Origin of the sequence: Streptomyces sp. WMMB 714, from assembly GCF_900090125.1 — a bacterium.
Taxonomy (GTDB): domain Bacteria; phylum Actinomycetota; class Actinomycetes; order Streptomycetales; family Streptomycetaceae; genus Streptomyces; species Streptomyces daqingensis.
In genome coordinates this window covers 170,145-400,134 of the sequence record NZ_FMHJ01000005.1, presented here as the reverse complement: position 1 = coordinate 400,134, position 229,990 = coordinate 170,145, and the positions used below count along the sequence as shown (strand labels likewise).

General features: G+C 71.9%; 190 protein-coding genes, 1 tRNA gene and 2 pseudogenes (2 of these 193 only partly in view). 80 read left to right on the top strand and 113 right to left on the bottom strand.

Going from position 1 to position 229,990, the window contains the following annotated elements; translation table 11 throughout:
• From sufC to H181DRAFT_RS11810, 5 genes are all read right to left on the bottom strand, one after another.
• Positions 1-762: the 5' portion of a Fe-S cluster assembly ATPase SufC gene (gene sufC / locus H181DRAFT_RS11830; RefSeq protein WP_045864289.1), read on the bottom strand. The gene continues 3 nt to the left of window position 1, outside the view; the window shows 762 of its 765 coding nt (coding positions 1-762); the start codon lies at positions 760-762; its stop codon lies beyond the left edge, outside the window.
• Between the two features lie 7 nt (positions 763-769).
• Positions 770-1,111, bottom strand: a complete 342-nt coding sequence (locus tag H181DRAFT_RS11825; RefSeq protein ID WP_045864288.1) for a non-heme iron oxygenase ferredoxin subunit — start codon at positions 1,109-1,111, stop codon at positions 770-772.
• The gene (sufD, locus tag H181DRAFT_RS11820) at positions 1,108-2,316 is read right to left on the bottom strand and encodes a Fe-S cluster assembly protein SufD (protein ID WP_045864287.1); all 1,209 of its coding nucleotides are present in this window, start codon (positions 2,314-2,316) and stop codon (positions 1,108-1,110) included. The genes H181DRAFT_RS11825 and sufD overlap by 4 nt, the downstream gene beginning before the upstream one ends.
• Before the next feature lie 114 nt (positions 2,317-2,430).
• Positions 2,431-3,852 (bottom strand): Fe-S cluster assembly protein SufB, encoded by a 1,422-nt coding sequence (gene sufB, locus H181DRAFT_RS11815; protein WP_045864286.1) that lies wholly within the window; start codon positions 3,850-3,852, stop codon positions 2,431-2,433.
• Complete coding sequence (locus H181DRAFT_RS11810; RefSeq protein ID WP_254666796.1) at positions 3,849-4,712, bottom strand: helix-turn-helix transcriptional regulator; 864 nt, start codon at positions 4,710-4,712, stop codon at positions 3,849-3,851. The genes sufB and H181DRAFT_RS11810 overlap by 4 nt, the downstream gene beginning before the upstream one ends.
• Before the next feature lie 276 nt (positions 4,713-4,988).
• Here H181DRAFT_RS11810 and H181DRAFT_RS11805 point away from each other — a divergent pair, with 276 nt between their 5' ends.
• From H181DRAFT_RS11805 to H181DRAFT_RS11790, 4 genes are all read left to right on the top strand, one after another.
• Positions 4,989-5,918 carry an ABC transporter ATP-binding protein gene (locus H181DRAFT_RS11805; RefSeq protein WP_045864284.1) on the top strand — a complete coding sequence of 310 codons (930 nt, stop codon included), beginning with the start codon at positions 4,989-4,991 and terminating at the stop codon, positions 5,916-5,918.
• Between the two features lie 47 nt (positions 5,919-5,965).
• Entirely contained in the window at positions 5,966-6,682 is a 717-nt protein-coding gene (locus tag H181DRAFT_RS11800) for an ABC transporter permease (RefSeq protein ID WP_045864435.1), read from the top strand.
• Positions 6,683-6,776: 94 nt separating this feature from the next.
• Complete coding sequence (locus H181DRAFT_RS11795; RefSeq protein ID WP_078895673.1) at positions 6,777-7,907, top strand: COX15/CtaA family protein; 1,131 nt, start codon at positions 6,777-6,779, stop codon at positions 7,905-7,907.
• A gap of 175 nt (positions 7,908-8,082) precedes the next feature.
• Positions 8,083-8,397, top strand: a complete 315-nt coding sequence (locus H181DRAFT_RS11790; RefSeq protein ID WP_045864283.1) for a hypothetical protein — start codon at positions 8,083-8,085, stop codon at positions 8,395-8,397.
• Between the two features lie 219 nt (positions 8,398-8,616).
• Here H181DRAFT_RS11790 and H181DRAFT_RS11785 read toward each other — a convergent pair whose 3' ends face one another.
• Complete coding sequence (locus H181DRAFT_RS11785) at positions 8,617-9,558, bottom strand: heme o synthase (protein ID WP_045864433.1); 942 nt, start codon at positions 9,556-9,558, stop codon at positions 8,617-8,619.
• 426 nt (positions 9,559-9,984) lie between these two features.
• Between H181DRAFT_RS11785 and tkt the strand changes: the two genes are divergently transcribed.
• The 6 genes from tkt to H181DRAFT_RS11755 all read left to right on the top strand — a co-directional run bounded on the left by tkt (position 9,985) and on the right by H181DRAFT_RS11755 (position 17,126).
• Positions 9,985-12,060, top strand: coding sequence for a transketolase (gene tkt, locus H181DRAFT_RS11780; RefSeq protein WP_045864282.1), 2,076 nt, complete (start codon positions 9,985-9,987; stop codon positions 12,058-12,060).
• A gap of 52 nt (positions 12,061-12,112) precedes the next feature.
• On the top strand, positions 12,113-13,255 hold the full coding sequence (gene tal, locus H181DRAFT_RS11775) for a transaldolase (protein WP_045864281.1): 1,143 nt from the start codon (positions 12,113-12,115) through the stop codon (positions 13,253-13,255).
• Between the two features lie 5 nt (positions 13,256-13,260).
• Positions 13,261-14,787, top strand: coding sequence for a glucose-6-phosphate dehydrogenase (gene zwf / locus H181DRAFT_RS11770; protein ID WP_045864280.1), 1,527 nt, complete (start codon positions 13,261-13,263; stop codon positions 14,785-14,787).
• Positions 14,784-15,863 carry a glucose-6-phosphate dehydrogenase assembly protein OpcA gene (gene opcA / locus H181DRAFT_RS11765; protein ID WP_045864279.1) on the top strand — a complete coding sequence of 360 codons (1,080 nt, stop codon included), beginning with the start codon at positions 14,784-14,786 and terminating at the stop codon, positions 15,861-15,863. Before zwf ends, opcA begins: the two co-directional genes overlap by 4 nt.
• The gene (gene pgl / locus H181DRAFT_RS11760; RefSeq protein WP_074467816.1) at positions 15,860-16,651 is read left to right on the top strand and encodes a 6-phosphogluconolactonase; all 792 of its coding nucleotides are present in this window, start codon (positions 15,860-15,862) and stop codon (positions 16,649-16,651) included. The genes opcA and pgl overlap by 4 nt, the downstream gene beginning before the upstream one ends.
• A 166-nt stretch (positions 16,652-16,817) precedes the next feature.
• Positions 16,818-17,126 carry a hypothetical protein gene (locus H181DRAFT_RS11755; RefSeq protein WP_045864277.1) on the top strand — a complete coding sequence of 103 codons (309 nt, stop codon included), beginning with the start codon at positions 16,818-16,820 and terminating at the stop codon, positions 17,124-17,126.
• A gap of 107 nt (positions 17,127-17,233) precedes the next feature.
• On the opposite strand, the gene H181DRAFT_RS11750 is transcribed toward H181DRAFT_RS11755, so the two are convergent.
• Positions 17,234-17,821 (bottom strand): hypothetical protein, encoded by a 588-nt coding sequence (locus H181DRAFT_RS11750; protein ID WP_078895672.1) that lies wholly within the window; start codon positions 17,819-17,821, stop codon positions 17,234-17,236.
• Positions 17,822-17,903: 82 nt separating this feature from the next.
• On the opposite strand from H181DRAFT_RS11750, the gene H181DRAFT_RS11745 reads away from it, so the two are divergent.
• A complete protein-coding gene (locus H181DRAFT_RS11745; RefSeq protein WP_052708553.1) occupies positions 17,904-18,599 on the top strand; it encodes a CGNR zinc finger domain-containing protein in 696 nt (231 codons plus the stop codon).
• 177 nt (positions 18,600-18,776) lie between these two features.
• Here the strand turns inward: H181DRAFT_RS11745 and pgi are convergent, their stop codons facing one another.
• From pgi to H181DRAFT_RS11690, 11 genes are all read right to left on the bottom strand, one after another.
• Positions 18,777-20,426 carry a glucose-6-phosphate isomerase gene (gene pgi, locus H181DRAFT_RS11740; protein WP_045864276.1) on the bottom strand — a complete coding sequence of 550 codons (1,650 nt, stop codon included), beginning with the start codon at positions 20,424-20,426 and terminating at the stop codon, positions 18,777-18,779.
• A gap of 327 nt (positions 20,427-20,753) precedes the next feature.
• On the bottom strand, positions 20,754-21,089 hold the full coding sequence (locus tag H181DRAFT_RS11735; protein WP_074467830.1) for an RNA polymerase-binding protein RbpA: 336 nt from the start codon (positions 21,087-21,089) through the stop codon (positions 20,754-20,756).
• A gap of 236 nt (positions 21,090-21,325) precedes the next feature.
• Positions 21,326-21,556 (bottom strand): preprotein translocase subunit SecG, encoded by a 231-nt coding sequence (secG, locus tag H181DRAFT_RS11730; protein WP_045864430.1) that lies wholly within the window; start codon positions 21,554-21,556, stop codon positions 21,326-21,328.
• Between the two features lie 167 nt (positions 21,557-21,723).
• Entirely contained in the window at positions 21,724-22,500 is a 777-nt protein-coding gene (gene tpiA / locus H181DRAFT_RS11725; RefSeq protein ID WP_045864274.1) for a triose-phosphate isomerase, read from the bottom strand.
• 142 nt (positions 22,501-22,642) lie between these two features.
• On the bottom strand, positions 22,643-23,857 hold the full coding sequence (gene pgk / locus H181DRAFT_RS11720) for a phosphoglycerate kinase (protein WP_045864273.1): 1,215 nt from the start codon (positions 23,855-23,857) through the stop codon (positions 22,643-22,645).
• A 154-nt stretch (positions 23,858-24,011) separates the two neighbouring features.
• Entirely contained in the window at positions 24,012-25,016 is a 1,005-nt protein-coding gene (gap, locus tag H181DRAFT_RS11715) for a type I glyceraldehyde-3-phosphate dehydrogenase (protein ID WP_045864272.1), read from the bottom strand.
• A 156-nt stretch (positions 25,017-25,172) separates the two neighbouring features.
• Positions 25,173-26,150: a DNA-binding protein WhiA gene (gene whiA / locus H181DRAFT_RS11710; RefSeq protein WP_045864271.1), complete on the bottom strand. Its 978-nt coding sequence runs from the start codon at positions 26,148-26,150 to the stop codon at positions 25,173-25,175.
• Positions 26,141-27,193 (bottom strand): gluconeogenesis factor YvcK family protein, encoded by a 1,053-nt coding sequence (gene yvcK / locus H181DRAFT_RS11705; RefSeq protein ID WP_045864270.1) that lies wholly within the window; start codon positions 27,191-27,193, stop codon positions 26,141-26,143. The genes whiA and yvcK overlap by 10 nt, the downstream gene beginning before the upstream one ends.
• Positions 27,194-27,210: 17 nt before the next feature.
• Positions 27,211-28,053 carry an RNase adapter RapZ gene (rapZ, locus tag H181DRAFT_RS11700; RefSeq protein WP_045864429.1) on the bottom strand — a complete coding sequence of 281 codons (843 nt, stop codon included), beginning with the start codon at positions 28,051-28,053 and terminating at the stop codon, positions 27,211-27,213.
• Positions 28,054-28,248: 195 nt separating this feature from the next.
• Positions 28,249-30,258 carry an excinuclease ABC subunit UvrC gene (gene uvrC / locus H181DRAFT_RS11695; RefSeq protein ID WP_045864269.1) on the bottom strand — a complete coding sequence of 670 codons (2,010 nt, stop codon included), beginning with the start codon at positions 30,256-30,258 and terminating at the stop codon, positions 28,249-28,251.
• Between the two features lie 65 nt (positions 30,259-30,323).
• Positions 30,324-30,980, bottom strand: coding sequence for an MBL fold metallo-hydrolase (locus H181DRAFT_RS11690; protein WP_045864268.1), 657 nt, complete (start codon positions 30,978-30,980; stop codon positions 30,324-30,326).
• 172 nt (positions 30,981-31,152) lie between these two features.
• Between H181DRAFT_RS11690 and H181DRAFT_RS11685 the strand changes: the two genes are divergently transcribed.
• Positions 31,153-31,662, top strand: a complete 510-nt coding sequence (locus H181DRAFT_RS11685; protein WP_045864267.1) for a GNAT family N-acetyltransferase — start codon at positions 31,153-31,155, stop codon at positions 31,660-31,662.
• Positions 31,663-31,797: 135 nt separating this feature from the next.
• Here H181DRAFT_RS11685 and H181DRAFT_RS11680 read toward each other — a convergent pair whose 3' ends face one another.
• Positions 31,798-32,529 carry a maleylpyruvate isomerase family mycothiol-dependent enzyme gene (locus H181DRAFT_RS11680; protein ID WP_045864266.1) on the bottom strand — a complete coding sequence of 244 codons (732 nt, stop codon included), beginning with the start codon at positions 32,527-32,529 and terminating at the stop codon, positions 31,798-31,800.
• A 185-nt stretch (positions 32,530-32,714) separates the two neighbouring features.
• Between H181DRAFT_RS11680 and uvrA the strand changes: the two genes are divergently transcribed.
• The 3 genes from uvrA (at position 32,715) to H181DRAFT_RS11665 (ending at position 40,277) form a co-directional block, all read left to right on the top strand.
• Positions 32,715-35,711, top strand: coding sequence for an excinuclease ABC subunit UvrA (uvrA, locus tag H181DRAFT_RS11675; protein WP_045864265.1), 2,997 nt, complete (start codon positions 32,715-32,717; stop codon positions 35,709-35,711).
• A 176-nt stretch (positions 35,712-35,887) separates the two neighbouring features.
• Positions 35,888-36,427 (top strand): DEAD/DEAH box helicase family protein, encoded by a 540-nt coding sequence (locus tag H181DRAFT_RS11670; protein ID WP_045864264.1) that lies wholly within the window; start codon positions 35,888-35,890, stop codon positions 36,425-36,427.
• 565 nt (positions 36,428-36,992) lie between these two features.
• Positions 36,993-40,277, top strand: a complete 3,285-nt coding sequence (locus tag H181DRAFT_RS11665; protein WP_199810819.1) for a phosphodiester glycosidase family protein — start codon at positions 36,993-36,995, stop codon at positions 40,275-40,277.
• Between the two features lie 58 nt (positions 40,278-40,335).
• On the opposite strand, the gene H181DRAFT_RS11660 is transcribed toward H181DRAFT_RS11665, so the two are convergent.
• The 4 genes from H181DRAFT_RS11660 to uvrB form a co-directional block, all read right to left on the bottom strand.
• Positions 40,336-41,346, bottom strand: coding sequence for a TerC family protein (locus H181DRAFT_RS11660; protein ID WP_045864262.1), 1,011 nt, complete (start codon positions 41,344-41,346; stop codon positions 40,336-40,338).
• A 257-nt stretch (positions 41,347-41,603) separates the two neighbouring features.
• Positions 41,604-43,631, bottom strand: coding sequence for a TerD family protein (locus tag H181DRAFT_RS11655; protein ID WP_045864261.1), 2,028 nt, complete (start codon positions 43,629-43,631; stop codon positions 41,604-41,606).
• Positions 43,632-43,743: 112 nt separating this feature from the next.
• Positions 43,744-44,322, bottom strand: coding sequence for a TerD family protein (locus H181DRAFT_RS11650; protein WP_045864260.1), 579 nt, complete (start codon positions 44,320-44,322; stop codon positions 43,744-43,746).
• Positions 44,323-44,483: 161 nt separating this feature from the next.
• Positions 44,484-46,616, bottom strand: a complete 2,133-nt coding sequence (gene uvrB, locus H181DRAFT_RS11645) for an excinuclease ABC subunit UvrB (RefSeq protein WP_045864259.1) — start codon at positions 46,614-46,616, stop codon at positions 44,484-44,486.
• 160 nt (positions 46,617-46,776) lie between these two features.
• Here uvrB and H181DRAFT_RS11640 point away from each other — a divergent pair, with 160 nt between their 5' ends.
• The 3 genes from H181DRAFT_RS11640 (at position 46,777) to H181DRAFT_RS11630 (ending at position 50,067) form a co-directional block, all read left to right on the top strand.
• A complete protein-coding gene (locus H181DRAFT_RS11640; protein ID WP_045864258.1) occupies positions 46,777-47,664 on the top strand; it encodes a glycerophosphodiester phosphodiesterase in 888 nt (295 codons plus the stop codon).
• Positions 47,665-47,949: 285 nt separating this feature from the next.
• Positions 47,950-48,540 (top strand): methylated-DNA--[protein]-cysteine S-methyltransferase, encoded by a 591-nt coding sequence (locus tag H181DRAFT_RS11635; protein ID WP_045864257.1) that lies wholly within the window; start codon positions 47,950-47,952, stop codon positions 48,538-48,540.
• 219 nt (positions 48,541-48,759) lie between these two features.
• Positions 48,760-50,067 carry an MFS transporter gene (locus tag H181DRAFT_RS11630; protein WP_052708559.1) on the top strand — a complete coding sequence of 436 codons (1,308 nt, stop codon included), beginning with the start codon at positions 48,760-48,762 and terminating at the stop codon, positions 50,065-50,067.
• Between the two features lie 83 nt (positions 50,068-50,150).
• Here the strand turns inward: H181DRAFT_RS11630 and H181DRAFT_RS11625 are convergent, their stop codons facing one another.
• The 3 genes from H181DRAFT_RS11625 to H181DRAFT_RS11615 all read right to left on the bottom strand — a co-directional run bounded on the left by H181DRAFT_RS11625 (position 50,151) and on the right by H181DRAFT_RS11615 (position 52,457).
• Entirely contained in the window at positions 50,151-50,903 is a 753-nt protein-coding gene (locus H181DRAFT_RS11625) for a PIG-L deacetylase family protein (RefSeq protein ID WP_045864256.1), read from the bottom strand.
• A gap of 67 nt (positions 50,904-50,970) precedes the next feature.
• Positions 50,971-51,792 (bottom strand): MHYT domain-containing protein, encoded by an 822-nt coding sequence (locus H181DRAFT_RS11620; protein WP_254666795.1) that lies wholly within the window; start codon positions 51,790-51,792, stop codon positions 50,971-50,973.
• A gap of 206 nt (positions 51,793-51,998) precedes the next feature.
• A complete protein-coding gene (locus H181DRAFT_RS11615; RefSeq protein WP_045864255.1) occupies positions 51,999-52,457 on the bottom strand; it encodes a type II toxin-antitoxin system PemK/MazF family toxin in 459 nt (152 codons plus the stop codon).
• A gap of 145 nt (positions 52,458-52,602) precedes the next feature.
• Here H181DRAFT_RS11615 and H181DRAFT_RS11610 point away from each other — a divergent pair, with 145 nt between their 5' ends.
• Complete coding sequence (locus tag H181DRAFT_RS11610; protein WP_045864254.1) at positions 52,603-53,364, top strand: type 1 glutamine amidotransferase; 762 nt, start codon at positions 52,603-52,605, stop codon at positions 53,362-53,364.
• Positions 53,365-53,565: 201 nt separating this feature from the next.
• Here the strand turns inward: H181DRAFT_RS11610 and H181DRAFT_RS11605 are convergent, their stop codons facing one another.
• The gene (locus H181DRAFT_RS11605; RefSeq protein ID WP_045864253.1) at positions 53,566-55,011 is read right to left on the bottom strand and encodes an NCS2 family permease; all 1,446 of its coding nucleotides are present in this window, start codon (positions 55,009-55,011) and stop codon (positions 53,566-53,568) included.
• Positions 55,012-55,286: 275 nt separating this feature from the next.
• On the opposite strand from H181DRAFT_RS11605, the gene H181DRAFT_RS11600 reads away from it, so the two are divergent.
• Positions 55,287-55,961 (top strand): helix-turn-helix domain-containing protein, encoded by a 675-nt coding sequence (locus H181DRAFT_RS11600; protein WP_078895669.1) that lies wholly within the window; start codon positions 55,287-55,289, stop codon positions 55,959-55,961.
• 142 nt (positions 55,962-56,103) lie between these two features.
• Here H181DRAFT_RS11600 and H181DRAFT_RS11595 read toward each other — a convergent pair whose 3' ends face one another.
• Complete coding sequence (locus H181DRAFT_RS11595; RefSeq protein WP_045864251.1) at positions 56,104-56,760, bottom strand: nucleoside/nucleotide kinase family protein; 657 nt, start codon at positions 56,758-56,760, stop codon at positions 56,104-56,106.
• A gap of 164 nt (positions 56,761-56,924) precedes the next feature.
• On the opposite strand from H181DRAFT_RS11595, the gene H181DRAFT_RS11590 reads away from it, so the two are divergent.
• The 4 genes from H181DRAFT_RS11590 to H181DRAFT_RS11575 all read left to right on the top strand — a co-directional run bounded on the left by H181DRAFT_RS11590 (position 56,925) and on the right by H181DRAFT_RS11575 (position 63,249).
• Positions 56,925-57,263, top strand: coding sequence for an acylphosphatase (locus H181DRAFT_RS11590; protein ID WP_074467815.1), 339 nt, complete (start codon positions 56,925-56,927; stop codon positions 57,261-57,263).
• Between the two features lie 38 nt (positions 57,264-57,301).
• Complete coding sequence (locus H181DRAFT_RS11585; RefSeq protein ID WP_045864250.1) at positions 57,302-58,093, top strand: Mut7-C RNAse domain-containing protein; 792 nt, start codon at positions 57,302-57,304, stop codon at positions 58,091-58,093.
• A gap of 261 nt (positions 58,094-58,354) precedes the next feature.
• Positions 58,355-60,007 carry an alpha/beta hydrolase gene (locus H181DRAFT_RS11580; protein ID WP_045864249.1) on the top strand — a complete coding sequence of 551 codons (1,653 nt, stop codon included), beginning with the start codon at positions 58,355-58,357 and terminating at the stop codon, positions 60,005-60,007.
• Positions 60,008-60,255: 248 nt separating this feature from the next.
• A complete protein-coding gene (locus H181DRAFT_RS11575) occupies positions 60,256-63,249 on the top strand; it encodes an AfsR/SARP family transcriptional regulator (RefSeq protein WP_045864248.1) in 2,994 nt (997 codons plus the stop codon).
• 112 nt (positions 63,250-63,361) lie between these two features.
• Here H181DRAFT_RS11575 and H181DRAFT_RS11570 read toward each other — a convergent pair whose 3' ends face one another.
• The 3 genes from H181DRAFT_RS11570 to H181DRAFT_RS11560 form a co-directional block, all read right to left on the bottom strand.
• Positions 63,362-64,162 (bottom strand): cutinase family protein, encoded by an 801-nt coding sequence (locus tag H181DRAFT_RS11570; protein ID WP_045864247.1) that lies wholly within the window; start codon positions 64,160-64,162, stop codon positions 63,362-63,364.
• Between the two features lie 177 nt (positions 64,163-64,339).
• Positions 64,340-65,827 carry an SWIM zinc finger family protein gene (locus H181DRAFT_RS11565; protein WP_078895668.1) on the bottom strand — a complete coding sequence of 496 codons (1,488 nt, stop codon included), beginning with the start codon at positions 65,825-65,827 and terminating at the stop codon, positions 64,340-64,342.
• Positions 65,824-68,784 (bottom strand): DEAD/DEAH box helicase, encoded by a 2,961-nt coding sequence (locus H181DRAFT_RS11560; RefSeq protein WP_045864425.1) that lies wholly within the window; start codon positions 68,782-68,784, stop codon positions 65,824-65,826. Before H181DRAFT_RS11560 ends, H181DRAFT_RS11565 begins: the two co-directional genes overlap by 4 nt.
• Positions 68,785-69,000: 216 nt before the next feature.
• Between H181DRAFT_RS11560 and H181DRAFT_RS11555 the strand changes: the two genes are divergently transcribed.
• Both H181DRAFT_RS11555 and H181DRAFT_RS11550 read left to right on the top strand, forming a co-directional pair.
• Positions 69,001-69,702: a DinB family protein gene (locus tag H181DRAFT_RS11555; RefSeq protein ID WP_045864245.1), complete on the top strand. Its 702-nt coding sequence runs from the start codon at positions 69,001-69,003 to the stop codon at positions 69,700-69,702.
• 90 nt (positions 69,703-69,792) lie between these two features.
• Positions 69,793-70,353 carry a hypothetical protein gene (locus H181DRAFT_RS11550; protein ID WP_045864244.1) on the top strand — a complete coding sequence of 187 codons (561 nt, stop codon included), beginning with the start codon at positions 69,793-69,795 and terminating at the stop codon, positions 70,351-70,353.
• 56 nt (positions 70,354-70,409) lie between these two features.
• Here the strand turns inward: H181DRAFT_RS11550 and H181DRAFT_RS11545 are convergent, their stop codons facing one another.
• From H181DRAFT_RS11545 to rpsA, 5 genes are all read right to left on the bottom strand, one after another.
• Positions 70,410-71,018, bottom strand: a complete 609-nt coding sequence (locus H181DRAFT_RS11545; protein ID WP_045864243.1) for a hypothetical protein — start codon at positions 71,016-71,018, stop codon at positions 70,410-70,412.
• Between the two features lie 223 nt (positions 71,019-71,241).
• Positions 71,242-71,616: a tetratricopeptide repeat protein gene (locus tag H181DRAFT_RS11540; RefSeq protein ID WP_045864242.1), complete on the bottom strand. Its 375-nt coding sequence runs from the start codon at positions 71,614-71,616 to the stop codon at positions 71,242-71,244.
• 123 nt (positions 71,617-71,739) lie between these two features.
• Positions 71,740-72,375 (bottom strand): dephospho-CoA kinase, encoded by a 636-nt coding sequence (gene coaE / locus H181DRAFT_RS11535; RefSeq protein ID WP_045864241.1) that lies wholly within the window; start codon positions 72,373-72,375, stop codon positions 71,740-71,742.
• Between the two features lie 64 nt (positions 72,376-72,439).
• Positions 72,440-73,387: a PAC2 family protein gene (locus H181DRAFT_RS11530; RefSeq protein ID WP_045864424.1), complete on the bottom strand. Its 948-nt coding sequence runs from the start codon at positions 73,385-73,387 to the stop codon at positions 72,440-72,442.
• 230 nt (positions 73,388-73,617) lie between these two features.
• Positions 73,618-75,150, bottom strand: coding sequence for a 30S ribosomal protein S1 (gene rpsA, locus H181DRAFT_RS11525; protein WP_045864240.1), 1,533 nt, complete (start codon positions 75,148-75,150; stop codon positions 73,618-73,620).
• A 380-nt stretch (positions 75,151-75,530) separates the two neighbouring features.
• On the opposite strand from rpsA, the gene H181DRAFT_RS11520 reads away from it, so the two are divergent.
• On the top strand, positions 75,531-76,373 hold the full coding sequence (locus H181DRAFT_RS11520; protein ID WP_045864239.1) for a class I SAM-dependent methyltransferase: 843 nt from the start codon (positions 75,531-75,533) through the stop codon (positions 76,371-76,373).
• Positions 76,374-76,376: 3 nt separating this feature from the next.
• Positions 76,377-78,950, top strand: coding sequence for an ATP-dependent helicase HrpB (hrpB, locus tag H181DRAFT_RS11515; protein WP_045864238.1), 2,574 nt, complete (start codon positions 76,377-76,379; stop codon positions 78,948-78,950).
• 57 nt (positions 78,951-79,007) lie between these two features.
• Here hrpB and H181DRAFT_RS11510 read toward each other — a convergent pair whose 3' ends face one another.
• Together H181DRAFT_RS11510 and polA are read right to left on the bottom strand one after the other, a co-directional pair.
• Complete coding sequence (locus H181DRAFT_RS11510) at positions 79,008-80,711, bottom strand: lytic transglycosylase domain-containing protein (RefSeq protein WP_045864237.1); 1,704 nt, start codon at positions 80,709-80,711, stop codon at positions 79,008-79,010.
• Between the two features lie 413 nt (positions 80,712-81,124).
• Entirely contained in the window at positions 81,125-83,779 is a 2,655-nt protein-coding gene (polA, locus tag H181DRAFT_RS11505) for a DNA polymerase I (RefSeq protein WP_254666806.1), read from the bottom strand.
• Positions 83,780-83,911: 132 nt separating this feature from the next.
• Here polA and H181DRAFT_RS11500 point away from each other — a divergent pair, with 132 nt between their 5' ends.
• From H181DRAFT_RS11500 to H181DRAFT_RS11465, 8 genes are all read left to right on the top strand, one after another.
• Positions 83,912-86,182: an FdhF/YdeP family oxidoreductase gene (locus H181DRAFT_RS11500; protein ID WP_045864235.1), complete on the top strand. Its 2,271-nt coding sequence runs from the start codon at positions 83,912-83,914 to the stop codon at positions 86,180-86,182.
• Between the two features lie 75 nt (positions 86,183-86,257).
• Positions 86,258-86,710, top strand: coding sequence for a PaaI family thioesterase (locus H181DRAFT_RS11495; protein WP_045864234.1), 453 nt, complete (start codon positions 86,258-86,260; stop codon positions 86,708-86,710).
• Between the two features lie 92 nt (positions 86,711-86,802).
• Positions 86,803-87,456, top strand: a complete 654-nt coding sequence (locus tag H181DRAFT_RS11490; RefSeq protein ID WP_045864233.1) for a hypothetical protein — start codon at positions 86,803-86,805, stop codon at positions 87,454-87,456.
• Positions 87,457-87,744: 288 nt separating this feature from the next.
• On the top strand, positions 87,745-88,986 hold the full coding sequence (locus tag H181DRAFT_RS11485) for a branched-chain amino acid ABC transporter substrate-binding protein (protein WP_045864232.1): 1,242 nt from the start codon (positions 87,745-87,747) through the stop codon (positions 88,984-88,986).
• A gap of 102 nt (positions 88,987-89,088) precedes the next feature.
• Positions 89,089-90,018: a branched-chain amino acid ABC transporter permease gene (locus H181DRAFT_RS11480; protein ID WP_045864231.1), complete on the top strand. Its 930-nt coding sequence runs from the start codon at positions 89,089-89,091 to the stop codon at positions 90,016-90,018.
• Positions 90,019-90,023: 5 nt separating this feature from the next.
• On the top strand, positions 90,024-91,859 hold the full coding sequence (locus tag H181DRAFT_RS11475) for a branched-chain amino acid ABC transporter permease (RefSeq protein WP_052708551.1): 1,836 nt from the start codon (positions 90,024-90,026) through the stop codon (positions 91,857-91,859).
• A gap of 5 nt (positions 91,860-91,864) precedes the next feature.
• A complete protein-coding gene (locus H181DRAFT_RS11470; RefSeq protein WP_045864230.1) occupies positions 91,865-92,761 on the top strand; it encodes an ABC transporter ATP-binding protein in 897 nt (298 codons plus the stop codon).
• Positions 92,758-93,474, top strand: coding sequence for an ABC transporter ATP-binding protein (locus H181DRAFT_RS11465; protein WP_107068737.1), 717 nt, complete (start codon positions 92,758-92,760; stop codon positions 93,472-93,474). The genes H181DRAFT_RS11470 and H181DRAFT_RS11465 overlap by 4 nt, the downstream gene beginning before the upstream one ends.
• Before the next feature lie 103 nt (positions 93,475-93,577).
• Here the strand turns inward: H181DRAFT_RS11465 and H181DRAFT_RS11460 are convergent, their stop codons facing one another.
• On the bottom strand, positions 93,578-94,177 hold the full coding sequence (locus H181DRAFT_RS11460; protein WP_107068745.1) for an ANTAR domain-containing response regulator: 600 nt from the start codon (positions 94,175-94,177) through the stop codon (positions 93,578-93,580).
• Positions 94,178-94,348: 171 nt separating this feature from the next.
• On the opposite strand from H181DRAFT_RS11460, the gene H181DRAFT_RS11455 reads away from it, so the two are divergent.
• The 8 genes from H181DRAFT_RS11455 to pyk all read left to right on the top strand — a co-directional run bounded on the left by H181DRAFT_RS11455 (position 94,349) and on the right by pyk (position 104,512).
• Positions 94,349-94,432: transfer RNA gene (locus H181DRAFT_RS11455), tRNA-Leu, on the top strand.
• A 74-nt stretch (positions 94,433-94,506) separates the two neighbouring features.
• Positions 94,507-95,289, top strand: coding sequence for a hypothetical protein (locus H181DRAFT_RS11450; protein WP_045864227.1), 783 nt, complete (start codon positions 94,507-94,509; stop codon positions 95,287-95,289).
• Positions 95,290-95,347: 58 nt separating this feature from the next.
• Positions 95,348-97,924: an aminopeptidase N gene (gene pepN, locus H181DRAFT_RS11445; RefSeq protein ID WP_045864422.1), complete on the top strand. Its 2,577-nt coding sequence runs from the start codon at positions 95,348-95,350 to the stop codon at positions 97,922-97,924.
• Positions 97,925-98,140: 216 nt separating this feature from the next.
• The gene (locus H181DRAFT_RS11440; RefSeq protein WP_074467814.1) at positions 98,141-99,844 is read left to right on the top strand and encodes a pyridoxal phosphate-dependent decarboxylase family protein; all 1,704 of its coding nucleotides are present in this window, start codon (positions 98,141-98,143) and stop codon (positions 99,842-99,844) included.
• Positions 99,841-101,583, top strand: coding sequence for a lysine N(6)-hydroxylase/L-ornithine N(5)-oxygenase family protein (locus H181DRAFT_RS11435; protein WP_078895665.1), 1,743 nt, complete (start codon positions 99,841-99,843; stop codon positions 101,581-101,583). The genes H181DRAFT_RS11440 and H181DRAFT_RS11435 overlap by 4 nt, the downstream gene beginning before the upstream one ends.
• 183 nt (positions 101,584-101,766) lie before the next feature.
• Positions 101,767-102,135 carry a VOC family protein gene (locus tag H181DRAFT_RS11430; RefSeq protein ID WP_045864226.1) on the top strand — a complete coding sequence of 123 codons (369 nt, stop codon included), beginning with the start codon at positions 101,767-101,769 and terminating at the stop codon, positions 102,133-102,135.
• Positions 102,136-102,182: 47 nt separating this feature from the next.
• Positions 102,183-102,893, top strand: coding sequence for an SIMPL domain-containing protein (locus H181DRAFT_RS11425; RefSeq protein WP_045864225.1), 711 nt, complete (start codon positions 102,183-102,185; stop codon positions 102,891-102,893).
• Positions 102,894-103,072: 179 nt separating this feature from the next.
• Positions 103,073-104,512 (top strand): pyruvate kinase, encoded by a 1,440-nt coding sequence (pyk, locus tag H181DRAFT_RS11420; RefSeq protein ID WP_045864224.1) that lies wholly within the window; start codon positions 103,073-103,075, stop codon positions 104,510-104,512.
• Positions 104,513-104,596: 84 nt separating this feature from the next.
• On the opposite strand, the gene H181DRAFT_RS11415 is transcribed toward pyk, so the two are convergent.
• Positions 104,597-104,935 carry a chorismate mutase gene (locus H181DRAFT_RS11415; RefSeq protein ID WP_045864419.1) on the bottom strand — a complete coding sequence of 113 codons (339 nt, stop codon included), beginning with the start codon at positions 104,933-104,935 and terminating at the stop codon, positions 104,597-104,599.
• Between the two features lie 616 nt (positions 104,936-105,551).
• Positions 105,552-105,857: a hypothetical protein gene (locus tag H181DRAFT_RS11410; RefSeq protein WP_045864223.1), complete on the bottom strand. Its 306-nt coding sequence runs from the start codon at positions 105,855-105,857 to the stop codon at positions 105,552-105,554.
• Positions 105,858-106,151: 294 nt separating this feature from the next.
• Between H181DRAFT_RS11410 and H181DRAFT_RS11405 the strand changes: the two genes are divergently transcribed.
• From H181DRAFT_RS11405 to H181DRAFT_RS29410, 3 genes are all read left to right on the top strand, one after another.
• The gene (locus H181DRAFT_RS11405) at positions 106,152-107,075 is read left to right on the top strand and encodes a hypothetical protein (protein ID WP_045864418.1); all 924 of its coding nucleotides are present in this window, start codon (positions 106,152-106,154) and stop codon (positions 107,073-107,075) included.
• 109 nt (positions 107,076-107,184) lie between these two features.
• Positions 107,185-107,649, top strand: coding sequence for a PPOX class F420-dependent oxidoreductase (locus H181DRAFT_RS11400; RefSeq protein ID WP_045864222.1), 465 nt, complete (start codon positions 107,185-107,187; stop codon positions 107,647-107,649).
• A 237-nt stretch (positions 107,650-107,886) separates the two neighbouring features.
• Positions 107,887-108,042 (top strand): hypothetical protein, encoded by a 156-nt coding sequence (locus H181DRAFT_RS29410; RefSeq protein WP_158715433.1) that lies wholly within the window; start codon positions 107,887-107,889, stop codon positions 108,040-108,042.
• A gap of 136 nt (positions 108,043-108,178) precedes the next feature.
• Here the strand turns inward: H181DRAFT_RS29410 and H181DRAFT_RS11395 are convergent, their stop codons facing one another.
• Together H181DRAFT_RS11395 and H181DRAFT_RS11390 are read right to left on the bottom strand one after the other, a co-directional pair.
• On the bottom strand, positions 108,179-109,060 hold the full coding sequence (locus H181DRAFT_RS11395; RefSeq protein ID WP_045864221.1) for a helix-turn-helix domain-containing protein: 882 nt from the start codon (positions 109,058-109,060) through the stop codon (positions 108,179-108,181).
• A gap of 280 nt (positions 109,061-109,340) precedes the next feature.
• The gene (locus tag H181DRAFT_RS11390; RefSeq protein ID WP_045864220.1) at positions 109,341-109,832 is read right to left on the bottom strand and encodes a hypothetical protein; all 492 of its coding nucleotides are present in this window, start codon (positions 109,830-109,832) and stop codon (positions 109,341-109,343) included.
• Positions 109,833-110,462: 630 nt separating this feature from the next.
• On the opposite strand from H181DRAFT_RS11390, the gene H181DRAFT_RS11385 reads away from it, so the two are divergent.
• Positions 110,463-111,554 (top strand): sensor histidine kinase, encoded by a 1,092-nt coding sequence (locus H181DRAFT_RS11385; RefSeq protein WP_052708550.1) that lies wholly within the window; start codon positions 110,463-110,465, stop codon positions 111,552-111,554.
• A gap of 63 nt (positions 111,555-111,617) precedes the next feature.
• On the top strand, positions 111,618-112,226 hold the full coding sequence (locus H181DRAFT_RS11380) for a response regulator transcription factor (protein ID WP_074467813.1): 609 nt from the start codon (positions 111,618-111,620) through the stop codon (positions 112,224-112,226).
• A gap of 24 nt (positions 112,227-112,250) precedes the next feature.
• Here H181DRAFT_RS11380 and H181DRAFT_RS11375 read toward each other — a convergent pair whose 3' ends face one another.
• The gene (locus H181DRAFT_RS11375) at positions 112,251-112,928 is read right to left on the bottom strand and encodes a hypothetical protein (protein WP_045864218.1); all 678 of its coding nucleotides are present in this window, start codon (positions 112,926-112,928) and stop codon (positions 112,251-112,253) included.
• 378 nt (positions 112,929-113,306) lie between these two features.
• Between H181DRAFT_RS11375 and H181DRAFT_RS11370 the strand changes: the two genes are divergently transcribed.
• Together H181DRAFT_RS11370 and H181DRAFT_RS11365 are read left to right on the top strand one after the other, a co-directional pair.
• Positions 113,307-114,344, top strand: a complete 1,038-nt coding sequence (locus H181DRAFT_RS11370; protein ID WP_052708548.1) for an AfsA-related hotdog domain-containing protein — start codon at positions 113,307-113,309, stop codon at positions 114,342-114,344.
• A 171-nt stretch (positions 114,345-114,515) separates the two neighbouring features.
• Complete coding sequence (locus H181DRAFT_RS11365; RefSeq protein WP_045864217.1) at positions 114,516-117,422, top strand: AfsR/SARP family transcriptional regulator; 2,907 nt, start codon at positions 114,516-114,518, stop codon at positions 117,420-117,422.
• Between the two features lie 87 nt (positions 117,423-117,509).
• Here the strand turns inward: H181DRAFT_RS11365 and H181DRAFT_RS28800 are convergent, their stop codons facing one another.
• Both H181DRAFT_RS28800 and H181DRAFT_RS11360 read right to left on the bottom strand, forming a co-directional pair.
• The gene (locus H181DRAFT_RS28800) at positions 117,510-117,689 is read right to left on the bottom strand and encodes a hypothetical protein (RefSeq protein WP_045864216.1); all 180 of its coding nucleotides are present in this window, start codon (positions 117,687-117,689) and stop codon (positions 117,510-117,512) included.
• Positions 117,682-118,812: an alpha/beta hydrolase gene (locus H181DRAFT_RS11360; protein WP_052708547.1), complete on the bottom strand. Its 1,131-nt coding sequence runs from the start codon at positions 118,810-118,812 to the stop codon at positions 117,682-117,684. Before H181DRAFT_RS11360 ends, H181DRAFT_RS28800 begins: the two co-directional genes overlap by 8 nt.
• 274 nt (positions 118,813-119,086) lie before the next feature.
• Between H181DRAFT_RS11360 and H181DRAFT_RS11355 the strand changes: the two genes are divergently transcribed.
• A complete protein-coding gene (locus H181DRAFT_RS11355; RefSeq protein ID WP_254666793.1) occupies positions 119,087-119,680 on the top strand; it encodes a hypothetical protein in 594 nt (197 codons plus the stop codon).
• A gap of 90 nt (positions 119,681-119,770) precedes the next feature.
• Here the strand turns inward: H181DRAFT_RS11355 and H181DRAFT_RS11350 are convergent, their stop codons facing one another.
• From H181DRAFT_RS11350 to H181DRAFT_RS11305, 10 genes are all read right to left on the bottom strand, one after another.
• Positions 119,771-120,652, bottom strand: a complete 882-nt coding sequence (locus tag H181DRAFT_RS11350; protein WP_045864215.1) for a 4'-phosphopantetheinyl transferase family protein — start codon at positions 120,650-120,652, stop codon at positions 119,771-119,773.
• Positions 120,579-121,454 (bottom strand): 2-oxo acid dehydrogenase subunit E2, encoded by an 876-nt coding sequence (locus H181DRAFT_RS11345; RefSeq protein WP_254666792.1) that lies wholly within the window; start codon positions 121,452-121,454, stop codon positions 120,579-120,581. Before H181DRAFT_RS11345 ends, H181DRAFT_RS11350 begins: the two co-directional genes overlap by 74 nt.
• Positions 121,451-121,699, bottom strand: a complete 249-nt coding sequence (locus tag H181DRAFT_RS11340) for an acyl carrier protein (protein ID WP_045864213.1) — start codon at positions 121,697-121,699, stop codon at positions 121,451-121,453. Before H181DRAFT_RS11340 ends, H181DRAFT_RS11345 begins: the two co-directional genes overlap by 4 nt.
• Positions 121,696-122,763 (bottom strand): 3-oxoacyl-ACP synthase III family protein, encoded by a 1,068-nt coding sequence (locus tag H181DRAFT_RS11335; RefSeq protein WP_045864212.1) that lies wholly within the window; start codon positions 122,761-122,763, stop codon positions 121,696-121,698. The genes H181DRAFT_RS11340 and H181DRAFT_RS11335 overlap by 4 nt, the downstream gene beginning before the upstream one ends.
• Positions 122,760-125,861 carry a type I polyketide synthase gene (locus tag H181DRAFT_RS11330; RefSeq protein ID WP_074467812.1) on the bottom strand — a complete coding sequence of 1,034 codons (3,102 nt, stop codon included), beginning with the start codon at positions 125,859-125,861 and terminating at the stop codon, positions 122,760-122,762. Before H181DRAFT_RS11330 ends, H181DRAFT_RS11335 begins: the two co-directional genes overlap by 4 nt.
• On the bottom strand, positions 125,861-126,139 hold the full coding sequence (locus H181DRAFT_RS11325) for an acyl carrier protein (protein ID WP_045864211.1): 279 nt from the start codon (positions 126,137-126,139) through the stop codon (positions 125,861-125,863). Before H181DRAFT_RS11325 ends, H181DRAFT_RS11330 begins: the two co-directional genes overlap by 1 nt.
• Positions 126,140-126,237: 98 nt before the next feature.
• The gene (locus H181DRAFT_RS29405; protein WP_078895664.1) at positions 126,238-128,049 is read right to left on the bottom strand and encodes an acyl-CoA dehydrogenase family protein; all 1,812 of its coding nucleotides are present in this window, start codon (positions 128,047-128,049) and stop codon (positions 126,238-126,240) included.
• A gap of 9 nt (positions 128,050-128,058) precedes the next feature.
• Positions 128,059-129,867: an acyl-CoA dehydrogenase family protein gene (locus tag H181DRAFT_RS29400; RefSeq protein ID WP_078895686.1), complete on the bottom strand. Its 1,809-nt coding sequence runs from the start codon at positions 129,865-129,867 to the stop codon at positions 128,059-128,061.
• 1 nt (position 129,868) lies between these two features.
• Positions 129,869-131,665, bottom strand: a complete 1,797-nt coding sequence (locus H181DRAFT_RS11310) for a fatty acyl-AMP ligase (protein WP_045864210.1) — start codon at positions 131,663-131,665, stop codon at positions 129,869-129,871.
• A 181-nt stretch (positions 131,666-131,846) separates the two neighbouring features.
• A complete protein-coding gene (locus H181DRAFT_RS11305; RefSeq protein ID WP_045864209.1) occupies positions 131,847-133,784 on the bottom strand; it encodes an HAD-IIIC family phosphatase in 1,938 nt (645 codons plus the stop codon).
• Between the two features lie 202 nt (positions 133,785-133,986).
• Between H181DRAFT_RS11305 and H181DRAFT_RS11300 the strand changes: the two genes are divergently transcribed.
• Positions 133,987-135,246 (top strand): FAD-dependent oxidoreductase, encoded by a 1,260-nt coding sequence (locus tag H181DRAFT_RS11300; protein ID WP_045864208.1) that lies wholly within the window; start codon positions 133,987-133,989, stop codon positions 135,244-135,246.
• A gap of 115 nt (positions 135,247-135,361) precedes the next feature.
• Here the strand turns inward: H181DRAFT_RS11300 and H181DRAFT_RS11295 are convergent, their stop codons facing one another.
• The 7 genes from H181DRAFT_RS11295 to H181DRAFT_RS11265 form a co-directional block, all read right to left on the bottom strand.
• A complete protein-coding gene (locus H181DRAFT_RS11295; protein WP_045864207.1) occupies positions 135,362-135,784 on the bottom strand; it encodes a DUF4260 family protein in 423 nt (140 codons plus the stop codon).
• A 54-nt stretch (positions 135,785-135,838) separates the two neighbouring features.
• Positions 135,839-137,077: a cytochrome P450 gene (locus H181DRAFT_RS11290; protein ID WP_045864206.1), complete on the bottom strand. Its 1,239-nt coding sequence runs from the start codon at positions 137,075-137,077 to the stop codon at positions 135,839-135,841.
• 108 nt (positions 137,078-137,185) lie between these two features.
• Positions 137,186-139,426: an MMPL family transporter gene (locus tag H181DRAFT_RS11285; protein WP_045864205.1), complete on the bottom strand. Its 2,241-nt coding sequence runs from the start codon at positions 139,424-139,426 to the stop codon at positions 137,186-137,188.
• A gap of 224 nt (positions 139,427-139,650) precedes the next feature.
• The gene (locus H181DRAFT_RS11280) at positions 139,651-139,923 is read right to left on the bottom strand and encodes an acyl carrier protein (protein WP_045864204.1); all 273 of its coding nucleotides are present in this window, start codon (positions 139,921-139,923) and stop codon (positions 139,651-139,653) included.
• 6 nt (positions 139,924-139,929) lie between these two features.
• Positions 139,930-141,213, bottom strand: coding sequence for a type III PLP-dependent enzyme domain-containing protein (locus tag H181DRAFT_RS11275; RefSeq protein WP_045864203.1), 1,284 nt, complete (start codon positions 141,211-141,213; stop codon positions 139,930-139,932).
• Positions 141,203-142,762: a class I adenylate-forming enzyme family protein gene (locus H181DRAFT_RS11270; RefSeq protein ID WP_045864410.1), complete on the bottom strand. Its 1,560-nt coding sequence runs from the start codon at positions 142,760-142,762 to the stop codon at positions 141,203-141,205. Before H181DRAFT_RS11270 ends, H181DRAFT_RS11275 begins: the two co-directional genes overlap by 11 nt.
• Positions 142,759-143,826 (bottom strand): 3-oxoacyl-[acyl-carrier-protein] synthase III C-terminal domain-containing protein, encoded by a 1,068-nt coding sequence (locus H181DRAFT_RS11265; protein ID WP_368073264.1) that lies wholly within the window; start codon positions 143,824-143,826, stop codon positions 142,759-142,761. Before H181DRAFT_RS11265 ends, H181DRAFT_RS11270 begins: the two co-directional genes overlap by 4 nt.
• Positions 143,827-144,087: 261 nt before the next feature.
• Between H181DRAFT_RS11265 and H181DRAFT_RS11260 the strand changes: the two genes are divergently transcribed.
• Entirely contained in the window at positions 144,088-145,650 is a 1,563-nt protein-coding gene (locus H181DRAFT_RS11260; RefSeq protein ID WP_052708546.1) for an MFS transporter, read from the top strand.
• A 167-nt stretch (positions 145,651-145,817) separates the two neighbouring features.
• Here H181DRAFT_RS11260 and H181DRAFT_RS11255 read toward each other — a convergent pair whose 3' ends face one another.
• From H181DRAFT_RS11255 to H181DRAFT_RS11235, 5 genes are all read right to left on the bottom strand, one after another.
• A complete protein-coding gene (locus H181DRAFT_RS11255; protein ID WP_074467827.1) occupies positions 145,818-146,606 on the bottom strand; it encodes a thioesterase II family protein in 789 nt (262 codons plus the stop codon).
• A 102-nt stretch (positions 146,607-146,708) separates the two neighbouring features.
• A complete protein-coding gene (locus H181DRAFT_RS11250) occupies positions 146,709-147,539 on the bottom strand; it encodes an AfsR/SARP family transcriptional regulator (protein WP_368073263.1) in 831 nt (276 codons plus the stop codon).
• A gap of 197 nt (positions 147,540-147,736) precedes the next feature.
• Positions 147,737-149,266 (bottom strand): glutamate synthase subunit beta, encoded by a 1,530-nt coding sequence (locus tag H181DRAFT_RS11245; protein ID WP_045864200.1) that lies wholly within the window; start codon positions 149,264-149,266, stop codon positions 147,737-147,739.
• Entirely contained in the window at positions 149,259-153,866 is a 4,608-nt protein-coding gene (gene gltB / locus H181DRAFT_RS11240; RefSeq protein WP_254666791.1) for a glutamate synthase large subunit, read from the bottom strand. Before gltB ends, H181DRAFT_RS11245 begins: the two co-directional genes overlap by 8 nt.
• Before the next feature lie 553 nt (positions 153,867-154,419).
• The gene (locus H181DRAFT_RS11235) at positions 154,420-155,244 is read right to left on the bottom strand and encodes a VIT1/CCC1 transporter family protein (RefSeq protein WP_254666790.1); all 825 of its coding nucleotides are present in this window, start codon (positions 155,242-155,244) and stop codon (positions 154,420-154,422) included.
• A gap of 319 nt (positions 155,245-155,563) precedes the next feature.
• On the opposite strand from H181DRAFT_RS11235, the gene H181DRAFT_RS11230 reads away from it, so the two are divergent.
• From H181DRAFT_RS11230 to H181DRAFT_RS11180, 11 genes are all read left to right on the top strand, one after another.
• Positions 155,564-156,607, top strand: a complete 1,044-nt coding sequence (locus H181DRAFT_RS11230; RefSeq protein ID WP_254666789.1) for a LacI family DNA-binding transcriptional regulator — start codon at positions 155,564-155,566, stop codon at positions 156,605-156,607.
• Positions 156,604-157,560 carry a carbohydrate ABC transporter permease gene (locus H181DRAFT_RS11225; RefSeq protein ID WP_045864198.1) on the top strand — a complete coding sequence of 319 codons (957 nt, stop codon included), beginning with the start codon at positions 156,604-156,606 and terminating at the stop codon, positions 157,558-157,560. The genes H181DRAFT_RS11230 and H181DRAFT_RS11225 overlap by 4 nt, the downstream gene beginning before the upstream one ends.
• Positions 157,557-158,396, top strand: a complete 840-nt coding sequence (locus H181DRAFT_RS11220) for a carbohydrate ABC transporter permease (RefSeq protein ID WP_045864197.1) — start codon at positions 157,557-157,559, stop codon at positions 158,394-158,396. Before H181DRAFT_RS11225 ends, H181DRAFT_RS11220 begins: the two co-directional genes overlap by 4 nt.
• Entirely contained in the window at positions 158,396-159,703 is a 1,308-nt protein-coding gene (locus H181DRAFT_RS11215; RefSeq protein WP_045864196.1) for an extracellular solute-binding protein, read from the top strand. The genes H181DRAFT_RS11220 and H181DRAFT_RS11215 overlap by 1 nt, the downstream gene beginning before the upstream one ends.
• Positions 159,704-159,869: 166 nt before the next feature.
• A complete protein-coding gene (locus H181DRAFT_RS11210) occupies positions 159,870-160,850 on the top strand; it encodes an ADP-ribosylglycohydrolase family protein (protein WP_045864195.1) in 981 nt (326 codons plus the stop codon).
• Positions 160,847-162,121, top strand: coding sequence for an ADP-ribosylglycohydrolase family protein (locus H181DRAFT_RS11205; protein WP_052708545.1), 1,275 nt, complete (start codon positions 160,847-160,849; stop codon positions 162,119-162,121). The genes H181DRAFT_RS11210 and H181DRAFT_RS11205 overlap by 4 nt, the downstream gene beginning before the upstream one ends.
• Positions 162,118-163,260, top strand: coding sequence for an ADP-ribosylglycohydrolase family protein (locus H181DRAFT_RS11200; RefSeq protein WP_045864194.1), 1,143 nt, complete (start codon positions 162,118-162,120; stop codon positions 163,258-163,260). Before H181DRAFT_RS11205 ends, H181DRAFT_RS11200 begins: the two co-directional genes overlap by 4 nt.
• Positions 163,260-164,780 (top strand): ADP-ribosylglycohydrolase family protein, encoded by a 1,521-nt coding sequence (locus H181DRAFT_RS11195; RefSeq protein ID WP_078895662.1) that lies wholly within the window; start codon positions 163,260-163,262, stop codon positions 164,778-164,780. Before H181DRAFT_RS11200 ends, H181DRAFT_RS11195 begins: the two co-directional genes overlap by 1 nt.
• 50 nt (positions 164,781-164,830) lie before the next feature.
• Entirely contained in the window at positions 164,831-165,712 is an 882-nt protein-coding gene (locus H181DRAFT_RS11190) for a ribokinase (RefSeq protein ID WP_045864403.1), read from the top strand.
• Entirely contained in the window at positions 165,712-166,986 is a 1,275-nt protein-coding gene (locus tag H181DRAFT_RS11185; RefSeq protein WP_045864193.1) for a CaiB/BaiF CoA transferase family protein, read from the top strand. Before H181DRAFT_RS11190 ends, H181DRAFT_RS11185 begins: the two co-directional genes overlap by 1 nt.
• A gap of 62 nt (positions 166,987-167,048) precedes the next feature.
• Positions 167,049-167,897 (top strand): HpcH/HpaI aldolase/citrate lyase family protein, encoded by an 849-nt coding sequence (locus tag H181DRAFT_RS11180; protein WP_045864402.1) that lies wholly within the window; start codon positions 167,049-167,051, stop codon positions 167,895-167,897.
• A gap of 135 nt (positions 167,898-168,032) precedes the next feature.
• Here H181DRAFT_RS11180 and lgt read toward each other — a convergent pair whose 3' ends face one another.
• The 11 genes from lgt to hisI form a co-directional block, all read right to left on the bottom strand.
• The gene (lgt, locus tag H181DRAFT_RS11175; RefSeq protein WP_045864192.1) at positions 168,033-169,025 is read right to left on the bottom strand and encodes a prolipoprotein diacylglyceryl transferase; all 993 of its coding nucleotides are present in this window, start codon (positions 169,023-169,025) and stop codon (positions 168,033-168,035) included.
• A 221-nt stretch (positions 169,026-169,246) separates the two neighbouring features.
• Positions 169,247-169,990 carry a DsbA family protein gene (locus tag H181DRAFT_RS11170; RefSeq protein WP_045864191.1) on the bottom strand — a complete coding sequence of 248 codons (744 nt, stop codon included), beginning with the start codon at positions 169,988-169,990 and terminating at the stop codon, positions 169,247-169,249.
• A 179-nt stretch (positions 169,991-170,169) separates the two neighbouring features.
• Positions 170,170-171,039: a tryptophan synthase subunit alpha gene (gene trpA / locus H181DRAFT_RS11165; RefSeq protein ID WP_045864190.1), complete on the bottom strand. Its 870-nt coding sequence runs from the start codon at positions 171,037-171,039 to the stop codon at positions 170,170-170,172.
• Positions 171,036-172,271: a tryptophan synthase subunit beta gene (gene trpB / locus H181DRAFT_RS11160; protein ID WP_045864189.1), complete on the bottom strand. Its 1,236-nt coding sequence runs from the start codon at positions 172,269-172,271 to the stop codon at positions 171,036-171,038. The genes trpA and trpB overlap by 4 nt, the downstream gene beginning before the upstream one ends.
• A 262-nt stretch (positions 172,272-172,533) precedes the next feature.
• Positions 172,534-172,788 carry a tryptophan biosynthesis modulator TrpM gene (trpM, locus tag H181DRAFT_RS29895; protein WP_074467810.1) on the bottom strand — a complete coding sequence of 85 codons (255 nt, stop codon included), beginning with the start codon at positions 172,786-172,788 and terminating at the stop codon, positions 172,534-172,536.
• Between the two features lie 6 nt (positions 172,789-172,794).
• Positions 172,795-173,604 (bottom strand): indole-3-glycerol phosphate synthase TrpC, encoded by an 810-nt coding sequence (trpC, locus tag H181DRAFT_RS11150; RefSeq protein WP_045864188.1) that lies wholly within the window; start codon positions 173,602-173,604, stop codon positions 172,795-172,797.
• A 175-nt stretch (positions 173,605-173,779) separates the two neighbouring features.
• Entirely contained in the window at positions 173,780-174,217 is a 438-nt protein-coding gene (locus H181DRAFT_RS11145; RefSeq protein WP_045864401.1) for a DUF2752 domain-containing protein, read from the bottom strand.
• Entirely contained in the window at positions 174,214-174,459 is a 246-nt protein-coding gene (locus tag H181DRAFT_RS11140) for an HGxxPAAW family protein (RefSeq protein ID WP_045864187.1), read from the bottom strand. The genes H181DRAFT_RS11145 and H181DRAFT_RS11140 overlap by 4 nt, the downstream gene beginning before the upstream one ends.
• A 189-nt stretch (positions 174,460-174,648) precedes the next feature.
• Positions 174,649-175,305 (bottom strand): TIGR02234 family membrane protein, encoded by a 657-nt coding sequence (locus H181DRAFT_RS11135; RefSeq protein WP_045864400.1) that lies wholly within the window; start codon positions 175,303-175,305, stop codon positions 174,649-174,651.
• Positions 175,306-175,652: 347 nt separating this feature from the next.
• Positions 175,653-177,191, bottom strand: a complete 1,539-nt coding sequence (locus tag H181DRAFT_RS11130; RefSeq protein ID WP_045864186.1) for an anthranilate synthase component I — start codon at positions 177,189-177,191, stop codon at positions 175,653-175,655.
• A 21-nt stretch (positions 177,192-177,212) separates the two neighbouring features.
• Positions 177,213-177,653, bottom strand: coding sequence for a phosphoribosyl-AMP cyclohydrolase (gene hisI, locus H181DRAFT_RS11125; RefSeq protein ID WP_074467826.1), 441 nt, complete (start codon positions 177,651-177,653; stop codon positions 177,213-177,215).
• Between the two features lie 230 nt (positions 177,654-177,883).
• Between hisI and H181DRAFT_RS11120 the strand changes: the two genes are divergently transcribed.
• Complete coding sequence (locus tag H181DRAFT_RS11120) at positions 177,884-178,516, top strand: TIGR03085 family metal-binding protein (protein ID WP_045864185.1); 633 nt, start codon at positions 177,884-177,886, stop codon at positions 178,514-178,516.
• Between the two features lie 160 nt (positions 178,517-178,676).
• On the opposite strand, the gene H181DRAFT_RS11115 is transcribed toward H181DRAFT_RS11120, so the two are convergent.
• Positions 178,677-179,558, bottom strand: coding sequence for a LysR family transcriptional regulator (locus H181DRAFT_RS11115; RefSeq protein WP_045864184.1), 882 nt, complete (start codon positions 179,556-179,558; stop codon positions 178,677-178,679).
• Between the two features lie 92 nt (positions 179,559-179,650).
• Between H181DRAFT_RS11115 and H181DRAFT_RS11110 the strand changes: the two genes are divergently transcribed.
• The 3 genes from H181DRAFT_RS11110 to H181DRAFT_RS11100 are packed head-to-tail and all read left to right on the top strand — an operon-like array spanning position 179,651 to position 183,110.
• Positions 179,651-180,397 carry a succinate dehydrogenase gene (locus tag H181DRAFT_RS11110; protein ID WP_078895660.1) on the top strand — a complete coding sequence of 249 codons (747 nt, stop codon included), beginning with the start codon at positions 179,651-179,653 and terminating at the stop codon, positions 180,395-180,397.
• 5 nt (positions 180,398-180,402) lie between these two features.
• Entirely contained in the window at positions 180,403-182,358 is a 1,956-nt protein-coding gene (locus H181DRAFT_RS11105; RefSeq protein WP_045864183.1) for a fumarate reductase/succinate dehydrogenase flavoprotein subunit, read from the top strand.
• The gene (locus H181DRAFT_RS11100) at positions 182,355-183,110 is read left to right on the top strand and encodes a succinate dehydrogenase/fumarate reductase iron-sulfur subunit (protein WP_045864182.1); all 756 of its coding nucleotides are present in this window, start codon (positions 182,355-182,357) and stop codon (positions 183,108-183,110) included. The genes H181DRAFT_RS11105 and H181DRAFT_RS11100 overlap by 4 nt, the downstream gene beginning before the upstream one ends.
• Before the next feature lie 75 nt (positions 183,111-183,185).
• Here H181DRAFT_RS11100 and nthA read toward each other — a convergent pair whose 3' ends face one another.
• Genes nthA through H181DRAFT_RS11085 form a run of 3 tightly spaced genes read right to left on the bottom strand, consistent with a single transcriptional unit; the run spans position 183,186 to position 184,345 of the window.
• The gene (nthA, locus tag H181DRAFT_RS11095) at positions 183,186-183,776 is read right to left on the bottom strand and encodes a nitrile hydratase subunit alpha (protein ID WP_045864181.1); all 591 of its coding nucleotides are present in this window, start codon (positions 183,774-183,776) and stop codon (positions 183,186-183,188) included.
• Position 183,777: 1 nt separating this feature from the next.
• On the bottom strand, positions 183,778-184,086 hold the full coding sequence (locus tag H181DRAFT_RS11090) for an SH3-like domain-containing protein (protein ID WP_045864180.1): 309 nt from the start codon (positions 184,084-184,086) through the stop codon (positions 183,778-183,780).
• Positions 184,079-184,345, bottom strand: coding sequence for an SH3-like domain-containing protein (locus H181DRAFT_RS11085; RefSeq protein ID WP_045864179.1), 267 nt, complete (start codon positions 184,343-184,345; stop codon positions 184,079-184,081). Before H181DRAFT_RS11085 ends, H181DRAFT_RS11090 begins: the two co-directional genes overlap by 8 nt.
• A 181-nt stretch (positions 184,346-184,526) precedes the next feature.
• On the opposite strand from H181DRAFT_RS11085, the pseudogene H181DRAFT_RS28355 reads away from it, so the two are divergent.
• Positions 184,527-184,754: pseudogene (locus H181DRAFT_RS28355) on the top strand (SDR family NAD(P)-dependent oxidoreductase); the annotation flags it as partial.
• Positions 184,755-184,885: 131 nt separating this feature from the next.
• On the opposite strand, the gene hisF reads toward H181DRAFT_RS28355, so the two are convergent.
• The 8 genes from hisF to hisD all read right to left on the bottom strand — a co-directional run bounded on the left by hisF (position 184,886) and on the right by hisD (position 190,803).
• Positions 184,886-185,656 carry an imidazole glycerol phosphate synthase subunit HisF gene (gene hisF / locus H181DRAFT_RS11075; RefSeq protein WP_045864177.1) on the bottom strand — a complete coding sequence of 257 codons (771 nt, stop codon included), beginning with the start codon at positions 185,654-185,656 and terminating at the stop codon, positions 184,886-184,888.
• Positions 185,657-185,760: 104 nt separating this feature from the next.
• Entirely contained in the window at positions 185,761-186,171 is a 411-nt protein-coding gene (locus H181DRAFT_RS11070; protein WP_045864176.1) for a RidA family protein, read from the bottom strand.
• Positions 186,168-186,917, bottom strand: coding sequence for a bifunctional 1-(5-phosphoribosyl)-5-((5-phosphoribosylamino)methylideneamino)imidazole-4-carboxamide isomerase/phosphoribosylanthranilate isomerase PriA (gene priA / locus H181DRAFT_RS11065; protein ID WP_229712230.1), 750 nt, complete (start codon positions 186,915-186,917; stop codon positions 186,168-186,170). The genes H181DRAFT_RS11070 and priA overlap by 4 nt, the downstream gene beginning before the upstream one ends.
• Positions 186,918-186,973: 56 nt before the next feature.
• On the bottom strand, positions 186,974-187,630 hold the full coding sequence (gene hisH / locus H181DRAFT_RS11060; protein WP_175439749.1) for an imidazole glycerol phosphate synthase subunit HisH: 657 nt from the start codon (positions 187,628-187,630) through the stop codon (positions 186,974-186,976).
• Complete coding sequence (locus tag H181DRAFT_RS29395; RefSeq protein ID WP_045864173.1) at positions 187,621-187,785, bottom strand: hypothetical protein; 165 nt, start codon at positions 187,783-187,785, stop codon at positions 187,621-187,623. The genes hisH and H181DRAFT_RS29395 overlap by 10 nt, the downstream gene beginning before the upstream one ends.
• Complete coding sequence (hisB, locus tag H181DRAFT_RS11055) at positions 187,782-188,372, bottom strand: imidazoleglycerol-phosphate dehydratase HisB (protein ID WP_045864397.1); 591 nt, start codon at positions 188,370-188,372, stop codon at positions 187,782-187,784. The genes H181DRAFT_RS29395 and hisB overlap by 4 nt, the downstream gene beginning before the upstream one ends.
• Before the next feature lie 2 nt (positions 188,373-188,374).
• Positions 188,375-189,481, bottom strand: coding sequence for a histidinol-phosphate transaminase (locus H181DRAFT_RS11050; RefSeq protein ID WP_045864172.1), 1,107 nt, complete (start codon positions 189,479-189,481; stop codon positions 188,375-188,377).
• Positions 189,478-190,803, bottom strand: a complete 1,326-nt coding sequence (hisD, locus tag H181DRAFT_RS11045; protein WP_045864171.1) for a histidinol dehydrogenase — start codon at positions 190,801-190,803, stop codon at positions 189,478-189,480. Before hisD ends, H181DRAFT_RS11050 begins: the two co-directional genes overlap by 4 nt.
• 251 nt (positions 190,804-191,054) lie before the next feature.
• On the opposite strand from hisD, the gene H181DRAFT_RS11040 reads away from it, so the two are divergent.
• The 3 genes from H181DRAFT_RS11040 to ybaK all read left to right on the top strand — a co-directional run bounded on the left by H181DRAFT_RS11040 (position 191,055) and on the right by ybaK (position 194,345).
• Complete coding sequence (locus H181DRAFT_RS11040; protein WP_254666805.1) at positions 191,055-192,608, top strand: oxidoreductase; 1,554 nt, start codon at positions 191,055-191,057, stop codon at positions 192,606-192,608.
• Between the two features lie 191 nt (positions 192,609-192,799).
• Entirely contained in the window at positions 192,800-193,642 is an 843-nt protein-coding gene (locus H181DRAFT_RS11035) for an LON peptidase substrate-binding domain-containing protein (protein WP_045864169.1), read from the top strand.
• Between the two features lie 193 nt (positions 193,643-193,835).
• Positions 193,836-194,345 (top strand): Cys-tRNA(Pro) deacylase, encoded by a 510-nt coding sequence (gene ybaK / locus H181DRAFT_RS11030; protein ID WP_045864168.1) that lies wholly within the window; start codon positions 193,836-193,838, stop codon positions 194,343-194,345.
• Positions 194,346-194,427: 82 nt separating this feature from the next.
• Here the strand turns inward: ybaK and H181DRAFT_RS11025 are convergent, their stop codons facing one another.
• The 4 genes from H181DRAFT_RS11025 to H181DRAFT_RS11010 all read right to left on the bottom strand — a co-directional run bounded on the left by H181DRAFT_RS11025 (position 194,428) and on the right by H181DRAFT_RS11010 (position 198,812).
• Positions 194,428-194,967 (bottom strand): hypothetical protein, encoded by a 540-nt coding sequence (locus tag H181DRAFT_RS11025; protein WP_045864396.1) that lies wholly within the window; start codon positions 194,965-194,967, stop codon positions 194,428-194,430.
• A 496-nt stretch (positions 194,968-195,463) separates the two neighbouring features.
• Positions 195,464-196,276 (bottom strand): ABC transporter permease, encoded by an 813-nt coding sequence (locus H181DRAFT_RS11020; RefSeq protein ID WP_045864167.1) that lies wholly within the window; start codon positions 196,274-196,276, stop codon positions 195,464-195,466.
• Positions 196,277-196,383: 107 nt separating this feature from the next.
• Entirely contained in the window at positions 196,384-197,346 is a 963-nt protein-coding gene (locus H181DRAFT_RS11015) for an ABC transporter ATP-binding protein (protein ID WP_074467825.1), read from the bottom strand.
• 146 nt (positions 197,347-197,492) lie between these two features.
• Positions 197,493-198,812: an NYN domain-containing protein gene (locus H181DRAFT_RS11010; RefSeq protein ID WP_045864395.1), complete on the bottom strand. Its 1,320-nt coding sequence runs from the start codon at positions 198,810-198,812 to the stop codon at positions 197,493-197,495.
• A gap of 233 nt (positions 198,813-199,045) precedes the next feature.
• On the opposite strand from H181DRAFT_RS11010, the gene H181DRAFT_RS29390 reads away from it, so the two are divergent.
• Complete coding sequence (locus H181DRAFT_RS29390) at positions 199,046-199,222, top strand: hypothetical protein (RefSeq protein WP_175439748.1); 177 nt, start codon at positions 199,046-199,048, stop codon at positions 199,220-199,222.
• Between the two features lie 125 nt (positions 199,223-199,347).
• Here H181DRAFT_RS29390 and dnaE read toward each other — a convergent pair whose 3' ends face one another.
• Entirely contained in the window at positions 199,348-202,890 is a 3,543-nt protein-coding gene (dnaE, locus tag H181DRAFT_RS11005; protein ID WP_045864165.1) for a DNA polymerase III subunit alpha, read from the bottom strand.
• A gap of 335 nt (positions 202,891-203,225) precedes the next feature.
• Between dnaE and H181DRAFT_RS11000 the strand changes: the two genes are divergently transcribed.
• The 4 genes from H181DRAFT_RS11000 to H181DRAFT_RS10985 all read left to right on the top strand — a co-directional run bounded on the left by H181DRAFT_RS11000 (position 203,226) and on the right by H181DRAFT_RS10985 (position 208,216).
• Positions 203,226-204,578 carry a DUF2252 domain-containing protein gene (locus tag H181DRAFT_RS11000; RefSeq protein WP_045864164.1) on the top strand — a complete coding sequence of 451 codons (1,353 nt, stop codon included), beginning with the start codon at positions 203,226-203,228 and terminating at the stop codon, positions 204,576-204,578.
• A gap of 82 nt (positions 204,579-204,660) precedes the next feature.
• A complete protein-coding gene (locus H181DRAFT_RS10995; RefSeq protein WP_045864163.1) occupies positions 204,661-205,377 on the top strand; it encodes a hypothetical protein in 717 nt (238 codons plus the stop codon).
• 171 nt (positions 205,378-205,548) lie between these two features.
• Positions 205,549-206,349, top strand: coding sequence for a thioredoxin domain-containing protein (locus tag H181DRAFT_RS10990; protein ID WP_045864162.1), 801 nt, complete (start codon positions 205,549-205,551; stop codon positions 206,347-206,349).
• Between the two features lie 181 nt (positions 206,350-206,530).
• Positions 206,531-208,216, top strand: coding sequence for an alkaline phosphatase D family protein (locus H181DRAFT_RS10985; protein ID WP_045864161.1), 1,686 nt, complete (start codon positions 206,531-206,533; stop codon positions 208,214-208,216).
• 106 nt (positions 208,217-208,322) lie between these two features.
• Here H181DRAFT_RS10985 and H181DRAFT_RS10980 read toward each other — a convergent pair whose 3' ends face one another.
• Positions 208,323-208,916 (bottom strand): dienelactone hydrolase family protein, encoded by a 594-nt coding sequence (locus H181DRAFT_RS10980; RefSeq protein WP_045864160.1) that lies wholly within the window; start codon positions 208,914-208,916, stop codon positions 208,323-208,325.
• Between the two features lie 109 nt (positions 208,917-209,025).
• Between H181DRAFT_RS10980 and H181DRAFT_RS10975 the strand changes: the two genes are divergently transcribed.
• Entirely contained in the window at positions 209,026-210,108 is a 1,083-nt protein-coding gene (locus tag H181DRAFT_RS10975) for a mechanosensitive ion channel family protein (RefSeq protein WP_045864159.1), read from the top strand.
• A gap of 76 nt (positions 210,109-210,184) precedes the next feature.
• On the opposite strand, the gene H181DRAFT_RS10970 is transcribed toward H181DRAFT_RS10975, so the two are convergent.
• The 4 genes from H181DRAFT_RS10970 to H181DRAFT_RS10955 all read right to left on the bottom strand — a co-directional run bounded on the left by H181DRAFT_RS10970 (position 210,185) and on the right by H181DRAFT_RS10955 (position 214,375).
• Positions 210,185-211,777 carry a Na+/H+ antiporter gene (locus H181DRAFT_RS10970; RefSeq protein ID WP_045864158.1) on the bottom strand — a complete coding sequence of 531 codons (1,593 nt, stop codon included), beginning with the start codon at positions 211,775-211,777 and terminating at the stop codon, positions 210,185-210,187.
• 2 nt (positions 211,778-211,779) lie between these two features.
• Positions 211,780-212,721, bottom strand: a complete 942-nt coding sequence (locus tag H181DRAFT_RS10965; protein WP_045864394.1) for an RluA family pseudouridine synthase — start codon at positions 212,719-212,721, stop codon at positions 211,780-211,782.
• Positions 212,722-212,812: 91 nt separating this feature from the next.
• Positions 212,813-213,385 (bottom strand): signal peptidase II, encoded by a 573-nt coding sequence (lspA, locus tag H181DRAFT_RS10960; RefSeq protein ID WP_254666804.1) that lies wholly within the window; start codon positions 213,383-213,385, stop codon positions 212,813-212,815.
• Between the two features lie 81 nt (positions 213,386-213,466).
• The gene (locus H181DRAFT_RS10955) at positions 213,467-214,375 is read right to left on the bottom strand and encodes a TraR/DksA family transcriptional regulator (protein WP_045864156.1); all 909 of its coding nucleotides are present in this window, start codon (positions 214,373-214,375) and stop codon (positions 213,467-213,469) included.
• Positions 214,376-214,818: 443 nt separating this feature from the next.
• Here H181DRAFT_RS10955 and ileS point away from each other — a divergent pair, with 443 nt between their 5' ends.
• Positions 214,819-217,962 (top strand): isoleucine--tRNA ligase, encoded by a 3,144-nt coding sequence (ileS, locus tag H181DRAFT_RS10950; RefSeq protein ID WP_045864155.1) that lies wholly within the window; start codon positions 214,819-214,821, stop codon positions 217,960-217,962.
• 322 nt (positions 217,963-218,284) lie between these two features.
• Here ileS and H181DRAFT_RS10945 read toward each other — a convergent pair whose 3' ends face one another.
• The 12 genes and pseudogenes from H181DRAFT_RS10945 to murF form a co-directional block, all read right to left on the bottom strand.
• Positions 218,285-219,421 (bottom strand): DivIVA domain-containing protein, encoded by a 1,137-nt coding sequence (locus tag H181DRAFT_RS10945; RefSeq protein ID WP_045864154.1) that lies wholly within the window; start codon positions 219,419-219,421, stop codon positions 218,285-218,287.
• A 52-nt stretch (positions 219,422-219,473) separates the two neighbouring features.
• Positions 219,474-219,758: a YggT family protein gene (locus H181DRAFT_RS10940; protein ID WP_028435711.1), complete on the bottom strand. Its 285-nt coding sequence runs from the start codon at positions 219,756-219,758 to the stop codon at positions 219,474-219,476.
• 73 nt (positions 219,759-219,831) lie between these two features.
• A complete protein-coding gene (locus tag H181DRAFT_RS10935; RefSeq protein ID WP_045864153.1) occupies positions 219,832-220,467 on the bottom strand; it encodes a cell division protein SepF in 636 nt (211 codons plus the stop codon).
• 155 nt (positions 220,468-220,622) lie between these two features.
• Positions 220,623-221,351 carry a YggS family pyridoxal phosphate-dependent enzyme gene (locus H181DRAFT_RS10930; RefSeq protein WP_045864152.1) on the bottom strand — a complete coding sequence of 243 codons (729 nt, stop codon included), beginning with the start codon at positions 221,349-221,351 and terminating at the stop codon, positions 220,623-220,625.
• Between the two features lie 3 nt (positions 221,352-221,354).
• The gene (pgeF, locus tag H181DRAFT_RS10925; RefSeq protein WP_045864151.1) at positions 221,355-222,086 is read right to left on the bottom strand and encodes a peptidoglycan editing factor PgeF; all 732 of its coding nucleotides are present in this window, start codon (positions 222,084-222,086) and stop codon (positions 221,355-221,357) included.
• Positions 222,083-223,300 (bottom strand): cell division protein FtsZ, encoded by a 1,218-nt coding sequence (gene ftsZ / locus H181DRAFT_RS10920; RefSeq protein ID WP_045864150.1) that lies wholly within the window; start codon positions 223,298-223,300, stop codon positions 222,083-222,085. The genes pgeF and ftsZ overlap by 4 nt, the downstream gene beginning before the upstream one ends.
• Positions 223,301-223,537: 237 nt before the next feature.
• On the bottom strand, positions 223,538-224,251 hold the full coding sequence (locus tag H181DRAFT_RS10915) for a cell division protein FtsQ/DivIB (RefSeq protein ID WP_302622639.1): 714 nt from the start codon (positions 224,249-224,251) through the stop codon (positions 223,538-223,540).
• Between the two features lie 136 nt (positions 224,252-224,387).
• Positions 224,388-225,482 carry an undecaprenyldiphospho-muramoylpentapeptide beta-N-acetylglucosaminyltransferase gene (murG, locus tag H181DRAFT_RS10910; protein ID WP_045864393.1) on the bottom strand — a complete coding sequence of 365 codons (1,095 nt, stop codon included), beginning with the start codon at positions 225,480-225,482 and terminating at the stop codon, positions 224,388-224,390.
• A 6-nt stretch (positions 225,483-225,488) separates the two neighbouring features.
• Positions 225,489-226,993: pseudogene (gene ftsW / locus H181DRAFT_RS10905) on the bottom strand (putative lipid II flippase FtsW).
• A 150-nt stretch (positions 226,994-227,143) separates the two neighbouring features.
• Positions 227,144-228,607 (bottom strand): UDP-N-acetylmuramoyl-L-alanine--D-glutamate ligase, encoded by a 1,464-nt coding sequence (murD, locus tag H181DRAFT_RS10900; protein ID WP_045864148.1) that lies wholly within the window; start codon positions 228,605-228,607, stop codon positions 227,144-227,146.
• Positions 228,608-228,624: 17 nt separating this feature from the next.
• On the bottom strand, positions 228,625-229,689 hold the full coding sequence (gene mraY / locus H181DRAFT_RS10895; protein WP_045864147.1) for a phospho-N-acetylmuramoyl-pentapeptide-transferase: 1,065 nt from the start codon (positions 229,687-229,689) through the stop codon (positions 228,625-228,627).
• Positions 229,686-229,990: the final stretch of a UDP-N-acetylmuramoyl-tripeptide--D-alanyl-D-alanine ligase gene (gene murF / locus H181DRAFT_RS10890; protein ID WP_045864146.1), read on the bottom strand. The gene runs 1,123 nt beyond the window's last position; the window shows 305 of its 1,428 coding nt (coding positions 1,124-1,428); the start codon falls outside the window, past its right edge — the gene reads right to left on this strand; the stop codon is at positions 229,686-229,688. The genes mraY and murF overlap by 4 nt, the downstream gene beginning before the upstream one ends.

Genomic DNA, 229,990 nt, shown 5'->3' with positions numbered 1-229,990 from the left:
CGAAGCGGCGCCTCCCTTCACGTATGCCTCGTAGCCCTCTTCCTCGAGCTTGTCGGCCAGCTCCGGGCCGCCGGACTCGGCGATCCGGCCCTTGGCGAACACGTGCACGTGGTCGGGCTTGATGTAGCGCAGGATGCGCGTGTAGTGGGTGATCAGCATGGTGCCGACCTCGCCGCTCTCGCGGACGCGGTTGACGCCCTCGGAGACCACCCGCAGCGCGTCCACGTCGAGGCCGGAGTCGGTCTCGTCGAGGATGGCGACCTTCGGCTTGAGGAGCTCCAGCTGGAGGATCTCGTGCCGCTTCTTCTCACCGCCGGAGAAGCCCTCGTTGACGTTCCGCTCGGCGAAGGACGGGTCGATCTGCAGGCGCTCCATGGCCTCCTTGACCTCCTTCACCCACAGCCGCAGCTTGGGCGCCTCGCCGCGCAGCGCCGTCGCGGCGGTGCGCAGGAAGTTGGAGACGGAGACGCCGGGCACCTCGACCGGGTACTGCATGGCCAGGAAGACGCCCGCGCGGGCGCGCTCGTCCGGGGACATCTCCAGGACGTCCTCGCCGTCGAGGCGCACGGAACCGCCCGTGATCGTGTACTTGGGGTGGCCCGCGAGGGAGTACGCGAGGGTGGACTTGCCGGAGCCGTTCGGCCCCATGATCGCGTGCGTCTCGCCCTGCTTCACGGTCAGGTCGACGCCGCGCAGGATCTCGTTCGGGCCGTTCTCGGCGTTGACGGAGACGTGCAGGTCGTTGATCTCAAGCGTTGCCATGGGGACTTCAGGACTCCTGGGTCACGGAGACGAGAACAGCCGCGTCAGGGCCCTCGCCTTCGATTTTTACGGGGTACACGGGTACGGGTCGGGTCGCCGGAAGCCCGGAGGGCTTGCCGGTGCGCAGGTCGAAGCTTGAGCCGTGCAGCCAGCACTCGATCTGGCAGTCTTCGACCTCCCCCTCGGACAGCGAGACGTTCGCGTGCGAGCAGATGTCGTTGACCGCGAACACCTCGCCCTCCGTACGGACGAGAGCGACCGGCACGCCTTCGAGTTCCACCCGCTTCGGGGTGTCCTCCTCCAGCTCGCCGAGTGCCGCCACGCGGACGAAGCCTTCGCCGCTGCTCATACGGACGTCTCCAGCTCGGTCTCGATCTTCTCGATGAGGCGCGCCTCCACGTCCGGCAGCCCGATCTGCTGGACGAGTTCGGCGAAGAAGCCCCGGACGACCAGCCGGCGGGCCTCCTGCTCGGGAATGCCCCGGGCCTGGAGGTAGAACAGCTGCTCGTCGTCGAACCGGCCGGTCGCCGACGCGTGCCCCGCCCCGACGATCTCACCGGTCTCGATCTCGAGGTTGGGCACCGAGTCGACCCGCGCGCCGTCGGTGAGGACGAGGTTGCGGTTCAGCTCGTAGGTGTCGGTGCCGGTGGCCGCGGCACGGATCAGCACGTCGCCGATCCAGACCGCGTGCGCCTGCTCACCTTGCAGGGCGCCCTTGTAGACCACGTTGCTCCGGCAGTTGGGCGTGTCGTGGTCGACGAACAGGCGGTGCTCCTGGTGCTGGCCGTCGTCGGTGAAGAACAGGCCGTAGAACTCGGCCTCGCCGCCGGGGCCCGCGTAGTTCACGCGCGGATGCAGCCGGACCACGTCACCGCCGAAGGTGACGACGATCGACTTGTACGTCGCGTCCCTGCCCACGAGCGCGTTGTGCTGCGAGCAGTGGACCGCGGTGTCGTCCCAGTCCTGCACGGAGACCACCGTCAGCTTGGCGCCGTCGCCGACGACGAACTCCACGTTCGCAGCCCGCACGGCGTCGCCGGTGTGGTCGATGACGATGACGGCTTCCGCGAAGTCCTGCACCTCGAAGACGGTGTGCCCGTAGCTGACGCCGCCCTCGCCGTGCAGCGAGACCCGCACCGGCTCCTTCAGCACGGCCTCCTTGGGCACGGTGACGACCGAGGCCTTCTCGAACGAGGAGAACGCCTGCGCGGCGACCCGGTCGACCGGCTTGCCGGCCCGGCCGACGCGCGCGTCGTCACGGGCGACCGTCTCCACCGTCACGCCTTCGGGCGCGTCGACCTGGACCTTGAGGCCTCCGGAGGCCTCGGCCGAACCGTCGTGCAGTCCCTTGAGCCGCTCCAGCGGCGTGAAGCGCCATTCCTCTTCCCGGCCGTGCGGCACGGGGAAGTCCGCCACGTCGAAGGAGGGCGGTGCACTCATCCGGGTGGCGACGGTGGACTCAGCTGCCACCGCGATCGAGCCGGTGGTGTTCGAACCAACCGGTGGGGGTCCTCCCTGGACGACGTCCTTGGGGGAGTTCTGAGCCTCAGCCATGGCGCTCGTACTGCTCACTCTCTGAAAACGGAACCTGCTTGGGAACCTCGGACGGAAACTGCTGGAGGAGGGGGCCGCGGCGGCACCGCGGCCGCCCCCCGCACGGTACGGGCGTCAGCCGACCGCGCCCTCCATCTGCAGCTCGATCAGCCTGTTGAGTTCCAGCGCGTACTCCATCGGGAGTTCCTTCGCGATGGGCTCGACGAAGCCTCGGACGATCATCGCCATCGCCTCGTCCTCGGACAGGCCCCGGCTCATCAGGTAGAAGAGCTGGTCGTCGCTGACCTTGGAGACGGTGGCCTCGTGGCCCATCGTCACGTCGTCCTCGCGGACGTCGACGTACGGGTAGGTGTCCGAACGGGAGACGGTGTCCACCAGCAGCGCGTCGCACAGCACGTTGGACTTCGACCCCTCCGCGCCCTCGGCGATCTCGATGAGGCCGCGGTAGGACGTGCGGCCGCCGCTGCGGGCCACTGACTTGGAGACGATGTTCGAGGACGTACGCGGCGCCATGTGCACCATCTTCGCGCCGGCGTCCTGGTGCTGGCCCTCGCCGGCGAAGGCGACCGAGAGCGTCTCGCCCTTGGCGTGCTCGCCCATGAGGTAGACGGCCGGGTACTTCATGGTGACCTTGGAGCCGAGGTTGCCGTCGACCCACTCCATGGTCGCGCCCTCGTAGGCCACGGCACGCTTGGTGACCAGGTTGTAGACGTTGTTCGACCAGTTCTGGATCGTCGTGTAGCGGCAGCGGCCGCCCTTCTTGACGATGATCTCGACGACGGCGGAGTGCAGCGAGTCCGAGTCGTAGATCGGAGCGGTGCAGCCCTCGACGTAGTGCACGTAGGCGTTCTCGTCGACGATGATCAGCGTCCGCTCGAACTGGCCCATGTTCTCCGTGTTGATGCGGAAGTAGGCCTGCAGCGGGATGTCGACGTGCACGCCCGGCGGGACGTAGATGAAGGAACCGCCGGACCACACCGCGGTGTTGAGCGCGGCGAACTTGTTGTCACCGGGCGGGATGACCGTGCCGAAGTGCTCCTGGAAGATCTCCGGGTGCTCGCGCAGCGCCGTGTCGGTGTCCAGGAAGAGCACGCCCTGCTGCTCCAGGTCCTCGCGGATCTGGTGGTAGACGACCTCCGACTCGTACTGCGCGGCCACGCCCGCGACGAGGCGCTGCTTCTCCGCCTCCGGGATGCCGAGCTTGTCGTAGGTGTTCTTGATGTCCTCGGGCAGGTCCTCCCATGTCTGGGCCTGCTTCTCCGTGGACCGCACGAAGTACTTGATGTTGTCGAAGTCGATGCCCGAGAGGTCCGAGCCCCAGTTGGGCATGGGCTTCTTCTCGAAGAGCCGGTGCCCCTTGAGGCGCAGCTTCAGCATCCAGTCGGGCTCGTTCTTCTTCCCCGAGATGTCGCGGACGACCTCATCGGAGAGGCCACGCTTCGCGGTGGCACCGGCCGTGTCGGAGTCGGCCCAGCCGTATTCGTACTTGCCCAGTCCCTCGAGTTCCGGGTGAGCAGTCTCCGTAGGAGAGGTCATGCGGGGTTCCTCCCGGCGGTGTGGTTCGCAGGTGCTGTGGTGGCCTTGCTGGTTCTGCTGGTGGTACTGGTGGTCTCGTCGGCGGCGCGGTCCGGCGGCCCGGACCCGCCGCGGGGTCTCCCCGGCGGGGGCAGGGGATGGGCGGACGGGACGAAGGTCGTGCACACCCCGTCGCCGTGGGCGATGGTCGCCAGCCTCTGAACGTGGGTTCCGAGCAGGCGGGAGAAGACCTCCGTCTCCGCCTCGCACAGCTGCGGGAACTGCTCAGCGGTGTGAGCCACCGGGCAGTGGTGCTGGCAGAGCTGCTCTCCCCAGGAGCTACCCCCGGCGGAAGCGGGCGCGCTGCGCGCAGTGGCAGCGTACCCGTCCTTGGAGAGCGCCTCTGCCAGAGCCCTGGTGCGCTCCTCGGGCGGTACCCGCTCGAGTGCGCGGCGGTACTGCTCGGCCTGTTCGGCCACGCGGGCCCTGGCGAAGTCCGCGACCGCGGCCTCGCCGCGCTCGCCGCCTCCGGCAGTCCGCGCGATCCAGCGGAGGGCGTCCGCCGCGAGCCTGTCGTAATCCTGATCGAAGGCGTCCCGGCCGCCGTCCGTGAGTGCGAAGACCTTGGCGGGCCGTCCCCTGCCCCGCGAGCCGTAGACCCGCTTCTCGCGCGGCTCGACGACTCCCTCGCCGACGAGCGCGTCGAGGTGCCGCCGGACGGCGGCGGGGGTCAGCTCCAGGCGCCTGGCCAGCTCCGCAGCGGTGGAGGGGCCGTGGTCGAGGATCGAGCGGGCCACCTTATTGCGCGTCCCGCGCTGCTCCTCGTGCACGCCCCCGCCGGGCTGGTTTCCGGAGGGTGCCGCGGCTGCGTTTCCGGGCACAGCAGAACCGCCGGCGGCCGCTGCGGCCGCCGATCGCGTCTGCTGTCCCTCAGCCGTCTTTTTCACAACGCCATTGTTGCGTAATTCTTCGCGCCGCAGCAACCGAGGTTCTGACCTGCCGGAATGGACTGCATCACGTAAGGCGAGCCTTACCTGCGGCCGCCGCGGGGGCCGCGAGGCGCCGTGTGCACGGGGTTCACGGGAGCCGCGGAAGGCTGCCACCGAATCGTCAACCCCGTACACGGGGAGGGCATTCCGCTCCTTAGACTCCCCCGTATGGGAAGCGGAGGGGCGGCACTCGAGGTATCGGGGCTGACGAAGCGGTACGGCGCGAAGAGAGCGGTGGACGGTCTCGACCTCGTCGTCCCCCACGGCACCGTCACGGCGGTCCTCGGCCCCAACGGCGCGGGCAAGACCACGACCGTCGAGATCTGCGAGGGCTACCGCAGAGCCGACAGCGGCACCGTCCGCGTGCTCGGCCTGGACCCGGCCGCCGAGGCCGCCCGGCTGCGCCCCCGCATCGGCGTCATGCTGCAGAGCGGAGGCGTCTACCCGGGTGCCCGGGCGGAGGAGATGCTGCGCCACATCGCGTCGCTCCACGCCGATCCCCTGGACGTCACGGCGCTCATCGAAGGACTCGGCCTCGACGGCTGCGGCCGCACGCCCTACCGGCGGCTCTCCGGCGGCCAGCAGCAGCGCCTCGCCCTGGCCATGGCCGTCGTGGGCCGCCCCGAGCTGGTCTTCCTCGACGAACCCACCGCGGGCCTCGACCCGCAGGCCCGCCGCGCCACCTGGGAGCTGGTCCGCGCCCTGCGCAACGACGGGGTGACGGCGGTGCTCACGACGCACCACATGGACGAGGCAGAGGAGCTGGCCGACGACGTAGCCGTCGTGGACGGCGGCCGGGTCGTCGCACAGGGCAGCCCCGAGGAGCTGTGCCGCGGCGGAGCGGAGAACTCGCTGCGCTTCACCGGGCGCCCGGGGCTCGACCTCGCCTCCCTGCTCAAGGCGCTCCCCGACGACACGGCAGCGGCCGAACTCGTGCCGGGCGGCTACCGCGTCACCGGCACCGTCGACCCCCAGCTGCTGGCCACCGTCACGTCCTGGTGCGCGCAGCACGGCGTCATGCCCGACCGCATCTCCGTGGAGCGCCGCACGCTGGAGGACGTCTTCCTGGAACTCACCGGCAAGGAGCTTCGGTCGTGAGCGTCGGCACCTTCACCCCCGCTCCGGGCGCGGCGCCCCTGGGCCGCATGATCCGCGCGCAGGCCGCCCTGGAGACCCGGATGCTGCTGCGCCACGGCGAGCAGCTGCTGCTGACCATCGTCATCCCGGCGCTGCTGCTGGTGCTCTTCAGCACCGTCGACATCGTCGAGACGGGCGGCGGTCCGCCGGTGGACTTCCTCGCGCCCGGGATCCTCGCGCTCGCCGTGCTCTCCACCGCTTTCACCGGTCAGGCCATCTCGACCGGCTTCGAGCGCCGCTACGGCGTACTGAAACGCCTCGCGCTCTCCCCGCTCCCCCGGTGGGCCCTCATGGCGGCCAAGACGTGCTCCGTACTCGTCATCGAAGTGCTGCAGGTGGCGCTGCTGGCAACCGTCGCTCTGCTGCTGGGCTGGTCGCCCCGCGGCGGCCTGCTGCCGGCGGCGCTGCTGCTCGTCCTCGGCACCGCGGCCTTCTCCGGCCTCGGGCTCCTGCTGGCCGGGACGGTACGGGCGGAGGCCACGCTCGCGGCCGCGAACCTGATCTTCATCCTGCTGCTGGTGGGCGGCGGCGTGGTCGTGCCGCTGGGCAAGTTCCCCGGCGCCGTGCAGAGCGTGCTCGAACTGCTTCCCATCGCCGCGCTGTCCGGCGGTCTCCGCGACGTGCTGCAGCACGGGGCGGGCATGCCCTGGGGCGATCTGGGCGTCCTCGCGGTCTGGGCCGCGGCCGGCCTGGCCGCCGCGGCGCGCTGGTTCAGGTGGGAGTGACAAGGGGCGGCACGGCGGCCCGGCAGGTACGCGCCGCCGCGGGCTGACGGAGCAGGCGGAACGGGCTGCGGCCCGCCCCGCGGGACCCTCGTGAATGCGCGCACAAGCGCGCCCGTACGATGTTCCCGTGCCGAAACTGCTCGAACTCGTACGCAACCCCGTCGCGTACGTCGCCGCGCGCTGGACCCCGTCGCAGCGGGTCCTCCAGCGGGCCGCTCTCGCCGCGCTCCTCATGAGCGTCTTCATCATCGTGACCGGCGGCGCCGTCCGGCTCACCGGCTCCGGGCTGGGCTGCGACACGTGGCCCAAGTGCAGCAGCGACAGCCTGTACGCCACGTCGGAGATGGGCCTGCACGGCGCGATCGAGTTCGGCAACCGGATGCTGACGTATGTGCTCAGCGCCGCCGTCGGCTGGGCCATCGTCGCCTCCCGCGCGGCAAAGCCGCGCAGGCGCGGGCTGAGCCGCCTCGCGTGGTCGCAGTTCTGGCTCGTGATGGGCAACGCCGTCATGGGCGGGATCACGGTGCTGACCGAGCTCAACCCCTACACCGTCGCCGGGCACTTCCTGCTGGCGACCGGGCTGCTGACCGTCGCCACGCTCACGTGGCTGCGCGCCAGGGAGGGCGACGAGCGGCCCCGGCCGCTGGTGGGCGTGCGGCTGAAGCAGCTCGTGCGGGTGCTGACGGGCCTCATCGCCGTGCTGATCGCCGTCGGCACCGTCGTGACGGGCGCCGGGCCGCACGCAGGCGACAGCAGCCAGGTGCCCCGGATGCCCGTCGACTGGAGGACGGTCACGCAGGTGCACTCCGCCCTGGCGTGGCTGGTCGTTGCCCTGACGCTCGTGCTGTGGCTCGTGCTGCGCGCGGTCGACGCACCGGCGAGGCCCTGCGGACGCACCCGCGACCTGCTGGTCGTCCTGCTGGCGCAGGGCGCAATCGGCTACGCGCAGTACCTCACGGAGCTGCCCGAGTTCCTGGTGGGGATGCATCTGCTCGGATCCGCGCTGGTGTGGATCGCGGTCATGCGGGTGCTGCTGTCGGTGCGTGAGCGCGGAACGCCCCCGCACGACGGGCTCGCGGCGCGGTCCGTGGGGAACGTGGAAGAAGCCACGGAACCGCCGGGCTCGCCCCGCCCCGCTGCCGGGTCGGCGGCCGGTGTTCCCGCCCCCGGGGCGTCCGCTGCGGGCGGGAAGGATCAGCCCGCCGCGGCTTCGTCGAAGCCGTAGATCCGCAGGGCGTTGCCGCCCGCGACGCTCCGGGCGATGCGCCGCGTGCTCACGCGTGAACAGCACCAGGGGGCGCCCGCGAGCGCGCGGCGGGGGCCGGGAAAGCGGTGTGGCATGGATCTCGCGCGGAGAAGGGCCGTGGTCAGGCCTTATACCCGCCGGTAGCATCTGGGGCATGGCAGACACGAGCAAGCGGGCCGCGAAGCTCGCCAGGGAGATCACCAAGTTCGCGCAGTCCCACGGCGGCAGTGCGGAGGGGCAGATCGCCTACGTGGGGCAGACAGGCGCCCGCATCGTCCTGGTGGGGGCCGACGGGACCTGGGGCGATCTGATGGCGCCGTCGACGGACATCGCGAAGCAGGCCGCCGAGAGCGCGGGCATCGCCGTCCGCGAGGCCTTCGACGGCGAGATGGCGGAGAAGGTCAGGACGGGTCCGTACGAATGGAGCCGCATGGCGGGCATCCAGGTCGGCGGCCCGTCCGGCAGCTGACCGCCTGACGCCTCACGCGGCGGCCGTGCGCCGCTCGCGCCGGGGACGAGGGCCCGGGCCGCCGTCACAGGTCCGGGCCCGTCGCGCTGTCCGGCCCGGAGGGCCACCGGGGGCCGCGCCCCTCGCGCCGGAGCCATGGGACAGCGGAGCCGTGGATCAGGGGCCAGGCCGGGCGTTCCGCCCCGGCACAGGTCGTGCCCGGCGCTCAGCTCCCGGCGCTCAGCGCAGGAAGGGGTCGACCGCGACGGCGACGAACAGCAGCGACACGTACGTGATCGACCAGTGGAAGAGGCGCATCTCCTTCAGCTTCGCGCCTGCCGCGCCCGCCTTCGCCCGGGAGTGCAGCGCGTGCGCCTCCCACAGCCACCAGCCGCCCGCCGCCAGAGCGACGCTCGTGTAGAACCACCCGACGTAGCCCAGCGGCCACAGCAGCAGCGAGACGGCGACCATCACCCAGCTGTACAGCACGATCTGACGGGCCACAGCCCTGTTGCCCGCGACGACGGGCAGCATCGGGACGCCGACCCGCGCGTAGTCCTCCCGGACCTTCATCGACAGGGGCCAGTAGTGCGGCGGTGTCCAGAAGAAGATGACGAGGAAGAGGACGACGGCCGCCCAGCTCAGCTCGTTCTTCACCGCCGTCCAGCCGATGAGGACGGGCATGCAGCCGGCGATGCCGCCCCACACGATGTTCTGCGAGGTGCGCCGCTTGAGGACCAGCGTGTAGACGAGCACGTAGAAGAGCAGCGCGCCCAGCGAGAGCGCCGCGGAGAGCCAGTTGACGAGCAGCCCGAACCACAGGGTGGAGCCCACCGCCAGGGCGAGGCCGAATACGAGCCCCTCACGGGGCGAGACGATGCCCGTCACGAGCGGGCGGTTCTCCGTGCGGTGCATCAGGGCGTCGATGTCGCGGTCGGCGTACATGTTCAGCGCGTTGGCGCCGCCCGCCGAGAGGTAGCCGCCGACGCAGGTGGCGACGACCAGCCACAGATCCGGAACGCCCTGCGCCGCGAGGAACATCACCGGGATCGTGGTGATGAGCAGGAGCTCGATGATGCGGGGCTTCGTCAGCGCGACGAACGCCATGGCGCGAGCGCCGAACGACCGGTGCACGGCGCTCTGGTCAAGCACCCCCGCGGAACGGGATCCGACGGCCGTCACGAACACCCCTGATCACTTCAATAAAAAGCGGGCGTGTCTACGGCCGGAGTCGTAAAGCCCGCGCGTACCACGCCACTTTAGACGGCGCCATGTTCGCGCCTCCGCCCGGGGGCCGTGTTGGACGCGCCGCCCCCGTCCGCCCCCCTGTCCGCGCGTCCGCCGCGCGGCGGACGCGCGGGGCATCCGCGTTCCGGCAGGTCGCCGCGGTGCCCGTCCGGCCGCTCCGCGGCCGGTACGGGGCGGGCTGCGCGGGTACACGGGTAGGGCCCCGGCAGGAATCCCTCTTGTCCTGTTTCGGTTGTAAGAGTGGGTGCGCCCGTGGTGACAACACCCGGAAGTGCGCGCCTGGCACAGGGGTACGCTCGTCCCCGCCGGTGAGCGCAACTGCACCGGTCATCGACATGTGGAGAGGAGCCCTGACGCAGGGTGAGCACCAAGCCGACCACGACAGACCTCGAGTGGACCGATCTGGACCAGCGGGCTGTAGACACCGTCCGAGTCCTGGCGATGGATTCCGTGCAGAAGGTCGGCAACGGCCACCCCGGCACGGCCATGGCGCTGGCCCCGGCGGCCTACCTGGTCTTCCAGAAGCTGATGCGCCACGACCCCTCCGACCCCGACTGGCCCGGCCGGGACCGCTTCGTCCTCTCCGTGGGCCACTCCAGCCTGACCCTCTACATCCAGCTCTACCTCGCGGGCTACGGCCTGGAGCTGGACGACCTGAAGAGCTTCCGCACCTGGGGCAGCAAGACCCCCGGCCACCCGGAGCACGGCCACACGGTCGGCGTGGAGACGACGACGGGGCCGCTGGGGCAAGGTCTGGCCAACGCTGTCGGCATGGCGATGGCGGCACGCTACGAGCGCGGCCTCTTCGACCCGGAGCCCGCGGCCGGTGAGTCCCTCTTCGACCACACCATCTGGACGTTCGCCAGCGACGGCGACCTCCAGGAGGGCGTCTCCGGGGAGGCTTCCTCCCTCGCGGGCCACCAGAAGCTCGGCAATCTGGTCGTGCTGTGGGACGACAACCACATCTCCATCGAGGGCGACACCGAGACGGCCTTCTCCGAGGACACGGTCAAGCGGTACGAGTCCTACGGCTGGCACGTACAGCGCGTCGACCCGCTGCCGGACGGCGACCTCGACCCGAAGGCGCTGTACAAGGCGTTCAAGGCGGCGAAGGCGGAACCCGGCCGCCCCTCGTTCATCGCCGTGCGCTCCATCATCGCCTGGCCCGCCCCCAACGCCCAGAACACGGGCGCCTCGCACGGCGCCGCGCTGGGCGAGGAGGAAGTCGCCGAGACCAAGAGGGTCTTGGGCTTCGACCCCGAACAGCACTTCCAGGTCGACCAGGACGTCCTGGAGCACGTCCGCAAGGCGTGGGACCGGGGGCGGGAGTCGCGGGCGGCGTGGGACAAGCGCTTCGCCGAGTGGCGTTCCGCCGACCCCGGGCGCGCCGCCGAGCTCGACCGCATCCGCGCGGGCGAACTGCCCGCCGGCTGGGAGGAGGCCCTGCCCTCCTTCGAGCCCGGCAAGGACATGGCCACCCGCAAGGCCTCGGGTGCCGTGCTGAAGGCGCTCGGCCCCAGGATCCCGGAGCTGTGGGGCGGTTCGGCCGACCTCGCCGGCTCCAACAACACGTCCTTCGCCGAGAGTTCGTTCCTCCCGGAGGGCAACCCGCTGCCGGGCGCCGACCCTTACGGCCGCACCGTGCACTTCGGCATCCGCGAGCACTCCATGGGCGCGACCATGAACGGCATCGCGCTGCACGGCAACACCCGCGTGTACGGCGGCACCTTCCTCACCTTCTCCGACTACATGCGTCCCGCCGTCCGTCTCGCCGCGCTGATGAAGGCACCGGTGACGTACGTCTGGACGCATGACTCCATCGGCCTCGGCGAGGACGGCCCGACCCACCAGCCGGTCGAGCACCTGCCCGCGCTGCGCACGATCCCGGGTCTCAACATCGTCCGTCCCGCGGACGCCAACGAGACGTCGCTCGCGTGGGGCGAGATCATGCGCCGCCACACCGAGAACCCCGCGCCGCACGGCCTCGCCCTGACGCGGCAGAACGTGCCGACGTACGAGCCCAACCACGAGGCCGTCAAGGGCGGTTACGTGATGTTCGAGGCCGAGGGCGGGGAGCCGCAGGTCATCCTCATCGGCACGGGTTCCGAGGTGCAGCTCGCGGTCGAGGCGCGCGAGGCGCTGCAGTCGGAGGGCGTGCGCACGCGCGTCGTCTCCATGCCGTCTGTGGAGTGGTTCGAGGAGCAGGACCAGGCGTACCGGGACTCGGTGCTGCTGCCGACCGTGCGTGCGCGTGTCGCCGTCGAGGCGGCGGTGGGTCTGACCTGGCACCGTTACGTGGGGGACGCCGGCCGGATCGTCTCGCTGGAGCACTACGGCGCCTCCGCCGACTACAAGACGCTCTACCGGGAGTTCGGTCTCACCGCCGAGGCCGTCGTGAACGCCGCGAAGGAGTCCCTGGCGGCCGTGAGCCGCTGAGGCCCGTACCCGAACAGCTGCGAAAGCTACGACAAGCAGGAGATGCATTCACATGACAGACGCTCTCAAGCGCCTCTCCGACGAAGGCGTCGCGATCTGGCTGGATGACCTGTCTCGGCACAAGATCAGCTCGGGGCACCTCGGCGAACTCATCGACGAGCACCACGTGGTGGGCATCACCACGAACCCGACGATCTTCCAGAAGGCCATCTCGTCCGACGAGAAGTACGACCAGCAGGTCTCCGACCTCGCCGCCCGCGGCGTCACCGTCGACGAGGCCCTGCGCATGATCACCGCCGCCGACGTGCGGGACGCCGCCGACGTGATGCGCCCCGTCTTCGAGGCCACCGGCGGCAAGGACGGCCGGGTCTCCATCGAGGTCGACCCGCGGCTGGCGCACAACACCAAGGCGACCGTCGCGGAGGCCCGTCAGCTCGCCTGGCTCGTGGACCGCCCCAACGCCTTCATCAAGATCCCGGCCACGAAGAAGGGGCTGCCGGCGATCACCGAGACCGTCGGGAAGGGCATCAGCGTCAACGTGACGCTGATCTTCTCCCTGGACCGGTACCGGGAGGTCATCGACGCCTACCTGGCGGGCCTGGAGAAGGCCAAGTCGCTCGGGATGGACCTCTCGACGATCCACTCCGTGGCGTCCTTCTTCGTCTCCCGCGTGGACACGGAGATCGACAAGCGCCTCGACGCGGTGGGCACGGACGAGGCCGCCGAGCTGAAGAGCAAGTCCGCCATCGCCAACGCCCGGCTCGCCTACCAGGCCTACGAGGAGGTCTTCGGCAGCGCCGACGGCTCCGTCGAGCCCTCCGAGCGCTGGCAGACCCTGGAGCGCGCGGGCGCCAACGGCCAGCGGCCGCTGTGGGCTTCCACCGGCGTGAAGGACCCCTCGCTGCCGGACACGCTCTACGTCACCGAACTGGTCGCGCCCAACACGGTCAACACCATGCCGGAGGCCACGCTACGGGCCGTCGGCGACCACGGCGAGATCACCGGCGACACGGTCCGCGCCTCCTACGCGGACGCCAAGGCCGTCCTGGACGCCGTCGGCAAGCTCGGCATCTCCTACGACGACGTCGTGCAGGTGCTGGAGGACGAGGGCGTCGAGAAGTTCGAGGCGTCCTGGAACGAGCTGCTCTCGTCCACCGAGGCGGAGCTCAAGCGCCTCACGCCGAAGGAGGCGTAAGCGAGTTGGAGTACGCAGCCAATCCGCTGCGTGACGCACTGGACCGGCGGCTCCCGCGCATCGCGGGGCCGTCGGGTCTGGTCATCTTCGGCGTCACGGGTGATTTGTCACGTAAAAAGCTGATGCCGGCCGTCTACGACCTCGCGAACCGGGGCCTGCTCCCGCCGGGCTTCTCCCTCGTGGGCTTCGCGCGCCGCGACTGGGAGCACGAGGACTTCACGCAGGTCGTGCACGACGCCGTGAAGGAGCACGCCCGTACGCCGTTCCGCGAGGAGGTCTGGCAGCAGCTCTCGCAGGGGATGCGCTTCGTGCCCGGCGTGTTCGACGACGACGACGCCTTCCAGACCCTCAAGGCCACGATCGAGGAGCTGGACAAGTCCCGCGGCACGGGAGGCAATTTCGCCTTCTACCTCTCCGTGCCTCCCAAGTTCTTCCCCACGGTCGTCTCCCAGCTGAAGAAGCACGGCCTGTCCGAGGGCGGGGAGGGGTCCTGGCGCAGGGCCGTCATCGAGAAGCCCTTCGGGCACGATCTGCGCAGCGCGCAGGAGCTGAACGCGGTCGTGCACGGCGTCTTCAAGCCGGACCAGGTCTTCCGCATCGACCACTACCTGGGCAAGGAGACCGTCCAGAACATCCTCGCCCTGCGGTTCGCCAACACGATGTTCGAGCCGCTGTGGAACCGCAGCTACGTCGATCACGTACAGATCACCATGGCCGAGGACATCGGCATCGGCGGCCGTGCCGGCTACTACGACGGCATCGGCTCGGCCCGCGACGTGATCCAGAACCACCTGCTGCAACTGCTCGCCCTCACCGCCATGGAGGAGCCCGCTTCCTTCGGCGCCAAGGCGCTGGTGACGGAGAAGCTCAAGGTGCTCAACGCCGTCCGCCTCCCCCGCGAGCTGGGCAAGCACACGGTGCGCGGCCAGTACACGGCGAGCTGGCAAGGCGGCCAGAAGGTGCGCGGATACCTCGAGGAGGAGGGCATCGACCCCCACTCGAAGACCGACACCTACGCCGCCATGCGACTGGAGATCGACAACCGCCGGTGGGCGGGCGTGCCCTTCTACCTCCGCACCGGCAAGCGGCTGGGGCGGCGCGTCACCGAGATCGCCGTCGTCTTCCAGCGCGCGCCGCACTCCCCCTTCGACGCCACCGACACGCAGGAACTCGGCCAGAACGCCCTGGTCATCCGCGTACAGCCGGACGAGGGCATCACCATCCGGTTCGGCTCGAAGGTGCCCGGCACGCAGATGGAGATCCGGGACGTGACCATGGACTTCGCCTACGGCGAGTCCTTCACCGAGTCCAGCCCGGAGGCCTACGAGCGCCTCCTGCTCGACGTCCTGCTGGGCGACGCGAACCTCTTCCCGCGCCACCAGGAGGTCGAGCGCTCCTGGGAGATCCTCGACCCCGTCGAGCGCTACTGGGAGAAGCACGGCAAGCCCGAGGAGTACCTGGCCGGCACCTGGGGCCCCCAGGCCGCCGACGAGATGCTCGCACGCGACGGACGGAGCTGGCGCCGGCCATGAACATCGACCTCACGGACACCACCTCGGCCCAGATCAACACCACCCTGGTCAAGGCGCGGCGCTCGATCGGCTCGCCCGCCGTCGGCATGGTGCTGACCCTCGTCATCGTCACGGACGAGGGCAACCACTACGACGCGCTGAAGGCCGCCAGCGAGGCGTCCAAGGAACACCCCTCGCGCATCCTCGTCGTGGTGCGCCGTCCCGGCCGCTCGCCCCGCGACCGTGCGATGGCCAGGCTCGACGCCGAGGTGCGGGTGGGCACCGACTCCGGCACCGGCGAGACCGTGCTGCTCCGGCTGCACGGCGAACTCGCCTCGCACGCCTACAGCGTCGTACTGCCGCTGCTGCTCCCGGACGCTCCCGTGGTCGTCTGGTGGCCCGAGGACCCGCCCGGGCACCCCTCGGAGGACATGCTCGGCACCCTCGGCCAGCGCCGCATCACGGACGCCGCAGCCGCCGAGGACCCGCTCGCCACCCTCGCCGAGCGCGGCGAGACCTACGCGCCGGGCGACACGGACCTCGCCTGGACCCGCCTGACGCCCTGGCGGAGCGTCCTCGCGGCCGGACTGGACCAGCAGTCCGCCAAGGTGGTCTCCGCCGTGGTGGAGGGCGAGAGCTACAACCCGTCGGCCGAACTGCTGTCCTCGTGGCTGGCGGAGCGGCTCAAGGTGAAGGTCGAGCGGAAGGCCACGGAGGGGCCCGGCATCACGGCCGTACGGATGCAGACCGCGCAGGGCGAGATCTGCCTGGACAGGGCGGACGGCTCCCTCGCCGAACTCGCCGTCCCGGGCCAGCCCGACCGCCATGTGGCGCTGCACCGGCGCGGCACCGCCGAGCTGATCGCCGAGGAACTGCGGCGCCTCGACCCGGACGAGGCGTACGCCTCAGCCGTCCAGTACGGGATCAGGAAGCGCGCGAAGGGCGGAGCCCGGGGGTCCGGGAACGGCGGCGGCTCCGACGCCCGTACGGCTCCGGGCGCGAAGGCCGAGGCGCAGCCGGAGAAAGACACGGCGAAGCAGCCCTCGGCGGCCAGGAAGAGCGCCAAGGCGCCCGCGAAGAGGGCGGCGAAGAAGTGAGCGGAGCTCGCGATATCGCGGTCCACGCCGGCAAGGAGGAGATGGCCCGTACGGCGGCCGCCGCGCTCGCCGCACGCGTCGCGGAGGCGCAGCGCGCACGGGGCACCGCCTCCGTGGTGCTCACCGGCGGACGCAACGGCAACGCCCTGCTCGCCGCGCTCGCCGCACCCGGCGTGGGCGACGCCGTCGACTTCTCCCGGCTCGAACTGTGGTGGGGCGACGAGCGGTTCCTGCCGGAGGGCGACCCGGAACGCAACGTGACGCAGGCTCGGGAGGCGTTCCTCGACGCGGTGCCGCTGGACCCGGCGCGGGTCCACGCGATGCCGGCGGCCGGCGGCGAACACGGTGACGACGTCGACGCCGCGGCCGGGGCGTACGCCGCGGAACTCGCCACGGCGGCACGGCCGGAGGGCCCCGGCGCGCTCGTCCCGTCGTTCGACGTGCTGCTGCTCGGCGTCGGACCGGACACGCACGTGGCCTCCCTCTTCCCGGGGCACGCCGGGGTACGGGAGGCGGAGCGCACGGTCGTCGGCGTGCGCGGCGCTCCGAAGCCGCCGCCCGAACGGGTCTCCCTCACGCTGCGCGCGATCCGTGCGGCGCGCGAGGTGTGGCTGCTCGCGGCGGGCGAGGACAAGGCGGAGGCCGTCGCCCGTCTCCTCGGCGGTACGGCACCGGACGAGGCCGACGCGCCGGCGGCCGGGGCCCGCGGACGCGAGCGCACGCGCTGGCTCCTGGACGAGGCGGCGGCATCGCTGCTGCCCCGCGGACTCCGCTCACCCCGGGACTGAGACCGTCCCGCCCTGCCGGAGCTCCGCGGCGCCTGCCCGGAGCCCCGGCCCCGTCCCGCCCGTCAGCCCCGGCGCCGGTCACGACCTCGGGACGGGCCACCCGCTCGGCCGCGCGCCCCTCACGCGCGCTCACGCGAGCGTCCGGAGGCACCCGCAGAGAGGCAGCATGAACTCCGAACTCCCCGACTTGGAACCGTCCGACCCGACAGGAGACCTGGCAGCGCGCCAGGCGGGACAGTTCAGCGTCGTCTTGCTCACCCTGGGCATCTTGGTGCCACTGCTGCTCTTGTACCTGTCGACTTCAACAGGCCGTCACCTCTGGCTCACGCTTCTGAATCTCGTGTGCGTCTACTCGGGACTCGCTGTCGCGGCACTCGGCTGGAGACGCGAGCGTCGGGACCTGGTGAAAGTGGGAACTACGGCGATGGTCGTGGCGTGCGTCGCCAGTTTGGTGACCTTGTCTCTTCTGAGCTGAAAGGAACCTGGGGCGCGGCGGACAGAGACCGTCCCGCCTGTCAGCCCCGGCGCCGGTCACGACCTCGGGACGGGCCGGCCGCCCGGCCGCGCGACCCTCACGCGCGCTCACGCGAGCGTCTCGCACATGTTCTCCTCGGAGCCCTTGTCCAGAACCATGTGCCGCCGTCCGCCGGGCTCCTTCGCCGTCACGTGGACGCCGTCGAGGACGTAGTAGCCGGCCGGATAGGCGTCAGTGGTCTTGAAGCCCACGCCGAACGGCCCCACGCCGCCGAAGACCTTCGTCGTGCCGTCGGCGCGGAGCTCCTCCGCCCCCTCACCGGACACGTCACGCCGGACGGTGTCACCGGTGAGGGTGTTGACGAAGTCCACGATGAGCTTGCCCCTGTACTCCCTGACGTGGACGGAGCCGTCGGGGTACCGGGAGTCGACGCGTGTCTCCTCGTCGTCCTCGACGACGCGGATGTGCATCTCGAAGGGGCAGTACACGCCGGCGGGCAGCGTCATGTCCTCCGACTCGTAGGGCTCCCACGGCTCGGGGTCGAAGCCGGAGAGGTCGAAGTAGTCCTCGACGGGGCCGGGCAGATCCGGCTCCGCGGCAGGCGGAGGCGGGGCCGTTTGATGCGCCGAGGCCGGTGCGGCGGTCCACAGAGCAGCGACGACGACGGCCCCCGCCACGACGAGACGTAAGCGCATGGAGTTCCCCCTCAGTTGGCTTGCTCAGTTGGCTGTGCCCGTTGGCCGTGCTAACCACTTAAGGCAAGTTAAATGGTTAGCAATGAACGCGGTCAAGTACGGTGACGCTGTGCACTGGGAAGAGGTCTCCGGCCTGCGGATGCCGAGGCGCGTCGCGGGGCATCCGGCGCTGGATTTCTGCAACACCTGGGCGGGTTGGGGTGCGCCGCCGAACCCCCGCAGGGAGTGGCTGCCGGACTACGAGCACCTCGCCGTCTGGACACTGCACGCCGGCCTGGTCCCCGAGGACGTGTGCGAGGAGCTGCGGCGGCTCGAAGAGCGCGCCACCGAAGCCGCGGCCGAAGTCCTCGGCCAGGCCCACGAGTTCCGTACGGCGCTCCACGCGGTTCTGCACGGCTCCAGCCATTCCGCCGGCCCGGAGGCCTTCGCCACTGTCGCCGCCTACGCCGAACGGGCCGCGTCCGCCTCCTCGTTCGTCCCTGCCGTACCTGCTCAGGACGAGGGCGGCACCGACGGGCCGGTCGACGCGCCCGTGGCCCGTTGGGAGATCCCCGCCCGCACCGGCCTCGCGATGCCGCTCCTGGCCGTCGCCAACGCGGCGGCGGCGCTGATGACCGCTCCCGGCCGCGCCCGCATCGACGCCTGCCCGGGGGACGACTGCGGCTGGCTGTTCCTCAACCCCCGCGGGCGGCGCCGCTGGTGCAGCATGTCCTCCTGCGGCAACCGGACGAAGGTCCGCGCCCACGCCCGGCGCCGCCGCGGGGGTTCCCGGGACTGAGCCCGCACCCCCGCGGCCCCCTTCAGGCGGCCCGAGGACTCCCCCGGGCCGCCACTCGAACCGACGACGCTTCCCGCACCAACTACCTCCGCAAGCACGAGCAGTTGACGCAGATCATGCGTGCCCGCCGCGAACCGCCGGAGCACCCCGGGCACACGCCCCGGCGGCCACGCGATCTCAGCGCCCGCGCAACTGCCGGTAGCGGCTGACCAGTTGCCGGGTCGACGCGTCCAGGCCCTCGATCTCCTCCCCGCCGGTCAAGGCGGGCTCGAGGCGCTTGGCGAGGACCTTGCCCAGTTCGACGCCCCACTGGTCGAAGCTGTCGATGTTCCATACGGCGCCCTGCACGAACACCTTGTGCTCGTACAGCGCCACGAGCTGGCCGAGCACTGCGGGCGAGAGCTCCGAGGCGAGGATCGTCGTCGTCGGGCGGTTGCCGGGGAAGGTGCGATGCGGCACCTGCTCCTCGGGGACGCCCTCGGCCCGTACCTCGTCCTCCGTCTTCCCGAAGGCGAGCGCTTGGCCCTGCGCGAAGAGGTTCGCCATCAACAGATCGTGCTGACCGGCCAGTTCGCCCAGTTCCTCCACCGGCCTGGCGATGCCCACGAGGTCAGCCGGGATCAACTTCGTGCCCTGATGCAGCAGTTGGTAGTAGGCGTGCTGCCCGTTCGTACCGGGGGTGCCCCATACGACAGGCCCCGTCTGCCAGTTGACGGGGTCGCCCTCGCGCTGGGTGGACTTGCCGTTCGACTCCATGTCGAGCTGCTGGAGATAGGCGGTGAACTGGGAGAAGTAGTGGCTGTAGGGCAGCACCGCGTGGGACTGCGCCTCGAAGAAACCGCCGTACCAGACGCCCAGCAACCCCATCAGCATGGGCGCGTTGGCCTCGATCGGCGCGCAGCGGAAGTGCTCGTCGACGAGGTGGAAGCCGGCGAGCATCTCGTTGAAGTGGTCGGCGCCCACGGCGACCATGAGGGAGAGGCCGATGGCGGAGTCGTAGGAGTAGCGCCCTCCGACCCAGTCCCAGAACTCGAACATGTTCTCCGTGTCGATCCCGAACTCGGAGACCTTCGAGCCGTTGGTCGAGACAGCCACGAAGTGCTTGGCGACGGCCTCCTCCGCGCCGCCGAGCCCGGCGAGCAGCCAGTTGCGCGCAGCGGTCGCGTTGGTGATCGTCTCGATCGTGGTGAAGGTCTTCGAGGCCACGATGAAGAGCGTCTCGGCGGGATCGAGATCGCGTACCGCCTCGTGCAGGTCGGCACCGTCCACGTTCGAGACGAAGCGGAAGGTCATGTCGCGCTTCGTGTACGGCCGGAGCGCCTCGAAGGCCATCTTCGGGCCGAGGTCGGAGCCGCCGATGCCGATGTTGACGACGTTGAGGATCCGCTTGCCGGTGTGCCCCAGCCAGTGGCCGTCGCGGACCTTGGAGGAGAAGAGCCCCATCTTGGTGAGGACGGAGTGCACCTTCGGCACGACGTTCTCGCCGTCCGTGGAGACGGCCGCCGAGACCGGGGTGCGCAGCGCGGTGTGCAGCACGGCGCGGTCCTCGGTGACGTTGATCCGCTCACCGCGGAACATCGCGTCGCGCAGCGGTTCGACCCCCGTCGCGGCGGCGAGCTCGCCGAGCAGCCGCAGCGTGTCGTCGGTGACCAGGTTCTTGGAGAAGTCGAGGTGCAGGTCGCCCACCTGCACGCCGTACCGCTCGGCTCGGCGGACGTCCTTGGCGAACAGTTCGCGCAGGTGCGTGCCGCCGAACTCCTTGCGGTGCTCTGCCAGCGCGTGCCACTCGGGCAGTTGATCGAGCCGGGTGCGGGGTGCTGCGTTCATCTGCGATCGTCACCGTCTTCTCGTGATCTCTGGTTCAACTCGTGCGGAGCCCGCCGCACCAACCTAGATGACCGTCGGCCCGGCCGCGCGCACCGCATGGGCGGTGGCGGCCGGGCCGGGCCGGGGCGTGGCCCCGGAGAAGTCAGGGTGTGGCCCCGGAGAAGACAGTGGGCCGGCGGACGGCGGAATCGTCGCTCGGCAGTGGTGGAGGCCGCACAGCCGCCGGGCAGGGAGCGGAGCGGCCCCGGACGGGACGTGTGCCCGGCGGGACGTACGGTGCCGGAGGCCGCCGACCGTGAAGACGGAGTGCCCGGCAGCGCGGGTGCGTCAGAGTTCGCCGCGGAGCTTGGCCAGCGCCTCGGCCAGGATCGCCTCGCCGTCCTCGTCGCTGCGACGCTCCCGCACGTATGCCAGATGCGTCTTGTACGGCTCCGTGCGCGGCGGGTCCGGCGGGTTGTCCTGGTCCGTGCCGGCCGGGAATCCGCAGCGCGGGCAGTCCCAGGTGTCCGGGACCTGCGCGTCGCTGGCGAAGCTGGGCTGGGTCTCGTGCCCGTTGGAGCACCAGAAGGAGATGCGCAGGCGCGGGGCGGATTCGCCGCGCTCGGCCTCCCCCATCGGCCCCGCTCCGACCCGGCTTCCCCGGATCGCGTTGCCACTTGCCACGGTCGTAACTCCCTGCCTCACGGTGCTGCGGAGCATCGGTAAGGAGCTCCGCTGCGGGGGCGCCCTAGTGTACGTAGGGCCCAACGCGCGTCCAGTGACCGGAGTTACTGCGTCGGTCCGGACGCGAGCCTCATGATAGGCCGGGCACGCCGACTTGCGGCAGTTCTTGCAAGGCCTGTGGCAGGTCCCGCCGCCCCGTGGACGGCGGGGTTCCGGCTACTCGCCGAAGGTCCCGATCAGGTCTCCAGCTTCATCAGCAGGCCCAGCACCACGATGATGGCGAACCAGATCAGACCCACCGCCACGGTGAGCCGGGACAGGTTGCGCTCGGCGACCGAGGAGCCGCCGACGGACGACTGCATGCCGCCGCCGAACATGTCGGAGAGGCCGCCGCCCTTCCCCTTGTGCATCAGGACCAGCAGCACTCCCAGTGCGCTGAAGACGATGAGGGCGATTGAGAACCCCATGATCACGGCTGGACCAACTCTCTCGGACAGTTCGGAAGACTTCTGCATCTCTGGACGGGCACCGGCCCGGCCCCCGACAGGGTACGACGGGCTGCCGCCCGCCGTCATGCGCCTGCCGCAGGGCCGGTACCGGCACGGGCCCGCCGGGGCCCGTGGGGCGTACGGACCTACTGGTCGCGGAAGCGCACGATCTTGACGAACTCCTCCGCGTCGAGGGAGGCACCGCCCACCAGCGCACCGTCGATGTCGGGCTGCGCCATGATCTGTGCGACGTTGCCCGACTTCACGGAGCCGCCGTACTGGATGCGGACCTTGTCGGCCAGCTCCTGGTCGTACAGCTCGGCGAGACGTCCGCGGATGGCGCCGCAGACCTCCTGCGCGTCCTCGGCACCGCACGTCTTGCCCGTGCCGATGGCCCACACCGGCTCGTAGGCGATGACGATCGTCGCGGCCTGCCCGGCGGGGACGTCCTTCAGCGCCCCGTCGACCTGGGCGAGCGTGTGGGCGACGTGCTGGTCCGCCTCGCGGACGGAGAGCTCCTCGCCGACGCAGAGGATCGGCGTGAGGTCGTGCGCGAAGGCGGCCTTGACCTTGGCGTTGACGAGCGGCTCGTCCTCGCCGTGGTACTGGCGGCGCTCGGAGTGGCCGACGGTCACGTACGAGCAGTTCAGCTTGGCCAGGAAGGCACCGCAGATCTCACCGGTGTAGGCCCCCGACTCGTGGGCCGAGAGGTCCTGGGCACCGTACTTGATCTTCAGCTTGTCGCCGTCGACGAGCGTCTGGACGGAGCGCAGGTCGGTGTAGGGCGGCAGGACGGCGACCTCGCAGGCCTCGAAGTCCTTGTCCGTCAACGCGAAGGCGAGCTTCTGGACGTGGGCGATGGCCTCGAGGTGGTTGAGGTTCATCTTCCAGTTGCCCGCCATCAGCGGGGTGCGGGTGGTCACTTTCGGCGTCCTCCGATGTTCGCTGCGCCGCGGTCGCGGCTCATGTCAAGGGCGCCCGCGCGGGGCGGAGTTGCGGAAACAGGGGCGGTCAGCGGGCCGGCCGCCGCACGCGCGGCCGTGGAGGCCGCCGCACGGTCGCCCGTCAAGAGTCCTCCAGGGCGGCGAGGCCCGGCAGGGTCTTGCCTTCGAGGTACTCCAGGCTGGCGCCGCCGCCGGTCGAGATGTGGCCGAACGCGTTCTCGTCGAAGCCGAGCAGCCGGACCGCCGCAGCGCTGTCGCCGCCGCCGACGACGGTGAAGGCGTCGCTGTCGAGCAGGCCCTGGGCCACGGCCCTGGTGCCCTCGGCGTAGTCGGGGTGCTCGAAGACGCCCATGGGGCCGTTCCAGAAGACGGTGGCGGCGTCGGCGAGCTTCGAGGCGTACAGCTCCTGGGTGCGGGGGCCGATGTCCAGGCCCATCAGCTCGGCCGGGATCGCGTCCACGGCGACCGTCCGCGGCGCGGCCGGCGCCTTCGTCCTCAGGTCGGGGAAGCTCTCGGCCGCCAGCACGTCGACGGGCAGCACGAACTCCACGCCGAGCTTCTCCGCCCGCTCCAGATAGCCCTGGACCACGGGGACCTGGTCCTCCTGGAGCAGCGAGCTGCCCACCTCGTGGCCCTGCGCCTTGAGGAAGGTGTAGGCCATGCCGCCGCCGATGAGGATGCGGTCGGCCTTCTCCAGGAGGTGGTCGATGACGCCGAGCTTGTCGGAGACCTTCGCACCGCCGAGCACGACCGCGTACGGGCGCCGCACGTCCTCGGTGAGCTTCTTCAGCACGCCGACCTCGGTGGCGATGAGGCCGCCCGCCGCGTGCGGAAGACGGGCGGGGAGGTCGTAGACGGACGCGTGCTTGCGGTGCACCGCGCCGAAACCGTCGCCGACGTACAGGTCGGCCAGAGCGGCGAGTTCGTCGGCGAAGGCGCCGCGCTCCGCGTCGTCCTTGCTGGTCTCGCCCGCGTTGAACCGCAGGTTCTCCAGCAGCGTGACGCCGCCGTCGGAGCTCGCCCCGACGGTGCTCCGCGCGCTCTCGCCGACCGTGTCGGCAGCGAAGGCGACGTCCTTGCCGAGGAGTTCGCCGAGCCTCTTCGCGACCGGCGCCAGCGAGAACTGCGGGTCGGGCGCGCCCTTGGGGCGGCCGAGATGCGAGGCGGCGACGACGCGGGCGCCCGCCTCGGAGAGCTTCCGGATGGTGGGGACGGCGGCGCGGATACGGCCGTCGTCCGTGATGGTGCCGCCGTCGAGCGGCACGTTGAGGTCGGCGCGGACGAAGACCCGCTTCCCGGCCACACCCTCGCCGACGAGTTCGTCGATCGTCTTCATGCTTGCTGGACTCCTTGGACTTCGGACCCTCATGACACCGCTCGGACGGCGGTCACGGCCTCCCACGGAACAGGGCCCGCCGGACGCGTCGTCGCGTCCTGCGAGCCCTGCCGCGGTATGCCATGCGCCGGACGCTCCGCCGTTGTGGCAGCGGTCAGAGCTTGTCGCCGACGAAGGTGGTCAGGTCGACCAGCCTGTTGGAGTAGCCCCACTCGTTGTCGTACCAGCCGACGATCTTCGCCTGCTTGCCCTGGACCATCGTCAGCGACGAGTCGAAGGTGCAGGACGCGGGCCAGTTGACGATGTCCGAGGAGACGATCGGGTCCTCGGTGTACTCCAGGATCCCCTTGAGCTGTCCCTCGGCGGCCTTCTGGAAGGCGGCGTTGATCTCGTCCTTGCTCACCTCGCGGTCCAGCTCGAGGACGAGGTCGGTGACGGAGCCCGTCGGGACGGGGACGCGCATGGCGATGCCGTCGAGCTTGCCCTTCAGCTGGGGCAGGACCAGGGCGGTGGCCTTGGCGGCGCCCGTCGAGGTCGGGATGATGTTCTCGGCGGCGGCGCGGGCGCGGCGCAGGTCCTTGTGCGGGAAGTCCAGGATGCGCTGGTCGTTGGTGTAGGCGTGGACGGTCGTCATCATGCCCTTGACGAGACCGAAGTTCTCGTCGATGACCTTCGCCATCGGCGCCACGCAGTTGGTGGTGCACGAGGCGTTGGAGATGACGTGGTGCTTGCCGGCGTCGTACGCGTCCTCGTTGACGCCCATGACGACGGTGATGTCCTCCTCCTTGGCCGGAGCCGAGATGAGGACCTTCTTCGCACCCGCGGCCAGGTGCTTGGCCGCGTCGTCACGCTTGGTGAAGATGCCGGTGGACTCGACGACGACGTCGGCGCCGAGCTCGCCCCAGGGGAGCTGGGCCGGGTCCTTCTCCGCCATCGTCCTGAAGGTCTGGTTGCCCACCGTGATCGTGTCGTCGGTGTGGCTGACCTCCTGCTTGAGGCGGCCCAGGATGCTGTCGTACTTCAGCAGGTGCACCAGAGTCGCGTTGTCGGTCAGGTCGTTGACACCGACGATCTCGATGTCCGCACCCTGCTCCAGCAATGCGCGGAAGTAGTTGCGGCCGATGCGGCCGAAGCCGTTGATGCCTACGCGGATCGTCACGAACCGATCTCCTCGTTGGTACGCCGGTACGGACACCGGCAAAAGCTGTATGGGATGTCCCCGACCGCTTCCGACCCTACCGCGCCACACTCTTTACGGTGACATCGGCCACCCGGGGCATCGTGGCCTGCGAGGCGCGGTAGGAAGCCGGGCCGGTCAGCCGACCATCTCCTCGGTGAGGCTGGTCTCCGTGCCGGGAATGCCCAGATCCTGCGCCCGCTTGTCGGCCATCGCCAGCAGCCTGCGGATACGGCCGGCCACGGCGTCCTTCGTCAGGGGCGGGTCGGCGAGCGCGCCCAGCTCCTCCAGCGACGCCTGCTTGTGGTCCATCCGCAGCCGGCCGGCCGCCGCCAGGTGCTCCGGCACGTCGTCGGCGAGGATCTCCAGTGCCCGCTGCACCCGCGCTCCCGCGGCGACGGCGGCGCGCGCCGAGCGGCGCAGGTTGGCGTCGTCGAAGTTGGCGAGGCGGTTGGCGGTGGCGCGCACCTCGCGGCGCATGCGCCGCTCCTCCCAGGCAAGGACGGACTCGTGGGCGCCGAGCCGCGTCAGCAGGGCGCCGATGGCGTCGCCGTCCCGGACGACGACCCGGTCGACGCCCCTGACCTCGCGCGCCTTGGCCGCGATCTGGAGCCGCCGCGCCGCGCCCACCAGCGCGAGGGCCGCCTCGGGGCCGGGGCAGGTCACCTCGAGGGACGAGGAGCGGCCCGGCTCCGTCAGCGAACCGTGGGCGAGGAAGGCGCCGCGCCAGGCGGCCTCCGCGTCGCAGGTCGCCCCCGAGACCACCTGTGGCGGAAGACCGCGGATGGGCCGTCCGCGGCTGTCGACGAGGCCCGTCTGGCGCGCGAGCTGGTCCCCGCCCGCCACGACCCGTACGACGTACCGGCTGCCGCGCCGCAGACCACCCGGCGCCATCACCACCAGGTCCGAGCTGTGGCCGAAGATCTCCAGTACGTCCTTGCGGAGGCGGCGGGCGGCGATGCCCGTGTCCAGCTCCGCCTCGATCACGATCCGCCCGCTCACCAGGTGCAGGCCGCCCGCGAAGCGCAGGATCGACGAGACCTCGGACTTCCGGCAGCAGGTCCGGGTGACGGGGAGCCGGGAGATCTCGTCCTTCACCGCAGCCGTCATCGCCATGGGCCGATCCTTCCATGCATCCGAAAAATACGGTCATACGCGGCGGCCAGCAGCTCCGGGTCGTGCCTGGCGGTGGATCCCCCCGGGCCTTCGGCCTGGGCGGCCCCTCCGACTGCCGCGACGGCGGACAACTCAGCCGTCGCACCGAGCCGCTCGGCGGCTTCTCGCAGAGATTCCTGGTCAGGGACGGCGTCCTTGTCGGCCAGCACCACGTCGAAGGCGAGTTTAGGGGCGTGTCGGGCCAAAACCTCCAAATGACGCTGCGGGGAGAAGCCTTCTGTTTCGCCGGGCTGCGGCGCGAGATTGAGCGAGAGCACCCTGCGCGCCTTGGTGGCCGTGAGGGCGTCCAGCAGATCGGGCACCAGCAGATGCGGGATGACCGAGGAGAACCACGAGCCCGGGCCGAGCACGACCCAGTCCGCGTCCAGCACCGCTCTGACCGCCTCGGTGACGGCCGGCGGATCGTGCGGCACCAGGTGCACCTGCTGGACCTCGCCCGGGGTGAGGGCGACCGTCGCCTGGCCGCGAACCGTCGACAGCTCGTCGGGGCGTCGCGGATCGTGGCCCCTCACCAGGGCCTGCAGCTGGAGGGGGACGGCGGACATGGGCAGTACCCGTCCGTGCGCGCCGAGCAGCTTCCCCACGAGGTCGAGCGCCTGGACGTGGTCGCCCAGCTGCTCCCACAGCGCGACGATCAGCAGGTTGCCCACCGCGTGCCCGTGCAGGTCGCCGCGGCTGACGAAGCGGTGCTGGACGACCTCCGCCCACGTGCGGCCCCATTCGTCGTCGCCGCAGAGCGCCGCGAGCGCCTTGCGGAGATCGCCGGGGGGAAGCACGCCCAGTTCGTCGCGGAGCCGCCCGCTGGAACCGCCGTCGTCGGCGACCGTGACGACGGCTGTGAGGTCCCCGGTGATGCGGCGCAGCGCCGTCAGCGAGGCCGACAGGCCCGCTCCTCCGCCGAGCGCGACCACTTTCGGCTGGGTGCCGCGCTGCCCGGCCCGGGTGCCGGGCGGGCGCCGGAGCCGGATGGTCCTACGAGCCATTCGCGCTTCTCACGTCCTCATTCACGTCCCATGTCCCGGTGCACCACGACGGTCTCCACTCCGGCGTCGGACAGGCGCCGCGCCAGCTTCTCCGAGACCGCCACGCTGCGGTGCTTGCCGCCCGTGCAGCCGACCGCGATCGTGACGTACCGCTTGCCCTCCCTGCGGTAGCCCGCGGCGATCAGCTGGAGCAGCTCCGCGTATCTGTCGAGGAACTCCTTCGCGCCCGGCTGGTTGAAGACGTAGTTGGCGACCTCCTCCGTCGTGCCGGTGAACGGACGCAGCTCGGGCACCCAGTGGGGGTTGGGCAGGAACCGGCAGTCGGCGACGAGGTCGGCGTCAACCGGGAGGCCGTACTTGTACCCGAACGACATCACCGTCGCCCGCAGCTCGGGCTCCTCCTCGCCGGCGAACTGGGCGTCGAGCTTGGCGCGCAGCTCGTGGACGTTGAGGCCCGAGGTGTCGATGACGAGGTCCGCGTCGCCGCGCAGCTCCCGCAGCAGGTCCCGCTCGGCCGCGATGCCGTCGACGATGCGGCCGTCGCCCTGGAGGGGGTGGGGGCGGCGGACCGACTCGAAGCGGCGCACGAGTGCGTCGTCGCTCGCCTCCAGATAGACGATGCGCCGCTTGACCTGCCGCTGCGCGAGGTCGGCCAGGGACTCCTTGAGGTTGTCGAAGAAGCGGCGGCCGCGGACGTCGACCACCACGGCGATACGGGCCACGTTGCCCTGGGAGCGGGCGCCCAGGTCCACCATGGTCGGGATCAGCGCCGGCGGCAGGTTGTCGACGACGAACCAGCCCAGGTCCTCCAGGCACTTCGCGGCGGTGCTGCGGCCCGCGCCGGACATGCCGGAGATCATCACCAGCTCGGGGATGACGGCCTCGTCGGCCTCGGCCGCGAGCTCCTTGCCCACGGGCGGGTCGGCGGTTCTCGCGTCCTGCTCCGTGTCGCCGTGCCCGTCCGGCCGCTGCGCCGGCCGGGCCGGTTCCGCCGCCAGGTCCTCGTGCTGCCGGTGTTCGCTGCTCATGTCATTCGCCCCCCGTCGTCACGGTGCTCACTCTTCTTCAACGATCTCACCGGTCGCGGTGTTCACGGCCGCCCCGGAGGACTTCGCGCCGAGCGCCGCCGCGACGGTCTCCGCCGTCTTCCGTCCCACGCCCGGCACCTCGCAGATCTCCTCGACCGTGGCGGCCCGCAACCGCTTCAGGGAGCCGAAGTGCTTTATCAGCGCCTGCTTACGGGACGCTCCCAGGCCCGGCACGGCGTCGAGCGGGCTCGCCTTCAGCGCCTTGGAGCGCTTGCTGCGCTGGTATCTGATCGCGAAGCGGTGCGCCTCGTCGCGCACGCGCTGGAGGAGGTAGAGGCCCTCGCTCGTACGGGGCAGCACGACGGGGTCGTCCTCGCCCGGGATCCAGACCTCTTCGAGGCGCTTGGCGAGGCCGCAGACCGCGACGTCATCGATGCCCAGCTCGTCCAGCGCGCTGCGGGCCGCCGCGACCTGCGGCTTTCCGCCGTCGACGACGATGAGCTGGGGCGGGTAGGCGAACTTCTTCGGCCTGCCGTCCTCGTCGCGCGGCGCGGCGCCCTCGGCCGCGCCCTCCGCCGGCTCGGGACCCTCGCCCTCGGCGGCCTGGCCCCCGTCGCCGCCCCACTCGCCCGTACGGCGCTTCTCCTGCAGGTAGCGGCGGAAGCGGCGGCTGATGACCTCGTGCATGGAGCGCACGTCGTCCTGCCCGTCGACGGACCTGATCTGGAAGCGCCGGTACTCGCTCTTGCGGGCCAGGCCGTCCTCGAAGACGACCATGGACCCCACCACGTCGTCGCCCTGGAAGTGGGAGATGTCGAAGCACTCCACGCGCAGCGGCGCCGAGTCCAGGCCGAGCGCCTCGGCGATCTCCTCCAGGGCGCGCGAACGGGTCGTCAGGTCGGAGGCGCGCTTGGTCTTGTGCAGGGCCAGCGCCTGCTGGGCGTTGCGCCGGACCGTCTCCATCAGGGCGCGCTTGTCGCCCCGTCGGGGCACGCGCAGGCTGACGGCCGAACCGCGGCGCTCGCTCAGCCACTGCGTCACCGGGGCCGCCGGGTCGGGCAGCGCGGGGACCAGCACCTCCTTGGGGACCGCGTCGCCGCGCTCCTCGCCGTAGAGCTGCTGCAGGGCGTGCTCGACGAGCTCGGGGGTGCCGATCTCCTCGACCTTGTCGGTGACCCAGCCGCGCTGGCCGCGCACCCGGCCGCCCCGCACGTGGAAGATCTGGACCGCCGCCTCCAGCTCGTCCTCCGCGACGGCGACGAGGTCGGCGTCCGTGGCGTCGGTGAGGACGACGGCGCTCTTCTCCATGGCCCGCTTGAGCGCGTCCATGTCGTCCCGCAGCCGGGCCGCCCGCTCATACTCCATCTCCTCGGCGGCCTGCTTCATCTCCCGCTCCAGGCGGCGCAGGTACGCGCCCGTGTGCCCGGCGACGAAGTCGCAGAACTCCTCGGCGAGTTGGCGGTGCTCCTCCGCCGAGACGCGCCCCACGCAGGGGGCGCTGCACTTGCCGATGTAGCCCAGCAGGCAGGGACGGCCGATCTGCGCCGAGCGCTTGAAGACGCCGGCCGAGCAGGTGCGCACGGGGAAGGCCCGCAGCATGAGGTCGACGGTCTCGCGGATGGCCCAGGCGTGGGCGTACGGACCGAAGTAGCGCACGCCCTTCTTCTTGGGGCCGCGCATGACCTGGACGCGCGGAAACTCCTCGTCGAGCGTGACCGCGAGGGACGGATAGCTCTTGTCGTCGCGGTACTTGACGTTGAACCGCGGGTCGAACTCCTTGATCCAGGAGTACTCCAGCTGGAGCGCCTCGACCTCCGTGGAGACGACCGTCCACTCGACCGAGGCGGCGGTGGTGACCATCGTGCGCGTGCGCACATGGAGGTTCGCAAGGTCCTGGAAGTAGCTCGCGAGCCGCTGGCGGAGGCTCTTGGCCTTCCCTACGTAGATCACCCGGCCGTGCTCGTCGCGGAACCGGTAGACCCCCGGGGAATCGGGGACCTCACCCGGTTCGGGGCGGTAGCTGGAGGGGTCTGCCATGCCGCACACCCTACGTCCGTGCGGTGACATCACCGTCGGCTACCGGCCCCCTCACCGGCCGCGCGTCACCAGCCGCGTTCGCGCCATTCGCCGATCTTCGGCCGCTCCGCGCCGAGGGTGGTGTCGCCGCCGTGGCCCGGGTAGACCCAGGTCTCGTCCGGCAGTTGGGCGAAGAGCTTGGTCTCCACGTCGTGCAGGAGGCTCGCGAACGCCTCGGGATCGTCATGGGTGTTGCCGACACCGCCCGGGAAGAGGCAGTCCCCCGTGAAGAGATGGGGGTGTCCGTGCGGGTCGTCGTAGACGAGGGCGATGGAGCCGGGGGTGTGGCCGACGAGGTGGCGCGCCGTGAGTTCGTTCTGCCCGACCCGGACGGTGTCCCCGTCCTCCACGAGCACGTCCGTCTTCACGGGGATGCCCTCGGCGTCGAAGCGGCCCGCGTACGTGCGGGCGCCGGTGGACTCGACGACGGGGGCGAGCGCCTGCCAGTGGTCGCCGTGCCGGTGGGTGGTGACGACGGAGGCGATGCCGTCGGAGCCGATGAGCTCCAGCAGCGTCTCCGGTTCGTTGGCGGCGTCGATCAGCAGCTGCTCCCCCGTCTTCCTGCAGCGCAGCAGGTAGGCGTTGTTGTTCATGGGGCCGACAGCGACCTTGGAGATCATCAGGTCGGTCAGCTCGTGCACGTCCGCAGGTCCCCCGACCTGCACCTCTCCGGTGTAAGCCATGGCGCCACCCTAGACGAGTGGGCGCCGGGGTCCACCAGAGTGCGCAAGGCGGTTCCCGCGCCGGCCGCGTGACCGGTGCTTCGCGCCTCGCGCTCAGTCACGTCCCGCTCGGTCGCGTCGCGCTTCGCCGAGTGAGGTGCCTGTCCGGCCGTGCGTCCCTACAGTGCGACGCATGATCGTCGAACCGCTCGTGCTGACGGACGGCGCACTGCCCGGGGCGCTGCTCGGTGAGATCACCGCGCTCTACGCGTCCAACCGCGAGTTCCACCGCCTCAGCGGCGAGTTCCCCGACCCGGACGACATCCGCACGGAGCAGGTCGCCCGGTCGCTCATGGACGAACTGGCGCAGCCGCACGCCCGGGTGCTGCTCGCGCGCTCCGGCGGACGGCTCACCGCGGTCGCCGCCACGCTCGCCCACCACCCGGACCCGGCCGACCCCGACCCCTGGATCGGGCTGCTGATGGTGCACGCGGACGCCCACCGCACCGGAATCGGGCGGGAGTTGGCGGCGTACATCGAGGACGGCTTCCGGCGCGAGGGCCGGGAGGGCGTGCGTCTGGCCGTTCTGGAGAACAACCCGGCGGCGCTCCGCTTCTGGACGGCGGCGGGCTACCTGGTGACGGGGCGGAGCGAGGACCGCGAGCTGCACAGGCCCTGCGCCGTGATGCGCAAGGCGCTGTGACGCGCAAAGCGCTGTCATGTGCAAGGCGCGGTAATGCGCGGACGCGGTGACGGCCGCGCCCGCAGCCCCGTCCCGCCGTACCGCTGCCCCGCCGTACTGCTGCCCCGCCGGGACCGGAATCTGGGCCGCCGGCCGCTACAGAGACGGCAGTACGGGCAGCGGTTCCGGCGCCGCGAGGCCGCTTCCCGTGCTGCGTCCGGTGAGCCAGCCGACGAGCGCGGTGGGGGTCCCCGCCACGACGAGCGAGCCGGACCCGGTGCCCTCTGGCGCGCCGGTGTACCAGGTGCCGCCGTACTCGCTGCGCAGCACGAGGGTCAGGGGGACTCCCGGGTGGCCGAGGAAGCGGCGGGCCATGTTGTCCAGCTCCCGCTCGACGAAGGCACCGGGCAGGTCGTCGAGGCCGTAGCCGATGCCGAGGTCGACGTGGTGCAGCTCGATCTCGATCCAGCGGCGGAACGGCAGGGAATTCGCGAGGTCGGTCACACCGTTACGCAGTTCGACGGTGCGCTCCCAGGCCGCTTCGCTCTGCGCGGCGAAGGCGCCGTCGAGGCGGAGCGCGGTATCGCGCAGGTCCTCGTGGTGGGCCGCGGCGGAGCGGTGCGCGTCGCGCTCGATGTCGGCGTCCCGGACGTCGCCGCTGGCGTACATGGGGCGCGCCGCGAGGACGTTGAGCAGCGCGTCGGCGTTGCGGGCGAGGTGCGCGAGCACGTGCCCGCGGGTCCAGCCCGGCAGCAGCGAGGGCTTGGCGGCGGTGGCGTCGTCCAGCTGTGCGACGGCGGCGAGGAGCCGGTCCGTGGCGTCTCTCACGGAGGCTGCGTCGGCGGCGGGACCGGGCGCGGGAGGAGAGGGGTTCGCGGGCTGCGTCATGATCCCAAAACTAGCCCCGCCACTCCTTCGGGTGGAAGACGGCACGAGAGGGCCGTATTCGAATGCACGTGCTATAAGCTCGACGGGCGGCAGCGCCACGGTCCGGGACACACCCGGTCCGCGCCGCCTCTACTCTTGTCCGGGGGGCTCCTGCGCAGCGGGGCACCCTGCTTCTCACACGAAAGGTGCCAACCGGCGTGGCCTCAGACCGTCTCATCGTCCGTGGCGCTCGCGAGCACAATCTCCGGAACGTCTCGATCGATCTTCCGCGCGACTCGCTGATCGTCTTCACCGGCCTGTCCGGATCGGGCAAGTCGTCGCTCGCCTTCGACACCATCTTCGCGGAGGGGCAGCGCCGCTACGTGGAGTCGCTGTCCGCGTACGCACGGCAGTTCCTCGGGCAGATGGACAAGCCCGACGTCGACTTCATCGAGGGCCTCTCCCCCGCGGTCTCCATCGACCAGAAGTCGACGTCGCGCAACCCGCGTTCGACTGTGGGCACCATCACCGAGGTCTACGACTACCTCCGCCTGCTGTTCGCACGCATCGGCAAGCCGCACTGCCCCGAGTGCGGCCGGCCCATCGCCCGCCAGTCGCCGCAGGCGATCGTGGACAGGGTGCTGGACCTGGAGCCGGGCAGCCGCTTCCAGGTGCTGTCGCCGCTGGTGCGCGAGCGCAAGGGCGAGTACGTCGACCTCTTCGACGAGCTCCAGAGCAAGGGCTACAGCAGGGCGCGCGTCGACGGGCGGACGATCCAGCTCTCCGAACCGCCGAAGCTGAAGAAGCAGGAGAAGCACACCATCGAGGTGGTCGTGGACCGCCTCACCGTCAAGGAGAGCGCGAAGCGGCGGCTCACGGACTCCGTGGAGACGGCGCTGGGCCTCTCGGGCGGCATGGTCATCCTGGACTTCGTCGACCTCGACGAGGACGACCCGCAGCGCGAGCGGATGTACTCCGAGCACCTGTACTGCCCGTACGACGACCTGTCGTTCGAGGAGCTGGAGCCGCGCACCTTCTCCTTCAACTCGCCCTTCGGCGCCTGCCCCGAGTGCACCGGCATCGGCACCCGCATGGAGGTCGACCCGGAGCTGATCGTCCCCGACGAGGACAAGTCGCTGGACGAGGGCGCGCTCCACCCCTGGTCGCACGGCCACACGCGCGACTACTTCGGACGCCTGATCGGCGCGCTCGCCGACGCGCTGGGCTTCCGCACGGACATCCCGTGGGCGGGGCTGCCGCAGCGCGCCAAGAAGGCCCTGCTGTACGGCCACCGGACGCAGATCGAGGTGCGCTACCGCAACCGGTACGGACGTGAACGGGCCTACACCACGGCCTTCGAGGGCGTCGTGCCGTTCGTCAAGCGCCGCCACCAGGAGGCGGAGACCGACAGCAGCCGGGAGCGCTTCGAGGGGTACATGCGCGAGGTCCCCTGCCCCACGTGCGAGGGCACGCGGCTGAAGCCGATCGTGCTCGCGGTGACGATGCAGGGGAAGTCCATCGCGGAGATCTCGGCGATGTCGATCAGCGAATGCGCCGAGTTCCTGCGCGAGATGACGCTGAGCGACCGGGACAAGACCATCGCCGAGCGCGTCCTGAAGGAGGTCAACGAGCGGCTGCGCTTCCTGGTCGACGTCGGCCTCGACTACCTCTCGCTCAACCGCGCCGCCGGGACGCTCTCGGGCGGCGAGGCGCAGCGCATCCGCCTTGCCACACAGATCGGTTCGGGCCTGGTCGGCGTGCTGTACGTACTGGACGAGCCGTCCATCGGACTGCACCAGCGGGACAACCACCGTCTGATCGAGACGCTGGTACGGCTGCGGGACCTGGGCAACACCCTGATCGTCGTCGAGCACGACGAGGACACGATCAAGGCGTCCGACTGGGTCGTGGACATCGGCCCCGGCGCGGGCGAGCACGGCGGCAAGGTCGTGCACAGCGGTCCGCTCAAGGAGCTGCTGGAGAACGCCGCTTCGGTGACCGGCGACTACCTGGCCGGCAAGAGGAGCATCCCCCTTCCGGACGTGCGGCGGCCCGCCGACCCGGAGCGTCAGCTGACGGTGCGCGGGGCGCGGGAGAACAACCTGCGCGACATCGACGCGTCGTTCCCGCTCGGTGTGCTGACGGCCGTCACGGGGGTCTCCGGATCCGGCAAGTCGACGCTCGTCAACGACATCCTCTACACCCACCTCGCGCGGGAGCTGAACAACGCCAAGTCGGTGCCTGGGCGGCACGTACGGGTGGACGGGGACGATCTGGTGGACAAGGTCGTGCACGTCGACCAGTCGCCGATCGGCCGTACGCCGCGCTCCAACCCGGCGACGTACACCGGGGTCTTCGACCACGTGCGCAGGCTCTTCGCCGAGACGACGGAGGCGAAGGTACGCGGCTACCAGCCGGGCCGGTTCTCCTTCAACGTCAAAGGCGGCCGGTGCGAGAACTGCTCCGGCGACGGCACCATCAAGATCGAGATGAACTTCCTGCCGGACGTGTTCGTGCCCTGCGAGGTCTGCCACGGCGCCCGGTACAACCGGGAGACCCTGGAGGTCCACTACAAGGGCAAGAGCATCTCCGAGGTCCTCGACATGCCCATCGAGCAGGCCACGGAGTTCTTCGAGGCGGTGCCCGGCATCGCCCGCCACCTGCGGACGCTCAACGACGTCGGCCTGGGGTACGTGCGGCTCGGCCAGCCCGCGCCGACGCTCTCCGGCGGCGAGGCGCAGCGCGTGAAGCTGGCGAGCGAGTTGCAGAAGCGCTCCACGGGCCGCACGGTGTACGTGCTCGACGAGCCCACGACCGGCCTGCACTTCGAGGACATCCGCAAGCTCATCGCGGTGCTGGAGGGCCTGGTCGACAAGGGCAACACGGTGATCGTCATCGAGCACAACCTGGACGTCATCAAGACCGCGGACTGGGTCGTCGACATGGGGCCCGAGGGCGGCAACGGCGGCGGGCTGATCGTCGCGGAGGGGACGCCCGAGCAGGTCGCGGCGGTCCCCGCGAGCCACACCGGGAAGTTCCTGCGGGACGTGCTGGGCGAGCGGGTGAGCGACGCCGCGCCGCCGGCGCGCGGGCCGCGGGCGGGCGGCCGCACCGCGGGCAAGGCGAAGGCGAAGAAGTCGGCGGGGGCGAAAGCTGCCGGGACGAAGGCTGCGGGGACGAAGGCGAAGCGCGCGGCGAAGTAGCCGTCTGCGGAGGGCCCTTCGCCGCCCGCCCCGTGCGGGCATCGCTCGGCGAAGCCTTCGAGCCCGGGCATCGGATGGAGCCCCGGTACGGTCCGCGTCCGTACCGGGGCTCCGGGGCTCCACCGCGTGCGCAAATGCAGGTGAGTTCGCGGCCGGTGAGTCGTAGAGTCCCGCGCATGCGTGCGGAGAGCTCTCTCGTGCCCGGTGCCCTCCTGATCAACGGCACCGTCGGCGTCGGCAAGACCTCGGTGGCCGAGACCGTGGGCGGTCTCCTCACGGATGCCGGGATCCCCAACGCGGTCATCGACCTGGACTGGCTGCGTCAGTCGTGGCCGTCCCCTCCCGGAGACCGCTTCAACGTCACCATGATGCTGCGGAACCTGCGCAGCGTCGCCGGCAACAACCTCGCAGCCGGTGCGGTCCGGCTGGTGGTCGCCGGTGTCGTCGAGGACCACGACGGCCGGAGGCAGTGCGGCGACGCGCTCGGCGTCGAGCTCACGGTGTGCCGGCTCCGGGCCGATCCGGCCATGGTCCACAAGCGGCTCACGCGCCGCCACGAGAATCAGCCCGACGCGTTGCGCTGGCATCTTTCCAGGGCCGGCGAACTGGCCGGGATCCTCGACCGGGCGGGCGTCGACGACTTCACCGTCGACGCGACCGCGCGTTCGGTCGGCGAGGTCGCAGCGGACGTGGTCGAGAAGGCGGGCTGGCTCTGACCCGGTTCGCCACGTGACGACTGGGCTCGGGCGAGTGCGTCGACGCCCCCTTGGCCCCCGGGGCAAGCTCCGTGCGCCGGGGCGGAGTTGACGACCTGACGGGCAGCGTGCGGCACCGAGAGCGCGAGGGGTCTGCTCACGGCCGCGCTTGCTCGCTCCGGTCGTGGACTCGCGCCGGACCGGACCGTCCGCACCCCCCGGGACTGTCCGGGCGAATTCAACCTCCTTTTCATGCATGGCAGTTGAGTGCTGATTTCCGTGGATTCCACCGCACCGTCTGGTGCGGTCCGGTATCCACTGGGACCCTTCGCGACGGTGTGCGCAGATAGCGCACGAAACTCCCGTGTTTGTAGGGGTTGTTGTGATACGAGTTCACGTACACCGAAGAGTCCTCGCCCGGCCGCTGCTTCCAGCAGTGGCCGTTCTTTCTGTCCTGACGCTGTGTCAGGCGCCCGCCGCCGGAGCCGCTTCGGCGCCGCCGGCCCCCGGCCGGACGACCGCAGCGATCCACTCCGCTCCGCTGCCGGCCGCCGCAGCCCCGTCCGGCATCCCGGACGGCGACGGCATGGAGCTCTCTCGCACCAGCCGGCCGGTCGCACCCGAGGCACGGCTGACGTCGTTCCAGCGGCTGGAGGCCGACAAGTGGCTGCGGGCCGACGCGCTCAGCGTCGAACTCGGCGACGGCGGCGGAACGCAGGCCGACTACCTCTCCTCCGGAGAGGTCTCCACGCCGAAGACCGTCACCGAGCAGGTCAAGGACCACGATCCGGGAAAGGGGCGGCGCACTGTCGCCGCGTTCAACGCCGACTTCTTCGACATCGACGAGACCGGCGCACCGCTCGGCCCGGGTCTGCGCGGCGGACGCGCCACCCACTCCCCCGCCGCCGGCAACAGCGAATCCCTCGGCTTCGGCCCCGGCGCCGCGGGCCGGATCCTCGACCTGTACTTCGAGGGCTCCCTCACCCTCCCCGACGGCAAGGAGCCACTGGCGGCGTACAACGCCGCCAACGTGCCGGAGAACGGCATCGGCGCCTACAACTCCCGGTGGGGCAAGGCCGATCGGGCGCTGACCACCGACGGCGACCCGGACGCCGCCGAGGTGACGCTCCGGCGGGGCCGGGTCACCGGCGTCGCGGACGAGCCCGGGGACGGGCCCGTCGAGAAGGGGACCACCGTCCTCGTCGGGCGTGACGCCGGGGCGCAGAAGCTCTCCGCGCTGAAGAAGGGCGACAAGGCCGGGATCGAGTACCGCGTCCGCACGGACGACGGAAGTCCCGTGCCCCGTACGGCAGTCGGCGGCCGCGGCCTGCTCGTCGTGGACGGCCGTGCGCAGGACTGGGAGGGCAGGCCCAACAACGCGACGGCACCGCGCACCGCGGTCGGGTTCTCACGGGACGGTTCGACGATGCACGTGATGAGCGTCGACGGTCGCCAGGAGGCGTCCGGCGGCGTCACGCTCACCGAACTCGCCCTGATGATGCGGGATCTGGGCGCCTACAACGCCATCAACCTGGACGGCGGAGGCTCCTCCACCCTGCTGGCCCGCGAACCCGGCGCCGGGAGCCCGCAGTTGGAGAACGCCCCGTCGGACGGCGAGCAGCGCGAGGTCCCCAACGGGATCGCCGTCACCGCACCGGAGGGCAGCGGCAGCCTCAAGGGCTTCTGGGTGGAGACGGCCGCCGACCCGGCGTCGGCACCCACTGCCGGCAACGTCCCCGGAGGGCACCCGGAGCGCGTCTTCCCGGGTCTCACACGGAAGTTGACGGCGGCCGGGTACGACGAGACGTACGGCCCGGCCGAGGGCCGCCCCCGCTGGAGGGCGGCCCGTCCGGACGTCGGCAGGGTCGACGGCTCCGGTGTCTTCCGTGCCCGGCACGCCGGCACGACGGACGTGAGCGCGTACGAGGGACGAGCCCGCGGTTCGACGGAGCTGACCGTCATCGGGGAGCTCGACCGCATCCGGCCCACCCGGGAGCGGGTCGGGCTGGCGGGCGACCGGGCCCAGGGCTCCTTCGGCCTCGTCGGCTTCGACGCCGGAGGCACGAGCGCGCCCGTGGACCCCGCAGACGCCCGGCTGGAATACGACCGTTCGCGCTTCGTCATCTCACCGGACCCGGCGCGCGGCGGCTTCACCGTCAGGGCCCGGCCCGGGCAGGACTCGGCGTCGGACGTCGTCACGGTAACGGTCAAGGGCCGCACCGCGCGTCTCGCCGTGACGGTGGGTCTGCGCGACCAGAAGGTCGCCGCCTTCGACGACGCCGCCGACTGGAAGTTCAGTGCCGCACGCGCGGAGGGCTCACTGGCCGCCGACCCCGGAGGCCGCGAGGGCACGGGCCTGAAGATGACGTACGACTTCACCCGATCGACGGCGACCCGTGCCGTCTACGCCGGCCCCCCGCAGGAGGTCCCCGTCTCCGGGCAGCCGCAGAGTTTCACCATGTGGATCAAGAGTGACGGGAAGGGAGCGTGGCCGTCGCTCCATCTGAAGGACGCGGGCGGCACCGATCAGGTGCTGCGCGGCCCGCACCTCACCGAGGAAGGCTGGCAGCAGATCGTCTTCGAGGTCCCGGAGAGCGTCTCGTACCCGCTGCGGCTGCAGCGCTTCTACCTGGCGGAGACCCGGCCCGCCGAGCAGTACACCGGGGAGGTCGTCATCGACGAGCTGGTGGCGCGAACGCCTCCCGACGTCGATCTGCCGGCGGCTTCCCGCCCGCAGGACCCGCTGATCTCCACGGCGTCGGACGTCGCGGGACGCGACTGGCGCTTCGCCGTGATGTCCGACGCCCAGTTCGTGGCGCGCGATCCGGACAGCGCCGTCGTACGCCAGGCGCGGCGGACGCTCAGGGAGATCCGTGCGGCCGGACCCGACTTCGTGCTCGTCAACGGCGATCTGGTCGACGAGGGTTCGGAGGAGGACCTGCGTTTCGCCCGCCGTGTGCTGACGGAGGAGCTGGGCGAGGACGTGAAGTGGATCTACGTGCCCGGCAACCACGAGGTGATGGGTGGGAGCGTCGGCAACTTCGTCAAGGAGTTCGGCCCCGCGCAGCGCACGTTCGACCACAGGGGCACGCGGTTCGTCACGCTGGACACGTCGTCCCTGACGCTGCGGGGCGGAGGGTTCGCACAGATCCAGGAACTGCGGCGGCAACTGGACGACGCGGCGAGGGACCCGTCCGTCACGTCGGTGGCTGTGGTGCAGCACGTCCCGCCGCGTGATCCGACAGGGCAGCAGGCGAGCCGGCTGACGGACCGCATGGAGGCCGACCTGCTGGAGAAGTGGCTCGGCGACTTCCGCGGCCGCACCGGCAAGGGGACCGCTTTCATCGGCTCGCACGTGGGCGTCTTCGACGCCTCCCGGGTCGACGGCGTGCCCTACCTCGTCAACGGCAACTCCGGGAAGGCGCCGGCCGCTCCGCCCGCGGAGGGTGGCTTCACCGGGTGGTCGCTGCTCGGCGTCGACGAGGAGGCGGCACATTCCGGCGGGGCCGGGAGCCCACCGGACGGCGACTGGATCGCGGCCCAGACGAGGGCTCACGTCGACAAGCTGACGATGCGGGCCCCTGACGAGCTGAACGTGGGCGAGACGGGACGAGCGGCGGCGTCAGTGGTCCAGGGGACGGGCGAGGCCGCACGCGAGGTACCGGTCGGCTGGCCCCTCAGCGCGGACTGGTCCGGTTCCGGCGGTCTCTGCGTCCGGGACGGCGAGCCGCCGCGGCGTGGCGGGAAGCACTGCGCGGCCTCGTACGACCCGCGCTCCGGTGCACTGACCGCGCTGCGGCCCGGCACCGTGGAACTGAGTGTGACGGTCAACGGCGAGCGCACGGAGAGGAAGGTGAAGCTGGTCCGGTAGGCCGGACGCCGGCCACCCCCTGCGGAACGTTGCGGCTCCGCAGGGGGACGCCCGGGCCTCAGACCTCCGCGTCCTCCTTGCCGCCCTGACCGCCACCCGGCCCCCTGCCGCCCTTGTCTTCGCGCTCCGCCCTGCGGGACGCGACGAGGCTCGTGACGGTGGTGACCACCAGCACGGCGCAGATGACGCTCAGGGAGACCGGGATGCTGATCTCCGGCACGTGCACCCCGGCCTCGTGCAGGGCGTGCAGCACCAGCTTGACGCCGATGAAGCCGAGGATGACCGACAGGCCGTACGACAGGTGCACGAGCTTCCGCAGCAGTCCGCCGATGAGGAAGTACAGCTGGCGCAGGCCCATCAGGGCGAAGGCGTTGGCCGTGAAGACGATGTACGGGTCCTCGGTCAGACCGAAGATCGCGGGGATGGAGTCGAGCGCGAACAGCACGTCCGTCGAGCCGATGGCCAGCATCACGATCAGCATCGGCGTCATCAGCCGCTTGCCGTTCTCGACGACGAACAGCTTCGTGCCGTGGTACTCCTCCGTCGACGGGAAGCGCCGCTCGACCATCTTCAGGAAGCGGTTCTCCTCGTACTCCTCCTCCTCGTGGTCCTGCCGCGCGTCCTTGATCAGCTTCCAGGCCGTCCAGATGAGGAAGGCGCCGAAGATGAAGAAGACCCAGGAGAAGGTCGAGATGACCGCCGCGCCCGCCGCGATGAAGACGGCCCGGAGGACGAGCGCGATCAGCACGCCCACCATGAGGACGCGCTGCTGGTAGACCGACGGCACGGCGAACTTCGCCATGATCAGGACGAAGACGAAGAGGTTGTCGACGCTGAGCGACTTCTCCGTGACGTATCCGGCGGTGAACTCGCCCGCCGACTCCGCGTCCGCGAACAGGAACAGGCCGAGCCCGAAGAGCGCTGCCAGCACGATCCAGACCGCGGTCCACACCCCGGCCTCCTTGAGGGAGACCTCGTGCGGTTTGCGCCCGCCGACGAAGAAGTCGACGGCGATCAGGGCACACATTCCGACGATCGTCAGAACCCAGACGTTCAGGGAGACATCCATCTACGCATCCTCCGGCTCGCGTACTCGCATCGGCCGGAGGTCTCTTCCGCCCGGCGTGCTGTGGCGCCGCTGTCGCCGCTGCGCTCACTGCTGCCGGGCCGACGCCCCGGGACCGTTCACATCCGGTCCGTACTGACGGGCACGCCGCAAAGGATGGCGGGAATACTCCCCTCCGCAAAAGAAGAGTAAAGCAGGACCCCAGGAAACGTAAAGACCGGCTGGTGGATGCACCTATCGGACCGGACTGCGGAGCGCCCTCAGCCGCCGCCGTACGTCCTGCGCGCCTGCACCACCTGCTGGAGCACCTGTGTCAGCACCCTGCTCCCACGCGGCACCAGCGGCGGCTCGTACGTCCAGTGATGGCCCACCCACGGATCGGCCAGATGGTCGTCGGGGACGGGGGTGACGCGCAGCAGGGCCCGCCACAGCGGACTCAGCACCGGCCCGTACGAACGTGCGTCCTCCCGGTCGGCGACCATCAGCAGATTGACGCCGACGGACGGGCCCTCGTCCGCGAGGTACCGCAGCTGGTTGACCGCCCGGTCGTCGAAGCCGTGCGGGAAGTCGTGGACGACGAGGAGCTGTTCGGCGGTGTCGAGATCGGGCGGCAGCGCGTCGGTGGCGCCGCTGCGCACGGCCATCTGCACCAGGTCGACGCGCTGGGTCAGCCTCTCGAGCGTCGCGCTCACGCCCGCCGCACCTGGGGCCGGCCGCTCCGGCAGCACGCCCGTCTCCAGCAGCGGCGCCAGCGCCTCCGCCGCCGAGCCCGCGGGGTCGATCACGTTGAGCGTGAAGTCGTCGACCGGGTAGACCGCCGCGAGCCGTGCGGCGATCGCCGTGGCCGTCTCGGCCGCCATGTGCCGCAGTTCGTCGGCGTCCACGAGCGCGGACGCCCCGGAGCCCTGATGTCCGCAGTCGATCCACAGGCCCCGCTCCATCGGCAGCCTGACCAGCATGGGGATGCGCAGGCCCACTCCCTCCGGCAGGCTGAGGTCGCCCAGCCGCACCGCCATCGGAGTCTCCATCGGGCTGGAGTAGCCGTGCCAGACGGGGTTGTCCCAGCGGGCGAACGCCGGGGGAAGGGCGGGCTCCACCACGTCGGACTCCGCCTTGAGCTGCGCCAGGTCGCGGTCCAGGACGCCACGCGCCCGCTCCACGAGCTGCGCGTGCTTCTCCCGCGCCTCGGCGCGTGCCGCGTCGGCGGCCTGGCCGAGACGGGTGCGGGGGTCTTCGAGGACCTTCTCCAGCTCCTGCTCCATGCGCGACTCGGCGAAGTCGACCGCCGAGCGGTACGCGGCGACGCTCCGGGCGAAGTCCTCGAACATGTCCCAGATCTGGTTGTACAGGCGCTCGTCCATGCTCCAGCCGGAGGCGTCACCCGCGACGGGTGCGTACGCGCCCTCCTCCCCCGGCCGCGACGGAGCAGGAGAGGGCGCGGAGGCGCGCCCGGGGTGCTGGTAGTCGATCCGGCCGCCCCCGGCCGCGGCGCCTCCCGGCGCGGGCGACGCCGGAGCACCCGGCTGACCGTGCGCCCGAGCGGCGAAGTCCCCTGAGGCGGACCCGGACCCGGACCCGGATCCGGATCCGGTCCCGGACGCGGTCGCGTCCGCGCCGGAGTTGCCCGGCCCGGTGGCGGCGCCCGCTCCCGTGACCCCCTGTGCGCCTCCGACGGTGGCCTCGCGGCGGGCCCTGTCCTCTTCGGTACGGGGCGGCGGCGCTGCGACCGACCGCGCCATCCCGGCGGCGACCGCGTCGGTGATCGTCGTGGCCAGCTCCTGCGCCCTGGGCAGCCCCTGGTCGGCGAGCATCGCCGCCAGCCCTCCGGCGTACCCCTGTCCGACCGCACGGACCTTCCAACTGTCCTGCCTGCGGTACAGCTCCAGGGCCACGACAGCGGACTCCGCGCCGAGGCCGCTCGCCCGGTAGGAGGCGATCTCGGTGCCGTCGAGTCCGGTGACGGCGACGAACGGGGCCGCCACAGCACCGAAGTTCAGCGGCCCGCCCACCCCGACGGGCAGCGCGAGGAGCACGTTGACCCGGTGGACCCCGACGGGCAGCGCGTCGAGGTCGACCGCGAGACGGTGGTCCGCGGCCGCCTGCCGGGAGACCTCCAGTCCGGGGAGGCTGGGCTGCGCGGGGTGAGCTATCCAAGCCGGCTCGCGCATCCGGCCGCTCTCGTCGTTGAGCGTCGCCCCCGCGACCACGGGCCCGGCCGCGGACACCCGGATCTCCAGACGGGCCCCGGGCAGCGGGTGGTTCTGCCCCCGGACCAGCTCGACAGCCATACTTCGTGCTCCCCCTCGCCGCGCCGCCCCGGACCGGGCCGCGCGCTTCCTCACTGCTCGCCTGACGCCGTTCGCGCAGTGCACGGGCTCACTGCCGTGCACCGCCCGCCGGTCAGAGGTGCGGCACCATCGCCGGCATCAGGTCCTGGAACGTACGGCCGTTGGTCGGTGCGCCCACGGCGGTCATCTGCCAGCCGTCTCCCTGGCGGTGGACCTTCGCCATGATCTGCGCGGTGTACTGGCCCCCGCCGGTGAGCGTGTAGCGCGCCAGCTCCTGGCCGTTGGTCTCGTCGACGAGGCGGCAGAAGGCGTTCTCCACCTCTTCGAAGGTCTGCCCCGTGAAGGAGTTGACGGTGAAGACGATCTGGTCGATGTGGACCGGGACGCGCTGCAGATCCACCATGATCGCCTCGTCGTCCCCGCCCTGGCCCGCGCCGCCGACGAGGTTGTCGCCGGTGTGCTTGACGGAGCCGTCGTCGCTGACGAGGTGACGGAAGAAGACGACGTCCACAGGCTGCTTGTCCGCGAAGAGCACCGCGGAGGCGTCGAGGTCGATCTCCTTGCTGCGCTTGCCGAACAGACCGCGCCGGGGGGCCGCCTTCCAGCCGAGACCCATCCGCACCGCCGACAGCGAGCCTCCGTCGCTCTTCTGCAGACTGATGGCCTGCCCCTTGGACAAGTTCACCGACACGTGCGTTCCCCTCTCGACTTTCTGCGGCCGTCCTTCACTCCCGGCGGCCGCCGCTCCCCAGAACCCTACGCATCGGCGCGAAGGGGCCGTTCAGGGCGACCGCCTTTGTGTCGCTCTTGCAACACTCCGCCCGGTCGCCGTGCACCAGTGGCCAGCGGTGGCTACTTCAGCCCCGCCTCCTTCATCTGCCGCAGCTCCTTCTTCAACTCCGAGACCTCGTCCCGCAGTCGGGCCGCGACCTCGAACTGCAGCTCCGCGGCGGCGGCCCGCATCCGTTCCGTCATCTGCTCGATGGTCTCGGCCAGTTCGGCTGCCGGACGGTCCGTCAGCACCTCCGTGCCGCCGCGCTGCCTGGCACCGGACTTGACCGGGGTGGGTGCCTTGCCCTTGCCGGCGCGCTCGCCCGCGCCGCCCTTCCTCTCCTGCCGGAATCCGGAACCCAGCAGCTGCTCGGTGTCGACGTCCTCGCGCGCGATGTCCGCGACGATGTCGCCGATCTTCTTCCGCAGCGGTTCCGGGTCGATACCGCGTTCCTCGTTGTAGGCGATCTGCTTCTCGCGGCGCCGGTTGGTCTCCTCGATGGCCTTCTCCATCGCCGGGGTGACCTTGTCCGCGTACATGTGCACCTGGCCGGAGACGTTCCGCGCGGCGCGGCCGATCGTCTGGATCAGGGAGGTGCCCGAACGCAGGAAGCCCTCCTTGTCCGCGTCGAGGATCGCGACGAGCGACACCTCCGGAAGGTCCAGGCCCTCGCGCAGCAGGTTGATGCCGACCAGCACGTCGTACTCGCCCGCGCGCAGCTCCCGCAGCAGCTCCACGCGGCGCAGCGTGTCGACGTCGCTGTGCAGGTAGCGGACCTGGATGCCCAGCTCCAGGAAGTACTCCGTCAGGTCCTCCGCCATCTTCTTGGTGAGCGTCGTGACCAGCACCCGCTCGTCCTTCTCCGCCCGCGTGCGGATCTCGTGCACCAGGTCGTCGATCTGCCCCTCGGTGGACTTGACCACGACCTCCGGGTCCACCAGGCCGGTCGGGCGGATGACCTGCTCCACGTAGCCGTCGCCGCGGGAGAGTTCGTACGCGCCGGGAGTCGCCGAGAGGTAGACAGTCTGGCCGATGCGCTCCAGGAACTCCTCCCACTTCAGCGGCCTGTTGTCGATCGCGGAAGGCAGCCGGAAGCCGTGGTCGACGAGGGTGCGCTTGCGCGCGGCGTCCCCCTCGTACATCGCGCCGATCTGGGGGACCGTCTGGTGCGACTCGTCGATCACGAGCAGGAAGTCGTCGGGGAAGAAGTCGAGCAGGGTGTGCGGCGCCGTACCCGGGTCGCGGCCGTCGATGTGGCGCGAGTAGTTCTCGATGCCCGAGCAGGTGCCGATCTGGCGCATCATCTCGATGTCGTACGTCGTGCGCATCCTCAGCCGCTGGGCCTCGAGCAGCTTGTTCTGCTTCTCCAGCAGCGCGAGCTGCTCCTCCAGCTCGGCCTCGATGCCGACGATGGCCCGCTCCATGCGCTCCGGCCCCGCCACGTAGTGGGAGGCGGGGAAGACGTAGAGCTGCTCGTCGTCCGAGATGACCTCGCCGGTGACGGGGTGGAGCGTGGAGAGTGCCTCGATCTCGTCGCCGAACATCTCGATGCGCACGGCGAGTTCCTCGTACACCGGGAAGATCTCGATCGTGTCGCCCCGGACCCTGAAGGTGCCGCGGGTGAAGGACATGTCGTTCCGCGTGTACTGCACGTCCACGAAACGGCGCAGCAGGTCGTCCCTGTCGATCTCGTCGCCCACCTTCAGCGGGACCATGCGGTCCACGTACTCCTGCGGCGTGCCCAGGCCGTAGATGCAGGACACGGAGGCCACGACGACCACGTCGCGCCGTGTGAGGAGCGAGTTCGTCGAGCTGTGGCGCAGCCGCTCGACCTCCTCGTTGATCGAGGAGTCCTTCTCGATGTAGGTGTCCGTCTGGGGGACGTACGCCTCGGGCTGGTAGTAGTCGTAGTACGAGACGAAGTACTCCACCGCGTTGTTCGGGAGGAGCTCCCGGAACTCGTTCGCCAGCTGCGCGGCCAGGGTCTTGTTGGGCGCCATCACCAGCGTCGGCCGCTGGAGCTTCTCGATCATCCACGCCGTCGTGGCGGACTTGCCGGTTCCCGTCGCGCCGAGGAGCACGACGTCCTTCTCGCCCCCGCTGACACGCTGCGCCAGATCGGCGATGGCGGTCGGCTGGTCACCACTGGGCTGGTAGGGGCTGACGACCTCGAAGGGCGCCACTGTGCGTTCGATCTGGGTCTGGGGCCGCATGTTCCCCACCGTACGACTCGCCGCTGACATCGGACTCCGGCCGCCGAATGCGAAGCGTCGCGACACGTTCACACTCAAGACATTCCGCTTCTGCTTCCGTGTATCGCACAACGGGAACGCTTCTAGCTGACAGTGTTCGCACGAACGCGAGGAGTCCCGAATGTCGATGCGCCGTGCCGTAGCCACCGCCACTGGTGTGCTCCTGGGAATGGCCGCGCTCTCGCTCACCGCGACCCCGGCCCACGCTGCCCCCCAGCGGAAGAAAGCCGATGCACCACCCGTGACGGTTGCCCACCGCGGAGCCTCCGGTTACGCCCCGGAGAACACCCTCGCCGCGGTCGAGAAGGCCGACAAGCTCGGCTTCGACTGGGTGGAGAACGACGTACAGCGCACCAAGGACGGCGAGCTCGTCGTCATGCACGACACCACGCTGGCCCGTACGACCAACGTGGAGAAGCTCTTCCCCGACCGGTCCCCGTGGAACATCCGCGACTTCACCGCCAAGGAGATCGGCAGACTGGACGCCGGAAGCTGGTTCAGCGACGACTACAAGGGTGAAAAGGTCCCGACGCTCGAGAAGTACCTCAAGGCGATCACGGGCAACCACCAGCGGCTCCTGCTGGAGCTGAAGTCGCCGGAGCTCTATCCGGGCATCGAACTGCAGACCCTCAAGGAGCTGTCCGAGAACGGCTGGCTGGACAGCAAGCACACCGAGGACAAGCTCGTCATCCAAAGCTTCAACGCCGCGTCGGTCAAGACGGCGCACGACCTGCACCCGGCCCTCAAGACGGGCTTCCTCGGCAACCCGAAGGTCTCCGAACTCGACACGTACGCGAAGTTCACCGACCAGATCAACCCGACCTACTCGGCCGCGACGAAGGACTACGTGAAGGCCGTCCACGCGAGGAAGGGCGCACGCGGCGACCGGATGGAGGTCTTCACCTGGACGGTCAACGACGGATCGACGGCGCGCACGGTGGACAAGGCCGGCGTCGACGGGATCATCTCCAACTACCCGGACGTGGTCCGGGAAGCCACACGCGGCTGAACGTTTCCTCATACGAGCCGATACTCGGATCCGCACGACGACGGCTCTGACTCCCATCCCCCCGCACACTCTCTCCCCCGGCCACGATGAGGGACGAACCCAACCCCCCACACCACAGTTCGGCACCCGGGCACCCGTGCATCCACATCCAGTGACACGCGTGCAGGCCAGGGGAACCCCGCAGAACTCCCGACTCCCGCTTGCAGCAGCCCCGGTCCGCGGCTGCCGTCGCACCGTGCCCTTGCGGCGACGGCCGTTGTCAGTGGGCGCCTCTAGGGTGCCCGCATGAACGAGACACAGGCGAGCACGGAGGTCCGCACCTGCTCCTGGACGGTGCAGGACACACCTGTCGGCCCCCTGCTGGTCGCCGCGACAGACGAGGGCCTGGTCAACGTGGTCTTCCACGCCGGGAAGACGACCTTGGACCGGGCCCTCGCACAGCTCGGGGGCCGCCTCGGCTCGCCGCCCGTACACGTCGGCGACGCCCTCTCCGAGGATCGCGAGTCGCTGCCCCACCCCGCCCTCGGCCTCGCGGCAGCGGAGCTCGCCTCCTACTTCAGGGGGGAGCTGCACTCCTTCACCGTCCCGCTCGACTGGTCGCTCTCCGGCGGCTTCAACGAACGGGTGCTGCGGGAGCTGGCCGCCTCCGTTCCGTACGGCGTCAGCGCCGGCTACCAGGACCTCGCCAGGAGGGTGGGCGAACCCGGAGCGGCCCGCGCCGTGGGCGTGGCCATGGGTTCGAACCTGCTGCCCGTCGTCGTGCCCTGCCACCGCGTAGTCGAGAGCGGGGGCGGGCTGGGCGGCTTCGGCGGAGGCACGGAGACCAAGCGCGCGCTGCTCGCCCTGGAAGGGCTGCTTCCGCGGCCGCTGTTCTGACATGTGTGCCCTTCGACGTCGGGAGGGGCCCGGCTCGACGGTGAGGGGGGGAGCTGACCGGCAGGAAGGGGCGCGATACGCCGTAGGCGTACAGCCCCTGCCGCTGGCAGACTGCCGCTCGTGACCGACATCGACAAAGACGCCGACGCACCTGACAGAGGCGTCGGCAGTCCGGGCGCCGCACCGGGCGCACCGCCGCGCGGAGAGGAGCTCGCCGGGCTGCGGCGCCGTACCACTGCCGTGCTGGTGAGCGGGCAGATACTCGGCGGTCTCGGCGTGACGACGGCGGTGACGCTGACCGCGGTCCTGGCCGAGGACATCAGCGGCTCCGAGGCACTGGCGGGGCTGGCGTCGACCGCCGCGGTCGTCGGCTCCGCCCTGCTGGCGCTGCCGCTGGCGTCACTGATGATCGCCCGGGGGCGTCGCGTCGGCCTGTCGGTCGCGTACCTCATCGGCGCCGCGGGCGGCGCGATCGTCGTGGTGGCAGCGGCGATGGGCAGTTTCGCGCTGCTGCTGGCCGGCATGACGGTCTTCGGCGCGTCCAGCTGCGCCAATCTGCAGGCGCGTTACGCCGCCGCGGACCTCGCCGAGCCCGGGCAGCGGGCCCGCGCGATCTCCTTCGTCGTCTGGGCCACCACCATCGGGGCGGTCCTCGGCCCCAACATCGCCTCCCCTGCGGGGCGGTCCGTCGCCGGGCTGGGAGTCCCGGCCTCCGCGGGAGGGTTCGTCTGGGCGACCGCCGTCTTCCTGATCACCGCGGCGCTGGTCCATATGCTGCTGCGTCCCGACCCGTTGCTGACGGCCCGCGCGATCGAGGACGCGGACCGGGCGACGCGCGGACAGGGAGCGGACGGCGGCAGCGGCGGTGCCGCCGGAACAGACGTGCCGGGCGGGCCCGGGGGAGAGAGCAGCGGGGACGGCGGGCAGGCGATCGCCTCCGAGCAGTCGCTGCGCGCGGGGTTCCGCGCGGTCGCCGCGTCGGCACGCGCACGCCTCGCGCTGGTCACCATCGCCGTCTCACACACCGCCATGATCACCGTCATGGTGATGACGCCCGTCGATCTCGGCCACCACGGGGCGGACATCCAGCTGATCGGACTGGTCATCAGCGTCCACATCGTCGGGATGTACGCCTTCTCCCCCGTCATGGGGTGGCTCGCCGACCGGTTCGGGCGGCTCGGCGTCATCATGCTGGCCGTCGCGCTGCTCGGCTGCGCTGCGGCGCTGGCCGGGACGGCGGACGGCGACCACGTCCAGTCGATGGCGGGCCTGTTCCTGCTGGGACTGGGCTGGTCCGCCGGCCTGGTCTCCGGATCGGCGCTGCTCACCGACTCGGTGCCGCAGCCCGCCCGTCCCTCGGTGCAGGGCCTCTCGGACCTGATCATGAACGCGTCGGCGGGCGCGGGCGGCGCCCTGTCCGGGCTGGTCGTCTCCCTCGCCGGCTACGGCTGGCTCACCGCGCTGGCCGCCGCGCTGCTGCTGCCGGTCGCCGCACTGACGATGCTGGACCTGGCCCGGCGCCGGTGAGCGCCGGAGCGACCACAGACCAGAGACCACAGACCACAGTCCAGACCCTCAGACCTCAGGATTCCCGCGCGGCGCTGCCCGCGTCACCGCGGATAGAGCTCGAAGGCCACGCACTCCCTGCCGCCGAACCTGTCCGCCGCCAGCCGAACGCTCCACTCGGCGAACGAGCGGGCGTAGTCCTCCACGGGTTCGTCGCTGAGCGCCGAGATGTACGCGCGGTGCTCGGCGAGCGACGCCGCAGCCGTCCGTACGGCCTCCTCCCCGACCGGGACGGCGTGCGTCGGCTCCGGGGAGCCCGCGACAGCGACCCAGCGCACCCCGTCCCAGGGCTCCAGTTCGCCGCCTTCCAGCTGGTCCGGGAAGATCCAGCGGTTGCCCGCGTCTCCGACGGCGTCCAGCACGGACCGCCCCAGCGCGCGGTGGTCGGGGGTGTTCCAGCCCCGGCCGCCCCAGGTGTCGTGGTGGTTGAGGGTGACGACCAGTTCGGGGCGGTGCCTGCGCAGCGCGGCCGCGATGTCCCGGCGCAGCGGCACGCCCTCCTCGATCACGCCGTCCCGGTGGTCGAGGAACTCCAGCGTGGTGACGCCGACCGTACGTGTGCTCGCGCGCTGCTCCTGCTCCCGCACGCGGGCGCTCTCTCCCGGTTCGAGGTCGTCGATGCCGGCTTCGCCCCGCGTGGCCAGCAGGTAGCCGACCTCCTTGCCCTCGGCGATCCACTCGACGACAGCGGCCGCGGCCCCGTACTCCATGTCGTCCGGGTGCGCGACGACCGCCAGTGCGCGCTGCCAGTCCCCCGGCATCGGCTCCAACTGCTGTTCGGTTCCCGTGGTCGCCATCGCCTCGCTCCGCCTTCCGCTCGTGGACTTGCCGTCCCGACGAGGTCCGCCGCGGAAGCGGGTGGTGTCACCCACGTTCGAACGGCGTCCATTCCAGCTTCTCGCCGGCCGCCTCTCCTCGACGTGTTCCCCACTTGCGCCGCCCGTCCTGCTCCATCATGGGGTCGAGGCTGACGAAGAGCGCGATGAGCGTCAGCAGCAGCATCGGCCCGACCAGCACGGGCGTGAGGACGCCCAGTGCCGACGGGGCTCCCGCGCCGCCGGACTCGCTGTAGAGGTTCACGGTCATCGCGTTCATGGCCGTGTAGTGCATGCCCGTGAAGGCCAGCCCCATGATCAGGGCGGAGCCGACGGACGTACTGAGGTGCTTCGCCCTGGTCGCGCACCACATCGCGATGACGGTCACGGCGACGGCGATCCCCGCGGAGATCGCCACGAGGCGGGTGTCGTACCGCATGATCCCGGCGATCTGCATGCCCGTCATCCCGAGGAAGTGGGTGGAGGCGACGCCGAGACCGAGGATGATCCCTCCGACAGGGACCGAGAACCAGTTCGGCAGCCTGCTCCCCACGAGGAAGAGTGCGGCTGCCGAGACGAGTACGGCGAGGCCCAGGGTCTCCAGGGTTCTCACCATGTCGTACTGGATCGGGACGCCCACGCTGAATCCCGCCATCGCCACGAAGTGCATGGTGAAGATGCCGAAGCCGATGGCCACGGACCCGATGACGAGCCATCCCGCCCGCCGCCCTCCGGAGGCGGCGCGGGCCCGCATGGCGCACCTGAGGCCCACGGCGCTGCCCAGTGTCGCCATGGCGTACGCGGCTGCGGGTGTGATCAGCCCATAGGTGAAGCTGTTCGCCGGCACTGAAGCGGCACTGAGCATCGTCATCCCCACTCAGGAAGCGCGCGTGATCACCAAAACGTCACTTGACGAACACACATACGGGCGACCCATGTTAAGTAGCCGTGCGCCCGTGCGCCCCCGTTTTCCCGCAGCCCGCAGCCGCGGAGGCCGCCCGGCGCACAGGAATCCGGAGCGCGGGGCAGCCCGGCACGTGACAGGACGTCACGGGAGGCCGGCGGTGGCGGCCCGTCTCACCGCCATCCGTAGACCTGCTGCAACCGGTGGACCACCCTGTTGAACCTCGCCCGGTCCAGCGCGCACGCCTCACGCCGCATCCCCGCCGGATGCACGCGCAGCACCCGGTCCGTCCCGACCCACGAATCACGTCCGCTGCGGTCCCACGGACCGGCGCCCAGGGGCAGCCATCCGTCGTCCCCGGCCCGCTCGCGGGACGTCAGCTGGACGCCCAGCACGGTGCCGCGGTCCTCCCGGGCCACTATCAGCACGGGACGGTCCTTGCCCCGTCCGTCGCTCTCCTCGTAGGGCACCCACGTCCACACGATCTCGCCCGGGTCCGGGTCGCCGTCCGGGTCGGGGGCGTAGAGGGTGCGCACCCGGCCCACACGCCGTGGGTCGATCTCGACGGTGGCGGTGGGGCCGCTGCTGCCGGGCAGTTCGCGGTCGGTGTGAGAATCGCTGGGACTGTTCATGCGGGGGAACCTACCGGGGGCCGCGAGGACTTCGGCAGTCCGGTCGGCGGCTGAGGGTCGGGGGCGGGCCCACCGGGGGCCGGCAGCGCGGCGGGACGGCGATGAGATCCTGTCCGCAGTCCGGCGGCGATGAGGGGTGTGCGTGATGGTGCGGGTGCTCGTGGTGCAGAACACTCCCCGAGGGGGCCCGGGACGGCTCGGCGAGTGGCTGGGCGAACACGGACTCGACCTGGACGTCGTGCACGCCTACGACGGGAGCCCGCTGCCGCCGGACCTCGGCGGCCATCAGGCGCTTCTCTTCCTCGGCGGCGGCTACATGCCCGACGCCGACGAGCGGGCCCCCTGGCTGGCCCCCGGCCGGGCGCTGGTCGCCGAGGCCCTCCGTACGGGCGTGCCGGTCCTGGGGATCTGCCTGGGTGCGCAGCTGCTCGCCCACGTCGCGGGCGGCACGGTGCGGGCCGAGCACGGAGAGCCCGAGTCGGGCAGCACTCCTGTGACTCTGCGTGCGGAGGCGGCGGGCGATCCGCTGTTCCAGGGGCTGCCCGCCGAGCTCAGCGCGATCGAGCACCGCGTCGACGCGATCACCGAACTTCCGCCGGGCGCCGTCTGGCTGGCGCAGAGCGAGCGCTGCCCGGTGCAGGCGTTCCGGACCGGGGACCACGCGTGGGGCGTCCAGTTCCACCCGGAGGCCACTCCGGAGCACATCGGCCAGTGGGACGGGGAGGCGCTTCGCCGGCAGGGCTTCGACCAGGCCGAGCTGGTGCGTACCGCCCAGCTCGACGAGCCCGCCTCGACGGCCGCCTGGTACGAACTGGCGCGCCGCTTCGCGGTCTTCGTCGCGTCGGCCGGGGGCGCGCGGGGCGCGGGCGCGGGACACGGCGGCAGGACGGACACCGCGCCGGCGTGAACGCGGGGGCGCGGGCGGAGGGGGCGGGGGGGCGCGGCGTGAACCGGCGGCCGCGCCCCCGGAGCCGCCCCCGGAAGCCGCAGCCCGGGCCTGCCTCGTGAACTGTCCGAGAGGCACCCGGCGTTCGCCGCGACCGACCCGTGGACGAAAGGTGGCCCCCGGCGCACCGCGCCGAGGGCCACCCTGTATCCGTCCGTGCTGCTACTTGATCCCGAGGAGCTGCTCCAGCGGGTCGATCGCGAAGTACACGAGGAAGAGCAGCGCGGTGCCCCACAGCAGCCAGTGCACCTCGCGCGCCTTGCCCATGGCGGCCTTGATGACGACGTAGGCGATGAAGCCCGCGCCGATGCCGTTGGTGATCGAGTACGTGAACGGCATGACGGCGATGGTGAGGAACGCCGGGATGGCGATCTCGTAGCGCTCCCAGTCGATGTGCTTGACCTGCGTCATCATCAGGAAGCCCACCGCGACGAGGGCGGGGGACGCGGCCTGGAGCGGCACGATCGTCAGCACAGGGGTGAGGAAGAGCGCGAGGGCGAACAGGCCGCCGGTGATGAGGTTGGCGAAACCGGTGCGGGCACCTTCACCGACACCCGCGGCGGACTCGATGTACGTGGTGGCCGACGACGAGGCCGAGGCACCGCCCGCGACGGCTGCCGCACCGTCGATCAGCAGGACGCGGCCCAGGCCGGGGACCTGGCCGCGCTCGTCGAGGAGTCCCGCCTCGGCGGTGACGCCGACGACCGTGCCCATCGTGTCGAAGAAGTCGGACAGGATGAGCGTGAAGATCAGCAGGACGACGGTCAGGATGCTGACTTGGCCGAACGCGCCCATCACGTCGAACTTGCCCAGAAGCCCGAAGTCGGGGGCCGCCACGGGGTTGCTGGGCAGGTCAGGGGAGGTCAGGCCCCAGTTCTTGACGGTGGCGAGCTGGTTGATGACGACGGCGACGACTGTCATCAGGGCGATGCTGATGAGGATGGCGCCGTTCACCTTGCGCGTGAGGAGGACGACCGTCAACAGCACGCCGAGGCAGAAGACCAGCATGGGCCAGCCCGTGAGGGTGCCGGTGCCGAGCTGGACGGGGACCGTGGTCTTGGCGGCGTCCGGGATACGGGTGACGAACCCGGCGTCCACGAAACCGATCAGGGCGATGAACAGGCCGATGCCCACACTGATCGCTTGTTTCAGCGGCTGCGGGATGGCGTGCATGATCGCTTCGCGCAGACCGGTCAGCACCAGGATGGAGATCAGCACGCCCTCGATGACGATGAGACCCATCGCATCGTCCCAGCTCATCAGCGGGGCGACCTGCACGGCGACGATCGCGTTGATGCCCAGACCGGCGGCCAGGGCGAGCGGCAGGTTGCCGCCCACACCCATGATCAGCGTCATCACGGCGGCCACCAGGGCGGTGGCGGTGGCCAGTTGCGTGGCGTCCAGCTGCTCGCCGAACTTGTCCTTGGCACTGCCGAGGATGATCGGGTTGAGTACGAGGATGTACGCCATGGTGAAGAATGTGGCGAACCCGCCGCGTATCTCCCGGCCGTATGTCGAGCCGCGTTCGCTGATGCGGAAGAACCGGTCGAACGCGCCGCCGGTTCTGGTGGGCGGCGCCCCTGCCGGGCTCGTCGTGCTGGTCTGCATGACTGCGTCTCCTGGACCTACAGGTAAGTGGGGAAAGCGGCAGTGCCGACGGGAGCGTGCGACGTGTAGTGGTGCGAACACGCATGCGGCACCGTGCGAGGCGGATCATACGCGGCAGTGCGTTTTAAACAATTAGTTGGCCCGCATCCCGTGGTTGCGGACCTCCCGCTACTCCTGTGGGTTCCTACAGAATCAGCCTCGACCTATCGAGCTAAACCGGGATGCAGGCGACAGCGGGCGTGGAGTTGCTCCACGTAACTCCTTACTCTCTGCCCGTGCATAGACCGCTCCCCTTCAACGCGCGCGCCGCCCGCATTCTGCGCGAGAAGCTCGGGATGGCCCCCGGCCACGTCGCCTACGGCATGCGGGCCTCGTACGGCATGACGCACGTCACTCCTGACCACATCACTGCATGGGAACGCGGCGCCGCACTGCCCACCGCCAACGAACTCACCGCGCTGGCCGGGGCCTTGTGGTGCTCGCCCGGCGAGCTGATGGGCCCGCCCCGCACCCTCCTCGAACACCGCCTGGCGCGCGGGAGGTCCGCCGAGGACGTCGCCCGCCTGGTCGGCATCGACCTCGGCGCCTACCGGCACATGGAAGAGACGGGGCGATGGGAGGGCGACAAGCGCCAGTCGGCCAACCTCAGCAGCGTCCTCGAACTCCCCGTGCGCGACTTCGTCGCCATCACCGGCCACGAGGAGGAACTGACCCGCCTGCTCACCGAGGCGATCTCGACCCGCTGGCAGGCCCACATCCGCTCCATCTCCAAGCTGATCGGGATCGACAAGCGTGAACTGCAGGGCCCCCTGCGGGACATGCACAACGAGTACCAGACGCTGATGGCCGCCACCCTCGGACGGAACACCAGTACCGCGGCCGCGGACGTCGGGCGCCGCTACCTCGACGAGATCCTCGAGCACTTCTGGTCGCGGCTCCCCGAGCGCTGACCCCGTTTCGCTGACCCGTCTCGTCGATCCCTATTAGCTGACCCTGCCTGCCCCGCCTCCCGGTCTCGCGCGCGGGACGCCGGCGACGCGCGACCGCGCTCAGCTGCCGCCGTCCGGCGGTACGGCCGTCGGGCAGCCTGGATCAGGCGTCGCAGCCGTTCCACGCGGGCCGCCGCGGATCGTCGGCGCGTACGAAGACGTCGGCGGCCTCCTGCGGGTCCGCCTCCTGCTCGTACCGGGCGAACGCGGGGAGCCTCCACCGCTCGTCCGGCTCCGACTGCCTCTCCAGCGCCCCGGCGGACAGCCCGAGATGCACGGACATGTCGAAGGGGAACCACCGGCCGAGCAGGAACGGCCCGTGCAGGAGCATCACGCCGCCCGGCGGGAGGCGTACCCGCGCGCTGCGGGTGGGACGGTCGGCGGCGGAGGTGCGCAGATCGGGCAGGACGAGGCCGTCGCCGCCCGGCTCCAGCGGATCGAAGACCTCCCGCCACAGCGCTCCGGTGTCGTACCACAGGTCGTAGTACGCGTCGGGGTCCCGTTTGCCGAACTCGTAGCGCAGCGAGGCGGCTCGCAGGAAGCCGTCCGCGGAGACGACGTGGACGGGCCTGCCGCGTACGCGCAGCGCCTCGGCGAGCCGCCCGGCCAGCGCACCCGGACGTGCGGGCGGCGCACCGTCGACGCCGACGCGGAGCCACGGCCGCTCCTCCCCCTCGGACGGGGTCCGTGCCGGAAGGTCCGCGATGCGGTCGGCGAGTGCCGCGGTCAGCCGCTCCCAGGTGATCGGTTCGAGTCGCACACGTCCATCGTCGCGCCCGCGGATACGGTCCGGGTGCCTGCCGCCGTACCCGGGCCCGCCCCGTGCGCGAGGCCTCCCCGGCGGCACGCCGCCTCCGGTTTCCCTATCCTGGTGCGGAGTGATCCACCGGCGTCGACTGGCTGACCACCGGAGGTGCCCGGCCCATGAACCGCAAGCGCGTGATCGTCTCCGGCGCGGTGCAGGGCGTCTTCTTCCGCGACACGTGCCGCCGCGAGGCGGCCTCCCAGGGCGTCGGCGGCTGGGTCCGCAACCTCCCGGACGGCACGGTGGAGGCGGCGTTCGAAGGCGCGGCCGACGCCGTCGGGCAGCTCGTCGACTGGGCGCACGACGGACCGCCCGCCGCGCGGGTGGACCAGGTGGTGGTACACGACGAGGCGCCCGAGGGCCTCTCCGGTTTCGAGGTCCGTCCCACTCCGCCGCCCGACGCGGTGCGGCACGATCCCGCTCCCCACGGCTCGCCCCCGCCGCAAGCGGGGCCGTGACGCGGTCCGGGGACCGGCCGCCGCACGCGGACGCCCCTGTGCCGACCCGCCCGGGGCTCCGCCTGCGGTTCGCCCCGGAGCTGCGTTTCCTCCTGGCCGTACGGCACCGCCGCGAGGACGAGGTCCTGGTACCGCATGACGGGACGTCCACGCTCGGCCACGTCGTGCAGTCCCTCGGCGTCCCGCTGACGGAGGTGGGTGAGCTGACCGCAGGAGGCCGGGCCCTCCGGCCGTCGCACCGTCCGCGAGGCGAGGAGACAGTGACCGTCTCGCCTGTACGCCGCCCGCAGGACCCGCGGTCCGTGCCGCACGGCGCCCCGCCGTCCTTCGTGCTCGACGTCCATCTGGGCGCGCTGGCCCGGCGTCTGCGCCTGCTCGGACTGGACGCCGCGTACCGCAACGACATGTCCGACCACGCGCTCGTGGAACAGGCGGGCGCCGAGCACCGGTTGCTGCTCACCCAGGACCGCGGGCTGCTGCAGCGGAGAGCGCTGTGGCTGGGCGCGTACGTGCGGGGGGCACGGCCGGACGCCCAGCTCCTCGACGTCCTGGACAGGTTCGCGCCGCCCCTCGCCCCGTGGACGCGCTGCATGGCGTGCAACGGACTGCTCACGCCCGTCCCGAAGGAGGAGATCGCCGGGCGGCTCCCTCCGGGGACGCGGCGTACGTACCGGTCGTTCATGCGCTGCCGTGACTGCGGGCGTCTCTACTGGCGCGGCGCGCACAGCGGAAGGCTGGAGGAGACCGTCGCCGCGGCACGCGCAGCGGTGACGGACGCGGCGCGGAGCGCGTCCCGTGGCACTCCGCGCGGTGGACCCCCCGTCCGGTGACGGGATCCGGGGAAGCAGCTGCGGGCCCGGCGCCGTCCGCTTCCCGCCCCGGTCTCCCCGGGAACGCACCCACGGACTCAACTGCCTTACGTAATAGGCAGGTTGATCCCGTCCAGGGCGCTCCCGCGGACATCCGGGTGTTACGTCCGCCTGATTCCTTCCGATACGAATCGGCGAAGAACCGTCCCGAGTGGGGCCTGTGTGCTGCACGATGCCGTATGGCCGCGACGGGTGCGGCCTTGACTCCACATGGGAGCTCCGATGAGAAGACGGGTCATAGCCGTGCACGGCGCAGCCGCAGTGATGCTCGCCGGTGTGCTCACGGCGATCCCGGTCACGGCGAACGCCGGGGCCGGGCAGCAGGACGGCGCGGGCGCCGCCGGTGCCGCGGACGCCGCGCTCAAGTGGAAGGACTGCGGCACGGAGAACTATCCGAAGCTGCAGTGCGCCACGCTCCGCGTACCGCTCGACCACGCGAAGCCCGGCGGCAGGAAGATCTCCCTCGCGCTGTCGCGTGTCGAGCACACAGCGGCGAAGTCGCAGGGCCCGCTGCTGGTCAACCCCGGCGGGCCGGGCGGCAGCGGACTGAGCCTCGCCGGCTTCGTCGCCGGCTCGCTGCCGAAGAAGGTGGCCGCGCAGTACGACGTCATCGGGTTCGACCCGCGCGGCGTCGGCAAGAGCGAACCCGCCCTGGACTGCGAACCGGGCTACTTCGACCCCGTGCGCCCCGACAGCGTGCCGCGCGGCGCGAAGGACGAGCGGGCGAACGTCAAGCGCGCGAAGGGCTTCGCCGACGCCTGCGGCGAGAAGTACGGCAAGCTGCTGCGCCACATCGACACGGTGAGCGCCGCCGAGGACATGGAATCGATCCGGCGCGCCCTCGGCAGCAAGAAGATCAACTACTTCGGCTACTCGTACGGCACCTACCTCGGCGCGGTGTACGCGAAGCTGCACCCCGAGCGGGTGCGCCGCGCGGTGCTGGACAGCGTCGTCGACCCCGACGGAGTCTGGTACGACAACAACATTGCCCAGGACCACGCCTTCGACGCCCGGCACAAGGCGTTCGCCGCGTGGGTCGCAGAACACGACGCGACGTACGGCCTCGGCACCGACCCGGCCGCCGTGGAGAAGGCCTGGTACGAGATGCGCGAGGCGGTGCGCGAGGAGCCCGCGGGCGGCAAGGTCGGCCCCGCCGAACTGGAGGACACCTTCCTGCCCGGCGGGTACTACAACGGCTACTGGCCGGACCTCGCCTCGGCCTTCGCCGCGTTCGTGAAGAAGGACGACGCGGAGCCGCTGGCCGAGGCGTACGACGCCTTCGCGGCCGTCGACGCAGAGGGAGACAACGGATACTCGGTCTACACCGCGGTGCAGTGCCGCGACACCTCCTGGCCGCGCGACTGGGGCACCTGGCGCCGGGACATGGCCGAGGCCCACGCCAAGTCGCCCTTCATGACCTGGAACAACGCCTGGTACAACGCACCTTGTGCGTTCTGGCCGACCGATTCGCTGAAGGCGCCCGGGGTTTCGAACAAGAAGCTGCCGCCGGTGCTGCTCTTCCAGGCCACCGAGGACGCGGCCACGCCGTACGGCGGCGGCGTCTCCATGCACCGCAAGCTGCGCGGCTCCAGCCTCGTCGTCGAGGAGGGCGGCGGCAACCACGGCATCACGCTCAGCGGCAGCGAATGCCTGGACGGCCACCTCTCGAAGTACCTCGCGACGGGCGAGGTTCCGCGCGGCAAGGGCAGCGGGGACGCGGACGCGGTCTGTGCCGCCCTGCCCGACCCGGAGCCGGTGAGCCCGGAAGCCGCCGAGTCGGCCGTGCCGACGCCGTACGGTCCGAAGAGCGGCGGCGGACGGTCGGCCGACCGCAGCGGCGCGGCACTCCACGAGCTGGTCGGCTTCCGGAGGTGAGTGCGTGAGTGCTCCGGGAGCGGGGCCGCTCCCGGAGCACTCCGGCTCCGCCGGCGAATAGCGGTCAACGGGAATCCCCGGCGCGTACACGCGATTTCGCGGACGGATTGTGGAACGCCCCCGGAATCGGCCACGGTTGACGCGAATTCGTTTCCGCCACGCCGGACGTTGTGGCGCCTCCGTACGCGACGGGCGCAGGTCTTGTGATGGGCCGCAGCGCCTCGCCGGGGGTTTCATAGGCTCTCCGGGTGCCGACTACATGCGAGTTTTCCGCGGATGCCGGTCAGCAAATTCGATTCGCTCTGCTCGGACCGCTCCAGGCGTGGCGCGGGGACGTCTGCCTGGAACTCGGCCCGGTCCGTGAACAGGCTCTCCTGACCGCCCTGCTGCTCCGGCCCGGCAGAACCGTCAGCCGGCAGCAATTGCTCGACGGGGGATGGGGTCCGGAACCCCCGGGCACCGGCGACAAAGTGATCCCCGTCTACGTGCACCGATTACGCCGCCGTCTTGACGCCGGCGGAAAAAGCCCGGCGGATTCCGTGATCGGCACGGTCCGCGGCGGCTACCGGTTCGCCCCGCGGAGCGCGTCCGTGGACGTGCAGCGATGCGAGGAGTTCACCGCCGAGGCCCGTTCGGCGAGGGATTCCGGAGATCTGGACGCCGCAGTGGACGCGTGGTCCGAGGCGCTGGGACTCTTCCGGGGCGAGCCCCTGACCGGAATCCCCGGGCCCTTCGCGGAAGGGGAGCGGCTGCGGCTTGCGGAGCGGCGGCTGACGCTGGTGCAGGAGAAGGCGCACTGCCAACTCCGGCTGGGACGGCACTCCGAGGCCGTCGGCGAACTGTTCTCCCTGACGACGACCCACCCGTACAACGAGGCGCTGGCCGCACTGCTCATGCGTGCCCTCCATGCCGGCAACCGGCAGGCCGACGCGCTCGGCGTCTACGCCACGATGCGCCGGCGCCTGCTGGACGACCAGGGGGTCGACCCCGGGGCCGAGCTGCGCCGGGTCCACGAGGCCGTCCTCCGGGGCGACGACGAGTTCCTGCTCGGCCCTGCGATGCCCCGTGGAAGGACGGCCCGACGTCCGGCCGCGGCAGGGCACTCGACGGAACGCCCGGGCCGCGCTGGGGAGCCGGGCGGCGGCCGGCCGCGCCGGGTACGCCACGAACTGCCCGTCGAGGCCGGCAACTTCACCGGCAGGGACCGGGAGGTCGCCCTCCTCGCCGCGCCCGGGGACGTGCGCGGGGTCACCGTCCGCGCGGTGGACGGCATGGCCGGAGTGGGGAAGACCGCCCTCGTGGTGCGGGCGGCTCGGTCGCTGCGGGACCAGTACCCCGACGGCTGCCTGTTCCTCGAGCTGCACGGACACCGGAAGGACCACGAGAGGGCGGGCAGGCAGCGGGTGCTGCGCCGGTTGCTGCGCGCCGTGGGCGCCGGCGAGGGGGAGGACTCCGGGGACCTGGACGAGCTGGCCGCGTCGTGGCGGGCGGCGACCGCGTCCCTCCGGCTGCTCCTCGTACTCGACGACGCCGCGAGCGCCGAACAGGTGCGGCCGCTGCTGCCCGCGGGCGCCGGCAGCATGGTGATGGTCACGAGCCGCCGGCGGCTGACAGGACTGGACGCGGACCGCAGGGTCTCGCTGTCACCTCTCGGCATCGACCACGCGGCCGGGCTCCTGGCCCGCATCGTCGGCGGCGACGGATCCGCCCGCGAGCGTCTGGCCGTACGGGAACTGGCCGTGCTGTGCGGCCGGCTCCCGCTGGCGCTGCGCATCATCGGGGCGCGGATACAGGACCGCCCGCTGTGGGAGGTGGAGGCCCTGGCGGCCCGCCTGGCGGACGACGAGCGCCGGCTCGACGAACTCGCGGTCGAGGACCGCAGCGTCGAAGCGGCGTTCCACGTCTCGTACGACCAGCTCCCGGACGCGGAGCGGCGTGCCTTCCGGGCCCTGGGCCTGTCGCCCACAGTCCGGCTGGACCGGCTGACGCCCGCCGCGATGCTCGGCTGCACACCGGGCGACGCCGAACGCCGCCTGGAGAGCCTGGCCGACGCCGGCCTGGTGCAGCGCGTGACGGCCGACCACTACCGGCTGCACGATCTGGCGGCGGTCTTCGCCAGGCGCCTCGCCGCCGCGTCCCCCGGCGAGGTCGCAGCGGGACGGAGAGGCGTCTTCCGGCTGTACGCGACCGCCGCCGGCTGCGCCAGCGACTGGAGCTCCTCCTTCTCCGCCGGACCGCCGGAGACCGGGCCCTTCGCCGACTGGGAGGAAGCGACGGCCTGGCTGGACGCCGCAGGCGGTGAGCTCGTCGACGTCGTCAGCCGGGCGGCCGCCGCCGGGCACTCGGACGACGCGTGCCGGATCGCCGAGGGCCTGGTCGACTACCTCACGCGGCAGGGGCGCTTCCACGAGTGCCGCATCGCGTTGGAGTCGCTGCTGCCCGTCGCCGGTCAGGCGTCGGGCGGACGTACGGCCTCCGCGCTGCGCACGAGCCTGGGCATCATGTACGGCCTGCAGGGCCGGTACCAGCAGGCCCGCGCCTGGTTCACGGAAGCCCTGGACATCAGCCGCCGGGCAGGCGACCCCCACGAGCAGGCCAGAGCCGCGGCCGGGCTGGGGACGTTCGCCAACCTGGAGGGGCGGATCGCCGAGTCCATGGCGCACTTCGCCCAAGTGGCCGGACTGATGGGGAAGTTCGAACACGACGGCTGGCTCACGGGCTCCGTCATGACCCGCGTCGGCGACATGCACCACCAGCTCGGGGAGTACGGCAAGGCGTACGACCGCTACATGGAGGCGATCGCCCTCGCCGAGAGGACGGGCAGCCCGCGGCTGCACGGCAAGACCCTGCTCCGCCTCGGCCTTCTGCAACTCGACCTCGGGCAGCCGGCCGACGCCGTCGGAACGCTGGGAAAGGCCGAGGACCTGGCCAGGCGCCTCGGGGACGTACCGCTCTACTCCGCGGTCCTCGGAAAGCTCTCCGCCGCCGAAGCGGACCTGGGCAACCACCGGGCGGCTGACGAACTCCTGCGCCGGTCACGCGCCGTACTGGACGAGGAGACCGGCACAGCTCCTGAGATCGCGATACGCCGTCGGCTGATCTGGCACGGCGTCGCAACCGAAGAGCTGGACGGCGCCCGCGACTTCTTCGAGCGGGCGACCCGTCTCCCCGCCGCCGACGCGAACCGGGCGAGACTCTCCCGCGTCCTGGACGGACTCGGACGCCGGCGAAAGCCGGACTGAACGGCGCGTAGCCGCCCGGTGGCCGCAGCCGGGCCCGGCCGGAGCGTGTCCGGCCGGGCCGCTGTCCCGTCCCCCTTCGGGATGTCGCAGGGCGGGATGTGCCGGACAGGGCCTACCGGGGGCCTCCGTCGGCGTTCCGCCACTGGACGCCGTTGGCCGGGGCGTCGGCGAGGGTCTGGGCGATGGCGTTCCCGGCCTCCGTGTACTTCGGGTGCAGGGTGATGTAGCCGGGTGCCTTCAGCAGGGACGCGTCGCAGATCGGGTCGCCTTCGATGCAGTACCGCGTGACCGGGATGCCGTTGAAGTCGTGCGGTCCGGCGCCGGGGGAGGTGAAGCCCGGCAGGCCCCATCCCCTCGGGATGTTGGCCGTGAGCCCGGTGCCGGGCTGCATCGGGTCGGCGTAGAGCTTGCCGTCGACCTTGGAGCGCGGAATGCCCGTGTCCTCGTTGGCGATCGTCTTGAGCACTTCGTCCGCGATCTGGGCACCCTGGGAGTAGCCCGTGATCGTGATACGGGCGTCCGGGTGCGCTCGGTGCGTCTCCTTGGCGACCCGCAGCGCCTCCTTGTACCCCTGCTGCACGCTGGAGTCGTAGCTCGGTGCGGTGAGGGCGTCGGGGTGGGGTTCGAGACCTTCGAGCAGCGGCCCGCTCGGGCCGATGAACGGGCCCGCGGTGGCCGGGTAGCACACCGGGATCGCGGCGGACCCGAGGTGGAGGGCCTCGTTCGCGGCGTCGTAGGAGTAGGTGCAGTGAGGCGCCGGCGGTGTCTTGCCGGTGCCGCCGATCTGAACGTAGTAGCGCTCTGCGTCGGCGGCGTGGGCGGCGGAGGGGAACGCGAGTGCCGTCCCGGCCGCCAACGCCGCTGTCACGGCCGCGATGCGCACAGCCCGTGCCATCCTGCTGGTCTTCGGCATTGCCTGATCTCCCCCTGTGGTGTGTACGTCCGGCAGCGAACACACCTGACGCTAGGGACGGCGCTTCACATCGCGATGACATCCCGATGACTGCGCAGGCGGGCCCCGGTGCGCGCCCGCAACAGCCCCGACGACAGGGGAGCTTCGGGCGGTGCGGCCGCGCCGTGTACCGCCCGGTCAGCCGCCTGCCAGCAAGGAGGTGAGGGCCGTGACGGGGTCGGCCTCCGACGGCCCTTCCGGCCACCAGTCGTCTCCGTGCCCGTGCTCGCCGCCCGTCCCCGGCCGGCCCTCGTTGCGGTACGGGTACCAGCGGCCATCCCTGCCGTAGCGCAACTGGCAGGAGCGGGTGGGGTCGGTGAGACGGTTGCGGTCGATCGACATGCGGGGCAGACCGGCCGCCGCGAACGCGCCGCGCGCCCGGTCGAAGTCGCCCGCCGGCGGGTTCCAGGCGGACTCCAGCAAGGCGGGCCCCTCCGCTCCCTGCCGCCACGCGGCGGCGGCCCGGGCCAGGCTGACAGGCGTGTGGCCGGTGCCCCGGGCGAGCTGCGCGAAGCGGGCCGAGAGCGTGCCGCGGCCGGTGAGTGCGGGGTGCGTGGCGGCCAGGCGGACCGCGTCGCGCTCCAGCGTCGGCGGCTGGAGAGAGCCGGGGTCGGTCAGCGCCAGGTAGGCGCGTTCGATCGCGCCGGTGGCCAGGAAGGAGAGCGCCGACGGGTCCTGGGCGCCCGGCAGTTCGGGCAGCACAGGTGGCTGCCCCGGTGCGGGAGGAGGCGGAAGGGGTTCCGGGAGCGGCGGGCGTACGGGAGTGGCCAGCGCCTCCCTGGCGAGCACACCGGCGGCCTGTCCGGGGCCCTGTCCGGACGTGCCTCCTCCGCCGCCGTCGGACGTCGCTCCGCCTGACCCTGCGGAGTTCGACGCTGCGGAGTTCGACGCTGCGGAGTTCAGTGGGGCGGAGTTCAGTGCGGCGTTCCGCCGGGCGAGTTCGTCCAGCAGCTCCTCCTCGCCGCGGCCCCGCACGAGGAGCAGCACGAACGGATCGGCGTCGAGGAAGCGGGCCGTCTGGTAGCAGAGGGCCGCCGCGTGCTTGCAGGGACGGCCGGCGTCCGGGCAGGAGCAGGACGGGTCGACCTCGCCCGAGCCGGGTAGCAGCCGCACTCCGGCGTCGGCCGCCGGTTCGGCGAGGGCGCGGGGCATCTCCTTGTCCAGCAGAGCGGCGATGTGGTCCGGCCGGGCGGTGACCGCGTCCAGGAACGCGTCCCACTCCCGGGCGGTGAGGACCGGCAGCCGGACCGTCGTCCGGTACGGGCGGGGGCGGCTGCCGCGCACCTGCGCCGCGATACGGCCCGGTGCGACGGTGATCGTGCCGACGTGACCGCCGCGAGCGTACGTACGGCCGCGCGACAGGCGTCCGGGCTCCAGCGACGATTCCTCCAGCGCCTCCACCCACGCGTTGCCCCACCACGTCTCCGCGAACGGGCCGCGGGCCCCGGGCCGGGGCGGCAGCGGTGCGAGGGCGCGGGTGCGCCGGCCCGGCACCGCCCCGGAGAGGCCGGCACGGTCCTCGCGCGGGTCTCGCGGATCGCGCGGGTCTCGCGGATCGCGCGGATCGCCCGGGGGGACCTGGTCTCGCGGGCCGGCGCTGCCGCCGGGCGGCCGTCCGGCACTCATGCGGTACGCCTCAGTCTGACGAGGTCGGCGAGTTCCGCGTCGCTCAGTTCGGACAGCGCTCCCTCCCCGCCGCCGAGCACCGCGTCCGCCAGCTCCTTCTTGGACTCCAGCAGCAGGGCGATGCGCTCCTCGACGGTGCCCTCCGTCACGAGCCGGTGGACCTGTACGGGCTGGGTCTGCCCGATGCGGTAGGCGCGGTCGGTGGCCTGGTCCTCGACGGCCGGGTTCCACCACCGGTCGTAGTGGACGACGTGCGAGGCCCGGGTGAGGTTCAGGCCCGTCCCGGCCGCCTTCAGCGACAGCAGGAACACCGGGCACAGGCCCTCCTGGAAGCGGCGCACCATCTCCTCCCGGCGCGGCACGGGCGTACCGCCGTGCAGCAGCTGCACGGGAACGCCGCGACGGCGGAGGTGGCGCTCGATGATGCGCGCCATCGCGACGTACTGCGTGAAGACGAGCACCGCACCGCCCTCGGCGAGGATGGTGTCCAGCAGTTCGTCCAGCAACTCCAGCTTGCCCGAACGGTTCTTCCAGACCGCCTGCTCCTCACCGCCCGGAGGCCCCGCCGCCTCCCTGAGGTACTGCGCCGGGTGGTTGCAGATCTGCTTCAGAGCCGTCAGCAGCTTCATCACCAGCCCCCGGCGTGCGATGCCCTCGGCCGCCTCGATCTGCGTGAGCGCCTCCCGTACGACGGCCGCGTACAGGCCCGCCTGTTCGCGTGCCAGCGCCACGGGGTGGTCGGTCTCGGTCTTGGGGGGAAGTTCGGGGACGATGCCCGGGTCGGACTTCCTGCGCCGCAGCAGGAACGGCCGCACCAGCCGCGCGAGCCGTTCCGTCGCCTCCTGGTCCTCGCCGCCTTCGACGGCCCTCGCGTGGCGGGACCTGAAGGCGGTGAGCGGGCCGAGCAGTCCCGGGGTGGTCCAGTCGAGGACGGCCCAGAGCTCGGAGAGGTTGTTCTCCGCCGGTGTGCCGGTGAGCGCCACGCGGGCGGGCGCGCGGAGGGTGCGCAGCGCGGCGGCCGTGGCGGAACGAGGGTTCTTCACGTGCTGCGCCTCGTCCGCGACGAGCAACCCCCAGCGGCGTTCGGCGAGTTCGGCGGCGCTGGCGCGCATCGTGCCGTAGGTGGTGAGCACGAACCCGCCCGCCTCCCCCGTGTCTTCGAGGCTGCGGTCGCTGCCGTGGAAGCGCCGCACCTCGACGCCGGGCGCGAAGCGTTCGATCTCACGCTGCCAGTTGCCGAGCAGCGAGGCAGGGCAGACGACGAGCGTCGGCGCGGGGTGCGCACGGCGCAGATGGAGCGCGATCAGCGTGACGGTCTTGCCCAGGCCCATGTCGTCGGCGAGGCAGCCGCCCAGCCCGAGCGAGGTCATCGTCTCCAGCCAGGCCAGGCCCCGCAGTTGGTACTCGCGCAAGTCGGCGTGGAGCCCTTCCGGAGGCGACGGCAGCGGAAGCCGCGCCGTCAGGCGGTCCCGGAGCGCCGCGAGAGCACCGGCCGGCACCGCCTCGACGGTCTCGCCGTCGACCTCGACGGTGCCGGAGAGAGCCGCCGACAGGGCATCGAGCGGGGCCAGCAGGCCGAGTTGGCGTTTGCGCGCCTTGCGGATGAGGGCGGGGTCGACCAGCACCCACTGGCCGCGCAGCCGGACGACGGGGCGGTGCGCCTCTGCGAGCGCGTCCATCTCGGACTCGGTCAGCTGCTCGCCGCCGAGTGCCAACTGCCAGCGGAAGTCGAGGAGTTCGTCCGCCTCGAAGAAGCCGAACCCGTCGGCCGCCGAACCGGGCGCGGGCCTGATCACCGCGGTGGCCGTCAGCTCACGCGCCAGGTCACGCGGCCAGTGCACGGCGACGCCCGCCGCGGCGAGCCGCGTCGCCGCACGGCCCAGCAGGTCGGCCACCTCCTCCTCGGACAGCGGCAGTACGTCCGGCACGGGCCGCTCCAGCAGCCGCCCCAGCGGGGGCCAGACGCGCGCGGCGCGGCGCACCGCCAGCAGCGCGTCCATGCGGGACCGCGGCCCGAAGTCACCCGCTCCGGACCAGAGTTCGGCCGCGTCCGCGACGAGGGTGGGCTCGGCGAGGCTGTGCACCTGCACGACGGCGGCGGATCTGCGCTCCTGCCCGACGGGCAGGGGCACCTCCCCCTCGTCACCCCCGGCGGCCACGCCCCGGCCGGCGCTCCCGCCCGCGCCCGGGCTCCCGTCCGGGCCGGCGTCGAAGACGTCGTGCGCCGCCAGGTCGAGGCGCAGCGAGATCCGCACCCCCGCGTCCATGCCCGCCGCCACCTCGGCCGCCCACTCGCGCGCGTGGGGGAGCCGCTGCGGGGCTCGGGCTGCGAAGGGGCCGCCTGCGGCGTGGGGCGCGGCCGGAGTGCGGGGCAGGGTGTCTGCCACCGCGTCGAGGAAGGCGCGCAGCAGCGAGAGGGGGTCGGGGAGCCGCAACGGCCTGCTGCCGGGGACGGGCACGGCGTGGGCCTCGGCGTGCATGGCCGCGGCGATCGCGCGGAGGTGCGCGGTGTCGCCGGCGTCGAAGGGCCCGGTCCGCCACTCGTCGACGTCGCCTTCGGACAGTCCCGGCAGGATCCGGCCCCTGGCGAGCAGTTGCAGCGCGTGCTGGGCGGCGGCGCCCCAGCACGCCGTGGCGGGATGCGCGCCGCGTACGTGCCGGGCCCGCAGCAGCAGCGGCAGCACGGCGGACACGGGGAAGGTCACCGACGGGACCGTACGGACGCGGGCGCTCCTGCCGTGCCGGCGGGCGATGGTCAGGGGCGAGGAGGCCCCGCTCCCGGAAGCGGCCTCGTGCGCGGCCCGGTCCGGGCCGGAGGGTTCCGCCGCGTGCCGGGCGAGTTCGGGCAGCGGCCCGCCGTCCGGTCGCCAGAAGGCGAGCCTGCCCTCCCGTGAAGGCCGCCCAGGGAGGAAGACGCCCGCGCACCGCGCGAGCCCGTCCTCCGGGAGCAGCTCCATGCGCGTCACGTCTCCGCTCCTCGTGCCGGCCGCGGACGTGGTCCGCGCCCTCGTGCTGTGCCGGACGACCGTGCGCTCCCCTGCGGCGCACGGTCCCCCACCGGACCCGGCCGAGTCTAGGCGGGGCCGCCGACAACGCTCCCGCACGTCTCTGACCAGCACGTACCGCCGGAAAAGGGGAGGCGCGGACGCTCACCGTGTTGCTACGGTCACCCCATGCCGACAAGCGACGACCGGGGACGGGCGCCCGTGACGCCCGACGACGTGCGGCAGTCCGTGGGGCTCGCCTCGGCGGCCCTGACCGGGGCGGCGTCCGCGGACTGGCGGGTGCGGGCGGGCTCCCTGGAGTGGAGCTGCTGGGACACCGTCGAGCATCTCGCCGACGACTACTTCGGCTACGCGGCCCAACTGGGGCCGCGGAGGCCGCCGTTGAGTTCAGGCGTGCCGTTCGCCTACACGCCCCGGGAGGCGGGCGGCCCGGGCAACACCGTCACCGCGGACCTCGACGCAGGCAACGAGGGGCTCGTCCAGGTCCTGGAGGCGTGCGGCGCCATGCTGGAGGCGATGGTCCGCACGGCTCCCGCCGAGGTGCGCGCCTGGCATCCCTACGGCGTCTCGGACCCGGAAGGGTTCGCGGCGATGGGCATCGTGGAGACCCTCGTGCACCTGCACGACGTGGCACAGGGCCTCGGCTTCCCCTGGGACCCGCCTGCCGGACTGTGCGAGCGGGTCCTGCACCGCCTCTTCCGCGACGTGCGGACGGACGCCGCTCCGTGGCCCTCGCTGCTGTGGGCCACGGGCCGTTCGGAGCTGCCGGGCCTCCCGCGCCGCACGTCATGGCGCTGGGACGGCACCCCGCTCCCGGCGGACGCGCCCCTCCCCCAGGCCCGTCAGGGCGAAGCACCCGCCCCGGGCTGACGTCCGCGCGTCACGGTGTGCGGTGCGGCGGCAGCCGGACGACGTGGCAAGAGCCCGCCGCCGTCCCCCGCCCCACGGCAAGATGGTGGGATGCAGCCGACGCCGACGCCGCCAGCGCTCCTCCTCGACGTGGACGGCCCGCTCAACCCCTTCGCCAACCGGTGGCGCCGGCGCCTGCGCTGGCGCCCCCGCGGCTACACCGCCCACCGCTGCAAGCCGGACGACTGGGTGGCACGGCACGCCCCTCTGCCCGAGGAGGAGGTGGCACCGCTGCGCGTCTGGCTCAACCCGGCGCACGGGCCCCAACTGGCCGCCCTTCCTTATGACTTGGTCTGGGCGACGACGTGGATGCACGGCGCCAACAAGCACATCGGACCGGTGATCGGCCTCCCGAACCTGCCCGTCATCGAGTGGAGCGAGCTCTTCAAACCCGGGCCCGACGGCGCCCACTGGAAGGCGCCCCAGATCGTCGCGTGGGCGCGGGGACGCCCCTTCGCCTGGGTCGACGACGGGATCACGGCGCACGACGAGCGCTACGTCGCCGCTCACCATGACGGCCCGGCGCTGCTGCACTGGGTGGACCCGGCCCGCGGGCTGCGCGCCCCGGACTTCGCCGTCCTGCGCGAGTGGGCGGAGAAGCAGGCCCGCTGAAACCCGCCAGGCGGATGCCCCTACCCGGCGGGCCCGCGGAGACCCGAAAGGCAGGCTCAGAGCACCCAGGTCACGTAGAGGCTCACGGCCGCTCCCCCGGCGCCGCCGGCCATCATGTACTTCAGCACCCGCGCCGCCCCGGTCCCGCGGATGCTGGCGCCGACAGCGGCGGCCTGGCCTCTGCCCGGGAATATCCCGGTCGCGGCGAAAGGGATGCCCAGAGCGGCGACGATCCAGGCGAAGAAGAACAGGGCGATCCAGCGTGCGGTCTCCCCGGCACCGCTCGGAAGGTAGCCCCGCCCGGTCTGCTGTACGGCGATTTCCTGCCCGGCCTTCAGAGCCCGGGGCACCACCGCGTCCGGCACGGCGCGAGTGCCGTCATCCGGGCGGAACGTGCCGGAGCAGACGACCTTGTCGCTGCTGCGCCCCGACCCGTGCTCCGTCCAGCACCGCTCCACGGTGACGGTGCCGGGCCGTCCGGCCAGACCGGCCGTGTGGGCGATGTTGTAGGCCGCTATGCCGACGCAGACCGCTGCGAGGACGAAGAACAGCCCGCCGAAGACCCGCCCCTTCCAGCTGGGAACGGGGAGCGGCGCGAACGTCCCCGCACCACCCAGCTCCAGTTCCGGGCCCGCTGCTCCCGCACCACCGAAGAACCGCCCCATGCCCTGCCCCCCTGCCGCGCGCCCCTACGGCGCCGCGCCTTCTGTACTCCCCGCACGGTCCTGCCCCGCGACCGCCCGGAGCGGTCGCCCGGACACCCTAGCCACAGGGCGCCCGGGCGCCGTAAGGGAGGGCGCCCGGGCGCCGTAAGGAGGGCGCCGGTCGGGCCGGACGGTCCTCCTGCCGGGCCGGACCGCTGGAGGCCGACGGCGCGGCAGCAGCAGCTCAGGTGGGCTGCGGGGGATCGAAGGCGGCCGCCTCGACGAAGTCGGGCCGCGGGTCGAGCGCCGCGGCGAGCCGGAAGTGCCGGCGGGCCTCGTCGGCACGGTTGGCACGCTGGAGAGTGCGGCCCAGCGCGAAGTGGGCGAAGGCGTTGTCGGGCTCGCGCTCCAGAACGGTCTGGAACTCCATTTCCGCCGGGCGCAGTTGCGCCCCGAGGAAGAAGGCGCGCGCCCGCAGCAGCCGCGCCGCGGTGTTCTCGGGGTGTGCTGCGACGACCGTGTCGAGCAGTTTGAGCGCACCTCGCGGGTCGCGGGCGTCGAGCAGCTGCTCGGCGGCGCGGAACTCGATGACCAGGGTCTCGGGGGTGGCCTCGGACACGATGGCTGCCTCCTCACCGGTGCCGGTGACAGTTGCGGCTCACGGGCGCGGGAACGCCCCCGTCCCCTTCACGTATTCCCTGCCGCAACCGTGCGCACTCTGCTCCCACCGGAGCGGGCTACGTCAGGGGCGCGGCGCCGCCGCCCGCCCGCGCAGCTCCTCCCACACCTCGAGGACCCGGGCCTCCAGGTCCTCGAGCGTGCCGTCGTTGTCGATCACGATGTCGGCGACGGCGAGCCGCTCGGCGCGCGTCGCCTGTGCCGCCATCCGGGCGGCGGCCTCTTCCCGGGACATGCCGCGGACACGCGTCAGCCGCTCGAGCTGCGTCCCCGGCGAGGCGTCGACGACCACGACGAGGTCGTAGAGGGGGGCGAGCCCGTTCTCCGCGATCAGCGGTACGTCGTGGACGACCACGGCGGCGCTCTCCGCCCCTCCGGCCCTCTCCTCCTCGGCGGCCTCCCGCTCCAGCTCCGCGGAGCGCTCGCCGACGAGGGGGTGGACGATGGCGTTCAGCGCGGCCAGCCGGTCGGAGTCGGCGAAGACGACCGATCCGAGCCTCTGGCGGTCGAGGGTGCCCTCGGGTGTGAGGATCTCGGCTCCGAACTCCTCGACCACGGCGGCGAGTCCGGGCGTTCCCGGCTCCACGACCTCGCGGGCGATCCTGTCCGCGTCGACGATCACGGCGCCGTAGGAGTCGAGCAGCCGTGAGACCTCGCTCTTGCCCGCGCCGATTCCGCCCGTCAGTCCGACCTTCAGCATGCGTGCCACGCTATACGCTGCGTGCCGGCCCGCCGGTGCCGGCCGGGGAGAGGCGGGACGAGTGTCAGCGGCCCGTGCCGCCCGCGCTTCCGCCCTCGCCCTCACGTTCGGCGAGGAAGCGCTCGAAGACCGCCCCCAGCTCGTCGGCCGACGGCAGTTCGCTCGGCTCCGCGACCAGGCTGCCGCGGGTCTCCGCGCCGGCGAGAGCGTCGTACTGCTGCTCCAGGCCGCGGACGACGGACACCAGGTCGTCGTCGCCCTCGGCGAGCTGACGTTCGATCTCGTCCTGGGTCTTCAGCGCTTCCGTGCGCAGGGCGTGCGCGACCTCGGGGAGCACCAGCCCGGTCGCGGACGTGACGGCGTCCACGATGACGACGGCGGCGTCCGGATAGCTGGAGCGCGCGACGTAGTGCGGCACGTGCGCGACCACTCCCAGCACGTCGACGCCCGCCTCCGCGAGCCGCAGCTCGATCAACCCGGCGGCGCTGCCGGGGACTTCGGCCTCCTCGAAGAGCGGACGGTGCCCGGGCACCAGGTCCGTGCGCGTGCCGTGCGGGGTGAGCCCCACGGGACGGGTGTGGGGCACCCCCATGGGGATGCCGTGGAAGTTGACGGCCATGCGCACGTCCAGACGCCCGGTGATCTCCCGCACGGCTGCCGTGAACCCCTCCCACTGCACGTCCGGTTCGGGCCCGGACAGCAGCAGGAACGGCACGCCGGTGGCGTCGCGCATCAGGAGCAGCTCCAGACGAGGCGTGTCGTAGGAGACCCACCGGTCGCGGCGGAACGTCATCGCGGGGCGGCGCGCGCGGTAGTCCACGAGCCGGTCGGTGTCGAACCGGGCGACGGTCACGTAGGGCTGGCTCGCCTTCAGCCGCTCGACGATCTGCTCACCGGCCTCGCCCGCGTCCATGTACCCCTGGAAGTGGTAGAGCATCACCAGACCGGCACCGTCCGGGTCTTCGATGACGGCGTCGACCGCTTCGAGTCCGCTCTCGTCCCACGTGTACATCTTCTGCCCACTGTGCGATGCGTGCACTGCTGGCGCCCCTTCTCGTCGCGTTCCTCTCGCACAACGGCCGACGGGGCTCCGCGCATTCCCGCCGCGCTCCCCCGGGCACCGCACCGGTCCCCGGCGCGGGCCCCGGCGAGGTGCGAAGTCCGCGCACACGAAGGTGGGGCCCGCTCCCGAAGGAGCGGACCCCACCTCGACTGCTTCAGCTACCGCTCAGCGGTGAGCACTCAGCTCTGGCCGCCTGCGAGCTTCTCGCGGAGGGCCGCCAGCGCCTCGTCGGAGGCGAGAGCACCGGCGTCCTCGTTCGACTCCGAGGAGTACGAGCCGCCGGAACCGCCGGCCTGGCCGCCACCGCCGCCGCCCTGCTGCGGCTGAGCGTTGCCGCCGCCACCGCCGGCGCCCTCGGCCGCCGCCTGCTCGTCGGCCTCGCGGGACTTGATGACCTGCGCCTGGTGCTGCTCGAAGCGCTGCTGCGCCTCGGCGTACTGGCGCTCCCACTCCTCGCGCTGCTTCTCGTACCCCTCCAGCCAGTCGTTGGCCTCGGGGTCGAAGCCCTCGGGGTAGATGTAGTTGCCCTGGTCGTCGTACGACGCGGCCATGCCGTACAGCGTCGGGTCGAAGTCGACCGCCGTCGGGTCGGCACCGAAGGACTCGTTGGCCTGCTTCAGCGAGAGGCTGATGCGGCGGCGCTCGAGGTCGATGTCGATGACCTTGACGAAGATCTCGTCGTTGACCTGGACGACCTGCTCCGGGATCTCCACGTGGCGCTCGGCCAGCTCGGAGATGTGGACCAGGCCCTCGATGCCCTCGTCCACGCGGACGAACGCACCGAACGGAACCAGCTTCGTGACCTTGCCGGGCACGACCTGGCCGATCTGGTGCGTGCGGGCGAACTGCTGCCACGGGTCTTCCTGCGTGGCCTTCAGCGACAGCGAGACGCGCTCGCGGTCCATGTCGACGTCCAGGACCTCGACCGTGACCTCCTGGCCGACCTCGACGACCTCGGAGGGGTGGTCGATGTGCTTCCAGGACAGCTCGGAGACGTGGACCAGACCGTCGACGCCGCCGAGGTCGACGAAGGCGCCGAAGTTGACGATGGAGGAGACGACGCCGGAGCGCACCTGGCCCTTCTGGAGGGTGGTGAGGAAGGTCTGGCGGACCTCGCTCTGCGTCTGCTCCAGCCAGGCACGGCGGGAGAGAACCACGTTGTTGCGGTTCTTGTCGAGCTCGATGATCTTGGCTTCGAGCTCCTTGCCGACGTACGGCTGCAGGTCGCGGACCCGGCGCATCTCCACGAGGGAGGCGGGGAGGAAGCCGCGGAGGCCGATGTCGAGGATGAGGCCGCCCTTGACGACCTCGATGACGGTGCCGGTGACGATGCCGTCTTCTTCCTTGATCTTCTCGATCGTGCCCCAGGCGCGCTCGTACTGCGCGCGCTTCTTGGAGAGGATCAGGCGGCCTTCCTTGTCCTCCTTCTGGAGAACCAGGGCCTCGATCTCGTCGCCGACGGCGACGACCTCGTTGGGGTCGACGTCGTGCTTGATCGACAGCTCACGGGAAGGGATGACACCTTCGGTTTTGTAACCGATGTCGAGCAGGACCTCGTCCCGGTCGACCTTCACGATGACGCCGTCGACGATGTCGCCGTCGTTGAAGTACTTGATCGTCTCGTCGATCGCGGCGAGGAAGGCTTCCTCGGAACCGATGTCGTTTACCGCAACCTGCGGAGTGGTGGCGGTGGTCTCGGTGCTGCTCGTCATGTGTGAAAGGGTCTCCGGTACGGACATGAAGTCGTAGGTACTGCCACGCCGAGAGCCCGTTATCGCACCGCGCATGCAAGCCAGCCGGACACAGCCTTGAGAGCTACAAACCCGAGGGGATACACCACCGATGCGAGCGCGGCCTGCTCCGTCCGAGGCACGCAGGCCCGCAGCGCAACTTGTAGCATACGGGGGCCGCTGGGCATGGTCAATGCGCGAAAGAGCACAGCAGGGGTGGAACGTCCCATAACCGGCGCGTCCCGTCGCGATCCGCGCCTCCGTCACGCTTCCAGCGCCCCCCGGAGAGCCTGACGAGGGGGCCCGGCCCCGGCAAGTCTCCCTGACAAGAGTCCGAGAGTGAGAGAACGACGGCTGGCGTGATGACCGAAGACGGCGGGCCCGAGCCCGCAGCGGTGCGGCGGGCCGCCGGAACCGCCGAGAGCAGCCGCGCCAACCGGCACTGGTGGGACGGGAACGCCGACGAGTACCAGGACGAGCACGGCGCCTTCCTCGGTGACGCCCGGTTCGTGTGGTGCCCCGAGGGCCTGGACGAGGAGCGGGCCCGCCTGCTCGGGCCGCCGGCGTCGCTGCGCGGCCGCCGGATCCTGGAGGTCGGCGCCGGAGCGGCCCAGTGCTCGCGCTGGCTGGCCGCGCAGGGCGCACACCCCGTCGCTCTCGACATCTCGCACCGGCAGCTGCAGCACGCGTTGCGCATCGACGACTCCCAGGACCGGCCGGCGCTTCCCCTCGTGGAGGCCGACGCCTGCGCGCTGCCCTTCGCGGACGGCTCGTTCGACCTGGCGTGCTCCGCGTTCGGGGCGCTGCCGTTCGTGGCGGAGCCGGTACGCGTACTGCGGGAGGTGCGGCGCGTGCTGCGTCCCGGCGGGCGCTTCGTCTTCTCCGTCACCCACCCCTTCCGCTGGGCGCTTCCGGACGAGCCGGGTCCCGAGGGCCTGACCGTGCTCTCGTCCTACTTCGACAGGACGCCCTACGTGGAGGAGGACGAGGCGGGGCGCGCCGTGTACGTCGAGCACCACCGCACCATGGGCGACCGTGTGCGGGACGTAGTCGGCGCCGGGTTGAGGCTCCTCGACGTCGTCGAACCGGAGTGGCCCGACTGGAACGAGCAGGAGTGGGGCGGCTGGTCGCCGCTGCGCGGGCGCCTCGTGCCGGGCACGGCCGTCTTCGTGTGCGAGCGCGAGGCGCCGCACGGGCAGGGTTAGCCGATGGCAGGCGCGGACTCCCGGCGCGAGGCTCTGGCACGGCTCCCCGTCGCGGAGGCCCTGCCCGCTCTGCACGCCGCTCTGGCCGGGAGCGGCACCGCGGTGCTGCACGCGCCGCCCGGCACGGGGAAGACCACGCTCGTGCCGCTGTCGCTGGCGGGGCTGCTGGACGGCTCTCCGGCACGGAGCGTGCTGGTGGCCGAGCCGCGGCGCATGGCGGCACGGTCGGCCGCACTGCGCATGGCGTGGCTGCTGGGCGAGGAGCCGGGCCGGCGGGTCGGGTTCACGGTCCGCGGACAGCGCGAGGTGAGCGGAGCCACCCGCGTCGAGGTGGTCACGACGGGTGTGCTCCTGCAGCGTCTCCAGCGGGATCCGGAGCTTCCGGGCGTGGACGTCGTGCTGATCGACGAGTGCCACGAGCGCCATCTGGACGCCGACGCCGCCGTGGCCTTCCTCGTCGACGTGCGGGCCGTGCTCCGTCCGGAGCTGCGGCTGCTCGTGGCGTCGGCGACGCAGGACAGCGAGGCGTGGGCCGGGCTGCTGGCAGCGCAGGAGGACGGCGCCGAGGCCCCGGTGGTGCACGGCGGCGGGGCCGGCCACCGTGTCGAGGTGCGCCACCGTCCGCCGCCGCGGGGCGTGCGTCCGCCGCACGGCATGCGGGTCGACCCCGCGCTGCTGCGGCACGTGGCGGCGACGGTGCGGGAGTCGCTGGAGAGCGTCCCGGAAGGGGACGTGCTGTGCTTCCTGCCGGGTGCCGGGGAGATCGGCCGGGTGGCGCGGCTGCTGGAGGAGGGGCAGGGCCTTCCTGCCGAGGTGCTCACTCTGCACGGCCGGGCGCCGGCCTCGACGCAGGACGCGGTGCTGCGGGGAAGGGCGCCCGGGGACGGCGGCCCGCGCCGGGTGATCCTCTCGACGTCGGTCGCGGAGTCGAGCCTGACCGTTCCGGGAGTACGGGCCGTCGTGGACTCCGGTCTCGCACGCGAGCCGCGTACCGACCACGCCCGTGGACTCGGTTCGCTCACGACCGTACGGGTCTCGCAGGCCGCGGCGTCCCAGCGGGCAGGCCGGGCCGGACGCGAGGCTCCCGGCGTCGTCTTCCGCTGCTGGTCCGAGGGTGAGGACGCGGCGCGGCCGCGCTGGCCGTCGCCGGAGATCGCCGTCGCGGACCTGACGGGCTTCGCGCTGCAGGCGGCGTGCTGGGGCGCCCCGGGGGCCGACGGGCTGGCGCTGCTCGACGCGCCGCCGCCCGGTGCGATGGCCGCTGCGGGCGGCGTGCTGGCCGCCGTCGGCGCCGTCGACGGGGCGGGGCAGCCCACGGAGCGGGGCCGGCGGATGGCGCGGATGGGCGTCCATCCCCGGCTGGCCAGGGCTCTGCTGGACGGTTCCGCCCTCGTCGGAGGCGAACTCGCCTCGGAGGTGGTGGCGCTGCTGAGCGAGGAGCCGCCGCGGGAGTACGGGGACGACGTGGCGGAGGCGCTGGGGGCGGCCCGCCGGGGACGGGACGCGTACGGCGCACGCTGGCGTGCGGAGGCTCGCAGGCTGCGCGCCGCCTGCGCGTCCGTCGGCGGAGCGCCCGCCGCGGAGGCCGCTCCGCGCCGCGGCGCCGATGGAGTCGGCCTGGTCGTCGCTCTCGCCCACCCGGAACGCGTGGCCGCCCACCGGGGCGACGGGGCGTATCTGATGGCCTCCGGAACCAGGGCGCGTCTCGCCGACGCGTCCGGACTGCGCGGTGCGCCCTGGCTTGCGGTGGCGACCGCCGACAGGCCGGCGGGGTCGGCCTCGGCCCGGGTGCGGCTGGCGGCCGTACTGGACGAGGAGACCGCGCGGGAAGCCGCGGCGGCGCTGCGGGCCGTGCGGCAGGAGGTGCGCTGGGACGAGGGCCGCGGCTGTGTCGTCACGCGGGAAGTCGTCTCGCTCGGGGCCGTGGAGGTCGAGGAGCGCGCGCTGAGCGCGCCGGGCAGCGACAGGGTGCGGGCGGCGGTGCTGGAGAGGCTGCGCGAGCAGGGCACGGGAGCGCTGAAGTGGACGCGGGAGGCCGAGTCACTGCGGCAGCGGATGGCCTTCCTCCACCGTGTACTGGGCGCGCCCTGGCCGTCGGTGTCCGACGACGCGCTGCTGGAGCGGGCCGACGAGTGGCTCGGCGGCGCCACTACCCGGGCGGAGTTCGCACGCATCGACGCCGGACGGGTGCTGGCGGGGCTGCTGCCCTGGGCGGCGGGCGACGCCGCCCGGCTGGAGGAGCTGGCGCCGGAGCGTGTGGAGGTGCCCTCCGGGTCGCGGGTGCGGATCGACTACTCGGGCGAACAGCCCGTGCTGGCGGCCAAGTTGCAGGAGCTCTTCGGGTGGCGGGAGGCGCCGCGCCTGGCAGGCGGGCGGGTTCCGCTGCTGGTGCACCTGCTCTCCCCCGCCGGGCGGCCGGCCGCGGTGACGGCGGACCTGGCCTCGTTCTGGCAGGACGGCTACCGGTCCGTCCGGGCCGAGCTGCGCGGCCGCTACCCCAAGCATCCCTGGCCCGAGGACCCCGCGGACGCGGAAGCGACACGGCACACCAACCGGCGGCTCCAGGGCCGGAGTTGATGCGCCGCGTACCGCCGGCCGGTTGTCCCGTCGGCGGGCGACCGCCCGACGGTGCCGTCAGTCGGTGACCGTCAGCTTGACGTCGAGGGACGGGCCGCCCGGGGTGGTGATGCGGAGGATGAACTTCCCCGTCGTGTCGTCGGTGTGGATGACCGGGAGACGGAACACGCCCTTCTCGGTCAGCCCGAGGAGACCGTCCGCCGTCGTACCGGTGACGGCGCGGTCGGGTGCACCGAGCAGGTTGAAGCGCGGGCCGCTCTCGAGGGGCTTCCCCTTCCCGCTGAGGAGGGTGGCGGTCATCGGTACGTTCGCCACGGCCTTGCCCTTGTAGGTGGCGCGAATCTCGCCCTGCTCGGCGAAGGGGGTGCCCTTGGCCGTGGTGAGGCTGCCTGCCGCGAAGGTGAGTGCGGTGGCCCGCGGTTCGACGGTGGCGGTGAACGAAGCGGAGCTGATCCCGCTGCCGGCGACGGTGGCGGTGACGGTGAACCGGCCTGCCGCGTCGCCCGCGTTGAGCGTGGGCGCGGTGGCTGTGCCGTCCGCCCGCGTCGCGACGGTCCCGTCGCCCTCGAACTCGGAGCCGGTCGCGTCGCCGGTGATCTCGAACTCCACGTCGACGCCCTCGACGGGCTTGCCCGCGTCGTCGAGGACCTTCACGCGCGGCGGCTCCGCGAAGTCCTGGCCCGTGCCCGCGGAGAGCCGGCCGTCGCCGACGCGCTCGAGAGCGGCCGGTGTGCTCGGGGTGGGGCTCGGCCGGTCGTCGCTGCCGCCTCCGCCGTCGCCGTCGTCGCCGTCACCCTTGCCGGGCTTGTCCTTGCCGGGCTTGCCCTTGCCGCCCTCGCCCTTCCCCTTCCCGTCGCCCTTCCCCTTGCCGGGACCGTCCGACTCCGCGCCGGCGCCCGGCGTCGTGGGGAGCGGGCCGTTGCCGTCGGGGATCGCGTGGGTGCCCTCGCGGTAGAACTCGTACCAGGCGAGGACGGTGCGCAGGTAGGCGCGGGAGTGGTTGTAGCTGAGGACCGCTCGGTCCAGGCCGGACTTGGACCCGAGGTCCTTGCCGCCCGCGCACAGGTACTGGCCGGCGGCCAGGGCCGAGTCGTAGATGTTGTCGGGGTCGTCGGTGCCGTCGCCGTTTCCGTCGGCGCCCCAGCGCGACCACGTCGAGGGTATGAACTGCATGGGGCCCACAGCCCGGTCGAACCGGGCGTCACCGTCGAAACGCCCTCCGTCGGTGTCCTCGATACGGGCGAAACCCGAACCGTTCAGCACGGGCCCGAGGATCGGCCGGAGGGTGGTGCCCTCCTTGTCGACGGCGCCTCCGCGCGCCTGGCCCGACTCGACCTTGCCGATGGCGGCGAGGAGCTCCCAGCGCAGACCGCAGCCCCGGTCCGTCGAGGCCAGTGCCCGCTCCGCCTTCTTGTACGCCGCGAGCACCGTCGCGGGTATGCCCGAGTGCGAGCCGACGACGTCGGGGTTGTCGTGCGACTTGGGCGGGGCGGGGGATTCCAGCGGAGGCAGTTCCGTGTGGTACGAGTCGTCGCCCGGGGTGAGGTCGGGACGGCTGCGCTCGCCGCGGTCCTTGCCCTCTTCGCCGCCGGCGTCGCCGAGTTGGGCTCCCGGGGCCTGCGAGGCGGTCAGCGCCGCCATGGCGGCCGCGGCGAGTGCCGTGCCGGCAACTCCCTTGCGCCACTTGCTCCTCGGGCCGCGCCGTGAGTCGTCCCCGGTCGTGTACGTGGCTGACGTGTTTGTGCCGCGGTAACGCGCCATGAGTCCAGAACCCGTCCTTCTCCCCTGCGGACGCCGACAAAGTGACCTTACGACAACTCGTGGCCTGCGTCTGCGGCTCCTGATACTCCGCCACCCCGCCGCGGACGCCGCTCGGTGGGCACTCCCCTGCCCGGCGTGGCCGAGGGCCTGGGGCGCTGCACGAAAGGGCGGAGGACCGGGCAGGCAGCCCGGCACGAACGGGATCGGCGGAGGCGATACCGGCACGGATGGCACCCGGAGCGGGACGGCTCGGGCGGACGGCGCGGACGGGAGGCACCGGCGCGCCCCTCCGTTCGGAGGGGGCACTCCGGCGGTGAACGGCGCCGCCCCGGGCGGCAGTCGACCGCGCCGGGGCGACGTACGGCTGCTCCGCACCGGACCGCACGGAGCGGCTGAGCGGGCGGGCCGGCTCGTCAGTGCGCTGCGGACTCCCAGTCGTCGCCCACGCCGACCGACACGTCCAACGGGGCCCGCAGGTGCACGGCGCCGGCCATCTCCCGGCGCACCAGCGCCTCCACGGCCTCCCGCTCGCCGGGGGCGATCTCCAGCACGATCTCGTCGTGCACTTGCAGGAGCATCCGGGAGGAGAGCTTCTCCTCGCGGAGCGCCTTGTCCACGCCGAGCATGGCGACCTTCACGATGTCCGCGGCGGTGCCCTGGATGGGGGCGTTGAGCGCCATCCGCTCCGCCATCTCGCGGCGCTGCCTGTTGTCGCTGGTCAGGTCCGGGAGATAGCGGCGGCGACCCATGATCGTCTCGGTGTAGCCGCAGGCGCGGGCCTCGTCGACGACCCTGTGGAGGTAGTCGCGCACGCCGCCGAAGCGCTCGAAGTAGTTGTCCATCAGCTTGCGCGCCTCGTCCGGCGTGATGTCCAGCTGCTGCGACAGGCCGAACGCGGACAGTCCGTACGCCAGGCCGTAGGACATCGCCTTGATCTTGCGGCGCATCTCCGCGTCGACCTTGTCCTCGGTGACGGCGAAGACCTGCGAGGCGACGGTGGTGTGCAGGTCCTCCCCTGAGGTGATGGCCTCGATGAGCTTCTCGTCGTCCGACAGGTGGGCCATCACCCGCAGTTCGATCTGGCTGTAGTCCGCGGTCATCAACGTCTCGAAGCCCTCGCCGACGCGGAAGGCGCGGCGGATGGCCCGCCCCTCGTCCGTACGGACCGGCACGTTCTGCAGGTTGGGCTCGGTGGAGGACAGCCGCCCCGTCGCGGCGACGGTCTGGCTGAAGCTGGTGTGGATGCGGCCGTCGGCGGCGATGGTCTTGATCAGGCCCTCGACGGTGGTGCGCAGCTTCTGCTGCTCGCGGTAGCGGAGCATCAGCACGGGCAGTTCGTGCTCGGTCTGCGCTGCGAGCCAGGCGAGCGCGTCGGCGTCCGTCGTCCAGCCCGTCTTGGTCTTCTTCGTCTTGGGCAGGGCCAGCTCCCCGAAGAGCACCTCCTGCAGCTGCTTGGGCGAGCCCAGGTTGAACTCGTGCCCCACCGACGCGTGCGCCTCCCGCACGGCCTGCTGCACGGCGTCGGCGAACTGCTGCTCCAGGCCCGTCAGCCACTCGCGGTCGGCGCAGATGCCGGCGCGTTCCATGCGGGCGAGCAGGGCGGAGGTGGGGAGTTCCAGCTTCCGCAGCAACTCGGCGGCGCCCACCTGCGCGAGCCTGTCCTCCAGGACCTCGCCCAGGTCGAGGATCGTGCGGGCCTTGACCATCAGGGACTGCGCCTCGGCCTGCTCGTCGGCGCCGAAGGCGAGCTGCCCGCCGCCGGCGTCCGCGGGACCCAGCTCGCGCCCCAGGTACTCCACGGACAGGGCGTCCATGGCGAAGGAGCGGCGGCCCGGCTTGTCGAGGTACGCGGCGAGCGCCGTGTCCATGGTGACGCCGTCGACGCTCCAGCCGTGCTCGGCGAAGACCCGCATGATCGCCTTCGCGTCGTGCACCGCCTTGGTGCGCGAGGCGTCGGCGCACCACTCGGCGAACGCCCGCTCGTCCGCCTCGTCCAGCTGGGCGGGGTCGAACCAGGCGGCGGGCCCGTCTGCGGCGGCGAGGGCGATCTCGCTGACGCTGCCGGTGCCCAGCTTCCACACGTCGACAGTGGCCAGGCCGAGGGTGCCGCCCGCGTGCTCCGCCAGCCACGGCGCCAGCTCGCCGCGCCCCAGCAGGGTGCCGTCGACCTCGATGCCGGCGTCGGGGACGACCTCCTCCTCCTTGGCGCCGGGGTCGACCGCGAACAGGCGCTCACGGAAGTTCAGGTGCCGGAACTCCAGGGCGTCCAGCAGGACGTTCAGGGTGTCGCGGTCGTAGGCGGCACGCTCCAGGTCGGCGGGGCGGCAGTCCAGCTCCACGTCGCGGCACAGTTCCGTGAGGTGGCGGTTGAGGGTGACCGATTCCAGGTGCTCGCGGAGCTTCTCGCCGACCTTTCCCTTCACCTCGTCCGCACGGCGCGCCAGTTCCGCGAACGAACCGAACTGGCTGATCCACTTCGTGGCCGTCTTCTCACCGACGCCGGGGATGCCGGGGAGGTTGTCGGACGGGTCCCCGCGCAGGGCCGCGAAGTCCGGGTACTGCGCGGGCGTCAGGCCGTACTTCTCCTGGACCTTCTCCGGGGTGAAGCGCGTCAGCTCCGAGACGCCCTTCGTGGGGTAGAGGACCGTGACGTCGTCGGTGACCAGCTGCAGGGCGTCCCGGTCGCCGGTGACGATGGAGACCTTGTAACCCTCCGCCGTCGCCTGTGTGGTCAGCGTCGCGATGACGTCGTCCGCCTCGAAGCCCTCCACGGCGAAGCGGGGCACCTTCATCGCGTCCAGCAGCTCGCCGATCAGCTCGACCTGGCCCTTGAACTCGTCCGGGGCCTTGGAGCGGTTCGCCTTGTACTCCGCGAACTCGGCCGAGCGCCACGTCTTGCGCGAGACGTCGAAGGCGACGGCGAAGTGCGTGGGCTCCTCGTCACGCAGGGTGTTCGACAGCATCGAGGTGAAGCCGTAGATCGCGTTCGTCGTCTGCCCCGTGGAGGTGGAGAAGTTCTCCACGGGCAGTGCGTAGAACGCGCGGTACGCGAGCGAATGCCCGTCCATCAGGAGCAGGCGCGGTGCAGTCTCTTTCGATGCCTTCTTAGCCACGTCCCCGATCCTCCCACGCCCCACCGACAACCCCTGTCCGCACGCACGCCCACGGCTGGTCAGCGCACCACGTGGCACCATCGTGCTATGCGAAAGCCCCCTTCCGGCGACCCCGTCCAGGACGCCCCCGACGTCTCCGCCCCGCTGGACTCCGCGGCCGGAACGGCCGCCGTGACGCAGTCGCTGCGCAGCGCACGGCAGCAGATGGGCGTGCGCAGGACCGCGCTGACGCTGCTGCGCGTCAACCAGAAGGACGGCTTCGACTGCCCGGGCTGCGCCTGGCCGGAGCCGGACAAGCGGCACACGGCGGAGTTCTGCGAGAACGGCGCGAAGGCCGTCGCCGAGGAGGCGACGCTGCGCCGCGTGACGCCCGACTTCTTCGCCGCGCACCCCGTGGCGGATCTCGCGAAGCGCTCCGGCTACTGGCTCGGTCAGCAGGGCCGGCTCACCCAGCCGATGTATCTGGCCGAAGGCGCCGACCGCTACGAACCGGTGCCGTGGGAGCGGGCCTTCGACATCGTCGCCGAGGAGCTGCGGCAGCTGCGCTCCCCCGACGAGGCCGTGTTCTACACCTCCGGGCGCACCAGCAACGAGGCGGCCTTCCTCTACCAGCTCTTCGCCCGCGAGTTCGGCACGAACAACCTGCCGGACTGCTCCAACATGTGCCACGAGTCCTCCGGCGAGGCGCTGACGGAGACCCTGGGCGTCGGCAAGGGCAGCGTCCTCCTGGAGGACCTCTACGAAGCCGACCTGATCGTCGTCGCCGGGCAGAACCCCGGCACGAACCATCCGCGGATGCTCTCCGCGCTCGAGAAGGCCAAGGCGGGCGGGGCGAGGATCATCACCGTCAACCCGCTGCCCGAGGCCGGGATGACGCGGTTCAAGAACCCGCAGACGGCCCGCGGCCTGGCGGGCGCCGGCACCGCGCTCACGGACCTGTTCCTGCAGATCCGGCTCGGCGGCGACCAGGCGCTCTTCCGCATGCTCAGCCGCCTGATCATCGAGCGGGAGGGCGCCGTCGACGAAGAGTTCGTCCGTGAACACACCCACGGATTCGAGGAGTTCGCCGCGGTGGCCCGCACCGCCGGCTGGGAGCCGACGCTGCGGGCCACCGGCCTGGAGCGCGAGGAGATCGAGGAGGCCCTGCGGATGGTGCTGGCCTCCCGGCGCACCGTCGTGTGCTGGGCGATGGGCCTCACCCAGCACAAGCACTCCGTGGCCACGATCCGCGAGGTCGTCAACTTCCTGCTGCTGCGCGGCAACGTGGGACGCCGGGGTGCGGGAGTGTGCCCGGTCCGCGGCCACAGCAACGTGCAGGGCGACCGCACCATGGGCATCTCCGAGCGTCCGGCGCCGGCCTTCCTCGACGCCCTGGAGCGGGAGTTCGGCATCACCGCCCCCCGCGAGCACGGCCTGGACGTCGTACGTTCGATCCGCGCCATGCGCGACGGCGAGGTGAAGGTCTTCTTCGCCATGGGCGGCAACTTCGTCTCCGCCTCCCCCGACACGGACGTCACCGAGGAGGCGATGCGCCGCGCGCGCCTGAGCGTGCACGTCTCCACGAAGCTGAACCGTTCGCACTGCGTCACGGGGGCCCGCGCGCTGATCCTGCCCACGCTGGGACGGACCGAGCGCGATCTCCAGGGCGGCGGCGAGCAGTTCGTGACCGTCGAGGACTCCATGGGCATGGTGCACGCCTCCCGCGGGCGCCTGGAGCCCGCGAGCCCCCACCTGCTGTCGGAGCCGGCGATCGTGGCCCGGCTCGCCAGACGCGTCCTCGGCGTGGACTCCCACACGCCCTGGGAGGACTTCGAGAAGGACTACGCGCTCGTACGGGACCGCATCGCCCGGGTGGTGCCCGGGTTCGAGGAGTTCAACGAGCGCGTCGCGCGGCCCGGCGGCTTCACCCTCCCCCACGCGCCCCGGGACGAGCGGCGCTTCCCCACCGCCACCGGCAAGGCCAACTTCACCGCCACCGGCGTCCACTGGCCCCAGGTCCCCGAAGGCCGGCTGCTGCTGCAGACGCTGCGCTCGCACGACCAGTACAACACCACGGTCTACGGCCTGGACGACCGCTACCGGGGCATCAGGAACGGCCGCCGCGTCGTGCTCCTCAACCCCGAGGACGCCCGCGGACTCGGCCTCGACGACGGCTCGTACGCCGACCTGACGAGCGAGTGGAGCGACGGCACCGAACGCACGGCCCGCGGCTTCCGCGTCGTGCACTACCCCGTCGCCCGCGGCTGCGCGGCGGCGTACTACCCGGAGACCAACGTGCTCGTGCCCCTCGACGCGACCGCCGACGGCAGCAACACTCCGGCGTCCAAGTCGGTGGTGATCCGCGTCACTTCGGCCTGAGCGGACGCTCAGGCAGCTGATAGGACGGTCCGGAAGAGTACGACGACACAGCAAGCGTGATCGGAGCCGCGGCCCATGGGCGAGCAGACCACGACCAAGTTCCCGCAGAAGATCCTCGACGAGTGGTCCGGCCTCGGCCTGGACCTGCCGAGCCTCTTCTCCGCGGGGCATCTCGGCGAGCGCATGGGCCTGCAGATCATCGAAGCGGCCCCGGAGAGGGTGACCGGCGTCCTGCCCGTCGAGGGCAACACCCAGCCCTACGGGCTGCTGCACGGCGGCGCGTCGGCGGTGCTCGCCGAAACCCTGGGCTCCGTCGGCGCCATGCTGCACGGCGGGCCCACCAAGCAGGCCGTCGGCGTGGACCTCAACTGCACCCACCACCGCGGCGTGCGCTCCGGCCTGGTCACCGGCACCGCCACTCCCGTGCACCAGGGGCGCTCCACCGCCACGTACGAGACCGTCGTGACCGACGAGGACGGCAGGCGCGTCTGCTCGGCCCGGCTGACCTGCCTGCTGCGGGAGCTGTGAACGCCCGGTCCTGACCCGGCGGGGCCCGGGCCGTACGGTCCCACCGGACGGCGCTCTGGCCGCACGGCCGGAGCGCCGCTAGTTTGCCGGGCATGGGGGCGGCACAACACCGGAACGAGGCCGAACCGGACGTACTGGCGTCCGGCCGGGAGGGGCCCGGCGTCCGCGAGCGGTGGGACGCCCTCCCCGCCCTCCTCCGCCGCGGCGTCCTCGGCTCCGCCGCCCTGGCCCTGCTCGCAGCGGGCGGCTACGCGGTGGCCGGGCAGCCCGGCCCGTCGGCCCCGACCCGCGCCGCGCCGCCCGCGGGCACCGAGACGCACGGCACCGGCGCCCCCCGGCACCCGCAGCACCCCGCGCAGGCCGCCCGCATCACCTTCCGGGGGCTCGAACTGGGCGACCGCCGACGGCGCACGTTCACCATCGAACTCCACGCCGCGGCGACCTCGCCGCTGAAGCTGACCCGCGTCAGCCAGAACTACGAGGGACTCCGCGTCGGCCTCTCCGCGCCCGGCCCGGTACGGGTCCGCCCCGGCGGTGCGAAGCACGTCAAGGTGACGGCGAGGATCACCAGCTGTGACCGGCTCCCCCTTCGCGCCCGGTCACCGTTCCTCGACGTGACACTGGGTAACGAGCTGGGCCCCTTCGAGCTGAGCGTGATCCCCGGTGAGCGCTACACCCGGGCGCTCACGCACGCATTCCGGACGCTGTGCGGGCCGTCGACGGCCGATTCCCTTCCCAACCCCTGACTCATCTGCTGCTTAGCACCGGCGAAACGTGTCCGCTGCACGACCGACACAGACGGGATCTTCCGGGAGAGGCCGCCACGGACACAGCACGGTCGGGCATCAATAACAAGAACGTCACACCTTGCCCTGCCCCTCTGCCCCCCGGGATCCGTCGGCCATAGAGTCACCGCCAGTCACCGCGCCGCCGGGCGTGAACTTTGCGAGCCCTGAACCGCCGTTCCGTACAGGGTGCCCGGCGCGCGACACGGCCCTTCATCTCCGAAGGCCCGCCAGGGGAAAGGACTGATCGTGCGCCACCGTTCCTTGCTCATACTCACCACCGCGGTCGCGGCTGGATCCCTCACGCTCACCGCGTGCGGTTCCCGCGGGGACAACAGCGGAGGCGGCAGCAGTGGAGACTCCAAGACCCTGACCATCGGTCTCGACGCCCCGCTCACCGGTGACCTGTCCGCGCTCGGCCAGGGCATCAAGAACTCCGCCGACCTCGCCGTCAAGACCGCCAACAAGAAGAAGACCGTCGAGGGCGTCACCTTCAAGCTGGAGGCGCTCGACGACGCCGGGCAGCCCGCCTCCGGCCAGACGAACGCCACCAAGCTCGTCGCCGACCAGAAGGTCGTCGGAGCCGTCGGCCCGCTGAACTCCAACGTCGGCCAGTCCATGCAGAAGGTCTTCGACAAGGCCGGCATGGTCGAGGTCTCGCCCGCCAACACGGCGCCCGAGCTCACCCAGGGCACCGCCTGGCGCAGCGGCAAGAAGGAACGCCCCTTCAAGACGTACTTCCGCACCTCCACCACGGACGCCATCCAGGGCCCGTACGCGGCGCAGTACATGTACAACGAGAAGAAGCTCAAGAAGGTCTACGTCATCGACGACAAGAAGACCTACGGCAAGGGCCTCGCCGCGACCTTCCGCGACGAGTTCGAGAAGCTGGGCGGCAAGGTGGTCGGCACCGACCACGTCGACCCCAAGGAGAAGGACTTCAACGCGGTGGCCAACAAGGTCGCCAAGGCGAAGCCCGACTTCGTCTACTACGGCGGCGAGTACCCGGCCGGAGCGCCCCTCGCCGACCAGGCCAAGAAGGCCGGACTCAAGGGCCCCGTCGTCGGCGGCGACGCCCTCTTCAGCGCCGAGTACGTGAAGCTGGCGAAGAAGAACTCCGAAGGCGACATCGCCTCCTCCGTGGGTGCGCCTCTGGAGACCCTCGACAGCGCCAAGACCTTCATGAAGGCCTACAAGGCAGCCGGCTACAAGCTGCCCTACGAGGCGTACGGCGGCTACGCCTACGACGCCACCTGGGCCATCATCCAGGCCGTCAAGGCCGTCGCCGAGAAGAACGACGGCAAGCTGCCCGAGGACATGAACGAGACCCGCGAGCAGGTGGCCGAGGCCATGCAGGACGTCAAGTTCGACGGCGTCAGCGGCGCGGTCGGCTTCGACGAGTACGGCGACACCACCAACAAGCAGCTCTCGCTGTACGAGGTCAAGGACGGCGAGCACAAGCCCGTCAAGACCGGCACGTTCAAAGACTGAACCGGGCAACCCCGCCCTGTTCCTTCCGCCCATCACGCCGAGCGGGGGCGCACACAGCGCCCCCGCTCGGCCTGCATCCAGACACCACTCGGAGGCCCCGCGGTGAACGACCTGCCGCAGCAACTGGCCAGTGGACTCATCCTCGGCGCGATGTACGGCCTCATCGCGATCGGCTACACGATGGTCTACGGCATAGTTCAGCTCATCAACTTCGCCCACGGCGAGATCGTCATGTTCGGGGCCTTCGGCGGCCTCACCGCATGGCTGATGCTCCCCAAGGGCACATCCCTCATGCTCGCCCTGCCGCTGATGCTCGTCCTGGCTGTCGGCGTCTCCGTGCTCGTGGGCATCGGAGCGGAGCGCTTCGCCTACCGGCCCCTGCGCAACGCACCGCGACTCGCGCCGCTCATCACGGCCATCGGCCTCTCCATCATGCTGCAGCAGCTGATCTGGAGCTTCTACCCCGACGCCAAGAAGGCCCGCACCTTCCCGCAGTTCAGCGGCGAGAGCGTCCACCTCCTGGGCGCCAACGTCCAGCGCGGAGAGCTCTTCCTCCTCATCGCCGCACCCGTCTGCATGATCGCCCTCGGCTTCTTCGTCGCGAAGACCCGCACCGGCCGCGCCATGCAGGCCACCTCGCAGGACCCCGACACCGCCAAGCTGATGGGCATCAACACCGACCGCATCATCGTCACCGCGTTCGCCATCGGCGCCGCGTTCGGCGGTGTCGCAGCGATCGCCTACGGCCTCAAGTACGGCCAGATCGACTTCAAGATCGGCTTCATCCTCGGTCTCAAGGCATTCACCGCGGCCGTCCTCGGCGGCATCGGCAACATCTACGGCGCCATGGTCGGCGGACTCGTCCTCGGACTCGCCGAGTCACTCGCCACGGCGTACATCGAACTCATCCCCGGCATGGAACTCTTCGGCGGCGGTGCCTGGAAGAACGTATGGGCATTCGTCCTGCTGATCCTGGTACTGCTCGTACGACCGCAGGGCCTGCTCGGCGAACGCATCGCGGACAGGGCGTGATAGCGATGGCAACGACGAACTCCAACGTGGACACCACCACCGCACCCGCCGCACCGGCAGGACCCCACGACGCCACCGGCGCCCCCGGCACCCTCCCGCTGCCGCACAAGACCGCCCGGCTCCTCACGCTCACAGGCGCCGTCACCACCTTCGCGAGCACCATGCTCGCCTGGACGTGGACCGCCGAATTCCCGGGCGACCTCACCTACTACGGCTCACCCGTAGACCTCCAGACGCTCACCCTCGTCGGCTCGCTGCTGACCATCGCCCTGCTGCTCTCCGGCAGCGGCGTACGCGGACTCCGCTGGCTCACCCCCGGCGGCAGGACCGCCCCCGTCGTCCTCGCCTCGCTCGGCACACTCGGCGTCGCATGGTTCAGCGCGGGAGCCATCGCCGTCGTCCTCGGCGGACTGGTCAACTTCGAAGCCGGCATGTGGGTCGCCGTCGCCGGCAGCCTCCTCGCCGTCGTCGGCGCACTCGGCCTCAAGGCCGACGAGCCCTTCGACCCCTCCGACCCCACGCTGCGGAACCCCGGCGCCTGGCGGCGGTTCCGCCACTCCCTCAAGGCCGCCGCCCCCGCCCCCGGCAAGGAACTCCCCGGCTGGGCCGAGCTGCTGATCATCGCCGTCACCTTCGGCATCGGGCTGTACGTCTTCACGTACGGCATCGACACCCCCTACGGCGAACTGTTCATCGGCTTCCTCATCCTCGTCGGATTCGGCGCCACCGCACTCGGCCGGGCCGGCCTCAACCAGCGGCTGGGCAAGCTCACCGCCAAGCACCGCAACGTCACCTTCACCGCGGCGTTCGTGGCGGCGGCGTGCTTCCCCTTCACCCAGAGCAGCGACCAGTACACCTCCGTCGCCGCCAACATCCTCATCTTCGCCACCGTGGCCCTCGGCCTGAACGTCGTCGTCGGCCTCGCCGGCCTCCTCGACCTCGGATACGTCGCGTTCCTCGGCGTCGGCGCCTACGCCGCGGCACTCGTCTCCGGCTCCGAAACCTCCGTACTCGGCGTCCACTTCCCCTTCTGGGCCGCCGTCCTCACCGGAGCGGGCGCCTCGCTCGTCTTCGGCGTCGTCATCGGCGCCCCGACGCTCCGCCTCCACGGCGACTACCTCGCCATCGTCACCCTCGGCTTCGGCGAGATCTTCCGCATCGGCATGGAGAACCTCGACGGCTCCTCCGGGCCGTCCGTCACCAACGGCGCCAACGGCATCGCCAACATCCCCGACCTGGTGATCTTCGGATTCAACCTCGGCGAGGACCACACCATCGCGGGATTCGAGCTGGGCCCCTTCGCCAACTACTACCTGCTGATGCTGCTCTTCACGATCATCATCGTGACGATCTTCCGCCGCGCCGACCGCTCCCGCATCGGCCGCGCCTGGGTCGCCGTCCGCGAGGACGAGACCGCGGCACGCGCCATGGGCATCAACGGCTTCCGCGTGAAGCTCATCGCCTTCGCCCTCGGCGCCACGCTCGCCGGCATGGCAGGCACCGTCCAGGCCCACGTCACCTCGTCCGTGACACCCGAGCAGTACCAGTTCGTCGAAGTCGTACCGCCCAACTCCGCCTTCCTGCTCGCCGCGGTCATCCTCGGCGGCATGGGCACCGTGTCCGGGCCGCTCATCGGCGCCTCGCTGCTCTACCTCATCCCGGCCAAGCTGCAGTTCATCGGCGAATACCAGCTGCTGCTGTTCGGCCTCGCACTGATCCTGCTCATGCGCTTCCGCCCCGAAGGCCTCCTCGCGGACCGCCGCAAGAAGCTCGAATTCAAGGAAACCGGCCAGCTCGACGTACCCACCGGCGGCCCCGGCCTCAGCAAGACGGAGGCATGACACAGATGACCACCACGACAGCCACCAGCGCCGCGCCGTCCGGCCAGTCAGGACGGCAGCCCGTACTGCGCGCCTCCGGAGTGACCAAACGCTTCGGCGGCCTCACCGCCGTGCGCAACGTCGACCTCACCGTCGACAGCGGCGAGATCGTCGGCCTCATCGGCCCCAACGGCGCGGGCAAGACCACCTTCTTCAACTGCCTCACCGGGCTCTACGTGCCCACCGAGGGCGAAGTCGCCTACAAGGGCAAGGTGCTCCCGCACCGCTCCCACCTGGTCACCCAGGCAGGAATCGCCCGCACCTTCCAGAACATCAGGCTCTTCGCCAACATGACGGTCCTCGAGAACGTCCTCGTCGGCCGCCACACCCGCACCAAGGAAGGCCTCTTCTCCGCGCTGCTGCGCGGACCCGGCTTCCGCAAGGCGGAGCGCAGCTCCGAGGAACGCGCCATGGAACTCCTCGAGTTCACCGGACTCGCGGACAAGCGCGACCACCTCGCACGCAACCTCCCCTACGGCGAGCAGCGCAAGCTGGAGATCGCACGCGCACTCGCCAGCGAACCCGGCCTGCTGCTGCTCGACGAACCCACCGCCGGCATGACCGCCGGAGAGACCAGCGCCACCCGCGAACTCGTCCTCGCCGTACGGGAGAAGGGCACCGCCGTCCTCGTCATCGAGCACGACATGCGCTTCATCTTCAACCTCTGCGACCGGGTCGCCGTACTCGTCCAGGGCGAGAAACTCGTCGAAGGCTCACCCGAGCTGGTGCAGGCCGACGAACGCGTCGTCGCCGCATACCTCGGCACCCCCTTCGAAGGGGAGCCCGGCGAAGCCGAAGCCGCGGAAGTACGCGAAGCAGAGACACGCGGCAGCGACGAGACCCACAAGGGAGGGCGGGCCTGATGCCACTGCTCGAAGTCGAAGACCTCCGCGTCGCCTACGGCAAGATCGAAGCCGTCAAGGGCATCTCCTTCACCGTCGAAGCCGGTCAGGTCGTGACCCTCATCGGCACCAACGGCGCGGGCAAGACCACCACGCTGCGCACCCTCTCCGGGCTGCTCAAGCCGCTCGCCGGGAAGATCACCTTCAACGGCGAGGTGATCAACGACATCGGTGCGCACAAGATCGTCGCCAAGGGGATCGCACACTCCCCCGAGGGCCGGCGCATCTTCCCCCGCCTGACCATCACCGAGAACCTCCAGCTCGGCGCGTTCCTCCGCAAGGACGCCGCGGGCATCCAGGAGGACATCGAGCGGGCCTACACCCTCTTCCCCATCCTCGGAGAACGCCGCGGCCAGGCCGCCGGCACCCTCTCCGGCGGGGAACAGCAGATGCTCGCCATGGGACGGGCGCTGATGTCGCGCCCCAAGCTCCTCATGCTGGACGAGCCCTCCATGGGCCTCTCCCCGATCATGATGCAGAAGATCATGGAGACCATCACGGAGCTCAAGGCGCAGGGCACGACGATCCTGCTCGTCGAGCAGAACGCACAGGCCGCCCTCTCCCTCGCCGACCACGGTCACGTCATGGAGATCGGCACCATCGCCCTCTCGGGCACCGGCCAGGAACTCATGCACGACGAGTCCGTACGCAAGGCCTATCTCGGCGAGGACTGACACTCCCGCCACGCCGCCCGGACCCCCGGGCACCGCACCGCACCGCACACGAGCGGGCCCACCCTGAATGCTCAGGGCGGGCCCGCTCGCGCAGCTGCCGCCGCTACCCGTTCTGCTGCTTCCGCTCCTCCGCGTCCGCGATGACGGCCTCGGCGACCTGCCGCATCGACAGCCGCCTGTCCATCGACGTCTTCTGTATCCAGCGGAACGCGGCAGGCTCCGTCAGCCCGTACTGCGTCTGCAGCGCGCTCTTCGCCCGGTCCACGAGCTTCCGCGTCTCCAGCCGCTGCGAGAGGTCCGCGACCTCCTCCTCCAGCGCCCGCAGCTGCGTGAACCGCGACACCGCCATCTCGATGGCCGGCACCACGTCGCTCTTGCTGAACGGCTTCACCAGATACGCCATCGCGCCCGCGTCCCGGGCCCGCTCCACCAGCTCGCGCTGCGAGAACGCCGTCAGCATCAGCACCGGCGCGATGCTCTCCTCCGCCACCTTCTCCGCGGCGGAGATGCCGTCCAGGACGGGCATCTTCACGTCGAAGATGCACAGGTCCGGGCGGTGCTCACGCGTGAGGTCGACCGCGGTCTGCCCGTCCCCCGCCTCACCGACGACGGTGTAGCCCTCCTCCTCCAGCATCTCCTTGAGATCCATGCGGATCAGGGCCTCGTCCTCGGCGATGACCACGCGCGTGGTGGACGGGGGCACGTGGGCGCTGTCGGCGCCGGCGCCGGGCTCGGGGCCGGAGTTGTCGGAATTGTTGGGCTCGGGGACGTCCGCGGTGCTCACTGGGCTCCTCGTTTCCACACAGGCAGGAGATTCGAGGGTATCGAGTACTGAGGGCCAGCCGTCAGCCGGTACACTTACGGAGCCGATATAGCCGGGTTGGCGGAACAGGCAGACGCTGATGTCTCAAACACATCTGTCCGAGAGGACGTGCGGGTTCGAGTCCCGCACCCGGCACCTTCAACACCCTTTCGAGTGACCGATCGCTTGTTCCCGTCCCCCGGGCGGCGGCGCATCTTCACTCTGTGCACATGGAACAGTACAGGCCGTCGCTCAGAGGTGAAGCTCTGACCCTCCTTGCGCAGGGCGTCCCCAACCACCGCGTGGCGGCGAGTCTGGGCGTACCGCCCGGCACTGTCGGATGGTGGCTGCACCTGGAACGCAGGGCGCGTGGCATCACCGTCGTCGAGCGGCCGCACAACTGCCCTCGCTGCCGGAAACTGCCGATCGACCACCGAGCGTATGCCTACCTTCTCGGCCTCTACCTCGGAGACGGCCACATCACTGCAAAGGGCAAGCAGAACCATTTGTCGATCTACTGCTGCGACGGTTGGCCGGGGCTCATCGCCGACGCGGAGAACGCGATGCGAAAGGTGCTTACGGGGGCGGGCATAGGCCGCCACGCCAAGACCGGCTGTACGGAGGTCAAGTCGTACAGCAAGCACTGGAAGTGCCTATTCCCACAACACGGCCCCGGCCGGAAGCATGAACGGCGCATCGTCCTCGCTGACTGGCAGCGGGAAATCGTTGCCGACCGTCCATGGGGACTCGTCCGAGGACTGATCCACTCCGACGGCTGCCGCTTCACCAACTGGACTACCCGGAGGGTCGGCGGGAAGCGCAAGCGATACGAATATCCCCGGTACTACTTCACCAACAAGTCCGACGACATCAGAAAGATCTTCACTGACACGCTGGACCGGCTCGGAGTCGAGTGGACGACTCTCGCGCGTGGCAGCGACCCGTACAGCGTCTCCGTCGCCCGCCGCGCCTCCGTCGCCCTCATGGACGAGCACGTCGGCCCCAAGTACTGACCGGGGGCGGCGGATTACCCCGGTGCGCCCCGCGCAGGCGTGCGGCAGCATGACCCGCATGTCCGTACTGACGCGCGCCGAGGCGCAGAAGCGAGCCCTGACCGTCGACGTCGAGCGCTACCTCGTCGACCTGGATCTGACGTGTGGCGACGAGGTGTTCGGCTCGACGACGACCGTGCGGTTCTCCGTCCGCGAAGGTGCCGCGGAGGGCGCCGGCGGTGTCGGGACGTTCGCCGAGCTGCGTCCGCAGACGCTGCTGCGTGCGGAGTTGGACGGGACGGCGCTGGATCCCGGCGCGGACTTCGCGGACGGTCGCCTGCGGCTGCGGGGTCTTGCGGAGGGGCCGCACGAGCTGCGTGTCGAGGCGCGTATGCCGTATTCGCGGGTCGGCGAGGGCATGCACCGGTTCACGGACCCGGCGGACGGGCGGGTGTATCTGTACTCGATGTGCTTCCTCTCGAACGCCCCGCAGGTGTTCGCGTGTTTCGACCAGCCGGATCTGAAGGCGGTCTTCGAGGTGTCCGTGACGGCGCCGGACGAGTGGACGGTGCTGGGCAACGGGGTGGCGCGCAAGACGGGGGCCGGTCGGTGGGAGTGCGCCGCGACGCCGCCGCTGAGCACGTATCTGGTGGCGGTGGCCGCCGGGCCGTACCACTCGGTGCGTACCGAGCATGCGGGGCTGCCGTTCGGGCTGCATGTGCGCCGGTCCCTCGGTGAGTTCCTGGACGCGGACGCGGAGGAGCTGCTGGACGTCACCCGGCGCTGCTTCGACCGGTACCACGAGATCTTCGACGAGCCGTATCCGTTCGACTCCTACGACCAGGCGTTCGTGCCGGAGTTCAACGCCGGTGCGATGGAGAATCCGGGGCTGGTGACGCTGCGGGACGAGTACGTGTTCCGTTCGGCGGTGACCGGGTCGGAGCGCAGTTCGCGCGGGGTGACGGTGGCTCACGAGATGGCGCACATGTGGTTCGGGGACCTGGTGACGCTGCGCTGGTGGGACGACATCTGGCTGAACGAGTCGTTCGCGGAGTACGTGGGGTACCGGGTGCTCGACGAGGCGACGCGCTTCTCGGGCGTGTGGACGGATTTCGCGGTGGCGCGCAAGGGCTGGGGCTACGACGCGGATCAGCGTCCGTCGACCCATCCCGTCGCTCCTGATCCGGGTTCGGTTCCGGACACCGCGTCGGCGCTGCTGAACTTCGACGGCATCTCGTACGCGAAGGGTGCTTCCGCGTTGCGGCAGTTGGCCGCGTGGCTGGGCGACCGGGATTTCCTCGCGGGGATCAACAGGCATCTGTCGGCGCACCGTTTCGGCAACGCGACGCTGGCCGACTTCCTCGATTCGCTGGCCGGGGCGTCGGACCGCGATGTGCGGGGGTGGGCGGACCGCTGGTTGCGTACGACGGGGGTGGACACGCTGTCGCCGCGGGTGGTGGAGGACGGCGGCCGGTGGTCGCTGGCGCTGCGGCACGAGGGGGGCCGTCCGCACCGGGTCGGGGTGGGGCTCTACGACGTGGCGCCGGGCGGTGCGGGGCGGTTGGTGCCGCGTGAGCGGCCGGAGCGTGAAGTGGCGGCGGACGAGGCGGAGTCGGCGGTGGCGGAGGGGGCGGGACCGCGTCCCGCTCTGGTGCTGGCGAACGACGGGGACCTGACGTACGCGAAGGTGCGGCTGGACGAGGAGTCGTGGCAGGCGGCCCTGGGGGCTCTGTCGGGTCTGCCGGACGGGTTGTCGCGTGCGGTGGTGTGGACCGCGGCCCGGGACATGGTGCGCGACGGGGAGCTGGCTCCGGGTGAGTTCGTCGGGGCGGTGGGTGCGCACTGTCCGGCGGAGCGGGAAGTGGTGGTGCTGGAGAGCGTGCTGGAGTTCACGCGCGGGCAGGTCGCGGACCGTTTCGTCTCGGGTGCCGAGCGGCGTGCGGGGGTGCTGGCGACGCTGTCGGAGGTGTGCCGGGGTGTGCTCGCGGGCCTCGGCGGGGAGGCGCCGGGCGCCGCGCCGGATTCGGGTGAGCCGGGTGGGGACGGTGCGGGGCTGCGGCTGGCGGCCGCACGTCTGCTGATCGACTGTTCGTTTGACGCCGGGGAGTTGAGCGGCTGGTGGTCGGCGGGTTCGGTGCCGGGCGGGCAGGTGCTGGACGCGGAGCTGCGGTGGCGTGTGCTGCTGCGGCTGTCGGTGCTGGGCGCCGTGGGGCACGCGGAGATCGATGCGGCGCTGGAGGCCGATCCGGGTGCGAAGGGCCAGGAGGGTGCGGCTCGTTGCCGGGCGGCGCTGCCGGACGCCGCGTCGAAGGAGGCGGCGTGGGCTTCGATGTTCGGTTCGGACGGCTTGTCGAACTACATGTGGCGTGCGACTGCGGAGGGGTTCTGGCAGCCGGAGCAGCTGGGGCTGTTGGACGGGTACGTGGGGCGCTACTTCTCGGACGCGGTGGGGGTGGCGGCTCGTCGCGGGGGTCTCGGGGCGCAGATGGTGGGCCGGGCCGGTTTCCCGGGGGTGTTCGTCGAGGAGCGGGTGGTGCGGCTCGGCGAGGAGTGCCTGGAGGGGGACGGTGTGGTGCCGTCTCTGCGGCGGGCGATGGCGGATCAGCTGGACGATCTGCGGCGGGCGTTGCGGGTCCGGAGCAGGCACGAGGGGTGACGGGCGCGGGGATTACGGGCGCGAGGGATTACGGAGGGAAGGTGCGCGAGAGGCGGCCGGTAACCCCTTCGGGCGAATGAGGCTCGTATCGAGATCAACGCAGGCCGGACGCACGTAGGTTAGGCCCACCTCACCACGTCTCCCCGGTCCGGCGGGTGCTTTGTCGTGCCCCCGGGTCCGCGGGGCCGTGGCCGCTTAACCGAAAGAGTCTGGCCGATGAATGCGTTCGCGGACGATGCCCGGGTGCTCGCGGGTGGCAGTGAAGGGGCGGCAGCGCTGCGCTCGTTGACGGGTGTGGTGTTCGACGCGCTGGAGGCGGGGGCGGCGCGGCGGGGTGGTCCGCTGCCGTCGGGCGGTCCCGCGGCTGTGGCGGAGCGGGTCCGGGCTGTGCTCGGGGAGTCGCGGGGCGGCCGGGCCGCAGGGGTGCTGCCGGAGGAGGGCACCGGGGCGGTCGAGGCGCTGAGCTCGCTGGTGGGGTTGGCGGCGGAGGGGGCCGCCGATCCGGCCGATCCGCTGTGCGCGGCGCACCTGCACTGTCCTCCGCTGGCGGTCGCGGCGGCGGCGGACCTGTCGGCGAGCGTCCTGAATCCGTCGATGGACTCCTGGGATCAGGCTCCCGCGGCTTCGGAGCTGGAGGCGTCGGTCTGCCGGGCGCTGGCGGGCCTGCTGTACGGCGGCGGGCGGGGTGGCGTGGACGGGGGCCCGGACGCGCTGGTGACGACCGGGGGGACGGAGTCGAACCAGCTCGGTGTGCTGCTGGCGCGGGAGGCGTCCGGTCCGGGCGTGCGGGTGGTGTGCGGGGTGAACGCGCATCACAGCGTGCCGCGCGCGGCGTGGCTGCTGGGCCTGCCGGAGCCGGTGCGGGTGGCGGCGCCGCGGGGTGTGCTGGAGCCGGCCGGGCTGCGGGCCGCGCTGGAGTCGCTGGGTACCCGGGCGCCGGGTGCTCCGGTCCTCGTGGTGGCGACGGCGGGTACGACGGATACCGGCGCGATCGATCCGCTGGACGAACTGGCCGATGTGGTCCGGGAGTTCGACGTGCGCTCCAGGAGCGGGGGCGGCGGTGGGGTGCGGTTGCACGTGGACGCCGCCTACGGGGGGATGCTGCTGTTCAGCAGCGGGCTGCGTGCGCGTCTGTCGGGTCTGGAGCGGGCGGACAGCGTCACCCTCGATCTGCACAAGCTGGGCTGGCAGCCCGTCGCGGCCGGCTTGTTCGTCGTTCCGGACGGGCGGGCGCTGCGGCCGCTGGATCACCGTGCGGACTATCTGAACGCCGATGACGACACGGCGGCGGGGCTGCCGGATCTGCTGGGCCGCTCGCTGCGTACGACGCGGCGTCCCGACGTCCTCAAGGTCGCGGTCACGCTGCGCGCGCTCGGGCGGGCGGGGGTGGGGGCGCTCGTGGAGCGGACGTGCGGTGTGGCCTCGCGTCTCGCCGCGCTGGTGGATGCGGATCCGCGGCTGGAGCTGTTCGGTCCGCCCGTACTGTCCACGGTGCTCTTCCGTCCGGTGGGGGCGGACGCGGAGTCCGTGGCCGCGGTGCGGCGGCGGCTGCTCGCCGAGGGCAGGGCGGTCCTGGGCCGTGCGGCCGTGTCCCGGGAGGACGGCGCGGAGGAAGGGGCGGGCGGGTGCGGCGAGTTGTGGCTGAAGGCGACGCTGCTCAATCCGCACGCCGGTGAGGGCGATCTGCGGGCTCTGCTCGGACTCGTGATCGAGGCGCTGCCGTCGGCGGCGCGGGAGGCGGCCTGGCCGGAACCCGCCGCGCCTGCGCGGCCCCTGCCGGCGTCGCGGTCGGGCACGCCTCCCCCGCCGCACGTGCCCGCCGCGCCCGTCCCGCGGCCCGCGTCCTCGGCGCCTGCCGGGACCGCGAACGTCATCACTTCCGTCACCGCCTCCAGTGCAGCAAGGAGCCCGCGCTCATGACGACTGCCGAAGATCCGCGCTTCCGCCGGTCCGCTCCGGCGCCCGGTCTTCCTCCGCATGCGACGAATTACGGCGCCGTCAACGGCGGCAGCAGCGCGGGCGGGGACGCCTCCGGCGGCGGCGCGTCCGCGGAGCAGGGCGCGTTCGCGGCGGGGGCTTCGCCGTACGCGCTGCCCGGGCAGCGCACCGCGCAGGGGCGTCCCGCGCTGACCGTCGAGCCGGGCGGCGGCAGTGGGGCGAAGGGGCATGACTCGGAGCACCGGCCCCTGGACCTGGCGGGCGTGGGCATCGGGCCGGCCAACCTCTCGCTGGCGGCCCTGGCCGACGGCGTGCCGGGGCTGAGGGCCGCGTGTTACGAGCAGCGGGCGGGTTTCGCGTGGCATCCGGGGATGCTCATCGAGGGCGCGACGCTCCAAGTGCCGTTCCTGGCCGATCTGGTGACGCTCGCCGATCCTGCGTCCCGCTGGTCGTTCCTCAGCTATCTCAAGGCGCAGGACCGCCTCTTCCCGTTCTACTTCGGGGAACGTTTCCACATCGAACGGACCGAGTACGACGCGTACTGCCGCTGGGTGTGCGAGGGGCTCGCCACGGCCGGGCCGCGTGCCGTGGGCGGGCCCGGCAAGGGCAGGGGCGGGGCCCGGGGTTCGGCCGCGGGTCCGGGGCTGCATTTCGGGCACCGTGTCGACGCGGTGCGGTGGCATCCCGGACTGCGCCTGTTCGAGCTGGACTTCACCAGGACGGACGCGGATGCGGCTTCGCAGCAGGGGCGTTCGTACGCCAGGAACCTGGTTCTGGGTGTGGGTACGGCGCCGTACGTGCCGGAGCCGCTGCGTGCGCTGGCCGCTTCGACGGGCGCCGGGGCTCCGGTCGTCCATTCGGCCGGCTATCTGGAGCAACGGGAGCGGCTGCTGGCGGCCGGTCACGTCACGGTGGTGGGGTCGGGCCAGTCGGGTGCGGAGGTCTTCCTCGACCTGCTGCGGAACCGTCCCGCCGGGCGGGAGGGGCTGCACTGGATCACGCGGAGCGGCGCGTTCGCGCCCATGGAGTACAGCAAGCTGGGTCTTGAGCACTTCACGCCGGACTACACCCGCTACTTCCACGGTCTGCGGCAGTCCGTGCGGGACGAACTGGTGCCCCGTCAGTGGCAGTTGCACAAGGCGGTCGACCACGGCACGCTCGCCGCCATCCACGACGAGCTGTACCACCGGACGCTGGGCGGCGGCTGGCCCGACGCGGTGATCACTCCGGGGGTCGCCGTGCGTACGGCGGGGCGGGTCGGGGCGACCCGCGTGGAGCTGCATCTGGAGCAGGCCGAACAGGACGTGCGCACGCGGCTGGTGACGGACGCGGTCGTGCTGGCCACCGGCTATCGCGAGCGGCCTCTGGACGGGGTGCTGGCGTCGCTGGAGCCGTGGCTCGCGCGGGACGACGCGGAGCGGCTGCGGATCGACGAGCACTACCGCCTGGTGATGGACCCGTCGGTGCGGGGCGCGGTGTACGTGCAGAACGCGGAGCGGCATACGCACGGTGTCGGGGCGCCGGATCTGGGCCTGGTGGCCCATCGGAGCGCGGTCATCCTCAACTCCCTGACGGGCGAGGAGCATTACCGGCTTCCCCGGCGTACGGCGTTCACGACGTTCGGGCTGCGCCCTGAGGGTGCGCTGGCGGCCGGTACGCCGGGCGTGGCCGAGCAGGCGGACCGGCGGCACGAGGGTTTCCGGCCGCTGCGCATGAGCTGAGCGGCCCTCCGCGACGCCCCGCCCTGCTCTGGCTTCCCGCTACGTCGACGTCAGAGCGGCGTCGTCGTCCCCGCGGGGCGGGGCGGGGGCGTCGCGGGTGCGTGGGGCGGCGGGGCGCTGGTGGCGCCGCGGGGATGAGCTGAAGCGGCTGACAGGAGATCGGCGTGGTGGAACACTGCAGGGATGTTCGATCACATTTCGATTCAGACGCAGGATCCTGCCGCAGCGGCAGCCTTCTACGACGCCGTCCTGGAGCCGCTCGGGGCGACGCGCGTCCTCGACTTCGGGGACGTCATCGGCTACGGCAGCGCGGCCCCGGCCTTCTGGCTGGGCCCATCGGGCGGTGAGGGGCAGGCGCGCGAGATCCATATCGCGTTCACGGCGTCCGGCCGGGAGACGGTCGACGCCTTCCACAGGGCCGCTGTCGCCGCCGGCGCGGAGGTGCTGCACGCGCCCCGGCTGTGGCCCGAGTACCACGAGTCGTACTACGGGGCCTTCGTGCGCGACCCGGACGGGAACAACGTCGAGGCGGTGTGCCACCTGCCGGGGTGATCCGGGGATCAACCGCGCGGAGCGCGGAGGTCTGCCAGAGTGACCGCATGACGAACATCCCTGGTCACACAGCAGAGTCCGGCCCCGTTCCGTACGGGACCCCGGACGAGCCGCGCGTCGCCGTACGCGGCGAGGCGAGCCTCGAGTTCGACCCGGAGATCGCGAACATCTCGGTACAGGTCGCCTCCCGGGGCACCGGCCGCCGCGACGCCCTGAAGATGCTGACCCGGCGCAACTCCGAGGTGCTGGAACTGGTCAAGAGCTACGGCGAGGCCGTCGAGAAGCTCTCCACCGGCTCCTTCTCCGTCACGCCCGAACTGGCGGAGAAGGGCCGCCGTGAGCGTGTCCGCTGCTACAACGGGCGCGTGCAGATCTCGGTGACGGTCGGCGACTTCACCGCGCTCGGGGAGATGACCACGCGCCTCGCCGACCTGGAGATGACCCGGGTCTCCGGGCCCTGGTGGGCGCTGCGCCCCGACTCCCCCGCGCACAGGGAGGCTCGTCAGCAGGCGGTCCGTGAGGCCGTCACCAGGGCCCGCGAGTACGCGGGGGCGCTGGGCGCGGATCTGGTGGCGCTGGTGGAGCTGGCGGACCAGGGCGCGGAGAGCCCCGCGCCGCAGGCACCCATGGGGATGCGTTCCGCCGGGTTCGGCGGAGCCGCCCCGGAGGGGGCGCCCGCGCTGGACCTGGAGCCGCGGCGGCAGCGGGTCCACGCGCAGGTGAACGCACGGTTCGTGATGAGCCGCCCGGCGCTCTGAGGGCCGAGGGCCGGCCGCGTCGCCGGGTGCCGTCCCGGCGGCGCCGCGGACCGCATCCCGCGCTCATCAGAGCGAGCGGCCGCGCACTTTACAAGTTGTCAATGCACCTTTGCGTGGCGGACGTTGGCGACTCCCCTTGAGGCCGGTCCATACCCATGGGTAAGTCGTAGGCTCGTCGTATGCGCCGCGCAAAGATCGTCAGCACACTGGGTCCCGCCACCAACTCGTACGAGCAGATCAAGGCGCTCGTCGACGCGGGTATGGACGTGGCCCGCCTCAACATGAGCCATGGCTCGCACGCCGAGCACGAGGAGCGCTACCACCGGGTGCGCAAAGCCGCGGAGGAAGCGGGCCGCAGCGTCGGGGTCCTGGCTGATCTTCAAGGCCCGAAGATCCGGCTGGGGTGTTTCCGTGAAGGGCCGGTACTCCTTGAACGCGGCGACGAGTTCACCATCACCGTCGAGGAGGACGTCGAGGGCGACCGCTCCCGCTGCGGTACGACCTACCCCGGTCTGGCCGCCGACGTCTCGGCGGGCGAGCGCATCCTCGTCGACGACGGCCGCGTGACTCTGGAGGTCGTCGCCGTCGACGGTCCCGCCGTGCGGACCGTGGTCGTCGAGGGCGGCATGGTCTCCGACCACAAGGGCCTCAACCTGCCGGGCGTCGCGGTCTCCGTTCCGGCGCTGTCCGAGAAGGACGTCGAGGACCTGCGCTGGGCGCTGCGCACCGGTGCCGACGTCATCGCCCTCTCCTTCGTGCGCAGCGGGCACGACGTGAAGGAGGTCCACCGCGTCATGGCGGAGGAGGGCCGTTCCCTCCCCGTGATCGCGAAGCTGGAGAAGCCGCAGGGCGTCTCGAACCTGGAGTCCGTCGTCGACGCGTTCGACGGCGTGATGGTCGCCCGGGGAGACCTGGGCGTGGAGATGCCCCTGGAGTCGGTGCCGCTGGTGCAGAAGCGCGCGATCAAACTGTGCAGGCGCAACGCGAAGCCCGTCATCGTGGCCACGCAGATGCTGGAATCCATGATCGACTCGTCCAGGCCGACGCGTGCCGAGGTCTCCGACGTCGCCAACGCGGTGATGGACGGTACGGACGCGGTGATGCTCTCCGGCGAGACCAGCGTCGGGAAGCACCCCGTGCAGGTGGTGAAGACGATGGGCCTCATCGTCGAGGCGGCCGAGGAGGACATGCTCTCCAAGGGCCTGCCGCCGCTCACCGAGCACAGCAAGCCGCGCACGCAGGGCGGCGCCGTCGCGCGGGCCGCGGCGGAGATGGGCGACTTCCTCGGGGCGAAGTTCCTCGTCGCGTTCACGCAGTCCGGGGACACGGTGCGCCGCCTGTCCCGCTACCGCTCCCCCGTGCCGGTGCTCGCCTTCACCCCGGACCCGGCCACGAGCGCCCAGCTCAACCTGACCTGGGGCGTGGAGTCCTTCGTCGGCCCGACCGTGCAGACCACCGACGAGATGGTCGAGCAGGTCGACGAGCAGCTGCTGAAGCTGGGGCGCTGCCGGAAGGGCGACCTCGTCGTGATCACCGCCGGCTCGCCGCCGGGCGTGCCGGGGTCGACCAACCTCGTGCGCGTCCACCACATCGGCGAGGACGACGCCCCGAAGAGGTGACTCCGGCGGGACCGGCGCAGGGCCCGGCCCGTGCCGCGCCCGCGGTCCCGCCGCCTCCGTCTCCGCCGTCTCCGCCGTCTCCGCTCAGGAGCGGGCCATCGTCTCGTGGTGCCTGATCACTTCGGCGATGACGAAGTTCAGCAGCTTCTCCGCGAAGGCGGGGTCGAGTTTCGCGGAGACCGCCAGCTCCCGCAGGCGGGCGATCTGGCGCGCCTCACGCGCCGGGTCCGCGGGCGGGAGGTCGTGGTCGGCCTTGAGCCTTCCGACGCGCTGGGTGCACTTGAAGCGTTCCGCGAGCATGTGCACCACGGCCGCGTCGATGTTGTCGATGCTGTCGCGCAGCGCGAGCAGCTCCTCCCGTACCGACTCCTCGATGCCTTCGGTCGTGCTCTCACCGGTGCTGCCCGGGGTGTCGTGAGTCATCGCCATGCCGTTCCAGATCGACCCGTGTGGTGGCGGGCGGTGCTCCCCTGCCGCGCCTGCTCCGACCCTATGCCGCCGCGGCCCGTGACGCGGCACGGCCCTGGGGCGCGTACCGTGTCGTGATCGCTCCGCGCGTCCGGCCTCTCCCCGAGTCTCCGCCCCGGTGGAGCGGCGTGCCCGACGCGAGTGCAACTGCCCGGCCGGGAACGGGAGTTCACCACACGGTACCTGTCGCGGGCACGGCCGCCGGCCGCCACCGCGTGGCCCGCGGTACCTGCTGGATGATCTCGCGTGCCGCGCGGACAAGGGCGGCGTTGCCCGGAGCGGGGGCACCGCCGGGGAGTTCGCCGTGCAGGAGGACTGGTGCGGCCCGCCGGTGCGAGTCCGTCCAGCAGGGCGGCCGCAGCGCCGAGCGCCTCCCGCGGCGCGGTCTCCGTGATCCCGGCCAGTACGCGCAGGACCCGGCGCGATCCGGGCCAGTCCGGGAACCGCGGAGATCACTGCCGAGCCGGCACCGAGCGGCAGCGACCCCGCTTCGACAATTCGCAGTCCGCTACCTGGCCACCTTGCACATCACAGCCATCAGCGGATGGCTCCACCTACTTCGAAACTCGCATCAGTCGTCGCAGCCGTTGTTCTTGCCGTGGCCTGCGGTAAGTCCGGCATTGGTGGTGCCGCCCTTGCCTCCCTTGTTTCCTCCGCTGGTGGTGCCGCCCCGGCTGCCACTCGTGCCACCGCTTGTCTTGGTGAGAGAGGCCGACTTCGCGTCTTCCTGGAACGTGGTCTGGGTGGGGGCGCCCTTGTCGCGTTTGTCGCAGTCCTTGCTCTTGCCGTCGCATCCTGCGGTGAGGGTCAGGGCAGCGGTGGCGGCGATCGCAGCGACGAGCACGGCGGCCGGACGGCGGGTGATGCGTGGATTCACGGTTCCTCCTTGCGGTTGGACATCTTGTACCCGTCGAACTGCGTTGTGTGCAGCGCCAGTTGATTGAAGTCGCCTGCAAGTGCCGCGGCGCGGCCCGGCACAGTCGAGCGGTGTCCGGGCCGAGCGTGCGAGGGTGTCGGGCCGTCGGGCCAGCGGTGGTCAGCCGGGGGTGTCGATCCTCTTGTCGTAGTAGGTCCTGGAGGCCGGTTCGGCCAGCGCCGCGAACGCGGACGAGGCCGCGGCGGCCGTGCACGTAAAGTGGCAGGGGAGCGACGGACTGCGGGGGTGGTGCCGATGGCGGCACGGGACGCGGGAGGCGGGGCCCCCGGGGCCCCGGTCCGGCGCGGTTTTCCCCACCTGGGCACCGTCCGGGCCGCGATCACGGCGCTCCACCGGCGCCTCCCGGAGGACGGGCCGCGGCGGTTCGGGACGAGCGTGCTCCCCAGCGACGTGGCGTTCTCCGACTCCGAGGACCTCCTCGACGGCGCGCAGCGCATCGCACGCGTGATGGTGCACCACTTCCGCCTGCCGGACGCCCGTGTCGCCGTCTCGTTCCGGAGCGGGATGCGGGACGCCGCGCACGTCGAACTCACGGCGGGGCCCGAGTACTTCGTGGAGCTCAACGCCCGCTTCACGAGGCACCGCCGGGACATCGGCGCGGCGCTCGCGCACGAGGTGGCGCACGTCTTCCTGCACCGCCTGGGGCTCTCCTTCGACGGGACCGAGGACGACGAGATCCTCACGGACACCGCGACCACGTACCTGGGAGCGGGCTGGCTGCTGCTGGACGCCTTCCGGCAGGACCCGCTCTCGTCGCAGAAGCTGGGCTACCTCACGCCGGAGGAGTACGGCTACGTCCTGGCGAAGCGGGCCGCCGTGTCCGGTGAGGACCCCGCGGTGTGGTTCACCAGCCCGCAGGCGTACGAGGCGTACGTGGAGGGCAGGGCCCTGGCACGTGCGGAGGCCGCACGGCCGCCTCTGGAGGGGGCCGGCTGGGCGGAGCGCCGCCGCTACGCCAGGGACCGCCGCCGGGCGCAGGCGCAGCCGGCTCCCCCGGCGCGGGCGGTGGACGGCGAGGGGTACGCCTTCGAGGGGCGTTCGCCGATGCGGGTCTCCTTCCCCTGCCCCGTCTGCAACCAGCGCATCAGGGTGCCGGTGCGCGGAAGGGTCCGGGCGCGCTGCGGGCTCTGCCGCACGGTGCTGGAGTGCGACACCTGAGTCCCGGGCCCCGGAGCCGGCAGGGCGGGACGCGGGTACGGGCGCCCGGCGGGGCGGGACGCGGCGGCGCGGGTTCAGCGAGCGCGGCGCATGACGTACGTTTCGCCGCATGAGCCCTTCCATCGCCACCAACACCCGCGTCGAGCTGCCCGGCCTGCTCGAATTCGTACGCCCGCGCCACCGCGCCCTGCTGATCACCCGGCGCTCCGACGGCTCGCCGCAGGCCTCGCCGCTGACGTGCGGCGTGGACGACTCGGGGCGGATCGTCGTCTCGACGTATCCGGAGCGCGCCAAGACGCACAACGCGCGGCGGGACCCGCGCGTCAGCGTCGTCGTCCTCTCCGACGAGTGGAACGGCCCCTGGGTGCAGATCGACGGGGACGCCGAGGTGATCGACGCTCCGGAGTCGGTCGAGCCGCTGGTGGAGTACTTCCGCAACATCTCCGGCGAGCACCCCGACTGGGACGAGTACCGGGCCGCGATGCTGAAGCAGGGCAAGTCGCTGATCCGGATCACGCCGCGGCACTGGGGGCCGATTGCGACGGGCGGCTTCCCCGCGCGTCTCGCCGGCTGATCGTCTTCCCGGCGCCACGGCACCGGGCCCTGCCAGGCATGTCCCCGGCGGGCGCCCGCGCGTGCCCCGGCCGTGCCGGTCGCCCCTGCTCACGGCACGGCGTGCCGCTCTGTTCCGTCGGGCTGCGAGACGTGCTTCCGCAGGTCAGAATCGGAGTGCGGGAGCCTTACGGGGAGGCGGTCGCGACTACGGGGCCGTACGGCCCCGCGCCCGAATTCACAGGGGAGTTGACGAAGAATGACCACGGCCATCCAGTCACGGTCACCCATGGAGAGCGCCTTTCTCGGAGAGGAGCTGAGCCTGCCGCTGGAAGCGCCGCTGTGGCTGCTGGCCGGCGTGGACGACGAGGAAGAGCCCGGCTTCGAGCCCCACATCTGGCGCGGCATCGACTGAGTGTGCCCGCGCGGCCACGCTGAGGAACGGCCGCGCGCACCTGACCCGACGACCGGTCCGCGGTGCTCCCCCACGGGAGAGCCGCGGACCTTCTTGCTGTGCGGCGCGGTCGGGGCGGTCCGGGGGTACCGGCGTCTCAGCGCATGAACTCCTTGCGGAGCCTGTCGAGGTAGGCGCGCGTGTCGGGGACGAGTTCGGAGGCGAGCCGCGAGATGCGGGTGTACGCCTCCAGGTGCGTCACGACGTCGGGCCGCTGGTCGAGGTAGACGGCGCTGGTGAGGCCGACCTCGGTGTAGACGATGTCCTGCAGCTCCGGCTCCTTGAAGCGGAAGTACGTGACGTGCCCGGTCGTTCCGGAGTGGGCGCCCGCCGCCAGCGGCAGGACGCGCAGCGTGACGCGCGGATCGTCGAGCACCTCCATGACCCGCTCGATCTGGCCGCGCATCACGGCGGGGCCCCCGACCTCGCGGCGCAGCACGGCCTCCTCCAGCACGACCCACAGCTTCGGGGAGTCCGGCCCGCCCAGCAGCGCCTGGCGGCGCAGGCGCAGATCGACCCTGTGCTCGAGGGCGTGTTCCGGCTCGTAGGGGAAGCCGGCCCGGATGACGGCGCGGGCGTAGTCGCGTGTCTGCAACAGGCCCGTCATGTAGTGCGGTTCGTAGACGCGGATGACCTGGGCAGCGGTCTCCAGGCTGACGTACGCCCTGAACCAGTCGGGCAGCGCCGTCTTGTAGTTGTGCCACCAGCCGGGCTCGTTGGCCTGTTCGGCCATGGCCGTGAAGCTCTCGGCCTCCGTCTCGGAGACCTCGTAGAGCCTCAGCAGCTCCTTGACGTACGGGATCTTCAGACTGACCTGGGCGTTCTCGATGCGGCGGATCGTCAGGTGGCTGACGCTCAGCGCCTTGGCGGCACCTTCGAGAGTGACGCCGCGGCTCTCGCGCAGTTCCTTCAGCCGCTTGCCGAGAACGATGCGCAGCACCGTGGGTGCGCTCTGGCCACTCGGCAGTGCCTCGCTCACGCACTGGCTCCTGACCGCAGCGCCCGGAGCAGCCGCCGGCATCCGTGCGGATGCCCAACTGCCCTCGCCCGCCGCGTGGTTGTGATGGGGATGGGGATAACCATGCGGTCGGGAAGGAAAGTTATCAGAGCGGTGCCACTCCGGTTGAGGGGCAGGTCGAAGATCCCCGTGCGGAGGGGCAGTTCACACGGGTGCGGCCCCGCACCGGGTGGTGGGGGGCCGCACCGTGCACGGGGTGTGGCGGGGGCGGACGCGCACCGCGGTGCGCCGTCGCGGTGGTTCAGCCCTTCAGCAGCTCCTTACCCGTCGCCGCGTCGACGACGGTGCGGTCGCCGAGTTCACTCTCGAGCTTCACCTTCGTCTTGTCGCTGACGAGCTGCTTGGTGCAGAAGTCGGCGTCCTTCTTCTCCTTGGCCCAGCCCGCGACGATCACGAGCTTGTCCGTCTCCTGCACGTGCGCGCCGTAGCTGCTGTCGCAGCCGCCGTGGCCGACGGTCACGGTCAGCGAGTCCTCCTTGCCCTGGACCGGGCGCTGTGCGGCCTGAAGCGGAAGCATGTCGTTGTGACGCTCCTTCGTCCGCTTCACCTTCGGCCAGTCCTGTTCGATCTGCGTGGCGCGCTTCTCGAAGCGGGACTGCTTCTTCGGTGCCTCGCTGCTGACGGTCTGGCCGCTGCCTCCGCACGCCGTCGCCGTCAGTGCCATGACGGCCAGCGCGGGGGCCAGGGCGAGTGCGGTCTTCGTACGGGCCTTGCCTGTGGTGCCTTGTCGCATGATCCACCTCCAGCTTCACCGCTCTGACGGCGGTGGCGCCGCCCGGGTTCCGAGACCTCCCCGGCCGGCGCTGCCGGCGAGGGGAAACCGCTGGTCACAGCGGTGCCGCGGAGGGATGTATGAGTTCTTCACATGCCGTTCGTGACCGCTGCACTGTGCCCGCCTGCCGCATCCTCACAGAATCATCACCCCAGTCACACTGTCCCAGCGGACGCTTCGGGAGGACGGTCGCCATGCAGCAAGGGGGATGACGGACGGGCCGGGTCAGGGAGGGGCGGCCGCCCCCGTACGCCCCGGGTCCCGTCAACGGGAAGCGAGGCGCGGGCCGTCCGTCCCGCGGCGGCGGCCCCGGTGGCGCACATCGCGAACAGCCGTGGCGCACAGCGCATTTCAAATCGTCCATCGACCCCTCGGCCTTACGCGTTCTCACATATGCTCCTCCCTGACAGCGCATACATGAGCGATTGCAGAGGCTGTGCACAAATGGCACTTCACGACCGGCTCGGCGGCGCTGCCCTACCGGAAGCAGCCGCAATGGGCCTTACGCCCGACCGCGGCCGGAATCTCCCGGCACCGCGGTTGGCCCAGGCCATTCTTCTGGCTGCTCTTCTCAGCTATCTGACCATTACGATGCTCAACATTCTGAGCGCGCAGCTCGGCCCCGGGAAACTCGTTGCCGCCCTTCTCAGTCTCGCCGCGATATTCCTGATCCAGCTCTCCCACTCGGCGCCCGGCGCGCATCGCGCACCGGCCTGGCGGAAGTGGACGACGCTGTCGGTCCAGGCGGTCCTCACCTACCTGCCGATGGTCGCCTTCCGCGCGATGTGGGGCGCGATGGCCGGCTTCCTGGCCGGTTCGCTGCTGCTGCTCCTGCCCGCGCGGCTGGCCTGGACGCTGTACGGCTCCGTCGGCTTCAGCATGCTGCTGCCCCCGCTGCTGGACGACCGCTCGACGCTGGACGCCATCCACCTGTGCCAGTCCAGCCTCCTCACCGGCCTGGTGGTCTACGGGCTCACCCGGCTCTCGCAGCTGGTCCGCGAGGTCCACGACACACGCGACGAACTGGCGCGCATGGCCGTGACGCGCGAACGTCTGCGCTTCGCACGCGACTTGCACGATCTGCTCGGCTACAGCCTCTCCTCGATCACGCTGAAGAGCGAACTGATCCACCGCCTCATCCCCTCCCATCCCAAGCGCGCCACGGAGGAGGTCGCCGACGTGCTGCGCATCTCGCGGCAGTCGCTGGCGGACGTGCGCAGGGTGGCGAGCGGCTTCCGCGACATGTCGCTGCGCGACGAGGTCGTCTCCGCCCAGTCGGTGCTCGGCGCGGCGGACATCGTCGTACGGTCGAGGCTGTCCTTCGGCGTCCTGAACCAGCGGGTCGACACGGTCCTCGCCTCCGTGCTGAGGGAGGCGGTGACGAACCTGCTGCGGCACAGCCGGGCGCGTGTCTGCGAGATCGAGGGGATCCAGCAGGACGGGTTCGTACGGCTGTCGGTGGCCAACGACGGCGTGGATCCCGCCTACCACGATCCTTCTCCGTACAGCGGCAGCGGCCTGGGGAACCTGGAGATACGGTTGCGCGCCGTCGGCGGCAGCCTCACCTCGGGCAGGGGGAAGGACGGCATGTACCGGCTGGTGGCCGAGGCCCCGGTCAGCACCGTACGGCAGCTCGCGGCGGTGGACGCCGCCGAGCTGCCGCTCGACGGGCCGGCGGCCTGACCGGGCGGCCGCCGGGAGACGACCGATGCGGACACGCATGCGCAGAGCTCACACGGGGGTGTCGTGATACGGATACTGCTCGCGGAAGACATGCACATGGTCCGCGGAGCGCTGGTGGCGCTGCTCGACCTCGAGGACGACTTCGAGGTCGTCTGCGAACTGGAGCGCGGTGACGAGGTGGTGGCGGCCGCGCTGGACAAGCGCCCCGACGTCGCCGTCATCGACATCGACCTGCCCGGTCTGGACGGGCTGACCGCTGCGTCGATGCTGCACGAGAAGCTGCCGGAGTGCCGGACGCTCATCCTCACCAGCCTCGGCCGGCCCGGAACGCTGCGCCGGGCGCTGGCGGCGAGAGTCTCGGGCTACCTCCTCAAGGACGCGCCGCCGAAGGAACTCGCCGCCGCCGTACGAAGGGTGGCCGCCGGCCACCGCGCCGTCGACCCCCAGCTGGCCCTCGCCGCCTGGGGCGGTACGGACAGTCCGCTGACGGAGCGCGAGACGGAGGTGCTTCGGCTCGCGTCGGAGGGCGCGGAGGCCTCCGAGATCGCCTCCCTGCTGCACCTGTCGACGGGGACGGTGCGCAACTATCTGACGACGGTCGTGACGAAGACGAACGCGCGGAACCGGGTCGACGCGATGCGCATCGCGCGGGAGTCGGGCTGGCTGCTCTGACGGCGGGCCCGCGGCCGAACCGGCTCAGGAGCCGTCGCCGCCGCGGTCCGTGAACCGGGGGCGGTCTCCGCCCGCCGCCGGTTCACGGACCGGGGCGGCCATTCCCGCACCGGCGAGATAGTCGAGGATGCCCTCCGTCACCTTCGACGGCAGCGGCAGCGCGGAGGAGACCGCGTCAGGGGTGACCGGCCACGCCAGCATGCCCACCACCCAGACCGCTTCGGGACGGTGGAGCACGACGCGGTGCGGCGAGTCCGCCGACTCCAGTGCCACGCCCGCCGGTTCGAGGGTGAAGGAGACCCCCGGAGGCAGCCGCACCTCCCGCAGCGTCGGCAGCCGCTCGGGGGTGAAGGACGCGCGCCGGGAGGCGGGCTGCACCGACAGCAGGGGGCCCTTCAGATCGTCCAGGCCGAGCGTGCGCACGACCAGGTGGGAAAGGCGGCTCAGCAGCAGCATCAGGAAGAGGTACGCGTTCGGGTCGGAGTCCGAACCGTTGCTCCTGACACCGGCGTTCACCAGCAGCACGGGGCCGAGGACCATGCGGTGCAGCACCTCGCGTACGACGGCGCAGCCGCCCTGCACGCACTCACTGCCCCAGCGGCCGGTCAGGACGATCTCGTTGTCGTTCTCCCCGGCTTCGACGACCACGTCCTCGGAGAGCGACCAGAGGTGCACCGGGCAACTGCCGGACGGAAGCGGCACGACGGCCCCCTTTCGCACGCATGACTGCCAGTCAAAGTATGCAAGCGCACCGGAACGGCGCGACAGCTTTCCGATCACCCGCGCGGGGTGAAAATTTCATATCGCACGCTTCGGATTCCGGGAGGCGAATGATGATTTCCGCCGCGCGTCCCCGGGTATTCATGACGCCGGTCACAGAAAGGGAAGCCCGTGACAGACGTCACCGGCCGCCGGGCACGGAATTGAGCCTTTCGCCCCAACTGCCCCTCAGGACTACAGTTTTTCTTCCCTGGTGCTACAGCGGAGCAGGAAAGCCTGAAGGCGCACCAAGGCTTTCAGATCTTCCTTTCCGGCGGCCGTCGTCCCGCCGGGCATTGCCGCTGAGCAGAGGACACCCTCATGACCGTCGTGCCCAGAACCGCAGCCGTCCGCACGCAGCGCTCCGATGCGCTGCCCACGTCCCTCCTGGGGCCCCACCACCTGGTGCACCGGCCCCAGACGCCGGAAGCCTTCCTGCTCCAGTCGACTCCGCCCGTCCCGCAGCAGTTCGCCTTCTCCGCCGAACTTCCCGGCGACCACCCGCTGTTCGGCGACGGCGTCGCGGCGTTCCACGACCTGCTCTTCGCCGTCGAGTCGCTGCGGCAGACCGCCGTCTTCGCCGCGCGCCGCTGCTTCCGCATCCCGGAGAGCCGCCACATGGTCCTCACCTTCGGGGCCACCGACATCACCGACGTCGAACCGTGGCGCCGCACGACGGGCGGCGCGCAGATCGCGCTCGACCTGCGCGTCACTCCCGCCGACATCGTCAACGGCGTTCCGCACAGCCTCAGTTGCGGCGCGACGGTGGACATCGACGGCGAGCGCTGCGGCACCGCGGACGCCCGCATCGCGTTCCCCACCCCGCTCGTCCACCGTCACCACTGGAACAAGGGCCGCCCGGAGAGCGCGCACCGTGCCGCGGAACTCCACGGCGCACCGTCCGCGCACCACTCCCCCGCTCCCGAGCGCACCGGACGCCGCTCCACCCGCAACGTGCTGATCGGCACGCCCGTGGAAGGCGTGCCGGGCACCCGGGGCGACGGCCTGACGTTCCCCGTCGACGTCGTCGCCGCACGCCGGGTCCTCCCGGACGCCGCCGACGCGTACACCTCCGCGCTGTTCCTCGAAGTCTCGCGCCAGGCCGCGTTGTTCACCGCGACGGAACTGCACGGCTTCAAGCCCGCCCACGCCGTCCTCTCGCACTGGCAGGCGTCCTTCCGCGGGTTCGCCGCACCGGGGCTGCCGCTGTACTGCACCGTACGGCCGGCGGACGGTACAGCCGGGGCGGGGTTGCGCAGGGACGAACGGGGACGCCCCGTCGCCGAGCTGCGCCTGGCATTCACCCAGGGCGGACGCCTCGTCTCGGAGTCCTCCGTCAGCGTGCTGCAGGACTGCTGAGCAGCCCGGCGCTCCCGGCCCGGCAAGAACGGCCCAGCAGAACGGCTCCGCGAAACCGGCTCCGCGAAAGCGTCGCTCGTCGTCCAGGGGCAGCGTCGCCCTTGCCCCCGAGCCACCCGTCCCAGCGGCCCCTGCCCAGCTCCCCGGGCCGCCGTCGAAAGGCAGCACTCCGTGCGATTCCGCATCCTGGGGCCCGTGCAGATGACGCCCCGCACGCCGTCGGCGGCCAAGCCGCGGGCGGTACTGGCCACGCTTCTCGTGCAGAGCGGCAGCGTCGTGTCGGTCCACACCCTCATCGACGAACTGTGGTGCGCGGAGCCTCCGCGCACCGCCGCCACCACCCTTCAGGTGTACGTGTCGCAGCTGCGCAAGGCGCTGCTGGTGGGCTCCCCTGACGCCGGGCAGCCCCTTGAGACGCGGCCCCCGGGCTACCTGATGAACGTCGGCGACGGCGAACTGGACCTGACCGTCTTCGAGTCGCTGCGCGTGCAGGGCCGCGAGGCGTACGAGCAGCGCGACTACGCCCACGCGTCATCCCTGCTGGGCCAGGCGCTCGGACTGTGGACGGGGGCGGCCCTGTCGGGCGTCCCGCACGGGCCGATGCTGGAGACGAGCGCCGTACGGCTGGAGGAGCTGCGCAGCGAGGTGCTGGAACAGCGCATCTCCGCGGACCTCCGCCTGGGACGGCACCACGGACTGGTCGGCGAACTGATGGCGCTGGCGCACGCGCACCCCATGCGGGAGACGCTTCACGCGCACCTGATGGTGGCGCTCTACCGCTCGGGACGGCAGTCGGACGCCCTCGCGGCCTACCACCGGGCCCGCCATGCGCTCGTCGGCGAACTCGGCGTCGAGCCCGGGCCGGAGCTGAAGCGGCTGCTGGAACGCGTCCTTGCCGCCGACCCCGCTCTCGCGTGGCACGAGCGGCCCCGGACCGGCCCGGACGGCACGCCACCGCCGGCCGGGCGACGCGACGCCGGGACGGCGGCCGGCGGGGGGCGCGGCACAGGCACACCCGGCACAGGCACACCCGGCACAGGGACGCTCAGCACCGCCGGCTCCGAACAGGAGGGCGCCGCCGTTCTGCAGCCGGGCCCCGTGCTGTGGCTTCCGCCCCGCATCGCCAACTTCACCGGGCGCGCCGACCAGATCGCGCTGGGCACGAGCGTGCTGGCGAACGCGCCGGGGCCCGGGGACGTCGGCGGGGACGGCGAAGCGCCGCGTGTACTGGCCGTCTCCGGCCGGGCGGGCGCGGGCAAGACCGCGCTGGCCGTCCAGCTGGCGTACGAGACGGCGGAGCACTTCCCGGACGGCCGGGTCCTGCTGCGGCTCCGGGACGCCGGCGGCGGATCCGTCGATCCCGCACGTGCCCTCAGCACGCTGCTGCGGCGGCTCCGCCTCGCTCCGGGCGGTGACGACCGCGCACACGCGGCGAGCGACCACGCCCCGGGTGAACCCACGTCCGCCGACGGCGAGTTGGAGGAGCTGTCCGACCGCGTCCGGGCCTGCCTGCGGGGTCGGCGCATGCTGCTCGTCCTCGACGACGCCGTCTCCCAGGCGCAGGTGCGGGCCGTGCTCTCGGCCGCCCCGGAGACCGCCGTCGTCGTCACGAGCCGCGAGGCGCCGGCAGGCGTCGAAGGCGTCCGGCACCTGCCGCTCGACGTGCTCGCCCCACCGGACGCCGAGCGGCTGCTGGCCGCCGCCGGAGGACCGCGAACAGCCCGGGATCCGGCCGCCGTCACCGAGATCGCCGAGCTGTGCGGGTACCTGCCGCTGGCTCTGCGCGTCGCGGCTGCCGTCCTGGCCGCCCGGCCGCACTGGACGCCCGCCGCGCTGGCCGTCCGCCTGCGCGACGAGCGCCGCCGGCTGCCGGCGCTCACGCTCGGCGACCTCGACGTACGCAGCAGCCTGCTGACCGCCCACCAGGACGCGACACCCGGGCAGCAGCGCGCCTTCCGGCTGCTGGCGCTCGCACCGCGGCCCCACTTCGCGCCGTGGAGTGCGGCGGCCCTGCTGGGCACCGGCGTCGCCGACGCGGAGCACGAAGCCGAGGAACTGGTGCGCCGGCACCTGCTGGAGGCCAGGCGGATCCCCGGGGCGCGCGGCTCCGTCCGCTTCGGCTACCACCCGCTGCTGCGGTCGCTCGCAGTGGAGGCACTCGCCGAGGAGGCGCCGCCCGGCGGCCCCGGGACGACCGCGGCGGTGGCCAGGCTCGGACACGCCGGCCTGGCCCTGGCCCGGCACGCGGACAGCCTGCTGACCCCCGGCCGGGACCGGCTGGCCGCCGCAGCGCGCACCCGGGGGCGGCCTTCACCCGGCGACGGATGGGAGCTGCCGGAGGACGAGGTGCGGAGGCTGGCGGCCGGTCCGCCGCTTCAGTGGTTCCACGACGAGGCCCCGGGGCTGCTGGAGACGGTCCGGCAGACCCACACCGCCGGTCTGTGGCAGCTGACCGCCGCCCTGGCCTCCTCCCTCGGCGGCTACTACGAGGCGTGCGCCCTGTGGGGCGAGTGGGACGCCACCCACGAACTCGCCCTGGACGCCGCGCGCCAGGCCGGAGACGCCCACGCGGAGGCAGTGCTGCTGCGTTCCCTGGGCGACCTGGCCTGGCAGCGCCGCCAGGCCGGCCGTGCCGCGGACCGCTACCACCTGGCCCGGCACTTCTTCACCCGCTGCGGGGACGCCGCGGGTGCCGCGCGCTGCCTCACCGGCGAGGCCGACGTACTGCTGGGCCAGGGCGGGACGGCGCGGGCTGAGCAGCACTACGACCAGGCGCTGGAGACCGGGCGTGCGGAGGGCGACGCCCGCGGCGCGATGGAGGCCCTCCGGGGCCTCGCCTTCGTGGAGTTGAGCCGGGGGCGGCCGGACGGGGCGCTCTCCCGGCTCGGCGAGTGCGAGGCGGCGGCCGAACTGGCGGGCGACACGCGGTGGCTGGAGTACGCGCGGCGCACGGCCGGCCAGGCGCGGGCCGCCGCGGGACGGGGCGGGCGCGAGACCTCCGGCGAACTGTCCCTGGAGGTACGGCCCGGCGTGTGGCTCATCCAGCCCGCTCCGGCGGCGGGGAGCGCGGCAGCATGAAACCGACCCCGACCCCCGGCCCCGACACCGACACCGGCCGCGTGGCCCCGTGGGCGGCCGGGCTTCCCCGCCCGGCCGCCCACGGCGTCACGGCTGGGCGCCGCCCGCGGGACGTCCGCCCTGGTGCCGGTGCGCGCGGTCCCGCGGGCGCGGAGCCGGGTAGCGCCGCGTCGAGGTCAGGTCGCTCTCGAGGACGCCGAGCGCGGCGAGCGTGTACCAGGGCCGTACGGTCGACGGCCGGGCACCGTACTGGCGGGGCTTACTCATGGTTGCCTCTCATGGAAGACGCTGACGTGGTGCCGGCATCAGCCGGCTGCCGCCCCGGAGCCTGGTCCGCTCCGGATCCCGCCGCCGCGTTCCGCCGTCCCTGGCCGGTGAACTGCAGCCGCAGCAGCGAGGAGAGCAGCCACCTCCGGGTACCACCGAGGTGGGCGGGTGAACCGTGCACGTCGTCGAAAACCTTCACACGTACGTCACCCGGGGCCTTCCGCAGCAGGGCGTGCTCGCCGGCGGGGATGATCTCGTCACGGCTGCTGGCGACGTACCGCACCGGGATGCGCAGCGCCCCGATCACGTCGTCGGACAGGGCGAACTCCCTTAGCAGCGCGCGGAGTTGCGCTGGGCCCCGCACCCCGGTCAGGCGGTGCAGCGTCTCGACGGTGATGCGGGGCACCCGCGGCCACCACCGGGCGTCCGTGAAGAATTCGCGGACGGGTGCGCCGACGGTGAGGACCCTGCGGATGCGCGCGTCCTCCGCCGCGGCGCGCAGCGCGAGATGGCCGCTGAAGCTGAGCGCCATGAGTGAGGCTTCTCCGGTGCGGGCGCGGCCGGCGAGGCTGTCGAGCAGGAACGGCAACAGCCGCCACGAGTCCGGGTGGTAGGTGCAGGTGTTCTCCCCGACGCCGGGCAGCTCCCCCACGACGACGGCGAAGCCCAGCCGCCGCAGCTTCGGCAGCAGCGGCGCCCACTGCTCCTTGACGCTGACGATTCCGCCCATGACGAGCAGCAGGGGCCTGGGCCGCTCGCTGTCCAGACCTGACGCCCAGCACACGACGTCGCCGTCGGGGTGGGCGAACTCCAGTCGTTCGACGTCCCCTCGGTCCCGCTGCCACTCGTCGAACGCGGAGACGCACAGCTCCTGCGCGCGGCGCCGGTCGTCGTCCTCGTGGCTGGGGAAGCGGGCGAGCGCGTAGTGGCGGCACGCGTCGAGCAGGTCGCCGCGGCGTGCCGCGGCGTCGCCCTGCGCCGTCCACACCCGCGCCCATGAACGCGGGTCTCCCGGCGCGTCGTTGGTGATCTGCTCCAGGACGTGCGCGGCCCGTGCGGGACGCATTCCCTGTCCGCGGGCGTGCAGGCGGGCGAATTCCTTCAGCTCTTGCAGGTGGTCCATTGCCTCACCGTCCGGATCCGGGTTCGCGGGGGCTCTCGGGCCCGCGCCCAGTGTCGAGGGGCCGCCTTCAGTCCGCCTTGTACGCGGCGGAGGTGCGGCTTTCGCCCAGCTGAAGCGGGCGCCGGGCGGGCGGGACCGAACCTGACGTTGCCGGAAGCCACCGAACGGAATGGCCAGTAATCGACGCAAGTGATTACAACTTTCCGTAATGCCGGAGTGTCACACAACTGCCACCCCGCAGACGCAACTCCACCACAGCATCGGAGTACGACAGATGAGCAACCAGCCCGGATGGGGTGCCCCCCAGCAGCCGTACGCGCCGACGCCGCAGCCGCCGAGGAAGACGGGCGCCGGGAAGGTGGTTGGCCTCTCGTGCCTCGGCGTCCTGGTGGCCTGCCTCCTGATCGCCGTCGTCGCCGTGGCCGCCTTCAGCGACGGTGACGGGGGAAGCAATCGCCCGGACACGTCCGTCGCCGCGACACCGGGGGAGACGGCGGAAGAGCCCGGAGAGGCGTCGAAGTCCGAGGAGAAGGCGGGGAGTTCCAACAAGGAGGAGGCGAAGCCCGAGGGGGACGCGAAGGCCACGTCCACTCAGGCGCAGCGATTCAAGACATTCGTGGAGAAGAACGGCACCCCCACGGAGAAGGAGGCGGTCAGGCACGTGACCAAGGTCCAGGGAGCCGACGAGCAGAACGACATCATGGATGCCGCGGAAGTGTTCACCGACTACAGCGGCGGCATGATGGGCACCCACGCCAACGACGGCAAGCTGATCGCGAGTGCCTTCGCCGACTGGAGGGACAGCGAGAACGGCCTGGTGACGGTGTACGACAAGGACGGCGAGATCCTGTCGAACGGCAACTTCTGACCCTCCGCACGAACAAGCCGGTCCACGCTTCTGGCCCCGACCATGAGAAGAGCCCGGCCGCCGTGGGGTTCGCCCCGGCGGCCGGGTTCCTCAGCTCTCGGTGTGGGACATGGCGTCCAGGACGGCGGCGTCGAGCGCTGTGGCCGCGGCGATGTCCCTCGTGGGGCCGAGTCCCGCGTCGCACACGGCGATTCCCGCCGTGTAGCGCCCGTCGAGGAGGCAGGTGCGGAAGGTCCAGGCGCGTGCGAAGCCGGAGGCGGGAGTGCCGTCGGGACAGCACAGGGGGACGTGGGCCGGGACGTGGCCCGCGGCGTCCACGGGGAAGCCGAACTCGGTGAATCCGGCGGCCAGTCCGAGCCCCGTGGCCTTGCTGTAGGCCTCCTTCAGCGTCCACAGCCGCACCAGCGCCGTATCCCGCTCGCCGCGCGGCAGCGCCTGGAGGGCTCCCGCCTCGTGGGGAGTGCAGGACTGCCGGCACAGGCCCGGCCCGTAGAGCGGGCGGTCGCTGAGTTCGGCGTCCACTCCGATCGCGCCGCAGGTGGCGAGTCCCGCCAGAAGGAGGCTTCCGGTGTGGCTGAGGGCGATGTGCACCGCGTCGTAGCCGGGCAGGTACGGACGCCCCGCAGGGGTGTACGCCAACTCCACCTCCCACGGGGCTACTTGGACCGCCGCCGCGACAGCGGCCTTCAGCAGCCGCCGGGACGCGGCGAACCGCTCCCGCACCGCCGGCACCCGCAGACCGAGGTAGCGCTCCCAGTCGCGGTGCCCGAGTTCCGCGCGGAGGAGCGCTTCACGGACATGGGGCGGCTGCCGTGCGGGGGCCGCCCAGTCCTCGGTGCGGGAGTGGACGAGGGCGTGCGCGTACCCGGCCAGATCGGCCCGGAGCCGGATGGTCCAGTCACCCTCCGGTCCCGTGCTCCGCACAGGCCGCACCGGCGTCCGGCCCGCGGGCTTCCGCAGGGCTGCCGTCATGGAAGTCCTCCAGGGTGAGCCGGACGTGGCTCAGCACGTCGGCGGCCTCCGCACCGTCGATCACCCGGTGGTCGAAGGTGAGCCCGAGACGCATCACGGGCGCCGGGACGACACGGCCCGCACGGACCACGGGGCGCTCGGCGATCTGGCCGGCGCACAGGGTCACCGCGGTGCCGCCCGCGGAGTGGAAGCCGTCGACGGGACGGTGGCCGAGCGAACTGACGGAGACGGTGCCGAAGAGCCCGGAACGCCGGCGCGTGCCGCGCAGGGCGGCGGCGAAGGCCGCGCGTCCCAGCGGGGACGGCAGCCGCCCGAGCTTCCGTACGCCCTCGAACTCGGCCAGCTCGGCGGCTCGTTGACCGCGGTAGCGGTCCACCCGCTCCTGTATCCGCTCCAGTCCCGCGCTCTCCAGGCCGGGTACGAGCGCGGACAGCACGGCGCGTTCGCCCCCGACGTCCCGGTCGAGGGCGAGCTTCCCGGTGACCGTGCCGAAGCGCATCACCCGCGGACGGCGCAGCGCACCGGGCCAGCCCGGGGCCATCGCGGCGTTGGCGCGGGGATGGCTGTGCAGGGCACGGCCCGCGGCGAGGAGGAGGTAGCTCACCACGGAGTAGCGCACGCCGCTCTCGCGGGCGGCGGCGCGGTGCTGCTGTACGCGGGTCATGTCGACCTCGGTGTCCAGGTGCACCGGCCGCTGCCGGGCGGCCCACTCCAGGAAGTACAAAGTGTGGCGGCGCCGTCTCTCCACGACGGTGCGCACGCCGTCCCCCTGCTCCGGCGCCCCGGCTGGAGGCGCGCTCAATCCGCCACCGCCAGGTCGTAGATCTCCTTCAGGCTGCGCGCCTCCAGCACCTTGCCGACCGGCAGGGCACGGCCGGTGGCCAGCTCCAGCGCGGTGACGAGCTTGAGCAGGTGGAGGGAGTCCCAGTCGGGGATCTCGTCGAAGTCCGCGGTGATCTGGGCGGGTTCGGCGGGCAGGTCGAGTTCCTCGCTGACGAGGCGTGTGTAGTCGGCGAGGGTGAACGCGCGGGCAGTGCTGGTGTTCATATCTTCTCCAGGGCGAAACCGGCTTTGATCCATTTGCTGGACTCGACGGCGACCGCGAGGGCCCGCTGGCCCGCCGTCATCCCCTCCAGCAGCCTCTCGATCTGCAGGAAGGGCAGAGCGTTCCCGTTGTTGCCGGTCTCGGCCACACAGGAGATCTCCGTCGCGGAGGGCACGTCCAGCCGTTCGGTGATGAGGCGCGTCATGCGCCCCGACAGCTGCGGCGGCAACAGGTAGTCCAACTCCTCGGGCTGCCAGTCGAGTTCACCGAGCAGCTCCCAGAGGATCTCCACGGCCATCACCGGGACGGACTCCTCGATGGCCTTGTAGTCCTCGGTGAGGGCCTGCCGGTCCTCGTGCCTGTCGGCGAGCCCGAACCACTCGATGACCTGGCCCGGTTCGCGGCCCAGTCCGGTGAACCTGTTGAGGACCTCGCGTACGGCGACACGCTGCCCGGCCGGCTCGGCGGTGAGGACGGCGGCGCCCGCTCCGTCGCCGAAGAGCACGAAGTTGACCAGATCGCCGGGGGCGGCGCCGGACAGGTCGCGCTGGAGGTCGAGGTGCTTGCTGCACACGTCGCCGCCGATGACGAGGCCGGTGCGGTACTCACCCGACGCGATCATGCTGCGCGCGACGCTCAGCGCCTGGACGGCGCCGGCGCAGCCCGACTGGAGCTGGAAGGTGGGGACCTGGTCGAGACCGAGCTGGTCGGCGACGTGGTTGACCGTCGCCGGCATCAGCGTGTCCGGCGTCGCGGTGCCCAGCACGACGAACTCGACGTCGCCCGGGTCGCAGCCCGGTGCCGAGAGAGCGCGCTGCGCGGCCTGGGCGCACAGGTCGGCCAGCGACCAGCGCACTTCGCCGGTCCCCAGGTCACGGGCGAAGTGCCGGGTCCTGGTGCCGATGAAGTGCTCGATCCACTCCTCGTTGACGCCCAGCGTCTTGGCGAGCGTCGCGTTGTCGACGGGGTCGCCGGGCAGTGCCGTGCCGACCGAGGCCAGGTACGCCTGCCTGCTGCCGTCCGGCTCGCCTCCGGGGTCCGCCGGGCCGTGGTGCGTCCCGTTCATGCCGTCCTCTCCTCGATGCCGGGGCCCGTGCCGGTGGCCGGGCCGGTGCTGGTGCCTGCCGCCGCGGCCGCGGCCGGGTGCTCGCTCAGGAAGCCGATGAGGTCGCCCACGGAGGAGAGCCTCGGCAGCAGTTCCTGCATGTCCAGTTCGTCGCCGCCCGTCAGCTCCTCCTCGATGCGGTGCTTGAGCTCCATGACCATCACGGAGTCGAAGCCGAGGTCCTCGTAGAGCAGCTGGTGGGGGCCGAGTTCCGCGAGCGGGTAGCCGCCCACCTGCCCGACCGCGCGGAGCACCGCGCCGGCCACCGGGTCGCCGCCGTCCACTGCCGGCGCCTGCTCCGGCGGCGGTACGCCCTGTGCGCCCGCCGCTTCGGCTCCGGTGCCGGGCACCGGCAGCGCCGCCCGGCCGGGGACGGCGCCGGCTTCGCCGTCCGGTCCGGGGGCGGGCGCGGCCGCGCGTACGGGAGCCGCCGTCCAGTAGCGGTGCTCGGTGGAGAACTCGTAGGGCGCGAGCCGCTGCAGGTGCCGCTCCCCCGGCTCGTACGCCGCGTCCCAGTCCGGTTCGAGGCCGTCCTTGTAGAGCGCGGCCAGCACGGCGGCCAGTTCCCGGCCTCCGGAGTCCTCGCCCTTGACGGGCGCGGCGACGGCCGGAAATCCGGCCGGTGCCGCCGCGCCGGCGCCGAGACGGCGGGCGAGGGACGTCAGCGTGGGCTGCGGGCCGACCTCGACCAGATGTGTCGGCCCGTCCGCGAGCAGCGCCGCGGCGGCGTCCGCGTAGGCGACGGGCGCGGCGATGTGCGACGTCCAGTAGCCGGCGTCCAGCGCCTCGCCGTCGCGGAGGCGGCGGCCGAGCACCGTGGAGTAGAACGGGACGCGGGGCGCGGCACCGCCCACTTCGCGTGCGACCTCGGCGAACTCCTCCACCATCGGCTGCATCAGCGGCGAGTGGAAGGCGTGGGAGACCGTCAGCCGGCGGGTGCGTACGTTCTCCGCGCCGAGCTCCTTCTCGATCTGCTCCAGCGCGGACAAGTCCCCGGAGAGGACGACAGCCTGCGGCCCGTTGACGACGGCGATGCTCACCCAGGGCTCGTCGGCGACGCGCTCCTCGAGGGACTCGCGGCTCGCGCGCACCGCGAGCATCCCGCCGCCCGCAGGCAGCCGCTGCATCAGCCTGCCGCGCGCCGCGACCAGCCGGGCGGCGCCCTCCAGCGGCAGGGCGCCGCTGAGGCATGCGGCGGCGAACTCGCCGACGCTGTGCCCCAGTACGAGCCCGGGGCGCGCACCGAGCGCCCGGAGGGTGGAGCCGAGGGCGTAGCCGGCGGCGAAGAGCGCGGGCTGCGTCCACTCGGTGCGGTGGATCTCCCCGCCGGCGCCGAACATCGCCTCGCGCACCGGCGTGTGCGTGTACGGCAGCAGCGCCGCGTCCGCCTCGTCGAGGAAGTGACGGTAGAGCGCCGAGTCCCGGTGGAGGCCGGCGGTCATGCCCGCGTACTGCGAGCCCTGCCCGGTGAAGAGGAAGCCGATGCGCTGCCCGGCGGCGGTGCCCGCGTGCCTCTTCAGCACCTCCTCGTCCTCCGCCGCCGAGCGCAGCAGCCCGGACAGTTCCCGCGTGTCACGCGCGGCGACGGCGAAGCGGTGCCGGTGCCCCTGCTTGACGTGGTTGCTGGTCCAGCACAGGGCGCCGAGCGGCACCCTGCGGGCGGTCACGGCGTCCGCCTGCACCCGCAGGTTGCGGCGCAGCGCCTCGGGGGTGGGCGCGGTCAGCGTGAAGACGCCCGCACCCGCGCCCCCGGTGTCCTTCCCGGTCGCGGCGGGCGCCCGGGGGGCCGCCGGCGGCGCCGACTCCAGCACGGCGTGGGCGTTGGTGCCGCCCATGCCGAAGCTGCTGAGCCCCGCGACGGTGGTCCCGGCGGGCAGGCGCAGCGGGGCCTTGAGCAGCCGCAGGCCCTGTTCGCGCAGGCGCAGTGCGGTGCTCTCCTTCGCGGCGAACCTGCTTGCCGGGACCGTCCTGTGGTGCAGGGCCAGCGCCACCTTGATCAGGCCGGCGACGCCGGCGGCGCCCTCCGTGTGCCCGAGGTTGCCCTTCACCGACCCCAGGGCCATGGGTCCGCCGGTGCGCCCCGCGTGGTGGTGGCCGAGCGCCTTGACCTCCATCATGTCGCCGAGCGCGGTGCCGGTGCCGTGTCCCTCGGTGAAGGCGACGTCCGAGGGCTCGACGCCGGCCCTGCGGTAGGCGGCCGCGACGACCTCCTGCTGGGACCAGCGGTTGGGGGCCGTGATGCCGTTGCTGCGGCCGTCCTGGTTGACGGCCGTGCCGCGGATGACGGCGTAGACGCGCTGCCCGTCGGCGAGGGCGTCCTCCAGCCTGCGCAGCACGACGGTGCCGACCCCCTCGCCCCGGCCGATGCCGTCCGCCTGCGAACTGAACGGTTTGCAGCGGCCGTCGGGCGCGGAGAGCCCGGCCTGCGTGTAGAAGATCGACAGCGCCGGCGTCAGCGCGAGGTTGACGCCGCCGACGACGGCCTGCCCGCACTCCCCCGCGAGCAGCGCGTTGACCGCGAGGTGCGTGGCGACGAGCGACGAGGAGCAGGCGGTGTCGACGGCGAGGCTGGGGCCCTTCAGGTCGAGGTGGTAGGAGATCCGGTTGGCCGTCATGCAGTAGCCGTTTCCGGAGCCGACCTGGGCGGTGACGCGCGGGTAGTCGGTCAGGTGGAGCTGCGCCCACTCGTTGCTCATGATGCCGACGAAGACTCCGGTGCCGGAGCCCTTCAGACGGTGCGGGGCGACGCCCGAGTCCTCCACGGCGCGCCACGCGGAGTGCAGCAGCAGCCGCTGCTGCGGATCCATGGCGGCCGCCTCGCGGGGCGAGACGGTGAAGAACTCGTTGTCGAAGACGTCCGGGTCGGTGATGAAGCCGCCCTCGGTGGTGTTCGTGCGTCCCTCGGCGCCGTCGGCGGAGTGGAAGTCGGCGGCCGCCCAGCGCTGCGGCGGTACGCGGCCGACCCCGTCGCCGGAACGCATCAGCATCTCCCAGAAGCCGGCCGTGTCGGGCGCCCCGGGGAAGCGGCAGTCGATGCCGACGACGGCTACCGGGCCCATCAGGCCGCTCCCGGCCCGGCCGCGAACTCCTCCAGCAGATGGCCGGTCAGCGCCTCAACCGTCGGGTAGTCCCATGCCACGGTGGGCTCCACGACGAGGTCGAAGTCCTCCTCTATGTCGCCGCAGAGGCTCAGGGCCGCCACCGAGTCGAGCCCGTACTCGGCGAGAGGCACCGACGGGTCGATCTCCTCGACGGGGCGGTGCAGGTAGCCGCCGATGCGCTCGACGAGCCAGGCGGACAGCGACTGCGCGGTGGGTCCGGTCGTGGGTACGGACATGGTGAACTCCTCGGCGGGGATCGGTGGTCGAGCGGTCGGACGGCCGTGGGCGGCGCGGAACCGGCGCGCCCCGTGCGGGGCCGTGCCGGGCCGGTTCGTCAGCCGGCCAGCGGGGTGTCGTAGAGGTCGTAGCTGCGCTGCTGCTCGAATCGGCGCAGCACTTCCCGGTCGATGCGCTCCCCGCACTGCGGGGGCAGCTCCGGTGGCCGCCGGCCGAGCCGGCGTGCGAGCCGGTGGAGTGCGGCGGCGAGCCACGCCGGGTCGACGAGGAACGTGCCGTCGCCGCGGGCCTGTTGCCACACCCCGATCGCGGAGGCCGCGGCGAGCAGCACCGTGTAGCGCTCGGCGAGGGCGAAGGCGGCGGGACGGGCCAGCGCGGTGCGGTCCGTCGCCGCCAGGGCGCGGCTGTGCTCCTGGACCTGCCTCAACTCCCCCACCATGCAGAGCGCGAGGTCCCGAGCGGCCCGCTCTTGCGGTGTGCCCGCGGGCAGTTCGTCGACGGCGGCGACGAGCGTCGCGCTCAGGGAGTCTCCGCCCGCGGTGAGGGTGAGCCGGTCGAAGGGGATGCCGGGCAGGTCGCCGCGGAGCGCGAACAGCTCCGGAGGGGCGGGCGGGGAGGTGAACCAGGACCGTCTGGCCAGCCGGGACAGCTGGGGGATGATCGTGGCCTGGCAGGCGGCGGATCCGGCGTGCCCGAGGCTGAGCACCGGAAGGTCGCGGATGTGCTTCTGGAAGATGCCGAACTCGCCCTCGCGGACGTAGTAGCGCGCCCCCAGGACGACGGCGAGTTCGTTCATGGTCTCGCTCAGCATCCGCGGCACGAGGTACTTCACCGCGGCCGCGTGGACGCTCGTCTCCGCGGGCAGCAGGTGCACCGCGCGGGCAGCGGCCAGCGAGAGGCTGTCGCACACGAGCAGGTCGGTGAAGGCGCCGGCGAGTGCGGCCCTGGCGTGCGGGATCTCCAGGACGGTGCGGCGGTAGAGCCGGCGGCCGGCGGCGAACCGCACGACGGTGCGCAGCGCCGTGTCGGCGGCGCCCAGCGCCATCCCCGGCATGGCGGTGCGGGTGATCTGGAAGGCGCGCAGGGCGACTTCGACTCCCTTGCCGGCCTCTCCGACGAGGTCGGAGGAGGGCACGTGGCAGTCGTCGAACTCGAGTCCCGACAGGTGGCAGCCGCGTACGCCGACGCTGTCGTAGCGGGGAAGCACCCGGTACCTGTCCGGGTCGCAGGAGTCGCGTCCGGTGAAGAGCACGGAGTGGCTGCGGCTGCCGGGCGCCGGGTCGGTGCGGCCGAAGAGCACCCAGGCGCGGGCGCGCCCGGCGTTGTTGATGACCTGTTTCGAGCCGCGGAGCAGGTACCCGCCGCCGGTGGCGGGCCGTGCGGCGAACTCGTTGCGCACGAAGTCGTTGCCGTGGGCGAGTTCGTGGTACGCGACGGAGACCTTGCCGCCTTCGAGCAGCAGCCGTGCCATGCGGCGGCGCTGGTCGCCGTCCCCTGCGGCCCACACGTTGACGGCGGCCATGAAGGAGGTGACGCCGTAGCCGAGCCCGAGCGCGACGTCGCGGCGGAAGACGGGCCGGAGCACCCGCACCAGGTGGTCGATCCGCTCCAGGCGTCCGCCCTGCCCGTGCGGCACGAAGTCGGCGTTGAGCATCACCTCGTCGAGGACGCGTTCGCCCGGCTCGGACAGCTCGCCGGCCTCGTCGGCCTCCAGGAGGCGTGCGTAGGAGACCTCGTTGCGCTCGTCGGTGGGGTCGCCGAAGGCTTCCTCCAGCACGGCGACGCGGGCCGCGGCACGCGCCTCCTGCCCGGCGGGCACGGCGGACTCGCCGTGGGCCCCGTGCTCGGCGTGGCCCTCTCGCGCGGGGGCCTGCGGCGGCCGCCCCGCGGCCTCGGTACCGGTCGGCATGGCGTCCTCTCAGCTTCCTGGGGTGGGCTCGGCCGCGGGCCGGCCCGAGCCGTCGGCCGGTGTACGGGCCGGTGCGGGCAGGCGTTGCGGGAAGAGCGCGAACAGCTCGCCCGAGCGGCGCAGTTCACGCATCCGCTCCAGCAGGTCGTCGTAGGCGGCGGGGTCGTCGCAGCCGGGCTCGCCGAGCCGCACCAGCAGCCGGTCCAGCGCGGTGCGCAGCCACAGTCCGTCCTGCCACAGCGGGTGCGGGGCGGTGCCGGACGCCTGCGTCCCCGGCGCATTGTGCGTGTAGAGACCCAGGCACGCGGCTGCCGCGTAGCACAGCGTGTAGCGGCGGGCCGTCTCGAACGACGCGGGAGGCACGTCGCCGACCGCGAGCGGCTGGGCGGCCATCTCGGCATGCAGGCGGGTGGCTACGGACAGCAGCCGTTCCGCCGCGCGTGCGGCCTCACCCAGGGCGGGGGCCCGTACGGACCGCCGCCGCAGCTCCCGCACCGACTCGCCGAGGGTGGCGAGGACGCCGCTGCCGCGGCGGGCGACGAGCGAGAGCGCGGCCGGGTCCATCTCGGGCAGCGGCGTCGAGAGGTCGAAGGCGGCTCTGGCGCCCTCGGCGTCGCCGGTGCCCCGCTCGAAGCCGCGGGCGAGCGAACGGAACTGGCTGACGAGGGAGTTGAGGTTCACCAGCGTGTTGCCGTCGAAGAGGCCGACGATGCGGTGGTCGCGCTCCGCCTTCTGGAACATGCCCTGCGCGTACACGTCCTTGAGGAAGGCGCGGGCGCCGAGCAGCCTGGTGACGGCGGCGAAGACGTCCTCGGTGCCGCTGGGGAGCAGGTACTTCGTGACCGCGGAGGTCAGGCTCATCTCCGCTGTCTGCGTGTGCACCGCCCGCGAGGCCACCACCGCCAGCGCCTCGTGCGTCAGCACGTCCGCCGCGGCCTCCGCCAGCACCTGCCGTGCCTGCGGCAGGTGCACGAGCCGCCGGCCGTACAGTTCGCGTTCCTCGACGAAGTCCAGGGCGAGGCGCAGCGCGTGGTCCGCGGACCCGAGGGAGAGCGCGGCGCACATCGTCCGCGTCAGCTGAAGCGCCTTCAGCACCGTCTCGATGCCGCCGCCCTCGGCTCCGACCAGCGCCTCGCGCGGCACCCGCGCACCGTCGAGGACGATGCCGGAGATGTCGGCGCCGCGGATGCCGTGCGTGCGGACCTTCGGCAGATGGCGGTAACCGCCCTCGTCCAGGCGGCGCTTGTCGACGAGGAGCACGCTGAATCCGCGGGGCCCGCCGTCCGGGTCGGTGCGGGTGAGGAGCGAGAGCATGGAGCCGCGGGTGGCGTTGTTGATGAGCCACTTCTCGCCGGTGACGCTCCATCCGTCTCCCGGCGGTGCTTCGGGCAGCCCCGTCACCTCGCCGGCCAGCAGGTCGCTGCCGTGTGCCCGTTCGGTCAGGGCGAGGGAGACGGCGACCCCGGCCGTCACGTCGGCGGCGAGGCGGCGGGCCTGCCCGTCCGTGCCCGCGACCCAGACGCAGACCGCGCCGAGGTAGGTCTTGCCGTGCCCGACGGCGACCGTCAGGTCGCGTCTGGCGACGCCGCGCATGATCTGGAGGAGTTGCTCGTAGTCGCCGAGCCGGCCGCCGTGCCGCTGCGGCACGTAGTAGCCGGGCAGGCCCCATTCGTCGAGGCGGCGGCAGATGTCCGCGGGGAACTCCTCCTTCTCGTCGAGTTCCACGCAGCGGGCGTAGGAGAAGTCTCCGGCCGGTTCCCGGGGGTCGCCCAGGAACCGGTCCAGCTCCTCCGCAAGCCGGTACGGCGGGTGCTCCATGTCAGACCACCGGCGCCGGGGAACGGTCCGCGGCACGGGCGGCCAGCTCACGGACGACCGGTTCCAGCACCTCGTGCAGCGGCGTCAGAGCGCCCTCCAGGAAGAGCTTGCGCATCAGGGTGCGCTGGATCTTGCCGCTGGTGGTCTTGCGGACGGTTCCGGGACGTACGAGCACGACGTTGCCCGCGGGCACGTTGAACTCCCTGCTGACGCGCCGCTGGATCCCGCCCGCCACGGTGGGCAGGTCCACGCTCAGCGCGCTCGGGCGGACCTCCTGCACGACGACGAGGTGCTCGCGGTCGCTCTCGACGGAGAACACGGCGCCGGAGCCGGCGTTGAGCGCCTTCTCCCCCGCCTGCGCGACGCGTTCGACGTCCTGCGGGTAGAGGTTCCGCCCGGAGAAGATGATCAGCTCCTTGAGGCGTCCCGTGACGTACAGTTCGCCGCCGTCGACCGCTCCGAGGTCGCCGGTGCGGAGCCACCCGCCGCCGTCCGGGCCGTCGCCTCCGGGGGCGCCGCCCTCGATGACGGCGTCGAAGATCTCCTTGTTCGCCTCGGGGTTCTTCCAGTAGCCCGTCGCGACGCTCTCGCCCTTGAGCCAGATCTCGCCGACGCTTCCGCCGGGGCGCTCCCGCCTCGTCTCCGGGTCGACGATCCGCAGCTCGAAGTGGTCGCAGGCGCCGCTGCTCACGAGGGTGCGGGAGGCCTCTCCGGCCTGGACGGGGGCGAGTTCGCCGCCTTCGAGTCCCGCCGCGTCGACGTCGCGCAGCACCGGCCGGGTTCCGCGGGGCGCACCGGAGACGAGCAGCGTCGCCTCCGCCATGCCGTAGCAGGGGAAGAACGCCTCGGGCCGGAAGCCGGCCGGTGCGAAGCGCTCCGTGAAGGCCCGTACGGTCTCGGCCCGGATGGGTTCCGCGCCGTTGACCGCGGACTCCCAGCGGCTCAGGTCGAGGCCGGCGAGCTGCTCGTCGCTGACGCGCCGCAGGCACAGCTCGTACGCGAAGTTGGGGCCGCCGCCGATCTCGATCCCGTGGTCGCTGATCATCTCCAGCCACCGGTGCGGCCGCTTGAGGAACGAGACGGGGGACATCAGCACACCGCGGGCGCCCATGTAGAGGGGCTGGAGGATGTGCCCGATCAGGCCCATGTCGTGGTAGAAGGGCAGCCATCCGCCGATCGAGGAGCCGCTGCGGGTGCGGACCACGCGGTGGATGGTCTCCTCGTTCGCCAGCAGGTTGCGGTGGGAGACCATCACGCCCTTGGGGTCGCTGGTCGACCCGGAGGTGTACTGCAGGAAGGCCAGGCTCTCGGGGTCGATGCCCGGCTCCTTGTAGGCGGCCGGGTCGGCGAAGTCACCGGAGTCGGTGGCCAGGCACAGCACGTCGGTCATGCCCTCGGCCGCCAGCCACTCGCTGATGGCGGGGGCGTTGGCGGAGTCGGTGAGGACGGCGCGGGCCTCGGAGTCCCGCAGGATGCCCGAGACGCGGCTGAAGTGCTGGCCCTGTTCCGTCGGCAGCGGCGCCGGCACGGCGACGGAGCCCGCGTAGAGGCAGCCCGTGAACGCCTTGATGAAGGCGGTTCCCGTCGGGTAGAGCAGCAGCACCTGGCGGCCGGACGCGCCGTGCTCCTGCAGCCAGGCCGCGGTGCGGCGGGCCTCGTCGTCCAGCCGCGCGTACGTGAGGTGCTCCGGGCCCGAACCGCCCGTGCCGTCCGGAAGGAAGACGAAGGCGTCCTTGGCGCTGTGCGCGGCTGTGCGCTCCAGGACCAGTTCCGTGAAGGTGCGGAAGGTTGTCGGCATCGTTCCCTGGCCTCTCCGAGATCCGCTGGCTGAGCGCCGGCGAGGGGTGTGCGGGTGGTTGATCGTTCTTTGCGGCGCTAAGGGGAGGCTTGTGCCCTTGCCTCCCGATGCGCGGGACGGCGCCGGACGGGGCGCGTCACGGCCGGGTCGCCGCCGGGGACGCGCCGCGGCGGCATCCGGCTCAGCTCCCTTCGCTCTCCTCCGCGAACGACGCCGTGAGCGTCACGTGGCCCGGGAGCGGGGGCAGTTCGCCCAGGCCGTGGCGGAAGCGGACCTCCGTCCCGGACTCCTGGACCGCCGAGAATCCCATCGAGGGGTAGAAGCCCCGCACGCGGTGGTTCTTGGCCGTCCGCACGTACCGCGCGCGCACCTCGCCCAGGCCGCTCCGCTGCGCGTGGTCCAGCAAGGCGCCCAGCGCCGCCTGTTCGATGCCGCGGGCGAAGACGCGGCAGCTGAGCAGCATGTTGTCCAGGTGCAGTACGCCCCCGCTCCGGGAGACCAGCAGGGCGCCCACGACGCCGTTGTCCCCGAAGCGGTCCCGGGAGCGGACGGCGAGGACCATCCGTTCCGGGTCTGCTGCCAGCTCCCGGACGGCGTCCGGCTGGAGGCGCTGCGTCGTCATGTTGAACTGGTTGGTGCGCAGGGTCATCTGGGAGACGCGGTCGAGTTCGTTTCCCGAGGCCGGCGATACGGCGACCCGCACGTCCAGGTCACGCAGGTAGTCCTCCATCGATCCGGCGCTGTCGAGGAGCGTGCGCCGCTCGGCGTCCGAGCGGTACTGGGCGGTGCGCCGCCGGTCCTCCGCGGTCAGCTCCAGCACGTCGAACCAGCCGTCCGCGAGGAGGCGTTCGATGTGCAGCGCCGGCTCCTCGTTGAGCCGCACGACCGCGACCTCCGGGAGCGAGGAGGCGACGAGGCCGCATTCGAAGGGCGAGTCGTCGGCGAACACGAAGCTGTCGACGCCGAGGTTGAGACGTTTGGCGATCGCCTTCAGATTCCCGTCCTTGGGCTCCCAGTCGGCGACGACTTCGACGAAGTCCTCCTCGCGCAGCACCATGTCGGGGTGGTCCCGCAGCACTTGGAGGACGGGGCCGCTGTCGTTCTTGCTGCACGCCGCGAGCAGCACTCCCTGGGAGCCGAGCTGCCGGACGGTCCGCTGGAACGCGCCGAACGCCTCGCCGCGGTAGGTCGACGCGACGGCGATGCCCTCTGCGCCGTCGTCGCCGAGCACTCCGTCCCACAGCGTGTTGTCGAGGTCGACGACCAGCACTTTCCGGGTACGGCCCAGCAGCGTACGGGCGTAGTGGCCCGCTTCGCGGGCGTAGCGGGCCAGCAGCTCCTCCCCGAGGTGGACCTTGGCGTAGGCCGCGAGCCGGGGGTCGCGTACGGGTCCGCCCTCCGCGGCCAGGACCTCCGTGTCAATGACGTGCACGCGCTCGTGGCGGAGTGCGAGCCGCAGGATGCCGGCGTTGAACTCCCGCCACAACGCGGCGAGTTCGGTGCGGGCACGGAGGTCCACGAGCTGGTGGGTGTGGTGGCGCAGCAGCGGCAGCGTGTTGAGGACGAGCGTGCCCGGCGCGTGTCCCGCCCATCGCCCGGCCAGCCCGTCGAGCAGTTCGAGCTTGGCGGCGGCCGCGGCCCGTACGTCCTCCACGCCCCAGCGGGCGGGGAGTTCGCCGAAGACGATCCCGGCGTCGAGTACGCACAGGGCGAGGTCGGTGCCGGGGGCGTACAGCTGGCCGCCGGTGTCCCGCAGATCGCGCTGCCACGTCCCCGAACCGACGGGAAGGCAGTGCAACGCAACGCCGTGGCGGGCGAGTTGAGCCGTGAGGGCCGTGGCGAGGGCGTCGACGGTGGAGGACCCGGTGACCGCGGCCGTCAGGCAGGGCACGTCGGGGTCGTGCTCGCGGATCCGCTCGTGGGGGACCTTGGCGAGCACCCTGCCGGCGCGTGCCAGGTCGGCGAACGCTCCGTCGTCCGGGGCGAGTTCGGCGAGGAGGGGGGCGACGGAGCGGTACTCGGCGGCGACCCTGCCCGCGGCGTGCAGCTCCCGCAGCCTCTCCAGGGGCGGTCTCCGCGCGGCGGCCGCGTGCTCCGCCGGTGCTGCTGGTGCTGTCACGGCCGCATCCTCCGCGTCGCTGGTCCGGTCCGGGCCGCTGTCACGCCTGGTCGGCGCGCGCACAGTCCGGTACCGCTGTCGCGCCGAGTGTGTGCGGGCGTTCTTAAGCCGGCCTTGTGCTCGCCCGCTCCCGTCCTGCAAGCACTCCTTTAGGGAGGGGCCGGAGCATCGGCCGACCCCCTTCCTGAAAGGCAGCACGGAGATGACAACAGAGCTGACCGCACAGGTATGCGTCGTGGGAGGCGGCCCGGCCGGACTGACACTCGCCGTGGAACTCGCCAAGCGTTCGGTCTCCGTCGTGGTGCTGGAGCAGAGCAGGCACTTCGACCGGTCCTTCCGCGGCGAGTCGGTCTCGCCCGACTCCGTCTGGCTGCTGGACCGGCTGGGGCTGCTGGAGCGCCTCGACGGCGAGTACCAGCAGATGCACCACATGGAGATCGAGGACGCCGGAAGCACGGTGCTGCGGGCCGACTTCGCCGACTTCACCTACCCCCATCCGTATCCGGTGGAGATGCCGCAGCCCGCCCTGCTCTCGGCGCTGGCCGAAGTCGGCGAACAGCACGAGGAGTTCACGCTTCTGCGCCGGGCGACCGCGATCGGCCTCGTACGCGACGCCGACGGCACCGTCACCGGCGTGGAGGCGCGTACGCCCGACGGTGTGGTGACCGTGGACGCGGCCCTCACCGTCGCCGCCGACGGCCGGTTCAGCAAGGTGCGGGAGATGGCCGGCCTGCCGTGCACCAGGGTGCCGCTGGAGCGGGACGTGATCTGGCTGAAGCTGCCCTTCCCGGCCGAATGGGACGACAGGACGTACCGCATCCGCATCCGCGGCGACCAGCACGCGCTGTTCCTGCCGACACAGCCGGACAGCGTCCGCGTCGGGTTCAACATCCCCAAGGGCGGCCTGAAGGAGCTGCGTTCGCAGGGGCTGACCGCTCTCTACGAACGTCTGGACCGGCTGGCCCCGGAGCTCTCGGAGGCCGTCCGCCAGGAGGTGCGCAGCTGGTCGGACACCTCGATGCTGGACATCTTCACCACCGTCGTCCCCAAGTGGTCCGCGCCGGGGCTGACACTCGTCGGCGACGCCGCCCACACCCTGACGCCCATCCTGGGCCAGGGCGTCAACCACGCCATCATCGACGCGGTGGCACTGGCGCCCCTGGTGCAGGAGGCGCTGGCCGCCGGCGGCGGCGCGGACCGGCTGCTGCGCGCGGGCGAGCAGTTCCAGCAGCTGCGTGAGGCGTCGGTGGCGGGGTCGCGGGGCCTCCAGCTGCGCCAGGAGCGGCTGTTCGCGCTGCACGGGCCGCTCGGCGCCCTGTTCCGGCGGACTCTCTACCGCCTGGTGGGGCGCAGCAGGGCGCTCACCCAGCGGGTGCTGGCCCAGGCCTACTTCCAGCTCCAGGAGCCGGGCCCGCACGTCGCCCGCCGGCAGTCAGGTTCGGCGGCGCGGCCGCGGCAGTGAGGCACGGCGCCCGCCGCGCACGTCACGGCCCAGGACCCCCGAGTGTCCTGGGCCGTTCGGTGTTCCACCCGGAGTGGAGCACAGGCCGGCAGGGGGGAGGGGCCGGCCTGCGCCGTCAGCGGGGCCGTCCGTCCGGAGTACGCAGCCCGTAGCCGAGGACGCGGTCGACGCAGATGTGGCCGAGCCAGGCCAGCGCGAAGGTGAAGGGCGCGGCGATGGTCGTGTTCGCGGTGGGCGCGAACGACAGGGCCACCAGCGCCACCACCGGGATCAGCGGCCGGTGCAGCAGGTTGTAGACGCCGACCATGCGGGCCGGCATCCGGCCGGGTTCACGCGGCCCGCTCCCCGCCCCCAGAAGGAACGACAGGTCGGGCACGAGGACTCCCAGCACGGCCATCGGGATGGTCCATCCGCCGTGCTTGACCGCCTCGAACACCGCCCAGAACAGCAGGAAGGCGCCGAGCGCCGCCCAGGCAAGCCGGGCCGGCCAGGCGACGGGACGCTCCGCGGCGCCGCTCCCGGATTCGCTGCTCGTCACGGTTCTCTCCTCAACTCCAGGCGGGACGGGGGCCGTTCACGGATGCCGCGGTGGTCACCAGGTGACGGGCAGCTTCGTCAGCCCGTGCACCATCATCCCCGTGGACATGCGCAGATCCGCGACGTCCCCGGCAAGACGCAGGCGCGGGAAGCGACGGAGCAACGACGAGAGCACGATCTGGAGTTCGGCCCGCGCCAGGGCGGCCCCGAGGCAGAAGTGCGCGCCGTGTCCCAGCGCCACGTGGCTCGTCGCGGAGGGCCGGGCGGGGTCGAACTCGTCGGCGGGGCCGTCGGTGAACTGCTCGGGGTCGCGGTTGGCGGAGCAGATGGCCGCGAGGACCGCGCTGCCCTTCGGGATGACGGTGCCCCCCAGTTCGACGTCCTCCAGGGTGACCCGCAGGGGACCGCCGTCGCCGATGGGGTTCATCCGCAGCAGCTCCTCCACCGCGTGCTCCATCTTCTCCGGGCTCTCCCGCAGCGCGTCCAGGTGCTCCGGGTGGCGCAGCAGCGTCAGCACGCACGTGCCGATCATGCTGACGGTGGTCTCGTGGCCGGCCACGAGCAGCGTGATGCCCATGGTGATCAGCTCGTGCTCGCTGAGGCTGCCCTGCTCGTCGTGCGCGGAGACCAGCGCCCCGAGCAGGTCGTCGGTCGGCTCCTCGCGCTTGCGCTGCACCAGCGCGGCCAGGTACTCGACCATGGACTTGCGCTGCGCCAGGGACTCCTCGGGGGTGTGCGAGGTGAGCGAGACGAACGCGTCGGACCACGCCCGGAAGCGGTCGCGGTCCTCGAAGGGCACGCCCAGCAGCTCGCAGATCACCATCACCGGCAGGGGGAAGGCCAGTTCGGTGTTGAGGTCCGCCGGCGGGGAGAGCTTCTCCATCTTCTCCAGCAGGTCGTCGGTGAGCTCCTGGATGCGCGGACGCAGATTGTGCACGCGGCGGGCGGTGAACTCCCGCGAGACGAGCTTGCGCAGCCGCGTGTGCTCCGGCGGGTCCATGGTGAACAGGCCGCCGGCGAGCGGCGGCGTCTTGGACAGCTGCGGCGCACCCGGTTCCACGGTCGCGGCCCGGCTGAAGCGCAGGTCCGACAGGACGGTCCGCACGTCGTCGTAGCGGGAGACGACGTAGCCGTCGTCGCCGCTGGGCAGCCGCACGTGCGCCACGGGGCACTTGGCCCGCAACTCCTCGTACACCGGCGGCACTTCGACGGCGGAAGGGCGGTGGAAGGGGTAGGTGTACTCGGGTTCGGCGCTGCTGCCGTCGCCGGTTCCGGTGCTGGTCTCGGTCGCCATGGGGCTTCTCCTGAGGCGGGGTCGTGGGTGATGGCGGGCGGGAAGAGCAGGGCGGCGGGGCGGCCGTTCCCGGCGCGGGCGCCGGTTCGCCCCTCGCGGGGTCCGCGGTCAGACGGACGTTCCTGCCGGTGACTTCTCCGGCCGGGAGCTGTGCCCGGACGCGGGGGGATCGGCGGCACCGCCGGCGCGAGTGACCTCCCCCGCCGACGGTGGCCGCCCCGGCGGCTCCATCCGGTCCAGGCGCAGTGCCCGATGGAGGCTGCGCAGTGGAGCGGGCGCCCACCAGTTGGTGCGGCCCAGCAGCGCCATCAGCGACGGCACCAGCAGGGCGCGTACGAGGGTCGCGTCGATCAGCACCGCGAAGGCCGTGCCCAGGCCAAGTTCCTGGACCAGGACCAGGCGGCCCAGCGCGAGCGCGCCGACGGCGACGCAGAACAGCAGCGCCGCGGAAGTGACGATCGGGCCCGTACGGGCGAGACCTTCGGCCACCGCCGCGCGGTCGTCGAGGCCCGACGCCCTCGCCTCGCGGATCCGTCCCAGGAGGAAGACGTTGTAGTCCGTGGAGAGCCCGAACGCGAGGGCGAAGACGAGCACCGGCGTGGTGGTCTCGATGCCGCTCTGCGCGGTGAAGCCGAGGTTCCCGCCCTGGAAGACCCACACCAGGAAGCCGAGGGCCGCGCCGGTGGAGAGGAGGTTCATCAGCAGCGCCGTGAGAGGCAGCAGGACGGAGCCGGAGAAGGCGAACAGCAGGAGGAGCGTCACCAGGGACAGCACTCCGGCGGCCAGGGGCAGCCGGTCGGTGATGGAGTCCTGCTGGGCGACGAGGTCGGCGGTCAGGCCGGTGTAGCGGGCCTGGTGGGGAGCGTCCAGGGCCTGCACGGCGCGGGCGGCGTCCTGGGCGGAGTTGCCGAGGGGGGCGCCCGCGAGCACGGCGTCGATCTCCCAGTGCCCGCCGTCGAGCCGGAAGGGCCTGCCCACGTCGCGTACGCCGGGCACGTCCGCGATCTCGGCGCGGTAGGCGGCGAGTTCGGCTCCGCCGCGCGGCGTGTCCAGCACGATCTGCAGCGGGGACGTGGCGGGCTCCTCGAAGTCCCGCTCCAGTACCTGCGCCGTGTGGCCGGCGCTGGTGCCCGCCGGGAGCATGCCGGCGTCGGCGCCGGTGAACCGCGCCCCGGCCACCGGGGAGGCGATCGCCAGCAGCACCGCCGTCGCGACGACGGCGAGGACCGCGGGGCGGCGCATCACCGCGCAGGCGATGCGGTGCCAGCGGTCGCCGGCCGCCTCGCCCGCTCCGGCGGCGCGCTGCCAGCGGCGGGGCGCGAGGGAGTTGATCCGGCTCCCGAGCACCGCGAGCAGCGCGGGCAGCCCCAGCAGCGCGAACGCCGCGGCGGAGATCACCGTGACGACGCCGGCCAGGCCCATCGAACGCAGGTAGGGCTGGGGGAAGACCATCAGCGCTGCGAGCGCGGCGGCGACGGTGAGAGCGCTGAAGAGCACCGTGCGTCCTGCCGTGGCGACGGTCCGGCGCAGTGCCTCCGCGCCCGGCCCGTCCTGGGCGATCTCCTCGCGGTAGCGGGAGACGATCAGCAGCCCGAAGTCGACGGAGAGGCCCAGTCCGAGGGCGAAGGCGAGGCTGAGCGCGCCCGTCGAGACGTCCATGAAGCCGGTGGCCAGCCGGAGGCCGGCGAACGTCAGCAGCAGCGACACCACGGAGCCGATCAGCGGCACGAGGGCGGCGACGACGCCGCGGAAGACGAGGAAGAGCAGTACGAGGATGACGGGGAAGGCGAGGCCCTCGGCCGTCGCGAGGTCCTCGTTGGAGACCTCCGCGACCTGTACGTGGCCGGGGGTGGGGCCGCCCAGCCACGCCTTGCCGCGCAGTGCGGGATCGTCCTCGATCGCCTGCTGCAGCTTCTTCTCCGCGTCGATGGTCGCGGCGTCCGTCATGGGGCGCACCGCCCCCATGACGACGGTGCTGCGCCCGTCCTCGGAGATCAGCGCGGCGTCGCCGGCGGTGGAGAAGTCGACGACCCTCTTCACCTCGGGCCGCTCGCGCAGCATCCGTGCGGCGGCGGTCACTTCACGGGGAGCGGCGTCCCCGGCGTCGAGCCGCGTGCCCGTGCGGACGAGGACGGCGTAACCCTGCTGGGCGTCGACGCCGGTGGCCGACTCGATGACTTCGCGGGCGGCGACGTTGGGTCCGTGCGGATCGTCGTAGTCCGAGAGGCCGTTGGTCAGCCTGCTCTCCACGCTGCCGCCGAAGTAGCCGGCCACGATCGCGGCCAGCACCGCCAGCAGCAGACTGACGCGCCGTCGCGCGTGCAGCGCGGAGCCCAGGGCAGAGAACATGGAGAGTCACACCTTCCGTCGTTGCGACGAATCTCGCGGAGGGTGCTTTAGCCCCGCTGAAGCCCGGCGGGACGTCTGCGGACGGCCCCTCGCACCACAGCTCGGCTGCCGCCGCACCGGGGCCGGCCGGTCGAGGGTTGGGCGAGAACTGGGCGCGGACTGGGCGAGGGGGCCGCGGCGCCGGTGTCCCCCGCGCCGCGGCCCCCTCCGTCCCCGCTCCCCGCTCAAACCCCGCCCGGCGTGCGCTGCTCGCGCAGTGCGGAGACGAGGGTCCACAGGGTGCCTGGCGTGTCGAAGACTCCGGCGCTCAACTCCTCGTCGGGGATGGTGATTCCGTACTCGTTCTCGACCAGGGCCAGCACCTCGACCATGGCGAGGGAGTCGAGTCCCACGGACTTCAGGCTCGTGTCCGGTGAGACGGTCTCCCTCTCGGCGAGCCTCGGCAGGGCCCCCCTCAGCAGCTTCTCGTAGGACGCGTCCCAGCAGCGATCGGTCATGTCAGCTCAGCTCCTTGACGGCAGGTGTGTGGTGGCCGGTGCTCCGGCCGCTTCCCGGCGCAGCGCGAGCCGGGTGGCGGTGACGACTTCGCCGCCGTCCATGACGACTTCGGCGGGCGCGGGATGCCCGAGGAAACCCAGAAGGCTCGCCGTCAGGCCGTACGCGCCCACGTTGGGGAAGGCGATCAGTTCACCGGCGGCGAGTCCCGGCATCTCGACGCCTCGTCCCAGCACGTCCGCCGGGGTGCAGAGCGGGCCCGCCAACGTGGCGCGCACCGCTTCGGGTCCGGGTTCCCCGCTCGGGCGTACCGGCCGGGCGGCCATCGGCAGCAGACGCCCCAGCCCGGAGAGGCCGCCCAGGTGGTTGATGCCGGAGTCGAGTACGGCGTACGGGGTGCCCCGGCTGTCCTTGACGTCGGTGACGGTGCACAGCAACTGGCCGCTGTCGCCCACGAGATGGCGCCCCGACTCGAAGGCCACGACGGGCGCGCCCTCGCGCCAGCCCGGCAGCCACTCGTCGAGCGCCTCGCTCACCGCTTCCCGCAGCCCCGTGTAGCGGGGGCGCTCCCCCGGCACGGCGTACGGTGCGGCGAACCCCCCGCCGAGGTCGACGAGTTGCAGCTCGATCCCCAGCGACGAGCGGAGCTGCGCGGCCGTGCGGATGCTCTGCACCAGCTCGGCTCGGAGGCTCTCCTCGTCGCGGGCGTTGGTGAGCGGGAAGAAGTGCAGCCCCACGGTGCGTGTTCCCGGCACCTTCAGCCGGTCCGGCGCGGCCGACAGCGTGTCCAGGTCGAAGCCGAACTGCGAGGCGCTGCCCGTCATCCGCAGGCCCGCGCTGCCCGGAGCACCCGCCGCGTTGATGCGCAGCACGCAGCCGGCGGTCACGCCGAGCATGGAGGCGGCGGCGCCGATGCGTTCCAGATCGCCGAAGGACTCGGCCGAGTACGACCGCACGCCCCGGTGCATGGCCTCGGCCAGCTCGCCCGGCGTCTTGCCGGGGCCCGAGTAGAGCAGTTCGCCGGCGCGGCAGCCCGCTTCCAGCGCCGAGGCCAGCTCGCCGCGCGAGGTCACCTCCGCGCGGGCGCCGCAGCGGCGCAGCTCGGCCACGAGGTCGGGGTGCGGGTTGGCCTTGAGCGAGTAGTAGAGGCGGCTGGGCGAGGGCAGCGCGCCGGTGAGGTCGGCGTACGCCGCCCGCACCCTGGCCAGTTCGTAGACGTAGAGCGGGCTGCCGTAGCGGGCGGCGAGTTCCTCCGCCGCCGCCGGGGAGAGCCCGGAGTGCTCAGCGGCCACCGACGACCTCCTTCAGGTACTCCTTGAGCAGCTTGCGGTCGGTCTTGCCGTTCGGCGTGAGCGGAAGGGCCGGCAGCATGTGGCACACGTCCGGCACCTTCGCCTGCTCGACGCGTTCCGCCAGCCCCAGCAGCACGTCCTCGTCGGTGACCTCGCCCACGGCGAAGAGGACCATGTCGCGGCCGTCCTCCGGTACGAGCAGCGCCGCCTCCCTGACGCCCTCGATGTCGAGCACGGCGGCCTCGATCTCCACGGCGCTCATCCGCGTGCCGCGCCGCTTGAACAGGTCGTCGCGGCGGCCCTGGAAGTACAGGTGGCCGTCGGCGTCCAGCCAGCCGTAGTCGCCGGTGTGCAGGGTGACGGTGCCGTCCTCGGCGGTGCGGAAGCGCTGCGCGGTGGGTTCCGGTGCCCGCCAGTAGCCGGCCATGACGTGGGGGCCGCGCACCGCGATCTCCCCGACGTCCAGGGGCGGCACGGGCTCGCCGTCCCCGTCGAGGATCAGCACCTCGGTCCCGCTCAGCGCGGGCCCGACGGAGCCCGGTCGCTCCAGGTCGCCGTCGGGCTCCAGGATGGTGATGCGCTTGCACTCGGTCGTGCCGTACATCGGCGCCACCCGCGCACCGGGGAAGCGTTCGCGCAGCGCCGCGATGAGCGGCGGGTTGAGCGCCGCGCCGGTGTTGGTGAACAGCCGCACGGCGGTGGGGCGCGGATCCCGGGCGGCGAGGCGTACGAGCATCTCCCCCAGGGAGGGCACCAGCGGCACGACCGTCGCACCGCCGGTGCGCGCGTAGCCGAGCAGCCGGGCGTGCCCGTCCGCGTCGGAGAGCAGCAGTTCCGCACCCGCCAGGGCGCACAGCAGCACCTGGTAGAGGCCGTAGTCGAAGGAGAGCGGGACGGCGGTCAGCACGACGTCGTCCGCCCGGTACCGCAGCCGTTCCGCCACCGCGCGTGCCGCGAACGCCACTTGGGCGTGGGGGCAGGCGACTCCCTTGGGCGTGGCGGTGCTTCCGGAGGTGTAGATCAGCAGCGCGAGCCGGTCGGCGGGGACCGGCCCGGCGGGTCCGCCCGCCGGGGCCCCGGCCACCGGCGCCGTGGCCAGGCCGAGTTCCTCGACGACCTGCACGGGGATGCTCTCGGGCCACGCGAACTCCCCGACGCCCTCCCGCTCCGCGGCGGTCGCCACGATCAGCGCCGGCTCGGCGTCGGCGATCACCGACCGGAGGTGGAAGGCGCCCATCGCGGGGTTGATCGGCACGAACACCGCGCCGTGCCGCCACGTTCCGTACAGCAGCGCGGTGAACTCCCGCACGTTGCCCGCCCGTACGAGCACCCGGTCGCCGGGGCGGACACCGAGCGCGTCGAGCCGTGCGGCGAAGTCGCGGGCGGCCGCGTCGAGTTCGGCGTACGTCCACACGCCGTCGCAGTCGCGCACCGCGGGCGCGGACGGGGAGTCGGCCACCGCGCGTGCCAGGATCGCGTCGGCCGCGTTGTCGGCCGTGCCGGAGGGGCGGAAGGTCCCGAAGGCCGGTACGTCGGCTGCGGTGGTCATGCCACCACCTCCCCGTCGCCGTTCGCCGCGCGCCTGTCCGCCGTCGCGCCCGCCTCCGTCGCCCACCGGGGGTCCTCGGTCATCTCCACGACGGCGCACGTGCAGCTGAAGCCCGAACCGCCGCCCACGAGCAGCACCTTGTCGCCCGCGCGCACCTGGCCCGTCTCGACGAGGTCGTTGAATCCGGCGAACTGGTCGCCCGCGCCGAGGTGTCCGGTCCGGCGCGCGAAGTCCCAGGTCGACTTCTCCAGCGGGACGCCCAGCATCTGCCGCACCTGCCAGTCCATCCGGCTGCGGCCGCTGGCGGGCACGACGATCCGCGCGATGCCGTCCATATCGGTGCCCGCCTCGTGCAGCACGGACGCCACGACCTCGCGCACGACGGCGGTCACCCGCTCCGTGGCCGTGCGGAACCCGCCGCTGCTGGTCCTGACGAAGTGCTCGACACGGCCCGGCAGATCGAGGGGATCCTCCGTCGGGCGCGGCCGGAAGCCCGTTCCGCGCAGCACCGCCTCGAGGGAGTTGTCGGCACCGGTGACCGTGGCGAGCAGCCGGGCGAACCCGCCCCGCCGGGAGAGGAGCAGCGCGGTGGCGCCGTCCCCGTAGACGAAGCCGGGTTCGCTGCTCCAGCGCTGGATCTGCGGCTCGCCGAAACGGTCGGCGGAGGTGACCATGGCCGCCGCGTTCGCGGGTCCCGACTGCACGTGGCGCGCGGCCAGTTCGAGCGCGCCGAGGCACGCGTTGCACTCCTGCCGCATCCCGAAGGCGGGCACGTGCCTGCCCAGAGCGTGCCCGGCGACGTACGACGCCGCGGGCCACATCTCCACGCCCTGGAACCAGATGCAGGTGTGCACCAGCAGTTCCACGTCCTCGGCGTCCAACCCGGAACGCTTCAGCGCGGTCGTCGCGGCCTCCACCGCCATGTCCGGCGGTGCCGTGTCCTCGCTCGCCACCCGCACCGAGACCAGGTCGTCGGCGGCGGCCTGCTCCGGGTCGTACAGCCCGGCTTCCACGGCGGTCCGGGCCGGGACCGGCTCGGGAAGCCGTGCTCCCGTGCCCGCCACGTAAACGCCTTCCCAGCGCATGATCCTCCCATTTCGTCGACGGCTCCGCCGGCCGGTACGAGTCGGATCTGCGCACGACGGCACCTGGGGAACCACCCCGGGATGTTCCGCGCCGCGGCTTTGGCCTGGCTAAAGACACCGCGTGGCGGGACGGGGACCGCGCCGCAAGCGGGACTTCAGCACCGGCGCGCACCATGACGCCGCGGACGCACACACGGCCTCGGCGACGAGGTGACGCCGAGCGAGGGAGGGAACCCGCCGATGCGGACGTCGATGCAGGAGCAGGAGGCGGCCGAAGCAGCGGACCCGCGACGCTGGTGGATGCTCGGGGTGCTGTCCCTGGCCCTGTTCGTGATCATCCTGAACAACGGTCTGCTCAACGTAGCGATTCCGCAGATCATGCAGGAGCTGGGCACCGGCATCTCCGCCACGCAGTGGATCGTCGACGGGTACGCGGTGGTCTTCGCGGCGGCCCTGCTGACGGCGGGGACGCTCTCGGACCGGTACGGCCGCAAACGGGCGACGCTGCTCGGCACGTGCGGCTTCGGCGTGGGTTCGCTGCTGGCGCTGACCGCCGACGGGACGGTCCAGCTCGTCGCCGCACGGTGCGTGATGGGGCTGGCCGCCGCGTTCGTCATGCCCGGGACGCTCGCGATCCTCGTCGACGTCTTCCCCGCCCGCGAACGGCCCCGCGCCATCGCCGTGTGGGGCAGCTCCTCGGCGCTCGGCGTAGCCGCGGGCCCCATCGTCGGCGGGCTGCTCGTCGACCGCTTCTGGTGGGGTTCGATCTTCCTGGTCAACCTGCCGCCCGTGCTGGTGGTCCTCGCGGCGGGCATGTGGCTCCTGCCGGAGTCCTCCGAGAAGGTGCCGCGCCCGGCCGACCCGGTCGGGGCGCTGCTGGGTTCGGCGACGATGACGGCCCTCGTCTACGGGGTGATCCACGCGGCGGGCCAGGGCTGGACGTCCACGCCGGTACTCCTCGCCCTCACGGCGTGCGGGGCCTGCGCCGCCGGGTTCGTCGCCTGGGAGCGCAAGCACCCCTTCCCCATGGTCAACTTCGCCCTGCTGCGCACGCCCGCGTTCCTGGGGGCGAGCGCCGGCAGCATGCTGCTCTTCCTCGGACTCGCCGGCACCCTCTTCGTGCTGACGCAGCAGCTCCAGTTCGCCCTGGGCTACAGCCCGCTGAAGGCGGGGCTGGCGGTCGCGCCGCTGGCCGTGGGCGTCGGTCTCGGCTCCACCCTCACCACCGCCCTCACCCGCCTCGCCGGGACGGACGGCGGGGTGGCCTGCGGACTGGTGTGCGCCGCCGCGGGCATGCTGACGCTCAGCCAGTTCTCCGACAGCTACCTGCCCATCGTGGCGGGGCTGCTGCTCAGCGGATTCGGCATCGGCCTCGCTCTGACGCCCGTCACCGACACCGTGATGACGCTCGTCCCGCCGGAACGCTCCGGGAACGCCGCCGCCCTCAACGACACCATGCAGGAACTGGGCAACGCCCTGGGCGTGGCGGTGGTCGGCACCGTCCTGGCCCGGCAGTACGGCTCGCAGGCCTCCGGCCCGCCGGCCTCGCGCGAGGCACGGCAGTCCTTCGTGGAGGCGGCTTCGTCCGGGTTCCTCGTCGCGGCGGGCGTGGTCGCCGCGGGCGCGGCCGTGGCCGCCGCGCTGCTGCCGGGCTCCAACCCGGTGGGCAGGCACCGCCTCGTACCGGGTTCCCGTACTCCGGGCCGGCACCGGCGGCCCAAGCAGCGGTCCATCGGCCCGACGGCCTGGAGCGAGGAGCCGTCCGGACCGGTGCCCGCCCTGCGGGACCTCTCCGACGCGTGAACCGCGGCGAAGCCGCACGACGGCGCGCCCCGAGGGCCGGTGGGCCGGGGAAGGGGGCCGCCGGGTGGGTAGCCGGCCTCTCAGGGGGGCGCCCGGGTACGGGAACGGGACGGCCGCCGGGGTGCGTTCGCACACGGCGGCCGGTCAGACGCTGAACGCGCCGCCCCTCAGACAGGCGCCCCCGCGCAGGCGACGCTCTGCGCGTACCTGCGCAGCACCGCGCTCAACTCCCCCAGGAACAGCGGCTCGTCGTCCCGCAGGAAGAAGTGCCCGCCTGGCATCGTCCGCAGCTCGCTCCCCCTGCCTGCGTGCAGCCGCCAGGCGGCCACCTCCGGCACGGACACCAGCCGGTCCCGCCGTCCCGCGAAGAGATGCAGCGGCACCTGGAGGAGCCGGCCGTACGTGCTCACCTCGCTGTCGCGGCACATCAGCAGGTCGTCCCGCGCCACCGGCAGCAACGCCCGCAGGAAGTCCGGGTACTTCGTCAACGCCTCGGGTATCCCGCCGAGTTCGATGAGCCGCCGCGCCAACTGCCCGTCGTCCGCCTCCGGTCCGATCACCGTCGGGGCGGGCAGATGGGGCGCCCGGTACGCGCCGAGAACCAGCGCGAGGGGCAGCGGAGCGCCGCGCTGCTGCCTGCGCAGCGTCAGCGTGCAGGCGATGAGCGCGCCCATGCTGTGCCCGTAGAAGACGTGCGGCCGGGACAGCACGTCGTCCAGTTGCTCGTCGAGGTCGTCGACGAGCGCCTTCAGGGCGGTGAACCGCTCCTCGTTGACGCGCCCTTCACGCCCGGGGAGCTGAACGGGCAGCACGTGCACGCCGGCGCCGTGCGCGTCGAGCCCCCGCTGCCAGCGCCCGTACGCGGAGGCACCGCCGCCCGCGTACGGGAAGCACAGCAGCCGGACTCCGTCCCGTGCCGAGCCGTCCTCGGTCGTGCGGGGCAGATAGCGGGTCATGGGCTCCACCTCGGGCTCGTCCTTCGCCGGTGCGCCGGCCGGGACGGAGGGGCATCGAGACAGCGGCCGTCCCGGCCGGCGCACCCACCCTGCCGCGGTCCGCTAAAAGGCGGCCAAACTCGGCACCGGGGAGTCCAGCATCGGGTCGGCGTCCAGCACGGCCCTGTGCAACTTCCGCAGCCGGTGGGAGGGTTCGATGCCCAGCTCCTCGATGTGGGCGGTGCGCATCCGCTGGTAGACGTGCAGCGCCTGCGAGGAGCGTCCGCACCGGTAGAGCGCCACCATCAGCTGCGCGTGGAGGCTCTCCTGGAGGGGGAACCGGGCGGTCAGCATCGTCAGTTCACCGATCAGCTGGGCGTGCCTGCCCAGTCGCAGGTCCGCCGTGATCCGCCCGTCCAGCGCCGCCCGCCGCGCCTCTTCCAGGCACTGCGCCTCCACTTCGAGGCCGGAGCCGGTCCGTACGTCGGCGAGGGCCGGGCCGCGCCACAGGCCCAGCGCCTGTTCGAGCGCGCGTGAGGCCTCCGCGCCGTCGCCCTCGACGAGAGCGCGCAGGCCGCGAGTCGCGAGCCGGTCGAACTCGTGGGCGTCGGTGGCCGTGCCGGGCATGTCGAGCAGGTAGCCGTGGTGGCCGCGCCGCAGCACGTCCTTCGCGGAGCGGCCGGCGGCCGGGTCGAGTGCCGCCGCGATGGCGCGCCGGAGCTGCTTGACGTAGGTCTGCACGACGCCGGAGGGGTTGCTGGGCGGGCTGCTTCCCCACAGTTCCTGCGCGATCGTCTCCGTGCTGGTCTGCTGGCCGGCGTTGGCCGCGAGCAGAGCCAGGACCTGCCGGGGCTTGGCCGCGCTGGGGACCACGGAAGTGCCGTCCACCCGCACGACGAGGGGCCCGAGGATTCCGATGTCCATCTCTCCCCCGCTCTCTTCCACTTGTCTCACGGCGACAGTGGCAGGAACCGGTTTCAGCCGACAGTTAGCGACGCATGAGAGTGGCGTGAACCAGGGAGGTTCCGGAGGGTGAGATTTTCATGTCCGGAATGTCTCCGACCTGTGACGGCCGGGGCACGCGCGCAGCGCCGCGGTGCCCGGCCCCCGGTCGGGTGTGGGGCGGGCACCGCGGACGTGTGGTGCGCGGATCAGACCGCCAGGGCGCGGTCCGTCGGCGCGATGGGAGACGGCAGGGCGCTGGTACCCGTCAGGTAGCGGTCCACACCCTTCGCGGCCGAACGGCCTTCGGCGATGGCCCACACGATGAGGGACTGGCCGCGCCCCGCGTCACCGGCGACGAACACGCCGTCCACGTTGGTCGCGTAGTCGGAGTCACGCGCGACGTTGCCGCGGTCGTCCAGCTCGACGCCGAACTGCTCGACGAGGCCGTTGTCGCGGTCGACGCCGGTGAACCCCATGGCGAGGGTGACCAACTGGGCGGGGATCTTCCGCTCGGTGCCGGGCTTCTGCTCCGGCTTCCCGTCCTTCATCTCGACCTCGACCAGGTGCAGCCACTGGACGTCGCCGTTCTCGTCGCCCTCGAAGTGGGTGGTGTTGACGGAGTAGACCCGTCCCTCCTCGCCCGCCTTCGGCGAGGAGGGTCCCTCCCCGGGGTCACCGCCGTCACGAAGGCGATTCAGCGCGATGGTCTCCTCGTGCGCCGAGGTGACCTTGTACAGCATGGGGAACGTCGGCCACGGCTGGTTCTCGGAGCGCTCCTCGCCCGGCTTCGGCATGATCTCGAGCTGGGTGACGGAGGCGGCGCCCTGCCGGTGGGCCGTACCGACGCAGTCGGCGCCGGTGTCGCCGCCGCCGATGACGACGACGTGCTTGCCCTCGGCGCTGATCGGGGAGACCGTCAGGTCGCCCTCCTGCACCTTGTTGGACAGCGGCAGGTACTCCATCGCCTGGTGCACGCCGTTCAGTTCGCGTCCCGGCACCTTCAGGTCGCGTGCCGTGGTGGCTCCCGCGGCGATGACGACCGCGTCGTGCCGCTTGAGCAGCTTCTTCGCGTCGACGTCGCGGCCGATCTCCACCTCGGTGCGGAACTTGGTGCCCTCCGCGCGCATCTGCTCGATACGCCGGTTGATGTGCCGCTTCTCCATCTTGAACTCGGGGATGCCGTAGCGCAGCAGCCCGCCGAGCCGGTCGGCGCGCTCGTAGACGACGGCTGTGTGCCCCGCCCGCGTCAGCTGCTGGGCCGCCGCGAGCCCCGCCGGGCCCGAGCCGATGACGGCCACCGTCTTGCCCGACAGCCGCTCGGGGGGCTGCGGGGTGACGTGGCCGTTGTCCCACGCCTTGTCGATGATGGTGACCTCGACGTTCTTGATGGTCACCGGCGGCTGGTTGATGCCCAGCACGCACGCCGACTCGCACGGCGCGGGGCACAGCCGCCCCGTGAACTCGGGGAAGTTGTTCGTGGCGTGCAGCCGCTCGATGGCGGCGCCCCAGTCCTCGCGGTAGGCGTAGTCGTTCCACTCGGGGATGAGGTTGCCCAGGGGGCAGCCCTGGTGGCAGAACGGGATGCCGCAGTCCATGCAGCGCCCGGCCTGCTTGCTGACGATCGGCAGCAGCGAACCCGGAACGTAGACCTCGTTCCAGTCCTTCACCCGCTCCTCGACCGGACGGGACTGCGCGACCTCGCGGCCGGTGTTCAGGAAGCCCTTGGGATCAGCCATTGGTCGCCGCCTCCATCATCTTCTCGTGGGTCTCGGACTCGCTGAGTCCGGCTCGCTCGGCGGCGTCCTTGGCGGCGAGCACAGCCTGGTAAGTGGCAGGGATGACCTTGCTGAAACGCGTCAGCGCCGCGTCCCAGTCCGCGAGCAGCGCGGCGGCCACGGTGGAGCCGGTCTCCTGGTGGTGGCGGCGCACCACGTCGTGCAGCCACTCGCCGTCCTCGGCGTCCCACTCGCCGGGGCCGAAGACGGCCTCGCGCAGACCGGCGTTGACGTTCGCCGGGTCGAGGTCGACGACGTAGGCGACGCCCCCGGACATGCCGGCGCCGAAGTTGCGCCCGGTACCGCCGAGGACGACGGCGGCGCCGCCCGTCATGTACTCGCAGCCGTGGTCGCCGACCCCCTCGGAGACGACCACGGCGCCGGAGTTGCGGACGCAGAAGCGCTCGCCCACGCGCCCGCGGAGGAACATCTCGCCGCCGGTGGCGCCGTAGGCGAGGGTGTTGCCGGCGATCGTCGAGAACTCGGCGAGGTGGTCCGCGCTCCTGTCCGGGCGGACGATCAGCCGGCCGCCGGAGAGCCCCTTGCCGACGTAGTCGTTGGCGTCGCCCTCCAGCCGCAGCGTCACGCCGCGCGGTACGAACGCGCCGAAGGACTGGCCGGCGGAGCCGGTGAAGGTGATGTCGACGGTGTCGTCGGGCAGGCCCGCGCCGCCGAACTTCTTCGTCACCTCGTGCCCGAGCATCGTGCCCACGGTCCGGTTGATGTTGCGGATCGCCATCTGGCCCCGCACCGGCTGCGCCGAGGTGGCGCTGTCCGCGTTCAGCGCGTCGGCGGCGAGCTTGATCAGCTGGTTGTCGAGCGCCTTCGTCAGTCCGTGGTCCTGCTCGACGGCCTGGTGGCGCACCGCGCCGTCCGGCAGGTCGGGCACGTGCAGCAGCGGCTCAAGGTCCAGGCCCTGGGCCTTCCAGTGGTCCACGGCGCGGCTGACGTCGAGGAGTTCGGCGTGGCCGACTGCCTCGTCCAGCGTGCGGAAGCCCAGTTCGGCCAGGAGTTCACGGACCTCCTCGGCGATGAACCGGAAGTAGTTCACGACGAATTCGGCCTTGCCGTTGTAGCGCTCGCGCAGCACCGGGTTCTGCGTGGCGATGCCGACCGGGCAGGTGTCCAGGTGGCACACGCGCATCATGACGCAGCCGGAGACCACCAGCGGGGCGGTCGCGAAGCCGAACTCCTCGGCGCCGAGGAGCGCGGCGACGACCACGTCGCGGCCCGTCTTGAGCTGCCCGTCCGTCTGCACGACGATCCGGTCGCGCAGCCCGTTGAGCAGCAGTGTCTGCTGCGTCTCGGCCAGTCCCAGCTCCCAGGGGCCGCCCGCGTGCTTCAGCGAGGTCAGCGGCGAGGCGCCCGTACCGCCGTCGTGCCCGGAGATGAGGACCACGTCGGCGTGGGCCTTGGAGACGCCGGCGGCGACGGTGCCGACGCCGACCTCCGAGACCAGCTTGACGTGGATGCGCGCCCGGGGGTTGGCGTTCTTCAGGTCGTGGATGAGCTGGGCGAGGTCCTCGATGGAGTAGATGTCGTGGTGCGGGGGCGGCGAGATGAGGCCGACGCCCGGCGTCGAGTGCCGCGTCCTGGCGACCCACGGGTAGACCTTGTGGCCGGGCAGCTGGCCGCCCTCGCCGGGCTTGGCGCCCTGCGCCATCTTGATCTGGATGTCGTCGGAGTTGACGAGGTACTCGCTGGTGACGCCGAACCGGCCGGACGCGACCTGCTTGATCGCACTGCGCCGGGCCGGGTCGTACAGCCGGTCCGGGTCCTCGCCGCCCTCGCCGGTGTTGGACTTGCCGCCGAGCTGGTTCATGGCGACGGCGAGCGTCTCGTGCGCCTCCTGCGAGATGGAGCCGTAGGACATGGCGCCGGTCGAGAAGCGCTTGACGATCTCGCTGACGGGCTCGACCTCCTCGATGGGGATCGAGGGGCGGTCGTTCTTCAGCTTGAACAGCCCGCGCAGCGTCATCAGGCGCTCGGACTGCTCGTCCACGCGCTGCGTGTACTGCTTGAAGATGTCGTAGCGGCGGGCGCGCGTGGAGTGCTGCAGCCTGAAGACCGTGTCCGGGTCGAACAGGTGCGGCTCACCCTCGCGGCGCCACTGGTACTCACCGCCGATGTCGAGGGCGCGGTGCGCCGGGGCGATGCCCGTGGCCGGGTAGGCCTTGGCGTGCCGGGCGGCGACCTCCTTGGCGACGACCTCCAGGTCCGCGCCGCCGATCTTCGTCGTCGTCCCGTGGAAGTAGGTGTCGACGAACGACTCGTCGAGGCCGACCGCCTCGAAGACCTGCGCTCCGCGGTAGGAGGCGACGGTGGAGATGCCCATCTTGGACATCACCTTCAGCACGCCCTTGCCGAGGGCCTTGATGAGGTTGCGGATGGCGTCCTCGGCCGGCATGTCGCCGGGCAGGAAGGTCCCGGCCCGCACCAGGTCCTCGACGGTCTCCATGGCCAGGTACGGGTTGACGGCCGCCGCGCCGTAGCCGATGAGCAGCGCGACGTGGTGCACCTCGCGCACGTCGCCCGCCTCGACCAGCAGGCCCACCTGGGTGCGCTGCTTGGTGCGGATGAGGTGGTGGTGGACCGCCGAGGTCAGCAGCAGCGACGGGATCGGGGCGTGCTCGGCGTCGGAGTGGCGGTCGGAGAGGACGATCAGCCGGGCGCCCGCCTCGATGGCGGCGTCGGCCTCCACGCAGATCTCCCTGAGCCGGTCCGCCAGGCCCCGGCCGCCGTCGTGGACGCGGTAGAGCCCGGAGAGCGTCGTCGACTTGAAGCCCGGCAGGTCGCCGTCGGCGTTGATGTGGATGAGCTTGGCCAGCTCGTCGTTGTCGATCACCGGGAAGGGCAGCGTCACGCTGCGGCAGGAGGCCGCCGTCGGGTCCAGCAGGTTGCCCTGCGGGCCGAGCGACGAGTGCAGCGAGGTGACCATCTCCTCGCGGATGGCGTCCAGCGGCGGGTTGGTGACCTGCGCGAAGAGCTGGGTGAAGTAGTCGAAGATCAGGCGCGGCCGCTCGGAGAGCGCGGCGATCGGGGAGTCCGTGCCCATCGAACCGATCGGCTCCGCGCCGCTCTTGGCCATCGGCGCGAGCAGGACGCGCAGCTCCTCCTCGGTGTAGCCGAAGGTCTGCTGCCGGCGGGTGACGGAGGCGTGCGTGTGGACGATGTGCTCACGCTCGGGCAGGTCCGCGAGGTCGATCAGCCCGGCCTCCAGCCACTCCTCGTACGGCTGCTCGGAGGCGAGCTGCTCCTTGATCTCGTCGTCCTCGATGATGCGGCGCTCGGAGGTGTCCACGAGGAACATCCGGCCGGGCTGCAGCCGCCCCTTGCGCACGATGCGGGCGGGGTCGATGTCCAGCACGCCGACCTCGGAGCCGAGCACGACGAGACCGTCGTCCGTGACCCAGTAGCGGCCGGGGCGCAGGCCGTTGCGGTCGAGGACGGCGCCGACCTGGGTGCCGTCGGTGAAGGTGACGCAGGCAGGGCCGTCCCAGGGCTCCATCATCGTGGAGTGGTACTGGTAGAACGCCCGGCGTGCGGGGTTCATGGCCTCCTTGGACTCGGGGCTCTCCCACGCCTCGGGCACCATCATCAGCACCGAGTGCGGCAGGGAGCGTCCGCCGAGGTGGAGCAGCTCCAGCACCTCGTCGAAGGTCGCGGAGTCGGAGGCGCCGGGGGTGTTCAGCGGGAAGATCCGCTCCAGCGCCGTCCTGTTGTCGGGGCCCTTGCCGAACAGGTCGGACCGCAGCTGCGACTCCCGCGCCCGCATCCAGTTGCGGTTGCCCTGCACCGTGTTGATCTCGCCGTTGTGCGCGACGAAGCGGTACGGGTGCGCCAGCGGCCAGCTCGGGAAGGTGTTGGTGGAGAACCGGGAGTGCACCAGCGCGATGGCGCTGGCGAAGCGGCGGTCGGACAGGTCAGGGAAGAAAGGTTCCAGCTGCCCCGTCGTCAGCATGCCCTTGTAGACGATGGTGCGCGAGGACAGCGACGGGAAGTAGACGCCGGCCTCCCGCTCCGCGCGCTTGCGCAGCACGAAGGCCAGCCGGTCCAGAGCGATGCCGGTGCGGGCGGCGCCGTCCTCAGCGGCGTCCTTGACGAACAGCTGACGGAAGTGGGGCATCGTCGCCCGGGCGCCGGGGCCGAGCAGCCCCGGGGCGACCGGCACCTCACGCCAGCCGAGGACGTCGAGCCCCTCCTCGGACGCCAGCGTCTCGATCTGCGAGACGGCGGTGGCGGCCTCCGTCTCGTCCCCGGGCAGGAAGGCGATGCCCACGGCGTAGGCGCCGGCCTCGGGGAGTGGGAAGCCGGCGGTCTCCCGCAGGAAGGCGTCGGGGACCTGGACCAGCAGGCCCGCGCCGTCGCCCGTCTCGGGGTCCGCTCCGGTCGCGCCGCGGTGCTCCAGGTTGCGCAGTACGGTCAGCCCCTGTTCGACCAGGTCGTGGCTGGGTACCCCGGTGAGCGTCGCCACGAAGCCGACACCGCAGGCGTCGTGCTCGTGCCGGGGGTCGTACATCCCCTGCTTGGCAGGGTGGGCCGCCTGAAACGCTGCACGCATCGGCTCTCCCGTCGTCGTCGTGGCTAGTGGCTCCGCCGGATGGGGACCGGGCGGGAGCGAGTGCCGAGGGACGACGTTGGCCCTCTGCAGAGCAAATTTCCGTGAAGGTTACATGATGGACCACACCCTGAAAAAAGAGCGTGCCATCTCGAAGTGTGGACCCGGTGACCACATGGCGATATACGGCAGGCCGGTCCCCGGAACCTGCGGTGGGGGCGTGGGTGGCCCCTGCGCAGGGACGTCTTGCTCGTGCCCGGTGCGAGCTTCATTGCCCGCGGGCTCCTCGCTTCTGCCCGAACCCCGGCGGCTCGAAACCGCCTGGTAACAAGAAGATCGGACGAGAGGACTCCGCCAGGCCCTGTCCGGCACACCGCGCCTTGCTCGCGACGAGTGGCACGCACATCCCCGGCGTTGTCGCATCGGCCGAGCAGCCCACGACGAGGGCGATCCTCCACCTCGGGGCTGCACGTACCATCCGCCGCGAGCACCCGCCTGCGGCGGACGGCGCCATGTGCCGGACAGGCCCTGGGCAGCCGCTTCTCCCTCCCCATAGTCACCCCACCGCCGTCCCGAAAGCCACTCCCAGGCCGTAAGTCACAGCGGCCGCGGCGGCGCCGAGCGCCAGCTGCCGCAGCCCGCTGAACCACCACTGCCGCGCGGTCACCCGGGCCACGACCGCACCGCAGGCGAAGAGCCCGGCCAGCGCCAGCACCACGGCGTACCAGAGCGACGTGGCGCCCACGAGATACGGCAGGACGGGCAGGATCGCGCCGGCCGAGAAGGACAGGAACGAGGAGACGGCGGCGACCATGGGCGACGGCAGCCCGGAGGGGTCGACGCCCAGCTCCTCGCGGGCGTGCGTCTCCAGCGCCTGCTCCGGATCCCTGTGGAGCTGCCGGGCCACCTCCATGGCCAGCCGGCGCTCCACGCCGCGCGACTCGTAGACCGCCGCGAGCTCCCGCACCTCCTCCTCGGGATGGCGCCGCAGCTCGCCGCGCTCCACCTCCAGCTCCGCCTGCACCAGCTCACGCTGCGAGGCGACGGAGGTGTACTCGCCGGCGGCCATCGAGAAGGCCCCGGCCACGAGGCCCGCCAGCCCGGAGACCGCGATGGTCTGCGAGGACGCCGAGCTGCCCGCCACGCCGGCGACCAGGCCGAGGTTGGAGACCAGCCCGTCCATGGCGCCGAAGACGGTGGGGCGCAGCCAGCCCCCGCTCACGTCCCGGTGCGTGTGGTTGATGTCGGGGCCGCTCCGGCCGGGGTGGCCGCTGCGGCGCAGGCGTCCGGTCCGCTCCTCGGCCCCCGGCGCTGCCTCCTGCTCCATGACCGCCGCTTCCGCCTCGCTCCCGCACAGCGGCGGCGCCACCAGCGGCGCCACCGTCCAGGTCTTCGAAGGTATGCGCGAAGCGGCCGCCCCCGCCAGCAAGGCAGGCCGAACTTACCTGGTCAGAGCCGAGCCACCCGCCCCGTCACGACGCCCGGACCCTCCGTCGCGTCGCCGGGCGCGCCCCGGGATCCGCCGCCTTCCGGAATGCGGCCCGCCGGTGAGATCCGGGTCACAGGGGATTGACGCCCCGGACGCCTGCGCGCAACATTCCTGTCACTCACATCGCTCTCCCTGCCCAGGGCGGCCGAGGTGCGATCTGTAAACGTTTCCAGTCTCCGGGCCCCGGCCCGGCCTGCGGAGGGCGGTTCTCGTGGTGACGACAGGCGGGCCACCCACCGTCGAGACGATCGCCGAACGCGCGGGCGTCTCCATCGCCTCGGTCTCACGCGTGCTGAACGGACGCGGCGGACGGCCCGACACCGTCCGCAAGGTGGAGCGGGCGGCGGCGGAGGTCGGCTACGTGCCCAACGCCGTGGCCCGCTCCCTCAAGGGCGGCCGGTCCATGCAGCTGACCTTCGCCATGCAGGACATCGGCAACCCCGTCTACGTCGCCATGGTCAGGCAGATCCAGACGATCGCGAAGGAAGCCGGATACCGCCTGCTCCTGCATTCGACTGACGCCGTCGTCGAGGACGAGCTGGCCGTGCTGCGCAGCCTCGCGGACCGTACGAGCGACGGCCTGATCCTCTGCCCCATCCGCATCACGCCGGAGCACATCGAAGCGCTGAGCACGGCTGCCAGACCCGTCGTCGTGATCGGCTCCCTCCCCGACGGCGTCCCGGTCGACAGCGTCCGTGCCGACTCCGTCACCGGCGCCGAGCTGGCCGTACGCCACCTCGTGGAGACGGGGCGCCGACGGATCGCCTTCGTCAACGGCCCCGCCGACACCGTGCCCGGCCGCAACCGGCAGCGCGGATACCACCAGGCCCTGACCGGCTGCGGCGTTCCGGCCGACCCCGCACTGGTGGAGACCACGGACTTCACCGTCGAAGCGGGCTCGGCGGCCGCGCACCGGCTGCTGGACACCGTCCCCGGCGTCGACGCCTTCTTCTGCGCCAACGACCAGCTCGCACTGGGCGCGGCGCAGGCCCTGCACAGCCGCGAGCTGCGCATCCCCGGGGACGTGGCCGTCGTCGGCATGGACGACACGGCCCTGGTGCGCGCCGGCTGGCCGCCGCTGAGCAGCGTCGACCTGGGCTCCGCCGAACGCGGGCGGATCGCGGCGCGGATGCTCCTGGAGCGGATCTCCGAGGAGTCGGCAGGCTCCTCGGAACCCGCCCCGGCCCGCGTGCGCACCGTCACGCCCCGTCTTGTCGTACGCGCCTCCTCCCACACAGCCGAGGTGACCGAATGAGCACGACCGCCCCCGCCACGGCGAAGCCGCCGCACCGCGGCACCCCGCCTCCGCGGTCGCCCGCGGCCCGCAAGCAGGCACTCGGCCTGGACCGCGACGCGTGGTTCCTGCTGCTGCCCGCGCTGCTGCCGATCCTGCTGCTGAGCGCGGGGCCGCTGCTCTACGGGGTGTCCCTGGCCTTCACCGACGCGCAGTCGGGCCGTACGGAGGTCACCAAGTTCATCGGCGCCGACAACCTCACCGACCTCCGGTTCGACTCGCTCTTCTGGAGCTCCTTCAAGATCGGCCTGGTGTGGGCGGTGTGCGTGACCGCCCTGCAGTTCGTGCTCGCCCTGGGGCTGGCCGTCCTGCTCAACCAGAACCTGCGGTTCCGGTGGCTGGCCCGAACGCTCGCGCTCGTGCCGTGGGCGATGCCCGAGGTCGTCATCGGCATCATGTGGCGGCTGGTCTACCACCAGGACGCGGGCATCCTGAACGCCACGCTCAGCGACCTGCACCTGATCTCCGAGAACGTCGACTGGCTCGCGGGAGTCTCTCTGGCGCTGCCCGCGGTGATCGTGGTGGGCGTGTGGGCCGGGATGCCGCAGACGACGGTGGTGCTGCTGGCCGGGCTCCAGAACGTCCCGCACGAGCTGCACGAGGCGGCCGCGATCGACGGGGCGGGCGTGTGGCGCCGCTTCACCAAGGTGACGTGGCCGGCGCTGAAGCCCGTCGTGCTCTCCATCACCGCGCTCAACTTCATCTGGAACTTCAACTCCTTCGGCCTGGTGTACGTGCTGACCGGCGGCGGACCGGGAGGCGCCACCCGGCTGCCGATGCTCTTCGCCTACGAAGAGGCCTTCCGCTACGGGCAGTTCGGCTACGCCGCCGCGATGGGCCTGGTGATGGTCGCCGTCGTCGCCGTACTGCTGACGATCTTCCTGCGCAACCGCCTGAAGGGGGACGACCGGTGAACCCGACACGAGGGGCCCTGGCCCGCACCGGCCAGTACCTGGCCCTGGTCTGCTACCTGGTCTTCCTGGCCTTCCCGCTCTTCTGGCTGCTCTCCACGGCGCTGAAGTCCCCCCAGGAACTGGGGTCGGTGGACCCGTCATGGCTGCCGCGGCACCCGTCCCTGGACAGCTTCACCGCCGCGTTCGAGCAGCAGCCGCTCGCACGCTCCGCGCTCAACAGCCTGATCGTGGCGGGCTGCGCGGCGGCGGTCTCGGTCGCGGTCGCGGTGCCCGCGGCGTACGCGATGGTCCGCTACCGCTCCCCCGTCTCGAAGGCGGCGACGGGCTGGATCCTGGTCAGCCAGATGTTCCCGTTCGTGCTGGTCATCATCCCGCTGTTCATGGTCCTCAAGGGCTTCCACCTCATCAACTCCCTGACCGGGCTGGTCCTCGTGTACGTCGTGTGGAACCTGCCCTTCGCCCTGTGGATGCTCCAGGGCTACGTACGGGCCGTGCCGGCGTCGCTGGAGGAGGCCGCCGCGATCGACGGCTGCGGGCGCTTCAGGACGCTGGTCAGCGTGGTCTTCCCGCTGCTCACGCCGGGCCTGGTCGCGACGGTGATGTTCTCCTTCGTCACCGCCTGGAACGAGTTCTTCTTCGCCCTGGTCCTCCTCAAGTCCCCGGAGAAGCAGACGATGTCCGTGATCCTGACCCACTTCATCGGCGCCGAGGGCGCGGCCGACCTCGGGCCGCTCGCGGCAGCGGCCGTCATGGCGACCCTCCCCAGCCTCCTCTTCTTCGCCCTGCTCCAGCGGCGCCTGGTCAGCGGCATCATGAGCGGGGCGGTGAAGGGCTGATGCGCAGGCGCGACTTCCTCACCACCACGGCGGCGGCCGCCGCTGCCACGGGCGCCGCCACCCTGCTCGGCGGCTGCGGCAGCGGCTCCGGCGGCGACTCCGGACCGCTGGACTATCTGAGCCTGGCCTGGCAGAAGGAGTCCATCGAGGTCAACAAGGCGCTCGTCGCCGAATGGAACAAGGCCAACCCCCGCTCGGCGCAGGTCCGCTACGTCCAGGGCTCCTGGGACAACGTCCACGACCAGCTCCTGACGTCCTTCGAGGGCGGTGCGGCGCCGGACATCATCCACGACGAGGCCAACGACCTCACCGACTTCGCGCACGGCGGCTACCTCGCCGACCTGGGCGACCTGCTGCCCGCGAGCCTCGAGAAGCAGATACCGGGCGCCAGTTGGGACATGGTGAGCTTCGCCGGAGGCGTCTACGGCGTGCCGTTCCTGCAGGAGCCGCGCGTGCTGATCGCCAACCGCGAGCTGCTGGAGAAGTCCGGCGCACGCATGCCCACGGCGCAACGCCCCTGGAGCTGGGCGGAGTTCGAGGACGTCGCCAGGGAGCTGACGCGCGGGCGCACCTACGGTGTCGCCTGGTCGATGAAGGAACCGGTCAACCAGTCCGTGAACCTGGCCCTGACCACCGGCGGCGCGATCTTCCACCGCGAGGGCGGCAAGGACGTCATCCGCTTCGACCGGGCCGACTCGCACGTCGTCGAGCTGATCCACCGCCAGGTGCACGAGGACCGCACGGCCGCGCAGAGCACTCTGGGCATGGCCGGGTCGGACACGCTGCCCGGGTTCTTCGCCGGCAGGTACGCGATCGTCCCGCTCAACTTCTCCTTCCGGCAGCAGGTGCAGCAGCAGGCCCCCGGCGGATTCGAATGGGTGACGCTGCCGATGCCCGCCGGAAGCGGCGCCCCCGGCGGGGGACAACTCCAGGGTGTCAGTCCGCAGACCCTGTCCATCTCGCAGGACACCAAGCGCAAGAAGACAGCCATGGCGTTCATCGCCTTCATGACTCGGCCCCGCCACATGGCCCGTCTCGCCGAGGGCGACTGGCTGGTGCCCACCGGCCGCGACGCGCTGCGGGAACCCGCGCTGAACACCGGCGAACACGGCTGGAGCACGGGCCTGCGCATCGCCTCCGACCTGCGGGCCTCCCCCGTCCTCGGCGTGCGCGGCTACCCCGAATGGAAGGACAAGGTCGCCACCCCCGCCCTGCAGGAGTACTACGGCGGCAGCATCAGCCTCAGCACCCTCCGCGACAAGCTCGTCGAGGACGGAAACCGCATCCTCGCCCGCTACCAGCGCTGAGCGACCAGCACCACAGCACAGAACGGCACGCACCATGAGCGCACTGTCCGCCTCACCCCCGGACCCTCTCCCCCTCCCCCGCACCTCCGTCCGCCCCCGGCTCCGCACCGTCCCCCGTGCCGCCCCGCCCGGCGGCGGGGAGCTGCGCGAGCGGGCGAGGGGAGGGATGCTCGGGCTCGCCGTCGGCGACGCGCTGGGCGCGCCCGCCGAGAACATGAAGCCGTCCCAGATCAGGCAGCGCTGGGGCCGCATCGAGGGCTTCGTCGAGGAGGACCCGGCGGGGACCGACGACACCGAGTACGCCATCTTCTCGGGCCTTCTCCTCGCCGAACACGGCTCGGATCTGACCCTCGCGCACGTCGAGGACGCCTGGCACCGGCTCATCGCCAACCTCGACGAAGGTCCCTTCCGGGGTGCCGGGTTCAGCGAACGGGGCACCCTGGAGAACCTCCGCCGCGGCCTGGCCGCGCCCATCTCCGCCCAGCACAGGCACGCGTGGAGCGACGGACTGGCCATGCGCGCCGCTCCCTTCGGCATCTACGCGGCCGGACGCCCCGCCGAGGCGGCCCGGCTCGTGGCCCTCGACGGCACCGTGAGCCACGAGGGGGAGGGCATCTACGGCGGCCAGGCCGTGGCGGCGGGCGTCGCGGCGGCGATGGTCGGACGGAGCACCGACGCGGTGATCGCGGCCGCGCTCTCCGTCGTCCCCGAGGACTCCTGGACGGCACGCTCGCTGCGGCGGGCGGTCTCCACCGCTCTGCGGGCCCGCCTCGACCACGGCGCCTCACGGCTGGAACGGGAGAGAGCGGTCCGCTCGGCGGTCGTCATCGGCGGCTACCCGTGGATGGACCTCGCACCGGAGGCCGTGGGGCTGGCGTTCGGCGCGTTCGCCGTCGCACGGGGCGACTTCCGGGAGTCGGTCCTCACGGCCGTCAACATGGGCCGCGACGCCGACACGACGGCCGCCGTGGCGGGGGCGCTCGCCGGAGCGCTCGGCGGCGCAGGTGCGGTGCCGCGGGAGTGGTCGGCGGCCATCGGGCCCGCACGGGGCAGCTGCCTGCCCTCGATGGCGGGCTACCACGTCGTGGACGTCGCCGAGTTGCTCACGCCCCCTGGCGACCCGGAGCGCGAAGAGGCCGGCTCATGAGCAGGACGGACGTCGAGACGGTCAAGGCCGGCGCGGCGCGCCCCGCAGCACCCGAAGCGGACGCGACGGAGACCGGCCCCGCCGACGGGACCGCCGCGGCAGCCGGCGGAGACCCGCGCCGCATCGAGGGACTGCTGCTGGGCATCGCCGCCGGCGACGCCGCCGGCTGGCCCGCCGCACGGCACCGCGCGTCCCGCATGCCGGAGTGGACGCGGCGGCTGACGCGGGAGCTCGACACCTTCGCCGAGCAGAACGCCACCACGACGCTGCCGGTGCCGATCGCGCTCAACCAGCCGCCGGAGCCGCTGCGTCTCGGCCCGTCCGACGACGCCGAATGGGCTGCCTTCACCGCCCACTCCGTACTGACCGCCGCGGGCGCGCTGCTCAGCGACCTCGGCCGCGACCGGCGGATGCGGGCGGCCGTCGACCTCGCCTGGACCGAGCTGGCGAGCGAGGTCGCCGCCGCCGCCGTGCGGGCCCCCGAGGTGGAGTCCGCGGTGCTGCCGCTGCGTGCCCGCATCTCCGTACGCGCCGGACTCGGCAATCTGGCCACCGGCCTGCGGCCACCGGCGACCGGCCACGACAACCCGCACTTCTTCGACGACGCGGCATGCGTACGCGCGTCGGTGCTGGCCGCGGTCCATCCGGGCAACCCGGCGGCCGCCGCGGAGCTCGCCGAGTGCGATGCCCGCTACACGCAGGACGGCGACGGGGTCCACGGCGCACGGGCCATGGCCGCCGCGATCGCCGACGCCCTGGGCGGCGCGGACGTCGACACCTGCGTGGCCTCGGCGCTCTCGCAGCTTCCGTCGGGCACCGAGATCCGCCGCAACGCGCGGCACGCGGTGCGCCTGGCGCGCAACGCGGTCGCCGAACGGGCCGCGCCCGGCAGCGCGTTCGCGCTCGTACCCGTCCTCGAGCACGAGATCGTCGACCACATCTACAGCTACGGCATCGCGGCGGCCGAGACGGTCCCCGTCGCACTCGCCCTCGCCGTCGCGGGCAACGGCTCCGTCGCGGAGGCCGTGCCCGCCGCCGCCTGCCTCTCGCGGGTCGCCGACTCCGCGCCCGCGCTCGCGGGCGCGCTGACGGGAGCGCTCACCGGCGGCGCCGGCATCCCCGAGAGCTGGCGCTCCGCCTGCCGGACGCTGTCGGGCTGCGCGCTCCCGCACTTCGCCGGGACCGACCTCGTCGACCTCGCCGAAGCCCTCGCCTCTACCGAACTGACCACGCCGGAAGGCACATCCGGTCAAGGAGTGAGCCACACATGACGCCCACGCTCGACGCACGCATCACCGGCTGCCTGGTCGGGGCAGCCGTCGGTGACGCACTCGGCGGCCCGGTGGAGGGCTGGACGCCGGAGCAGATCGTGGAGAGGCACGGCGGCCGGGTGCAGGGCGTCGTCGGCCCCTTCCACGAGGACTGGCGCCACGCCCGTCCCATCGCCCCGTACCACAAGGGCGACGGACACGTCACCGACGACACCCTGATGACGCACGCCCTGGTCCGGGTCTACGGGAAGGTGCGCGACCACCTCGACGCCTACGCCGTCGCCGACCACCTGGTGCCCGACCTCATCTCCAACCCCCGCTGGATCCCCGAACTGGAGGCAGAGGCACTGCCGTTGCAGCGCATCTTCCTCGCGGAGAAGTGGATCGTCGCGCGGCTGCACTACGGCCACGTCGACCCGCGCGAGGCGGGCGTCGGGAACATCGTCAACTGCGGGGCCACGATGTACATGGCGCCGGTCGGCGCGGTCAACGCCGGGAATCCCGCCGGCGCCTACGCCGAGGCGCTGGACGTGGCGGGCGCGCACCAGTCCTCGTACGGACGGGAGGCCGCCGGTGTCTTCGCCGCGGCCGTCGCGGCGGCGTACGCGCCCGGAGCGACAGTGCGCACCGTCGTCGACGCGGCGCTGTCCCTGGCGAAGGACGGGACCCGCGACGCCATCGAGGCGGTGTGCGAAGTCGCCGCCCAGCACAGCGACTTCGAGAGCGCCCTGAAACCCCTCCGGGAGGCCGTCTCGCCCTTCGACACCGTCGGCCCCGAGTACCGCAAGCCGTCCCTCGGCGCCCGGCGCCCCTCACGGCTGCACTCCATCGAGGAACTGCCCGTCGCACTGGGGATGTTGCTGGTCGGCGGCGGCGACTTCCGCCATACGGTCCTGGGTTCGGTCAACTACGGGCGCGACTGCGACTCCATCGCCACGATGAGCGGCGCGATCGTCGGCGCCCTGTACGGCGGCGACGCCGTCCCCGCCGAATGGAGCGAGGAGGTGGCCGCCGCCAGCAGGCTCGATCTCCACGCACCGGCCGCGTCCCTCTCCGAGGTGACCCGCGAGGTCTTCGCCCGCGACCTGGAGCGGCGGCGCGCCCACGAGGCCGCGTTCGCCGCCCTCGTGGAGGCGTGATGCCCGGCTCCCCCGCCCTCGGTGCTCCGCTGCGCCTCACCTGGGTGCAGCCCGAGGACCTCGTCGGCCACGAACTGCGGCAGGCGGCCGAGGAGGGCTCCGAGACGGCCGCTGTCGAACGGACCTGGCGCGCGGCGGGCGGCTCCCCCGCACCCGTACGGGCAGGCGCCTCGGCCGCCCCCGCCGACCCAGCGCTGCGCACGCTCGCCCTGCGACTCCTCGACGAACTCGCCCTGCTCCCCTCGGCGTTGGCTGCCGACGAACCGGACGACGCGGAGGCCGTACGGGCCGCATGCCCCGCCTGGCCCGCCCGCCCCGAACGGGACACCGCGGCGGCTCCCACGGCAGGCGGCGGCCTCACGGCCCGGCTGGAGGCCGGCTGGCTCGGCCGCGCCGCGGGCTGCCTGCTGGGCAAGCCCGTGGAGAAGCTGCCGCTGGCCGGCATCCGCGAACTCGCCCGCTCCACGGGCAACTGGCCGCTCGACGGCTGGTTCACGCAGGAAGGGCTCCCGGCCGAGGTCGCGACACGCTGGCCGTGGAACCGCCGCAGCGCCCCCACGTCGCTGGCCGAGAACATCGACGGGATGCCCGAGGACGACGACCTCAACTACCCGCTGCTCGGGCTGCTTCTGCTCCAGCGTCACGGCCGCGGCTTCACCACCGCCGACGTCGCCCGCCTCTGGCTGGACGAGCTGCCCGCCGGCCGTACGTTCACCGCCGAGCGTGTGGCGTACCGCAACCTCCTCGACGGCCTGGAACCTCCGGACACCGCGAGGCGGCACAACCCGTTCCGGGAGTGGATCGGTGCGCAGATCCGCGCCGACGTCCACGGCTGGACCAACCCGGGCGACCCCGCGGAGGCGGCCGAACAGGCGTGGCGCGACGCCACGTTGAGCCACACGGCCAACGGCGTCTACGGGGCGATGTTCGTCGCCGCCACCGTCGCCGCGGCGACGGGCGGCACCCCCGACGTCCTCGGCTGCCTGCGCACGGGGCTGCGCGTCGTCCCGGAGCGCTCCCGCCTGGCCCGCGCCGTGACGTTCGGAATCGAGACGGCGCTGGCCGAACCCTCCGGCACCGCCGCCGGGTTCGAGGGCGTCGTCGACCGGCTCCGCGAGGTCTACGGGCACTACCACTGGGTGCACGTCCTTCCCAACGCGGCGCTGCTGGCAGCCGCACTCACCCACGCCGACGGCGACTTCACCGGCTCCATCTGCCGTGCGGTCAGCGGCGGTTGGGACACCGACTCCAACGGCGCCACAGCCGGCTGCGTCGCCGGACTCCTCGCCGGCTCACCCGGCGCGCTGCCCTCCCGCTGGACGGCGCCGCTGAAGAACCGGCTGTCCACGACAGTCGCCGGCTTCGACGGCGCCGGCTTCGACACCCTGGCCCGGATCACCGCGTCCCTGGCCCGCCGACCGGACGGAACGCGCGCCGCGGCCGCTCCGCCGCACGCCTCCCGCCCCGTACCCGAGAACGAGCCGGCAACCCCCGAACGACAGGAGACGTCAGCACCGTGACTCCGACCACCCCAGCCCGTCCGGCCATCGCGGTCCTGGGCAGCACCAACATGGACCTCGTCGCCTACGTCGCCACCGCCCCCCGCCGCGGCGAGACCGTCACCGGCCGCGCCTTCCGCACGGTGCCCGGCGGCAAGGGCGCCAACCAGGCCGTCGCCGCAGCCCGTTCGGGCGCCGAGGTGACGATGGTCGGCGCCGTCGGCGAGGACGACTTCGGCCTACGGCTGCGCGCCGCGCTGGAGGACGCGGGTGTGCGGACGGACGGCCTGCGGACCGTCGCAGGCGAGAGCGGCACCGCGCACATCGTCGTGGACGACGAGGGCGGCAACGCCATCGTCGTCGTGCCCGGCGCCAACGGCAGCGTCAGCGCGCTCGCCGAGGGCGACGAAGCACGCATCGCCTCCGCGGACGTGCTGCTGCTCCAGCTGGAGATCCCGCTCGCCGGCGTGGTCGCGGGAGCGCGGGCCGCTCACGACAACGGCGTGCGCGTCGTGCTCACGCCGGCGCCCGCGCAGCCGCTGCCCGGTGAACTCCTCGCCGTCACCGACCTGTTGGTGCCCAACGAGCACGAGGCCGAAGTGCTCACCGGCAAGTCCGACCCGTACGACGCCGCGCACGCGCTCCTCTCCCACGTCCCGGAGGTGGTCGTCACCCTCGGCTCCCGGGGCGCCCTGTACGCGGCACGCGACGCCGCGCCCGTCCACGTGCCCGCACCCGCCGTCGAGGCGGAGGACACCACCGCGGCGGGCGACACCTTCGTGGGCGCGCTGGCCGTCGCCCACGGCGAGGGACGCGCCATGCCCGAGGCCCTGAGGTGGGCCTCCGCGGCGGCCGCCCTGTCCGTACAGCGACCGGGCGCCTCCGCGTCCATGCCCCACCGCCACGAGACCGACGCTCTCGCGGCCCAGCTCTCAGAAAGCCGGACGCCCTGATGAACGACTCCCTCACCGACGAACCCCCCGGCCCCGGCGCCGCCCTGGGAGGCCCGGCAGCTGACGGCGCCCGCGGCGGGGCCGCGCCCCTCTCCGCCCTCGGCGGTCTCCGCGTCCTCGACCTCGCCACCCTCTTCGCCGGGCCGCTCGCGGCCACCGTGCTCGGCGACTTCGGGGCGGACGTGATCAAGATCGAGCATCCGCGGAAGCCCGATCCGTCCCGTGGCCACGGACCCGCGAAGGACGGCGTCGGCCTGTGGTGGAAGCTGCTGGGCCGCAACAAGCGCAACCTGACGCTCGATCTGTCCACGCCGGGCGGCCGGGACGTCCTGCTGCGGCTGGCGGCCGAGTCCGACGTGATCGTCGAGAACTTCCGCCCCGGGACGCTGGAGAAGTGGGACCTCGGCTGGGACCGGCTGTCGGCCGCCAACCCCCGCCTGGTGCTGGCGAGGGTCACGGGCTTCGGCCAGTTCGGCCCGTACGCCCGCCGCCCCGGCTTCGGCACGCTGGCCGAGGCCATGAGCGGTTTCGCCGCGATCACGGGCGAGGCCGACGGCCCGCCGACGCTCCCGCCCTTCGGGCTCGCCGACTCCATCGCCGCGCTCTCCACCGCGTACGCGGTGATGGCCGCTCTGCGCAGCCGGGACCGTACGGGCCGGGGCCAGGTGATCGACATGGCCATCATCGAGCCGATGCTGACGGTGCTGGGCCCGCAGCCCATCTGGTACGACCAGCTCGGCCACGTCCAGCCGCGCACCGGCAACCGGTCCGCCAACAACGCCCCGCGCAACACCTACCGCTCGGCCGACGGCAGGTGGCTCGCCGTCTCCACCTCCGCACAGTCCGTTGCGGAGCGCGTCATGCGGCTCGTCGGACACCCGGAGTACATCACCGAGCCCTGGTTCGCCACGGGCGCGGGCCGTGCCCAGCACGCCGACGAACTGGACGAGGCGGTGGGCGGCTGGATCGCCCGGCACGGAGCGGACGAGGTCGTGGCGGCGTTCGAGCGGGCCGAGGCGGCGATCGCGCCCGTCAACGACATCCGCGACGTCATGGAGGACGAGCAGTACCGCGCGCTCGGCTCGATCACCGAGGTCGAGGACGAGGAGCTGGGCAGGATCCGCATGCAGAACGTGCTCTTCCGGCTCTCCGAGACGCCCGGAGCGATCAGATGGGCCGGCCGGCCGCACGGCTGCGACACCCAGGACGTCCTGACCGAACTCGGCCTGACCGAACGGGAGATCTCGGAGCTGCGGGACGGAGGCGCGCTGTGAACGCCACCCGCACCACCGGAGAACCTGGCGCCCGGGCGGACGAGGGGCCCGGGCCGCTCCCGCTGACCTGGCTCTACGTCCCGGGCGACCGGCCGGACGTCGTCACCAAGGCGCTGGCCTCCGGCGCGGACGTGGTGCTGATCGACCTGGAGGACGCCGTCGCCCCCGAGCGGAAGGCGTACGCACTGGACGCCACCGCCGAGCTGCTCGGCGATCCCCGGCCCGGCCCCGTCCCCGTCCACGTGCGGGTCAACTCGCTCAGCGGCCCGCTCGCCGGGGAGGAGGTGCGCAGGCTTGCGGCCCTCCCGGGGCTGGCGGGGCTGCGGCTGCCGAAGGTCGACACCGTGACGGACGTCGTGCGGGTCGCCCAGCAGGCGCGCGGAGCCGTCCCGTCCCCGCCCTCCGGAGGCCGCGGCACGGTTCCCGGCCTGTACCCGCTGCTGGAATCCGCTCTCGGCATCGAGCACGCCTACGCAATCGCCACCGCGCACCCCTCCGTGCGCGGCATCGCGCTCGGCGAGAGCGACCTGCGTGCGGTGCTCGGCGTGACGGGGGACGACGGACTGGCCTGGCCGCGCAGCCGGGCCGTCGTCGCCGCGCGCGCGGCCGGGCTGGCGCCGCCGCCGCAGTCGGTCTACCCGGACGTCGCCGACACCGCGGGCCTCGCCCGCTCCTGCGCGCGGGGCCGGAGCCTGGGCTTCCTCGGACGCACCGCCATCCACCCGGCCCAGCTGGAGATCATCGAGCGGGCCTACCTGCCGACCCGGCAGGAGATCGAGGAGGCCGAGGAGATCGTCAAGGCGGCGGCCGCGGACGCCGGGGCGCTCGCACTGCCGGACGGCCGCTTCGTGGACGCGGCGATCGTGGCGGGGGCGCAGCGGACCCTGGCCCTGGCACGCCGGCGGCGCTGAGGCGCTGGAGCCGGAGCTGGAGCCGGAGCTGGAGCTGGAGCTGGAGCTGGAGCTGGAGCCCCTGACGGAACCGGGGCGACGCCGGGAGGCCGGGCCGGCGGTCTGCCGGCCCGGCCTCCCGGCTTCGGGCTGATGTCAGGAAGTACCGGCTGGTTTCCCGGACTTGGCCGTCCGCGACGGCTCCTCGTCGTTCTTCGTGGCGTCCGACGCGTCCGCCGGCGGCTCGCTCTCTCCGGAGGACTCCTTCTCGGAGCTCTTCGTCAGGGACGCGCCACCGCCCCCGCCAGGAGTGAGGTCCCCGGCGTCGGGCTCGACGATCTCCTCGCGTCCTGGGTGCTTCCGGGCGGAGATCACGATCGCCGCGACGGCCCCGAGGAAGACGAGGATGGACGTCCAGTTGTTCAGGCGCATCCCGGCCAGGTGGTGGGCGTCGTCGACACGCATGTACTCGATCCAGAAGCGCCCGACGGTGTACGCGGCGACGTAGAGCCAGAAGACCCGGCCGTGCCCCAGCTTGAACCGGCGGTCCGCCCAGATCACGAGGACGGCCACGCCCACGCACCACAGCGACTCGTAGAGGAACGTCGGGTGGTACGTCGCGAGGGCGGGGGTGTCGACGGGACGGTGCTGGGCGTCGATCTCGACGGCCCAGGGCAGGTCGGTCGCCCGTCCGTACAGCTCCTGGTTGAACCAGTTGCCCCAGCGGCCGATGGCCTGGGCCAGCGCCACGCCGGGTGCGACGGCGTCTGCGTAGGCGGGCAGCGGGATGCCGCGCCTGCGGCAGCCGATCCAGGCGCCCAGGGCGCCGAGGGCCACGGCTCCCCAGATTCCCAGTCCGCCGTCCCAGATCTTGAAGGCGTCCACCCAGTTCCGGCCCTCACCGAAGTAGAGCTGGTAGTCGGTGACGACGTGGTAGAGACGGCCGCCGGCCAGGCCGAACGGCACGGCCCACACCGCGATGTCGGCGATGGTGCCCGGGCGGCCGCCGCGAGCGGTCCAGCGGCGGCTGCCGAGCCACACCGCGACGAAGACGCCGAGGATGATGCAGAAGGCGTAGCCGCGCAGCGGAATGGGGCCGAGATGGATCTCGCCGGCCGAAGGACTGGGGATGAATGCAAGGGTCTCCATGGCGGTCCCGACGCTACCTTGCCGGGCGTCATCATCGGCAATGCACTCTGTGCAACAGCTCAATAACGGCCGCGCCGCGCAAGCGGCGCTCAAGGGGTGGACGGGCACGGAGGTGTGACCGGGATCTCAGATCATGTGCCGTCCCACGGTCCGCCCACGCACCGGCAGCGGCGTCCGCCGCTGCCCGGCCGGGAGGTCCCTGACCGGGCGGTCCGCGGCCGTCAGCCCTTCTCCTCGACCTTGCGCTTCAGGCTCTCCGGGGTGAGCGGCTCCGACTGGTCGCCGTAGACGTTCTCACCGTCGAGCAGCACCGTGGGCGTCGACTGGTAGCCGGACTTCTTGAACGAGGCGGAGCTCTTCTTCACCCAGTCCTCGTGGCTTCCGTCCGTCACGCAGTCGCGGAAGCGCGAGCTGTCCAGCCCGCCGACCTTGCCGGCGAGCTTCACCAGCGTCTTCTCGTCCGCGAAGGCGTCGTCCTGCTCCTCGGGCTGGTTCTGGAACAGCACGTCGTGGTACTGGCGGAACCTTCCCTCGTCCCTCGCGCAGACGGCCGCGTTGGCCGCCGCGTGGGAGCCGGAGCCGCCCATGTTGTCGTCGATGATCGTCACGAGGTGGTACTCGGCCCGGAGCTTGCCCTGCTTCTCGAGCCCGTGGATCGTCTTGCGGAACCGCTGCTCGAACTGTCCGCACGCGGGGCAGCGGAAGTCCTCGTACACCGTGAGCTTCGCCGGTGCGTCCCGCTTGCCGACGGTGATCGGCTTGGCGTCGTTCTCGACGCCACCGCCGCTCTGCTGCGCCAGCATGGCGCCCACACCGCCCGCCGCGGCGAGCAGCGCGACCACGACGCCCGCCACCTTGAGGTTCCGGCCCCGCCGCTCGGCGGCCCGCTCCCGCTTGCGCTCTTCCCGCAGCCGCTCCGTAGCGGTGCGCTTTCCCTCATGACCCGACGGGTCCTTCTGGCTCATCACACCGTGGGCCAACGAACGGAAGGGCGGACCGCGTGCGTGCTTGTGCCCCGGTTCGCCTGAAAGAGCGAGCATCCCGAACAGCGGTACGGGACGGCGGCCGGCGCCGCCGTCCCGTCCTCCGGGCCGGGTGCCCGTGCGGGTCCGGGCCGGGTGCCCGCGCGGGCCTCAGGACGCGGTCACCCCACGCGCCGTCGCACTCCCTCGGCGAGTTCGCCGGCCAGCGCCTTCACGCCCGCGAGCCCCGCCTCCAGGTCGTCCCCGTGCGCGAGGAGCTGCTTGACGAACGCTGAGCCGACGATGACACCGTCGGCGAACTGGGCGACTTCCTCGGCCTGTTCGGCGTTGGAGACTCCGAGGCCGACGCAGACCGGCAGCGCCGTCGTCGCCTTCGTCCGCGCGACGAGGTCCTGCGCCTCCCTGCCGACGGACTCCCGCGTGCCGGTGACGCCCATCAGGGAAGCGGCGTACACGAAGCCGCTGCCGGCCTCGGTGATCTTCGCCAGGCGCTCGTCCCTGCTGCTCGGCGCGACCACGAACACCGTCGCCAGGCCGTGCTCCTCGGCCGCGCGGCGCCAGGGCCCGGACTCCTCGACCGGCAGGTCGGGGAGGATGCAGCCCGCCCCGCCCGCCTCGGCCAGTTCGGCGGCGAACCGCTCGACGCCGTAGCGGTCGACGGGGTTCCAGTACGTCATGCACAGCACGGGCTTGCCCGTCGCCGCGTGCGCCTCCCGCACCGTGCGCACGACGTCGGCGATCCGGACTCCGCCGCGCAGTGCGATGTCGTCCGCGGTCTGGATGACGGGGCCGTCCAGGACCGGGTCGCTGTGGGGCAGCCCCACCTCGACCACGTCGCAGCCGCTCTCCAGGAGCGTCACGCACGCCCGCACACCGCCGTCGACGGTGGGGAAGCCGGCGGGCAGGTAGCCCACCAGCGCCGCGCGGTTCTCCGAACGGGCCCGCGCCAGCGCGGAGTCCAGCAGCCCGATGTTCCCGGTCCCTGCGGCGGTGGCCGCGCCGCCCCCGGTGCCTGCCGACTGTCCGCTCACTTGTCCGCCCCCTCGTCGTAGAGCCCGAAGTAACGGGCCGCGCTGTCCATGTCCTTGTCGCCGCGGCCGGAGAGGTTCACCAGGATCAGGCCGTCGGGGCCCAGTTCGGCACCGAGGTCCAGGGCGCCCGCCAGCGCGTGCGCGCTCTCGATGGCCGGGATGATGCCCTCCGTCTCGCACAGCAGCCGCAGCGCCCGCATCGCCTGGTCGTCCGTGACGGCGCGGTACTCGCCGCGTCCGGACTCCTTCAGGTACGCGTGCTCCGGCCCGATCCCCGGGTAGTCCAGCCCGGCCGAGATCGAGTACGGCTCGGTGATCTGCCCCTCGTCGTCCTGCAGCACGAAGCTGCGCGAACCGTGCAGGATGCCCGGCTCCCCGACGGAGAGCGTCGCCGCGTGCTCGCCCGACTCGACGCCGTGCCCGGCGGCCTCCAGGCCGACGATCCGCACGTCCTCGTCTGGCAGGAATGCGTGGAAGAGCCCGATGGCGTTGGAGCCGCCACCGACGCACGCGGCCACGGCGTCCGGCAGCCGGCCCGCGCGCTCGACGATCTGGCGGCGGGCCTCGACCCCGATCACGCGGTGGAAGTCGCGGACCAGGCGCGGGAAGGGGTGCGGACCGGCGACCGTGCCGAACAGGTAGTGCGTGCGGTCCACGTTGGCGACCCAGTCGCGGAACGCCTCGTTGATGGCGTCCTTCAGCGTCCGGCTGCCGGAGGTGACGGGCACGACCTCGGCGCCGAGGATGCGCATGCGCGCCACGTTCAGGGCCTGGCGCTGCGTGTCGATCTCGCCCATGTAGATGGTGCATTCGAGACCGAAGAGGGCGCAGGCCGTCGCGGTGGCCACTCCGTGCTGGCCCGCGCCGGTCTCGGCGATGACGCGGGTCTTGCCCATGCGCTTCGTCAGCAGCGCCTGGCCCAGCACGTTGTTGATCTTGTGCGATCCGGTGTGGTTGAGGTCCTCGCGCTTGAGGAAGACCCGTGCGCCGCCCGCGTGCTGGGCGAAGCGCGGCACCTCGGTCAGCGGGCTGGGCCTGCCCGTGTAGTGGACCAGCAGGTCCTCCAGTTCGGCGGTGAAGGCCGGGTCGGCCTTCGCCTTCTCGTACTCGACGGCGACCTCGTCCACGGCGGCGACGAGCGCCTCCGGGATGAACTTGCCGCCGAAGGCACCGAAGTAGCCCCGGGCGTCGGGGACCCTGCCCTCGGGATCGGGAATGAAGTAGTCGGACATCCGACGTCGCTCCTCGCAGAAAAAGGGGACGGCCGGCCACGCACACGAGGGTGCGGGACCGGGAAGTTCGTTCGTCGCTGGTGGCGTATACGGCCGCAGCGTGCTGCCACCGTTCCTCGACGGCTCGGCAGGGCGCGTGCCGAGGCTCGGCGACGACGGCGCAGTCGCGCGTGCGCCGCGCTCGTGGACCCCGTCCACCGGACCCCGCCGTCACTGACGCGAGGTCACCTCGGCGGAAGGCCGCCTCGGCGGAAGAGCGGGATCAGGCCGCGGAACGGCGCGCACCGGACGCGCGCCATCGGCGCCCGTTGATCTGCCCCGGCTCGCAGCCGATGTGATACCGCACCCGGCGGCCGTGCACCCGCCTCGCGGGCGCCCTGCACCCCCGCGGGCGGCACCCGCGCGCCAGAGCCGCGTACGGCCCCGCTCCGGCTCCGTGGCGCCGGAGCCCGGACGGCGTGGAACAGCTCCGGCGGGAGTCCGTACGGGGGCCGGGGCGAGGGCGGGCGGCGGTCATCGGGGCTCAGCCCCTGCCGTGCCGCAGCGCAGGGTGGGCGCCGGCGGCGACCAGATCCGCGACGGCCGTCTTCGGGTCCTTGCCGGTGACGAGGGATTCGCCGACGAGCACGGCGTCCGCACCCTCGTTGGCGTAGGCGATCAGGTCGTGCGGACCGCGGACGCCGGACTCGGCGACCTTCACGACGTGTGCCGGGAGCTCCGGCGCGATGCGGGAGAAGTTCTCGCGGTCGACCTCGAGCGTCTTGAGATTACGCGCGTTGATCCCGACGATGCGCGCACCGGCGTCGAGAGCCCGCTGCGCCTCGTCCTCGTCGTGCGCCTCGACCAGCGGGGTCAGCCCGATCGACTCGGACCGTTCGATCAGCGAGACCAGCGCCTCCTGCTCCAGGGCGGCGACGATCAGCAGCACGACGTCGGCGCCGTGCGCCCGCGCCTCCCAGAGCTGGTACGACGAGAAGACGAAGTCCTTGCGGAGCACGGGGATGTCGACCTTCGCCCTGACGGCCTCGAGGTCGGCGAGCGATCCGCCGAAGCGCCGCTGCTCGGTGAGGACCGAGACGACGGCGGCGCCGCCCGCCTCGTAGTCCGCCGCCAGCCCGGCGGGGTCGGCGATCGCGGCGAGCGCGCCCTTCGAGGGGCTGGAGCGCTTGACCTCGCAGATCACCTTCACGCTGTCGCCCTTGAGGGCGGCGACGCCGTCCTTCGCGGGCGGGGCAGCCGCGGCGCGCTCCTTGAGTTCGTCGAGGCTGACGCGCGCCTGCCGCTCGGCAAGGTCTTCACGCACGCCTTCGATGATCTCGTCGAGCACACTCACGCGAGCGGCCTCCTTCTTGCTGGGACCGGCCTTCGCACAAGGCACAAAGGCTGGTCGGAACGGGCAGTGCGATGCTATCGGGCCTGAGCCGGAGGTCTCGCATCCGGTTGGCTCGAACTGCGTATTCGGGACAGAGCACCCGGTTGTACGCTCCGTCGCGCGCGTGCGGGGCTGCTCACGGGGCGAGCGAGGAGCCCGCCGGCAGGTTCCGCACGACCGTGAAGATCAGCGCTGCGGCCCCCAGGGCCCACCAGTGCGGGCTGCGCAGCGGCACCGTCACCGGCCTCGACCGCAGCACGCGCACCACCCAGAACACCACGAACACAGCGAAGAGTGCGAATCCGAGCACTGCCAGGGCGTTCGCGCCCAGGGCGGCCGCCACGTCTCCGTGCGCGAGGGCGTGGGCACTGCGCAGCCCGCCGCATCCGGGGCAGTAGACGCCGGTCAGCGCCAGCAGCGGGCAGACGGGATAGTGGCCGGGCTCGTTGGGGTCGACGGACCCCACGTAGGCGAAAGCCGCGCCGGCGACCGCGACGGCGGCGCCCGGCGCGACGAGCCGGGACGCCGGCGAAGCGGGCCGGCGCCCCGCGGGAGTGGGCTCCCGCCCGGTCAGGACGACTGCTCCTGCGGCTGGGCGCCGCGTCGGCCGTTCTTGGGACCGGGCTTGGACTGCCCGAGGCCCGCGGCCCGCATCAGCGCGCCGACGACACCGCCCGCGGCGATCACGACCAGCCCGGCGACGAATCCCACAGGCTCGGCCAGGACCGTGTAGATCCCCGAGATGCAGAACCCGATGAAGACGATCGTGACGCCCGTCCACGCCGCCAGGGTGTGACCGTGGCTGTTCCCCGCCATGTGTGCTCCTCGTAGTCCAACCGACTTCCGGCGAGCGGGCCGTCGGGCCCGCTCGCACCCCATTCTCCCTCTCCCCCGCGCGGCGGCCTCGCCAGGGGTGCGCTCGCCGGTGAGGCGTGCGGACACCCCGCCGTCAGCGGCTTCTTCCTCCTGCCGCGCCGCGGGGAGGCGGCGCACAGGGCGACGCGCTCAGGCGGAGCGGGGAGGGGCGCCTCCGGTGGGGTCCTCGCCGCGGTCGAGCGCCTTCCACATGTCCTCGGGACGGTCCGGGTCCACGGCGGCCGGAACGCCCCGCTGCCTGCGGGAGGTCCGTTCGTACCGCGAGCTCCCCGACATCGACGGCCACTGCGCCCCGTACCGCACGGCCAGCACGCCCGCGAGCAGCAGCAGCACGCCGCCCGCTGCGGAAAGGTACGGCCAGGCGGTGACGTGCACCGCTTCGATGCCGCTCTGCGTGAGGCCACTGGTCTTCGCCGCCTTCTCGACGAGCGGCGCCCGGTCGTCCGCGCTGAGCAGCGGCGAGACGACGGTGCCCGCACCGCACAGCGTCAGCAGCCCCGCGACCACGGCGCGGCTCTTGCGCCGTACGGCGAGGACCGCGACCAGCGAGGCCAGCCCGACCAGGGCGAGCGCGCTGGGCAGGCCCGTGACGTCGCCGCCCTTGGCCTGTACAGGCACCTGTCCCTGCGCGAAGGACGCCGTGGCCTCGCTCCACACCTGCCCGCCGGCGACGAGCGCCGCCGCCGCACCGGCCGCACCGAGCAGCAGCGCGACGCCGAGCGCGCGCCCGGCGGCACGGGAGCGGGCGGCGGCGGGTGACGCGGACCTCCCGCCGCCGCTGGGCACGGACGGGTCTCCCGCGGATCTCCCCGAGGGGGTCGCGGGAGCGGCCTGGGCGGAGCCGGTACCGCGGCCGGGTTCAGCACTGGGTTCGGCGGCGGATCCGGCAACGGGTTCGGCAGCGGCGCCGGAGCCGCTGCCGGTTCCGCTCCCGTCCGCGGTCCCGGTCTCGTCCACGGCCCCGGCCTCGTCCGCGGCCCCGGTCTCGTCCACAGTCCCGGTCTCGTCCGCGGCCCCGGTCTCACTCGGGGTCGCGGTCTCGTCCGCGGCTGCGGCGCCCGGTTCGCTGCGGGTCTCGCTGCCGGGGGTGGGGTCCTTCGCGCTGTCCGATGAGCGTGCCGATGGTACGGAAGTCACCCGTCCACGCTACCGCCGAGCTTTTCGGCGCTGCGGACCGCCCTGAGGACGGCTGCCGCCTTGTTGCGGCACTCGGTGTCCTCCGCGACGGGGTCCGAATCGGCGACCACGCCCGCGCCCGCCTGCACGTATGCCGTCCCCTGCCGCAGCAGCGCCGTGCGGATCGCGATGGCCATGTCGGCGTCCCCCGCGAAGTCCAGGTAACCGACGCAACCGCCGTACACGCCGCGCCTGGTGGGCTCCAGCTCCTCGATGATCTGCAGCGCCCTCGGCTTCGGCGCCCCGGAGAGCGTGCCGGCCGGGAAGCACGCGGCCAGGGCGTCGTAGGCGGTCCGGCCTTCGCCGAGGCGGCCCGTCACCGTCGAGACGATGTGCATGACGTGGCTGTAGCGCTCGATCGACATGAAGTCGACGACCTCGACGCTGCCCGGCGCGCACACCTTGCCCAGGTCGTTGCGCCCGAGGTCGACGAGCATCAGGTGCTCCGCCCGCTCCTTGGGGTCGGCGAGCAGCTCCTCGGCCAGAGCGGTGTCCTGCTGCGGGGTCTGGCCGCGCGGCCGGGTCCCGGCGATGGGGTGCATCATCGCCTGGCCGTCCTCGACCTTCACCAGCGCCTCCGGGCTCGACCCGACCACGTCGAAGCCGCTCATGCCGTCGGCGCCGTCCGCGAAGCGGAAGAGGTACATGTACGGGCTGGGGTTGGTCGCGCGCAGCACCCGGTACACGTCGAGAGCCGCGGCCGTGCAGGGCGTCTCGAACCGCTGCGACGGCACGACCTGGAAGGCCTCGCCGGCGCGGATGCGCTCCTTGATGTCCTCGACCCACGCCTGGTAGGTGGCGCCCCCCGAGCGGGCCGTGAACTCCGGGAGCTGCGACGGGGGCAGCACGGCGGGGGCCGCCGGCACGGGACGGGCAAGGTCCTCGGCCATGGCGTCGAGCCGGGAGACGGCGTCCGCGTACGCCTCGTCGACGCCGGTGTCGAGGTCGTTGTGGTTGATGGCGTTGGCGATGAGCATCACCGTGCCGTCGCGGTGGTCGAGCACGGCCAGGTCGGAGGCGAGCAGCATCGTCAGCTCGGGCAGCGCCAGGTCGTCGGCCGTCGTCCCGCTCTCACCGACCTTCTCCAGCCGGCGCACGACGTCGTAGCCGAGGTAGCCGACCATCCCCCCGGTGAACGGCGGGAGATCAGTGTCCTCGTGCAGGTCGCGCGGGGTGTGCAGGGCCTCGACGGTCTCGCGGAGCACCCGCAGCGGATCGCCCTCCGTGGGGACCCCGACGGGCGGGGCGCCGAGCCACTGGGCCGACCCGCCGCGCACGGTGAGAGTGGCGGCGCTGCGCACGCCGATGAAGGAGTAACGCGACCACGTCCTGTTGTTCTCCGCCGACTCCAGCAGGAACGTCCCGGTCCGCTCGGCGGCGAGTTTGCGGTACAGCGCGATGGGGGTGTCGCAGTCCACGAGCAGGCGCCGGGTCACGGGGATGACCCTGCGGTCCTTCGCGAGCGTACGGAAGGCGTGGAGATCCGGAGTCGTCATGCTCGGTGACCTTAGTTGCCGTCAGCGCCGGTTGCCGTCAGCGGTCCGCGGCGACCGCCCCCGGGCGGACTCTTCCGGGCCCGGCCGGGACGTGTCCCGCACGACCGGGGCCAGTTCACCGGCGTCGAAGCAGGTGCGGTCACCGGTGTGGCAGGCGGCCCCGACCTGGTCGACCTTGACGAGCACCGTGTCGCCGTCGCAGTCGAGGGCGACCCCGCGCACGTGCTGCACGTGGCCCGACGTGTCGCCCTTGGCCCAGTACTCGCGGCGGCTGCGGCTGTAGTACGTGGCGCGCCCCGTGGTGAGCGTCCGGTGCAGGGCCTCGTCGTCCATCCAGCCGAGCATCAGGACCTCGCCGGTGTCGTACTGCTGGGCGACGGCGGGGAAGAGGCCGTCGGCGTTGCGCTTGAGGCGCGCGGCGATCGCGGGGTCGAGGGCGCTGGCGGGAGGTCGTGCAGGCATGACGCCATTGTCCCTCATCAGGGGACCTGCCGACGCCGCGCGGAACAGGTCGCCGCCGCGGCTCACGACGGCGCCCCCGGCACGTCCGCCGGCGCCCGTACGCCGCAAGGTCGACCGCGTGGCCGCTCCCGCCGCGCCGGGCGGCTGCCGCGGCGCCGGTTATCGGGCAGTTGGAGGCGTGGCGCCCCAAATCGCCGCCACCGCGGGCCACCGGTCGTACGCTTGGCGGCATGTCGACCCATGCCAAGCGTGAACGTCTCATCCTGGCCGATCTGTTGGAGAGCAGCGGGCCGGAGGCCCCGACCCTGTGCGAAGGCTGGAAGGCCCGGGACCTGGCCGCGCACGTGGTCGTACGGGAGCGCCGTGCCGACGCGGCGGCCGGCGCCCTCATCAAGCCGCTGGCGCAGCGCCGGGACCGGGTGCACGGGGAGTTCACCTCCAAGCCGTACGAGGAACTGATCCAGCTCATCCGCACCGGGCCGCCCCGCTCGTCCCCCTTCGCGCTCAAGCAGGTCGACGAGGCGGCGAACACCATCGAGTTCTACATCCACGCCGAGGACGTCCGCCGCGCCGCCCTCGACTGGACTCCGCGCGAGCTGGACTCCGTCTTCCAGGACGCCCTGTGGAAGCGCCTGGAGAGCACCGCCCGCGTCTTCGGCCGCAAGTCGCCGGTCGGGCTCGTGCTGCGCCGGCCCAACGGGCAGACGGTGGTGGCCCGCAAGGGCACGCCGGTCGTCACCGTCACCGGCGAGCCCGGCGAGCTCGTGCTGTACGTCTCGGGGCGCCAGCGCGTCGCGCGCGTGGAGACCGAGGGCGAGAAGGAAGCCGTGGCGCGGGCGCACGAGGCGCAGTTGGGGATCTAGGGAGGTTCGGAGGGGCCGCGTTCCCACGCGCGGACCGATCGCACGGCGGCAGGCATCACCAGGCCTGCCGCCGTGCGCGCTCTCCGGGGTCGCCCGGGGCCGGCAACACCGCGTCCCCGCCCCGCCGTTCAACGCCCCCACCCCGACCGGACTTGGCGGCTCACCGCACCGATCGTTCGATGATCCGCTGGAGTTCGCGTGCCGCACGGGGCGGTGAGACGTCGCTGCGGTGGGCGACCGAGATCGTGCGGTGCAGGCCGGGGCGGGCGAACGGTGTGACGCGCAGGCCCGAGCGGTCGGCGACCATGCGGGGTACGACGGCGATGCCGAGGCCCGCCCGTACGAACCCGAGCACGGCGTCCATCTCGCCGCCCTCGACGGTGAATTCGGGCTCGAATCCCTCGGCGCGGCAGGCGGCGAGCGTGAACTCCCGCAGGTCGTAGCCGCGTCGGAACATCGCCAGCGGGTGCTCGCGCAGGTCGGCGACGCGCAGGGCACGCCTGCGGACGGGCGGGGGCCCGGCCGGCGCGGAGACGGCGACCAGTTCCTCGCGCAGCAGCTCGGCCGTGGTCAGCGCGGGCGCCTGGACGGGGAGCGGGGTGATGACGAGCGCGAGGTCGAGTTCGCCTTCCGCGAGGACGCGGACAAGGTCCTGCGAGCCGCCCTCGTGGACGTGGAGTTCGACGCCGGGGTAGCGGGCGTGGAAGTCGCGCAGCACGTCCGGAACGAGACTGGCGCACAGGCTCGGCGGCGCCCCGAGCCGCACCCGCCCGCCGCGCAGCCGGGCGACCTCCTGCACCTCGCGGCGCGCGGTCTCGGTGTCGGCGAGGATGCGCCGGGCGAGGGGCAGCAAGGCCTCCCCCGCGTCGGTGAGGCCGATGTGGCCGCGCGCCCGGTGGAACAGCTCGGCGCCCAGCTCCCGCTCCAGGGCACGGATCTGCTGCGAGAGGGACGGCTGGGCCACGTGCACGGCCTCGGCAGCCCGGGTGAAGTGCCTGGTGTCCGCGACGGCGGTGAAGTACCGGAGCTGGTGCAGCTGCATACGGCAAGCATAGGTAGCGATAGTCTGTGGCTATCGAAATCAGCTCCAGCCTCTCTTGGACTAATCGCCGGAGCCTCTTTAACGTCGGCCGCATGGCAACGGCGACAGGACCCCGTCCCACAGGCCGGAAAGCCCCCCGGGAACCCCGGGGACCCCGGCGGCCGAGGACGTGGCCGGGCAGGCTGTGGGGCTCGACCATCGGCAAGAAGGCCGTCATGGCGGTCAGCGGCCTGATCATGCTGCTGTACCTGGTCGTGCACATGCTGGCCAACCTCAAGATCTTCTTCGGGGCGGCCGACTTCAACGGCTACGCGCACTGGCTCCGCACCGTCGGCGAGCCGTTCCTCCACCACGAGTGGTTCCTCTGGTCGGCGCGGGTGGTGCTGCTGGCGGCCGTCACCGCTCACGCCGTCTCCGCGTACCGGCTCAGCCGTCTGGACCGCGCGGCGCGGCCGCAGCGGTACGTCCACAGGCGGCGCCGCGCGAGCTACGCCACGCGCACGATGCGGTGGGGCGGCGTCATCCTCGGGCTCTTCGTCGTCTGGCACGTCCTCGACCTCACGACTCTGACCGTCAACGAGCGCGCCGCGCCGGGACGTCCGTACGAGAACGTGGTGGCGACCTTCTCCACCTGGTACGGCAACACCGTCTACCTCGCGGCGATCCTCGCTCTGGGGCTCCACGTCCGGCACGGCTTCTGGAGCGCCGCACAGACCCTCGGGGCCGGACGGGCCCGCCGGGACCGGGCCCTGAAAGCGACGGCGAACGTGCTGGCGGCCGTGCTGACGCTCGGCTTCGTCTCCGTACCCGTAGGCGTGATGACCGGATTGGTGGGCTGATCGGCATGAACCGTCACCTGGACTACCTCGGCTACCGCACCGGCGAACCGCTGCGCGACACCAAGGCGCCCTCCGGGCCCGTCGCCGGCCGCTGGGACGCCCGCAGGTTCGACGCCGCCCTGGTCAACCCGGCCAACCGCCGCAAGTACACCGTGATCGTCGTCGGGACGGGCCTCGCGGGCGGCTCCGCGGGCGCGACGCTCGCCGAACAGGGCTACCGCGTCGTGCAGTTCTGCTACCAGGACTCACCGCGCCGCGCGCACTCCGTCGCGGCGCAGGGCGGCATCAACGCCGCGAAGAACTACCGCAACGACGGCGACTCGGTGCACCGCCTCTTCTACGACACCGTGAAGGGCGGCGACTTCCGCGCCCGCGAGTCCAACGTGCACCGCCTCGCGCAGATCTCCGTCGAGATCATCGACCAGTGCGTCGCCCAGGGCGTGCCCTTCGCCCGCGAGTACGGCGGACTCCTCGACACACGTTCGTTCGGCGGGGTGCAGGTCTCGCGCACGTTCTACGCCCGCGGCCAGACGGGGCAGCAGCTGCTGCTCGGCGCGTACCAGGCCCTCTCCCGCCAGATCGCCGCCGGGAACGTGGAGATGCATCCACGCACCGAGATGCTCGACCTCGTCGTGGTCGGCGGACGCGCCCGCGGCATCGTCGCCCGCGACCTCGTCACCGGCCGCGTCGGCACCTACTTCGCAGACGCCGTCGTCCTCGCCACCGGCGGGTACGGCAACGTCTTCCACCTCTCCACCAACGCCAAGAACTCCAACGCCACGGCCGTCTGGCGCGCCCACAGGCGCGGCGCCCACTTCGCCAACCCGTGCTTCACCCAGATCCACCCCACCTGCATCCCGCGCTCCGGGGACCACCAGTCCAAACTGACGCTGATGAGCGAGTCGTTGCGCAACGACGGACGCATCTGGGTGCCCGCCGCCCGCGGCGACGGGCGTCCGCCGGAGCAGATCCCGCACGAGGAGCGGGACTACTACCTGGAGCGGACGTACCCCGCCTTCGGCAACCTCGTGCCGCGCGACATCGCCTCACGCGCCGCGAAGAAGGTCTGCGACGAGGGCCGGGGAGTGGGCCCGGGCGGCCAGGGCGTCTACCTGGACTTCGCCGACGCCCTCGAACGGATGGGCCGCGCCGCCGTGGAGGAGAGGTACGGCAACCTCTTCGAGATGTACGAGCGGATCACCGCCGAGGACCCGTACACCACGCCCATGCGCATCTACCCCGCGATCCACTACACGATGGGCGGGCTGTGGGTGGACTACGACCTGCAGACCACGGTGCCGGGGCTGTTCGCCGTCGGCGAGGCCAACTTCTCCGACCACGGCGCCAACCGGCTGGGCGCGTCCGCTCTCATGCAGGGGCTGGCCGACGGCTACTTCGTGCTGCCCGCGACTCTCGGCGACTTCCTGGCGCGCCATCCGCACGACGAAGTCCCCGACGGGCACCCGGCGGTGGCCGAAGCCGTCGGCTCCGTCACCTCCCGGCTGGAGCGCCTCCTCGGCGTCGGCGGCGACCGCACCCCGGAGTCCTTCCACCGGGAACTCGGCGAACTCCTCTGGGACGAATGCGGGATGGCGAGGTCGGACACGGGTCTCCGCAAGGCCCTGGAGCGGATTCCGTCGCTGCGCGAGGAGTTCTGGCGCCGTGTCACGGTGCCCGGAACCGGTGAGGGGCTCAACCAGTCGCTGGAGCAGGCCAACCGGGTCTCCGACTACCTGGAACTGGCCGAGCTCATCTGCCTGGACGCCCTGCACCGCACCGAGTCCTGCGGCGGCCACTTCCGGGAGGAGAGCCGGACACCTGAGGGCGAAGCCCTGCGCGACGACGAGGAGTTCGCCTACACCGCCGCCTGGGAGCACACCGGCACCGGCACCCCGCCGGTCCTGCACAAGGAGGACCTGGTCTTCGAGTACGTACATCCCACGCAGCGGAGCTACGCATGAGGCTCACCCTGAACATCTGGCGCCAGACGGACGCCGCCTCCCCCGGCGGCATGCGCACGTACGAACTGGACGGCGTCTCACCGGAGATGTCCTTCCTGGAGATGCTGGACACCCTCAACGAGGAGCTGACCCGGCGCGGCGAGGAACCCGTCGCCTTCGACCACGACTGCCGCGAAGGCATCTGCGGCGCGTGCGGAATGGTCATCAACGGGCAGGCCCACGGCCCGGAGCGCACCACTGCCTGCCAGCTGCACATGCGGCACTTCTCCGACGGTGAGACCATCGACGTCGAGCCGTGGCGGGCCGCGGCCTTCCCCGTCGTGAAGGACCTCGTCGTGGACCGCGGCGCGTTCGACCGTGTCGTCGGCGCCGGAGGCTACATCACGGTCCCGACCGGCTCCGCCCCGGACGCCCACGCGACTCCCGTGCCGAAGCCCGCCGCGGAGACGGCCTTCGAGCACGCCGAATGCATCGGCTGCGGCGCGTGCGTGGCCGCCTGCCCCAACGGTTCGGCGATGCTCTTCACGTCGGCCAAGGTCAACCATCTGGCCGCGCTGCCGCAGGGCGCGCCCGAACGGGAGTCCAGGGTCCTGCGGATGGTGGAGCAGATGGACGAAGAGAGCTTCGGCGGCTGCACGTTGACGGGCGAATGCGCGACGGCCTGCCCCAAGGGCATCCCGCTCTTCTCCATCTCCTCGATGAACCGCGAGTACCTGCGCGCGGTGCGCAAGGGCGGGGAGGCCGCGGACTGACGAGAGCGCGGATGAACGAGGCGAACGCGGATGAACGGGGCGAGCAGGCACGCGAGTTGGGATCCTGACGAACCGTCAGATGACAGCGGTGCCGATCAGGCCCTCTCTGGTGACCAGCGCGGCGAGCTCGTCCTCGCTCAGCCCCTCCGTGCCGTCCGGCCGCCGCGGCAGCACCATGTACCGGCTCTCCGCGCTGGAGTCCCACACGGTGACGGCGGTGGTCTCCGGCAACTCGAAGCCGAACTCCGCCAGCACGGCACGGGGTTCGCGCACGACACGCGAACGGTAGGCCTCGCTCTTGTACCAGGAGGGCGACGGCCCGAGCAGCGCCACCGGGTAGCAGCTGCACAACGTGCAGACCAGCACGTTGTGCGTCTCAGGGGTGTTGGCGACGACCTTCAGCCGCTGCTCCTGGAGCCCGCCGGCCATGGAGAGGCCGACCTCGGGCAGCGCGGCGTTGGCGTCCGCGAGCAGCCGCTCGCGGAAACCCGGGTCGGTCCAGGCGCGGGCGGCGATGCGCGCGCCGTTGAGCGGCGATGCGCCCCGCAGCACGGAGGTGAGGACGGCGTCCAGTTCGCCGTCGGTGACGAGGCCGTCCGCCACGAGCCGCTCCTCGAGGCGGCGCACTCGCGCGGCGATCGGGTTGCCTGCGTGCGTTCCGCTCATCTCACGCCTCCTCGTTCGGAGCGTACGGCTCCAGATATGACTGCCACAGGTCCAGCGTCACCTCGTGGTCGCCCTCGCCCCACAGGTCGCGGGCGGCGAAAGCGACGGTGTAGACGGGCTCGACACGCGGCTCCTCCCGGCGCCGTGCGACGTCGTCGGCGAGGGGCCAGCTGCCGGTGACGGACACGACACGTCCGATGCGCCCCCGCGCGTACGTGGGCAGCCGCGTGTGCCAGTCGGGGTCGACGGCGACGGCGCGGACCCGGTCCCCGGGGGTGAAGTGGGCGGGCAGCGCCTCGCGTTCAGCCATCCGTTCCGCCCGCCCCGCCGGTGAGCTCCTCGATCGCGTGCAGCCAGCGCTCGTAGTACGAGGCGGCCAGATACTCCTGCGGCGGCATGCGTTCGATGGCGTCCCGGAACTCGTCGAGGCTGTAGACGCCCCTGCGCACCAGCGAGACGTTCAGCGCGTAGACGCGTGCCTCCCAGTCCGCGTGGAAAACGGGTTCGTTCTCCTCCGGCACGACGGGCCCGAAGCCCGTCTGCCCTCCCACGTCGTTCACCCTGCTCATGCGCCGCAGCCTATTCCGGCGCCGCGAGGGCCGGGAAGCGCCCGGATCTCCAGCGCGCCGCGGCGGCACCCCCGGACGTGCGGTGAGGCCGGACGCGGCCGGGTGAGCGGCCGAAGCCGCACGATGAGTTCTCCTCCCCGCCAGGGTCCGCACGGTCAGCCGACCTTGCGAGGAGAGAGTCATGTTGCTGGCTGACAGGACGGCGATCGTCCACGGCGGCTCTGGAGCGGTGGGGGCAGCGGTCGCCCGCGGCTTCGCACGTGAGGGCGCCGTCGTCCACCTCACCGGGAGGACGGTTCCGGCGCTCGAAGCCGTCGCGCGGCGCATCCGTGACGACGGTGGATCCGCGCATGTGGCTGAGCTGGACGCCACGGACCGCGACGCCGTCGAGCGCCATGCCGCCGCGGTGGCCGCACGGCACCTGGTCCGCCGCGGCAGCGGCGTCGCGATCGTGGAAGGGCACGGGACCGTACCGTCGTTCGTGGTCACCGGCCTCACCCGCGACCGGAGGCGCGAGGGCCGCGGCGCCTCGTCCCGCGTTCACCGCACCGGGTGGCCCGCTTCCTTCAGGGTGTGCTTGACGTCGCCGATGCTCAGGTCGCCGAAGTGGAAGACCGAGGCGGCCAGCACCGCGTCCGCGCCCGCGCCGACGGCTGCCGGGAAGTGCTCCAGGCGTCCGGCACCGCCGGAGGCGACCACCGGAACCGTCACCTCGGCGCGGACCGCTCCGATCATCTCCGTGTCGTAGCCGTCCTTCGTGCCGTCGGCGTCCATGGAGTTCAGCAGGATCTCCCCCGCACCCAACTCCCCTGCCCTGTGCGCCCATTCGACGGCGTCGATGCCCGTGCCGCGCCGGCCGCCGTGCGTGGTCACCTCGAAGCCCGAGGGCGTGGCGGTCCCGTCCCCGCAGCGCCGCGCGTCCACGGAGAGCACGAGCACCTGGCGGCCGAAGCGTTCCGCGATCTCCCGGATCAGGTCCGGACGTGCGATCGCGGCGGTGTTCACCCCGACCTTGTCGGCGCCGGCGCGCAGCAGCCTGTCGACGTCGTCGCCCGTGCGGACGCCGCCTCCGACCGTCAGCGGGATGAAGACCTGCTCGGCCGTGCGCCGCACGACGTCGTACGTGGTCTCCCGGTCAGACGAGGACGCCGTGATGTCGAGGAAGGTCAACTCGTCGGCGCCTTCCGCGTCGTAGACCTTGGCCATCTCGACCGGGTCCCCGGCGTCGCGCAGGTTCTGGAAGTTGACGCCTTTGACGACCCGGCCGGCGTCCACGTCCAGGCAGGGGATGACTCGTACGGCGACGGACATTGCTGTGTTGCTCCTTGCAGATGCGTGACGCGTGCGAAGCCGATTCGCAGCACGCGTACGGCAGTCGGACGTTCCAGGGTTCCGGGGGTCTCGCCGCGACGCGGCTACGCGGCCCCGCGGAAGGCTTCGAGTTCCACTTCCACCAGCACCCGGGAGTCGACGAAGCCGGAGACGACCACCACGGTGGCGGCGGGCCGCACCTCTTCGAAGATCTCCCGGTGCGCACGGCCCGCGAACTCCACGTCGCGCGAGTGCGTGAGGTACACCCGGGTGCGGATCACCGACGAGGCGTCGAGTCCGAAGGGCGTCAGGGCCTTCAGCGCGTTGCCGAACGCCGCCTTCGTCTGCTCGTACGGGTTGCCTTCCCCCATCAGCTCGCCGCCGTCCGCGAGGGGAAGCGTCCCGGCGACGAGCACCCGGTCGCCCGCCGCGACGGCGCGCGCGAATCCGATCGACTCCTCCCAGGGGCTGCCGGACTGGACACGCTCGACGTCGCGCGATTCGGGCGGAGTCATGACGAGACGGCCTCCAAAGCCTCTTCCAGGGTGAACGCCTTGGCGTAGAGGGCCTTCCCCACGATCGCGCCTTCGACGCCCTCCGGCACCAGCGACGCGATCGCGCGCAGGTCGTCGAGGGAGGAGACGCCGCCGGAGGCGACGACGGGGCGGTCCGTGGCGGCGCAGACGTTCCGCAGCAGCTCCAGGTTGGGGCCCTTGAGGGTGCCGTCCTTGTTGATGTCGGTCACGACGTAGCGGGCGCAGCCCTCCGCGTCGAGGCGCTCCAGGGTCTCGTACAGGTCGCCGCCGTCCCTCGTCCAGCCGCGGCCGCGCAGCGTCGTCCCCCGGACGTCCAGACCGACGGCGATCTTGTCGCCGTGCTCGGCGATGACCTTGGCGACCCATTCGGGCGTCTCCAGGGCGGCCGTGCCGAGGTTGACGCGGCGGCAGCCGGTGGCGAGCGCGGCGGCGAGGGTGTCGTCGTCGCGGATGCCGCCGGACAGTTCGACCTTGATGTCCATGGCACGGGCGACCTCGGCGATACGGGCGCGGTTGTCGCCCGTGCCGAAGGCCGCGTCGAGGTCCACGAGGTGCAGCCACTCGGCGCCTGCGCTCTGCCAGGCGAGCGCGGCCTGCAGCGGGTCGCCGTAGGCCGTTTCGGAACCCGATTCGCCGTGCACGAGGCGTACGGCCTGTCCGTCGCGGACGTCGACGGCGGGAAGGAGCTCCAGCTTGCGGGCGGACTGTCGGGAGGATTCGGGCACTTTCGGCATCTCCGGGCTTCGAAGTGGTGGTACTGGTGGGGCTCGGCGGCCGGACGTCAGAGCGTGGCGGTCCAGTTGGCGAGCAGCCGGGCGCCTGCGTCACCCGACTTCTCGGGGTGGAACTGCGTCGCCCACAGCGGGCCGTTCTCCACGGCCGCGACGAACGGTGCACCGTGCTCGGCCCAGCTGACGAGCGGTGCGCGCATCGCCGGGTTCGTGGAGGTCAGTTCCCAGTCCTGCACGGCGTAGGAGTGGACGAAGTAGTAGCGCGTGTCCCCGTCCAGCCCTGCGAAGAGGAGCGAACCGGCCGCGGGCTCCACGGTGTTCCAGCCCATGTGGGGCACGGTGTGGTCGGCGTCGGCCTTCAGGGGGCCGACCGTGCCCGGCCATTCGCCGAGACCTTCCGCCTCGACGCCGTGCTCGATGCCGCGCGAGAAGAGGATCTGCATGCCCACGCAGATGCCCATCACGGGGCGTCCTCCGGCCAGGCGCCGCTCGACGATCCAGTCGCCGCGGGCTTCACGCAGCCCCTCCATGCAGGCGGCGAACGCCCCGACTCCGGGCACCAGCAGCCCGTCGGCCTCCATGGAGGCGTCGTAGTCGCGGGTGATCTCGACGTCCGCGCCCGCCCGTACGAGGGCCCGCTCGGCCGAACGCACGTTGCCGAAGCCGTAGTCGAAGACCACCACCCGCTTGCGTCCGCTCATGACCACACCTCCAGCCGCAGGACTCCGGCGAGCAGCGCCAGCAGCGCACCGCTGCCGAGGACGGCGACGACGCTCTTCGGCAGCTTCTGCCGCCAGAACGAGATGGCGCCGCCCAGCAGGAACAGGCCGACGAAGATGAGAACCGCCGCGAGACCCGTCACAGTGCGCCCTTCGTCGAGGGGATGCCGGTCTGCCGGGGGTCGATCTCGCTGGCGTGGCGCAGCGCGCGGGCCAGCGCCTTGAACTGGCACTCGACGATGTGGTGCGCGTTGCGCCCGTACGGGACGTGCACGTGCAGGGCGACCTGCGCCTGGGCGACGAAGGACTCCAGGATGTGCCGCGTCATCGTCGTGTCGTACTCGCCGATCATGGGGGCCATGCCGTCGGGTTCGGTGTGCACCAGGTACGGGCGTCCCGACAGGTCGACGGTCACCCGCGCCAGCGACTCGTCCAGCGGCACCGACGCGTCCGCGAAGCGGACGATGCCCCGCTTGTCGCCGAGTGCCTGCTTGAAGGCGGCGCCGAGCGCGAGAGAGGTGTCCTCGATGGTGTGGTGGCTGTCGATGTGCAGGTCGCCCTCGGTCTTGACCGACAGGTCGAAGAGGCCGTGGCGGCCGAGCTGGTCGAGCATGTGGTCGTAGAAGCCGACGCCTGTCGCGACATCCACCTTCCCGGTTCCGTCGAGGTTGATCTCGACGAGGACCGAGGTCTCCTTGGTGGTGCGCTCGACGCGGCCCACGCGGGCCAGAGTCATCGAGAAGTCTCCTTTGTCACTGCGCGTACCGCGTCGAGGAACGCGTCGTTCTCTTCGGGCGTGCCGGCGGTCACCCTCAGCCGGCCGGGCACGCCGTTGTCCCGGACGAGGACGCCGTGCTCCAGCAGCGCCCGCCAGGTGGCGTGTGCGTCGTCGAACTTGCCGAACTGCACGAAGTTGGCGTCGGAGTCGGTGACTTCGCAGCCGAGGGCCCGCAGCTCACGCACCAGCCGGTCCCGTTCGTCCTTGAGCCGCTGGACGTATCCGAGCAGCGTCCCGGTGTGTTCGAGGGCGGCCAGCGCGGTCGCCTGCGTGACCGCCGAGAGGTGGTAGGGCAGCCGGACCAGCTGCACCGCGTCGACGACGCCGGGGTCCGCCGCCAGGTAGCCGAGCCGCAGCCCCGCCGCACCGAACGCCTTCGACATCGTACGGGTCACCACGAGGTTCGGGCGGCCCTCCAGCAGCGGCAGCAGCGAGGGGCGGTGCGAGAACTCGCCGTACGCCTCGTCGACGATCACCATGGACGGCTTGGCCGCCTGCGCCGCGTCGTACAGCGCGAGCACGGTCCCGGCATCGACGGCGGTGCCTGTGGGGTTGTTGGGCGAGCAGACGAAGACCACGTCGGGCTGCTGCTCCGCTATGGCCTCCGCCGCCGCCGGAGCGTCGATGGTGAAGTCCGCACGGCGCGGGCCGGACAGCCAGCCCGTGCCGGTGCCGCGGGCGATGAGCGCGTGCATCGAGTACGAGGGCTCGAAGCCGATCGCCGTGCGCCCCGGTCCGCCGAACGTCTGCAGCAGCTGCTGGATGATCTCGTTGGAGCCGTTGGCGGCCCAGACCTGTTCCCGCTCCACCGGGAAGCCTGCGGCCCCGGTCAGGTACGCGGCGAGGGCGGTGCGCAGCTCGACGGCGTCCCGGTCCGGGTAGCGGTTGAGGGTGCGCGCGGCCTCGGTGACGCGTTCGCCGATGCGCCGTACCAGCTCCTCGGGCAGCGGGTACGGGTTCTCGTTCGTGTTCAGCCGTACGGGCACGTCCAGTTGAGGGGCGCCGTACGGGGACTTTCCTCGCAACTCGTCCCGGACGGGGAGAGCTTCCATGCCGGTCACTTGCTCTGCGGCACCTTCCACTCGAACCTTGCCTTCAGCGCCGTCCCGTGCGCGGGCAGGTCCTCCGCCTCCGCGAGGGCGACGACGTGGTGCGTGACCTCGGCCAGCGCGTCGCGCGTGTACTCCACGACGTGGATGCCGCGCAGGAAGGACTGCACCGACAGGCCGGAGGAGTGGCAGGCACAACCGCCGGTCGGCAGCACGTGGTTGGAGCCGGCGCAGTAGTCGCCGAGGGAGACGGGGGCGTAGGGGCCGACGAAGACGGCGCCCGCGTTGCGCACGCGGGCCGCCCACTCCGCGGCGTCCTGCGTCTGGATCTCCAGGTGTTCGGCGGCGTAGGCGTTCACCACCGCGAGTCCGTCCTCGAGGGAGTCGACGAGCACGATGCCCGACTGGCGTCCCGTCAGCGCCTCGGTGATCCGCTCGCGGTGCCGCGCCGCGGCCACCTGCTCCTTCAGCTCGCCCTCGACGGCCTCGGCCAGCTCCACCGACGGTGTGACCAGCACGGCCGCGGCCACGGTGTCGTGCTCGGCCTGGCTGACGAGGTCGGCGGCCACGTGCGCCGGGTCGGCGGAGGAGTCGGCGAGGATCGCGATCTCGGTGGGCCCGGCCTCGGAGTCGATGCCGATACGGCCCTTGAGCAGTCGCTTCGCTGCGGCGACGTAGATGTTGCCGGGCCCGGTGACGAGCTGCGCGGGCGGGCACTCGGCGGTGCCGTACGCGAACATCGCGACAGCTTGCGCACCGCCGGCCGCGTAAACCTCGTCGACCCCGAGCAGCGCGCACGCCGCCAGGATCGTCGGGTGCGGCAGGCCCCCGAACTCGGGCTGCGGAGGCGAGGTGACCGCCAGCGAGCGGACTCCGGCCTCCTGCGCGGGCACCACGTTCATGACCACGGACGACGGGTAGACGGCGCGGCCGCCGGGCACGTAGAGCCCGACCCGCTCGACCGGCACCCAGCGCTCCGTGACGGTGCCCCCGGGCACCACGTTCACCGTCGAGTCGCCGCGCCGCTGCGCGCGGTGGACGATGCGGGCCCGCCGCACCGACTCCTCCAGCGCCCTGCGTACCTCGGGGTCGAGCTGCTCCAGCGCCTCGGAGAGCGCCTCACGGGGGACGCGCACGCGCTCCAGCGTCACGCCGTCGAACCGCCGCGCGTAGTCGACGAGCGCCGCTGTGCCACGATGCCGGACGTCGTCGCAGATGGGCCGCACCTTCTCCAGGGCGGCCTCGACGTCGAGCTCGGCACGGGGCAGCAGGTCACGGTCGATGCCGCCGTCGGAGGAGACGGCGGAACCGCGCAGGTCGATTCGGGAGATCACGGATCCAGTCTCTCAGACCGCCTCCGGCCGCCGGCCTTCCGTATCAGTGAGTGATACGCATCCCAGGAGACGATCGTCGCCTCTGGCGTTCATACGGTCACAGAGAGGGAATGAAGCGGACGGACGCCGGGGCGGGGGCCCGGAGACCCGTCCCGACCAGCACAGTCACAGACCGAGGGGGAAGCGACCCGGTGAGCGAGGACCTGGAGTCCAGAGAGCCGCCTTCCTGGCTCACGAGAGCCGAGTGGGGAATGTGGCAGGCGTTCCTCAACGGCAGCGCGTACGACCTGCGCACCGGCGAGGCCGAACTGGACGACCCCAACGGCGACCACGTCTGGGGGCCGGACCGAACCGTCCGCGCGCGCGTCATCTCGCTGCTTCTGCTGCACGGCCCTCCGCCCCTGCTGGGCCGCGTCGCCTCACTGCACCTGGCCGGGGCCCAGATCACGGACGTGCTGGACCTCTCGGGCGGCGCCATCGAGCCGTACTTCGAACTGCGGCAGTGCCGCTTCGACTCGGAGGTGCGCATGGCCGAGGCGCGCATCCACACCGCACGCCTCGTCGACTGCTACATACCGCGCCTGGAGGCCGCCCGGCTGACCACCGACGGCGACCTGCACCTGCCCCGCTGCTCCATACCCGAGGGCGTCAAGCTCACCGACGCCACCATCGGCACCGACCTGATGCTCAACGAGGCGACGATCGGCAGCGGCCGCCGCAACAGGGCCGTCGCCGCCGACGGCATCACCGTCTCCCAGGAACTGCAGGCGAGCCTGCTGATGACGGACGGCGAGTTCAGCCTCCGCGGCGCCACGATCGGCAGTTCGCTGCACATGTTCGGGACGGTGCTGCGCAACCGCAACGGCCGCTACGCGCTGTACGCCCCGCAGATGACCGTGGAGCACGTCGCCAGCTTCGCCGACGCCAACCGCAGCCGTTCCCCGCAGCTGATGGGAGCCACACCCGCCGCCGGCACACCCGTCCCCTTCACGTCCGAGAACACGAGCCGCTGGCGCACCCGGCACTTCGAGTGCACGGGCGGGCTGGTGCTGGACGACGGGCGGTTCGGTTCCTCGCTCGTCATCGAGAACGCCCGCTTCGAGCTCCAGCGGGACCAGGAACTCTCCCTGCGCCGCATCCAGACGCCGGAGCTGAACTTCACGCCGCGCGCTCCCGAACGCGGCCTCGTCGTGCTCTCCGGAGCCGCCGTCGAGAAGTTACTGGACCGCGTCGGCAGCTGGCCCCGCGACCAGCGGCTGTGGATGGCGGGCTTCACCTACCAGCAGGCCATCCCCAAGGAAGGGCACTTCAACGTCCGCGAGCGCCTGCAGTGGCTCGCGGCCGCCACCCCGGAGTACTCGCCGCTCCCCTACGAGCAGTTGGCGCTGATGTACCGCAACTGCGGTGAGGACACCAACGCGCGCGCCGTGCTGCTCGCCAAGCAGCGACGCCGCCGGGAGACGCTTCCGCTGGTGGGGAAGGTGTGGGGCTATCTGCAGGACTGGACGGTCGCCTACGGGTACCGCCCCGCGCAGGCCGCGCTGTGGATGGCCGTCCTGTGGGCGGCGAGCGCCCTCTTCTTCGGCGCGAACCCGCCCGACCCCCTCAAGGGCGGCGAGTCGCCGCACTGGAACGCGCCCCTGTACGCGCTCGACCTGCTGCTCCCCGTCATCACCTTCGGGCAGGACACCGCGTGGAACCCGGCCGGATACCACCAATGGGTGGCGGCGAGCCTGATCATGCTGGGCTGGGTCCTCGCGACGACCGTCGCGACGGGGGCGACGCGGCTGCTGCGCCGCCAGTGAGCCCGTCGGCGGCGGGCGGCCGTACCGGCGCGCGCCGCGTACGGGCGGCACGGCCCCGCGGACCGCGGTGCGGACCGGTCCTGGGACGGTCCGCACCGCGGACCGCCGCAGGTCCGTCCCGCCCGCCGCCGCGAACTCCCTGATCGCTCAGGCACACCCGACACGGCCCGAAGGCTTTAGGCTTACTCGTTGTGACAACCGCGCTTCCGCTCTTCCCGCTCAACTCGGTGCTGTTCCCTGGCCTCGTGCTGCCGTTGAACATCTTCGAGCAGCGGTACCGCGCGCTGATGCGGGACCTGCTGGAGATCCCCGAGGACGCACCTCGCCGGTTCGGCGTCGTCGCCATCCGGGACGGCCGCGAGGTCGCCCAGACGTCGACGGGGCTGCCCGAGTCCGCTCCGTCGCCCGGCGCGGACCCGACCGCCGGCTTCGGACCCGACCCCATGGCGTCCTTCTACGCCGTGGGCTGCGTCGCCGACGCCTCGACCATCCGCGAGCGTTCGGGCGGCTCCGGCGGCACCCCTCCCGGCACCGCCCCGTCCGGAGCCGCGGGCGGCACCGGCGCGGGCGTCGACGACGCCTCCGTCGAGGACGAGCAGTCCTCCGACGGAGCCGGGTACGAAGTGCTCGCCACGGGCACCACCCGCTTCCGGCTCCACTCGGTGGACGCGAGCGGGCCGTACCTCATGGGCGAGATCGAGGAGTTGCCGGAGGAGGAGGGGGACGGCGCCGGAGCGCTCGCCTCCGGTGTGCTGCGTGCCTTCCGCGCCTACCAGAAGCGCCTCGCCAGCGCCCGCGAGCGGACACTCGCCGCCGGGCAGGAGCTGCCGGACGACCCGTCAGTCGTCTCCTACCTGGTGGCCGCGGCGACCATCCTGGACACCCCGACGAAGCAGCGGCTGCTCCAGGCACCTGACACGGCGACGCGGCTGGCGGACGAACTGAAGCTCCTGCGGCGCGAGACAGCCGTCATCGGGAAGCTGCCGTCGCTGCCGGCGGCGGAACTCACGCGCGAGCCGACAAGCCCGAACTGAGCCCGGCCGGGCCGGCGTTGGGCCGGGCGTCCAGAACGGCGGGCCGCGCCGGACGGCACTGCGCGGCGGGAGCACCTCGCGGCTCGCACGCGGTCCACGGGCTCTCGCCGGAGCCCTGACCACCGGCAGAAGTACACGTCGGTCCGCACGCCGGACCGCAGAAGGAGACAGTCCGAAGGCTGGGGCGGGACGCATGGCGAAGAAGAAGCAGCGGCAGCAGACGGCGGCGACGCCGGCGACCCTCGCCGCCGCACGCGCGGGCGTGGAGTTCACCACGCACTCCTACGAGCACGATCCCGCGGCGCCCTCCTACGGCGCCGAAGCGGCGGAGGCGCTGGGCCTGCCGCCCGAACAGGTCTTCAAGACCCTCGTGGCGCAGGTCGACGGAGCGCTGACAGTGGCCGTCGTACCCGTCTCCTCGTCCCTCGACCTGAAGGCCCTGGCGTCCGCCGCCGGCGGCAAGCGCGCCGCCATGGCGGACCCGGCCGGCGTCGAACGCACGACCGGCTACGTGCTCGGCGGGGTCTCACCACTGGGACAGCGCAAGCGGCTGCCCACGATTCTCGACAGCTCGGCTCTGGACCACACCGCCGTCTGCGTCTCCGCAGGCCGCCGCGGCCTGGAGATCGAACTGGCCCCGGGCGACCTGGCCGCGCTCACCGGGGCGGTCACGGCGCCCATCGCCCGCACGGGCGGCACGTGAGACGCACCCGGCCCGCGCCTCACTGAGAGCCCAGCCGAGCCCGGCGCCCGCACTCCGGGCGGGTCGGCGGGCGGAAGGCCCCCTACCGGCCGTGGGGTCCCTCGCCGCCCGGCGCCGGGTAGTACGGGTCCCCGGGCTCGGGGTCGCGCTTCCCGAACAGCCCGGTCAGCGCCAGATGCACGATCAGAGCCAGCAGCGGCCACACGAGCAGCGCACTCTTCGCCTGCAGTTTCAGCGGCCCGTCGAACGTCCTGCCCTCACCTGCGGCCTTCGCCGCCGCCACCAGATCCGTGTCGGGGCCCAGCCACACGCCGAACCCCCACGCCAGCAGGGACCCCAGCAGCGCACCGGCCGTCAGTCCCACCACGATTCCGACGCCGCCTCCACGGCTGCGCAGGAAGGCCAGGGCCCCCGTCACCACGCCGAAGCCGATCGCCAGCAGCACGAACGTGCCGTCCGCTCCGATGGCCTCCTCGCCCTCGGGATCCTTGAGGAAGACCGCGTCGTCGACGGTCACCAGCGGGACCCGGGGCGCCAGCCACAGCCACATCAGTCCGAGGCCCACGCCGAGCACGGTCACGACGAGTGCGCACAGCAGCCCGTCCAGGACCTCGCGCCGCACCTCCGGGCGGTCCGCCCTGTGCTCCGGATATCCGGGGTGCTCCGGATACTCGGGGTGCTCCGGGTACGCCGGGACGTCGTCGCCCTGCCCGTTCCATCCCTCGTACGGATCGCCGCCGTACCCGCCGCCGTACGGGTCGCCGGCGCCCCCGTTCGGACCGCCGTGAGGATCACCGCCGTGCCGGCCGCCGTACGGGGCGTCCCCGCCGTACCCGCCGCCTCCGTAGGAGTCACGGAAGCCGTACGCGCCCTGCTCGCCGTAGGAGCCGTACGGGCCGTGACCGCTGTACGGGCCGCCGGGGGCGCCGTGCGGGTCTGCGGGCTGTCCGGCCGGCCGGGACCGCGCTCGCCGTCCGTCGTCGCGGTGGGAGCGCGGTGGGCGTCCTGGATCGGGTGATGAAGGCGTCGGTGCGTTCACGACGCCATCGTGCCAGGGACGGGCACCTGTTCGGGCAGCGGGCGGCAGATGACGTCACCCGCGGCGCGGCCGCGACTGCTCAGCGCACCGCGGCCCGCCGGTAGGCCCACGTCGCGAGCGCCAGGGAGACGGCGCCGACGCTCGCGCACACCCCCAGGTCCAGGCCGGCGTGGCCCCAGTCGGGACGGGCCTCGAAGGCGCGGGAGAGGGCTTCGACGCCGTACGTCGAGGGCAGCAGGTCCCGCAGCAGGGCGACCGGTGCGGGCAGCTGCCCGCCGGGCAGCACCCCCAGCAGCAGCGCCGCGGACATCCCCAGCTGGCCGCAGAGGGTGGCCAGCTCCGGTCTGGGCGCCAGCAGCCCCAGCGCCGCACCGAGGCCGGCCAGGGCCGCGCCCGCCAGCGGGACGACGGCGGCGAGGAGCCACAGCCCGCCCAGCGGCAGCTGGTACAGGAGCCCGCCCGCGACGGCCGTCACGAGAACCCCCGGCACCGTGAACGACGCGTACGCTGCCGCCGCCCCCAGCACGACCGCGGCAGCGGGCACCGGCAGCGTGGCGTAGTGGTCCAGGCCGCCTCCGGCCCGCAGCTGGCCGAAGTACTGCGCGAGCAGGTTCAGCGCGACGAAGGCCACGACGAGGACGCTGGACCCGGCGACGACGGCGCGCGACTCCGCTCCCCCGTCCACGACGCCCCTCATCAGCACCATGATCCCCAGCGACTGGAACGTCGCCACGAAGAGCAGCGGAATGCGGGCCACGCGGGCCCGCGACAGCTGCGCCCGGTAGACGGCGCCCAGCGAGGGCCACAGCCGGGCGCGGGGCGCCAGCGGTGCGGGCTGCCGGGCGGACGCGTCCGGCAGCGCCGCGTCCGAGGCCGGCCGGGCGGCGGGCACATGCCCGTCCGCGGCCTTCTCACGCCCCGCTCCGTCCGCTCGTCCCGACCGGGCCGCACGGGCGTCCGCCCGTGCCGAGCGTGCAGCCCGCGATGTCGCGGCCGTGCTCACAGCTTCACCAGACCTTTCCCGCTGCCGCCCAGCGACAGGTACACGTCCTCCAGACTGGGCGTGGCCAGCGAGAAGTCGTCCAGCGCCGCGAAGGCCGGACCGGTCGTCACGACGGAGACCGCCTCGCGTGCGTCTTCCGGCGTCATGCGCAGCGTCCAGCGGCGCCCCGAGACGGTGGCGCGCTCCGCCAGTCCGGCGAGCCGCGGGACGTCGAGCGGCGGGCCGTCCCGCCAGACCAGGTCCAGCCGTACGTCGTCGCCCACCAGCGACTTCAGCCCGCCGGGGGTGTCGCAGGCGATCACCCGGCCGCGGTCGAGCACCGCCACCCGGTCCAGCACCGTCTCGGCCTCGATGACGTTGTGCGTCACGAGCACGACGGTCGCTCCGTCCTCGGAGCGCCGGCGGTCGACGGCCGCCCACACCGCACGGCGCGCCACGGGGTCCATGCCGGTGGTCGGCTCGTCGAGTACGAGCAGCGGCCGCCGGCCGACGAGCGCCGCCGCGACGCACGCCAGGCGGCGCTGCCCGCCGGAGAGCTTCTTCAGGGGGCGTCCGGCGATCTCCGCGAGGCCCAGTTCCTCCAGCACGGCGTCGCGTTCCCGGCGCGCCGCGACGGTGCCGAGGCCGCGCAGCCGTCCCGTGGTCTCCGCGGCGAGCGCGACCGTCAGCTCGTCGAGGGCGCTGGACTCCTGGCCGAGGTAGGCGAGCAGCCTCGCGGCCCGTTCCGGGTGCCGTACGAGATCGTGGCCGAGCACTTCGACAGCGCCCGCGTCGGGGCGCAGCAGACCGGTGAGCTGCCTGACGACGGTCGACTTCCCCGCCCCGTTCGGGCCGAGCAGTCCGAAGATCTCGCCCGGCTGGACGTGGAGGTCCACACCGTCGCAGGCGCGTACGGGCGGTGCGGGGGGCTCGCCCCGCCGGCCCCTGGCCGCGGGGTAGGTCTTGACGAGGCCCGTTATGCGCACGGCGGCCCGCGTCCGTTCGTCGACGCCGTTGACTTGCTGCTGCCGCGTGCCGGTTCCCACGAGCGACGAGCCTACGCTGCGGCGCCGGGCGGGCGGACAACGGGCCTTGCGGCGGCAGCCTGGGAGGGGTCGGCGGTCGCTCAGTCGGAGACCGGGGCGTCCTCGGCGGGAGCCTGCTGCCCCGCCACGGGGGCGTCGATCTCGCGCCAGAAGCCGGCCCGGATCGCGTAGCGGTCGTGCTCGTCGATCTGGTCGTCCTTGTGCGCGAGCAGGCCGAAGCGGGCGGCATAGCGCAGCAGCTCACCGTCGATGCGGTGCGGAATGCGCGGATACTCCCCGGCGAGGGTCTGGACGTTCGCGGGTGCGGAGAGCCGCTCCAGCCAGCGGCGGGCGAAGACCTGGCCGACCTCGAACGGGTCACCGCTGACGGCGGTGATGTCCTCCTCGCGGTCCGCCCAGCGCTGCTCCGCGGTCGTGAGCTGGGCGAGGGTGGGCAGGGCGGCGATCTCCGGGCTCTCCCCGGGCGTTCCGCGCTCCACCCAGCCCCGCTCCGAGGACCAGCGCAGCGTCGCTCCCGGCGGCGTCGCCTGCCCTCCGCCCGCGGGCTGGGGGCGGGCGAGGCCCGCGAGGTCCTTGGGCGTGGGCACTCCGGCGGCGTTCCTGCCAGGGCCCGCGCTCTCGTCCTGCCCGCTCCCGGCGGGCGGCGCCGGGGCCGCGTCGGCGGGCGTCTCGGGCTCCGGCGCCGCGGGTGTGACCGCGGGAGTGACCGCCGGGACGGCCGGGCCCTGCGGGGTGGGAGGGGCCTGTGAGGCGGGCGCGTTGCCGTTCTTCGCGGACTCCGGCAGCGGCGCCGAGAGGATCGCGGCGATCTCGGGGCGGGAGGCGGACTGCGGCGCGCAGACGCCGGGCGGCTCGGTGGCCCGTACGGCCTCGGTGATCCAGCTGCGGTCCAGTACGCGCCGCTCGTCGGCCTCGGCGACCAGGTCCTCCGACTGGTTGTAGTCGCCGTCGGCCGCCTGAACGGCCCACAGGTGCACCGCGACGCCGTGCTCCTTCGCGGACATCAGACCGGGCAGCAGGTCCCCGTCGCCGGTGACGAGCACGATGTCGGAGCAGGCCCGGTTGCGCGCCAGTTCGGTGAGCTCGGCGTGCATGGCCGCGTCGACGCCCTTCTGGGCCCACCGGCCGTCGCTCCTCGTCAGAGCGCCGAGCCTCACGGTCACGCGCGGCATCACGCGGAGCCTGCGGTGCTCGGGCTGCGGAACCCTGTCCGGGGCACCGTCGAACCAGTAGATCCGCAGCAGGTCGCACTGGGTGTCTGCTTCGGCCCGTTCACGCAGCCCGCGGATCAGGGCCGCATGGTCCACGCTGATCCGGGAGCGCATCGGCTCACCCGCCAGCAGACTCGCGGCGGCGCCCAACAGGTACCCGGCATCCACCAGGACGACGCAGCGATCCACGTTCCACCCACTCTCGGTCACGAGCACAGCCGAGGCTGCGTTTCCTTCGAGTCTGCCCGACCGTACAGGGCTATTCAGCCGGGCCCCGCTCATCGGCGTGGCGACAGCTGAGTGGTGCGGATATGGAAATGCGAAGAGGCGCCTCACTCGCGCCGATTGTTCGAAATGCGCGCTTGTTTCCCGCATGCCAGGCTGATTTCGGCCCAACGTTCAACGGTCCCCAGGAGGCGATCATGACCAAGGGCAGGAACCAAGACCGCAGTCAGAGAAAGGCCGAGGCCGCCGACCGCGATCAGGGAGCGAACCAGGACGGTGCCGCAGAGGGCCGGCAGCAGCGTCCGTCGCCGGGAAGGACGGCCAGCCCCGCAGACGTGGCACGCAAGCACCAGCGGCGCTTCGGCCACAACTGACCCTGCCGGGGCAGAGGTCAGCGAAGTCAGACTGAATCCACTGTGCCCTTGGGCACCGCACATCGGCGCGCACGAAGGAGAGGGCGGCCCCAGCCCCGGGGCCGCCCTCCTCCCGTCCCTGCCGCTCAGCCCGCCATGCAGGAGGGGCCGAGCAGTTCCTTGAGGTCTCCGAAGAGAGCCGGGTCGGGTGTGACGCGGTGGCGGTCCAGCCGGAGGACCGTCGTCTTGCGCGTCCCCTGCAGGCGGACGCGTACCTCGCTCGATCCGCGGTGGTGGGTGAGCACTTCGCCCAGCTTCTCCACCAGCGGGGGCGTGATCTTCACCGTCGGGATGGTGATGGTCACGGGCGCGCTGGCGGACGCCTCGCTCAGGTCCGGGATCATCAGCTCCATCGCGACCAGGCGGGGGACGTCCTCGCGCTTGTCGAGACGTCCCTTGACGAAGACCACGGCGTCCTCGACCAGTTGGGTGGAGACCAGCTGGTAGGTCGCCGGGAAGAACATGCAGTCGATCGAGCCGGCCAGGTCCTCGACGGTCGCGATCGCCCAGGCGTTGCCCTGCTTGGTCATCTTGCGCTGCAGCCCGGAGATGATGCCGCCGATGGTGACGATCGCACCGTCGGAGTAGTCGCCGCCGGTGAGTTGGGCGATCGCCGCGTCGGCCCTGTCGTTCAGGACGTGCTCCAGGCCGAAGAGCGGGTGGTCGGAGACGTACAGGCCGAGCATCTCCCGCTCCTGGGCGAGCAGATAGGTCTTCTCCCACTCCTCCTCGGAGAAGGTGACGTCGAGGCCGAAGCCCGGAGAGTCGTCCCCGTCGCCGCCGCCGAGGTCCCCGAAGAGGTCGAACTGCCCCTCGGCCTCCTTGCGTTTGACCTGCACGACGTTGTCGATCATCGGCTCGAACTGGGCCGTGAGCCCCTTGCGGGTGTGCCCCATCTCGTCGAAGGCGCCCGCCTTGATCAGCGACTCGACCGTGCGCTTGTTGCAGACGACCGCCTCCACCTTGTCCAGGAAGTCGGGGAAGGACGTGTACCTGCCCTTGGCCTTGCGGCACTTGACGATCGAGTCGACGACGTTCTGCCCGACGTTCCGCACCGCGGTGAGGCCGAAGACGATGGTCTGGTCGTCGCGCGAGGTGAAGTTGGCCACCGACTCGTTGACGTCCGGCGGCAGGACCCTGATGCCCATCTTGCGGCACTCGTTGAGGTAGACCGCCGACTTGTCCTTGTCGTCGCGCACCGAGGTGAGCAGCGCCGACATGTACTCCGCGGGGTAGTTGGCCTTCAGGTAGGCCGTCCAGTAGGTGACCAGGCCGTACGCCGAGGAGTGCGCCTTGTTGAAGGCGTAGCCGGCGAAGGGCACCAGGACGTCCCACACGGCCTGGACCGCCTCGTCCGAGTAGCCGTTGTCGCGCATGCCCTTCTGGAAGTTCACGAACTCCTTGTCGAGAACCTCCTTCTTCTTCTTGCCCATCGCGCGGCGGAGCAGGTCGGCCTGGCCGAGGGAGTAGCCCGCCAGCACCTGGGCCGCCTTCTGCACCTGCTCCTGGTAGACGATCAGGCCGTGGGTGATGTCGAGGACCTCTTTGAGGGGCTCCTCCAGCTCCGGGTGGATCGGGGTGATCTCCTGCTGGCCGTTCTTGCGCAGCGCGTAGTTGATGTGGCTGTTCATGCCCATGGGGCCGGGCCGGTACAGGGCCGAGACGGCGGAGATGTCCTCGAAGTTGTCGGGCTTCATCATGCGCAGCAGGGAGCGCATGGGGCCGCCGTCGAACTGGAAGACGCCCAACGTGTCGCCGCGGCAGAGCAGTTCGAACGTCTTGGCGTCGTCGAGCGGCAGATCGAGGAGCTTGAGGTCGACGTCCTTGTTCTTGCGGATCATCTTGACCGCGTCGTCCATGATCGTGAGGTTGCGCAGGCCGAGGAAGTCCATCTTCAGCAGGCCCAGCGCCTCACAGCTGGGGTAGTCCCACTGCGTCACGACGACGCCGTCGTTCTTCGGGGAGAAGACCGGGACGTGGTCGATCAGCTTCTCGCTGGACATGATCACGCCGGCCGCGTGCACGCCCATCTGCCGCACCAGGCCCTCGATGCCGCGGGCCGCGTCGATCACCTTGGTGACGTCCGGCTCGTTCTCGTACATCGAGCGGATCTCGCCCGCCTCGCTGTAGCGGGGGTGGTCCTTGTCGGTGATGCCCGACAGCGGGAGGCCCTTGCCGAGGACGTCCGCCGGCATCGCCTTGGTGATCCGGTCCCCCATCGCGTACGGGTAGCCCAGCACGCGCGCGGAGTCCTTGATGGCGTTCTTGGCCTTGATGGTGCCGTACGTGCCGATCATGGCGACCTTGTCGGCGCCGTACTTCTCCGTGACGTACCGGATGACGTCGCCGCGCCTGCGCTCGTCGAAGTCGATGTCGACGTCGGGCATGGTGACGCGCTCGGGATTGAGGAAGCGCTCGAAGATCAGCCCGTGCGTCACGGGGTCGAGGTCGGTGATGCCCATGGCGTAGGAGACGATCGAGCCCGCCGCGGAGCCTCGGCCGGGACCCACGGCGATGCCGTTGTCCTTCGCCCAGTTGATGAAGTCGGCGACGACGAGGAAGTACGCGGGGAAGCCCATCGAGATGATGACGTCCATCTCGTACTCCACGAGCTCCTGCCGGTCCTGGGGGACGCCCCCGGGGTAGCGGCGGGCCATGCCCCGCTTGACCTCCTCCTTGAACCAGGAGATCTCGTCGTACCCCTCGGGCACGTCGAAGCGCGGCATCAGGTTCTTCGTCTCGAACATGCCCGCCGTGTCGACGCGTTCGGCGATCAGCAGCTGCGTGTTGCGGCAGCCCTGCTGCCACTCCTCGGAGGAGTCGATGGCGTACATCTCCTCCGCGGACTTCAGGTAGTAGCCGGCGCCGTCGAAGCGGAAGCGGTCCGGGTCCGAGAGGTTGCTGCCCGTCTGGATGCACAGCAGGGTGTCGTGCGCCGCCGACTCGTGTTCGTAGGTGTAGTGCGAGTCGTTGGTGACGACGAACGGGGCGTCGATCTTCTTCGCGACCTCTTCCAGGCCGGCGCGCGCCCGCTTGTCGATCTCGATGCCGTGGTCCATCAGTTCGACGAAGAAGTTCTCCTTGCCGAAGATGTCCTGGAACTCCCCGGCCGCCTGGACCGCTTCGTCCATCTGCCCGAGACGGATCTTGGTGCTCACCTCGCCGGAGGGGCAGCCGGTGGTGGCCATCATCCCCTTCGCGTACTCGGCGAGCAGTTCGCGGTCCATGCGGGGCTTGCGGAAGAAGCCCTCGAGACTGGCGCGGGACTGCGCGCGGAAGAGGTTGTGCAGGCCCTCCTTGTCCCTGGCCCACATCGTCATGTGCGTGTACGCACCGTTACCGGAGACGTCGTCGCGCTTCTGGTGCGGGGTGCCCCACTTGACCGGCCGCATGTTGCGCCGGTGGTCCGGCGCGACGTACGCCTCGATGCCCATGACCGGGGTGATCCCCGCGTCCTTCGCCTGGTGGAAGAAGTCGTACGCGCCGTGGAGGTTGCCGTGGTCCGTCATCGCGATGTGCGACATGTCCATGTCCCGGCAGGCCTTGAACATGTCCTTCAGCCGCGCCGCGCCGTCCAGCAGCGAGTACTGAGTGTGCACGTGCAGATGTGTGAACGGCTGCTGGGTCACGGCGCGGGACACCTCCGGGGGGATTGCTGGAACGGCTTCGGAGTCTACGTCCCGGCACCGACATCCGGTGTCCGCGCACCCGGCTCCGGCGGCCGTCCAACTCCCCCCGGAACACTGCCTTCCGGTACGTCCCGTGAGCCGGGCGGGGCAGCGCCCGGGCACTCCTCCGGCGCAGCGCACGCCCGAGCCGCGCTCCGGACGGTGCGAGCGGGCGCCACCCGGCCGTTCCGGTGCCCGGTCCGGTACTCGGGCGCCTCGGCCACCCGGTACGTTGCCACTGCTGCTCGGTCAGCCGATCCGCCGGGAACCGGCGGCATCCCACTCAGGAGGGCACCATGGCAACGCTGCAGGACGGCACCGCGGACGAGCGTGCCGAGCGCATACTCGAGGTCTTCGACTGCGCCTTCGGCGAGCTGCTGGCCGCCGACCCGGCGGCCTTCCAGGTCAAGTTCCGCAAGATGGCCGCGTCGGCCTTCGCCTTCTACCGGGGCACCGCCTGCCTCTTCTACGCGGACGCCACGGCCGCCGACGGCGAGGCCGGGAAGCACACCGGCCCCTACCTCGACGACCGCACGGGCCGGGTGTGGATCCACGGGGACCTGCACGCCGAGAACTTCGGCACGTACATGGACGCCAACGGCCGTCTCGTCTTCAACGTCAACGACTTCGACGAGGCGTACGTCGGGCCGTTCACGTGGGACCTCAAGCGGTTCGCCGCCTCCGTGGCCCTGCTCGGCTACACCAAGGCGCTCAGCGACGGCCAGATCACCGGCCTGGTACGCGCGTACGCGGAGGCCTACCGCGAGCGCGTCCGCGCACTCGCCGGAGACGCCAAGAGCAAGGACGTCCCCTCCCTGACCCTCGACACCGCGCGGGGCCCCGTGCTCGACGCGCTGCGCTCCGCCCGGTCCAACACCCGGTTCGGCCTGCTGGAGACGATGACGGAGGTGCGTGACTGGGAGCGCCGCTTCACGCCCGGCGGCGGAGCCGTCGAGCTGGATCCGGACACCCGCGCAAGGGTGCTGGAGGCCTTCGACGCGTACGTCTCCACGCTCCCCGGCAGCACGCGTCTCCGCTCCGACGCGTACCGCGTCAAGGACGTCGTGGGACGCCGCGGCGTCGGCATCGGGAGCGCCGGGCTGCCGTCGTACAACATCCTGCTGGAGGGGCACAGCGACGCCCTGGAGAACGACCTCGTGATCTACATGAAGCAGGCGCAGACGCCCGCGGTCTCCCGGCACGTCACCGACCCCGAGATCCGCGGGTACTTCCGCCACGAGGGGCACCGCACGGTGATCTCCCAGCGTGCCCTCCAGGCCCACGCCGACCCGTGGCTCGGCTGGACGGAGCTGCACGGCGTCGGCCAGCTCGTCGCGGAGGTCTCGCCGTACGCCGTCGACCTCGACTGGACGGACCTCGACGAGCTGGACGCGATCACCCAGGTCGTCGGGGACCTCGGCCGGGCCACCGCCACCATGCACGCCGCCGCGGACGACGAGAGCGGCCACTCCCTCGTGCCGTTCTCCACGGAGGACGCCATCGACGCCGCGATCGCGGAGGACGAGGAGGGCTTCCCGGAGATGCTCGTCGAGTTCGCGCACGCGTACGGATCGACCACCCGCCGGGACCACCAGGTCTTCGTCGACCTCTTCCGCAACGGCCGCATCCCCGGTCTGCGGAACCCGTGACGGGCCCGCGGGGAGGGCCGGAGGAAACAGCCCCGCATCTTTAGGGACCTCTTAGCCCTCCCCGTGGCACACTTTCCCGGCGATGGACATGGACGCGGCAGGCATACGGACAGTACGGGCGGTCGTCTTCACCGTGCTGTGCGTCACCCTGTCCGCCGGAGCGCATGTGCTGCTCTCCGGGATGCCGCTCCCCCTCGCCCCGCTGCTCGCCGTCGGCGGCGTGATCTTCCTGCTGGCCTTCGCTCTCGCGGACCGCGAACGCGGCTACGGGCGCATCGCCGCCCTCCTGGTCCCGCTCGAACTGCTGGCGGACGCCGTCTTCACCAGCGGGCAGCACACCTGCTACGGGCAAGCGGGCGGTCCCGTGGCGGGGCCGCTGCGCTCGGTCGGAGTGGACCTGCTGTGCGGCGGGGGCAGCTTCGGCACCCCGCTTGCGCGCGTCGCCGCGGAGGGCCGTCACGGCGCCCGGTCCCTGTCCGAGGGCCTGCCGCCGGGGCCGTGGGACACCGCGCCCTCCACGACGCCCTTCCTGCTGCTCGCCGCCCACGTCGCGGTAGGGCTCGCCGCCGCGGCCTGGCTGCGCCGCGGCGAGGCGGCGCTCGCGGGACTCCTCCGCGCGGCCTCGGTTGCCGCGTTCCGGCCGCTGCGCGTGGCGTTCGCCGCCTGGCGCGGCACGTGCGCGCAGGCGTCCCCCGCACCGGCGCCGAACGGGGCCTCCCCCGCGGCGCCGCGCACTCTGCCGCTGCTCACGCACAGCGTGCACCGTCGCGGCCCGCCCGCGCTGACGACCGCGGCCTGAGATCCGGGCTGCGAGGGCTCCGGCCCTCGCAGGCGTACGCGCCCGGCGCCCGCGAGCGGCTCCGCCACCGCGAGCCCCCGGTCGCCGGTACGGACGCCGGGCCGCACGAGCCGAGCCGAACCGTCCACCCTCCCCCACGCACGGCGTGACGTCATACGGAGAAGAAGACCCATGAGCAAGCGCAACAGCCAGGAAGCCAAGCGTGCCGCCCGCGAACGTCTGCGGGTCGAGCGCGAACGGCAGGCGAAGAAGGAGAAGATGCGCCGGCAGATCGTCGTCGGCGTCTCGGTCGTCGGCGTCCTCGCGGTGGCCGGCGGCATCTTCTACGGCATCACCAAGCTGAACGAGCCCAGCGGCTGGGAGGCGGCCAAGGAGCAGAAGCTCGTCAAGCCGGCCAACACCACGGGCAGTTCGGGCAGCGGGGTGCTGATCGGCGAGGAGAGCGCCAAGAAGACCGTCGACGTGTACGAGGACCTGCGCTGCCCGGCGTGCGCCCAGTTCGAGCAGGGCATCGGCAAGGTCCTCACCGACGGGACCAGCAAGGGCGAGTACAAGATCAAGATGCACTTCGGCGACCTGATCGACGGCAACGTCGGCGGCGAGGGCTCGAAGACCGCCATCAGCGCCCTGGGCGCGTCCCTCAACGTGAGCGAGAAGGCGTTCCTCGCCTACCACGAGAAGCTGTACAGCAAGGAGTTCCACCCGGAGGAGTCGACCGACAAGTTCGCCGACGACTCCTACCTGCTGAAGGTCGCCGACTCGGTGCCGGAGCTGAAGGGCAACGCCGAGTTCAAGAAGGCGGTCGAGGACGGCACCTACGACAAGTGGGCGCTGAACATGGTCGAAGACTTCAACAAGGGCAAGGTCAAGGGGACTCCGACCATCCGCATCGACGGCGAGGACGTCGAGCAGTCGCAGCTCCCCGCCGAGCTGAAGAAGCTGGGCGTCAAGCTCACCGCTCCCAAGCAGTGAGCCTCCCGGGCGGGGACGGCGGCGCGCGGTGCCGCCGTCCCCGCCCGGCGCCGGTCCCGGGCCCCGCCGCACCCCGCCGGAGGACGCGGCCGCGGCCATGGCCGGAACACGCCCCGACGGGCGGACGAACTGCCGTTCGCGGCCTGCCCGTTGGGGCTACTTGTGCGTAACATCAGGCTCCGTGACCGACACCCATAACAGACCCCGTACCTCTGTCCCCGGAGCCGGACCCGCGTCCGGACATCCCCGGCGCCGCACGGTCGTCGCGGCCACCGCCGCCTCAGCGGCCCTGCTGCCCCTCGCGGGCGGGCTCCCCAGCGCGTACGCCGCCGGATCCCCCGCCTTCCTGCACGGCGTGGCCTCCGGCGACCCCCTCCCCGACGGCGTCCTGCTGTGGACGCGCGTCACGCCCTCCTCGGACGCCGTGCCGGGCTCCGGCAAGGGCGCTCCCGTGAAAGTGACCTGGCAGGTCGCCGAGGACGAGGGCTTCGAGAACGTCGTCGCCCAGGGCACCGTCACGACCGACCCGGCCACCGACCACACCGTCAAGGCCGACGTCCGCGGCCTGCGGCCCGCCACCGCGTACTGGTTCCGCTTCGGCGCGGGCGAGGTCCGCTCCCCCGCCGGCCGCACCCGCACGACGCCCGCCGACGACGAGGACGCCGCCAACCTCCGCGTGGGCGTGGTCTCCTGCTCCCACTACGAGGCCGGCTACTTCGCCTCCTACAGGCATCTGGCAGCCCGCGACGACCTGCACGCGGTCCTGCACCTCGGCGACTACATATACGAGTACGGGCACGAGGAGTACCCGCTCGAGGACGACGCCATCCGAACCGTCCAGCCGGAGCACGAGACCCTCACCCTGGCCGACTACCGCGTCCGGCACGCCCACCACAAGCTCGACCCCGACCTGGCCGCCATGCACGCCGCGCACCCGGTCATCGCGATGTGGGACGACCACGAGGTCGCCAACGACACCTGGTCCGGGGGCGCGGGCAACCACACCCCGGGCGAAGAGGGCGAGTGGGCGGATCGCGTACGCGCCGCTAAGCAGGCGTACTTCGAGTGGATGCCGGTACGCCCGTCCACGCAGGGCACCACCTACCGGCGCCTGAAGTTCGGCCGCCTCGCCGATCTGCACCTGCTCGATCTGCGCTCCTTCCGCGACCAGCAGGCGAGCTTCGGCGACGGCGACGTGATCGACGACCCGGACCGCACCATCACCGGCCGCAAGCAGCTGGACTGGCTCAAGGCCGGCCTCTCGGGCTCCACCGCCCGCTGGCGCATGGTCGGCACCTCGGTGATGATCTCGCCCATCGCCTTCGGCGCCGTCCCCGCCCATCTCCTGGGCCCGCTCGCGGAGTTGCTGGGCATCCCCCAGGAGGGGCTCGCGCTCAACGTCGACCAGTGGGACGGCTACACGGACGACCGCCGCGAACTCCTGACCCACCTGCGCGACCAGGGGATCGGCAACACGGTCTTCCTCACCGGGGACATCCACATGGCCTTCGCCAACGAGGTGCCGGTCAAGGCCGCCACGTACCCCGAAGACGCCCCCGTGGCCACGGAGTTCGTCGTCACGTCGGTGACCTCCGACAATCTCGACGACATCCTGAACGTCGCGCCGGACACCGTCTCGTCCGTGGCGGAAGCGGCCGTGAAGGCCACCAACAGGCACGTGAAATGGCTCGACATGGACTCGCACGGCTACGGAGTCCTCGACATCGACGCCGAGCGGGCGCACATGGACTACTACGTGCTGTCCGCCAAGGAGGAGCAGGACGCCACCGCGGAGGTGCGCCGCTCCTACCGCACCCTCTCCGGCAGCCAGCGCCTCGAAGAGGCCGACGCACCGCTGCGCGGCTGACGCGCTACGCGCCGCCCGCGGCCTCCCCCGCGACGCCAGGAGGGAGGCCGCGGTCACGCGGTGACCGCCGGAACCCGCCGGAACCCGCCCGAACCCGCCGACGGCCTTACGCCCCGGATTCGGCCGGTGCGACCTCCTCCAGGAAGCCCAGCACCGTCCGCCAGGCCTGCTCCGCCGCCTCGCCGTCGTAGTCGTCGAGCCCCTCGTCGGTGAACAGGTGGCCGGCACCCGGGTAGCGGAAGACCTCCACGTCCGCGCCCGCCCGCTGCATGCGCAGATACCAGGCGTTCAGCCAGTCATGCGGCTCGAAGGGGTCCGGCTCGGCCACGTGCAGCTGCACGGGAAGCCCGTCCACGGCGGCGTCCTCGGCGAGGTCCGACGTGCCGTGCATCAGCAGCAGCGCCCGCGCCCGCGTGTCCGCGAGCGCCAGGTTCTGCGCGATGGAGCCCCCGAGCGAGAACCCGGCGTACACCAGGCCCCGTTCGGACAGCGGCGCGGTCACGGTCACCGCCCGCATCAGCAGTTCGTCCCGGCCGATCTCGTCCTTCAGCTCCATTGCCTCCTCGACGGTGTCCGCCGTACGCCCCTCGAAGAGGTCGGGCGTGTGCACCTCGTGCCCGGCGGCCCGCAGCCGCGCCGCGGCCTCGTGCACGGCGGGTCGCAGCCCGTGCGCGGAGTGGAACAGTACGACGGTGGCCAAAGTGTCACTTCCCTCACATAGCAACTGCGGCCCGCTGCGAGGCGGGGATCCCGCCCATGGTGGCAGGTACCGTCGTGGGTGCCCGCCGATCCCCTCTAGGAGTCCAGCCATGGAGAACGTGCTTCGACCGCTCATCGTCTTCGGCGGTGCGATCGTGCTCGCGTTCGCTGTCGCCTGGGCCACCGACCGGTTCCTTCGCCGGATGGACGCCCGGCGCCCCGAGACCCCGATGTGGGGGCTGCTGCGCCGCGGACGCGTGCCGCTGCAGGCGGTGGTCTTCGTCGCGCTGCTCAACGGCTTCTACGAGCACGCCGAGATCGCCCGCCGGGACCAGCCGACCGTCAACCTCTGGCTGCACATCATCCTCATCGGCGCCGCCGCCTGGCTGGCGCTGCGCATCCTCGCGGCCGTCGTCGAGACGGCCACGGCCCGCTACGCCGGAGTGGCGCACGATCCGGCGCGCGCCCGGCGCGTGAAGACGCAGCTCACCCTGATCCAGCGGCTGGTCACCGCCGTCGTGGTGGTCATCGCCGCCTCCGCGATCCTGCTCCAGTTCCCCGCGATGAAGACGCTGGGCACCTCGATGCTCGCCTCCGCGGGCGTCCTCGGCATCGTCGCCGGTATCGCCGCGCAGTCCACGCTCGGCAACCTCTTCGCGGGGCTGTCGATCGCCTTCGGCGACATGGTGCGCATCGGCGACGAGGTCGTCGTCGACGGCGAGATGGGCACGGTGGACGAGATCACCGTCTCCTACCTGGTGCTGCGCACGTGGGACGAGCGCCGGATCACCATGCCCGTCTCGTACTTCACCAGCAAGCCGTTCGAGAACTGGTCGCGCGGCGGCCCCCAGCAGACGGGCACGGTCTACCTGCAGCTCGACCACTCCGCTCCCGTCAAGGAGCTGCGCGCGAAGACGGAGGAGCTCGTGCGGGCGAACGACTTCTGGGACGGCCGCAGTTGGAGCCTCGTCGTCACCGACACCACGCCCTCCAACATCGAGGTGCGCGTCGCCGTCTCCGCCCGCACCTCGGACGATCTGTGGACCCTCCGCTGCAACCTGCGCGAGCAGCTGATCGACTGGCTCCAGAAGGAGCATCCCTCGGCCCTGCCCCGGGTCCGGCTCACCGCCCCCGAGGAGGTCACGGCGTACTCGAACGGCCACTGGAACCAGCGGGAGCGCCGCATCTCCTGAGCACACGAGGCGCGGACGCCGGACGCCCGGCCTGCCCCGGCCGGCCTGCGCGGGCGTCAGCGGACCTCGGAGGCGCTCAGCCGCGGTAGCTGCGCAGGTCGAGCTGGTGGAGCACCCGGTCGCAGACCTCGGGATCGGTGCCCGCCTCGCCGCGCGCCGCCAGGACCTCGTGCCGGGCCGCCGAGAGCAGTTCCCCGTTCAGCCTGTGGATCTTCTTCATCCGCGTCGTCCGCTTGGCGTGCGTCTCCCGCCGCTCCTCGTCGACGATCTCCGGCGAGATGCGCGCTCCGACGTCGTACGCACGGCGCAGCAGGGCCTCGGATATCTCCTCCGGCAGCTCCTCCGCCTCCTCGATCTCCCTGAGCCGCTTCCGCGCCGCCTTCACGCAGCGCATCGCGAGCCGCCGCTCCTGCTCCCGCTCGAGCGCGCTGTCCGACTGCACGCGCAGCTTCTTGACCAGCCACGGCAGCGTCAGCCCCTGCAACACGAGGGTGGCCAGCACCACAGCGAAGGCGATGAAGAGGATCGCGTCCCGCTCCGGGAAGCTCTTCCCTCCCTCCACGTGCAGCGGTACGGCCAGCGCCAGCGCCACGGAGGCCACTCCGCGCATCCCCGCCCACCAGACGACCGTCGTCTCACGCCAGTTGAGCGGGATGTCCTCGTCCAGGTCCTTGCGCCGGTGCAGCCGCCTGGCCAGCCACGCCGCGGGCAGCAGCCACGCCAGACGCAGGACCACGACGGCGGCGACCACCGCGAGAGCGGCGGGGAGCAGCTCGTTCCAGCGTCCGCTGACGGGTCCCACCACCACTGCCAGTTCCAGGCCGATCAGCCCGAAGGCCACGCCCGTCACCAGCGTGTCGACGATCGACCAGAAGCTCTGCCCGACGAGCCTCCCCTGCACGTCGTCCGCGTCCACCGCCCGCCCGGACGACAGGTAGAGCGCGGTCATCAGCACGGCCAGGACGCCCGAGCCCTTCAGCTCCTCGGCCAGCACGTACGAGGCGAACGGCACCAGCAGTGACAGGCCCGTCTGGAGCGTGGCGTCCCCGAGGAAGAGCGCCAGCTTGTTCGTCGCCCAGCCCAGCGCGAGTCCGACGAGGACGGCGACGAGCGCGGAGAGCACCAGCTCCCCCGCGGCGGCCGGGGCGGAGAAGGTGCCGGTCACCGCGGCCGCGATCGCCACGTGGTAGAGCGTGATCGCGGTGACGTCGTTGAAGAGCCCCTCGCCCTCCAGGATCGACACCAGCCGCCGCGGGAGCCCGAGCTGTCCGGCCACGGTCGTCGCCGCAATCGGGTCCGGCGGCGCCACGAGCGCGCCCAGCGCCACCGCCCCGGCGATGCCGAGCCCGGGCACGAGCGTGTGGGCGACGGCCGCGACAGCCGCGGTGGTGACGAACACCAGCGCGACGGCCAGCAGGAAGATGGGCCGCTTGTTCGCGGCGAACTGCCGCCAGCTCGTCCGGTAGACCGCGGCGTACAGCAGCGGCGGCAGCACCAGCGGCAGGATGAACTCGGGCGGCACCTGCACGTTCGGCACGAACGGCAGCAGGGCGAGCACCCCGCCCAGCAGCGTCATCAGGACCGGCGAGGGAACCCCGATCCGGTCCCCGAGCGGGACGGTGAGTACGGCACCGAGCAGCAGGGCGAAGAGAAGGGCGAGCTGGTCCACGGTCAGGCGCTCTCCGCCCGCACCCGGTCCAGAGCGCTCTGCAAATCCTCCGGGTAGGTGCTCTCGTACTCGACCCATCCGCCGTCCGACGGGTGCTCGAAGCCCAGCCTGACGGCGTGCAGCCACTGCCTCTCCAGCCGCAGCCGCTTGGCGAGCGTCGGATCCGCGCCGTAGGTCATGTCGCCCACGCAGGGATGCCGGTGTGCCGACATGTGCACGCGGATCTGGTGCGTGCGCCCGGTCTCCAGCTTGATGTCGAGGAGGCTCGCGGCGCGGAACGCCTCGATCAGGTCGTAGTGGGTCACGGACGGCTTGCCTTCCGCGGTCACCGCCCACTTGTAGTCGTGCTGCGGATGGCGCCCGACGGGTGCGTCGATCGTCCCGCTCATCGGATCGGGATGCCCCTGCACGAGCGCGTGGTACCGCTTGTCGACGGTGCGCTCGCGGAACTGCTGCTTGAGCAGCGTGTACGCCCGCTCCGACTTCGCGACGACCATCAGCCCGGACGTGCCGACGTCCAGCCGGTGCACGATGCCCTGGCGCTCCGCCGCGCCCGAGGTGGCGATGGAGTACCCGGCGGCGGCGAGCCCGCCGATCACGGTCGGCCCGCTCCAGCCCGGGCTGGGATGCGCGGCGACACCGACCGGCTTGACGATGACGACGATGTCCGTGTCGTCGTGCACGATCTCCATGCCCTCGACCGGCTCGGCGACGACCTGGACCGGCGCCGGCGGCGCGGGCAGCTCGACCTCCAGCCAGGCACCGCCGTACACCCTGTCCGACTTCCCGGCAGCGGATCCGTCCAGCAACACCTTGCCGTCGGCGGCGAGTTCGGCCGCCTTGGTGCGGGAGAATCCGAACATCCGGGCAATGGCGGCGTCCACACGCTCGCCCTCGAGACCGTCGGGTACGGGCAGGGTCCGGGTTTCGGGAAGGGTGCTCACCCGATCGAGTATGCCGGACGTCCGCTCGTGCCTCTGACCGTGCATTACCGCTCGGCCGCCACCGCCGCCACGGCGGGGGCCGGGGCCGCGCTCAGTCCCTGTGCAGCGTCCCGTCCGGGTCGAGGCCGCGGAAGGAGAGGATCACGATCAGGATGCCCCCGCAGACGATCGCCGAGTCGGCCAGGTTGAAGACCGCGAAGTGTGTTGGGGCGATGAAGTCCACGACGGCGCCCTGGAAGACGCCGGGCGAGCGGAACACACGGTCCGTCAGATTCCCGAAGGCACCGCCCAGCAGCATCCCGAGCGCGATCGCCCACGGCGTGCTGTAGAGCCTGCGCGCGATGCGTGCGATGACGACGATCACCACCGCGGCGATCGCCGTCAGCACGAGCGTCAGCGCCTCACCGATGCCGAAAGCCGCGCCCTTGTTGCGTACGACGTCGAGCTGCAGCACCGTGCCGATCACCTGGATCGGTGCGTGGTGCTCCAGTTCGGCGACCACGATCAACTTGGTGACCAGGTCGAGCGCGTAGGCGATGGCGGCGACCACGACCAGCACTCCGATGCGCCTGCTGCCCCGGGGCGCGGTCTGCTCGCCGTCTCCGGGTGCGCCGTCCGCGGGTTCTTCCGTGGTCTTGTCAGGAGTACCGATAGTCCGCTCCACCTCTGTCACCCGACGAGGGTACGCCACATGGGCCCCCGCTGTGGCCCGCTCCCCCGGCGTCCGGCGGCCCGGCCGGTGCCCCTAACGGCGTTCCTGCTGCTGCTTGCACTCCACGCAGAGCGTCGCGCGGGGGAAGGCCTGCATGCGGGCCTTCCCGATCGGGTTGCCGCAGTTCTCGCAGAGCCCGTAGGTGCCCGCGTCGAGGCGTTCCAGGGCCCGCTCGGTCTGGTAGAGCATCTCGCGGGCGTTGGCGGCGAGCGCCATCTCGTGCTCCCGCGTGATGTTCTTCGTTCCGGTGTCGGCGTCGTCGTCCCCGGCGCCGTCCCCCGAGTCGCGCATGAGCCCGTCCAGCGCCTCGCCGGAGGCGACCAGCTCCTCCCTCAGGCGCTCGGCCTCGCTCGCCAGCTCACCACGGGCCTCCTCGACCTCCTGCGGGGTCCAGGGCTCCTCGCCGGCCCGTACGGCCAGCTCTTCCGGCTCGACGGGGGTGCCCGCCGCGCGCGCTGTGGGCACCTTGTCGGCCTTCGCCACCGGAGTCTTCTTCGCAGCCACCGTCTTGGCTCCTGTCGTCTTCTTCGCCGTGGTCTTCCCTGCGGCGCGCCGGGTCGCCGCCGTCCTGCCGGCCGTCGCCTTCTTCGCGGTCTTCTTCTCGGTCTTCTTCGTGGTCTTCCCCGCTGCGGCCTTCTTCTTCGTGGCCGTCGCGGCCGTCTTCCCGGCGGGCCTCTCGGTCGCTGTCTTCTTCCCCGAACCCCTCTTCGCAGGCGTCTCCCCCTCCGCCGCGGACTTCTCCGTACTCCCGGCCGCCGCCTCCCCGGCCGGCTGCGCCTTCTTCGACGCCTTCTTCGCCTTCTTCGACGCACCGCGCCCGGAGGGCGTTGCCTTCTTCCCGGACGCGGATCCGCGGGGAGCGGCCCCGCCGGTGCTCGCAGCCTTCTGCGTGGACTTTTTCGCAGCTGCCGCACTTCTCGCGGCAGACCCTCTCGCCACCATGGCCGCGGCCCCTTCACATATTGTGATCTTGCTCGCGAAACGTGACCGGAACGATAAATCGACCGCGAGTGCCCCACAACGGGGGCGCGCCGGTCTGCAACCGTTGTGCCCCGCCCGGCCCTGCGAAAACCGGCCGGACCCAGCCCGCGGAGGCCCTTACACTGGGTGCAGCGAAAGGCGATGAAGGGGACGAGTAGCGTCCGTGAGCAGCCGTGAGCGACCCGGGGACGGTGTGAGCCCGGGGGCCGGCGCGACGTGAAGATCACCCCGGAGCCGCCGGAGGAAAGCACCGCGGGCGGTGCGAGTAGAACCGGCAGCGCACCCCAATGAGGGGGCAGCGGTCCGTCCGCTGCCAAGGAGGGTGGTACCGCGGGACAGCCGCCGTTTCGGCGGGCTCTCTCGTCCCTCCGACGGAAGATGACAGTCCGCCGGAGGAAGTCCCGATGCCGCAGTACCGCCAGGTGCCAGCCCAGGTCGACCTGCCCGCCCTCGAGCACGCCGTGCTCGACTTCTGGCGGGACAACAAGGTCTTCGCCCGCACTCTCGAGCAGTCCGAAGGACGGCCCGAGTGGGTCTTCTACGAGGGCCCGCCCACCGCCAACGGCATGCCGGGCGCCCATCACATCGAGGCCCGGGTCTTCAAGGACGTCTTCCCCCGCTTCCGCACCATGCGCGGCTACCACGTCGGGCGCAAGGCCGGCTGGGACTGCCACGGTCTGCCCGTCGAGCTGGCCGTCGAGCGCGAACTGGGCTTCAACGGCAAGCAGGACATCGAGAACTACGGCATCGCGGAGTTCAACGCGCGCTGCCGCGAGTCCGTCACCCGGCACACGGACGCCTTCGCCGAGCTGACGACGCGCATGGGCTACTGGGTCGACATGGACGACGCCTACCGGACGATGGACCCGGAGTACGTCCAGTCGGTCTGGTGGTCGCTGAAGCAGATCCACGAGAAGGGCCTGCTCGTCCAGGACCACCGCGTCGCCCCCTGGTGCCCCCGCTGCGGCACCGGCCTGTCCGACCACGAACTGGCGCAGGGCTACGAGACGGTCGTCGACCCGTCGGTCTACGTCCGCTTCCCGCTGACGTCCGGCCCGCTCGCCGGCGAGGCGGCGCTGCTGGTGTGGACGACCACGCCGTGGACGCTCGTGTCCAACACCGCCGTCGCCGCGCACCCCGACGTCACCTACGTCGTCGCCACGGACGGGCTGGAGAAGCTCGTCGTCGCCGAGCCGCTGCTGGAGAAGGCGCTGGGCGAGCGCTGGGAGGCGACCGGGGAGCGCTTCACCGGCGCCGAGATGGAGCGCTGGGGTTACGAACGGCCGTTCAACTTCGTGGAGATGGAGAACGCCCACTACGTCGTCAACGCGGACTACGTCACGACCGAGGACGGCACCGGTCTCGTCCACCAGTCGCCCGCCTTCGGTGAGGACGACATGCGCACCTGCCGCGCGTACGGGCTGCCTGTCGTCAACCCCGTCCGCGCGGACGGCACCTTCGAAGAGGGCCTGCACATGGTGGGCGGGCAGTTCTTCAAGAAGGCGGACGAGGCGCTGGTCGCCGACCTCGACGCACGCAACCTGCTGCTGCGTCACGTGCCGTACGAGCACAGCTATCCGCACTGCTGGCGGTGCCACACCGCACTGCTCTACTACGCGCAGCCCTCGTGGTACATCCGCACCACGCAGATCAAGGACGCCCTGCTCCAGGAGAACGAGCGCACGAACTGGTACCCCGAATCGGTCAAGCACGGCCGCTTCGGCGACTGGCTCGACAACAACATCGACTGGGCGCTCAGCCGCAACCGCTACTGGGGCACGCCGCTGCCCATCTGGCGCTGCGAGGAAGGGCACTTGACGTGCGTCGGCTCCCTCGCGGAGCTGACGCGGCTGACCGGCCGCGACCAGTCCGGGCTGGACCCTCACCGGCCGTACATCGACGAGGTCACGTTCGCCTGCCCGGCCGCGGACTGCTCGCTGGAAGCGACGCGCGTGCCCGAAGTCATCGACGCCTGGTACGACTCGGGCTCGATGCCCTTCGCCCAGTGGGGATACCCGTACAAGAACAAGGAGATCTTCGAGAAGCGCTACCCGGCGCAGTTCATCTCGGAGGCGATCGACCAGACCCGCGGCTGGTTCTACACGCTCATGGCCGTCGGCACGCTCGTCTTCGAGAAGTCCTCGTACGAGAACGTCGTCTGCCTCGGGCACATCCTCGCCGAGGACGGCCGGAAGATGTCCAAGCACCTGGGCAACATCCTCGAGCCGATCCCGCTGATGGACCAGCACGGCGCGGACGCCGTGCGCTGGTTCATGGCCGCCGGAGGCTCGCCCTGGGCGGCGCGGCGCGTCGGCCACGGCACCATCCAGGAGGTCGTGCGCAAGACGCTGCTGACGTACTGGAACACGGTCGCCTTCCAGGCCCTGTACGCCCGTACGTCCGGCTGGTCGCCCTCCGAGTCGGACCCCGCACCGGAGCACCGCCCGCTGCTCGACCGCTGGCTGCTCAGCGAACTGCACGCGCTGGTGGACCAGGTGACGATGGCGATGGAGGGCTACGACACCCAGCGTGCCGGGAAACTGCTGTCGACCTTCGTCGACGACCTGTCCAACTGGTACGTCCGGCGCTCCCGCAGGCGCTTCTGGCAGGGCGACGCCGGCGCCATGCGCACCCTCCACGACACCCTGGAGACGGTGACGCGCCTGATGGCACCCATCGTCCCCTTCGTCACCGAGCGCGTGTGGCAGGACCTGGTCGTGCCCGTCACCCCCGGCGCACCCGACTCGGTCCACCTCGCCAACTGGCCGGAGGCGGACCTGAGCAGGGTCGACCCGGAGCTGTCGCAGGACATGCTTCTGGTGCGGCGCCTGGTCGAGCTGGGCCGTGCGACACGTGCGGAGTCCAGCGTGAAGACCCGGCAGCCGCTCTCGCGCGCCCTGGTGGCCGCGCACGGCTTCGAGACGCTCTCGCCCGACCTGCGGAACCAGATCACCGAGGAGCTCAACGTCAGCCACCTGGCGAGCCTTTCGGAGGTCGGCGGCTCACTCGTCGACACGACGGCCAAGGGCAACTTCCGTGCGCTGGGCCGGCGTTTCGGCAAGCGCACCCAGGAGGTCGCCAAGGCGATCGCCGACGCCGACGCCGCCGCTCTCTCGGCGGCTCTGCGCGAGGGCACCGCCTCGGTCGAGGTGGACGGCGAGCAGATCGCCCTCTCGCCCGAGGAAGTGATCATCACCGAGACCCCGCGCGAGGGCTGGTCCGTGGCGTCCGACTCGGGCGCGACGGTCGCTCTTGACCTGGAGATCACGCCCGAGCTGCGCCGTGCGGGCCTCGCGCGGGACGCGATCCGCCTCATCCAGGAGGCCCGCAAGAACTCGGGGCTCGACGTCGCGGACCGCATCGCCCTCGTCTGGTCCACCTCGGACGAGGAAGTCGAGCAGGCGCTGATCGACCATTCCGGGCTGATCTCGGAGGAGGTCCTCGCCGCGGACTTCACGCCCGGGGACACGGAGGCAGCGGACCCGGCCTTCGGCTCGCCCTTCGAGGACGAGGCGCTGGCGCTCACGTTCCGCCTCCGCAAGTCGTGACCGTCCGCCACCGCTGCTGAGCCACGTGGGGCACCCGGAACGAGGGGTGCCCCCACGGGCACGCGGGCCGCTCCCGCCACGGAGGCCGCGCTCCACGGACCTGCAGGGACGTCTGTCGCCCTCGTACGGCTTGCAGCGGCCGGGGCCCCCTGCCGGGACCGGCGGATCGGACGCCTCGCGAGCGCTCCGGGGCGCCTCAACGGTCCGCAGCAGCGGCACCCAGCCTCGCGCCCCTGGCAAGGCACGAAAACGGGCCGGGCCCGGAAGTGGAGACTTCCGGGCCCGGCCCTGTGACGTCGTGGCGACTGCGGCCGTCAGACCGTCAGTTGTCGTCCTCGTCGATCAGGAAGCCGCGCATCGGCGACGGCGCCTGCTGCGGCTGCGGGCCGCCCTGCGGACGGACCGGAGCCATCGGCTGCGTCATGGCCGGGGACATCTGCTGCTGACCGCCGCCGTAGCTCGGGCCGCCCTGTCCGGGACCGCCCATGCTGTGGCCGTTGCCGCCCATCGACTGGTGACCGCCCATCGTGCCCACGCCGGCGGGTGCGCCCGCAGGGGCCATCGAGGGGGACGGAGGCAGCGAGGCCGTCGCCGGAGTACGCGGCGGCGCGAGCGAGTCGTCCGCCTGGTTCTCCAGCTGGCGCAGCTGGCTCTCCAGGTAGGACTTCAGGCGCGTGCGGTACTCGCGCTCGAAGCCCCGCAGGTCCTCGACCTTGCGCTCCAGGGTGGCGCGAGCGGACTCCAGCGAGCCCATCGCGACGCGGTGCTTCTCCTGGGCGTCCCGCTCCAGTGCGTCCGCCTTGGCGCGGGCGTCCCGCTCCAAGCCTTCCGCACGGCTGCGGGCCTCGCCGACGATCTTGTTGGCCTCGGAACGGGCCTCCGCGATCGCCTGGTCGGCTGTCTGCTGCGCAAGGGACAGCACGCGCGCCGCGCTGTCGTTGTTCTGGCCGCCACCTGGCATCTGGGGACCACCGGGGCCCATGGGACCACCAGGTCCACCCGGGCCGCCCTGCGGACCGCCGGGGCCCATCGGGCCGCCGGGACCGGCAGGAAGCGCCGGCTGGCCGCCCGGCAGCTGAGGCGGGCCGCCCATCGGACCGCCGGGGCCTCCCGGGCCACCGGGGCCGCCCTGCTGCGGGTGGCCGTGACCCGGGCCGTGCGGGCCGGGGCCGCCGTGCTGACCAGGGGGAACCGGACCTGATATGGCAGCGGGCACAGGACCTCCGCCTTGGCGGTCCTGCGGTTCGGGCTTTCGCATACCGCCCTGCTGCTGGCTCTGCGCAGCGGCACGAGTCGCCGCGGCCAGCTTGGCGCGCAGGTCCTCGTTCTCCCGCAGCAGGCGGGTCAGCTCCGCTTCGACCTCATCGAGGAAGGCATCGACCTCGTCCTCGTCATAGCCTTCTCGGAGGCGGACGGTCGTGAACTGCTTGTTCCGCACGTCCTCGGGGGTCAGTGGCATCTCTTCACCTCAACGTAAGTCGTCGGCATCTCGGCAAGACCATTCCGATCGTTCACAGCCTGGCCACGACGTTGATCAGGATGTAGACGATGATCATTAGTACGAAGAAGGACAGGTCGAGCGCCACGCCCCCGAAGCGCAACGGCGGGATGAACCGCCGCAGAAGCTTGAGTGGCGGATCAGTGACAGTGTAGGTCGCCTCTAGAACGACCACCATCGCCTTGCCGGGCTGCCATGAGCGGGCGAACTGGAAGACGTAGTCCATCACCAGCCGGAAGATCAACACGAGCAGGAAGCAGTACAGCGCGACTTGGACCACCTCGAGTGCGGTACTCACTGCGCTTCCCTCTCCCCTCGCCGCGTGGGCGCTCTCGTGCGACCTTACGGCCCGTTCCTTGATCCTTGCGTCTTCAGCTCTGGTTGAAGAACCCGCCCTCTGCGATGCGGGCCTTGTCCTCCGCCGTGACATCGACGTTAGCAGGAGACAGCAGGAAGACCTTCTGAGTCACTCTTTCAATACTCCCGTGAAGACCGAAGACGAGACCGGCCGCAAAGTCGACAAGTCGCTTCGCATCGGTGTCGTCCATCTCGGTCAAGTTCATGATCACGGGGGTGCCTTCGCGGAAGTGTTCCCCGATGGTACGGGCCTCGTTGTAGGTCCGGGGGTGCAACGTGGTGATCCGGTAGGGCTCCCGCTCGGACACGACTTTGGGCATGATCACCGGGGCGCTCTTCTCCAGACTCTGGCGTTCAGGTGTGATGGATGACACGGGGGCAATTCTCCCGGATCGTCCACTTTCGATGACCGCCGGGGGTGAAGGCTGCTCCCTCTCCCGCTGGGCGGGAGGGTGCATGACACGCACCGGTTCCGCCGGTTCGTCCTTCTGCAGGGAGTCGTGGGACTGCAGCGATTCGTGCCGCCGCCGGTCCCGCTCGGGCTCCGGTTCGGGCTCGAACTCGTCGTCGGGGTCGAACCCCGGGCCGTCGTACCCATCGTCCTCCACGAGGCCGAGGTAGACCGCCATCTTGCGCATAGCGCCGGCCATTCTCTGCGTCCTCCGCTCTGTGGTGGGTCCCCTGCCCCCGGCGGGAAGGCCTCGCGGCCCGTCACCGGCGACTTGGAAATACTCGGGCCCATCCGCCTGTCGTTTCCCAACCCGAAATGACCATATTTTCTACTGTGGTCCGACTCTTGGCGACGTTACCCGAGCCGCGGGCGCTCTCCGAGTACCGCGCTGCCGACGCGCACATGTGTCGCCCCCGCAGCCACTGCCTCTTCGAGATCCGCACTCATCCCTGCTGACACCATGGTTGCAGCAGGATGCCTCGTCCGCAGGTCAGTTGAGATTTCCCGCAGCCGTTCGAAGGCGGCGGCGGGGCGCCCCGCGTACTCCCCCGACAGCGGCGCGACGGTCATCAGGCCTGCCAGGCGCAGCCCTTGGGCCGCGGCCACGGCGTCGGCGATCTCCACGACCGCCCCCGGGGCCGCTCCGCCCCTTCCGCCGGAACCGCCTGATTCCGCGTCAAGTGCGACCTGGACGAGGCAGTCCAGGTGGCGTTCCCGGTCCGCCGCGGCGTTGTCGAGCGCCCTGACGAGGCGAACCCTGTCGACGGAGTGCACGACGTCCGCGTAACCCGCCACGGAGCGCGCCTTGTTGGTCTGGAGCTGGCCCACGAAGTGCCAGCTCAGCGGGGCGTCCGCACAGGCCGCCGCCTTGGGCGCCGCGTCCTGGTCGCGATTCTCGGCGACGTCCCGCACACCCAGTTCGGACAGCAGACGGACGTCCTCCGCCGGGTAGGTCTTGGTGACGACGATCAGGGTCACGTCTTCCCGCCTGCGCCCCGCCGCGCCACAAGCGCCCTCGATGCGCTCCTCCACCCGGGCGAGGTTTTCTGCGAGTTGGGCCTTGCGAGCAGTGAGGTCCGTCACAGTTCAGTTCGCCTCCAGCCACACATAACTCGCGAGCCGGCCGGTGACTTTCTCGCGCCGGTACGAGAAGTGATCATCCGACTCCATGGTGCAAACAGAGGACTGTTCCAGAGTTGTGACACCCAGCGCCGCGAGCTGAGCCCGCACTCCGGCCGCCACGTCGACCGAGGGGGTGCCCCAGCTCGTACGCGCCGCCGCTTCCGGAACGACCGAGGCGACCTGTGACCGCATCTCCTCCGGCACCTCGTAGCAACTCCCGCATACGGCAGGCCCCGTTCGGGCGATGAACCGCTCGGGAACGGCACCGCGCGCCTTCATGGCCTCGACAAGTGCGGGCACGACTCCGGCCACCAGTCCAGGCCGCCCTGCGTGTGCGGCGCCCGCCACCCTCGCGACGGGGTCCGCGAGCAGGACGGGCGTGCAGTCCGCGGTGAGGACGGCGAGAGCGAGCATGGGGCGCATCGTGACGACGCCGTCGAGCGGTGGCGCGTCGTCCCCGAACGGCCGGTGCACGAGGGCGACATCGCGCCCGTGCACCTGGTTCATCCAGACGACGTTCGACGGCTTCAGGCCCAACCCGGTCGCGACCCTCGCCCGGTTGGTGTTCACGTGCGCGGCATCGTCGCCGACCTTGCCGCCCAGGTTGAGTGACTCATACGGAGCGGCGCTCACCCCGCCCCACCGGTCGGTGAAGGCGAAATGCGCGCCGCTCGTCGAGTGGTGCTCGTCTATCACTTCAAGAAGTCCGGCACATCCAGCTCCTCGGCCTGACTGTCCGTGTACGGACGGGCCGGCGGGACGGTCGGAGGCAGCGAGTCACGTCCGGACCCGGAGGACTCGCCCACGGGAGCCGGGTCGCTCTCACGCGGCGTGACCGTGCCCAGGCCACCGAAGGAGGGCCGCTCGCCGTCCGAATCCGCACCGAAGGAGCCCGTGGACGGGCCGGGGTCGTCCTTCGGCGTGTGCGAGCCGAGGGCCTTCTCGCGGTTCCTGGAGGGCGGCTGGCCCCCGTCGAAGCCGGCGGCGATGACGGTGACGCGCACCTCGTCGCCGAGGGCGTCGTCGATGACGGCGCCGAAGATGATGTTGGCTTCGGGGTGCGCGGCCTCGCTCACGAGCTGCGCGGCCTCGTTGATCTCGAACAGGCCGAGGTCCGAACCGCCCGAGATGGACAGCAGCACGCCTCTCGCGCCGTCGATGGAGGCTTCCAGAAGCGGCGACGAGATGGCCATCTCCGCCGCGGCCACCGCACGGTCGTCCCCGCGGGCCGAACCGATGCCCATGAGCGCCGACCCCGCCTCGGACATCACGGACTTGACGTCGGCGAAGTCGAGGTTGATGAGGCCGGGCGTCGTGATGAGGTCCGTGATGCCCTGGACACCCGAGAGCAGCACCTGGTCCGCGGACTTGAACGCGTCCAGCACGCTGACCTGGCGGTCCGAGATGGACAGCAGCCGGTCGTTGGGGATGACGATCAGGGTGTCGACCTCGTCGCGCAGACCCGCGATGCCGTCCTCGGCCTGGTTGGCACGCCGGCGGCCCTCGAACGTGAAGGGCCGGGTGACGACGCCGATCGTCAGCGCGCCGAGGGAACGCGCGATGTTCGCGACGACGGGGGCGCCGCCGGTGCCGGTGCCGCCTCCTTCGCCCGCGGTGACGAAGACCATGTCGGCCCCCTTGAGGACCTCCTCGATCTCCTCGCGGTGGTCCTCGGCCGCCTTGCGGCCGACGTCGGGGTTGGCGCCCGCTCCCAAACCGCGCGTCAGTTCGCGGCCCACGTCGAGCTTGACATCGGCATCGCTCATCAACAGGGCCTGCGCATCTGTGTTGATCGCGATGAACTCGACGCCCTTGAGACCGACCTCGATCATCCGGTTGATGGCGTTCACGCCACCGCCGCCAATCCCGACGACCTTGATGACTGCGAGGTAGTTCTGCGGTGCTGCCACGTCGAAGGCCTCTCGCCTCGAGTTACGTATCCCTGTAGGGCGGTCCACATCGACCCGAACCCCAAGCGCGAAGTTTAGGGTTACCAGTGTCCGTCTTCCTTGGAGTCTTGGGAACGGACACTAAGTCGACAAGTGGTGGGTGTTCAACGAACACGCCGAACCTCCCGTTTTTCTTTTCACCCTATGTGATCAGGGCCCGCCGTCGTCATCCAGGGTGCTGGCCTGCGCTGACGTCCGTCAACTCCCTGACGCCGCAGGGGCGCTGGGGACACTCACGTCGAAGTGCCTGGCGTCTTTGGCCGCTTTCATCAGCGCGGTCAGTGACTTGGCCTTCGCAGCCCTCTGTTCGCCGCTCCCCCACAGCACCGTACGACCCTCCGTCAACTCCAGCGTGATGGAGTCGTAGGAACGAACGCGGACGGTCCGGGTGTCACGCTCCACGGATTTCGGGAGCGATCCGGCGACCGAGACGGCTTCGCGGCGGAGGCGTTCACTGCCGAAGTGGCGGAGGCCCGCGGAGCGCTGTACTTCCATCACCAGAAGCGGAACGCCCTTCGGATGCTTGGGAACAACGGCGAAACGCACGCCTTCGTCATCCACTTCGACGAAATTCCCGTCCTCCTTCATGGCCAACTCCGGCTTCCGTTCGGTCACCTTCACACCGATTCCATGGGGCCATGCCCGCACGACGTCGACGCTGTCGATCCGCGGCAGGGCCTCGCGCAGACGGCGTTCCGCCGCCGCCCGGTCCACCGAGAGCAGCGGGGCCCCAAGCGGAATGCGGGCGGCGGCACGGACCCGGCCTTCCGTCAGCACCGCGGTCCCGCTGACGGACACCCGCTCGACGGTCGCCCAGTTCGAGCCGTAGAGCGCCCATGCGCCGAAGCCGCCCAGGAGGAGCGTCAGTGCGAGCGCGAGCAGCAGCAGGCGGCCCGGAAGTCGCAGCCGCAGCGGGGGCCTTCGCTCCCGCCCCGCGTGCTGGTGCGGGCCGGAACCGGCCCGGGGGCGGGCCTGCGGCGTCCTGCCGCGCCGCTCGGCGCTCTCGGTCGTCCGCCCCGTCGGTCCGGCCACGCTTGCCTGCCTTCTCTCACGCCCCTCGGCGTGCCGCGATCGCCTCGTACACCATTCCGACCAGGAGCTCGTCGGCGTCCGGACGGCCGAACTCCGCCGCGGCGCGGGCCATGGCGTGCAGACGGTGCGGGTCGGAGAGGACCGGGAGCACGTTGCTCAGGATCCAGTCCGGCGACACCTCGGCGTCGTCCACGAGGAGTCCGCCTCCCGCCTTGACGACGGGCTGCGCGTTCAGCCGCTGTTCGCCGTTGCCGATCGGCAGCGGCACGTAGGCGGCCGGCAGCCCCACGGCCGACAGCTCCGCGACGGTCATCGCGCCGGCACGGCAGAGCATCATGTCCGCTGCGGCGTACGCGAGATCCATCCGGTCCACATACGGTACCGGGACGTACGGCGGCATTCCGGGCATGTTGTCCGGCTGCGGCAATTCGTTCTTGGGTCCGACGGCGTGCAGGACCTGGATCCCCGCGCGCTGAAGGTGCGGAACGGCCTGCTGCACGACCTCGTTGAGGCGGCGGGCGCCCTGCGAGCCGCCCGTGACGAGAAGCGTCGGCAGATTGGCGTCCAGCCCGAAAGCGGCACGGGCCTCCGGCCGCTTCGCGGCGCGGTCGAGCGTGGCGATGGCGCGGCGCAGCGGGATGCCGACGTACCGGGCGTTGCGGAGCTTGCTGTCCGGGGTGGAGACGGCCACGTGGCGCGTGTAGCGCGAGCCGATCTTGTTGGCCAGGCCGGGACGCGCGTTGGCCTCGTGCACGACGATCGGCACTCCGAGCCGCTTCGCGGCCAGGTACGCCGGGAGGGCCACGTAACCGCCGAAGCCGGCGACGCAATCGGCCTTGGTGCTCTCGAGGATCTGCTCGGCGGCCTTGATGGTGCCGCGCAGCCGCCCCGGGACGGTGATCAGTTCGGGCGTGGGTTTCCGCGGGAGCGGTACGGCCGGGATGAGTTCCAGGTGGTAGCCGCGCTCGGGGACGAGGCGGGTCTCAAGTCCGCGTTCCGTGCCCAGGGCAGTGATGCCCACCGTCGGGTCCTGCCGGCGCAGAGCGTCCGCCAGGGCGAGCGCGGGCTCGATGTGGCCGGCGGTGCCACCGCCGGCGAGTACGACGTGCACTCTCATTCACCGCTCTCCGGACGGCCGCCGAACCGGGCGCCGTCTCATCGTTTCGATCTCACCCCTGCCAGCCTTCTCTGCAGGCGCTGCAGCAGAGCAGGTTGCCGCATGGCCAGTGCCGCCCTCGCAGCGGGGTCGCTTCGCGCGAATGCGATCAGCAACCCGATGGCGAACATCGTCGGCAGCAGGGCGGACCCTCCGTAGGAGAACAGCGGGAGCGGGACACCGGCGATCGGCAGCAGACCGAGCACCGCACCGATGTTGACCACGGCCTGCGCCGTGATCCAGGTGGTCACGCCTCCCGCGGCATACCTCACGAAGGGCTCCTCCGTGCGTCCGGCCACGCGGATACCCGCATAGCCTAGAGCCGCGAAGAGGGCGAGCACCGACAGCGTCCCCGCCAGTCCGAGTTCCTCACCGGTCACGGCGAAGATGAAATCGGTGTGCGGTTCAGGGAGTTGACCCCATTTTTCCACACTGGCGCCGAGTCCCGAACCGAACCAGCCGCCGGATGCGAGCGCGTAGATCCCGTGCACTGCCTGCCAGCACTGGTCGTCCGGGCCCGGGTCGGTGGCGCCGATGCACGCGAGCCTGGCCATCCGGTTGGGGCTGGTCATGATGAGGAACGCCCCTACGGCGAGCGCCCCCGCGAGGACGCCGGTGAACAGCCGGGTGGGCGCTCCGGCGAGCCAGAGCAGTCCGAACAGGATCGTTGTGAGAATGATCGCGGTGCCCATGTCGCCGCCGAGCATGATGAGTCCGAGGAGCAGCAGCGCCACCGGGACGAGCGGCACGAGCATGTGCTTCCACTGGGTGAGCAGCCGCCTCGCACGCTTCCGCGCCAGGAGGTCCGCGCCCCAGAGCACGAGCGCGAGCTTGGCGAACTCGCTCGGCTGGAGCTGGAACGGGCCGCCCAGGTAGATCCAGTTCTGGTTGCCGTTCACCTCGTGCCCCATACCGGGAACCTGCACCATGCACATGAGCACGACGGAGACGGCCAGCAGCGGGTACGCCAGCGCACGGTGCAGTCTCAGCGGCATGCGGGCGGCGACGAGCAGCAGAACGGCGCCCAGGACGGCCGCGATCAGCTGCTTGCGGAAGAAGTACGTCGAGGGCAGGCCCGACTGCAGCGCCTCGATCTGCGACGCCGAGAAGACCATCACGAGTCCGAGCACGGTGAGCAGGAGGCTGCCGCCGAGGACGAGGTAGTAGGCCGTGAGCGGACGGTCCCAGGCCCGCCTCGCCTTGTCGGAGAGCGCCGAGAGCCCCCGGCGGCGCGGTTCCGGACGGCGCGGCTTCCGGCCGGGAAGACGCGGACGCTGCGAGACGGAGGCCGAAGCCCCCTTCCAGGCGCCCGACTTGGCCGTCCGGGCGGCACCGGCGCGCTGCGTGCCCCGGAGGACGGTCGAGAGCCGCGTACCGGCCGACGGCGAAGGGCGCGCGGGCACCGCGGCGACGGCGGACGGTACCGGCGCGTGTGCCGGAGCCCGGAGCGCGACCGGGGCTCGCAGGGCTCGCGCCAGCGTCCGCAGCAGAGGGGATGTCCGCAGTGGAGTCCGCAGTGGAGACGGGGCTCGGAGAGAGGTGGCCGCCTGGCCGTCGGGCGTCATCTGTCGCTTCCCCTCCGTCAATTCCCGCGAGCGGTCAGCGGGACCGGCGGGTCACTCCACGTTGTCGGCGCGGCCGGCGGCCAGTTCACGGACCGCTTCGGCGAAGGCGTCGCCGCGCGCGTTGTAGTTGACGAACATGTCCATCGACGCGCACGCCGGGGCCATCAGCACCGTATCCCCGGGCCTGGCGAGCCGGGACGCTTCGTGGACCGCCGCCGCCATCGCACCAGTGTCCGTCCGCGCGAGGTCCACCACCGGAACATCCGGGGCGTGTCGCGCGAGGGCTTCCGCCATGAGCGCGCGGTCGGCGCCGATGAGGACCGCTCCGCGCAGACGGGAGGCCGACGTGCGGACGAGTTCGTCGAACGTGGCGCCCTTCGCGAGGCCTCCGGCGATCCAGACGATCGACTCGTAGGCCGCCAGCGAGGCCTGCGTGGCATGGGTGTTGGTGGCTTTGGAGTCGTTGACGTAGGCGACGCCGCCGACGTCCGCGACGTGCGCGATGCGGTGGGCGTCGGGACTGAAGGCCCGCAGCCCGTCGCGTACGGCCGAGGGCGGCACTCCGTAGGCGCGCGCGAGGGCGGCGGCCGCGAGGGCGTTGGCGATGTTGTGCGGTGCCGCGGGGGTGACGTCGCCGACTTCGGCGAGCTCCTGCGCCTGCCTCCGACGGTCCTCGACGAAGGCGCGGTCGACGAGGATGCCGTCCACGACGCCCAGTTCGGAGGGGCCGGGAGTGCCGAGGGTGAAGCCGATGGCGCGGCAGCCCTCCTCGACGTCCGCCTCGCGCACGAGGCGTTCCGTGGCCGGGTCGGCGCAGTTGTAGACGCAGGCGACCTGGTTGCCCTCGTAGATACGGCCCTTGTCGGCGGCGTACGCCTCCATCGAGCCGTGCCAGTCGAGATGGTCCGGGGCGAGGTTGAGCACCGCTCCCGAGTGGGCCCTCAGGCTGGGTGCCCAGTGGAGCTGGTAGCTGGACAGTTCGACCGCGAGTACGTCCGGCGGCTTCTGCTCGTCGAGTACGACGTCGATGAGCGGGGTGCCGATGTTGCCCACGGCGGGCGCTCGGAGCCCGGCGGCGCGGAGGATCGCGGAGAGCATCTGGACGGTCGTGGTCTTGCCGTTGGTGCCGGTGACCGCGAGCCAGGGCGCGGGAGCACCGGTGCCGCCGGAGGCGGCACCGCGCAGCCGCCAAGCCAGCTCCACGTCGCCCCACACGGGGACGTCCGCGGCGCGCGCCGCCCGGAAGAGCGGACTCTCCGGCTTCCACCCAGGTGAGGTGACGATCAGGTCCGTGCCCTCGGGCAGCGTCTCGGCGTCACCCAGCCGTGCGGTGACGCCCTCCTTGCGCAGCCGTTCTGCGTGCTCGCGGTGTGTGTCGCTGTCGCCGCCGTCGACGACCGTCACACCGGCGCCCATCCGTGCCAGGGCGAGCGCGGCGCTCCTGCCGCTGACCCCGAGGCCGGCGACCGTCACATGCCGGCCGGCCAGGTCCGCGGCGGTCGCGGTGTCGCCCAACGGGCCCGTCCCGGCGCTCACTTGCTGGCTGCCCACCCTGCGTAGAAGATTCCGACGCCGACGATGGCGCACATGCCCTGGATGATCCAGAACCGGACCACGACCAGGACCTCCGACCAGCCCTTCAGCTCGAAGTGGTGCTGGAGGGGGGCCATTTTGAAGACCCGCTTGCCGGTGAGCCGGAACGAACCGACCTGGATCACCACGGACATGGTGATGAGGACGAAGAGGCCGCCGAGGATGGCGAGCAGCAGCTCGGTCCGTGAGCAGATGGCCAGTCCGGCGAGCGCGCCGCCCAGCGCGAGCGAACCGGTGTCGCCCATGAAGATCTTGGCCGGGGAGGTGTTCCACCACAGGAAGCCGAAGCAGGCGCCCATGAGGGCCGCCGCGACGACGGCCAGGTCGAGTGGGTCCCGTACCTCGTAACAACCCGGGCCGGCGGTGAAGGGGTTGGCGCAGGACTCCTGGTACTCCCACACGCAGATGAAGACGTAGGCGCCGAAGACCATCACCGACGCGCCCGTCGCCAGGCCGTCCAGACCGTCCGTCAGGTTCACGCCGTTGGACATGGCGAGAATCATGAACAGCGCCCAGATCACGAAGAGGACCGGGCCGATCGACCAGCCGAAGTCCTGCGTGAAGGAGAGCTTGGTCGAAGCGGGCGTCAGGCCCCGCAGGTTGGCGAAGTTCAGCGACAGCACCGCGAAGGCGACACCGACGATCAGCTGCCCGGCCATCTTCGCCTTGGCGCGCAGACCGAGGCTGCGCTGCTTGACGATCTTGATGTAGTCGTCGAGGAAGCCGACCAGCCCCATGCCGGCGAAGAGGAACAGCACCAGGACGCCCGAGAAGCTCGGCTGGCTTCCCGTCAGCAGTTTCGTCAGGGCGTAGGCGGCGACGGTGGCCAGGATGAAGGCGATGCCGCCCATGGTCGGGGTGCCGCGCTTGCTGTGGTGGTTCTGCGGCCCGTCGTCACGGATGAACTGTCCGTACCCCCTGCGGGCGAGCAGCTTGATCAGCAGGGGCGTCCCGACGAGGGACAGGAAGAGTCCGATGACCCCGGAGAAGAGAATCTGACTCATACCCATCGGGCGGCGACCTCACCCTCGTTGTCCACCGGCTCCGTGAGCGCGTCCGCGACGCGCTCCAGACCCACCGAACGGGAAGCCTTCACCAACACGACATCCCCCGGGCGCAGTTCGCTCCGCAACAGCTCGACCGCCGCCTCAGCGTCGGACACGTGCACCGACTCCTCACCCCACGAACCCTCGTTCTTGGCGCCCATGTCCAGCCAGACGGCCTCCTGGCCACCAACCGCCACGAGCTTGCTGACGTTGAGCCGGACGGCGAGCCGTCCGACCGCGTCGTGCTCGGCCAGCGACT

What these genes read in the sequence shown, in the direction of transcription:
- H181DRAFT_RS11745 (WP_052708553.1), top strand. Translation starts at nt 17,904, where the DNA reads ATGAACGCGGTCAAGTACGGTGACGCTGTGCACTGGGAAGAGGTCTCC.
- H181DRAFT_RS11215 (WP_045864196.1), top strand. Translation starts at nt 158,396, where the DNA reads ATGCGCAGGCGCGACTTCCTCACCACCACGGCGGCGGCCGCCGCTGCC.
- H181DRAFT_RS11490 (WP_045864233.1), top strand. Translation starts at nt 86,803, where the DNA reads ATGGGGGCGGCACAACACCGGAACGAGGCCGAACCGGACGTACTGGCG.
- H181DRAFT_RS11640 (WP_045864258.1), top strand. Translation starts at nt 46,777, where the DNA reads ATGTCGATGCGCCGTGCCGTAGCCACCGCCACTGGTGTGCTCCTGGGA.
- H181DRAFT_RS11290 (WP_045864206.1), bottom strand. Translation starts at nt 137,077, where the DNA reads ATGGCGACCGAGACCAGCACCGGAACCGGCGACGGCAGCAGCGCCGAA.
- nthA (WP_045864181.1), bottom strand. Translation starts at nt 183,776, where the DNA reads ATGAGCGGAACGCACGCAGGCAACCCGATCGCCGCGCGAGTGCGCCGC.
- pepN (WP_045864422.1), top strand. Translation starts at nt 95,348, where the DNA reads ATGTCCGTACTGACGCGCGCCGAGGCGCAGAAGCGAGCCCTGACCGTC.
- H181DRAFT_RS10990 (WP_045864162.1), top strand. Translation starts at nt 205,549, where the DNA reads ATGAGCAAGCGCAACAGCCAGGAAGCCAAGCGTGCCGCCCGCGAACGT.
- H181DRAFT_RS11570 (WP_045864247.1), bottom strand. Translation starts at nt 64,162, where the DNA reads ATGCCGAAGACCAGCAGGATGGCACGGGCTGTGCGCATCGCGGCCGTG.
- rapZ (WP_045864429.1), bottom strand. Translation starts at nt 28,053, where the DNA reads ATGATCTCCGGCATGTCCGGCGCGGGCCGCAGCACCGCCGCGAAGTGC.
- whiA (WP_045864271.1), bottom strand. Translation starts at nt 26,150, where the DNA reads ATGGCGATGACGGCTGCGGTGAAGGACGAGATCTCCCGGCTCCCCGTC.
- opcA (WP_045864279.1), top strand. Translation starts at nt 14,784, where the DNA reads ATGAACATCGACCTCACGGACACCACCTCGGCCCAGATCAACACCACC.
- H181DRAFT_RS11255 (WP_074467827.1), bottom strand. Translation starts at nt 146,606, where the DNA reads ATGACCCGCTATCTGCCCCGCACGACCGAGGACGGCTCGGCACGGGAC.
- H181DRAFT_RS11530 (WP_045864424.1), bottom strand. Translation starts at nt 73,387, where the DNA reads ATGTACACGTGGGACGAGAGCGGACTCGAAGCGGTCGACGCCGTCATC.
- H181DRAFT_RS11495 (WP_045864234.1), top strand. Translation starts at nt 86,258, where the DNA reads ATGGGCGAGCAGACCACGACCAAGTTCCCGCAGAAGATCCTCGACGAG.
- H181DRAFT_RS11190 (WP_045864403.1), top strand. Translation starts at nt 164,831, where the DNA reads ATGGACCTCGTCGCCTACGTCGCCACCGCCCCCCGCCGCGGCGAGACC.
- H181DRAFT_RS11825 (WP_045864288.1), bottom strand. Translation starts at nt 1,111, where the DNA reads ATGAGCAGCGGCGAAGGCTTCGTCCGCGTGGCGGCACTCGGCGAGCTG.
- H181DRAFT_RS11625 (WP_045864256.1), bottom strand. Translation starts at nt 50,903, where the DNA reads ATGGCGACCACGGGAACCGAACAGCAGTTGGAGCCGATGCCGGGGGAC.
- trpB (WP_045864189.1), bottom strand. Translation starts at nt 172,271, where the DNA reads ATGTCCGACTACTTCATTCCCGATCCCGAGGGCAGGGTCCCCGACGCC.
- H181DRAFT_RS11140 (WP_045864187.1), bottom strand. Translation starts at nt 174,459, where the DNA reads ATGGCGGGGAACAGCCACGGTCACACCCTGGCGGCGTGGACGGGCGTC.
- pgi (WP_045864276.1), bottom strand. Translation starts at nt 20,426, where the DNA reads ATGAACGCAGCACCCCGCACCCGGCTCGATCAACTGCCCGAGTGGCAC.
- uvrC (WP_045864269.1), bottom strand. Translation starts at nt 30,258, where the DNA reads ATGGCAGACCCCTCCAGCTACCGCCCCGAACCGGGTGAGGTCCCCGAT.
- H181DRAFT_RS11665 (WP_199810819.1), top strand. Translation starts at nt 36,993, where the DNA reads ATGGAGCTCTCTCGCACCAGCCGGCCGGTCGCACCCGAGGCACGGCTG.
- H181DRAFT_RS11680 (WP_045864266.1), bottom strand. Translation starts at nt 32,529, where the DNA reads ATGACGCAGCCCGCGAACCCCTCTCCTCCCGCGCCCGGTCCCGCCGCC.
- H181DRAFT_RS11615 (WP_045864255.1), bottom strand. Translation starts at nt 52,457, where the DNA reads ATGAACAGTCCCAGCGATTCTCACACCGACCGCGAACTGCCCGGCAGC.
- H181DRAFT_RS11090 (WP_045864180.1), bottom strand. Translation starts at nt 184,086, where the DNA reads ATGGCTGAACGCGAGGCGCTGCCCGCCCACTTCACCCCCGGGGACCGG.
- H181DRAFT_RS11655 (WP_045864261.1), bottom strand. Translation starts at nt 43,631, where the DNA reads ATGGCTGTCGAGCTGGTCCGGGGGCAGAACCACCCGCTGCCCGGGGCC.
- H181DRAFT_RS11115 (WP_045864184.1), bottom strand. Translation starts at nt 179,558, where the DNA reads ATGCAGCTGCACCAGCTCCGGTACTTCACCGCCGTCGCGGACACCAGG.
- H181DRAFT_RS11310 (WP_045864210.1), bottom strand. Translation starts at nt 131,665, where the DNA reads ATGCCGACAACCTTCCGCACCTTCACGGAACTGGTCCTGGAGCGCACA.
- H181DRAFT_RS11605 (WP_045864253.1), bottom strand. Translation starts at nt 55,011, where the DNA reads ATGCAGACCAGCACGACGAGCCCGGCAGGGGCGCCGCCCACCAGAACC.
- H181DRAFT_RS11660 (WP_045864262.1), bottom strand. Translation starts at nt 41,346, where the DNA reads ATGGATGTCTCCCTGAACGTCTGGGTTCTGACGATCGTCGGAATGTGT.
- H181DRAFT_RS11330 (WP_074467812.1), bottom strand. Translation starts at nt 125,861, where the DNA reads ATGGGCCCGGTAGCCGTCGTCGGCATCGACTGCCGCTTCCCCGGGGCG.
- H181DRAFT_RS11325 (WP_045864211.1), bottom strand. Translation starts at nt 126,139, where the DNA reads ATGTCCGTACCCACGACCGGACCCACCGCGCAGTCGCTGTCCGCCTGG.
- H181DRAFT_RS11620 (WP_254666795.1), bottom strand. Translation starts at nt 51,792, where the DNA reads ATGACGATGCTCAGTGCCGCTTCAGTGCCGGCGAACAGCTTCACCTAT.
- H181DRAFT_RS11500 (WP_045864235.1), top strand. Translation starts at nt 83,912, where the DNA reads ATGCGAAAGCCCCCTTCCGGCGACCCCGTCCAGGACGCCCCCGACGTC.
- H181DRAFT_RS11205 (WP_052708545.1), top strand. Translation starts at nt 160,847, where the DNA reads ATGAGCAGGACGGACGTCGAGACGGTCAAGGCCGGCGCGGCGCGCCCC.
- lgt (WP_045864192.1), bottom strand. Translation starts at nt 169,025, where the DNA reads ATGGAGACCCTTGCATTCATCCCCAGTCCTTCGGCCGGCGAGATCCAT.
- H181DRAFT_RS10945 (WP_045864154.1), bottom strand. Translation starts at nt 219,421, where the DNA reads ATGCCACTGACCCCCGAGGACGTGCGGAACAAGCAGTTCACGACCGTC.
- H181DRAFT_RS11370 (WP_052708548.1), top strand. Translation starts at nt 113,307, where the DNA reads ATGACCGTCGTGCCCAGAACCGCAGCCGTCCGCACGCAGCGCTCCGAT.
- H181DRAFT_RS11430 (WP_045864226.1), top strand. Translation starts at nt 101,767, where the DNA reads ATGTTCGATCACATTTCGATTCAGACGCAGGATCCTGCCGCAGCGGCA.
- H181DRAFT_RS11510 (WP_045864237.1), bottom strand. Translation starts at nt 80,711, where the DNA reads ATGGCGCGTTACCGCGGCACAAACACGTCAGCCACGTACACGACCGGG.
- ybaK (WP_045864168.1), top strand. Translation starts at nt 193,836, where the DNA reads ATGGCGAAGAAGAAGCAGCGGCAGCAGACGGCGGCGACGCCGGCGACC.
- H181DRAFT_RS11470 (WP_045864230.1), top strand. Translation starts at nt 91,865, where the DNA reads ATGACCACCACGACAGCCACCAGCGCCGCGCCGTCCGGCCAGTCAGGA.
- H181DRAFT_RS11300 (WP_045864208.1), top strand. Translation starts at nt 133,987, where the DNA reads ATGACAACAGAGCTGACCGCACAGGTATGCGTCGTGGGAGGCGGCCCG.
- H181DRAFT_RS11415 (WP_045864419.1), bottom strand. Translation starts at nt 104,935, where the DNA reads ATGACTCACGACACCCCGGGCAGCACCGGTGAGAGCACGACCGAAGGC.
- H181DRAFT_RS11555 (WP_045864245.1), top strand. Translation starts at nt 69,001, where the DNA reads ATGCCGACAAGCGACGACCGGGGACGGGCGCCCGTGACGCCCGACGAC.
- H181DRAFT_RS11360 (WP_052708547.1), bottom strand. Translation starts at nt 118,812, where the DNA reads ATGGACCACCTGCAAGAGCTGAAGGAATTCGCCCGCCTGCACGCCCGC.
- H181DRAFT_RS11550 (WP_045864244.1), top strand. Translation starts at nt 69,793, where the DNA reads ATGCAGCCGACGCCGACGCCGCCAGCGCTCCTCCTCGACGTGGACGGC.
- H181DRAFT_RS11390 (WP_045864220.1), bottom strand. Translation starts at nt 109,832, where the DNA reads ATGCGACAAGGCACCACAGGCAAGGCCCGTACGAAGACCGCACTCGCC.
- H181DRAFT_RS11405 (WP_045864418.1), top strand. Translation starts at nt 106,152, where the DNA reads ATGGCGGCACGGGACGCGGGAGGCGGGGCCCCCGGGGCCCCGGTCCGG.
- H181DRAFT_RS11610 (WP_045864254.1), top strand. Translation starts at nt 52,603, where the DNA reads ATGGTGCGGGTGCTCGTGGTGCAGAACACTCCCCGAGGGGGCCCGGGA.
- H181DRAFT_RS11225 (WP_045864198.1), top strand. Translation starts at nt 156,604, where the DNA reads ATGAGCACGACCGCCCCCGCCACGGCGAAGCCGCCGCACCGCGGCACC.
- H181DRAFT_RS11285 (WP_045864205.1), bottom strand. Translation starts at nt 139,426, where the DNA reads ATGTTCTCTGCCCTGGGCTCCGCGCTGCACGCGCGACGGCGCGTCAGT.
- H181DRAFT_RS11435 (WP_078895665.1), top strand. Translation starts at nt 99,841, where the DNA reads ATGACGACTGCCGAAGATCCGCGCTTCCGCCGGTCCGCTCCGGCGCCC.
- ileS (WP_045864155.1), top strand. Translation starts at nt 214,819, where the DNA reads ATGCCGCAGTACCGCCAGGTGCCAGCCCAGGTCGACCTGCCCGCCCTC.
- H181DRAFT_RS11170 (WP_045864191.1), bottom strand. Translation starts at nt 169,990, where the DNA reads ATGAGCCAGAAGGACCCGTCGGGTCATGAGGGAAAGCGCACCGCTACG.
- H181DRAFT_RS11750 (WP_078895672.1), bottom strand. Translation starts at nt 17,821, where the DNA reads ATGCGCTTACGTCTCGTCGTGGCGGGGGCCGTCGTCGTCGCTGCTCTG.
- H181DRAFT_RS11085 (WP_045864179.1), bottom strand. Translation starts at nt 184,345, where the DNA reads ATGAGCAGGGTGAACGACGTGGGAGGGCAGACGGGCTTCGGGCCCGTC.
- H181DRAFT_RS11800 (WP_045864435.1), top strand. Translation starts at nt 5,966, where the DNA reads ATGATCCGCGCGCAGGCCGCCCTGGAGACCCGGATGCTGCTGCGCCAC.
- H181DRAFT_RS11200 (WP_045864194.1), top strand. Translation starts at nt 162,118, where the DNA reads ATGACGCCCACGCTCGACGCACGCATCACCGGCTGCCTGGTCGGGGCA.
- H181DRAFT_RS11560 (WP_045864425.1), bottom strand. Translation starts at nt 68,784, where the DNA reads ATGGAGCTGCTCCCGGAGGACGGGCTCGCGCGGTGCGCGGGCGTCTTC.
- H181DRAFT_RS11440 (WP_074467814.1), top strand. Translation starts at nt 98,141, where the DNA reads ATGAATGCGTTCGCGGACGATGCCCGGGTGCTCGCGGGTGGCAGTGAA.
- tal (WP_045864281.1), top strand. Translation starts at nt 12,113, where the DNA reads ATGACAGACGCTCTCAAGCGCCTCTCCGACGAAGGCGTCGCGATCTGG.
- pgk (WP_045864273.1), bottom strand. Translation starts at nt 23,857, where the DNA reads ATGAAGACGATCGACGAACTCGTCGGCGAGGGTGTGGCCGGGAAGCGG.
- H181DRAFT_RS11335 (WP_045864212.1), bottom strand. Translation starts at nt 122,763, where the DNA reads ATGAACGGGACGCACCACGGCCCGGCGGACCCCGGAGGCGAGCCGGAC.
- H181DRAFT_RS10935 (WP_045864153.1), bottom strand. Translation starts at nt 220,467, where the DNA reads ATGGCCGGCGCTATGCGCAAGATGGCGGTCTACCTCGGCCTCGTGGAG.
- H181DRAFT_RS11210 (WP_045864195.1), top strand. Translation starts at nt 159,870, where the DNA reads ATGCTCGGGCTCGCCGTCGGCGACGCGCTGGGCGCGCCCGCCGAGAAC.
- hisF (WP_045864177.1), bottom strand. Translation starts at nt 185,656, where the DNA reads ATGTCCGTCGCCGTACGAGTCATCCCCTGCCTGGACGTGGACGCCGGC.
- H181DRAFT_RS11000 (WP_045864164.1), top strand. Translation starts at nt 203,226, where the DNA reads ATGGCAACGCTGCAGGACGGCACCGCGGACGAGCGTGCCGAGCGCATA.
- H181DRAFT_RS11105 (WP_045864183.1), top strand. Translation starts at nt 180,403, where the DNA reads ATGAACCGTCACCTGGACTACCTCGGCTACCGCACCGGCGAACCGCTG.
- H181DRAFT_RS11110 (WP_078895660.1), top strand. Translation starts at nt 179,651, where the DNA reads ATGGCAACGGCGACAGGACCCCGTCCCACAGGCCGGAAAGCCCCCCGG.
- H181DRAFT_RS11545 (WP_045864243.1), bottom strand. Translation starts at nt 71,018, where the DNA reads ATGGGGCGGTTCTTCGGTGGTGCGGGAGCAGCGGGCCCGGAACTGGAG.
- H181DRAFT_RS11590 (WP_074467815.1), top strand. Translation starts at nt 56,925, where the DNA reads ATGAACCGCAAGCGCGTGATCGTCTCCGGCGCGGTGCAGGGCGTCTTC.
- H181DRAFT_RS11185 (WP_045864193.1), top strand. Translation starts at nt 165,712, where the DNA reads ATGAACGACTCCCTCACCGACGAACCCCCCGGCCCCGGCGCCGCCCTG.
- H181DRAFT_RS11130 (WP_045864186.1), bottom strand. Translation starts at nt 177,191, where the DNA reads ATGACGACTCCGGATCTCCACGCCTTCCGTACGCTCGCGAAGGACCGC.
- H181DRAFT_RS11790 (WP_045864283.1), top strand. Translation starts at nt 8,083, where the DNA reads ATGGCAGACACGAGCAAGCGGGCCGCGAAGCTCGCCAGGGAGATCACC.
- H181DRAFT_RS11355 (WP_254666793.1), top strand. Translation starts at nt 119,087, where the DNA reads ATGAGCAACCAGCCCGGATGGGGTGCCCCCCAGCAGCCGTACGCGCCG.
- sufB (WP_045864286.1), bottom strand. Translation starts at nt 3,852, where the DNA reads ATGACCTCTCCTACGGAGACTGCTCACCCGGAACTCGAGGGACTGGGC.
- H181DRAFT_RS11805 (WP_045864284.1), top strand. Translation starts at nt 4,989, where the DNA reads ATGGGAAGCGGAGGGGCGGCACTCGAGGTATCGGGGCTGACGAAGCGG.
- H181DRAFT_RS10975 (WP_045864159.1), top strand. Translation starts at nt 209,026, where the DNA reads ATGGAGAACGTGCTTCGACCGCTCATCGTCTTCGGCGGTGCGATCGTG.
- hrpB (WP_045864238.1), top strand. Translation starts at nt 76,377, where the DNA reads ATGGCAGGCGCGGACTCCCGGCGCGAGGCTCTGGCACGGCTCCCCGTC.
- H181DRAFT_RS11040 (WP_254666805.1), top strand. Translation starts at nt 191,055, where the DNA reads ATGTGGCAGGCGTTCCTCAACGGCAGCGCGTACGACCTGCGCACCGGC.
- H181DRAFT_RS11635 (WP_045864257.1), top strand. Translation starts at nt 47,950, where the DNA reads ATGAACGAGACACAGGCGAGCACGGAGGTCCGCACCTGCTCCTGGACG.
- H181DRAFT_RS11245 (WP_045864200.1), bottom strand. Translation starts at nt 149,266, where the DNA reads ATGGCTGATCCCAAGGGCTTCCTGAACACCGGCCGCGAGGTCGCGCAG.
- trpM (WP_074467810.1), bottom strand. Translation starts at nt 172,788, where the DNA reads ATGACCGCCGCCCGCCCTCGCCCCGGCCCCCGTACGGACTCCCGCCGG.
- coaE (WP_045864241.1), bottom strand. Translation starts at nt 72,375, where the DNA reads ATGCTGAAGGTCGGACTGACGGGCGGAATCGGCGCGGGCAAGAGCGAG.
- H181DRAFT_RS11195 (WP_078895662.1), top strand. Translation starts at nt 163,260, where the DNA reads ATGCCCGGCTCCCCCGCCCTCGGTGCTCCGCTGCGCCTCACCTGGGTG.
- H181DRAFT_RS11450 (WP_045864227.1), top strand. Translation starts at nt 94,507, where the DNA reads ATGGAACAGTACAGGCCGTCGCTCAGAGGTGAAGCTCTGACCCTCCTT.
- H181DRAFT_RS11425 (WP_045864225.1), top strand. Translation starts at nt 102,183, where the DNA reads ATGACGAACATCCCTGGTCACACAGCAGAGTCCGGCCCCGTTCCGTAC.
- H181DRAFT_RS11400 (WP_045864222.1), top strand. Translation starts at nt 107,185, where the DNA reads ATGAGCCCTTCCATCGCCACCAACACCCGCGTCGAGCTGCCCGGCCTG.
- H181DRAFT_RS11685 (WP_045864267.1), top strand. Translation starts at nt 31,153, where the DNA reads ATGATCGTCGAACCGCTCGTGCTGACGGACGGCGCACTGCCCGGGGCG.
- H181DRAFT_RS11795 (WP_078895673.1), top strand. Translation starts at nt 6,777, where the DNA reads ATGCGCGCACAAGCGCGCCCGTACGATGTTCCCGTGCCGAAACTGCTC.
- gltB (WP_254666791.1), bottom strand. Translation starts at nt 153,866, where the DNA reads ATGCGTGCAGCGTTTCAGGCGGCCCACCCTGCCAAGCAGGGGATGTAC.
- H181DRAFT_RS11475 (WP_052708551.1), top strand. Translation starts at nt 90,024, where the DNA reads ATGGCAACGACGAACTCCAACGTGGACACCACCACCGCACCCGCCGCA.
- H181DRAFT_RS29400 (WP_078895686.1), bottom strand. Translation starts at nt 129,867, where the DNA reads ATGGAGCACCCGCCGTACCGGCTTGCGGAGGAGCTGGACCGGTTCCTG.
- H181DRAFT_RS11350 (WP_045864215.1), bottom strand. Translation starts at nt 120,652, where the DNA reads ATGACGGCAGCCCTGCGGAAGCCCGCGGGCCGGACGCCGGTGCGGCCT.
- mraY (WP_045864147.1), bottom strand. Translation starts at nt 229,689, where the DNA reads ATGAGTCAGATTCTCTTCTCCGGGGTCATCGGACTCTTCCTGTCCCTC.
- H181DRAFT_RS10955 (WP_045864156.1), bottom strand. Translation starts at nt 214,375, where the DNA reads ATGGTGGCGAGAGGGTCTGCCGCGAGAAGTGCGGCAGCTGCGAAAAAG.
- H181DRAFT_RS28800 (WP_045864216.1), bottom strand. Translation starts at nt 117,689, where the DNA reads ATGAGTAAGCCCCGCCAGTACGGTGCCCGGCCGTCGACCGTACGGCCC.
- H181DRAFT_RS11270 (WP_045864410.1), bottom strand. Translation starts at nt 142,762, where the DNA reads ATGACCACCGCAGCCGACGTACCGGCCTTCGGGACCTTCCGCCCCTCC.
- H181DRAFT_RS11690 (WP_045864268.1), bottom strand. Translation starts at nt 30,980, where the DNA reads ATGGCTTACACCGGAGAGGTGCAGGTCGGGGGACCTGCGGACGTGCAC.
- H181DRAFT_RS29390 (WP_175439748.1), top strand. Translation starts at nt 199,046, where the DNA reads ATGACCAAGGGCAGGAACCAAGACCGCAGTCAGAGAAAGGCCGAGGCC.
- H181DRAFT_RS11755 (WP_045864277.1), top strand. Translation starts at nt 16,818, where the DNA reads ATGAACTCCGAACTCCCCGACTTGGAACCGTCCGACCCGACAGGAGAC.
- H181DRAFT_RS11565 (WP_078895668.1), bottom strand. Translation starts at nt 65,827, where the DNA reads ATGAGTGCCGGACGGCCGCCCGGCGGCAGCGCCGGCCCGCGAGACCAG.
- yvcK (WP_045864270.1), bottom strand. Translation starts at nt 27,193, where the DNA reads ATGGCTCGTAGGACCATCCGGCTCCGGCGCCCGCCCGGCACCCGGGCC.
- H181DRAFT_RS29410 (WP_158715433.1), top strand. Translation starts at nt 107,887, where the DNA reads ATGACCACGGCCATCCAGTCACGGTCACCCATGGAGAGCGCCTTTCTC.
- pyk (WP_045864224.1), top strand. Translation starts at nt 103,073, where the DNA reads ATGCGCCGCGCAAAGATCGTCAGCACACTGGGTCCCGCCACCAACTCG.
- H181DRAFT_RS11100 (WP_045864182.1), top strand. Translation starts at nt 182,355, where the DNA reads ATGAGGCTCACCCTGAACATCTGGCGCCAGACGGACGCCGCCTCCCCC.
- H181DRAFT_RS10995 (WP_045864163.1), top strand. Translation starts at nt 204,661, where the DNA reads ATGGACATGGACGCGGCAGGCATACGGACAGTACGGGCGGTCGTCTTC.
- H181DRAFT_RS29405 (WP_078895664.1), bottom strand. Translation starts at nt 128,049, where the DNA reads ATGCCGACCGGTACCGAGGCCGCGGGGCGGCCGCCGCAGGCCCCCGCG.
- polA (WP_254666806.1), bottom strand. Translation starts at nt 83,779, where the DNA reads ATGGACGGGCATTCGCTCGCGTACCGCGCGTTCTACGCACTGCCCGTG.
- secG (WP_045864430.1), bottom strand. Translation starts at nt 21,556, where the DNA reads ATGGGGTTCTCAATCGCCCTCATCGTCTTCAGCGCACTGGGAGTGCTG.
- H181DRAFT_RS11260 (WP_052708546.1), top strand. Translation starts at nt 144,088, where the DNA reads ATGCGGACGTCGATGCAGGAGCAGGAGGCGGCCGAAGCAGCGGACCCG.
- H181DRAFT_RS11385 (WP_052708550.1), top strand. Translation starts at nt 110,463, where the DNA reads ATGCTCAACATTCTGAGCGCGCAGCTCGGCCCCGGGAAACTCGTTGCC.
- hisI (WP_074467826.1), bottom strand. Translation starts at nt 177,653, where the DNA reads ATGCCTGCACGACCTCCCGCCAGCGCCCTCGACCCCGCGATCGCCGCG.
- H181DRAFT_RS11670 (WP_045864264.1), top strand. Translation starts at nt 35,888, where the DNA reads ATGCGTGCGGAGAGCTCTCTCGTGCCCGGTGCCCTCCTGATCAACGGC.
- H181DRAFT_RS11340 (WP_045864213.1), bottom strand. Translation starts at nt 121,699, where the DNA reads ATGAACACCAGCACTGCCCGCGCGTTCACCCTCGCCGACTACACACGC.
- sufD (WP_045864287.1), bottom strand. Translation starts at nt 2,316, where the DNA reads ATGGCTGAGGCTCAGAACTCCCCCAAGGACGTCGTCCAGGGAGGACCC.
- uvrB (WP_045864259.1), bottom strand. Translation starts at nt 46,616, where the DNA reads ATGCGGCCCCAGACCCAGATCGAACGCACAGTGGCGCCCTTCGAGGTC.
- rpsA (WP_045864240.1), bottom strand. Translation starts at nt 75,150, where the DNA reads ATGACGAGCAGCACCGAGACCACCGCCACCACTCCGCAGGTTGCGGTA.
- H181DRAFT_RS11580 (WP_045864249.1), top strand. Translation starts at nt 58,355, where the DNA reads ATGAGAAGACGGGTCATAGCCGTGCACGGCGCAGCCGCAGTGATGCTC.
- H181DRAFT_RS11120 (WP_045864185.1), top strand. Translation starts at nt 177,884, where the DNA reads ATGTCGACCCATGCCAAGCGTGAACGTCTCATCCTGGCCGATCTGTTG.
- H181DRAFT_RS11280 (WP_045864204.1), bottom strand. Translation starts at nt 139,923, where the DNA reads ATGACCGATCGCTGCTGGGACGCGTCCTACGAGAAGCTGCTGAGGGGG.
- H181DRAFT_RS11520 (WP_045864239.1), top strand. Translation starts at nt 75,531, where the DNA reads ATGACCGAAGACGGCGGGCCCGAGCCCGCAGCGGTGCGGCGGGCCGCC.
- H181DRAFT_RS11070 (WP_045864176.1), bottom strand. Translation starts at nt 186,171, where the DNA reads ATGACTCCGCCCGAATCGCGCGACGTCGAGCGTGTCCAGTCCGGCAGC.